Raw genomic sequence first — 230,686 nt, forward strand, 5'->3', positions numbered from 1 at the left:
GCCCAGGAAGGTCACGCGGCGTTCATCAATGGTGTCGGCATCTTTCAAGTTGGTCCAGGAAACGTGCAGCGCGTGGTACATTTCCATAATGTCGATAACGATGCGGCAGGTCTCTTCTTTGAGCTCCCCGAATTCCCTGTCCAGTTCACGCATCTGCAATCCATAACCACGTTCAATAATGGTTTGCAGGCGGCGGTAGCGCTCAGCGTTGTCGGGATCAAGCATAGTCATCATTTTGTACTGATTAGACAAAATCAGACGTTGAGCATGGGTCATTTCCATTTTTCGACTCCTGTTGCGCGTTGCGGCAAAAAAAAAAAGACACAAAGTTTGTGTCTTCTTTTATATGCGTTTTTCGCTATCAATTACAAATCATCGAGGAAAGTTTTATCCAGTTGTTTGAAGGCGCGCTTAAGCGTGTCAGCCAGCGCCTGGTAATCAGGCTTACCTTCGACCGGCGACAGCGCCTGCCCGGCTTCCTGTAATTTGCCGCGCACTTCGTAGAACCACTGCAGCGTTGACGGCGGCAGCGGCGTCACGGAACGCTTGCCTAACCACCACAAACCCTGCATCGGCAGGCTGAGGGCGAACAGCGCGGTCGCTACCGCCGGGCCGAGCTGACCGCCGAGCGCGATTTGCCAGCAGAGCGTAAATATGGCCAGCGGCGGCATGAAACGGATCGCATGGCGCGTCGCGCGAATCACACGGTTCTCAACAAACACCGGCGCAAGACGTTTTTCCAGCGGCCACGTCTTTGCATAGTGCTGCCCCCGGCTAAACAAACTGAAAAAACTGACCGGGCGTTGCTCGGGAGTCGACATGGCTTACCTCAACTTCACGTATAAAATTTAAAATATTTTTTAAAACAACAACTGCGTATGACATCGTTCAAAAAATTTTGGCATCCACCCGACGATCGGGTATCCTGTGCCAGCCTGAGATAGCCAGATTCTATCCCCTCCGGCATATCAAATTATCGCATATTCTGCCATTGGCTGAAAATTATGCAAAATGGCTTAGAATCAATATGTATTTCTTAGATCATGCCTGAAAACTGTTCCGGGCATGATGTTAATCATAAATGTCGGTGTCATCCTGCGCTACGCTTTATGACTCATTGACGTTTTTTTAGCCACGTATCATAAATAGGTACTTCCATGTCGAGTAAGTTAGTACTGGTTCTGAACTGCGGTAGCTCCTCACTGAAATTTGCCATCATCGATGCAGTCAACGGTGAAGAGTACCTCTCTGGTTTAGCCGAATGTTTCCATCTTCCAGAAGCACGTATCAAGTGGAAAATGGACGGCGGTAAACAAGAAGCGGCTTTAGGTGCAGGCGCCGCTCACAGTGAAGCGCTGAACTTCATCGTTAATACAATTCTGGCACAAAAACCAGAACTGTCTGCTCAGCTGACCGCGATCGGCCACCGTATCGTACACGGCGGCGAGAAGTACACCAGCTCCGTTGTGATCGACGAATCCGTTATCCAGGGCATCAAAGACTCTGCCTCTTTCGCGCCGCTGCACAACCCGGCTCACCTGATCGGTATCGCCGAAGCGCTGAAATCCTTCCCGCAGCTGAAAGACAAGAACGTTGCCGTATTCGATACCGCGTTCCACCAGACCATGCCGGAAGAATCCTACCTGTACGCTCTGCCGTACAGCCTGTACAAAGAACACGGCATCCGTCGCTATGGCGCGCACGGCACCAGCCACTTCTATGTGACTCAGGAAGCCGCTAAGGTTCTGAACAAGCCGGTTGAAGAACTGAACATCATCACCTGCCACCTGGGCAACGGTGGTTCTGTTTCTGCTATCCGCAATGGCGTATGCGTCGACACCTCTATGGGTCTGACCCCGCTGGAAGGTCTGGTGATGGGTACCCGCTCTGGTGACATCGACCCGGCTATCATCTTCCACCTGCACGACACGCTGGGTATGAGCATCGACCAGATCAACAAGATGCTGACCAAAGAGTCCGGTCTGCTGGGTCTGACCGAAGTCACCAGCGACTGCCGTTATGTAGAAGATAACTACAAAGAAAAAGCGGACGCTAAACGTGCAATGGACGTTTACTGCCACCGTCTGGCGAAATACATCGGCTCTTACACTGCGCTGATGGAAGGTCGTCTGGACGCCGTTATCTTCACCGGCGGCATCGGTGAAAACGCTGCAATGGTACGCGAACTGTCCCTGGGTAAACTGGGCGTTCTGGGCTTCGAAGTTGATCACGAACGTAACCTGGCTGCGCGTTTCGGCAAGTCTGGCTTCATCAACAAAGAAGGCACCCGTCCTGCCATCGTTATCCCGACCAACGAAGAGCTGGTCATTGCACAAGACGCCAACCGTCTGACTGCCTGATATCACACCGCCAGCCTAGCTGGCGGTGCTGTTTTGTATCCCGCCCAAAACCGGCGGTAAACGAAAGAGGATAAACCGTGTCCCGTATTATTATGCTGATCCCTACCGGAACCAGCGTCGGCCTGACCAGCGTCAGCCTTGGCGTTATCCGTGCTATGGAACGCAAAGGCGTTCGTCTGAGCGTCTTTAAGCCAATCGCTCAGCCGCGCACCGGTGGCGATGCACCTGACCAGACGACCACTATCGTTCGCGCTAACTCATCTACCACCACGGCAGCTGAACCGCTGAAGATGAGCCACGTAGAAGCCCTGCTCTCCAGCAATCAGAAAGATGTGCTGATGGAAGAGATCATCGCTAACTACCACGCGAACACCAAAGATGCAGAAGTGGTTCTGGTTGAAGGCCTGGTCCCGACCCGTAAGCACCAGTTCGCGCAGTCTCTGAACTACGAAATTGCCAAAACGCTGAATGCAGAAATCGTCTTCGTGATGTCTCAGGGTACCGACACCCCAGAGCAACTGAACGAGCGCATTGAACTGACTCGCAACAGCTTCGGCGGCGCGAAAAACACCAACATCACCGGCGTCATCGTTAACAAACTGAACGCACCGGTTGATGAACAGGGCCGTACTCGTCCGGATCTGTCTGAAATTTTTGACGACTCTTCCAAAGCGCAGGTCGTTAAAATCGACGCTGAACAGCTGAAAAGCACCAGCGCAATGCCAATCCTGGGCGCGGTACCGTGGAGCTTCGATCTGATCGCCACCCGCGCTATCGACATGGCACGCCACCTGAACGCGACCGTGATTAACGAAGGCGACATCAACACCCGCCGCGTGAAATCCGTCACCTTCTGTGCACGTAGCATTCCGCACATGCTGGAACACTTCCGTGCAGGTTCCCTGCTGGTGACCTCCGCAGACCGTCCGGACGTGCTGGTTGCCGCCTGCCTGGCCGCCATGAACGGCGTAGAAATCGGTGCCCTGCTGCTGACCGGCGGCTACGACATGGATCCGCGCATCAGCAAGCTGTGCGAACGTGCATTCGCTACCGGCCTGCCGGTATTCATGGTGAACACCAACACCTGGCAGACCTCTCTGAGCCTGCAGAGCTTCAACCTGGAAGTGCCGGTTGATGACCGCGAGCGCATCGAGAAAGTTCAGGAATACGTGGCTAACTTTATCAACCCAGAATGGATTGATTCCCTGACCGCGACCTCTGAACACAGCCGTCGTCTGTCTCCGCCGGCATTCCGCTACCAGCTGACCGAGCTGGCGCGTAAAGCAGGCAAACGCGTTGTTCTGCCGGAAGGCGACGAACCGCGTACCGTTAAAGCCGCTGCCATCTGTGCCGAACGCGGTATCGCCACCTGCGTACTGCTGGGTAACCCGGATGAAATCAACCGCGTTGCGGCGTCTCAGGGCGTTGAACTGGGCGCTGGCGTTGAAATCGTTGACCCGGAAGTGGTTCGCGAAAGCTACGTGGCTCGCCTGGTCGAACTGCGTAAGAACAAAGGCATGACCGAAACCGTTGCCCGCGAACAGCTGGAAGACAACGTGGTTCTCGGTACCCTGATGCTGGAACAGGACGACGTTGACGGTCTGGTTTCCGGTGCCGTTCACACTACGGCGAACACCATTCGTCCGCCGCTGCAGCTGATCAAAACCGCGCCGGGCAGCTCTCTGGTGTCCTCCGTGTTCTTCATGCTGCTGCCGGAACAGGTTTACGTTTACGGTGACTGCGCGATCAACCCGGATCCAACTGCAGAGCAACTGGCAGAAATCGCTATTCAGTCCGCTGAATCCGCGATTGCTTTCGGTATCGAACCGCGCGTGGCGATGCTGTCCTACTCCACCGGTACCTCTGGTGCAGGTAGCGACGTAGAGAAAGTACGTGAAGCGACTCGTCTGGCACAGGAAAAACGTCCTGACCTGATGATCGACGGCCCGCTGCAGTACGATGCTGCCGTTATGGCTGACGTTGCGAAATCCAAAGCGCCGAACTCTCCGGTTGCCGGTCGCGCTACCGTGTTCATCTTCCCGGATCTGAACACCGGTAACACCACCTACAAAGCGGTACAGCGTTCTGCCGACCTGATCTCCATCGGGCCGATGCTGCAGGGTATGCGCAAGCCGGTGAACGACCTGTCCCGTGGCGCGCTGGTAGACGATATCGTCTACACCATCGCTCTGACCGCGATTCAGTCTTCACAGCAGGGCTAATCCTTCTGCCGCCCGTTCGCGGGCGGTTTAGGGCAAAAAAAATCCGGAAGCGGGAAACCGTTCCGGATTTTTTATATCTGTAGCAGAGCGACATTATTCGTCGTCTGCGTCTTCCTCTGCATGGGTTTCGTTGTTTGCGTTGCGGGTCATCCACAGCGCCAGCGCCTTCAGCGAGTCATCGGTAAACTCATCGCAACGCGCGGTGATCTCTTCCGGCGTCATCCAGCGTACGCCGCTGACTTCTTCTTCCTGCAGGGCAAACGGCCCGTGGGAGACGCAGCTAAACAGGCTTCCCCAGACGCGACAGTTTTTATCTTCAAAGTAGAACTGCCCGTGATCGGCGAACGGTACGCCAGCAATGCCTAATTCTTCTTCTGCCTCGCGGCGGGCTGAGTCCAGCAGCGTTTCATCAGCCTGAACAACACCCCCAGCGGTGGCGTCCAGCATACCCGGCTGGTAGTCTTTTGTTTCGGTGCGGCGTTGCACCAGAATTTTGCCCATACCATCATGCACGACGATATAGGTTGCCCGGTGACGCAGGCACTGCGCGCGCATCTGTTCACGGCTCGCCTGCGCGATGACCTCATTGTCCTCGTTGACAATATCGACCCATTCCGTGCTTGCCAAATGATTCTGCTCGACCATCCGAAAACCTTACCTTGAAAGCGCTCTTTATGGCGCGTTTTATGATTGATGGGTAACTTACGGGTTAATAGCAACCTCTGCAATAACCTGTTGATCATTGAGTGTCAAAACGTGCAATTTATGACCTTCAAGCAGCCCATAGCTGGCAGCGAAACCGCCCTTGGGAATGCTAACCGAACCGGGGTTAAATAAGAATATCTGTTCATGCTTTTCTGCCACCGGCAGATGCGTATGTCCAAAAACAAACACATCACCGGCTGCCAGCGGCGGCAGGTTACCGGGGTGATAAAGATGCCCGTGGGTCAAAAACAGACGCTGATGTTCGGTAAGGACCTGCTGCCACGGCGCGCTAAGGGGAAACTGCAGCAGCATCTGATCAACTTCGCTATCGCAGTTACCGCGCACGGCAATAATCCGCTCCGCAACGCTATTGAGCCGCTCGGCAACCTGCGCGGGCGCATAGCCATCGGGTAAGGCGTTGCGCGGCCCGTGATTGAGTACATCGCCCAAAATAACCAACCAGCGTGCACCGCTCTCGTGAAAGCGGGCCAGCACTTTCTCAGCGGCCGGTAGCGAGCCGTGAATATCCGATGCAAACATCAGCTTCATTAATCAAATCTCCCACGATGATAACCCTGTTATCATAATGGATTCTCTCGTTTTTTTCAGCCTGCGCGTTTGGCCGAGAGCGCAACATAGCGCTGTACCGACGCCCTCTGCCACTGGAAGGCAGCGTAATCCGCCAGCGCCTCCGGCACATCGTCGCCGTTGAACACCAGACGGTTGAGCATCAGCGCCAGGTCAGTATCGGCCAGACACCACTCGCCAAACAGATTAGGACGCCCGTGGGCAAGCAGCGCACTGGCGGTGTCAAACAGTTTAGCTGCGCTTTTGCGTCCTGCGTCCGTCAGCGGCGCTTTTTTCTCACCGGCAAAGATAACCGACGTCGGACGTTCTTCGCGTATCGGCATCAGGTCGCTGCGTAACCACGCCTGGATCTGTCGTGCACGGGCGCGTTTTTGCAGATCGTGAGGGTACAAACGCTCCCACTGCGGCGGCGCGAAGCGTTCATCAAGGAATTCGGTAATGGCGGAGGATTCGCTGAGCTCAAACCCTTCAAGCTCAAGCAGCGGCACGCGGCGGGTCGCCGAATAGCCGCGCCAGCCCGGCTGGAGGTGCTCGCCGAGGTCAAGGTTAACGGTCCTTAGCGTAAACGCCAGCCCCTTCTCCTGCAGGGCAACGTAGACGGACATCACGTAGGGTGAGAAAAAATCGGAATCAGACCAAAGCGTTATCACAGGCTGGCTCATAGCGTCCTCAATCACGGGCAGGAGATGCACGAACGATGGACGCAGAACGCGTCCATCCAACATAGCTGTCAACATAGCCTGTCTGGCAGGTGATGTCACTTGTCCGCAACATGAGGATTTTGCAATCAGCCGACCACCAGCGTTTTCGGCTCAAGATAGGCCTGCATGCCCCATTTTCCCATCTCGCGGCCCAGCCCTGACTGCTTCATGCCGCCAAACGGCGCCAGCGGTTCATTCTCAAGGGTATTGACCATCACGCGGCCGGATTCAATCCGCAGCGCCAGCGCCTCGCCTCGTTCCCGTGAGCCGCTTAATACCATCGCGTTCAGGCCATACTCGGTATCGTTGGCAATCGTCAGCGCTTGTGCCTCGTCGCGATAAGGGATCAGTACCAGCACCGGCCCAAAGATCTCTTCGCGGGCAATACGCATCTGGTTGTTCACATCGGTGAAAATGGTCGGCTTCACGTACCAGCCTTTTTGCTGTCCCGCGACGCGCCCTTCGCCACCAACCAGAATCCGCGCGCCCTCCTGCTGACCTAACTGAATATAGCCCTGCACCCGCAGCCACTGTTTCTGGCTGACCATCGGGCCAATCACGGTCTTACTATCACGCGGGTCGCCGGTGGTGAACCCGGTCATCGCCTCGATAAATGCCTGCTCAAACTCAGCCTGACGGGAGGCGGGAACCAAAATACGCGTCCCGGCGATGCACGCCTGCCCGCTATTCATAAACCCAGCTTCCAGCGCCCGATGTACCGCCACCTTCACATCCACATCATCGAGGATCACGGTCGGCGATTTGCCGCCCAGTTCCAGCGTGACGCGCTTAAGCGTGCGGGCACCGCTTTCCACAATGTGTTTGCCCACCGCCGTCGAGCCGGTAAAGGAGATTTTGGCGATGTCCGGATGGTGATTGATCGTTTCCCCCACCACGTCTCCCCGCCCGGTGACAATGTTAAACACGCCCGCTGGAATATGCGCGGCGTGCAGAGCCTCAGTCACAATCTGCGTCTGCCAGGCGCTCATTTCGCTCGGTTTGATAACCGCGGTACAGCCGGAAGCCATCGCGGTCGCCAGCTTATTGCAGATAAAACCGGCATCGCTGTTCCACGGCGTAATCAGCCCGGCGACACCGACCGGCGTCATCACTACTTTGGCGCGGCCAACCTGTTCTTCGAAGCTAAATTGCTTAAGCGCATCGATGGCGCAGCGAATCGTCTGAGCCGGCCAGGACGCCATCCAGTGTGCACGTACCGATGGCGCACCGTACTCGGTGACCAGCGCTTCCAGCAGATCGGCTTCTCGCGCCTGTACGGCCAGGTACATTCTCTCCAGCACCACAATACGCTCTTCACGGGTCGTCTGCGACCAGGCCGGGAACGCGGCTTTCGCAGCGGCAATAGCGCGCAGGGTGTCCTCTTCATCCGCCAGTCGCACCTCGCCAATCACGGTTTCGGTTGCAGGGTTAAACAGCTCAAAAAGCTCACTACCGTGTGGGGTAACAAACTCGCCGTTGATGTAAATCTGGTTGATGTGCAGCATGATTCGGTCCTCTCATCGTGGGATGCCGTGGAGTATAGGAGCCGCGCATCGTAACGATAAGAGGGTATAATATGGACGACCTGTCACGAAAATCGGAACAATCATGCACCGCAGCGGCCTTACCGAACTTGAAATCGTCCTTGCCGTCACCCGCCAGCAGAGCTTTCGCGCCGCGGCGCGCGAGTTAGGGATGTCGGCGACCGCCGTCAGCAATGCCGTTGCCGGGCTGGAATCGCGGCTTAACGTCCGGCTTTTTAACCGCACCACCCGCAGCGTGGCGCTCACGGAACAGGGCCAGCGCTACGTGGCGCGCATCGCTCCGGCCCTGGCGGAAATACAACGCGCCGCCGAGGAGATTGCCGCCGAACCGGGAAACCCGACGGGGACGCTGCGCATCAACGCGCCGCGCGAATGCGTTTCACTGCTGTTCCAACTGTTTGATACTTATCTGCAACGCTACCCGCAGATGCGCCTGGATATCACCACCGAGTCACGGCTTATCGACATCGTGTCAGAGGGATTTGACGCGGGTATCCGCCTTGCCGAGTCCGTCCCGCAGGATATGATTGCCGTCGCACTGACGCCGGATGCGCGAATGCTGATTGTCGGCTCACCGGACTACTTCAAACGCCACGGTACGCCCGTCTCGCCAGACGATCTCCAGCAGCATCAGAGCATCGGTATGCGCATGTCCCACGGCGGCGTTTACCACTGGGAACTGGAGCGCCATCAGCAGAAATTTACCGTCAATATTCCAGCGCGGATTACCGTCAGCGAAATGCAGGCCATTCACCGTGCCGCGCTGGCTGGACTGGGGCTGGCGTTTATTTCAGAATGGTTTATTCAGGACGAACTCCACAGCGGCAAACTTATCAGCGTTTTGGATGAGTGGTGCCCAACCTTTGGCGGCCTGCGCCTTTATTATCCGGGACACCGACATGTGCTACCGGCGCTACGCGCGTTTGTTGAACTGGCGCACGAACTGAACGCGCGCCAGACCCTGCCGCGATAAAGATGCTTTAGTGTATGATGCACTGGAAAACAAAAATTAAGGAGAACACCTGCAATGTCTCAATCCGACGCTGTCATTCGCATCAAAAACCTGCGCCTGCGTACCTTCATCGGCATTAAGGAAGAAGAGATCGCCAACCGCCAGGACATCGTTATCAACGTGGAAATTCGCTACCCGGCGGACAAGTCGCGCAGCAGCGAAGATATCAACGATGCGCTGAACTACCGCACCATTACCAAAAACATCATTCGCCACGTTGAAAATAACCGTTTCTCTTTACTGGAAAAATTAACGCAGGATGTGCTCGATATCGCACGCGAACATCACTGGGTCACTTATGCTGAAGTGGAGATCGATAAACTTCACGCGCTGCGCTATGCCGATTCAGTATCCATCACCCTGAGCTGGCAACGCTAAGCGCTCCCTGTGGGAGGTGGCATGAAAATTCTGCTAACCGGCGGCACCGGGCTGATCGGCCGCCATTTAATTCCGCGTTTACTGGCGCTCGGCCACGCGGTTTGCGTGGTGACCCGCTCTGCGGATAAAGCCCGGCAAATGCTTGATGCTCGCGTTGAGATCTGGCCAGGGCTTGAGAAGCCGTCCAGCCTCGACGGCATTGACGCGGTGATTAACCTCGCCGGTGAGCCCATTGCCGACAAACGCTGGACCGCGGCACAAAAGCAGAAATTATGCGATAGCCGTTGGGCCATCACCCAGCGCATCAGCGATCTCATTCAGGCGAGCCAGACGCCACCCTCGGTGCTGATTTCCGGTTCAGCAACCGGCTACTACGGCGATCTTGGCGAAGTAGTGGTCACCGAAGAAGAGCCGCCGCACAACGAATTCACCCACAAGCTGTGCGCCCGCTGGGAACAAATTGCCAGCAGCGCGCAGAGCGAGCGTACCCGCGTATGCCTGCTGCGCACCGGCGTTGTTCTGGCCCCAAAAGGCGGTATTCTTGGCAAAATGGTGCCGCCATTTAAGCTCGGCCTCGGCGGCCCGATAGGTAGCGGCAGGCAATATCTGGCGTGGATCCATATCGACGATATGGTCAACGGTATTCTCTGGCTGCTGGATAACGATTTACGCGGGCCTTTCAACATGGTTTCACCTTACCCGGTGCGCAACGAGCAATTTTCTCATGCCCTTGGTCAGGCACTGAATCGCCCGGCAATTCTTCGCGTTCCCGCTACCGTTATACGCCTGCTGATGGGCGAATCCTCGGTGCTGGTGCTGGGCGGTCAGCGCGCGCTCCCCAAACGGCTGGAGGCCGCCGGGTTCGCGTTTCGCTGGTACGATTTGGACGAAGCGCTGGGCGATATTCTCGCCCATTAAGTTTTCATACGACGGTGATGGCGCCCGGCTATCACCGCCCTTCCCCCACTTCTGGAATTCGCCACGCATTTCGGCCATCGAACGCATCTCCCTCTGATACAAACGTGAAGCCGATTCCAACGCGTTACCTCTGGCTTTGTCATAACATGCCAATGCGCATTTTTGCATCAGCTTACCGTTGACATTCGTCAACAAAATATCAATACTCTGCGGGAACCACTGATGAAGGAACATCCAGATAAACATATCAGGGCGGCCATTGATTACGCGCTAAAGCACGGCTGGTTGTTTATCGCTGGCGGTAAAAGTGCCCACTGTTTTGGCCGTTTGCAGTGCGGTACGGCCGAGCACCGCGATCATATGATGAGCATATGGTCGACACCTGCCGTTCCGCTACATCACGCGCGGCAAATCATGCGCATGGTCGAGAGCTGTCAGCCCAGAAATTCGTAGAACAAGGGAGAAACAAAATGCCATTATTTAACTTCACGCTGACGCTTTCAGGCGTCAGCCGCAGCACGCCAAATCTTGAAGATGCGCTTTATCATACGCATTGCGATGATGCCCTGATCTGCTTTTACGGGACGGCGGTCTATCTTGATTTCGACCGGGAAAGTGACACATTAGAGCAGGCTATTCTTTCTGCTATTCGAGATATTGAATCCGCCCCCTTGCTCAATGCGCGGGTCGAATCGGTTGATTCAACCCTGGTTGGGCTTAGCGACATTGCCGAACTCACCGGCGTTTCCCGGCAGGCAATTTCACTGCTTAAAGACGGGGCTCGCGGTGGTGGTCAGTTTCCTGCGCCCATTCAGCGCGTAAAGGGTAACTCCCCACTCTGGCGCTGGCAGACAGTCGTGCAATGGCTGGTAACTGAGGGCCGCATCGCTGAGACTTCGCCGATGGTTGCCCATGCCCGCACGCTGGATAGCCTCAACCTGGCACTACAGCTTCGCGCCTCTCAGGAGAGCAAAACGGTACTGCACTATTTCCAGCATCTGGAACACAAGACCGCCTTCAGTGGCTAATTCCGTGCCAATCCCTCTCTTCCGGTGCTAGAGTACAGCCTCGGATTTGGCTTAATGGCATAGGAAAATGGCAATCCTCACCACCCGGCGACTACGACTTTCTCCGTTTAATAAAAGCGACTGGCCCTTCTTTCTTCAGCTGCGACAAAACCATAAGGTCATGCAGTTTATGGGGGAAGTACTGGACGAAGCGGCGATAGGTGCAATTTTTTCCCGACGCTGCAATTCCCCCGCGATCTTTGTTATCCGCGATGAAAACGGTACGCCGCTTGGCGATATAGGGCTGCAAATCAGCAGTAAAAACCCCCATGAGGCGGATGTTGGCTACGCGCTACTGCCAGAGGCGCAGGGCAAAGGATTTGCCAGCGAGGCACTCGGTGAAATATGCGATTATGGCTTTCAACAGCTTGGCCTATGGGCCATTAATGCCTGGGTACTTGGCGATAATCAAGCTTCAGCAAGGCTACTGGAAAAGCACGGTTTTATCCGCACGCAGGTGCTGACAAAAGCCTATCGGCTGAACGGCAAAGATTACGATGATTGGGTCTATCGGCTGGAGGAACAGACCTGGATGATACTGTCCAGGCCCGAAAACATGGGTTACTCAACGTAGCGTGTCCCAAAACGACTCCATCTTGCCAAAAACGCATACATCAGCGCCAGCGCAAAACAGCTCAAATTAAAAAATGTCCACGGAAGATAGTCCAGCGTCGCCACGCCCAACGTTTTTGCCATAAACATGCCGGAAATCGTCCACGGGAAAAGACCTTCCAGCAAGGTCGCCCCCGACTCCATAGCCCGTGACATGTTGACCCGATGCAGCTTGTGCCGATCATAGCAGGGGTCATACATACTTTTGACCAGAAAAAAGCTAATCACCGCGTTGCCCGTACAAGCCACTAGCAGTGTGCTTGAGAAGAGCGTTGCCAGGATGACGCGCGTAACGGAACTCAACTTCTTCACAAGTCGCTGTAGTACCACATTAAGCCCTCCTGATGCCTCCAGCGCGGAGGCGAACAAAAATGCGCATAACATGACCACAATGGGGCTGACCATGGAATAAATGCCGCCACGGTTGAGTAAAACAGTAAGATTTGTTGCAACGTCGGGATCGCGGGCAATCGTGGAAAATGGCGTAAGCATGCTGTTTTTAAATCCATTAATGGCCGCTTGCACCATATCAGGCCAACTCACTGGCTGGAAAATGCCCCCCAGGAGAAGTGCAAAAAATGAAGAAGCGACCAGAACCACCGTGGTGTCCCACTTCCGCAATGCCCCCACGAAAACCAACAAAGCCGGCAGCAAGCAGAGGGGATTAAGCCAGAACAGTTGCTGCAATGCCTCCCGCATCACGCTGATATTGTCGATCTGTTCGTTCAACGGCACTAAATCCTGCCCCACCCACCAGAAGCCTGCGCAGGCAAAAATAAACGCTGGCAGCGACGTATACATCATATTGCGAATGCTTTGCCACAGTTCTACGCCTGCCGCCATTGCGGCCATATTGGTGGTATCCGATAACGGCGAGAGCTTATCGCCAAAATAGGAACCGGAGATAATGGCCCCCGCGGTTACCGCCAGGGAAACGTTCATCGCAGACGAAACCGCAATCAGCGCCACACCGATCGTCCCCGCCGTTCCCCAGGAGGTGCCGGTAAACAGGGAAATGCATACCGTTACCAGAAAAGCCGTCAAATAGAGATAATGGGGACTCACCATGTCCAGCCCGTACAGCACCATCAGCGGAATGGTGCCTGATACAATCCAGCAGCCAATCAGCATACCAATTGACAACAGAATCAGCATAGCTGGAACGGCATCTTTAATTTTCTCCATAAACAGTGAAACAATATCCTTCCAACGCGCACCATAAAAATACGCGTAGCCAGCGGTCGTAAGCGTCACCATTATTAATACAAACTCAACCGGATAACCCAAAATACCAACGCCGGCGAGAAAAAATATAAAAATGATGAATAAAATAATTAATGCCGAAGGAAACGAAGGCTGCCGAATAGTCATATTGGCATCCTTAATGCCTTAAAAGCATTATCGAGATCGTTAATTAATATCGACACCGGCTCCTGACCGATGGAAAGACGAATAAGCCCACGAGAGATACCCGACTCATCCAGCGCAGCCTGGTTATATCCACGATTGGGCGAAATAATCAGACTTTCATAGCCACCCCAGCTACACCCCACTTTAAATACCCTGCAGGCATCAATAAAGCGCTTCACATCATGAAAATCCGCGTGTTTTAACTCGAAGCTAAAGAGCCCGGAAAATCCGCTCATCTGACGCCGAATAATCTCTTTTTCCTGCGGCGATGCCAGCCATGGATGGCGAATATTTTCCACATCATCACGACGGTTCAGCCACTCGAGCACGGCAATGGCATTTTGCTGATGCGCCTGCATGCGGATCGGTAAAGTTCGTAATCCCCGCAATAACAGCCACGCGCTGAATGGCGCCAACACGCCGCCTAATAGCTGATGGGAAAAATCGCGGATTGGTTCCATCAACTCAGCGCAAGTAATCACCGCCCCGGCCAGAATATCGCTGTGCCCGGCAAGGTATTTGGTACAGGAATGAATCACAATATCAAAGCCAAGGCTCAACGGCTTCTGGTACAGCGGCGTCGGCCAGGTGTTATCAATAGCCGTGATAATGCCATGGTGAGACGCCAGGCTGGCTATCGCACGTAAATCTACCACCTTCATGGTCATGGTGCCCGGCGACTCCGTGTAAATCATGCGCGTGTTGGGCTTAATTTTTTGCGCAATAAGCGCCACGTCACCATCCGGTACAACATCAAATTGAATACCGTATTTATGCGCTAGCGCTTTCACCAGCTCCACGGCAGGCCCATAGACTTGATTGACCAGTAAAATGTGATCGCCATGATTTAAATGGCCGATAATCACCGCGCTAATGGCCCCCATTCCAGATGCAAAACAGCGTGCGCTTTCTCCACCTTCCAGCCGAGCCAGCCTTTCCTCTGCCATCTGCACGGTGGGATTCAGACCACGGCTATAAATGTAACGCCGGGTTTCTTGCTGCATATCATCGCAATACTGCTGATAGTTAGCCTGCACAAATAGGCTGGTCTGGATGATTGGCGGTGCTACCGCGCCAAAATAAGCTTCATGATTTTCATTAATACCGGAACAAGTTACATAATCTTCTGGCGAAACACTTCCATTATTCAGTAACAAACTTTCGTAACGTGTCATCGTTATTTCCCTTTACTGTGCGTGTTTCGGGAAATACTAATCCTCGCAACTATTAAAACCTTTATCTTATTGCCATTAATAATTTAAGTACGGCATACACAAAAAGAATCGCCTCTTGGCGATCACACAAAATCCATATTAAATATGATTAAATTAAATAAGTACAATTAAAAATAAAGCCGGGGTTAACCGGCTTTATTTTTATTTCAGCGCGCCGCTGAGAAACTGCTGCAAACGCGGACTCTGCGGGTTACCGAATACGGCTTCCGGATTGCCCTCTTCCTCAATTTTGCCCTGATGCAGGAAAATCACGTGCGATGAAACGTGGCGGGCAAAGCCCATTTCGTGCGTCACCACCACCATCGTTTTCCCTTCTTCAGCCAGCTGCTGCATAATGCGCAGCACCTCACCCACCAGCTCCGGGTCAAGCGCTGAAGTCGGTTCATCAAACAGCAGCACTTCCGGCTCCATCGCCAGGGCGCGAGCAATGGACACGCGCTGCTGTTGGCCGCCGGACAGGTGTACCGGGTATTTCTCCTGCTGACGTTCGTCGATGCCCACCTTCGCCAGGTATTTCACCGCGCGATCGCGCGCTTCCTGCTTGCTGAGGCCCAGCACCTGGATCGGCGCTTCCATGACGTTCTCCAGCACCGTCATGTGGCTCCACAGATTGAAATGCTGGAATACCATAGTCAGGCGAGTACGCAGGAGGCGCAGCTGGTTTTTATCCGCGACCTTGAGCTGACCGTCACTATCGCGGACCAGGCCAATATTCTGCCCGTTAACGATAATCGTGCCTTCGCTCGGCTTTTCGAGAAAGTTAATGCAGCGCAGGAACGTACTTTTGCCCGAGCCCGACGAACCGATAATGCTAATGACGTCGCCAGCGTTAGCTTTCAGCGAAACGCCTTTCAGCACCTCATGCTCGCCGTAGCGTTTATGCAGATCGATTACGTTTAGTTTTTTATCAGCCATCATGTTCTCAGTGCGTAGAAGTCGGTTTCATATGTTTTAGCCAGCGCTTTTCCGCTTTACGGAACAGGCGAATCAGCACATACGAGATAATCAAATAGAGCACGGCGGCAATGCCAAAAGCGGTAAACGGCTGATAGGTTGCCGAGTTGATATCGCGGGCGATCTTCAGCAAGTCAGGAACGGTGGCGGTAAACGCCAGCGCCGTCGAGTGCAGCATCAGGATCACTTCGTTGCTGTAAGCCGGTAGCGCAATACGCAGCGCCGATGGCAGAATAATGCAGCGGTAAAGCTTAAACGACGAGAAACCATAGGCTCGCGCCGCCTCAACCTCCCCCGCGGGCACAGAACGAATCGCCCCGGCGAAAATCTCGGTGGTATAGGCACAGGTATTGAGCGTGAGCGCCAGCACCGTACAGTTCAGGCCGCTGCGGAAAAAGGCGTTTAGCAGCTCAGTACCTTTCACGATTTCCAGCGTATACATCCCGGAATAGAACACCAGCAGCTGCACATACAGCGGCGTCCCGCGGAAAATATAGGTAAACAACCACACCGGAAACTTAATATATTTATTGCTGGAAACCCGGGCAATCGCGAGGAACAGCGCCATAATGCCGCCCATCACGACCGACAGCACCAGCAGCCATAGAGTGATAGCCACGCCGGTGAAACGATAGCCGTCGCTCCACAGCAGCGCTTTCCAGTACTCCTGAATAATCTCAATCACAGATCGGCCCTCTTCACGCCTACGGAGTAGCGGCGTTCGAGCAGCAGCAGTACGCCATTGGAAACGGTGGTAAACAACAGATATATCACCCCGCAAACAATGGCGAAGTAGAACGGCTCCCAGGTGCTTTTACCGGCAAGCTGGGTCGCCTTGACCACATCTTCCAGCCCCAGCAGCGACACCAGCGCGGTCGCCTTGAGGATCACCTGCCAGTTATTGCCAATCCCCGGCAGCGCGTAACGCATCATGGCCGGAAATAAAATACGCCGAAAAGTTTGCCCGCTGGTAAATCCAAAGGCGGTCGCAGCTTCGATGTGCCCTTTCGGCACCGCCATAAAGGCACCGCGAAAAGTTTCGGTGAAATAAGCGCCGTAGATAAAACCGAGCGTAATGATACCGGCGATCATCGGGTCGATATCAAACTGATCGACGCCGAGTGAATCGGTGATCACGTTCAGAACCATCTGCAGCCCGTAGAAAATCAGCAGCATCAGCACTAAATCGGGCACCCCACGAATCAGCGTGGTGTAACCCTCAAAAATTAACGCCAGCACGCGATTTCGGGAGAGCTTAGCTCCCGCGCCAACCAACCCAATAAGCACGGCCAGAACCACCGAGCTGACGGCCAGCTCAAGGGTGACAAGAGCGCCCTGAAAAATTACCTGTGAAAACCCGTACAGCATGCTGCCAGTCCTGTCTTGACGCCCGTCGCTCTGTGCGTGCAAAGCGACGGGTTACTCGTGATGATTACTCGCCGTAAACGTTAAAATCGAAGTATTTCTTCGCCAGCTTGTCGTAGGTGCCGTCGGCACGCATTTCAGCAAACGCCTTGTTCAGCGCGTTCAGCAGTTCAGTGTCGCCTTTACGCAGGCCCATACCGGTACCGACGCCGAACAGCTTCTCGTCTTTAATCGACGGGCCGCCGAACTGGTAGTCTTTACCGATAGGCTGCTTCAGGAAGCCTTCGCTCGCCGCCACTTCGTCCTGGAACGCGGCATCGATACGGCCAGCGGTCAGGTCAGAGTAGATGTTGTCCTGGCCCTGGTAGGAGACAATTTCGATGCCTTTTGGCGCCCAGTGCTCGTTACCGTAGGTTTCCTGGGTCGTTCCCTGCAATACGCCGACGCGCTTACCTTTCAGCGTGGCGATATCCGGCGTAATCGGAGAACCTTTTTTCACCACCAGGCGCGAATCGGCCGCATAAAGTTTGTCGGTAAAGGCGATTTCCTGCTGACGTTTTTCAGTGATCGACAGCGATGACATGATGGCATCGATTTTCTTCGCTTTCAGCGAGGGGATCAGGGCATCCAGCGGGTTCTCAACGAAGGTACATTGTGCCTGGATGCGCTTACACAGCTCTTTGGCCAGATCAATGTCAAAACCCACTAATTCGCCCTGGGCATTTTTTGACTCGAACGGTGCGTACGTTGGGTCAGTACCAATGCGCACTTTTTGCGGAATTGCTGCAAATGCGCTCGATGCAGAAGCAAGCGCCAGAACCAGAGAAAGAGATAACGCCAGTTTTTTCATAATCATCCTCAACAGACAGTAATTCTTGTGGGTTTTTTAGAAATTATCTGAGCGGTTATCGTGCCATCTTTCGGCCCATCAAGGCAAAGCATTCTGCCCTTTCGGCTGGCATTTTTCTCATTAAAAATGCTTAATTATGCAACTGCGCGCAACTTTCGAGCAAAAAATGCACCACCGTGGTGCATGGTGATTTATCTGCACCACGATGACACACCCGGCGGATTAATCGCCGTAGACGTTAAAGTTGAAGTACTTCTTCGCCATTTTGTCGTAGGTGCCATCGGCGCGCAGTTCGGCCAACGCCTTATCCAGCGCTGCCTTCAGCTCTACGTCATCTTTACGCAGGCCAACGCCCGTCCCGTCGCCAAAGAATTTCTTGTCCTTCACCGATGGGCCCGCAAAGTCAAACGTTTTGCCCGCTGGCTGCTTGAGGAAACCTTCACTGGCGGCCACCTCATCCTGGAACGCGGCGTCAAGACGCCCGGCGGCCAGATCGGAGTAAATCAGATCCTGGTTCTGGTAGGCCACCACGTCGACGCCTTTACTGCGCCAGTTTTCATTGGCGTAGGCTTCCTGGGTAGAACCCTGAAGAACGCCGATGTGTTTACCCTTCAGCGCGTCCAGCGTGGGTTTAATTGCCGAACCTTTGGCGGCAATCAGGCGTGAGTCAGCGGCATACAGCTTGTTAGAGAAGGCTATCTCCTGCTGACGTTTTTCCGTGATGGATAATGAAGAAATGATGGCATCGATTTTCTTCGCTTTCAGCGAAGGGATCAGCGCATCGAAATCGCTTCCCACCCACGTACACTTGATGCTTGCACGTTTGCACATTTCGTTGCCCAGATCGATATCAAAGCCGATAAAATCGCCTTTGGCATCTTTCGATGAGAACGGTGCGTAGGTGGTGTCGGTACCGATGCGAATGCTCTGCGGCAGTGCGGCAAAGACGCTGGCAGCGCTGCTGAGACCCAGCAGCAGAGAGAGAGCAAGAACCGTCTTCTTCATACGTTCCCCTATTAAATCGTGATGTTGTTAACTGCGATATCGTTATGTTGTGTTGTGTCTGCAAACCTGACTCTGCATCTTTTGTGCCAAACCTTTCGCCGAAGAGCTAAATGGCGTTAAATTTGTTAACAAAAGGATAAGAAAAGGTAAACACAGACGAAGATATCAGCCGCTGCGTATAAATCGAGCACAAAAATGCAATCGGGATGATTTAATCGCGAGGATTTGATCGGCGTTGCAGAATTGCCCTGAAACAGGGCAAAAGAGACATCATGAGCGCATCAGGCGCCCGACCAGCGGGTAAACAGATCGTCCGGTAGGGTGATATCAAACTGATCGAGCACCCGGTTCACGGTCTGATTGATGACGTCATCCAGCGTTTGCGGGCGATGATAGAACGCGGGCACCGGCGGCATAATTATCGCCCCCATTTCCGCTGCCTGCGTCATCAGCCGCAGATGGCCGAGATGCAGCGGCGTTTCGCGCACGCACAGCACCAGCGGCCTACGCTCTTTGAGCACCACATCGGCAGCGCGCGTCAGCAGACCATCGGTGTAGCTGTTCACAATCCCGGAAAGGCTTTTAATAGAGCATGGCAAAATCGCCATCCCTGCCGTTTTGAAGGAGCCAGAAGAAATACTGGCGGCAATATCGCGGGAATCGTGTACGACATCGGCCAATGTTTGAACGTCGCGCAGGGAAAGCGATGTTTCCAGCGCCAGCGTCTGGCGGGCTGCCTGGCTCATCACCAGATGCGTTTCGACGTCCGGCAGGGCGCGTAGCACCTCAAGCAGGCGTACGCCGTAAATGGCGCCGCTGGCGCCGGAGATTCCAATGATGAGTCGCTTCACGTTGACCGCCCTTTTTCTCTACTGGCGCCAACTTTGCCGGATTATGGAGCCAGACGCAACTGTGACGCACTGGCGTGAGTTACCGAACTTTCGCGCTCTATTAGCCGAACCGGCAGCAACAGGTTTCGTTCGCTCTCATCGCTGAGCAGAAGCTGGAAAGCATCGCGCCCCAGTTCGCGTTTATCGACCGCCACCGTCGAAAGCGGCGGATGCGCCCAGGCGGCAGCGTCAATATCGTCAAAACCCACAATCGCCACGTCTTGCGGTACGCGGATACCCCGGCGCGCGCACTCACGCATCGCCACCAGCGCCGCCACGTCGTTATAGGCGAAAATGGCATCCGGCGGCTGCGCTAGCCCCAACAGCTGCGACATCCCTTCCACCAGCGCCTGTTCGATATCTTTTACCGGCGGCACCTCGATACGGTACGCCGATGGCAGCGCCAGACCGGCGTCAAATAACGCCTGCTGGTAGCCCTCAACGCGCTGGCGAATACTGTAATGGCGTTGCGAAGTCCCCAGAAAGGCGATACGCGTTCTCCCTTGCGCCAGAAGATGGCGCGTCGCGACAAAGCCCCCGTGGAAGTTATCCGGATTCACGCAGGGAAAATCGGCCGCCCACAGGTCGACCAGCGCCACCGGCAGCGCGGCCTGCCGCAGCTCGGCCAGCACTTCAGGTTCGAGATACCCGGCACAGATTAGCGCATCTGGCTGATGCAGATGAATAAGATCCGCCACCCTGTCCTGCGGGCCAATCGGCTGGAAGCTCATGGCGACCTCATTCTCACGGCAGGCGTCTGCCACGCCGAGCATAACCGTGGAATAAAACGGCAGCGCGCTGGCAATGTTGTGCTCGCGGTGCAGCAAAAAAAGCAGCCGCTTAATACGCCCGTTGCGTAGACGGCTGAAGTCATACCCTGCTTCCTGCGCCATCGTCAGGATACGCTGGCGTGTCTCATCGCTCAGCCCTGGCTGCCCTTTCAGCGCCCGAGAAACCGCCGCAATCGAGACGCCGCAGGCGCTGGCAATGTCTTTAATTCGGGTCTTCTTCGTCATGCTTTTGCTTACCTTCTTCACCGCCAGACCGAACAAAGAGTATCCCCTACCACCAACGAGCTGACAATCCTAAGTTTTATTTTTACTAAACATATTAAAAAGAACACTGAGAACGAATGCTACATTCTCCAATACCTCCTGCATTACAGCCAATAAACGAGATCAAAATCACCATTTATAATTAATTTATAGTAAAAATAAGATCAATTTCACTCTTTAAAAATCACGTTGTATACGAAAAACGCGCTCAAGCCCTATCCTCATCGCCGTTAGTTATTTACTAAAAATTCGTCAGAGATACGCCGTAATGACTTTTTGAATCATCACCCTGATCGAGGATTGGTTATGACCGTTGCTGATAACCTGAATACCGATGTACAGAACGTTGATGCGGGAGAGACGCTGTCTACCCGCGAAAAGATAGGCTATGGATTAGGCGATGCCGGCGGGCATTGCATCTCGGATTTAATCAGCGGATTTCTCCTTTTTTTCTACACCGATGTCTTTGGCCTCAGTCCGGCCATCGTTGGCGCGATGTTTTTTGTCCTGCGTATTTTCGACGCCGTTTCCGACCCGGTAATGGGCGTGATCGCCGACCGCACGCGCAGCCGCTGGGGGCGTTTTCGCCCCTGGCAGCTGTGGACGGCGGTTCCGCTCGCCGTCATTGGTATCCTGACATTTACCGTACCGGATATGGGGCCTAACGCGAAAATAGCCTGGGCTTTCGGTACCTACTTTCTGATATCGATTGGCTATACCGCGAACAACGTCCCTTACTGTGCGCTGATTAACGCGATCACCAATCGCCACGATCAGGTGATGTCCTGCCAGTCCTGGCGCTTTGTGCTCAGCGGCGTAGCCGGTTTTCTCGTCTCTGTTGGCCTGCCGTGGATGGTTGAGTTTTTCGGTAACGGTAACCTGGCCAAGGGCTACCAGTACGGCGTCACCGTGCTGTGCACGATAGGCATGATCATGTTCCTGCTGTGCTTCTTCTGGGTAAAAGAGCGGGTGCCGCTGTCGCTAGCAGGCAATTTCACCCTGCGCGAACACCTGAAAGGGCTGCGCAAAAACGATCAGTTACTGATGATGCTGGTGATGTCGTTCCTGCTGGTGAACATTCTGTGCATCCGCGGCGGCGGCTATATGTACTTTATTTCCTATGTGCTCCAGGGTGGCGCCGGCTACATGTCGCTCTTCTTCGGCATTCTGACGCTTTCCGGGATTGCCGGCGCGGTGATCGTCAACCCGCTCTCCCGTCGCATGGATATGGTGCGCCTCTACTACTGGACGAACCTTGTTCTGGTCGCTTTTGGCGTGGGCATGTACTTCCTCCCTACGGGGCCGCACTATCAGACGCTATGGCTGGTTTGCATAGCCGTAAATAGCGTCATTCAAGGCTTCACCCTGCCGCTGCACTTCTCGATTATGGCCTTCGCCGACGACTACGGCGAATGGAAAACCGGCGTGCGTTCATCAGGGATGAACTTCGCCTTTAACCTCTTTTTCATCAAGCTCTCCTGGGCCTCTTCCGGCGGCATCATCAGTCTGATCCTGATCATGGTGGCCTACCAGCCGGGGCTGGAAAACCAGACCGCAGCGTCCATTCAGGGTATCACCCTGCTGCAAAGCATCGTACCGGCGCTGTTCCACCTCGCGCTGGCGCTGTGCCTGCTGAAGTGCCGACTTAACGGCCCAATGATGCAACGTATTTCTACCGACCTTCACCAAAGACATTCACACATTTCCTGAGGTAAACATGATGCAGTCTGATGTGATTGAAGCCGATCTGAACCGTATTACCATCACCGACCCGTTTCTGGGCGAATACCAGCGGTTGATTCGCGACGTGGTGATCCCTTACCAGTGGGAAGCGCTGAACGATAACATTCCCGAAGCCGAACCCAGCCACGCGCTGGCTAACTATCGCATTGCCGCCGGGCTGGAGCCCGGCGAATTTTACGGGATGGTGTTCCAGGATAGTGACGTCACCAAATGGCTGGAGGCCGTCGCCTGGTCGCTGAGCCAGAAGCCGGATAGCGAACTTGAACAAACCGCCGATGCCGTGATTGAACTGCTGGCACAGGCGCAGTGCGAAGACGGCTATCTCAACACCTGGTATACCGTGAAAGAACCGGGGCTACGCTGGACCAACGTGGCCGAATGCCACGAAATGTACTGTGCAGGGCACCTGTTCGAAGCGGCGGTGGCGTTCTTCAACGCCACCGGTAAGCGCCGCCTGCTGGAGATAGCCTGCCGTTTTGCCGATCATATTGATACCGTTTTTGGCCCGAACGATGGCCAGCTGCGCGGCTATCCCGGGCATCCTGAAATCGAGCTGGCGTTGATGCGTTTGTATGAAGTCACCCGGGAGCCTCGTTACCAGGCGCTGGCGCGCTTTTTCCTCGAAGAACGCGGCCAGCAGCCGTACTACTACGATATTGAGTTTGAAAAGCGTGGCGGCACCTGGCACTGGGACAACTGGGGCGAGGCATGGATGGTGAAGGATAAAGCCTACACCCACGCGCACAAACCGCTCGCAGAGCAGAACGAAGCGGTCGGCCACGCGGTACGCTCGGTATACCTGATGACCGGCCTGGCGCACCTCGCCCGCCTGACTCATGATGAAGAAAAGCGCCAGACCTGTCTGCGCATCTGGAACAATATGGTACAACGTCGGATGTACATCACCGGCGGTATCGGTTCACAGGGCATCGGCGAAGCCTTCACCAGCGACTACGATCTGCCAAACGACACCGCCTACGGCGAGAGCTGCGCCTCCATCGGTCTGATGATGTTCGCCCGACGCATGCTGGAGATGGAGGGAGACGCCCACTACGCCGAGGTCATGGAGCGCGCGTTATACAATACGGTGCTTGGCGGCATGGCGCTGGACGGCAAACACTTTTTCTACGTGAACCCGTTAGAGACTCACCCGAAGAGCATTCCACACAACCATATTTACGACCACATTAAGCCGGTACGCCAGCGCTGGTTCGGCTGCGCCTGCTGCCCGCCGAATATCGCCCGCACGCTCGTCGCTATCGGCCACTACCTCTTTACCCCGCGCCAGGACGCGCTGTTTATCAACTTCTATGCCGGGAGCGAAGCACAGTTTACGGTTAATGGCCGGACGCTGGCGCTGAAAATAGAGGGCAACTACCCGTGGGATGAGCAGGTCACGATTCGCTTCAGCCAACCGCAGGCGGTCGAGCATACGCTCGCGCTACGCCTGCCGGAATGGTGTGAAGCGCCGCAGGTGCGGGTGAACGGAAACGCCGCGCAGGGTGACATCATCAAAGGCTATCTGCATCTGCGTCGTCAATGGCAGGAAGGCGACGTGGTAACGCTGCATCTGCCGATGACCATCCGCCGCGTCTATGCTAACTCGCGGGTGCGTCACGCTGCCGGTAAAGTGGCGATTCAGCGCGGGCCGTTGGTTTACTGCCTGGAAGAAGCGGATAACGGCGCGGAGTTGCACAACCTGTCGCTGCCGAAAACGGCGACCTTTCGCGAGATTCAGGGCGTCGGCGTGCTGAAAGGCAAAGTGCTGCTACAGGCGGAAGGGCTACGCGTGTTGACGGCTCAGGAGAATAAGCCGCTGTACAGCTTTGATAATCGTCAGACGGCGGTTGAGAAGCAGATGCTAACCTTTATTCCGTGGTTTAGCTGGGCCAACCGTGGCGAGGGCGAAATGCGGATTTGGGTCGACGAGGCATAACCATAAAAAAAGCCGGATGGCGGCTATGCCTTATCCGGCCTACAACGATGGTGGACTGTAGGCCGGATAAGACGCGATGCGTCGCCATCCGGCATGTCCTGATTTACCCTTCGTTATGCATCTCTAAATTCTCAACTTCATTCTGCAGCTGGACGGCTTTCGCATCGTCGTTGCGCAGTGAATCGAGGAAGTCGAGATAGGTCTGGTCAACGTCTTTGGTCACATAGACACCGTTGAACACCGAGCATTCGAACTGCTGGATATCCGGGTTCTCTGCGCGTACCGCGTCGATAAGATCGTTCAGATCCTGGAAGATAAGCCCGTCCGCGCCAATGATCTGGCGAATTTCATCCACTTCACGCCCGTGGGCGATCAGCTCATTGGCCGTCGGCATATCAATACCGTAGACGTTCGGGAAACGAATTTCCGGCGCCGCAGAGGCCAGATAGACCTTCTTCGCACCGGCTTCACGCGCCATCTCGATAATCTGCTCGGACGTGGTGCCACGCACGATAGAGTCATCAACCAGCAGCACGTTCTTATCACGGAACTCAGCGCGGTTGGCGTTCAGCTTGCGGCGCACGGACTTACGACGCAGCTGCTGCCCCGGCATAATAAAGGTACGGCCAACGTAGCGATTCTTCACGAAGCCCTGACGGTACGGTTTGCCCAGGATACGAGCAATTTCCAGCGCGATGTCGCAGGACGTTTCCGGAATAGGGATCACGACGTCAATATCCAGATCTTCCCACTCGCGCGCAATCTTCTCGCCAAGCTTGGTGCCCATATTCACGCGGGCGCTGTAGACAGAGATTTTGTCGATGAAGGAATCCGGACGCGCGAAGTAAACGTATTCGAACAGGCACGGGTTGCTGACCGGGTTGTCGGCGCACTGGCGGGTAAACAGCTGCCCCTTCTCGGTGATGTAAATCGCTTCCCCTGGCGCAACGTCGCGCAGGAATTCAAAGCCGAGGGTATCCAGCGCCACGCTTTCGGAGGCCACCATATACTCGGTACGGCCATCGCCCACATCGCGTTTGCCCAGCACCAGCGGACGGATGCCGTTCGGGTCGCGGAAGGCAACCATGCCGTGGCCGATAATCATCGCCACGCAGGCGTAAGCGCCGCGGATCTGGCGGTTCGTCGCGGCGATAGCGGCGAAAATGTTATCAGCTTCCAGCGGATAATGGCGGAAGTTATCCAGCTCGCTGGCAAAGATATTGAGCAGGATTTCAGAATCGGAGGTGGTATTGATGTGACGGCGTTTTTCTTCAAACAGCTTCTGACGTAACTCGTGCGCATTGGTCAGATTACCGTTGTGCGCCAGCGTAATGCCGTACGGCGAGTTCACGTAGAAAGGCTGAGCCTCAGAGGCGCTGGAGCTGCCCGCCGTTGGGTAACGCACGTGGCCAATACCCATATTGCCCTGCATACGCTGCATGTGGCGGGCTTCAAAGACATCGCTCACCAGACCGTTCGCCTTACGCAGGCGGAAGCAGTTGTTGGCATCAATGGTGATGATGCCAGCGGCATCCTGTCCACGGTGCTGCAGCACCGTTAGCGCATCATAAATCGACTGGTTTACCGGCATAACACCGGCGATACCGACAATACCGCACATACGTCTTTTCCTCGTTCAGCAACGACCCAAAGCTTATACTTTGGGCAAGAAACTTGACGAGCTTTGAAGGTATTCAAAAAACCATCTGATAACCGGTGAAAAATAGGGAATAAACTGCGACTGCTGCCAGTCTTCGCTCTTTGCCATGCCGGTAAAGGTGTCGAGGAAGAACAGGATAGCGGCAATAATCAGCACCCCGCGCAGCGCGCCGAAGCAGATCCCCAATACCCTGTCGGTACCCGATAAACCGGTCTTCTCCACCAGTTGGCCTATCACGTAGTTGACGATAGCGCCGACGATGAGCGTCGCGATAAACAGCGCCGCAATAGCAATCCCATTTCGAACCCGTTCGTCTTCAAAGCCCGTAAACCAGATAGACAGATCGTTGTAGTAATGGCTGGCTACGTAAAATGCACAGCCCCACGTCACCAACGATAGCGCTTCGCGAACGAAGCCACGGATAAGACTCACCAGGCAAGAAAAGCCCAGTACCGCGATAATGGCGTAATCAATCCAGACCATATATGTCCCACGATTCTACGCCCTGTCATCCAGTTCGGGCGCATTCTAACAGAAAAAGAAAACGTTTGCGTAGGGATTTCCTTCCCAGGCATAAATAAAAAATGGCGCTGAAAAAACATTCAACGCCATCGTTTTTCTGGTCGTTTTCGGCGTTGTCCGGCCCCTCACCCCGGCCCTCTCCCCAAAGGGGCGAGAGAGAAAATGGGTGCGAAACCTACCAACGATGCCCTAAGGTCCCTTCTCCCAAAGGAGAGAGAGTGAGGGAAAAAGCCCCACGTCTTAGTTCGGCGTATACCCCATCACCACCCCACTCAGCCCCGACAGCTGCTTCAGCTCACCGAGCGAACCTTTCAGCTTATCTTTCGAGGCGTCCGGGCCAACCAGAATGCGGGTAATTTTACCCTGAACTGGCGTCGAAGGCGACGTATAGGCGTGATAACCTGCGCCGCGCAGGCTGGCCACAATTTCGTTCACCTTATCGGCGTTCTTCAACGCGCCAAGCTGCACCACGTAAGCCTTACCCACCGGCGCAGCCTTCTCTTCAGGTGCCGCTTTCGGCGGCGCGGTAACAGCCACCTGTTCCGTTACCGGCTGCGGTTTCGGCTTCGGTTTTTCGACCGGCTTCGGTTTCGGCAGTTCGGCGGCCGGCGGGATCTGCTCGAGATCGCCGTTACCGTTCACCGCCAGACGGCTGGAATCAAGCGACGGTGCCGCCGCATCGCCCGCGCGTACCTCTTCCGCGGCGCCTTCCGGCGGCTGAGCAGGCAGCGCCTGCGTTGCCGTCGGCAGCATATCCGGCTCATCGCGATCGCCGGGCTTAGGCACCAGCGGAATGGCCGCAAATTCATCCTGATAATGCTTTTTTTGCCCGTCAAGCAGCCCTGGCAGCACAATGACCCCCAGCGCGACCAACACTATCGTCCCGACAAGACGGTTTTGAAACTTACTTGCCACCGGCTCTCCCCGCGTCCAATACTTCCATCACGTGCGCTACCGTGTGGAACGAACCACACACCAGCACCGTATCTTCCGGCATGGCATCGGCCATCGCCGCATGCCACGCCTGCGCCACGCTGCCATACACGGCACCCGCGCGCAAATGCGCGCGCAGCTGTTCCGCCGTCGCGCCGCGCGGCCCTTCCAGCGGCGCACAGTACCAGCTGTCGACCACGCTTTCCAGACACGCCAGCGTGCCGGCAATGTCCTTATCATGCAGCATACCAATAACCGCCAGCACTCGCCCGGTTTTCGGCAGGGATTTGAGACGCCCGGCAAGGTAGCCTGCGGCATGCGGGTTATGCGCAACGTCGAGAATCACCCGCGGCGCGTACTGGATAGTCTGAAAACGCCCCGGCAGGATCGCGCTGGCGATGCCTTCACGAATCGCCTGCTCGCTCACCGCAAGCCCGCTGGCGCGCAGCGCAGCCAGCGCGGTGGCGGCATTCGGCTGCGGCACGTTAGGCAGCGGCAGATTGCGCAGTTCGCCCTGTGCGTCGCTAAAGGTCCAGCTTTCCGCCTCTACGCTATAGCGCCAGTCCACGTCACGCTGCAGCAGCAATGCGCCCTTTTCGCGCGCCACGTCAGCAATCGTCTGCGGCATCTCCGGCTCGCCGACGACCGCCGGCCGCCCACCGCGGAACACCCCCGCTTTCTCACGGCCGATGCTTTCACGGTCCGGTCCCAGCCAGTCGGTGTGGTCCAGCGCAATGCTGGTCACTACGGCAACGTTAGCATCGACGATGTTAGTCGCATCCAGTCGCCCGCCCAGGCCGACTTCCAGAATGGCCACATCAACCTGTTGCTGCTTGAACAGCCACAGCGCAGACAGCGTGCCGTATTCAAAATAGGTGAGCGATGTTTCGCCGCGCGCCGCTTCAATCGCGGCGAATGATGCCGTATGCGCGCTTTCCGCCAGCTCTTCCCCCTGCACGCGCACGCGCTCGGTATAGCGTACCAGGTGCGGCGAACTGTACACGCCCACTTTATAGCCGGCGGCCATCAGGATGGTTTCCAGCGTCCGGCAGGTGGTGCCTTTGCCGTTGGTGCCCGCGACGGTAAAGACGAACGGCGCCGGTTGCAGCACGTCGAGCGACCCTGCGACCTTGCTGACGCGCGCCAGTCCGAGGTCGATGGTTTTTGAATGGAGGTTTTCCAGATAAGAAAGCCACGTAGCCAGGGGCGACGTGGCCTGAGGAATAGAATGTTTTTCCATGATGCCCGCAACTTTCAACGGTGAATAATAGCAAAAAGGGCAGCGCCACCCGGCCCTGCCCTTTACATCATCAGGCCTCTGGCGCCTGATCCGGTACCGGCGGCACCACCACGCTTTCGCGCGGCGCGTCCGGGTTCGGCGCCGGGAGATTCATCAGCTTCGCCAGAATGCTGGCCAGCTTCAGTCGCATTTCCGGGCGACGCACGATCATGTCGATCGCGCCCTTCTCGATGAGAAACTCACTGCGCTGGAAACCCGGCGGCAGTTTTTCACGCACGGTCTGTTCGATAACACGCGGACCGGCAAAACCGATCAGTGCTTTCGGTTCAGCAATGTTCAGATCGCCCAGCATCGCAAAACTTGCGGAAACGCCGCCCATGGTCGGGTCGGTCAGCACGGAAATATACGGCAAGCCGCGTTCCTGCATTTTCGCCAGCGCAGCGGAGGTTTTCGCCATCTGCATCAGGGACATCAGCGCTTCCTGCATGCGCGCACCGCCGGAGGCAGAGAAGCAGATCAGCGGACAGTTGTCTTCCAGCGCCTGCTCAACGGCACGCACAAAGCGCGCGCCCACGACAGAACCCATTGAACCGCCCATAAAGGAAAATTCAAAGGCCGCGGCGACAACCGGCATATCATGCAGGGTACCCTTCATGACCACCAGCGCGTCTTTCTCACCCGTCTCTTTCTGCGCGGATGCCAGACGGTCTTTATACTTTTTAGAGTCACGGAACTTCAGCACGTCTTTCGGCTCAAGTTCACTGCCCAGTTCTACCAGGGACCCTTCATCCAACAAGCTATGCAGGCGATTACGCGCTGACATACGCATGTGGTGATCGCACTTCGGGCAAACCTCGAGGTTACGCTCCAGCTCGGCGCGATACAAAACCTGACCACAGCTATCGCACTTGGTCCATACCCCTTCCGGGATGCTCGCCTTGCGGGTAGGTGTGATGTTGCTTTTAATTCGTTCAATCCAGCTCATTGATAACCTTTCTGCCTGAACCTGGTCGATGCCAGTTTTGCCATTAAGGGGGCGCGCATAATGCCACTTTTCCCCTTCATAGACCATGAATGTTGCACATTAAAACATAACAGCCCGAAACTTGGCATAAAAAAGTGGTCGAACCGCGAAACATGTCGTAACAGGGCACGGCTGAATCGTGCCCCGCTTGCGCGCGTTATTTTGCCCGTTTTGCCGCTGCGCGGCGGTGGCGAATCACTTCAATAACGCCCGGTAATACGGACAGCACGATGATAGCGACAATCAGCAGCTTCAGGTTTTCCTGAACTACCGGCAGGTCGCCGAACAGATAGCCCGCGTAGGTAAACAGCAGCACCCACAGCAGCGCGCCCGCCACGTTATAGAGCGCAAAATGACGATAGGACATGTGGCCCATTCCCGCCACAAAAGGCGCAAATGTTCTGACGATCGGCACAAATCGCGCCAGAATAATGGTTTTCCCACCATGTTTATCGTAGAAGGCATGGGTCTTATCCAGGTAGCTACGGCGAAAGATCTTCGAGTTCGGGTTGCTGAAGAGCTTCTCACCGAACAAGCGTCCAATGGTGTAGTTTACCGCATCGCCGACAATCGCAGCGATCACCATCAGTACCACCATGACGTGTACGTTGATGTCGTTGGTCGGCAGCGCGGAGAGCGCCCCAGCAACGAACAGCAGCGAATCGCCGGGCAGGAAAGGCGTCACTACCAGCCCCGTTTCGCAGAACAGAATCAGGAACAGAATAGCGTAAACCCAGACGCCGTACTGCGCGACCAGCTCCGCCAGGTGCACATCAATGTGCAGGATAAAATCAATCAAAAAACGGATGAGATCCATATTGTTTAGCCCCAAATGACTACGTTAGTCCGCCAGGAATAGCGGGCCCATCGGCACGGAAGGGAGCGCAAAGTGTGCGGGGTAATCCACCGCCACCAGATACAGCCCTTCCGCTTTCGCCGTTGCTGCGGCAAGCGTCCTGTCTTTTGCCGCCAGCAGTTCTGCAATCCAGCTCTCCGGCTGGTTTCCTGCGCCAACTTCCATCAGGCTGCCAACAATATTCCTTACCATGTGGTGCACAAAGGCGTTCGCTTTGATGTCCACAACAATATAAGCGCCGTAGCGGGTCACGTTGATATGCATGACGTTACGCCACGGCGTGCGCGACTGGCACTGCACCGCCCGAAATGAGGTGAAGTCATTCTCGCCCAGCAGGCTTTGCGCCGCGCGGTGCATCCGCTCAGCATCCAGGGGTTGGTGATAATGCGTCACCCCCTGACCCAGCACCGCCGGACGCAGACGGTGGTTATAAATCACATAGCGGTAGCGGCGCGCCGTCGCGCTGAAACGCGCATGAAAATCGTCGGGCACAGCTTTCACCCAACGCACCGCAATGTCACCAGGTAAATTCGCATTTACGCCCAGCGTCCACGCCGCGTCTTTACGCACGGCGTGAGTTTCAAAGTGCACCACCTGCCCGGTACCGTGAACGCCCGCGTCGGTACGCCCGGCGCAGAAGACGTTTATCGGCTCATTGGCCACCTGCGAGAGGGCTTTTTCAAGTTTTTCCTGCACGCTGCGCACTTCGTTTTGCCGCTGCCAGCCGTAATATTTGCTGCCGTCGTACTCAATGCCCAGCGCAATTCGATAGACCGGCAGTTGCTCCATTTCAGACATCAGTACAGATACTCCAGCACCAGCTTCTCGGCCGTTTTCACCGCCATCAACGCGCCGCCAAAGCGGACGTTATCGGCCACCGACCAGAACTGTACCTGCTCAGGCATACCGTAATCGTTGCGCACACAGCCTACCGACAGATGCGCGCTGCCGGTCGCGTCGCCAACCTGCGTCGGGAATTCCCCCGCTTCCGACAGCACAATATCTTCGCCGCGCGCAAAGGCGTCTCGCGCCTCTTCCGCCGACAGCGGACGCATGGCTTCAAATGTCACCATCTGCGCGTGGCCGTAGAACACCGGCGACTGAATGCAACTGGCGGAAATCATCAGCCCTTCATCCTGCATAATCTTACGCACCTGATCGACAATACGGCGTTCATCACGCACGTTGCCCTCGCGGTCCGGCAGCATCGGCAGCATGTTGAAGGCCAGCTGACGACCGAAGAAATCATCTTCGTCGATAGGAATGCCGTTCAGCAGCTTAGCGCTCTGCCCGGCCAGCGCGTCGACGGCTTTTTTACCGTGCGCAGAGGCGGAAATCAGGCTGGTCACGTTGATGCGCGACAGGCCACCGTCATCAATCAGCGGCTTCAGCGCCGCCAGCAGTTGGCTGGTCTGGCTGTCAGCCACGGCGATGACGTTACGGTTACGATAGTCAGCCAGCACAAACGGGTTCACTTCCGGTACCACCAGCGGCACGTCCGGTTCCAGGGCAAACAGACCGCTAAGGTCGATAACCAGACAACCGGAATTAGTCGCTTCTTCTATATAGGTGGCACTCGCCTCCATACCGGCGACAAAGAACGCCAGCTGCGCCTGCGTCCAGTCAAATTCCGCCGCATCCTGCACTCTGACCGATTTACCGTTGAAACGCAGATGTTCGCCCGCGCTGTCGGCGCGCGCCAGCGCATAGATATCACCCACCGGGAACTGACGTTCAGCAAGGGTTTCAAGCAGGGCTTCGCCTACGGCGCCGGTTGCGCCCAGGATGGCAATATTCCAGCCTTCAGACATGGTGATTTACTCCAGAAAAAAAGCGACCCTGCCGGAGTATCCGGCAGAGGTATTAAGAAGACATTAACAATGTACGGCGTTAAACCCGAGTTTTTGCAGCAGCTCGGCCGCCTCGGCATCATCACACTCCACGGTTAATGATGACCATTCGCGACGCTCAAGGTAATTTTTGCGCAGCTTGTCAAACTCACCCGGGATCCCCGCGACTTTTCGCAGCGGCGCGTCATCGCGGCGCACATCATACACCAAATGCACCAGTCTTTTCAGCGTAGGCTGATCGAGCGGACCGTGCAGGCTGATGTGGCCAAATTCCGGCGCCGGCAGCAGCGATGAGAGCGCCACTTCCTGCGGTTGGCCGATAAACTGGCTGTAGGCTTCGAACACCTGGGTCGTACCGCGCGCTTTGCCCTCGAGCGTGTAGCCCGCAATGTGCGATGTCCCCAGATCGACTTTGTCCAGCAGCGCCAGGTTGAGGTCCGGCTCGGGCTCCCAAACGTCGAGCACTACGCTCAGCTTCTGCCCCTCTTCAAGACATTTCAGCAGCGCGGCGTTATCCACCACCGGGCCACGGCAGGCGTTGATCAAAATCGCGCCCGGCTTCAGGCGACGAATCAGCGCCTCGTCGGCCAGATGCAACGATTTATACGGGCCGTCTTTATAGAGCGGCGTGTGGAAGGTCAGTACGTCAGCCTGCGCCACCAGTTCCTCCAGCGGGAGGAAATCGCCCGCGTCGCCGTTATCGGCGCGCGGCGGATCGCAGAGCAGCGTTTTGATACCCAGCGCCGCAAGACGTTTTTGCAGACGGCCGCCGACATTCCCCACGCCGACAATGCCCACGGTACGGTCAGTCAGCGCAAACCCATCGCGCTCGGCCAGCATCAGTAGCGCCGAGAAGACATATTCTACGACCGCGATGGCATTACAGCCCGGCGCGGCGGAGAAACCGATCCCTGCCTGTTTCAACCATGTCTGATCGACATGGTCGGTGCCCGCCGTCGCGGTGCCGACAAATTTGATCGCTTTGTCGCCCAGCAGCGCTTCGTTCACCTTCGTCACGGAACGCACCATCAGGGCATCGGCATCGGTTAACGCCTCGGTCGGGATCGGTCGACCGGGAACGGCGGTAACGTCGCCCAGACGGCTAAAAAGTTCGCGGGCGTAGGGCATATTTTCATCAACAAGGATTTTCACGGTTCAGTACCTGTCTGAGAACGAGAGTAAACCGGGGAAGTGTGCCATAATCTCGCCGCCAGGCATACTTACGCCGGGCATCAGTACTGCAATTGGAAAGGATGAATCATGACGCAACCCATTTCAGGTATGCCTGCGCGCCCTCCGGGGGCCGGCACAACGCCCCTCTCCCCTGCGGGAGAACAGCCGCTGAGTACCCAACAGCGTACGGTGCTGGAACGACTGATCACGCGCTTAATCGCGATGACCTCACAGCAGAATGCCGAGGTTTGGGCGGGCGTGAAGCACGATCTGGGGCTGAAAAACGATACCCCGCTGCAGGCGCGCCACTTTCCCGCCGCCGAGCAGAATCTTAATCAGCGAATCGGCGCTGCCGAACAAAAGCTGAGCACGCGCCAGACGCTATCTCAGCTGACCGAGCTGCTAGGCCAGGGGAATAATCGTCAGGCCGTCAGCGACTACATCCGCCAGCAGTATGGGCAAACCGCCCTTAGCCAACTGACCCCGCAGCAGTTAAAAAACGTGCTGCAGCTGTTACAGCAAAATCAGCTGTCGATTCCGCAGCCGCAGCAGCGGCCGGCCACTGACAGACCGCTCCTGCCGGCCGAGCACAACACGCTGAACCAGCTGGTCACCAAGCTCTCCGCCGCCACAGGGGATTCCAACAAGCTCATCTGGCAATCACTACTGGAACTTTCCGGCGTGAAATCCGGTGACCCGCTGCCGGCGAAACATTTCAACGCGCTGGTCACTCTGCTGCAGGCGAGGCTGACGCTGAGTACGCATCCCGCGCCCACGCTTAACGTCCTGCAGGCTGCGCTCAAGCAGCCGCTGGAGCCACAGGAAGGGCAGCTGCTGCGCGATGTCGCCCAGCAAAACTGGAACGCAACGCCGCAAACGGTGCTAACGCCGGTACAGGTGCAGGAACTGCTGAACCTATTGTTCCTCAAACGCATCGAGCGCGAGCGCGTAGCCCATGCGTACACGCTGGAAGCGCGCGACCTTCAGCCTATTTACGCGCCGTTTGCCCCGGTCATGACTACGCTCAAATCGCTGTCGGCACGCCCGGGTCTGGCAGCCGTCGTGCTGGTGGTTGTCGCCCTGCTACTGTGGCTGCTGCTGTAGATTGAGTATCTGCGCAATGGTTGTCATCACCGCGTCTTCTTCATTGCTGCCGGTGATATATCGCGCGGCCTGTTTGGTTTCGTCAAAGGCGTTACGCATGGCGAAACTCCAGGCGGCGCGCGTCATCAGCTCGATATCATTCAGGCCATCGCCGAACACCATCGTCTCGTCTTTGCTTACTCCCAGCATGCGCTGCAACATCTCCACCGTGTGCCCCTTGTGAACGCCGGCGTCGGCAATATCAATCCACGCGTCTTCCGAAACCACGATATAGGCTTTATCAAAGAACTCAGTCAGGTGCGGTTTGATCTGCGGGCAGCGACCTTTGATATCAAACAGCGAGATTTTAACAAAATCATGCTCCACCGCGTTAAAGTCGTCTATCAGCACCACGTGCGCATAAGACATTTTGACTTTTGCCAGCATTTCCGGCGCAATCGATGCTTTAACATAGGCGCCGTTGGACGTGCAGGCGATGATGACGGCTTCGCTGTTCACCGCTTCAAGCGTGGCAATCATCTCCCGACCCAGCGCGTTTTTGATCGGTGATTGATAGACATACTCACCGCCGTGCTTAATGCGCGTGGCGCTATCGCCAAGGATCCAGAAATCCCTCACCTGTTCGCCAAACAGCTCCTCCACCCGCTCACACTGCTTACCGGTGCACAGCGCAAAGGCCACGCCCTGCTGCTGCATCAGTGATTTAATCTGCGTAAAACGTTGGCGGTTGTAATCGCCGCTGCGGTTTAAGAAGGTCCCGTCGAGATCGGTAATAATCAGCTTAATCATGCATTCTCCTTGAAGAGGATAGCCCGCGTTCGCCGAACGCGGGCCGGGGACAAGCAGAACGGCGTGGGCAAAGGCGTTACGCGCCTTCTTCCGCAGCCGCAGACATATTCACTTTGTTCGCGGCAATCACGAACGGCAGGTAGATAAGCGTCGCAACCGCCAGACACAGCACGCCAACAAACAGCGCCATCCAGTTACCGCCGGTGCCGAAGAAGGCTATCAGCGGGCCCGGCGTCGTCCACGGTACCGCGTAGGCAATCGGCGGGATAATCTCCAGCGTGATAAAGAAGTAGCCAATCAGCGCGTTCACAAACGGCACCAGGATAAACGGAATGACCAGAATCGGGTTCAGCACGATCGGCAGACCAAACATGACCGGCTCGTTGATATTGAACAGCCCCGGCACAAAGGCCATTTTCGCCAGGTCACGGTAATCTTTACGGCGAGAAGCTATAAAAATGGCCAGCAGCAGGCCCAGCGTCATCCCCGAACCACCGCAGTTAGCGAAAGCATCGTTGATGCCGGTCCAGGTGATCGGATACGGCGCACCCCAGGTCGAGCCGTGAGAGGCGGCGTATGACAGATTTTCCAGATTCGCTTCCGAGAAAATCGTTTCGCGAATCGCGGCTACGGTATTTGGCCCGTGAATACCCAGAATCCACAGGAAGTTGGCCACCAGCCCCAGAATCAGCACGGTGAAGATGTTAGTTCCCATATCCTTCAGCGGTGCCTGGATCAGGGTGTAGATCAGATCGTTCAGCCCGTTCGGCGAGATTTTGGACAGCAGGAAGTTCAGCACCGAAAAGAAGATCATCACGAAGAAGATCGGCAGCAGCACCTTGAAAGAGCGCGCAACCGCCGGCGGCACCGCCGCTGGCATGTTGATCGTCACCTTCGGATTGCGCGCCAGTCGACAGAAAATTTCGCTCGACAGCAGCGCCACGATCACCGCCACAAACAGCCCCTGCGGCCCCAGATATTTGGTGGTCAGGTAGGCCTGGCCATCGATAATCACATAGGGGGTATACACCACAAAGAATGCGCCAATCGCCGTCAGGCCGCACAGCAGGTCGTCCTGCTGATAGCTGATCGCCATATTGCGTGCCACAAGGAAGGTAATCAGCACAGCCATAATATTGACCGAACCATTCATCACTGGCGTAAATATTTGCTGGGCATCGGCAAGATTAGGAAACAGCGTGCCAAGGTGTAATATACTGGCAATAAAACCGTCCGGCGACAGGATGGCAAAGTTGATAAGAATAATCAGCGAACTGGCCATCACAATCGGGAATGATAAAATAAATGCATCGCGAATGGCCGAAACGTGTATCTGAGAATTCAATTTAATCGCTACGGGAACGAGGATTTTTTCCATCCCTCGTTCAAATGAATTCATAAACCCCATAATGGTCCCTTAATTTTTTGGAAAAGTTAATTTGAATTATTAATGGAATAACCGTAGCGCCTGTTCTAAAACGGCCTTACCGTCCATCTGGCCGTAGCTTTTCATATCAATAACCGCAACCGGCATTTTCCCCTGAGCAATCGCTTCGATTTCCCGCTGTTGAAAACGGACCTGCGGGCCTAATAAAACCACGTCAACTTCCTGCTTTTTTATCTGCTCTTTGGCTTCGGAAATCGCCAGCGCATAAATCGTCGCGGTAATATTTTCCGCCTCCGCATGTTCACGCATTTTTTTTACCAGCATACTGGTCGACATCCCTGCTGCGCATACCAATAATATATTTTTCATCCAACGTCCTTTTTAAAAACCGAGCCTTAATTGACGATCACTTTAATAATTGTTAATTTCCGTAACCTGTATTCCGATCACAGTTACCCACGCCCAAGATGTTCAATAATCGTGAGATACATGAACGTGTTTAGCAAAAATCATGGAAATAGATTGATAACTATTTGTTTAAAAAGGATTTAAGGAGGTTCAAAAGTGGTATACCAGAACGTCATCAACCTGCTAAAAAACAGATTAAATAGCGCGAGCTACAATATTGGCGATCTTCTGCCGTCGGAAAAAGAGCTGGCAGAATTATATGGTGTATCGCGTAATACCTTACGCAAGGCGCTCAAAGCGCTGGAAGAGGAAGGGATGATTGAGCGACGACACGGCTCGGGCACCTATTTACGTAACAAGCACTTTCAGGCCTCAGTAACCCATCTCGACAGCTTTACCGAAATCGCCCGCAACGAAGGCAAAACCCCGACCAGCCAGATTCTCAAATTCGAGCTCCAGCGCGCCTCTGACGACATCGCGACCCACCTGCGGGTCGGCCACGGTGAGCCGGTGTATTATGCCAGGCGGCTACGTTTTATCGACAATATTGCCATGCAGATGGAAGAGACCTGGCTGTCCGCCAGCCGTTTCCCGGACCTGACGATTGCCCATATGAAAAACTCGAAATTCTCGTACCTCGAGAATGAATGCGGCGTGAAGATCCTCGGCTGCTATGAATCTATCCAGCCGATACTACCATCAGCCGAGGTGGCAAAGCTGTTGCACATCAGCACACTAGACCCGATTATTCGCATGCAAACCCAGGCAGTAGACGAGCAGCAACACCCTATTGATTACTCGATTCTCTACACTAATATGTTCGAATTTCAGGTGAAGTATTTTCTGCCGCGTAAAGCGGCGACCGGCCCACGGGAAATGCGGGCCGATCAATAACCGCTATTTACGGAACGACCAAAGCGTCACGACAATCCCCAGCACGGCGGAAATAGCCCCGCCGAGGAACACCGACGGATAGCCGAACGAGGTGGCCAGCATCCCCGCCAGCGGCCCGGAAACGCCGAGCGCAATATCCTGGAAAGCCGCATAGCCGCCGAGCGCCGTTCCACGCACCTGCTGCGGCACGCGCTTGACCACTTCCACGCCCAGCGCCGGGAAAATAAGCGAACAGCCCGCACCGGTCAGCGCCGCGCCGGCCAGCGCAAACCACGCATCGGGCGCCTGCCACAGCAGTAGCAGTCCCACGGCCTCCACCAGCAGCGAGCCAACGGCGACCTTTACGCCGCCCAGGCGATCGGGCATCCAGCCAAACAGAATACGCACCAGCACGAACGTGCCGCCGAATGCCGTCAGCGTGAAACCTGCCATCGACCAGCCTTTGCTCATAAAGTAGAGCGACACGAAGGTACCAATCACCGCGAAGCCCACGCCCTGCAGCGCCAGCCCCATACCGGCCTTCCAGATAAGTCCAATAACGCTGAACAGCGACGGACGTTCGCCCGCCAGCGCCGCGACCTTGCGCACCGAGCCGTTAAACGCCCAGGCCAACAGCGGCAGCATCATCGTCACCCCAGCCAACACCGCAAAACCGTAGCGGTTGTTGATATACAGCCCAAGCGGTGCCCCTGCGGCCAGCGCGCCAAATATCGCCATTCCGTTCCAGGACATCACCTTACCGGACTGCTTTGGCCCCACCAGCCCCATCCCCCATGTCAGGGTACCGGTTAACAGCTGGCTTTCACCAAAACCCAGGATCAAGCGCCCGACGATCAGCAGGCCAAATTTGACCATCGTATCAACCGGTAACAGCGCCGCACCAAGCCAGGCAGCGCCGGCAAACGCGCAGGCGGCCATCCCCTGCAGCGCCGAGCGTTTACCGCCATACTGGTCAGCCAATCGTCCGGCGTAGCCGCGCGTCAGCACGGTCGCGAAGAACTGAATGCCCACGGCAATGCCCACCATCGTGTTGCCGTAGCCCAATTCCTGATGCACAAATAGCGGAATGACCGGCAGCGGGATACCGACGGTTAAATAGGTCAGAAACACCGCAAACGCGATGCGAAATAACGACCCGTTCGAGGAAGATGTTGATTCAGTTTGAGTTACTGCTGTCATGCTTTACTCCAGAAAACGAGTAAGGCGAGGTGCTGTAGCCACGCCCCCTCTACCTGATCATCAGGATTAAGGTGCGTTGGTTGACGTTGAACGCTTACGCATTATCGTGATGATAATGTTGAGCCAGGAGTTTGCCTGTTATTTCAGGCGATTGTCAACGCATAAAAAAAGGAGCCCACGGGCTCCTTTTTCTCACCAACTGTAAAAATTACAGCTTACGCATCACCAGGGTGGCGTTGGTGCCGCCGAAGCCAAAGCTGTTGGACATGACGGTAGTCAGTTCACGCTCGGTCGGTTCGGTCACGATGTTCAGACCAGCGGCCTGCTCGTCCATCTCATCGATGTTAATGCTTGGCGCGATAAAGCCGTGTTCCAGCATCAGCAGAGAGTAGATAGCTTCCTGTACGCCAGCGGCGCCCAGAGAGTGGCCGGTCATGGCTTTGGTTGCAGAAATTGCCGGGCTGTTGTCGCCAAACACTTCCTGAATAGCGCCCAGTTCTTTCACGTCACCTACCGGGGTAGAAGTGCCGTGGGAGTTCAGGTAGTCGATTGGGGTATCAACGCCGTGCATTGCCATCTTCATGCAGCGCACTGCACCTTCACCGGATGGAGCAACCATATCTGCACCATCGGAGGTTGCACCGTAGCCAACGATTTCTGCATAGATATGCGCACCGCGCGCCAGCGCGTGTTCCAGTTCTTCAACCACAACCATACCGCCGCCGCCAGCGATGATGAAACCATCACGGTGTGCGTCATAGGTACGGGATGCTTTTTCTGGCGTGTCGTTGTATTTGGTGGACAGTGCGCCCATCGCGTCGAACTCACAGGCCATTTCCCAGCCCAGCTCTTCGCCGCCGCCAGCAAAAACGATGTCCTGTTTGCCCAGCTGAATCTGTTCAACCGCGTTGCCGATGCAGTGTGCGGAGGTTGCACACGCGGAGCTGATGGAGTAGTTCACACCGTGAATTTTGAACGGCGTTGCCAGGCACGCGGAAACCGCAGAGCCCATCGCTTTGGTTACCACATACGGGCCAACCGCTTTCAGGCCACGCGGGCTACGCATGGCGTCTGCACCGAATACCTGCGCTTTCGAAGAGCCGCCGGAACCGGCAATCAGGCCCACACGCGGGTTGTTCTGGTAATCTTCTGCCTTCAGGCCGGAGTCTTCAACCGCCTGCTGCATAGAGAGATAAGCGTAGATAGAGGCATCGTTCATGAAACGGACCACTTTGCGATCGATAAGACCCGTGGTGTCCAGTTTGACGTTACCCCATACGTGGCTACGCATACCAGAATCTTTGAACTCTTGAGAGAAAGTGATCCCCGAGCGTCCTTCACGCAGGGATGCCAGGACTTCCTGCTGGTTGCTACCGATGCTGGAAACGATACCCAGGCCAGTAATCACTGCACGTTTCATTCAATACCTCTGTAAGTCATCACTATTTTAAAGTTTCGAGTCGCAAGATAGCGTACACTTGTACGCCGAACAAGTCCGATCAGCAATTTTATGCAGAAATTTGCGCCTGCGGGCACGCATCGTTAAGATCGGCAGACTCCTTGCCGCGCGAGTAACTTACGTGAAACATAACGCCATACAATCCGCCAACCTCGAATTTAACAGTGAGGGTACACCTGTTTCCCGAGATTTTGACGACGTCTATTTCTCCAACGACAACGGTCTGGAAGAGACCCGCTACGTTTTCCTCGGCGGTAACCAGATAGAGGTACGTTTCCCGCAACATCCGCATCCGCTTTTCGTGGTAGCGGAAAGCGGCTTTGGCACCGGCCTCAATTTCCTGACGCTGTGGCAGGCCTTCGACGCATTCCGCCGTCAGCATCCCGATGCTACGCTACAAAGATTACATTTCGTCAGTTTTGAAAAGTACCCACTGAAAGCCGAAGACCTGCGTCTGGCCCACCAGCACTGGCCAGAACTGGCAACCTGGGCCGAGCAGCTTCAGGCGCAATGGCCTCTGCCGCTGGCGGGCTGTCACCGCCTGTTGCTTGATGACGGTCGCGTGACGCTGGATCTGTGGTTCGGCGACATCAATGCGCTCACGGATACCCTCGACGACAGCTTTAACCAGCAGGTTGACGCCTGGTTCCTCGACGGCTTTGCACCATCGAAAAACCCGGACATGTGGACGCCGACGCTGTTTGCCGCCATGGCGCGTACCGCGCGGCCGGGCGGCACGCTCGCGACCTTTACCTCCGCAGGCTTTGTGCGTCGCGGGCTACAGGAAGCGGGCTTTACTATGCGTAAAAGCAAAGGCTTTGGGCGCAAGCGTGAAATGCTGATCGGTGAAATGCGTGAGCCGCTGCCGAATGCTGCGCGCGCGCCGTGGTTTGCCCGCACCGGCAGCCAGGTACGCGAAGCCACTATTATCGGCGGCGGCATCGCCAGCGCCCTGCTCTCGCTGGCGCTGTTGCGCCGCGGCTGGTCGGTCACGCTGTATTGCGCAGACGATGAGTCGGCTCAGGGAGCCTCCGGCAATCGCCAGGGCGCGCTTTATCCACTGCTGAGCGCGCATGATGCCGCGCTGGCGCAGTTCTTCCCGGCGGCGTTTCTGTATGCTCGCCGGCTGTACGATGCGCTGCCAGTGGCTTTCGATCATCAGTGGTGCGGCGTCACGCAGCTGGGGTGGGATGAAAAAAGCGCGCAGAAAATTGCCCAAATGCTGACGCTCGACCTTCCCGCCGATATCGCGCGAGCGGTCAGCGCGCAGGCCGTGCGGGACAGCATCGGCCTGGAGACCGGCTGCGGAGGCATTCAGTATCCGCTCGGCGGCTGGCTTTGCCCGGCTCAGCTCACCGCTGGCGCTTTGGCGCTGGCCCGCCAGCAGGGGCTTAACGCCCACTTTGGCAAAACGCTCAGCGCATTGGCCCGTGAGGAATCCGGCTGGCAGCTGACGTTTAGCGACGGACAAACGGCCACCGCCCCCTGCGTGGTGCTGGCAAACGGTCACAATATCAATCAATTTACGCAAACCGAGACGCTTCCGGTGTACGCCGTCGGCGGCCAGGTGAGCCATATCCCAACCAGCGACAGCCTGGCGAAACTGAACCAGGTCTTGTGCTATGACGGCTACCTGACCCCGCAGAACCCGCAGAATCAGCAGCACTGCATTGGCGCCAGCTATCATCGCGGAGCGCGAGAAATGGCGTTTAATGCTGAAGACCAGCAGCATAATCGTCAGCGCTTGATTGACTGCTTCCCGCAGGAAACATGGCCGCTGGAGGTCGACGTTAGCGCTAACGACGCCCGCTGTGGCGTTCGCTGTGCCACGCGCGATCATCTGCCGATGGTCGGTAACGTGCCGGACTACGCCGCCACGCTCGCTGAATATGCCACGCTGCACGAAAGTCCGGAAACGGCGATTTCGGCCCCGGTGTATCCTGAGCTGTTTATGCTGGGGGGGCTGGGGTCGCGCGGGCTGTGTACTGCGCCGTTAAGCGCCGAAGTGCTGGCAGCACAGATGAGCAATGAACCGCTGCCGCTTGACGCGACTACGCTGGCGGGGCTCAATCCAAACCGATTATGGGTGCGAAAACTGCTGAAGGGAAAAGCGGTAAAATAACGCAGAACGTTTGCCCGGCAGCGATACCGGGCAAATGCGCTTAGCGGGCGGCCTGCTGGTACAGGTTGTCCCACATGGCTTTGACCAGCGCCTGGTCGCGCGGCGTCAGTTCACCGGCACCAATAGCCGTTTCCAGGCTCTGCGTCACGTTGCGATACAGGGCATCGGCAGAATGCGCTTCGCTTTCTTCAAGCTCGGCAACCGCCAGCGTCAGGTGGCCGCGCAGATAACCGCTGGCAAACAGCTCATCATCGCTGGCGTGCTCCACCATCTCATCAATTAACGCCAGAATGCGTGCTTCAAACTCCGCGATCATCTTCTTTCCTCTTTCTGTAACATGGCTTAGAGATCCTCAGGCCATGGGAAGTGTTCCGCCGTTAGGGTCGGCGTCTGATAATAATCTTGTAATGCCTTGATAAATTTTGCCGGACGCGGCGGGATGCCCTCTTTCAGATAGGTCATGACCTGCGCATGCACGCGTCGCTGAAACACGATGCGGTCCGGCTCGAAATCGCCTTCCAGGTTGTCGCAGCTGACGTTAAACGGAAAGCCCGCCGCCACGCAAAACAGCCAGTCAAACGCCTGCGGTTTCACTTCGACGTCTTCAAACTGCCCTTGGGTCTCGGCGTCGCGCCCGTCCGGACAGTACCAGTAGCCAAAATCGACCTGCTCACGGCGCGCCTTCCCGGCGATGCACCAGTGGGAAATTTCGTGCAGCGCGCTGGCAAAAAAGCCGTGGGCGAAAACGATACGGTTGTAAGGAACCTCGTCGTCTGCCGGAAGATAGATGGGTTCATCATCGCCTTTAATCAGACGAGTATTAAACTCATCGGCGAAGCAGCTATCAAAGAGCGTTACCAGCTGCTGGTAATCATGCGTTTTGGTCATTAATGCATCCCTAACCACTGAAGGATTTCCTGTCCATGGCTGTCATAGAGCAGCTTGGCGCTCATCACCGCGGAGACCACGACGATCATCGGGCGGATCAGTGCTTGCCCCTTACTCAACACTAAGCGCGAGCCCATGCGCGCGCCAAAAAACTGGCCAATCATCATCACAAAGCCGGTCGCCCAGATAACTTTGCCGCCAATGATAAACAGCAAAAGACCACCGACGTTCGAGGTCGCGTTCAACACCTTGGCGTGCGCGGTGGATTTGGCAAGGTTAAAGCCCATCAACGTCACAAACGCCAGCGCATAAAACGAACCCGCACCGGGGCCGAAGAAGCCATCGTAAAAGCCTACGCAGCCGCCAGCAACCAACGCAAACGGCAGGCCGTACAGACGGCGCTGGCGATCGGCTTCACCCAGCTTTGGCATCAGCAGAAAGTAAAGACCAATGCTGATAACCAGAATGGGCAGGATCTGGCGCAGAATATCGGACTGCACGTGCTGCACCAGCAGCGCACCGGTCATTGAGCCAATGAAGGTCATCAGGATATTCAGCTTCTGATCGGCCAGATTCACCACTTTGCGGCGGACAAAATAGAGTGATGCGGAGAGTGAGCCGCCGCAGGCCTGTAATTTGTTGGTTGCCAGCGCCTGCGCGGGCGGCATGCCCGCTGCCATCAGCGCCGGGACGGTCAGCAAACCGCCGCCGCCGGCCAGTGAATCAATAAAGCCAGCCAGAATGGCAATAAAGAACAGCGCCACCAGCATGAGCGGCTCGACCATAAATAACGCGGAAAAACTGTCCATCAGAGTACGTGTTCATCCAGTAGCGCCTGGCAGGAAGGCGGCAACGGTGGAGGCGTCTTCTTCACAGGTTTGGTGGTGCCAGGTTTTGGCGGTTCGAACCAGCTTTGCAGCTCAGCGCCGCAGCCGTCACCCGCAGGCGGCGGCGCCTGCTCTTCACATTCTAAGCTGTTAGCCGGGCACTTCAGCCGCACGTGCATATGCGCACGGTGCTGGAACCACGGGCGCACTTTATGCAACCAGTCGCGATCGTTGCCCGCTTCCAGGCACAGCTGCTGCTTGATGGCCGGGTTGACGAAAATTCGCGTCACGTCGCGGTCTTCCGCCGCCAGCTTAATCAGTTGGCCAATTTCCGGTTTCCACAGCGTCGGCACAACGCGCTTGCCGTCGGCGCTCACCAAATCCAGCGCCTGCGGTTTCAGCAGCTGTGCTGAACTCCAGCGCGTCTTCGGGAGCTGCAGGAAAATATCGACATCCAGACCACTCTGGTGGCTGGCGTGTCCGCCGTTAAAGCGCCCGCCTGCGGGCATACCCATATCGCCAATCAGCATCGTGCCCATACCCAACTGCTGCACCTGGCCGCCAAGCCGCTGGATAAACTGCACCAGATCCGGGTGGCCAAAATAGCGGCGCTGATCGGTACGCATCACCTGATAGGTGTCAGACTGGAGCGGCAGCGCCTGCGCGCCGACGATACAGCCGTTGGCAAATGCCCCGATAGACTGGGCGCTGCCGGCGATAGGCTGAGTGATTTTCTGCCACGGCGTTGCCGCCAGCGAGGTGCCGCTGGCAAGCAGAGCCAGCAGCGCTATAACGGTTTTTTTCATGTTTACCAGCGTGGAATTGACGTCGTCACATCGGCGTTCTGCGCCCGTTGGCGCATAAAATGATCCATCAGGACAATAGCCAGCATCGCTTCGGCGATCGGCACAGCGCGGATGCCAACACAAGGATCGTGGCGACCTTTGGTGATCATCTCAACTTCCTCGCCAAAGCGGTCGATCGTCTTACCCGGCACGGTGATACTTGATGTCGGTTTCAGCGCAATATTGGCCACAATCTGTTGGCCGCTGCTGATGCCGCCCAAAATACCGCCCGCGTGGTTGCTCTGGAAACCGGCTTTGGTGATTTCATCGCGGTTTTCACTGCCGCGCAGTTTCACCACCTCAAAGCCATCGCCAATCTCTACGCCTTTTACCGCGTTGATGCTCATCAGCGCATGGGCAATATCGGCGTCCAGGCGATCGAAAACCGGTTCACCGAGACCCGGCGGGACGCCATCGGCCACGACGGTGACTTTAGCGCCAATTGAGTCGCCTTCTTTTTTGAGGCCGCGCATCAGCTCGTCTAAGGCCTCAATTTTGTCCGGATCCGGGCAGAAGAACGGGTTTTGTTCAACCTGATCCCAGTCCTTAATCGCCAGCGGAATGTCGCCCATCTGAGTCAGACAGCCGCGAATAACGATACCAAACTTCTCGGCAAGGAATTTCTTGGCGATCGCCCCGGCGGCCACGCGCATCGCCGTTTCACGCGCAGAAGAACGCCCACCGCCGCGATAGTCGCGCAGCCCATATTTCTGCTCGTAGGTGTAGTCGGCATGCCCCGGGCGGAAAACGTCTTTAATCGCGCCGTAATCCTGAGAGCGCTGATCGGTGTTTTCAATCAGCAGGCCAATACTGGTGCCGGTGGTCACGCCTTCAAAGACACCGGAGAGGATTTTCACCTGATCCGGCTCGCGGCGTTGCGTGGTGTAGCGCGATGTCCCCGGGCGACGACGATCGAGGTCGTGCTGAAGATCGGCTTCGGTTAACGGAATGCCGGGCGGCACGCCGTCAACGATGCAGCCCAGCGCCAGGCCGTGCGACTCGCCAAAGGTGGTTACGCGAAAGAGTTGTCCAATTGTATTTCCTGCCATCACGACTCCGTTATCGTTGTTCTGCGTTATTGCGTGCTGGATAAATCAGTCTTTGTACTGCGCGAAATGATGCTGCGCGGCTTCAAGCTGCGCTTTAGTCAGCATAAAGACGCCGTCACCGCCGTTGTCAAACTCGAGCCAGGTGAACGGGACATCCGGATATTGGTCCATCAGATGTACCATGCTGTTACCCACTTCACAAATCAGAATGCCGTCGTCGGTGAGATAATCCGGCGCGCAGCCTAAGATACGACGGGTCAGGTGCAGGCCGTCCGAGCCGGAAGCCAGGCCCAGCTCCGGTTCATGGCGATACTCCGACGGCAGGTCAGACATATCTTCTTCATCAACGTAAGGCGGGTTGGTCACGATCAGATCGTATTGCAGCTGCGGCGCGTCACGGAACAGATCGGAGCGAATCGGCGTGACATGATGAATCATACCGTGCTCTTCGATGTTGTATTCGGTGACGGCCAGCGCGTCCACCGAAACATCAATCGCGTCGACTTCCGCTTCCGGGAAGGCATAGGCGCAGGCGATAGCAATGCAGCCGCTGCCGGTGCACATATCGAGAATATGCTGTGGACGATGATTAATCAGGCCGGCGAAGCGATTGTTAATCAGCTCACCAATCGGCGAACGCGGCACCAGAACGCGATCGTCAACGTAGAATTCGTGACCGCAGAACCAGGCTTTGTTCGTCAGGTAGGCGACCGGGATACGCTCGTTGACGCGGCGAATAACGCGCTCAACGATCAGCTGTTTTTCGCTGGTGGTCAGACGCGCGTTGCGCATATCTTCCGGAATATCCAGCGGTAAATACAGGGTCGGCAGAACCAGTTGAACGGCCTCGTCCCACGGGTTGTCGGTGCCGTGCCCGTACCAGATTTCGGCCGCGCTAAAGCGGCTTACCGCCCAGCGCAGCATGTCCTGAATGGTGTGCAGCTCATTGACTGCTTCTTCAACAAAAATCTTATCCACGTTGTCCTCCAGGGCATGCGTCGGGGTAAATTCGGCGGCTAGTTTGCCATGAAGACGGCGATAAATCAGCATTCTTGCGTAGGGCGCGGGGAAAAAAGCGTTTTCGCTGCAGGAAGCACGCTGAAAAGGTAAACTAGGGGAAAAGGCGAATTTGAGAAGAATTGATGAAAAACAAAAACTCACTGAGCGAGGAGGATCAGGCACTCTTCCAGCAGCTGATGACCGGCACGCGTAAAATCAAGCAGGATACGATCGTTCATCGCCCGCAGCGTAAGAAAATCAGCGAAGTGCCACCAAAGCGGCTATTGCAGGAACAGGCGGACAATAGCCACTACTTTTCCGATGAGTTCCAGCCGTTGCTCAACACCAACGGTCCGGTGAAATACGTGCGCCAGGACGTCAGTCATTTTGAGCTGAAGAAGCTGCGCCGCGGCGACTACTCACCGGAGCTGTTCCTCGATCTGCATGGGTTAACCCAAACGCAGGCCAAACAAGAGCTTGGAGCGCTGATTGCCGCCTGCCGCCGGGAGCATGTGTTCTGCGCCTGCGTCATGCACGGCCACGGTAAGCACATTCTCAAACAGCAAACGCCGCTCTGGCTGGCGCAGCACCCGCACGTTATGGCGTTCCATCAGGCATCGAAAGAGTACGGCGGTGACGCCGCGCTGCTGGTGCTGATTGAAGTGGAAGAGTGGCTGCCGCCGGAGCTGCCGTAAGACGCGATATCGGCCGGATAAAGCAACGTCGCGATGCGGCGTTCTGCGCCCGGTTGCCTGATGGCGCTACGCTTATCAGGCCTACAGGCATCAGACCAACGGGGAGTCAGGCATTACCCGGCCAGTTAGCCGGGTAATCAGCGGTTAGATCGCTTTCGCCATTTTCAGATTGCACGGGCTCATTTGCCAGTTCAGGACGCCCTGTCCGTTTGCGTCGAGGGTGACGCAGGCAATGGCTGAGGTCGTGAACATCGGCGGGACTTCGCCAGGACACAGTTCGGCGACCAGATAACCGACCAGCGGCAGGTGGGAAATCACCAGTACCGATGATGTTCCTTCGTTCGCCAGAGCCTGGAGATAGGCGCTAACCAGACCGATATCACCGCACGGCGTTAGCTCGGGCAGAACATCCACTTCTTTTGGCAGGTTCATGCACTCCCCTACCACTTCCAGCGTCTGCTCCGCACGCAGATAAGGGCTCACCAGAACGCGACCGATATCCACTTTTTGGTCTTTCAACCAGGTTGCCATCTGACGAGATTCATCACAACCACAGCCGGTGAGAGGACGAACCGAGTCACTGGCTGCATCGAGGGCAGCGTCGCCGTGACGCATAATAAACACTTGCATATTGCACCGCTTTTGTTAACCAGAAGCACCAGCGTCACCCCGAAGGTGACGCGGTAGCCGGGCATTGTGCCTTATCCATTCACTGAATGAAACGCTGATTTTTACCTTACTGGCGTAAGTATAGTCAACATCTGTTTACAAAATAGCCAGAAACCTTGCGATTCATCAGGGTTCACTGACTTTGACATCAGCGCGTGGAATCCGTTTCATCACCAGGCCAAAAGGCCTCCCCGCGTTCCGCACGCTGCATCAGCGCATCGCACGGCATAAAGCGTGGGCCATACTGGCTGGCCAATCGTTGCAGTCGGGCAACCACTTCACCCGCCCCCAGTGAATCCATATAGCGGAGCGGGCCACCGAGGAACGGTGGGAAACCAATGCCAAATACTGCCCCAATGTCGCCGTCGCGCGCGCTGCGGACAATGTTCTCATCCATGCAGCGTGCCGCTTCGTTGAGCATCAGCATCACGCAGCGTTCGGCAATGTGTTCGGCCGAGCAGCGGGCGTTACGCGCCGACATGCCCGGCAAAGCGTAAACGGCAGTATCAACTTGTTTCTTGCTTGTACGCCCTTTTGTGGCATAAAGATAGAAACCCCGGCCATTTTTTCTGCCTTTGCGATCGTCATTCAAAATTGCCTGAATCAGCGTTGCAGGCGCGCTAAAACGTTCCCCGTAGGCCGCTTCCAGCACCGGAAGAATTTTAGTGCCGGTATCAATGCCTACTTCATCCAGCAACTGAATCGGCCCGACCGGGAATCCAAATTTAACCAACGCATTATCAATATCTTCCACGCGCTCGCCGTCGACCAGCATGCGCATGGCTTCGGCAATGTACGGCGCCAGAATGCGGTTAACGTAAAAACCGGCTTTATCCGCGACCACAATCGGCGTTTTTCCCTGTTTCTTCGCGAGCTTCACGGTAGTGGCAATCGTCTGCTCTGACGTGCCCACATGGGGGATAACCTCCACCAGCGGCATTTTTTCAACCGGGCTGAAAAAATGCAGACCGATCACCTGCTCAGGCCGCTGCGCATGGGCAGCAATATCGCCAATGGGCAAAGAAGAGGTATTAGACGCAAAAATGGTGTGCGGCGCGCAGTACTGTTCAATTTCGCCAACCATTTTTTGTTTGAGCGCAAGATCTTCAAATACCGCTTCAATCACCAGATCGCGATGGGCAAACCCTCGGTAGTCGGTACTGCCGGAAATCAACGCCAGCTGCGCATCTCGCTCGGCGGGTTTCATGTGACGACGGCGCACCTTTTGCTCCAGCTGATCCCAGCTGTACTTCAGCGCATGGTTAATACCGTTGGCGTTAATATCTTTGATTCGCACCGGTAGCTTACCTTTAATCGCCGTCACATAGGCAATACCACCGCCCATCAGGCCGCCGCCTAATACGCCGACCGAACGCAGCGGGCCTGCCTCAACGCGAGCGCCGGGATCCTTTTTAATATCGGTGCTGGCAAAGAAAATGCTGCGCAGTGCGCGCGACTGCGGCGTCATCGCCAGTTCGCCAAAGGCACGGGCTTCGGCTTCGTAGCCGCTGCTGGCGCCATGGGCCAGACCGGTTTCAATAACCTGCAAAATTTTATCCGCCGCCGGATAGTTGCCCTGCGTTTTCTGTGCCGTTTTCTTTGCCGCCATGCTGAACAGCAGGTGACGACCCAGTGGCCCCGCCAGAATACGCTCGCGCACCGGCAGGCGGCGATGTTCATGGCGCGCTTTACGCGCATATTCAGCGGCGGCGTCCAGCAGAATCGAGTGCGGAACCACTTCATCCACCAGCCCTGCTTTCAAGGCCTGACGGGCGCGCAGCTGTTTTCCGGTCAGGATCATGTCCAGCGCAGTACTGACGCCAATCAGGCGCGGCAAACGCTGAGTACCGCCCGATCCCGGCAGCAGGCCGAGCTGAACTTCCGGCAGGCCGAGCACCGTACGGCTGTCGTCGGAGCAGATGCGCGCATGGCAGGCCAGCGCCAGCTCCAGGCCGCCGCCAAGGCAGGCACCGTGGATGGCCGCGACCACCGGGACTGATAGCCCCTGAATTTCCGCCATCACCTGTTGTCCCTGACGGGCCAGCGATTCGGCTTCCTGCGCGCTTTTGCAGCGACCAATCATGTTAATGTCGGCCCCGGCGATAAAGTTATCGGGCTTCGCAGAGATAAACACCACGCCCTGCAGCGCTTTGTTATCGCGAATTTGCCGGAGGATAGCGCGCACCTGGCCGCCAAACTCGGCTTTCAGGGTGTTCATCTTTTCATCAGGCACATCAATCGTCACCACCGCCACGTTGTCCGGGCGCACGGTAAAGGTAAATGCGGATTTCATCGCTTCCATTATTCAGCCTCCAGTACCATCGCTGCACCTAATCCGCCCGCCGCACAGGCGGTCACCAGCCCAAAGCCGCCGCCGCGACGGCGCAGTTCATGGAGCGTTTGGGTTATCATGCGCGCACCGGTTGCGGCAAACGGATGGCCGTAGGCGATAGATCCCCCCAGCACGTTGAATTTGCTCTCCTCCACTTCGCCGGTGGCCTGGCTGCGGCCCAGCACCTCGCGAGCGAATTTATCGCTCGCCAGACATTGAATATTGGCCAGCGTCTGCGCGGCAAATGCTTCATGCATATCGATAAGCGTCAGGTCGGCGAACGTTAGCCCGGCGCGATCGAGCGCCAGCGGCGTTGACCAGGCCGGGCCCAGCAGCATGTCCTGCCAGACGTCAATGGCGGTAAAGGCGTAGCTACGCAGATAGCCCAGCGGCGTCAGCCCCAGTTCTTTGGCGCGGGATTCGGTCATCAAGATAACCGCCGCTGCACCGTCGGTCAGCGGCGTACTGTTAGCCGCCGTAACGGTGCCGTGCTGACGGTCAAATGCCGGACGCAGTTTGGCGTAGTCCGCCAGCGTAGAGTTCGCGCGGATATTGTTGTCCTGCTCAAGTGGATTACGGTACGGCGGCGCGTAGGCCGTCATCACCTCGTCGTTCAATTTGCCCGCCGCCCAGGCCTGAGCCGCCAGCAGATGCGAGCGGTTTGCCAGCGCATCCTGCTGTTCGCGCGTAATACCGTAGGTTTTTGCCATCTGCTCGGCGGTGTCCCCCATGCGCAGCCCGGTAGAATACTCGGCTACCGCTGGCGGCACCGGCATCAGGTCGCGCAGGCGCAGACGGGAAAAGAGCTTCAGCTTTTGCCCCAGCGTGCGGGCTTTGTTGGCATCCACCAGGGTACGCGCCAGCTTTTTGCTGACGCCAATCGGCAGTACGGAAGAGGAGTCGGCGCCGCCGGCGATGCCCGCACGAATCGTGCCTGCCATCAGACTTTCGGCGACGTTAGCAACGGCCTGGAAACTGGTGGCGCAGGCGCGGCTGACGCTGTACGCGTCAGTATGCACGTTCATGCCGGTACCCAGCACAATTTCACGGGCAATGTTGGGTGCGGCCGGCATCTGGACCACCTGACCGAACACCAGTTGTTCAATGACCTCGGGGGGAATTTCGCTACGTGCCAGCATTTCGCCCACCACCATTTTACCTAAATCAACGGCGGGAACGCCGTGATAGGCGGTAGCCTGACGGGCAAACGGGGTACGTAACCCACTGACAATAACAATGCGATCGCCCTGGCGGGTGATAAGCGGTAACGCCTGACTCATAACTCTCCCCTGTTATCGGAAATCGACCAAGTGGTCTGACCTGATAACATTCTTAACTAATTTTTTACACTTAGCCAATCGGAGAGAGGAAAAATTGCGAGCTAAAACACACTGAGCGATAAAGAAAACGCCCCCGCAGCGTGAGCAACGAGGGCGTGAGCAGAAAGGTCATTCGCCTGGGGCGATTAACGCAGGCCCAGCTGGAAAATCAGGGTTTCGGCTTCACAAGCGAAGACAAAGTCGATATCCAGCTGCACGCCGCCTTCAACGTCTTTGAAGTTTGCGGTAATTTTGCACGGCTCGGACTCAACGCCGCGCGCTTTTTCCGTCAGCGCTGCCAGGGTTTCTTCTGCATCAGCGCGGTTAGCAAAAACGCGGCTGTAAGATGCGGTGCAGTCGGAGTTGTCCATGATGGTACCAACGTCCATGCAGCAGCAAACCGGGGTTTCATCAGCACTACATTTACTCATTGTAGATTTCCTCTGTTTTGCGCACTCAAGGTGCCAGATAAACGATGTGCTTATTTTACGCCCGCCCGTTGCACGCCTCCAGTCGATAATGTGACGAAAGCCGATAAGTGACCGAAATCACAATTAAAAATGATCTAAAACAAATTTCTCACTTCTCCGCCTTTGACCATCCCCGCATTTTTGCCAACCAGATCTCGTTTCAAACAACATCTTAGAAAAAATTAATAAACAATATTGCAACATACCAGCTGGTCAGACCTATACTCTCGTCACTGGTCTGATTTCTCTGTCGTAGTCCAGCCCCTACACTTCGCGCTTCTGTTACTACATGTAACATTGTTTGTATAAAAATAACTCAATGAGGTTATGGTCATGAGCCAGAAAACCCGTTACACGAAGTCTGCTCTTGCTGTCGCAGTGGCACTTGTTTCAACCCAAGCCTGGTCAGCGGGCTTCCAGCTTAATGAATTTTCGTCTTCTGGTCTGGGCCGTGCCTATTCTGGTGAAGGCGCTATCGCCGACGATGCGGGCAACGCCAGCCGTAACCCGGCGCTGATTATGATGTTCGATCGCCCTGCATTTTCTGCCGGTGCGGTTTACATCGATCCTGACGTCAATATTACCGGCAAGTCTCCGGCCACCGGCCGCAGTACCGATGCCGATAACATTGCACCGACCGCGTGGGTTCCTAACGCGCACTTTGTCATGCCGATTAACGAACAGTTTGGTTGGGGTGCGTCTGTTACCTCCAACTACGGCCTGGCAACGGAATTCAACAATAACTACGCGGCCGGCATGTACGGCGGTAAAACCGACCTGCAGACCGTTAACCTGAACCTGAGCGGCGCATACCGTCTGAGCAGCAACTGGAGCTTCGGCCTGGGCTTTGACGCCGTCTATGCGAAAGCCAAAATTGAGCGTTATGCTGGCGAAACCAGCCTGATGTTCCCTGGCGCGACCGGGAAAGCGGTCGGCATTACCGGCGCTGACTCGCAGGTTGCGCATCTGAAAGGCGATGAGTGGGGCTATGGCTGGAACGCGGGTATCCTGTACGAACTGGATAAAAACAACCGTTGGGGCCTGACCTACCGCTCTGAAGTCAAAATTGACTTCGACGGCGACTACAAGAGCTCCATCACCACCCGCGGTAACCAGCTCTTCGCCGCTCGCGGCATTACCGGTCTGCCTTACGGCACCGACGGCAGAACCATCGGCGGTTCTCTGACGCTGAACCTGCCAGAAATGTGGGAAATTTCCGGTTATAACCGCATCGCGCCGCAGTGGGCTATCCACTACAGCATGGCTTACACCAGCTGGAGTCAATTCCAGGAGCTGAAAGCCACCGGTTCTAACGGTCAGGAACTGTTCTATAAAGACGAGAGCTTTAAAGACGCCTACCGTATCGCACTGGGTACGACCTATTACTACGACAAGAACTGGACCTTCCGTACCGGTATTGCGTTTGATGATAGCCCGGTTCCGGCCAACCATCGCTCAATCTCCATTCCGGACCAGGACCGTTTCTGGCTGAGCGCCGGTACCACCTATGCGTTTAACGACGATGCTTCCATCGACGTGGGCGCATCTTACATGCACGGCCAGAGCGTTACCGTGCAGGAAGGCAACTACACCTTCAAATCTGAAGGTAAAGCCTGGCTGTTCGGTACCAACTTCAACTATCGCTTCTGATAGCTTGTCGGCATAAAAAAGGGGGGAACATCGGTTCCCCCCTTTTTATTGCCATCGATTCGTTACTCAGAATCGATATCTTTTAAATCATCCTGAATCGCCTGCGCGTTCGGGTTTTCCGCCGGCTTCAGCTTGCCGCCGTTGGCGATAAAGTCGTGCTGCTGGAAGTAGGCTTCACGCACCATAATGTACGGATCGGAAGACTGACGCAGCAGGCCATCGGAGTCGAGGAGCTGCGCGCGCGTTTCCACCCCTTCGACCATCCACTTGCCGATAGACATCGGCCAGGTCAGCCATGAGAGCACAGGATAGGTGGTATCGACCATATCGCCGCCGTCGTCACGCAGCGTAAAGCTGCCATAGAACGGAAGCTGCAGATACGGGCCATAGCCTACGCCGTAACTCCCCAGCGTACTGCCGAAACGGTGCGGTTGAACACGCTGCAGTTTCGGGTTTGCAATACCGGCAACATCAATAAAGCCGCCCATACCGAGAAGGGTGTTCAGGAAGAATCGGGTGAAGTGGACCATCCCCTGGTACGGGTCGCCCTGCAGGAAGGAGTTGACCATGATGGCAGGCTCTTCCAGGTTACTGGTGAAGTTACCCAGGCCATTACGCGCCGGCTGCGGAACATAGTCGCGCCACGCCACGGCCACCGGACGCACAACGTACGGATCCAGCACATTAAAGTTGAAGCTGTACATGGTACGGTTAAAACCTTCAAACGGGTCAGAGCGCCCCTGCTGTTCAGTACTGGAACTTGCACAGCCCACCAGCAGTGTTGTTCCGAGCGCAAGCGCCGACAGGCGAAGCTTCATAAATATCTCCCTGGTGATTATGGCCATCACTGATTGCCATCCATGACGGAACCTGGTCGTGTCCGCCTGTTTAGGTGTAAGTGATTGTAACAGCACGCCGACAATGTCTGTATAGCCAATTTCGTTGATCTGATCATAGCCTGGTAAACACCACACTGCGGCGCCTATATTCTAACGGCCCCAAAAAAACAAATATTACCATTTTTGCACTTTCAGAATATATCTACCTCACCGCCTACCGATAGCCGCTACGCTTTAGCGATACCCTTCTTTTTCAGGATCGCCATGATGGATGACCTCAAAGTAGAAAGCGAAGAAAAGCTGAGCGGAGAAAAAATCGAAGTGGATGAGGAACGCCTTCCCTCCCGCGCCATGGCGATTCATGAGCACATTCGTCAGGAAGGCGAAAAAGAGCTGGAGCGTGATGCCATGGCGCTGCTGTGGTCGGCCATTGCCGCCGGCTTGTCGATGGGCGCATCGCTGCTGGCAAAGGGGATTTTCCACGTTGAGCTGACGGGCGTGCCGGGCGGCTTTTTACTCGAGAACCTCGGCTATACCTTCGGCTTTATTATCGTAATTATGGCGCGCCAGCAGCTGTTTACCGAAAACACCGTTACCGCCGTATTGCCGGTGATGCAAAACCTGACAATGAGCAATATCGGCCTGCTGCTGCGCCTTTGGGGCGTGGTGCTGCTCGGCAACCTTATTGGTACCGCCGTCGCCGCGTGGGCATTTGAATATATGCCCATATTTAATGAAGAGACGCGCGATGCTTTTATCAAGATTGGCCTGGATGTCATGAAAAACAGCCCGACGGAAATGTTTGCCAATGCGATTATTTCCGGCTGGCTCATTGCCACAATGGTGTGGATGTTCCCGGCCGCCGGCGCGGCTAAAATCGTGGTGATTATCCTGATGACCTGGCTTATCGCGCTCGGCGATACCACCCACATAGTGGTCGGTTCCGTAGAGATACTCTATCTGGTATTCAACGGTACGCTGCACTGGAGCGACTTTTTCTGGCCTTTCGCCCTCCCCACGCTGGCGGGCAATATCGTTGGCGGCACGTTTATCTTTGCTCTCATGAGCCACGCGCAAATTCGCAACGACATGAGTACCAAACGCAAGCAAGAGGCGCGGTTACGGTCGATGCATGATGCCAAAGAACACAAACATGAGGAAAAACAGCACTAAATGGCGACTGTTTAACCAGTCAGGCGGCACCGCACTTACCCCAGCGGGCAAAAAACGCTATACTCGTGCCGCTTCGTCCCCTTAGTTAAATGGATATAACGAGCCCCTCCTAAGGGCTAGTTGCAGGTTCGATTCCTGCAGGGGACACCATCGCCCCTCTTCAAAAATCCGCCGATCTGCGCAATGAATATCCAACTCAATCCACAAAAGCGCCGATTCGCCTTTGTGCCTGAACGCTGTTAACGATGTGCGATTACCCAATCTCAGGCAAACAGCGTTCCACGCCATAGCATACATAGAGAAAAAGAAGGAAGGATGGCGGGACGTGGGAGAGATCGGCAGCAACACGGTTAATCGCTGCGCAATGCGGTATGACGATGAGGCCGGTATGCCCTAAAAATGAAAGATTACCGCCAAAGCCTGGCCAATAAGTTCGGCAGCACGGAAATGCCCAGGCTCTGCGCAGTTATCCAGCCCCTCCGCCAACGTCAGGCGGCGGTCAGGACACCGATGAGCAATCTGAACAATAGATAAAAATATCCTCATTAATATCATCAACCCTTCCGGTATCGGCACTTAATATCTGGTCAATATGAAATCGGTCGCTATTGTGAGAGGCTTTATGTCGGGAGCTTATCAGGGCAAATTCTTTATACTTGTTGATGATGATAAAGCTTCGTTTGCCTTTGTGGCTTTCAGGGAAAATTTCCCCATCAACCCCATTTTTTAAAAGATATGCAACATTATTAGCGCCAACGGGCAACGGCGTGATATCACATTGAATTTTATCATTATCGTTACCAATCAACCGTCTCGTTTTTTCCGCGAGGATAAAATCAATTGTTATTTTTGTTACACGATTTAATGAAAGATGATGAATAGCCATATGTCAAACCCTCTCCAGTGAGGCACCGTAAGAGTATATACCTGTTAATATAAAATACCTATTTCTCGATAGATATCACCGGCCGACAAGGCATTGCCTGAAATTAATAGGTACTAATTAAGAAATAGTGAAAACGAATTTCCTGTATGTCGTAAAATGTGGCCGCATCTATTTAACACGTCTCAAACAAGTATTTATATTTTCATACAAAAGCGTTGCCATAAAAACGCAGGACCAGGGATCAACGCCTATCCCATCGCCTTTACCCGCTGCCGGAGCCTCACCTCAATGGCACTCTCCGGCAGCCGTATTGTTACAGTGAATCAAACTGGTAGCTGACCGATAGCCCAACGCCATAGTTACGGCCCGGCGCCGGTTCATAATAGCGTCCGTTGCTCTCGTTGACGATAACAGAGCCGACGTAGCGCTTATCAAACAGGTTATCAACGCGCGTATAGAGGTCGACGGTCCAGTTATCTACCACATATTTATAGCCGGTATTCAGTGCCGTCACCGTATAGGCTGGAGCCTGCTCGCTATTGGCATCGTTGACCTGAATATCGCTCATATAGCGGACTTCAGCGCCAGCGTACCATCCCTCTTCCGGCACCCAGCCAAAGGAGGCATAGGCGCTATTACGTGCAATCCCCGGGATCCGATTGCCGCTCTGAATAGCATCGCCGGCGTTTTCACGGTAGGTCGCATCCAGCAGCGTCCACGCCAGTTTGGCGCGCCAGGCGGGCGCAAATTGCTGATCCCATCCCAGTTCGACCCCGCGGCGGCGCGTCTTGCCCGCGTTCTGATAGGACGTACGGCCATTGTCGCTGGCGGCAACGACAATTTCATTTTTCGTGTCAGTATTGAAGACGCTCAGGCTCGCCATCCCGGTGCCCACCTGCCATTTACTGCCTGCTTCAACGGTGGTGTTAGTGGCCGGTTGCAGAGCAAAGTTAAGCCCGGACTGACCATCGGGACGATAGGACAGCTCGTTAATGGTCGGCGTTTCAAACCCCCTCCCGGCAGAGAGGTAAACGTTCCACTGCGGCGTCATGGCATACTTCAGCGCTGCCGCCGGAAGCCACTTGTGATAGCTCGCTTCGCCGCTATCATCACCATTTTTACCTACAACATAACGATCGTTGGAATCAAACCATACCGAGCTATAGCGCGCCCCGGCGTCCAGCCCCAGGGCTGAGGTGAGCTGCCAGTGCGTTTGAATGTAGGGATCGAGGTTCCACATCAGGTTACGTTCGTTACGTCGCATATCACCTTTGGTGCCGAGATCGTAAACGCCGTTCTGATAAACAAAGTTCTCATAGCCTTTGCGCTGTTCGGTCATCGTCTCGTAATCAAGGCCGGTGGTGATGGCGTAAGGGATAAAACCGCTGTCATCGTGGTGTGTCCAGCGCGTATCAATCCCCTGATACCGACGCGTCAGATCGATAACCCCGCCGGGGTGAGATTCGCTGCGCTGCTGAACGAAATAGGGAATAGACTGATACTGGACCGTTTCACGGATGCCAGCCCAGGTCATCACGCTAAGATCGTCGCGATCGCTGAGCCCCTGCTGATAGCGCAGGCCAGCCTGAGTCTGTTTGACCGTTTTGCGCGTACGGTACTGCTCACCACGCGGCGCCTGGGCTGGGTTGTCCTTCCATTCTGCGCGGGTTAATCCGCCCGGGTCGTCGGCGGTGATATCAACGCTGTTGAGTTGCAGCGTCAGGTTGCCGGTGTCGTTCAGCTTGACGCCCAGTTTCGCATTCAGCAAATTTTTATGCGCGGCGCTATTATCGCGAAAACCATGGGTCGAGAAGCGGCTGCTGGAAACCGTATAATTGACGTCGCCCGCCTGGGTACCATCGCCAGACGCGCCGCTCGCCTTAAGCCCGGTTCGCCAGCTACCAAAACTGCCGTAATAATTGCTGCTTTCAAGGGTCGTCGGCTGGCGGCCGGTTTCGGTTTCGACATTCACCACCCCGCCAGATGCGTTGCCATACAGCGCCGAGAACGGCCCTCGAAGCACGTCAACGTGTTCAATGGAGCCGATATCGATGTTGGATAATTGCCCTTGCCCGTCAGGCATGGTTGCCGGAATACCATCAACGTAGAGCCGCAGACCGCGAATACCGAAAGTCGAACGCGCGCCGAAGCCGCGGATGGACATCTGTAAATCCTGAGCAAAATTCTGTCGGTTTTGGATCTGCAGGCCGGGCACGTCGGCCAAACCCTCCGACAGGTTTATACGCGGTGCGGCATGGCGCATATCATCACCGTAATCAACGGCGACGGCCGCCGGCGTATCCAGCGCGGACAGCCCTCCATCGGCTGCCGCACTGACGATCATGGTTTGTTCTCCAGCAGAGCTGGCGTCTGAAGAGGCCGTTTGCGCGTAGGCGCAGGAAACCGGGGCCAGGGCGACGGCGGTCGCCAGCCGGGAAAGCTGCAGAGTTAATTTCATGTAGACGTATTGCTATCGAAGGGAAAGGAAATCTGGCGAATACCCGCAGGGTATTCGCCAGTGAGTCGGTTACTTGCCGGTATATTCGAAGACGATAATCGAACCTGGATTGCTCAGGTTATGCGTCGGATGGTTAGACTCATCCATCACGTTACCGAAGTTATCGGTCGCCACGAAGAGCTTACGCGTATCCGGGCTGACGACGACCATGCGGTAGCGGTTAGCGGTGTGGAAGTATTTTGCCACATCACCCTGCACGTTTTTCTTATCGGCATTCAGCAGCACGCGATACAGCGAGCCATTTTTCATTGAGCTCACGATAAGCGAGTTGCGCCAGCTTTTAATCACGCCGTCCGCCGGGTAGTAAGTGACGCTGGACGGTGCGATAGTCGGCCAGCAAATATAGGCTGAATCGCCGCTGCAGCTGGCATCGCTGTAGCTGTAGCCCTGACGGACCGTGAAGAAGGTTTTGATCGGCGCTTTAAAGTCGTCGGCTTTCCATTCGGTTTCTTTCTGTACAGGAACCCCGGCTGGAATATGGTTCGGATCCCATTTCAGCGACGGGCAATTTTCTGCTTTGGAATAGTTCGCATAGACGTAAGCCTGATCGTCCTGGAAACCTGCAACGTGCGGCCAACCGTAGTTGCCGCCGGGCTCAAGGATATTCAGCTCATCATCCGATGAAGGCCCCTGCTCGGAGGAATAAAGCGTATTGCCAACGAAGACCAGTCCCTGCGGGTTACGGTGACCATAGGTAAACAGGTGACTTTTAATGCCGTGGATCACCGGGTTATCTTCCGGAATTGAGCCGTCAATATTCAGGCGCAACACTTTACCGGCATAAGCGGAATAGTCTTTATTTTTCAGCTCGGCTTCAGTCGGAATACGCTGGGCATCGATCGGTTTGCAGAAATTAGCGCCCTGATTATGTCCTTGCTCACCAATGGTGTAATAAAGTTTACCGTCAGGTCCAAAACGCAGGCGCCCACCGTTGTGATCGTTTCCTGCCGGGAAGCCGGCGAGAATTTCTTTTTCATTCCCCAGTTTTTGGGTTTTTTCGTCATATTCCAGACGGACAATTTTGGCGTGTTCCTGATCCCCGTCCATATAGGTATAAGCGGTATAGACGTAATTATTGCCGCCGGCTTTCATAAATTCAGGCGATAACGCCAGGCCGAGTACGCCTTCATGCTGCGGGCCAATATGCACACCGCTCAGCGTAATCGCGACTTTTTTCTCACCGGTTTTGGGGTTAATACGATCGATAGCAGCAGCTTTACGTTCAGTGACCCACAGGTAACCATCCGGGCCCCATACCATATCCCACGGCGCATCAAGACCGCTGACCAGCACGTGTGCAGAGAAAGGTTCTGCCGTCTGGACTTCAGGATGTTTAGCTGAGTCGGCGTGCGTCGTTTTCGCTGCATAGGAAACGCCACACAGGGCAATGGATAACGCGACAGCCTGGCTAATGCGTTTTGTTCGAGTATTAAACATTATTCACTCCATACCATATGAAATAATCTCATCATTTCTGAGATTACCGGGATAGAACAACTATTGTCGTCTCGAAATATTTTGTCAAATTATGAAAAGTTTTCTTAAAAGTTATCGTAAGTAACATACTATGGGTAAAATTTAATTTAGCAAAAAACACTGTCAATAAACCCAGTGCTTTATCAATAAACTTAAGGCAAATTAAACCCTCTCACACAAAACCATAGATATTACCTATCATCATTTTTTTCTACTCGATTTTTTTAATGAAGTTGTTTAATTTTTTTTGTGCTTCTTTCACGCATAAAAAATGCCCAAAATGAATATACTTACCAGCAGGCAAAAAAATCGGCGCTATTGTTTTACCTTTGTTTTAATCATTAACATTTTATCAATCTGTCATCTGATACTGAATCATAGCGGCCAACAGCCCTCCCCGCTCTTCTTTTGGCTAAAATTACATCAGCTCCAGCGAATAGCACTCAGCCTATTTCAAAATACTCTGCCGTTTTGTTGAACAATATAATGACTGATGTAACTATTTTCAGTTTAATGCTAATCACGATAATTAATAGAAGATGATGCCTTCGTTTATGGTGTAACAAATAATTACCCAAAATCCTATAAATCACATAATAAAACCATGTTACTCTTACTCGCGTTAAAAACTTGCTGATATAAGTTTCCCCATCGGAGTTTTATTAAATGGATTTTGCCATTAAAAGGATGTACATGCCGTTAATTGTTGCATGCTGCATTTTCACATTTTTAGTTTGCATGCTATTTATTCAGGCAGGCCATATTGTCAGCATAGAAAAAAAGCGTAAGGCGGAGTCCGTTCTGGATTATGCTGAAAGCATCCTGGATGAGGCCCGGTTGGCGGCACAAGAAATGTCCGGACTTGTAGAAAGTACTTGTACTGAGTTAATCAAAAATGAACTGGATAATATTGTTGCAGGCTACCCACATTTGCACTCGATGGTTATTACCGGCCCAAAAGGGATAAGGTGTTCCTCCCTGAGCGGTGAATTTCTACCCGACGCCGCCCACAGAAATACGGCAACTCAAGCCCTTGCTCTGCATACTTTCCATGATCCTGGAAATCGCCATACTCAACCCCTTCTGGTTAAAACATTCCACGGTCACAACGGCATGATATTAGATATCGCCATCAGCGGTATTTTTTTGAAAAATAATCTGAAAACGGATGCTTCAGGATATCCTCTGTATCTTCAGATTGGCGACATGCAGCTTAGCGCCAGCGGCGAGATTTCGCCGGTAAAATCCGTTGGCCACAGCCTGCATCACAGCTCCAGTAAAGAAAGCTCACTATCAATATTCTACAGTTCCGCGCTGGGGCTATCGCTGCTCAGCGCATTATTGATGTTTCCGTTTACGCTATCGGCATCTTTAATACTATCAATACTGTCGGGTTTGGCTTATTACCTGATTATAAAAAAGACAAATACTCCCGGAAATGACCTATTAGCCGCCATTAAAAATGGTGACATAAAAACGTTCTATCAGCCGATAGTCAATGCTGCTGACGGTGAGATTGTGGGTTTTGAAGCACTGTGCCGCTGGTATCACCCGTCAGAAGGTATTATTTCACCGAACCTCTTCATTCCCATGGCCGAAAAAAGCGGGCTGATCGTACGTTTAACGCAATATCAACTCAACCAGATTAGCCGCGATCTCATCACACTTTCGCCGGGCATGAACCGTCCTTTTCATATCAGCGTGAATTTTAGCCAACGCCACTGTGCCGCAGGTACCTTTATTCATGACTGTAAGGCTTTTATACGTAAGATCGCCACCTTCAAAGTAACGCTGATTATTGAAATTACCGAGCGCCATCCCATGCTATTCACCGATGTACAAATGAAAAAATTTGCATGGTTAAAACAAAATGGGGTCCAACTATCGCTGGATGATTTCGGCACCGGTTACTCTAATCTTGAGTATATTTCAGAATTGATACCCGATTATCTGAAAATAGACCGAATGTTCGTAAATTCTATCGGCAGCGGCAATACTGTTCTATTGGACTGCGTGACGGAAATGGTCGACAAGCTCGGTATTAAAGCGATTGCCGAAGGTGTAGAGAATATCAGTCAGGCAAGATATCTCCAGGACCGTGGCGTACAGTATCAGCAAGGTTATTATTGGTATCATCCGATGGATTTTACGACTTTATTGCAAACGCTCTCAGGAAAAACACGTCAACGGTAGACGCCTTCTCTGTGGTGACCCACCGCTGCCATCTTGCCGCCCTATCGGGCGGCAAGGCTGACCGCTTATTTTTGGATCAAATAGCGGATCGTCGGACCATCTTGCTGGATATCCAGCACGGTATAGCCATGGTTGCGAACATCTAGCGGAATATTATTGATCGACTGCGGGCAGTCGCTGACAACTTCCAGAATCTCCCCTTTTTTCAACTGTGGCATCGCTTCCAGCGTTGCCACTGCCGGATACGGGCAGGGCTCACCCACCATATCAAGACGGTAATCCGGTACGATAGTACTCATGCATTCTCCTTCGTCACAACGCCCGTCGCCGTGCGCGTTAACTCACGCCGGAAGAAACGTTTCTCCCAGCCAATAATCAGCAAAAGAGCGGCCAGCAGCAGCGCGTAGGTGACCAGCAGACCGCCCAACGGGCCAAAGGTCGTCAGCAGGTTCACTTTATCCCAATGGGTGGCCAGCGATGGCGCAAGATCGTCCCAGAAATAGGCCAGAATTGTCGACCCGAGGACGTTGCCAAGCCCCACCCACCAGTAGTGCACCTGCCCTTCTACGGCCCGATACATCCAGCCGGTTTCACAGCCACCGGCCAGCACGATGCCGAAACCGAACAGCAGCCCGCCGATGACCGCATTCGGGCCCGCCCACATAATTTTCGGCGCAACGCCGAGCTGGACATAGCTAAAGATACCAATGGCACTCGCCGCCATACCAAAGATGATCGCTTTTGCCATTTGGGTGCGGCCGGTGATCCACAGATCGCGGAAAGCAGAGGTAAAGCAAATTTGCGCACGTTCAATCAGCAGGCCAAACCCCACGCCAAACAGCATGGCCAGCCCAAGCTTCGGATGATCGAACGCGGTCAGCAGCGCCCAGCCCAGCATGCCGATAAACACCAGCATTCCCAGACGAAAGCGGCGACGCGCGCGGTCGGGCTGCTGAGTGAGCGGTGAAGCCGCTGAGACTTTCTGAATATTGACCGGAATACGGAATAGCGGCAGCAGGGTAAAGCGCGCGCCGAACCACGAGCCAAGCGCGGTCGCCAGCGCAAAGAACCAGGCATGAAGCGAGAACTGCGGGATCCCGGTGAAGAAGGCTGCCAGATTACAGCCCATCGCCAGTCGCGCGCCAAAGCCGGCAATCATACCGCCAACAATGGCCTGAAAAATGCGAATACGGCTACGCGGCAAACGCAGCTTGACGTTATTGGCCCACAGCGCCGCCGCAAAACAGCCGCCGAACATGCCCATAATCATCATACCGTCAACGCGGGTTAACGGTGTTCCTTCAAGGCCAATCAGCTTGTAATAACCCCAGGTTTCACTGTGAACGCCAACCAGCTGTAATAGCTGCCCGCCCCAACGCGTAAATTCGCCGGTGACGGCCCAGAATGTGCCGGTAATACCAAAATAGTAGGTTGAGAGAATCCCTGCGGCGATAACCGCCGGGACAGGCGACCAGAATTTGATCAGATATGCCTGTTTAAAGTGTTGCCATGTCATAAATGTGAGCCTCTGAACTCAGAAGGTATATTGTGCGCAGGTGGCGGCACAGAAGCGCTGAATTATAGCGGCTGTCGATGACAGAATAATTGAAAAAACAAGAAAAGGTCGATTCGATCAATTTGAAGAGATACGGGTGAAATAAGCCTTTATTTAAAGGAGTCTTTCACCCGTGCTGATACGTATCGCCAGGGGCCTCTTTACGCGTATGCGCTACGGCTGGCTCGCCTGCCATAATTCAACGCAGTTGCGGCCACGTTTTTTGGCCTGATACAGCGCCTGATCGGCCTGTTGAATCAGACGTTCGTAGTCAGGGTGGCCGGTAAACATCGCCGCACCGATCGACAAAGAGAGCGGAATATCACTGCCGTCGGGGGCAGCAATTTTTGTTTTTTCAACACGGCTACGAATACGCTCTGCGGTACGTAAAGTGTCAATCTGGGTCGCTTCCGTCAGCACGATAACAAACTCATCGCCGCCATAGCGGAAAACGTAATCGTTGCTGCGTACGTTGTCATAAAAGACCTGCGATACTTTGCGTAAAATCTCATCCCCCGTACTGTGCCCCCACGTATCATTGATTTGTTTAAACTTATCAACATCAATAACCAGTACCGACAGCGGAGTGCTAACGCGATTGGCGTGAGAGATTTCGCGCTTAAAAATAGTCGGCATAAAGCGCCGGTTCAGCAGCTTAGTTAATACGTCCACGCCAACTTCATGACGCGAGACTTCTTCAAACAGTTCGCGCAGCAGCGCGATGATTTGCGACACCGAGCTGCGCAGCTGCAATAAGAACTTATTGCGCTGGGCTTTATCATCGATAGGGGGGGTGGCGGCGTTAATCGCATGAATCACACCGTCAAAATCCTGCATCAGACGCGCAATATGCCCGACTTCCGCAATACCGCTAAAATAGTGGCGGCCTTTATGATTAAACCACAGACCAAAATCCGACTGGTTCAACGGCAGGCTGTTCCCCAGGTCGGCATCCAGCACCACCTTGTAGATAATGTCGATTTCCCAGGCCAACAGCGTCGCAATCTGCCGCTCTTTTTCTTCTTCGGCATTTTCCAGCAATGAGAACATGCGGTAATTCTCATCCTCTTTGGCCTGGCTGTTTTCGCTGAAGGAAAAGGTCCGCGACATGACTTCCATCGCCAGGTCGATGCTGTGAATCGAGAAATGATAAATCTGCAGCTTATCTGCCGAAGGCTGTGAACCGTGAATGATGACCGGATAGAGAATTTTCTTTAATACCCGAAAACCCATTTCAACCACTTCCACCGGAATACCGATGCGGGCATGCACTTCTGCCACCGCGTGCTGCATCTTCAGCAGGCGATCGATATCCGCCACTTCGCAGGACAGAACTTCCACAATCCATTTTTCCAGCGCGCGTTTTAGCTGCCGCTCTACCTGCTCGTTACTCAGAAACTCTTCGGCATGAGGGTCGATCAGCACCGTTTTATAGAATTCGGCGCTCAGCGCCTGCGCGCTGTCGGCCGCGATCTCTGCCGCCTGCTGTCGAATGTGAGGTTCAGTTTGCTCAAGCAGCAATAGCCACTCGCTTTTCATTCTTTGTAGATACATCTGCACGGGCAACATCCTCACAATATAAAATCATTAACAATCGAATAACTTGTTCAACAACTATGGCCTGAGTTGCGATAAGACACAAGATGCTACGCCGCAGACTCCCCCTTCACTTGCTCGCCGCGTTCTGGCAATCTGGCCGCCTTGCGACTTCGCAGATTCATCAATAAGGCCACGCCGAATGAAACAGATTACCCGCGACGATATGCACCAACAAAGCGCCGCCGCCGCACAGTCACCTCGCCTGCGTGCGCATCGCAATTTCCACCCGCAGCTGAGCGACCCCGTACAACGGCTGGCCATCGCCATGGAGCCAGGAACCTACGTGCGCCCGCACCGCCATCCGCATACCTTTGAACTGCTGCTGCCACTGAGCGGACGGTTCGTGGTGCTTAATTTTGATGACCAGGGTACGGTGACTGAGCGCGCGGTGCTGGGCGAATCCTGTACGGTGCTGGAAATGGCGCCCGGCACCTGGCATGCGGTGCTGTCGCTGGATAACGGTGGGATCATTTTTGAAGTCAAACAAGGGGCTTATCAGCCCGTCGCCGAAGAAGACTACGCGCCATGGGCTCCGGCGGAAGGAGAAGCCGGTACGGCAGAGCTGATGGCGTGGTATGCGCAGGCGCAAATTGGCGATCGCCGCGCGGCGAGCTAACCGTCGGCCAAAAAAGCCCGCGAGCGCTCGCGGGCTAATCATTCAGTCAACCTCGTTCAGCGCAGACCCAGATGTTCTCTATTTCTTTGCTGAATATACTCTTCCGTAGCGGCCAAGCCATTAATGCGGCCAAACGCAGCCAGCAGATAGACCACCGCTGATTGCTGTAACGTCATTTTGTCCCGCTCGTCTACCACACCGCTCGCCAGGCTCCACGTGCTGGCCGCCTGCTGGCAAAGCGTGCTGACGGACTCCGGAGACAAATATTTTCGTTCATCAATCTCTTGTAATAACCTGCGAAATGCCGCGTCACGCTGGGCCTCCTCGCCGTGGTCGAAAATGATATCCATAATAGCATCCATCATGATGCGCAACTCTTCAGCGTAAATAGTCATAGCGTTCTCGATACGGCAGCACAGTCAACCTTTATAGAAACCGGCGAAGTGGTTTCAATGGTGGTGGGGCCATTGAGAGTGATGGTAGCGACCTCATTAGCATTATTTACCGGAGCGTTCGCACGCCCCCTATTCCTGCTGCTTTGATATTGGTCTGATGGTTTACCGTCACGTTATTATCTCTGCCGGCACGTTCCCGACCAGGGTTAATACCGTCGGCTAACCAGCCTGAAGTATTAACGGTCAGATCGTTAAATTTATCGTTTTCGCTAATCAAATACAGACTCCCGTTTTTCAGCCCACCTGAAGCTCCCCCTGTCGCCCTGGTGGTAATAATTGCCTTATCGTACGTAGCGGGTAAAATCCTGACCGTTACCGTTTACAGAGCCGTAGTAATAAACTGCATAGTTCGCATTGAACGTATTCTCTTGCACGGGGCTGCAAACGCTAAAATCCGGCAACATGCGTATTCAACCGCTTTATGCATTAATATTTAACTGTAGGCCCTTCTCACGGCAAAGTGATAACAATGAAAAGGGCCATCAATCAGTTTAAAATCGCTTATAACGAATGTGAGAATCGGAAAAGGGTATTGATATCGGCCCCCATTTTCTTTTCCGCACGGCGCTTTGCAGCATAGATAGTACGAATATCGACATTGAGTTCATCAGCCAGTTGCAGACAACCGTCTCCGGAAATCAATGCGCTTAAGACAGCAAACTCCAGTTCAGAGAGTGACTCTCCGCCAAAGAAGGCGTCGCGCTGATAGATAAATCTCTTTTTTAACTTTTCACAGGCCAGCGTCAGCCGATCTTGCTGATAGATAACAAGAAAAATATCTTTAGAATGCTTAAACCAGTAATTAGCCAATGGTTTAAGGTATTTATCACAAACGATAACAATTTTTAATTTCGTTTCAATTAAATAATCTATCCAACGTTCGTTAGTAAAAAAGCGCAAATGGCTGATAGAAAAATCGACAAAAATACAGCCTAAATATAGATTATTATAATTTTGTTTGAGGAGCCCCTCCATAATCCCCAGAGAAAAATAGCCACTCCCTTCTGGCCAGGTACAAAAACAATAGTCCTGGCAAAACGAAACGCGCAATGAGGCATTTGGTTTTAATTCACATTGAGAAGGGCAACTCATACAGTTGATTCTTCCGTAATCATAAATTAGTGACTTCATTGTCCCCCTCCTTATCCATGATCGAATAATTTCACTGCCATAAAATGATGTCAATATTCTTTTGGAGGCCCAATAACTCTATTGGCCGGATTAAAACAATATTCTTACAAGCCATCCAAAGGGTGGAAAAACAACCATGCGGAAATAAAGAGGAAAAACAGTGGAAGAATAACTTCCGGCGGAAACAATGAGAAAACTGCGAATGTAAATCAGATAATTACAATAAAAAGAATGAGTCATGTGACTAATCACAATGAAGACTATTCAAAATAAAATAATTTACTTCCATTACTTTGCGGATTTGTTTTTTGGGGGAGGTAATACTTTTGACTTAAAAAGGTCTTAAGGCCATCGAAAAGAATGATATTAATAATCATACAAAAAGCTGAAGATGTATATCAAGAAAAGCTTTTACGGATATATAAATAGAAAGTGGGGCACCGTAGCGCCCCATTATTGAGAGTTACAGCCCTTCGGCGATGATTCTCGCCGCTGAAGCCAGCACATCGCGGCGGCTCTCTGCGTTCTGTTGCGGCTGGGTAAAATAGGTCACCAGAACCAGCGGCGCACGACCCTGCGGCCAGATCACCGCAATATCATTGGTGGTGCCGTAGTCGCCGCTGCCGGTCTTATCACCTGCAGTCCACGACGTCGGTAAGCCGGCCCGAATGCTGGCTGCGCCGGTCGTATTGCCTTTGAGCCACGTCACCAACTGCGCCCGCTGGGTTTCGCCCAGCGCATGACCCAGCGTAAGCTGACGCAACGTCTGTGCCATCGCCCGCGGCGTGGTGGTGTCTCTCGGGTCGCCGGGAATGGCGGTATTCAGCGTAGGTTCAGTGCGATCCAGACGAAACGTCTCATCGCCGATCGCGCGGGCAAAAGCCGTCACGCCTCCCGGGCCACCGAGCTGGGCAATCAATTTGTTCATGGCGGTATTGTCGCTGTACTGCAACGCGGCCGCGCTCAGCTCTGCCAGCGTCATTGTGCCGTTGACGTGTTTTTCGGCAATCGGATTGTAGTTAACCAGATCGGCAGGCTTGATCTCGACAGGCTGATTAAGCAGCTGCTTTTGCGTTTCACTCTGCTTAAGCACCGCCGCGGCCGCCATAACTTTACTGGTACTGCACATTGGAAAGCGTTCATCACCGCGATAAAGCACCTGCGTATTATCTGCGGTATCGATGAGCGCGACGCCCAGCCGCCCTCCGCTGCTTTTCTCCAGCGCCGCCAGCTTTTGCTGCACCGCACTCGTCTGCGCATAAAGCGGCGCGCTGCCCAGCAGCAGCGGAATGCACGCCGCCGCCGCGAACATCATCCGTTGCACTCTCTTTGTCACCATCTCAAACTCCCAATACGGTCAATCCGTGTTACATCAGTATTCATTAAAAGGTCGAACTGAAAAGCAAAACGCCGCGATTTTTCTGTCGCGCCTCGCCGTGAATCACTCGGGCACGCGAGATGACAGCTAAAACGACGAGCGCAGGATGATAACCCACCGTTAAGGAAACAGCAGAAACGTATTTTCGGATTATCGCCAGAAAAATAGACGTAAAATCAATGTGGTTAAAGACCCAAAAGACGCGTCGCCAGAACGAAATTTATTACCGTATGAAATTAAAGTGTCGCCGAATCACGACAGTCGTAAGTAACTAAAAATTAATAAAAAAATCCCTCTTGTTTCCCTCATTTTTTAGGCGTACATTAGCGCCATCTGGAGCACAACAGCACAGAATTCTGAGGTGATGCCAACCGCGAAAGACGTCAGTTTTTTTCGTCGGTTGTTACCAACTCGCAGTAACACCACCGTTCATGAATGCGTAGAAACCGAATACGCGGAGAGATGAGTCGTGAAATATTTCTTTATGGGCATTTCCTTTATGGTCATCGTTTTTGCCGGTACATTTGCCCTGATGATCTAGCTGATAAAAATGCAAAAAAAACAGGAGCCATTCGGCTCCTGTTTGCATTTCTACGAACGGGAAATTACCCGGCAGGCTTATGCTCTGACGGCAGCAGGCCGTCGGCGCGGAACATGGCTTTAATCCCACGAACGGCCTGTCGAATACGGTCGCGATTCTCTATCAAAGCAAAGCGCACGTGAGTGTCACCGTAGTCGCCAAAACCGATACCCGGCGAAACGCACACTTTGGCCTCTTGCAGCAGCTTCTTCGCAAACTCCAGCGATCCCATCGCCGCATACTGATCGGGAATTTTAGCCCAAACGTACATCGACGCCTTCGGCATCTCCACCATCCAGCCCGCTTCATGTAGCCCTTTCACCAGCACGTCACGGCGACGCTTATACTGTGCGGCAATATCGCGCACGCACTGCTGATCCCCTTCTAACGCGGCAATTGCCGCCACCTGCAGCGGGGTAAAGGTACCGTAGTCGTGATAGCTCTTAATCCGCGCCAGCGCGTTGACCAGCGTTTTATTACCCACCATAAAGCCGATGCGCCAGCCCGCCATGTTATAGCTTTTCGACAGCGTAAAGAACTCGACCGCAACGTCGCGTGCGCCCGGTACCTGCATGATTGACGGTGCCTTCCAGCCGTCGTACACGATATCAGCGTAGGCCAGGTCGTGAACGACCAGCACGTCGTAACGCTTCGCCAGCGCCACAACCTTCTCAAAAAACTCGAGCTCAACGCACTGGGCGGTAGGATTGGACGGGAAGCCCAGGATCATCATCTTTGGCTTCGGATAGCTTTCACGAATTGCGCGCTCAAGCTCGTTGAAAAAGTCGACGCCTTCCACCAGCGGCACGGAGCGTACCTGAGCGCCGGCGATCACCGCGCCGTAAATATGAATCGGGTAGCTGGGATTCGGGACCAGAACCGTATCGCCATGATCGAGGGTTGCCAGCATCAGGTGCGCCAGCCCCTCTTTTGAACCAATGGTGACGATCGCTTCACTTTCCGGGTCAATCTCCACGTCATAGCGTTCCTGGTACCAGCGTGAAATAGCGCGACGCAGGCGCGGGATGCCGCGTGAAGTGGAATAGCCGTGCGTATCAGGGCGCTGGGCCACGGTGCACAGCTTTTCGACAATGTGCGGCGGCGTGGCGCCGTCCGGGTTCCCCATGCTGAAATCGATAATATCTTCGCCGCGCCGACGCGCAGCCATCTTCAGTTCAGCGGTAATGTTAAAAACGTACGGGGGTAAGCGATCGATACGCGTGAAACGGCGTTCAGGACTGGATTCAGCCATAGGTTCCTCAGGATTACGTTAGCGCCCGAACCGTTCGAGCGACGCTGCCACCGATGTGGCATGAACAGAAAATAACCTGAATAAAATGGCCCTGTCGAGGGGGTAAGTAAAAAAATGTTACGCGATATAAAAGGGGAACGCTTTGAAACAGAATACTTTCAATCGCGGCGGGTATCGCTCAAAACAGAACAAAATAATAACAATATGTTTTCCATTGTTTTTCTTTTCTCGCGCGTAACGCAGGCAAAATTTCGCGATCTCTTCTCGTTGAATGCCTTTGGCTATCAATCCCCTTTTAAAATTAAGGTTTATCCCTATTCTGCGTACCGCTGGTCATCTGCCGCCGGGTTACTTATCATAAGATTTTACTGAAATCATTCGGCGCCCCCATGCACGAAATATTCGATATGCTGCTCGCGGTCTACGATCGGGCCGCGTTAATGCTGATTTGCCTTTTTTTCCTGATCCGCATCCGTCTGTTCCGCGAACTGCTGCACAAAACCGCCCACACGCCGAAAGAGCTGCTGGCGGTCACGGTCATTTTCTCGCTGTTCGCTATTTTCAGCACCTGGTCCGGCGTGCCGGTGGAGGGCTCGCTGGTTAACGTGCGCATCATTGCGGTCATGTCGGGCGGGATCCTTTTCGGCCCGTGGGTTGGCGCTATCGTGGGGGTGATTGCCGGGATCCACCGCTACATGATTGACGCCGGCGGCGTCACCGCCGTGCCGTGTTTTATCACCAGTATTATTGCCGGGATCCTGTCGGGGCTGATTAACCGCCGGGTGCCAAAAGAGCTGCACTGGAAGGTGGGGATTCTGGGCGGTATGCTGTGCGAAACGCTGACCATGATTCTGGTTATCGTATGGGCTCCGAGCATCGCGCTCGGCGTCGATATTGTGTCGAAAATCGGCATTCCGATGATCGCCGGCAGCGTCTGTATCGGCTTTATCGTCCTGCTGGTGCAGAGCGTTGAGGGTGAAAAAGAAGCCAGCGCCGCACGCCAGGCCAAGCTAGCGCTGGATATTGCGAACAAAACGCTGCCGCTGTTTCGCCAGATCAACAGCGATACCCTACGGCAGATTTGCGACATCATTCGCCAGGATATCCACGCCGATGCGGTGGCCATCACCAATACCGAACGGGTGCTGGCCTACGTGGGCGTGGGGGAAGATAACTACCACAACAACGACGACTCCATCAGCCCGACCACCCGCCAGGCGATTAACAGCGGTGAAATCGTGATTAAAAACAACGATGAAGCCTACCGCACGCCGGAAATTCACTCGATGCTGGTGATTCCGTTATCGGAGAAAGGCGTCATCACCGGGACGCTCAAAATCTACTACTGCCACGCGCACCAGATCACTTCATCGTTACAGGAGATGGCCATCGGCCTGTCGCAAATTATTTCCACCCAGCTTGAAGTGTCGCGCGCCGAGCAGCTACGCGAAATGGCAAATAAGGCAGAGCTGCGCGCGCTGCAAAGCAAGATTAATCCTCATTTCCTGTTTAACGCGCTGAACGCCATTTCGTCATCTATCCGCCTCAATCCGGACACCGCAAGGCAGCTGATTTTTAATCTGTCGCGCTATCTGCGCTATAACATTGAATTAAAAGACGATGAGCAGATTGATATTCGCCGCGAGCTGTACCAGATAAAGGACTATATCGCCATTGAGCAGGCCCGCTTCGGCGATAAGCTGACGGTTATCTACGATATTGACGACGAAGTGAACTGTCTGATCCCCAGTCTGCTGATCCAGCCGCTGGTGGAAAATGCCATCGTACACGGTATCCAGCGCAGCAAAGGCAAAGGCGTCGTGACTATCAGCATCACCGAGTCCGGCAACCGCGTGCGTATCAGCGTGCGTGATACCGGCCCGGGTATTGACCCGATGGTCGTGGCGCGCGTGGAAGCCAACGAAATGCCGGGCAATAAAATCGGCCTGCTTAACGTCCATCACCGGGTCAAGCTGCTGTACGGCGAAGGGCTGCACATTCGCCGCCTCGACCCGGGAACGGAAATTGCGTTCTATATTCCTAACCAGCGCACGCCCGTCCCGGCGGCCGCCACATTACTGCCCTAACGCGGAGGACATATGAAAGTCATCATTGTGGAAGATGAATTCCTGGCGCAACAGGAGCTGACCTGGCTGATTCAACAGCACAGCCAGATGGAGATAGTCGGGACCTTTGACGACGGCCTGGACGTGCTGAAGTTCTTGCAGCACAACAAAGTGGACGCCATTTTTCTCGACATCAACATTCCCTCTCTGGACGGCGTGCTGCTGGCGCAGAACATCAACCAGTTTGCCCACAAGCCGTTTATTGTGTTTATTACCGCGTGGAAGGAACACGCGGTAGAGGCCTTCGAGCTGGAGGCATTCGACTATATTCTCAAACCGTATCAGGAGTCGCGCATCGTTAGCATGCTGCAAAAGCTGGAATCGGCCTGGCAGCAGCAGGCGGGCAGCAGTCTCAACACGGGCAGCGCGGCGCGCGAAAATGACACCATCAACCTGATTAAAGATGAGCGCATCATCGTGACGCCGATTAACGACATTTATTACGCCGAAGCGCACGAGAAAATGACCTTTGTCTACACCAAGCGCGAGTCATACGTGATGCCGATGAACATCACCGAATTTTGCAGCAAGTTGCCGGGCAGCCATTTCTTTCGCTGCCACCGCTCATTCTGCGTGAATCTGAATAAAATTCGCGAAATAGAGCCGTGGTTTAATAACACCTACATTCTGCGCCTGCGCGATCTGGAGTTCCAGGTGCCGGTCAGCCGCAGCAAGGTGAAAGAGTTCCGGCAGATAATGCATCTGTAGTGCCCAAGTTGCCGCTAAAGCAGGGGTATGCGCGTCAAAAATTAGGGAGCGAACGAATGAAAATCTCACTTAAACTTGAGGATGGCAGCACGCAGGCACTGGATGTCGCCACCGTGACAATAACCCTCAGCAACGGCGAAACGTTGGATATCAGCGCCGAAAATAGCCGACGCCCGGCGCATCTTTGCGAGGGGATTACCGTCTGGGGAGGAAAAATGCCAACAGAGCAGGATTCGCTTGAGGAGCTGAAAGCGTCAACGCGCGCGCTGGGTATTTACCCGCTGGCCGCCAACACGCTGCACCTGTTTCCGCTCAAAAAATAGCGCCGGCTGGCGCACGCGTATCACCCCGCGTGCGCCGCACGGCGGCGGGATTACAGCACCTGGCCCAGGGTCTGGCGCAGATGCGCGCCGGAACCCAGCAGGCCCGGATTATCATGCACAATCAGGTATACCGGGATCGGATGCACATAATCTTTGAAACGACCTTTGTCCTCAAACCCGCCGCGGAAACCGGAGGCTTTAAAGAACTCCAGGAAACGCGGCACGATACCGCCCGCGATGTATACGCCGCCAAAGGTGCCCAGCGTTAACGCCAGGTTACCGCCGAAGCGCCCCATGATGACGCAGAACAGCGACAGCGCGCGACGGCAGTCGGTGCAGCTATCGGCGAGCGCGCGTTCGGTAATGTCTTTCGGCTGATAGTTTTCCGGCAGTCGGTTATCAGACTTCACGATGGCCCGGTACAGATTCACCAGCCCCGGTCCAGAGAGCACGCGCTCGGCGGAGACGTGGCCAATTTCTTCGCGCAGCACTTCGAGGATAATCCCCTCTTCTTCGCTGTTTGGCGAAAAATCAACGTGCCCACCTTCACCCGGCAGGCTCACCCAGCGCTTATCGACATGCACCAGATGCGCAACGCCAAGCCCGGTGCCCGCGCCGTACACGGCAATAGGCTTGCCTTCTACCGGCTCGCTGCCGCCGAACTGGATCAGATGCTCTTTTTTCAGCATCGGGATTGCCATCGACACTGCGGTAAAATCATTGATGATTTCCAGATGCGCAAACCCGAGGTTCTTTTTCATCTCGGCGATAGAGAATTGCCAGGTATGGTTGGTCATCGCCACCCAGTCACCGGTGATAGGGCAGGCAATCGCGATACAGCCGTCTTCGACCGACACGTTATGCTCGTCGAGATAGACGCGGACAACGGCTTCCAGGCTGGGGTAATCCAGGCCGGAATAGGTCTTCGCCTGAGAAATCTCTCCGCTGGCAACATCGCACAATGCCAGACGCGCATTGGTGCCCCCCACATCCCCCACTAAAGCAAACTTTGTCATTCCGTTACGGCTCCGCTAAAGTCAGAATAAATCTTTGCCACACTGTAAATTCAAGGCGCGTTAACAACAACGACGTTTGCGTGAGCGCCCCTGGATTATCGATCCAGGTCACATTTTTTGCGTATTTTTTAGCAGGTATAGAACGGGATAATCTGTAGGGCCGTATCGTTTCAGCCTCATTTACACTGAACGTCAACGGCGGACAATGCAAAGTCGTCCCAGCATTTAGCCAAAAGGATATAAACATGCTCCACCCGCGAGCCCGAACGATGTTGCTGCTCTCCATCCCTGCGGTCTTGATTGGCATCGCCTCCAGCCTGATTCTGATAGTGGTGATGAAAATCGCTGCACTGCTCCAGCAGGTGCTGTGGAGCAGCCTGCCCACCGCCTTCGGCATGGACATAACCTCGCCGCTATGGATTATCCTGATGCTAACGCTCACCGGCGTCGCCGTGGGGCTGGTCATTCGCTATAGTCCGGGCCATGCCGGTCCGGATCCGGCCTGCGAGCCGCTGATCGGCGCTGCCGTACCCGCAGCGCACCTGCCCGGGCTGCTGATCGCCCTGATCCTCGGCCTGGCCGGCGGCGTGAGCCTGGGGCCAGAGCATCCGATTATGTCAGTCAATATTGCGCTGGCCGTGACGCTGGGAGCGCGCTTTTTCCCACGGGTCAGCTCGCTCGACTGGACGATTCTCGCCGCCGCCGGAACCATCGGCGCGCTGTTCGGCACGCCGGTCGCCGCAGCGCTGATCTTCTCTCAGACCCTCACCAGCAGCAACGATGCTCCGCTATGGGATCGCCTTTTTGCCCCACTGCTGGCCGCGGCCGCCGGGGCATTGACCACCGGCCTGTTTTTCCAACCGCATTTTTCGCTCGCCATTGAGCACTATCAGACGATGCGCATCGTCGATATCTTCAGCGGCGCGATTGTCACCCTCTTTGCTATCGCCATCGGTATGGTCGCGGTCTGGTGTCTGCCGCATCTCCACGCCCTGATGCATCGCCTGAAGCATCCGGTGCTCATCCTCGGGGCGGGCGGTTTACTTTTGGGGGTCATTGGCACTCTCGGCGGCCCTATCACGTTGTTTAAAGGGCTGGATGAAATGCAGCGCCTGACGGGCGGGATGGACTTTGACGCGGGCGACTACCTGCTGTTCGCCCTGTGTAAACTGGCTGCGCTGGTGGTGGCTGCCGCCTGTGGCTTCCGCGGCGGGCGTATCTTCCCGGCGGTCTTTGTTGCCGTCGCGCTGGGCTTGATGCTGCACGCGCACGTTGAAGCCGTACCGGCGGCCATTACCGTCTCGTGCGCCATTCTTGGGCTGGTGCTGGTAGTGACGCGCGATGCCTGGCTCAGCCTGTTTATGGCCGCCGTGGTGGTACCGGACACCACCCTGCTGCCGCTGCTGTGTATCGTGATGCTCCCCGCCTGGCTGCTGCTGGCGGGGAAACCCACAATGATGGTACCGCGCAGACGCAAAGATTAACGGCCGCTGTTGCGCGCTTCCAGCGCGTCGGTGACCGCTTTGAGCAGCGGCGGGATGTCCATTTTAGGCAGCATCACCTCCAGCAGCGTCAGCCTGTCGCCGTGTGCAGCGCGCGTCAGCGCATCATTTAGCTGCGTCACGTTGCTCACCTTCGCGCATTCGGCCTGGCAGTCGAGGTTAAGCGCCTGCGGCAACTGGGTCCAGTTCCACAGGCTGATATCGTTATACCGCTGTTCCGGCCCGTGGATCGCCCGCTCGACGGTGTAGCCTTCGTTATTCAACAGCAGAATCAGCGGCCGCTGGCCGTCGCGCAGCATGGAACTCAGCTCCTGGACGGTGAGCTGCGCCGCGCCGTCGCCCACCACCAGCACCACGCGCCTTTTCGGCCGCGCCGTTTGCGCGCCAAATGCGGCGGGCAGCGTAAACCCAATCGATCCCCACAGCGGCTGCACAATGACGCTAGCGCCCACCGGCAACGTCAGCGCAGCGATGCCAAAGGCCGCCGTTCCTTGGTCACCCAACAGAATATCGTGCGGCTGAAGGTGTTTTTGCAGCGTTTGCCAGAAACGGCGCTGGGTTAAGGCGCCGCTCTCCTGCGCCACGGGCGCTGATGCCCGCAACGGAGAGGTTTGCCATGGCGCGAGCGTATCGCTCAACGTCATCAGCGCCTTCATCGCCGACAGCATCCCGATACCGCTAAACCAGCGCTGGCCCACTCGCGCGGCAAACGGCTGTATTTCAATCGATTTTTCGACTGCAATTCGGTGAGTAAACCCGGCGGTAATGGTGTCGGTAAAACAGGTGCCGATGCAAAGGATCGCCTCCGCATCCTCAATCGCTTCGCGGGTCTGCGGCAGGCTTGCTCCGCCGCTATACGTACCCACAAATCCCGGCTGCTGTTCGTTAAACAGCCCCTTCCCCATCAGCAACGTAGCGTGCGGAATCGGCCGCGCGGCCATCCACTGGTTGAGCATCGGCTGAAGCCCAAAGCGCAGCGCCAGCACATCCGCCAGTAACGAGACCCGCTGACGCCCTTCCAGCAGCTTGCGTGCGTAATCGACAAACGCGCTTAACTGCGCCGGATCCGGCTCCGCCACCGCCGCGCTGAGAGCGTTTACAGGACGCGATGTCGTCAGCGCGGCCACATCGGCAGGCAACAGCAGGTAACCCGGTCGACGCTGCTGAATGACGGCCTGCAGCACGCGGTCGATCTCCTGGCAAGCGTTGCGGGCAGTCAGTACGCCCTGCGCCACGGAAATCGGCGCACTCATCTGGCGGAAGTGGTCAAAATCGCCATCGCCCAGCGTATGGTGCAGGCACTCGCGGCGCTGCTGCGCACCGGTACAGGGTGCCCCCACGATATGCAGCAACGGCACATATTCGGCAAAGCTGCCCGCCACGCCGTTCAGCGCGCTGATTTCCCCTACGCCGTAGGTCGTGAGCAACGCACCGCAGCTCTGCATCCGCGCATAGCCATCGGCGGCGTAGGCGGCATTCAGTTCATTAGTACAGCCCACCCAGCGAAGGGTACGGTGGGCAATGACATGGTCGAGAAACTGGAGATTATAGTCCCCCGGAACGCCAAACAGGTGGTCGACGCCGCAGTCGGCAAGGCGGTCAAGCAGATAATCTGCCACGGTATAGGACGCTGTCATCGTACAACTCCTTCAGCCGGTGATTTCTTTTGAGTATTGAAGAAGTGTTAACCCTGTCCAGTATTGATAAGAAAGTCGTCTGGAAAGCAAATTTTACAGATTTCAGCAGTGTACGAGCTAATGGACATTCGCTAGTGTAAGCGTATACACAAACGGAAATTCCGGAGGACACAATGGTTTATCAGGCAAATCCCGCGCGTTATGAAACCATGACGTTTCAACGCTGCGGTAACAGCGGCCTCAAGCTTCCCGCCGTTTCGCTGGGGCTGTGGCACAATTTCGGCGATGAAACGCGGGTAGAAAACAGCCGTCAGCTACTGCGCCACGCGTTCGATCTTGGCATCACCCATTTTGATCTCGCCAACAACTACGGGCCGCCTCCCGGCTCGGCAGAGAGCAACTTCGGCCGTATTCTGCGCGAAGACTTTCTCCCCTATCGCGACGAGCTGATTATTTCCAGCAAAGCGGGCTACACCATGTGGGAAGGCCCCTACGGTGATTGGGGCTCGCGTAAGTATCTGATTTCAAGCCTCGACCAGAGCCTTAAGCGGATGGGACTTGAGTATGTTGATATTTTCTATCACCACCGCCCGGACCCGGAGACGCCGCTTGTGGAAACCATGCGCGCGCTGGATCATCTCGTTCGCCAGGGGAAAGCGCTGTACGTTGGGCTTTCCAACTACCCAGCGGAACTTGCGCGTCAGGCCATTGCGATCCTGAACGATCTGGGCACGCCGTGCCTTATCCACCAGCCCAAATATTCCATGCTGGAACGCGCCGCGGAAAACGGGCTGCTGACGGTGCTGGAGCAAGAGGGCGTCGGTTGCATTGCGTTCTCACCGCTGGCCGGTGGACAGTTAACCGACCGCTATCTGCACGGCATCCCGGCTGATTCTCGTGCCGCCAGCGGCAGCGTATTCCTTAAGCCAGAACAGCTAACCGACAGCAAGCTCGACGCCGTGCGTCGCCTGAACGCACTGGCGGAAAAACGCGGGCAGAAACTGTCGCAGATGGCGCTGGCATGGGTGCTGCGCCAGCAGGCGGTGACCTCGGTATTGATTGGCGCGAGCAAGGTGGCGCAGCTGGAGGATGCAGTGAATATGCTGGCAAACCGCCATTTCAGCGCTGAAGAGTGCGCAGAAATTGACGCCATTTTGCACAGTATAAAATAACAGCGATTTTAGCAAAAAATGCTCTCTCCTGGCGGTTTAAGAGTTAACCCAATAATTCTGGTGTTTACCGAATTGTAATATTGCGTTAACAGGCCTTTCTGGCCACGATCGTATAGGAGAGAAGTATGTTCAGGTCACTGATTCTGGCGGCAGTGTTGTTAGCATCGGCCCCGATGTTTGCTAATGCTGGTGAAATCACCCTGCTGCCATCCATAAAATTACAAATTGGCGATCGCGATAATTACGGTAACTACTGGGATGGCGGCCGCTGGCGCGATCGTGATTACTGGCATAAGCACTGGTATCGCCACGATAACGGCTGGCACCGCGGCTGGGACAACCGTAAAGCGTACGATCGCGGCTATCGTGACGGCTGGGGCGATCGCGATGACCGTCGCGGCCCGGGGCGCGGACATGGTCACGGCCATGGCCACGGGCACCGTTAATCTGGCAGCCAATCCATGATATCAATGCCGGCGCGGCCCTTCGAGCTGCGTCGGCTTCTCCTCCTCGTCATCGTTACCGTAATGAAATAAACGCCCTTCGGCTCTTTTATGGGCAAATCCTGCGCTTCTTATTTCTCAGCATTTGCCCTTGAGCAAAAAAATCCTGCCAGTATCTTATCGTCAAGATATTTCACGTCAGGATTAACATCATGAATGCTAATTTTAAAAATGAAATTCAGACATTCGGTCGTTCACTTCTGTTACCTATCGCCGTACTCGCGCCCGTTGGAATGATCATGGGAATTAGTTCGGCGCTTGGCCAGAGCTATATGATCGAGAAACTGCCCTTCCTAAATAGCTGCGCGGAATAGTAGATCACTGAAAGGGAACTCAGCCCGGATTGTGCGATCTGATCAATCGCCAAACCAACCAAAATCACCAACCGGACTGAGCGATGCCGATCATAGTACCAATACCCCGTGGCGAACGACGCCTGATGCAGAAAGCTATTCATAAAACGCGTGATAAAAATCATGCCCGCAGACTCACGGCCATGCTGATGCTTCATCGGGGTGAACGGGTCAGCGATGTTGCCAGAACTCTCTGTTGTGCCCGTTCATCCGTTGGTCGCTGGATTAACTGGTTTACGCACTCAGGTATTGAAGGCCTGAAATCCTTACCCGCAGGGCGCTCCCGACGCTGGCCTTTTGAACATATCTGCACCCTGTTACGTGAGCTGATAAAGCATTCTCCCGGCGATTTTGGTTATCAACGTTCACGCTGGAGCACCGAATTACTGGCAATAAAAATCAATGAGATAACCGGTTGCCAGTTACATGCAGGAACCGTTCGCCGCTGGTTGCCATCTGCGGGGCTTGTATGGCGCAGGGCCGCGCCAACTCTGCGTATCCGTGACCCACATAAAGATGAAAAGATGGCGGTAATCCACAAAGCGCTGGATGAATGCAGCGCAGAGCATCCGGTATTTTATGAAGATGAAGTGGATATCCACCTTAATCCTAAAATCGGTGCGGACTGGCAGTTGCGCGGACAGCAGAAACGGGTAGTGACGCCGGGGCAGAACGAAAAATACTATCTGGCCGGCGCACTGCACAGTGGCACGGGTAAAGTCAGCTACGTGGGCGGCAACAGCAAAAGTTCAGCGCTGTTTATCGCTCTGCTGAAGCACCTGAAAGCCACTTACCGGCGGGCGAAAACAATCACGCTGATCGTTGATAACTACATTATCCATAAAAGCCGCGAAACACAGCGCTGGTTGAAAGCAAATCCCAAGTTCAGGGTAATTTACCAGCCGGTTTACTCGCCGTGGGTGAATCATGTGGAACGGCTATGGCAGGCACTTCATGACACGATAACCCGTAATCATCAGTGCCGCTCAATGTGGCAGTTACTGAAAAAGGTCCGCCATTTTATGGAAACCGCCAGCCCATTCCCCGGAGGAAAACATGGTCAGGCAAAAGTGTAGCGGTATTAGGCGCAGCTATTTAGGTAATGATATTTTCAAGGCGGTTTTATCCTCTCTGGGTTTAATCAGCAGCGTCGTTTTTAATAATATCCCATTATTATTTGCGATGGGCGTGGCCTACGGCATGTCAAAAAAAGAAAAGGGAATTGCAGTATTTGCCTCGGTGGTCGCTTATCTGACCCTGCTTATTGCCATGCACGTGCATCTGAAGCTGGCGGGGACGCTGGCGAAAAGCGATCTTTCGTTAGTCGGACAGGGGATGGTGCTGGGCGTACAAACGCTGAAGATCGAAGCGCTGGGCGGCATTATCGCCGGTTTGCTGGCGGCAAAAATTACCGACCGCTTCTACCGTCTGCAGCTTCCGCTCGCGTTTGCCTTCTTCAGCGGTAAAAAATCGGTGGCTATCCTGGCGATCGCCTTCGCGATCCCGGTCGGTCTGATCATTCCGTTTATCTGGGATCTGTTTACCGCAGGTATGCGCGCCGTATCGACCATCATGATGGCCCCGGATATTGGCGCAGGCATCTACATGACGCTAAACCGCCTGCTGATTCCGTTCGGTCTGCATCATGTGCTGAGCTCGACGGTGCGCTTCACCGCGGCCGGTGGCACTTATCTGATTGACGGTCAAACCTACGTTGGCATTTTGCCCGCGATGAATAAGATCCTCTTTGAGCTTGGGCCATCGCATCCAGCCTGGAAAGAGTACATGCCCACCCTCACCAGCTATCTCGCCTCCTCCCAGATGCTGACCACGCTATTCCGCGTGCCGGCTATTGGCCTGGCGATGTATCACATGGCTTATTTTAAGAATAAGAAATTTGCCAAAGGGATGATTCTGACGGTTGTGCTCACGGCCATGCTTGGAAATATCACCGAGCCGCTGGAGTTCTCCTTCCTGTTTATTGCACCGAAGCTGTTTATTGTCTATGCGGTGCTGTGCGGTCTACTCACTATTCCGCTGCAAATGCTGGACGTTTCCATCGGCTATATTCGCGGTACCATTTTTGACTTTGGCATTTTCGGCCTGATGTACGAGAACACACATTGGGTTAGTTTAATTCTCCTGGGCATTGTGAACTTCGTTGTCTTTTATTTCGTGTTCCGCTTTGCGATTAGTAAGTTTGATATTAAAACGCCGGGACGCGAAAGTGAAATTGCTGACAGCACCCTGCTGAATAATAAGGAATACGATAAGGTCGCCGCCATGGTCATTGATGGACTCGGCGGGCGGGACAATATCAAGCGCGTCGAAAACTGCGTTTCTCGTCTGCGTATCGATTTGCAGGATCAAAAGAAAATCAACATGGACGTGCTCAAAGAATCCGGTTCTCTGGGGACCTTTATCCCCTCAAGTAACCATGTCCATGTGGTCTTTGGCCCACACGTTGAATTTGTTCGCAATGCGGTCGACGACCGTCTTGTCGGCGCCAAATAAGCAACCAGGAGGCGAAAATGCGCGCACTGTATGACTCCAAAAGTAAAACGATTGATGACCGTGGAATGAAAACCCTGCTCGGCCAGCAGGCGCGGGTGCAGTCCTGGCTGGACGTCGAAGCCGCGCTGGCGCTGGCGCAGGCCGAGCACGGAATGATTCCCGCCCAGGCGGCGGAGAATATTGCCGCAAACTGTCGTGTCGAGAATATAGACCTGGTCGAAATGGAGCGCCTGCTGCGCGAAATTGGCCACGGCTTCGTGCCGGTGATTAAAGTGCTCGTCAAAGCCTGCGACAGCGAAAGCGGTAAGTATGTCCATTACGGCGTGACCACGCAGAATATTCAGCAAACCGCCCAGCTGTATCTGGCGAAGCAATTTAATGCCGTACTGCAATGCTTTCTCAACGATATTCTGCACAACCTGGCCAGCATGGCCCGCGAACATCACGCCACGCTGATGGCCGGGCGCACCCATGGAAAGCACGCACTGCCCATCACCTGGGGATACAAGGCCGCCGTGTGGATTGACGAGCTGCTGAGCGCGCGGGAGCGTATGCAGGAGGCCGAAAAACGCGTCTTTACCGTGATGATGGGCGGCGCCGTTGGCGCTTTCCATGCGACGGGCGAAACCGGCCGCCGGGTGCAGGAAAGCGTTGCACAAAAGCTCGGAATGCGGGCCATGGCAATCCCTTCTCGCAACTCACGCGTGTATCGCACCGAGTACATCAGCAATCTTTGCCTGCTCGCCACGACCCTGCACAAAATTGCCGAAGAGGTTTATCAGACCTCCAGCGAAGAGTTTGGTGAAGTGTCTGAAGCCTTCACCAAAGGCACCGTGGGCAGCAGCACGATGCCGCAGAAGGTTAATCCGAAACTGGCAAAAGGGATCATCGCCAACGCGCAAAAGCTCTACTCCGTGCATACCTCCTGCCTGTACGTCAGCCCGCGGCCGTTTGAAGCGGACAGTTCGGCCTATTTTATTTTCGACGGAAATATTCAGGAGAGCATGGAATGCATCGCCGAGATAGTGATGCGCGCCGAAGAGCTCACCCGAACGCTGGTCATCAACGCCGATCGTATGCAACAGAACGTACAGCTGACGCACGGCCTGATTAACAGCGAAAAAATCATGATGCATCTGGTCGAAAAGCTGGGTAAAGACGCCGCTCACGAACGCGTATACCAGTTGGCGATGCGCAGCACGCATGAAGGTATCCCCTACGGTGAAGTCCTGCGTCACGATCCGGTCATTCGTCAGAACTTCAGCGATGCGGAGATCGATGCGCTTATTGACCCCGCGCACTACATTGGGCTGTGCTCAGAGATGGCGCTTGAAACCGCCGCGCGCGTACTGGAGGCCAAAGGTGACTGACCCCCTGCTGTCGTTTGCCAGCGAACGCATCGTCACCCCGGATGGGATCCGCGCCGGCTATCTGCACGTCAGCGGCGGAAAAATTGTCGGTATGGATGACGTGCCGCGTGGAGACGTCATCGATTACCGTGACGCTATGCTGATGCCAGGCTTTGTCGATATTCACGTACACGGCTGGGGCCGAGGCTCCTTTGCCTGGAAAGGCGAGACTCGCTCGCTGCGCGCCATGAGCCAGGACCTGGTGCACGCGGGGGTGACCGCCTGGCTTGCCACATCCGCCACCCAGCCGGAAGACTTTTTGCTGACCAGCCTGGCCAACGCCGCGGCCTGGATAGCACAGGCAACGCCCGTTGACGGCGCGGAGGCGGTGGGCATCCACATGGAAGGCCCCTACATTAACCCTAAATTTATCGGTATGCAGCGTCTGGACTGCGTTCAGCCTCCGAGCATTGCCGGTTTTGAACGCTATCAGCAGGCGGCAGGCGGCCATGTGCGCCTGATGACGCTGGCGCCTGAATTGCCCGGAGCGCTGGATCTGATTCGCCATTTGCACCAGGCCGGTGTCACCATCTCAGCTGGCCACACCGACGCGACCTTTGACGAAATTGGCCTGGCCATCGACGCGGGGCTGAATCATTTTACCCATGCATTCAGTGCCATGCGTGGGTTACACCACCGTGAGCCCGGCGTGGTCGGCGCGCTGATGTATTACGAAGACACCTTTGCCGAAGTTGCCAAGCAGAGCGGTATTACCCTACGTCCGGAGGTGTTCGATATTCTCTACCGGCTGAAAAAGGATCGTCGGCTGGTCATGATGAGTGACTGTCTGGGCTACGTCGATTTTCCGGAAGGCTTCGAGTTTCACCACTATTTACGCCAGGAAACCTTTCGCATCCGCCAGCACGCGCTGGAGATCACCAACGACCACGGCTGTACGCGCACGATTCATGCCGAGGACTGGCCGGCCGTTTGTACGCTGGAGATGAGTTTCCTTGATTCGGTGAAGAACGTGGTCAAACGACTGGAGCACGGCTGGGTATCAGCGGCACAGGTTGCCTGCCTCAACCCGGCAATCCTGGCCGGCGTAGCCGACAGAAAGGGCAGCCTTAGCGTCGGTAAGGATGCCGATATTCTGGTGCTGGATGCCGAGGAAACGCTGCGTGAAGTGTGGTGCCGGGGCGTTCGTCAGCCGCAGGTTAAATAAACACATCACCGTACTGTTGCTCGAGAAAGCGCTTCAAAGCCTGCGGGCTCATTCCCTGTACCTGCTGCACGAACGCGTCAGCAGGTATTTTTTTGCGTGCCGGGCTTAATCCCTGCTCACGCAACAGCTGGAAATCATCCTGCGTCAGGTAGAAATTCACTTTCACATACGCCAGCTGAGCATGACGCAAATGGCTGGCAATTTTATTGGTAAACGCAATCAGCAGGTCGAACGGCTGCTGCTGCAGTTGAGCAAGTTCATTGATATTGACGCAGCCGAGAATATCAATGTGAAACCGGGAAAGCAGCACTTCTTTGAAATAGCCGACTTTGCTTTCCGAGGAGTTAGTCACAATGATCACCCGCTTTTTAGCGTCACTAACGACCCGATTCTTTAACTCATGTTTTTTAATGATCAGGACCAGCGTCGCCAGATGAATCGGTGAGAATGACGTCTGCCAGCCGCGCTCAATCTTCTCCAGCGACCGCTGCACGAGGTGCCACAGATCAGGGTAACGACGCTGAACATCATGCAGTTTTTTATCATCAAACCAGAGGTGCAGTTTGTTCTGGATAATGGCCGCGTAGAGAAAATGGTAAATTTCTTCAAACCAGGCATCGTGGTTATATATCGCAGCGTTCAGCCCGCGAGACATGACTTCACAGGCCTGTTTCACATGAGGAATCAGCCGGGAGTCGTACAGCGTAAAGGGCCGCCAGGTAAAGGTTAGCGAGGCAATAAGCATATCCAGCGCGGTATTTTCATTGCGATCGGCCAGCACTCCGTAGGCATAGGTCGTCAAAAAGGTGGTGGCTGAACTATCGGTCATGCGCAGCCCGCGCTTCATTCGCTGCAGCGCGAGGCTAAGGTAAACCAACAAATACTTTCGCCCGTTGTAGCCAAGCCGCGTCATCGGGCTGACCAGCCGCTCATAGTACTCAGCCGCCAGGGTAATTTCATGCGCGCAGCCGTGGAGAAATTGTTCAGCAATGGAGCGGTTGATCGGTTCGTTAGCCTGATGCGCGATCAGCCGGTTTCCCTCACCTATCTCAACGGTTTTGAGAATCGACATGCAGGCAGCCAGGCGCAGGCGAAATTCGTCGCCCACCAGCTGTGACCCTTTGCGCGGAATGCTCAGCAGCGTTAGCCCGCTCTCCTGTACCCGGCTGAGCATCAACGGGTTATCGTTTTTCACCGTCCCTGCGCTAACGTTGAATTTTTTATAGTACTCGTTTTTATTGACGACATCGTTCAGACACAGCGCAACGAAAAGATCCTGGACTCGCTCCTCGCCGGTGGTGAGATAGCGGTTAAAACGTACGCGCTGTAAAAACTGAATATACTCGCTGTAACCAATACGGGTGGTAATGAATGGATTATCAAGGTGAATCTGAACCTCTTCCGGCAGCAGTTCATTCAGCTCTTTCATGGTGCGTTTGAGCGTGGAGAGGGTTTTGCCAAAGCGTAGCACCGCGCGATCGACCGCCAGCGGGCTGTTATCCTGCAGATATTTTAAAAAGGAGAGATCAAAAGAGTTCATTAGCGTTCGCTGCTGTTTGGCGCAAAGCCCAGCTTAGCGAAAAAACCGCTGGCAAACCGTGACCTGTAGCGGGTCACGGTAAGCGGAACGTTAATTAAACAGTGTGCCTATCAGCAGCCAGCCGTTGAGCGCCACCACTACGGCCACAATGGCCCAGCCAATGCGCTTAATCCAGCGGGTATTCACCAGTTCCCCCATCAGCTTGCCGTCGCTGGTAAAAATCAGCAGCGGCACCAGTGCCAGCGCAATACCGAAACTGAGCAGTACCTGACTCATCACCAGAATTCGCGTCGGGTCCAGCCCCATCAGGATGACGATAAACGAAGGTAACATGGTGATGGTCCGTCGGAACCACAGGGGGATGTGGAAGCGAATAAAGCCCTGCATGACAACCTGTCCGGCCAGCGTGCCCACGACCGTAGACGATAAGCCGGCGGCAATCAGGCTAAGACCAAAAATCGTTGCCGCCGCGTGACTCAGCAGGGGTTCCAGCGTTAAATAGGCCTGATCGAGATCGGTAATACCGGTATGCCCGTGGAAGTGGAACGCCGCCGCAGCGGTGGCCATCATCGCCAGATTGACGAAACCAGCGATGGTCATAGCGATGGCAACATCCCAGCGCGTGGCCTGGTAGCGCTCTTTGGCGGTGCCGCCGTGCAGATGCTGAGTCAGCGAGGAATGCAAATAAATCACGTGCGGCATGATGGTCGCCCCCAGCACGCCCGCCGCCAGGTAGACCGCCTCGCCGTTCGGCAGCGATGGCAGAATCATGCCTTTGGCCAGCGGCCCCAGCGCGGGCTGAGAGAAAATCAGCTCCACAATATACGCCGCTGCGACGAACAGCAGCAGACCACCAATCACTTTTTCCAGCGGTTTTTGCCCGCGACGCTGCAGCATCAGAATCAGGAAGGTGGCGATACCGGTCAATACCGCGCCTTGTAAAAGAGAAATGCCGAGGATCAGCTTAAAGCCGATCGCAGCGCCGATAAATTCGGCCAGATCGGTCGCCATGGCGATAATTTCCGCCTGTACCCAGTAAAACCACACGACCGGACGCGGATAATGGTCACGAATCTGCTCTGCGAGGTTTTTGCCGGTCGCAATGCCAAGCTTCGCTGACAGCACCTGAATCAGCATCGCCATCAGGTTTGCCCAGACCACCACCCACAGCAGCTGGTAGCCGAAGCTGGCGCCCGCCTGAATATTGGTCGCAAAGTTACCCGGATCGATATAGCCGATCGCGGCAATAAATGCCGGCCCCATCAGCGCGAGTCGCATACGGCGCGCGGTGCGACAACGATTTGTTTCAATCCGACTGTTTGTCATTCTCTGCCTCAAAAACATAGCCTTTGCTATGTTTTAAGCTAACACAATGAGAATGATTATCAAGTTCATTTGGGAAGGTGATAATGATTACTCTGATAGCCGGAACCAATAGCCAGACTGGAGGTTAGGAAGGTTTGGTATACGCTTTACAAGAGAGTAGTACAACATGGAAACTTTTCATACATTTACTTAACATCACAAAAATGCATAGTTGATCACTAATTTTGAGTTTGCTCACAGGTTCTGAATATAGTGAGAGACAGATCTCGTTTTATTTAACTGTGTTACATAGAATGTGCACGAAAATTTAACCCGCCTCATGTTTGGAGCAAATATGGACCGCGTCTTGCATTTTATTCTCGCGCTCGTGGTGGTTGGGATTCTGGCCCTGCTGGTCAGTTCCAACCGCAAACAGATTCGCATTCGTTACGTTATCCAGCTACTGGTCATTGAAGTGCTGCTGGCATGGTTCTTCCTGAACTCCGATATCGGTCTGGGTTTTGTAAGAGGCTTCTCCGAGATGTTCGAAAAACTTCTCGGCTTTGCTAACGAAGGGACCAACTTCGTCTTTGGTAGCATGAACGACAAAGGTCTGGCGTTCTTCTTCCTGAAGGTCCTGTGCCCTATCGTCTTCATCTCCGCGCTGATCGGTATTCTGCAGCATATCCGCATCCTGCCGATTATCATTCGCGCCATTGGTACCGTGCTGTCTAAAGTCAACGGTATGGGCAAACTGGAGTCGTTCAACGCCGTCAGCTCTCTGATTCTGGGCCAGTCTGAAAACTTCATCGCCTATAAAGACATCCTGGGTAAAATGTCCCGCAACCGCATGTACACCATGGCGGCCACGGCGATGTCTACCGTTTCCATGTCTATCGTTGGCGCCTACATGACCATGCTGGAGCCGAAGTATGTTGTTGCGGCGCTGGTACTGAACATGTTCAGCACCTTTATCGTACTGTCGCTGATCAACCCGTACCGCGTGGATGCCAGCGAAGAAAACATTCAGATGTCCAACCTGCACGAAGGCCAGAGCTTCTTCGAAATGCTGGGTGAATACATTCTGGCAGGCTTCAAAGTTGCGATTATCGTTGCTGCTATGCTGATCGGCTTCATCGCCCTGATCGCCGCCCTGAACGCCCTGTTCGCGACCGTCACCGGTTGGTTCGGCTACAGCATCTCCTTCCAGGGTATTCTGGGCTACATCTTCTATCCGGTTGCCTGGATCATGGGTGTACCGGCTAGCGAATCCCTGCAGGTCGGCAGCATCATGGCCACCAAGCTGGTATCCAACGAATTCGTTGCGATGATGGATCTGCAGAAAATTGCCGCAGACCTCTCTCCGCGCGCGGTGGGCATCATCTCCGTCTTCCTGGTGTCCTTCGCCAACTTCTCTTCCATCGGTATCATTGCGGGTGCGATTAAAGGCCTGAACGAAGAGCAGGGCAACGTGGTGTCCCGCTTCGGCCTGAAGCTGGTTTACGGTTCTACGCTGGTGAGCGTGCTGTCTGCTTCTATCGCCGCGCTGGTGCTGTAACGCGACGCTTGAGCATCACAGGGCCTGTAACGTTGTTACAGGCCCTTTTTTTTGTTTTCAAGCTGCCACAGCGGGCGAGGTTTATCAATCAGGTACCCCTGCATGTAGTGCACGCCAAGGCGCGACAGCAGCGCTTGCTGCTCTTCTGTTTCCACATACTCTGCCACCACCGACAGATTGCGCACCTTCGCCAGCTCGCAAATAGAACGGATGATCATTGCGTCCATCGGGTTATTCAGAACATCACGCACGAAGCAGCCGTCAATCTTGATGATATCGGCTTCCAGACGCTTCAGGCGTTCATAGTTGGCGTAGCCGGTGCCGAAGTCATCAATCGCAATCAGGCAACCAAACTGGCGCAGCTGCTGGATGTTGGCCACGCTAACGTCAGAATTAGAGAAAGCCTGCTCTTCGGTAATCTCAATAATGATGCGCTTCACGTCGACGCGATAGCGGCGGAACAGCGCGATGATTTCAGCCGCGCTGCCCTTCTGCATAAGCGTGTAGGGCATCAAATTTACCGAGAAGCTCATTCCCGGAAGATCGTCGAGCGAGCTGAACAAATACTCGAGCACCTGCATATCGAAGCGCTTGCTGAGGTTGAACTGGGCCAGCACGGGAATAAACTTATCCGGCGTCACAACCCCGCTGGCGTCGACGAGACGGCTTAAAATTTCGTAATACCCTTCCCCCGACGGCTTTCTGATCGGCTGGGCGTAGAGGACAAAGCCGCCCCAGTCCAGCGCGTTTTTAACCCGATTCAACAACACCACCCGTTCGCTATTCTGATCGAAGGCTTCAACGTGGCCGTTATCCAGCTTCAGTATTTGGTTTCCCTCATCGGCCTGCTCCACCAGCCAGCTCAGCTGGCCCAGCAGATGGTGCAAGTTTTTATCCCGGGGATGCACCGGCGACCAGGAAATGGCGTACTCAAGGTTCAGCACCGCATTGTTCCAATGGATTTCCTTGTTACTCAGAAAATCAATCAGATGATTCAGTCGCGCTTTGGTATCCGGGCCGTTCAGCACCAGAAGCAGCTCATTGCCCGGCAGCTGGAACAGCTTTTCTTCATGGCATAAGAGCGGCTGTAAAACCTGAGTAATGCTGCGTTTGCACTGAATACGCATAGTCATGCCATAGTGGCGGCTGAGAAAATCCAGGTTGCCGATATGCAAGCAACAGATGCTGACGGAACCCGCTCGCGGTTTCATCATGTATTCTTCCAGCGCGCGCAGGTTCGGCAGGCCGGTTATCGGATCCTGCATGGCCTGAGCCTGCCACATTGACTGCAGCCTCTGGCTGCGGTGGTATACCTGTAGCAGATAGAGCAGACATACCGTAAAGGAGATCAGCGATGAGAGTATGAAGGCCAGAGAGTACTGGGTCTGTATGCCGTGAAGGAAGTTTTTGTTGTACATCACCAACAGGAAGGCGGACACCGTCCAGGTCAACACAACCAGGGGATAGGCCAACTGGCTGATGCCAAAAGAGAAAAAGATAAATATGGCCGGTACCAGATAACCCGCAAAATAATAGTCGCCGAACGGCGCACACAGGAATACCAACATTCCGACCAGGCTAATAAACCAGCAAGTAATAAATATCCTATTCCTGAGATCGGTATAGCAAACAATATTCCTGCGCCAGAATGATCTGGCATAGCGCGGGTTGAGGCACATTCTGAATGGATAATAAAAAAGGCGTGTAAAAATCAGCGATGCGCAAACCAGCCCTTGTATATCAACGATAGTATAAATAACTGATGTTATATTAAAATAACTGTACATTAATTCCGGGATAAAAATTATCTCGCCGGTAACATACATCAAAATCTTGGCCATTATCGGGGCAGAAAAGCCTAACAAAAAGACATTCAAGCCGATGTTTTTTATAGGAATTCCATGTCTCCACCGACGACCTAGAGAATAGCGTAAAATAAGGCAACAAAGGCAAACTGCGGCCAACTGACAGAATAGCAATGTTAATGAATAAAAAGGGGATAAATGCAGTTGCCAATAGTTAGTAACGGTAAAGCCAAGCGCTAGTGGCGCAATAGCATGGCGACCAAAAAGCATAATCAGGGCAATCATTACGCCTAGTGGTAGCCAGGCCAGATATACAGAATGCCCGTCATAAAATGCGGTTGGGGAGATATATCTGGATAATGGAATAGCCACCAGGCTCATTATCAGAGCCAGGCAGAATTTCCTAAGTGGGGTACTCCTGATGACCGTCATGCGTATCTGCCGATATCCTTTATCGTACGTAGTTTGACTCTTTGAATATTAGGGGCGCGAATTTATTGGCGCAAGCGTAAGCGATGAAATCCTGATCTGTACCGGTCTTTTAAAAGAGGAACGCTGTATTTTTGTGGGTCTTCCCCGATCATGGTGGGAAGGCTCAGAACGCCATATTCAGCTTTCCGTAGTGGAACATCACCCCCAGTTTAAAGCGCTCCCGGTTTCGGTATCCCCTGGCTTTTATCCTCAGCAGCCTGATCTTGCTGTTAAGTGCCTCCGCATTTCCGTTTGAGACACTGTGTCGCATCGCATTCAGGATCCCGTACAGCCTTTTTCCTATCGTTTTCGCGGCATTTTTCATCATGGGAACGTCACTGTTAGCCGCCAGCGCCAACCATCTCTGCCAGTCACTCCGTCTTTCCTCGCTCCATGGCCTGTTCCAGATATCCTTTGCCAGCTCTTTCAGCGCCCAGCACTGGCTCGTCAGCTTCATCTGTGCACGCAGCCACATCAGCTTTTCCTGCCGGGATTCGGTCATCCACTTATCGCTGTACTGCCACAGGAAGCGGGTTCCTTTTGCCTGGTGTCGGCTTTCAACAGGGAGGTGCGGATGTTCATTCTGACGGGTTTTATCAACTACCTCGCCCAGTTGCTTCGCCACATGGAAGCGGTCAAAGGCGATTTTCTCAACCGCACTGGGTAAGTGGATACGCGCTGCTCTTATATAGCCCGCGTTCATGTCCATTGAGAGCGTTTTGATAGCCAGCAACTGCCCATCAGTGAGCGTGCGAAGATAGCCGGCAAGACTCTCTGTGCCGCGATCATCCGTTAAGGCCAGCGCCCGACCATCGCGATCGGAGATCACCGTTATGTAACGATGTCCTTTTTTAAAGGCGACCTCATCCACATTCATATGACGGGCGGATAATGGCTTTTTTATCCGGGCAAGACCTCGCTTAACTGCCCGGGTCATAATGCCGTCAACCGCATTCCAACTGAGCTTAAGTTGCTTCCTGACAGCATCAACGGTGCTGATTTTCAGCCATGAGAGAACGAACGATTCGAATAGCAACGTATACCGGCTTCCGGGGCCAGCCCACGGAACAGGCAACGTCAGGCAGCCATGCTCCGGACACATAATTCGTGGAACATCGGCTTCAACAATAGTGGTGAACTGGCAGGTATCAAGATGGCGCCATTTACGATGACGGTGATCGTGAACAGAACAGGATTTACCGCAGGTCGGACAGGCTAGCCGGGTGTTTTCAGCGATCTCAATAGTGACAGTAACAGAACCGGCATTTTCATCGAGAGAAAGGGACTTTACCTGCCACGGATCGGACAGGTTGAGAATATGAGCGTAGAGGGACTTTTCGTCCATGGCGGTGACCTCTGGCGATTAAATACACCATTATCATGCCTTCAGCCACCACAACAAGGGAAGACCCATTTTTGTACATACGAGAGATAAAAAAAACCCCCGCCATCAGGCGAGGGTTTCAAATTTTGGTGGAGCTAAGCGGGATCGAACCGCTGACCTCTTGCATGCCATGCAAGCGCTCTCCCAGCTGAGCTATAGCCCCACAGTGCCTTTACGTTCCAAAACCTGATGGGAGCAGGATTTGGTGGAGCTAAGCGGGATCGAACCGCTGACCTCTTGCATGCCATGCAAGCGCTCTCCCAGCTGAGCTATAGCCCCAACGTAAAGCTGTCGTGTTGACGGGCGGCATAATATGAATTCCCTCGCACAGTGTCAACGGCAAAATTCGCTAACAGCATCTAACCGCTGAAAAAGCAGACAAACGGGCCGTTTTCCACGCTCGCTCGCAAACAGGAGTTATCCGTGTCACGTTTTCATATAAAACGATGCTATAACATGAACCTGTAATTCCCACACAGCAACTCAGGAAATAGCATGCTCAAGGAACGAATGACGCCGGAGGAGATCGCCCACCTGACGGGCTATAGCCGCCAGACCATCAACAAATGGGTACGAAAAGAAGGCTGGAAAACATCTCCCCGCCCTGGCGTTCAGGGCGGCAAAGCCAGACTTGTACACGTTGACGAGGACGTCGTTGAGTTCATCCATAGCGCTCAGCGCGCCGCAGAGACCACCGCCCCCTACGCAACCGACAATCCTTTCCATACGCTGCTGCTCACGCTGGTAGATGAAATGACCGAGTCGGAACAGAAACAGCTGACCTCGCTGCTGCTTCGGGAAGGGATCAGCGGTTTATTACAACGTTTAGAAATTCGTGGTTAAGCCCTCGTGATGAAAACACTTCCCGCCAAAATGTCGACTGAAGAGCTGGCCGAACGCACCGGTATGACCCGGCAGACCATCAATCGCTGGATTCGTGAACAAGGCTGGCGCACCGAACCGATACCGGGCATTAAAGGCGGCCGCGCGCGGCTGATTTTTATGAGCCAGGAAGTGCGGGACTATCTTGCCAATATTCCCGCACTGCGCCACATGATGGCGACCAACCAGATAGATGAGCCCACGCCCGGCTACAGCGCAAAAGCATCCGAGGTGGTGTGGCAGCAGATTGCCGACGTGCTGCAAAATATGACGCCGGTGGAACAACAGCGTCTGCACCGGCTGCTAGCGCGTGAAGGAATATGCGGATTTCTGTCGCGACTCGGGTTGAGCGACAACGAGACGTAAAAAAAGCGGGTTTCCCCGCTTTTTTTGTGCCCGAAGGTCTCTTACTGCTGGCTTTCACGCTCGGCGATAAAGCCCAGAGCCTTATTGATACGCTCAATACTGCGAGACTGACCGATAGCATGTACGGTCACATCCAGCGCAGGAGACTGGCCAGCCCCGGTGACAGCAACGCGCAGCGGCATGCCTACTTTACCCATCCCCACTTCCAGCTCATCGGCCGTCGCCTGAATGGCATGGTGCACGTTTTCCGCCGTCCACTCGGTGATAGCGGCAATTTTGTCGCGCACCACTTCCAGCGGCTGACGAGCAACCGGACGCAGGTGTTTTTTCGCCGCATCGGCATCAAATTCGCTGAAGTCTTCATAGAAGTAACGGCAGCTCTGCGCCATCTCTTTGAGCGTTTTGCAGCGCTCGCCGAGCAGTTTCACCAGCTCGCACAGCTGCGGGCCAACGCGGGTATCAATATTTTCCTGCTCAATGTGCCACTGCAGATGCGTTGCCACATATTCCGGTGCCAGCGTATTGATATAGTGATGGTTCAGCCACTGCAGTTTTTCGGTGTTAAACGCACTAGCCGATTTGCTAACCGCATTCAGAGAGAAGAATTCAATCATCTCTTCACGGCTGAAGATTTCCTGATCGCCATGGGACCAGCCCAGGCGCACCAGATAGTTCAGCAGCGCTTCCGGCAGGTAGCCGTCATCACGATATTGCATCACGCTTACCGCGCCGTGACGTTTAGACAGTTTTTTGCCGTCGTCGCCGTTGATCATTGAAACATGCGCATACATCGGCACCGGCGCATTCAGCGCTTTAAGGATGTTGATTTGGCGCGGGGTGTTGTTGATATGATCTTCACCACGGATCACGTGGGTGATTTCCATATCCCAGTCATCGACGACAACGCAGAAGTTGTAGGTCGGAGAGCCGTCGGTACGACGGATGATCAGATCGTCCAGTTCCTGGTTGCTGAACTCGATCGGCCCACGGATCTGGTCGTCAAAAATAACAGACCCTTCCTGCGGGTTAGCAAAACGCACGACGCACGGTTCATCAGCGGCATGATGCTCATGACCATGGCGGCAGCGGCCGTCATAACGCGGCTTCTCGCCTTTTGCCATCTGCTCTTCACGCAGGGCGTCCAGACGCTCTTTAGAGCAATAGCATTTATACGCCGTGCCCGCTTCCAGCATTTCGTCAATCACCGCATTGTAGCGATCGAAACGTTTAGTCTGGTAGTACGGGCCTTCATCCCACTCCAGATTCAGCCAGTTCATACCATCCATAATGGCTTCAATGGCTTCCGGGGTTGAGCGCTCAAGATCGGTGTCTTCAATACGCAGCACAAACTCACCGTCGTGGTTACGTGCAAAAAGCCAGGAATAAAGAGCAGTACGAGCACCGCCGACGTGCAGATAGCCGGTCGGGCTAGGCGCGAAGCGAGTTTTGATTTTCATGAAATGGCCTTACGTTTATAAAGATGCCGACAACCGGCAAATCCTGGAAATAAAAGTGGGCAATATTCTATCACTCCCATTCGGTTGTTCCCACCGCAAGCGCATGCTTTGCATTTTTTGCATACAATTCATACAACATAGCGTATTTTGCGATCGCATTGATTAATTTTACGACGAACGAACAAATTCTTTAGAAAAGGCGTTGACTCATTTTCAACTCTCCCTATAATGCGACTCCACACAGCGGGGGTGATTAGCTCAGCTGGGAGAGCACCTCCCTTACAAGGAGGGGGTCGGCGGTTCGATCCCGTCATCACCCACCAACTACTTTATGTAGTCTCCGCCGTGTAAAGCAAGAAATTGAGAAGTGGGTGATTAGCTCAGCTGGGAGAGCACCTCCCTTACAAGGAGGGGGTCGGCGGTTCGATCCCGTCATCACCCACCACTTTCTCGCCAGCTGGATTTCTTGTTAAAATGTGAAGTACCGAAGTGGGTGATTAGCTCAGCTGGGAGAGCACCTCCCTTACAAGGAGGGGGTCGGCGGTTCGATCCCGTCATCACCCACCACTTCGGGTCGTTAGCTCAGTTGGTAGAGCAGTTGACTTTTAATCAATTGGTCGCAGGTTCGAATCCTGCACGACCCACCAATGTAAAAAAGCGCTCTAAAGGCGCTTTTTTGCTATCTGCGATATAAACGATTCGAACCTGCTGCAGGTTCGGTGTTGAGCGCAGCGAAACAACGGAGCCGTTTACGGCGACGGCCCGAAGGGCGAGCGAAGCGAGTCATCCTGCACGACCCACCAATGTAAAAAAGCGCCCTAAAGGCGCTTTTTTGCTATCTGCTATTTACCCGCAATTATCAGCGATTAACAACCTTCCTGCATAAATGTTGCAATCAGCTTGCTCAGCACAGGCGTAACCTGCTGATGCTCATACACCAGGTAGAGATCTGCCGCTATCCGCTCTTCCAGCGGCCGAAACACCACGCCGGGCCAGTTCATTTGTGCATAGCTGTCAGCCATTAATGTAATCCCCATCCCTATGCTGATCATCGCCAGCACCGTTTGCGGTTCGACCACTTCACGAACGATCATTGGGGTAAAGCCCGCTTTCTGACAGACAATCTGCAAAAAGGCCCAATCGGAATGTACCGACGGCAGCGTCACGAAGTACTCATTGCGCAAGGCGTCTAACGGAACGCAATCGCAGGCTGCCAGGAGGTGATCTTCCGGCATAGCCACCAGGAACGATGCTTCATACAGGCGCTGGGCAGAAAAGCGCTCTGGCAATGCCGTCGCCATCCGCCAGATCCCGGCGTCCAGCTCGCGCCTCTCCAGCAGTGCCATTTGCAGCCCCGGCGACTTTTCACGGAATATCACATCAACGTTGGGGTTTTCCTTTAAAAACCGATGCATCATCGGCCGCATTCGCCCCCACATCGCCGTGCCAACCACGCCCAGTTCAATTCGCCCTGCCTCGCCACGACCAATCTTTTCAACCCGTGCCAGCGCCTGATTGGTGCTTTCGATTAAGCGTCGTGACTCCTCCATCAGCACCTTGCCGGCGTGCGTGAGCGCTACGCTGCGAGAATGCCGCACAAACAGTAGCGTACCGAGCTGCTGTTCAAGCTCTTTGATATGAATACTGAGCGGAGGCTGCGACATATTTAAACGCACTGCGGCTCGGCCAAAATGCAGCTCTTCCGCCACGGCGATAAAATAGCGTAATAATTTAAGATCGATACGGTGCTCACGTCCCATCACTATTACGCTCCATAATGGCTATTTGAAGGATTAACTTACCACACCCCTCAGTGAAAAATAAACCTGACGGCCAGATAGCCAAAATACATAAATACAATTGATAAAACACCGGGAAGCACATTTGGCGCAGGAATAGGTAAGCGGCAAAGCGTAAACAGCGCACCAATACCGAACCCAATACCGGATGACATAATAATATCTTTCACAACGATCCCTTGTAGTTAAATAATCGCTGGCGACAATCCTCACCAGCGATGAATTAATTAATGCGCCACCGATGCCGAGGATATTTTCTCCGGCTCGTGTTTATATCTGAAGAAAATAGCGAAGATCACCGCCAGTGCTAATGCGTAGGCAGCAAAGACCAACCAAATGGTTTGCCAATCTTTCACGCCATCGACGGAGAAATAATCTACCGCCATGCCGCTTAAGAGTGACCCCACCCACGCGCCGACACCGTTCACCATGGTCATAAACAGCCCCTGGGCGCTGGCGCGAATATGTGCCCCCACTTCCTGTTCAACAAATACGGAACCGGAAATATTAAAGAAATCGAACGCACAGCCATACACAATCATCGACATCAGCAGCAGAACAAAGCCCATCGGCGACGGGTCGCCAAAGGCAAAAAAGCCAAACCGCAGCGTCCATGCCACCATGCTCATTAGCATGACGGTTTTAATGCCAAAGCGCTTGAGGAAGAACGGAATCGTCAGAATAAACCCGACCTCCGCCATCTGAGAAACTGAAAGCAGGATGGAAGGATACTTAACTACAAAACTGTCGACGAATTCAGGATTACGGGCAAAATCATGCAGGAATGGGTTACCGAACACGTTGGTAATCTGCAGCACCGCGCCCAGCATCATGGCGAATAAAAAGAACAGCGCCATGCGCGGATCTTTAAACAGCACAAACGCATCCAGCCCCAGTTTGCTGGCAAGCGTGGTGGCCACTTTCTTCTCAGCCGTGGGAATTTTCGGCAACGTGAACGCATACAGCGTCAGCAATACCGACGCCCCGGAAGCGATATAAAGCTGCACATTGCTCAGTTCAAGATGTAGCAGGCTGACCGACCACATGGCCACAATAAAACCGAGGGTCCCGAACACGCGAATCGGCGGGAAACGGGTCACCGGATCCAACCCCGCCTGCGCCAGGCAGGAGTACGACACACTATTCGACAGCGCAATGGTCGGCATAAACGCCATCGCGTTAACCAGCATCACCCAGAACATGGTGTCAGCATCGGTGACCGATGCGGCGTAAAACAGCACCCCGGCACACACCAGATGACACAACATATACGCACGTTCCGCACGCAGCCATTTATCGGCAATAATGCCCATAATTCCCGGCATAATAATTGCCGCCAGCCCTTTAGAGCTGTACACCATCCCCACGTTAGCACCGGTAAAATGTAACGTATTGATCATGTAAGAACCCAGGGTAACCAGCCAGCTTCCCCAGATAAAATACTGTAAAAACGACATGATTTTTAAGCGAGACGTAATGTCCATCATCATTTCCTTGTCGTAGCATCAGGCCCCCGAAAGGGCCTTGTCATCGGCTATCAGGCCAGTTTGCGTAAGAAGCCGCAGATAAGATTGATAAAGTTCTGGCGGGACAGTTCGGCAGCGGCCAGCGTCTGCGCGTGTGACAATTTCACATCGCTCAGCCCTTCCGCCATATTAGTAATGGCGGAAACCGCCACCACCTTCAGCCCGCAGTGGCGCGCGGCGATCACTTCCGGCACCACCGACATCCCCACCACATCGCCGCCGATGATTTGCATCATGCGAATTTCAGCCGCCGTTTCAAAATTTGGCCCCGGGTAGGAGACAAACACGCCTTCGCTCAGCGGGAAGCCCTCTTCCTTTGCAACGGTCTGGAGCAACGCGCGATAGTCTGCGTCGTAGGCGTTCGCCAATGAGAAGAATCGTTCACCAAAGCGCTCATCATTTGGCCCCACCATCGGCGTGCCCGGCATGGTGTTGATATGGTCTTTCAGCGCCACCAGCTCGCCTGCCCCCACTTCCGGGCGCAGAGAACCCGCCGCATTGGTGCAAAATAGCAGCTCGCAGCCCAACAGCTTGAACGTACGCACAGCGTCGGTCATGATGCGCATCCCGCGGCCTTCGTAGAAGTGGCCACGCCCCTTCATACACGCCACCGGTACGCCCGCCAGCGTGCCGAGCACCAGTTCTCCCGCGTGGCCATGCACGGTACTCACCGGGAAGCCGGGTAATTTTTCATAAGAAATGGCAACGGCGTCTTCAATTTGCTCAGCCAGTGCCCCTAACCCGGAACCTAATATAAACGCCACTCGCGGCGTAAAGCCCGGCTTGTAACGGTGAATAATATCAACGCAGTACTGTGGGTTATTTGAAAAATGAGGATGGGTCATAACTATCCTTAAACAGTGTGAACAGAACATGAAGTAATTCACTGTTTATAGCGATACTTATATGGAACTAACCAATACTATTTATTCTCACTATCGATAGTAATTTTAAATCAATCGAAACTTATATTCTGCAAGTATTAATTCAGCGTAAAAACGGTATTGGTAATGGGCCAAATTTAACAATACAAATGGCATGTTTTTATTATTCCTAAAAATAGAGAAATTAACAATGAACAATAAACGCATTATTCTTGCCATTACCTCTCTGCTTTTACTTCCCGCCGCGTCTCATGCCGAATTTAAAGGCGGATTCGCCGATATTGGTTTGCATTATCTTGATTGGTCAAACCGAACCACGGAGAAATCGAGTAATAAGTCGCATAAAGATGACTTTGGCTATCTTGAACTGGAAGGCGGCGCCAATTTCAGCTGGGGCGAAATGTACGGTTTCTTCGATTGGGAAAATTTTTATAACAACCGTCACGATAAACCCGGCAGCGAACAGCGCTATACGTTTAAAAACACCAACCGCATTTATCTGGGCGATACCGGGCTGAATCTCTATCTCCACGCCTACGGGACCTATGGCTCACCGAACCGGGTCAATTTCCACGATGATATGTTCCTCTACGGCCTTGGCTACAACTTTACCGGCAACGGTTATTGGTTTAAGCCGTTTATTGCTAAACGCTATACCGATCAGACCTACTACACCGGTGATAATGGCTACGTGGCCGGGTGGGTTGCCGGGTACAGCTTTATGCTCGGCCATGAGAAATTCACCGTCACCAACTGGAACGAATACGAATTTGATCGGGATCCAAGCTATGCGGCCGGTAACGGCGGTAAGGAAGGGCTGAACGGCGCGCTGGCGGTATGGTGGAACGCAACAGCCCATCTGACCACCGGTATTCAATACCGCTACGCGGACGATAAGCTCGGCGAGAGCTGGTATCAGGACGCCATCATCTACTCGGTAAAATTCAATTTCTGATGCTCAAATGCGGGAAGCAATGCTCAAGCTTCCCGCTAGCAGGCCGATATTGGTTATATTTCCCTTTATAAGGCCTCGATCATGACCACTATCAGCACAACTTCCATCGCAGCGCTGAAAGCCACCACCAGCTCCGCCGCGCCGGAAGGTAACGATGCCGCATCGCAGATGGCGCGTATCACCCAACAGATTGTGAAGCTCACCCAGCAGCTAAAAGAAATCGCCGACGGCAGCGGGAGCACCGAAGAAAAACAAAAGCGGGCGGAAATGATTCAGGAGCAGATTACCATGCTGGAAGCACAGCTGGCGCAGCTGCAGCGCCAGCAGGCGGAAAAGGAACAAGAAAAACAGGAAGCCTCTGCCGCCCCCGTCACCGGCATCAATAAGCCCAGCGACGACCGTCAAATCGATATCTATATCTGATACAGCGGCTCCTGAGCGCGGTTATCCATCAGCAGCTGGCTCTGCTCACGCACCACGTCCCACAGCGCCTGGGCGGCCGTCGAGAGCGAGCGATTTTTTCGCCGCGCCAGCATCAGCTGACGCTCTACCCCTGGGGTCAGTCGCTTCACAACCAGCGGGCTCCCCTCAGGTAACGGCAGCGCCAGCGCGGGGATAATGCTAATACCAATACCGGCGGTCACCATCGGGAACAGCGTTGCCGGGTGGCCAATTTCCTGCACGATATCGGCTTCAATATCATGCAGGCGCAGCGCGGCATCAATCAGCATTCGGCTGCCCGAGGCGTAGTCCTGCAGCACCAGCTTCGCCCCCTGTAGCGCCTGCCAGCTCACGCTCGGCAGCCCAGCAAACGGATGATCGCCGCGGCACAACAGGAAAAACGGTTCCGACAGCACGGCTTCGCACTGTAAATCCCCCACAACGCCCGGATCGATAACGATGCCAAAATCCACCTCGCCCTGGCGGATGCTCTCCAGTACCCACTGCTGCGGTCGGTCATGCAGCACAAAGCGAATATCCGGATAGCGGCGATTGCTTTGGGCAATGCATTGCGGAATAAGATGCGCCGAGATGGTCTGGCTTGCCGCCACGCGCACCGTCCCGCTAAGCTGCTGACCAATACGCCCGGCTTCACGCAGCGTGCTATGCAGCTCATCCAGCAGGCGCTCAAGCCGCTGCGCCAGCTGCTGCCCCGCTTCGGTTAGCACCACTTCGCGCGTGGTGCGGTCGAGCAGACGCACGCCGGTCTGATGCTCCAGTTCCTTTACGCTATGGCTAACCGCCGACTGGCTGAGGCCAATGATCTCCCCCGCCCGACTAAAGCTTTTCGCCTGCGCAACCGTCACAAACACCTTTAACTGCCGAAGAGAGTAATTCATCTTTTTTATTCATTAATGGATGCAATAAATCAATTTTATTTCTCAACAATAAAAAAGCAAAATAGCATCATCGATCTTCAGGAGTCTTTATGAAACTTTTCCGCATTTTAGATCCGTTTACGCTTACTCTTATCGCCGTCGTCCTGCTCGCCACCTTCTTTCCCGCGCGCGGCGATTTCGTACCATTTTTCGAGAATTTAACCACCGCCGCCATCGCGCTGCTGTTCTTCATGCACGGTGCCAAGCTATCGCGTGAATCAATTATTGCCGGCGGCAGCCACTGGCGACTGCACCTGTGGGTGATGTGCAGTACGTTTGTGGTCTTCCCGGTGCTCGGCGTACTGTTCGCCTGGTGGGCGCCCATTAACGTCGATCCGGCACTCTATTCAGGCTTCCTGTACCTCTGCATACTGCCTGCAACCGTGCAATCGGCCATCGCCTTCACGTCCCTGGCGGGCGGTAACGTAGCTGCCGCCGTCTGTTCTGCGTCCGCCTCTAGTCTGCTGGGGATTTTCCTGTCGCCGCTATTGGTTGGCCTGGTGATGAACGTTCACGGCGCCGGCGGCAGTCTCGAGCAGGTGGGCAAAATTATGCTGCAGCTGCTGCTGCCGTTCGTTCTTGGCCATCTCTCCCGCCCCTGGACTGCCGCATTTGTCAGCAAACACAAAAAATGGATCGCCAAAACCGACCAGACGTCAATTTTACTGGTGGTTTACTCCGCCTTCAGTGAAGCTGTGGTTAACGGGATCTGGCACAAAGTCGGTCTGGGGTCGCTGCTGTTTATCGTCGTGGTCAGTATCGTGCTGCTGGCGGTGGTGATTCTGATCAATACCGTGGTTGCCCGCCGTCTGGGCTTCAATAAAGCCGATGAAATTACGATTGTTTTCTGCGGTTCGAAAAAGAGTCTGGCCAACGGCATTCCGATGGCCAATATACTCTTCCCGACGTCAATTCTGGGGATGATGGTGCTGCCGCTAATGATCTTCCATCAGATTCAGCTGATGACCTGCGCGGTGCTGGCGCGCCGCTACAAAGCGCAGACCGAAAAACTGCAGGCCAAAGAGCAGGCCCGCGTTTAAGGCTAGCGTTTAAGGGGCTGCACCAGTTGGGTCAGCCCCTCGGTTTTAATCAACAGCGTCAGCTGCATCAGCTCGCCAAGATGGCCCGCCGGAAACTGATCCTTGCGGGCAAACCACAGCAGATACTCCTCCGGCACGTCGATTAAACGTCGGCCTTTATACTTGCCGAACGGCATCTCGGTGTTGGCAATCTCAATCAGCTGCGCTTTATCCACGTCACACTCCTAGCAGCCGCAGCATTTCCGCTTCATCAATCACCGCGATGCCAAGCTCCTGCGCTTTGGCCAGCTTCGAGCCTGCCGCTTCGCCGGCAATCACCAGGTCGGTTTTCTTTGATACGCTGCCCGCCACCTTCGCGCCCAGCTCGACCAGCCGTGCTTTGGCGTCATCACGGGACATCTGGCTCAGACTGCCGGTCAGCACCACGGTTTTACCTGCAAACGGGCTGTCTATCTCTTCAACGTTGATTGCCACCGGCGCAGGCCAGCTGACGCCTTCTTTCAGCAACTGTTCAATGACTTCGCGGTTGCTCGCTTCGGCAAAGAAGTTAAACACGTGGTTAGCCACCACGACGCCGACGTCCGGCACTTTTTGCAGCTCGTCAATCGACGCGGCCTCCAGCGCATCCAACGTACCAAAATAGGCCGCTAGCCCTGCGGCAGTGGCTTCACCCACTTCACGAATGCCGAGCGCATAGAGGAAACGGGCAAATGTCGTTTGCTTCGCCTTTTCCAGCGCATTCACCACGTTCTGCGCCGACTTGGGCCCCATGCGGTCCAGGCCGGTAAGTTTTCCTGCCGTTAAGGTAAACAGGTCGGCTGGCGTATGGACGTACTCTTTTTCCACCAGTTGATCGATGATTTTATCCCCCATGCCGTCCACGTCGAGAGCGCGGCGAGAGACAAAATGCTTCAGCGACTCTTTGCGCTGCGCACCGCAGATCAGGCCGCCGGTGCAGCGCGCCACCGCTTCCCCCTCTACGCGTTCAACGTCGGAATGACACACCGGGCAGTGGGTCGGGAAGACAATTTCCTGCGTGTCATCAGGGCGCTCAGAAACCACCACGTTGACCACCTGCGGAATAACGTCCCCAGCGCGACGAATCACCACTTTATCGCCGATACGCAGCCCCAGCCGCGCAATTTCATCAGCGTTGTGCAGCGTGGCGTTGCTGACCAGCACGCCCGCCACCTGGACCGGCTCAAGCCGTGCAACCGGCGTAATCGCGCCGGTGCGCCCGACCTGGAATTCAACGTCGCGAACAAAGGTCATCTGCTCTTGGGCCGGGAACTTGAACGCGACCGCCCAGCGAGGGGCGCGGGCAACGAAGCCCAGCTGTTCCTGAAGCGCCAGCGAGTTGACCTTGATCACCACGCCATCAATATCAAAGCCCAGCGTTGGGCGATCTTCTTCAACTTTATGGTAGTAAGCGAGCACTTCCTCCGGCGAATCGCAGAGCGTCACGCGGTCGCTCACCGGCAGGCCCCACGCTTTAAACTGCATCAGGCGACCCAGATGGGTATCCGGCAGCTCGCCGCCTTCCAGCACGCCGACGCCATAGCAAAAGAAAGTAAGCGGTCGCTTCGCGGTAATGCGCGGGTCCAGCTGGCGCAGCGAACCGGCCGCCGCGTTACGCGGGTTGGCAAACACCTTGCTGCCGGTCCGGCGGGCGTCTTCGTTGATCTTTTCGAACCCGGCCTGCGGCAGGAACACTTCACCACGGACTTCCAGCCGCGCCGGAATGTTGTCGCCGTGCAGCTTCAGCGGGATCGCACGGATGGTACGCACGTTAGAGGTAATGTCCTCCCCGGTAGTGCCATCACCGCGCGTGGCGGCGCTGACCAGCACGCCGTTTTCATAAAGAATGCTCACCGCCAGCCCGTCGAGCTTCAGTTCACAGCACCAGGTCAGCTTGTCGCTGCTGTTGAGGCGGTCCTGCACGCGTTTGTTGAAGGCGAGGAAACTCTCTTCATCAAACACGTTATCCAGCGACAGCATCGGCACTTCATGACGAATCTGGCTAAAGGCGCCCAGCGGCTCAGCGCCGACGCGCTGGGTCGGTGAGTCAGCGGTAACTAACTGCGGATGCTGCGCTTCCAGCTCGCGCAGCTCGCGCATCAGGCGGTCGTACTCGGCGTCCGGTAGCTCCGGCGCATCCAGAACGTGGTACAGATATTCATGATGGCGAAGCGTCGCTCGCAGTTCATTCAGTCGTTGTTCTATAGATTGCATATCACACCATCAATGATAAAAAACCCCCGACAGGCGGGGGTTCAGGAGGGGTTGAAAACGCACGCGCCGAATCAGGCGTTGGCGTCTTTCACTTCGCGAATACGATCCTGATACTCGCGCAGCTTTTGCGGGGTCATCATCCGACGCTGATCGTCGAGCACCACGCCGCCGACTTCATCGGCAATATACTGTGCCGACTGGAGCATCAGCTTGAAGTTTTGCAGCTCATCACCGTAGCCCGGCACCTGCATGAAGATAGTCACGCCTGGCGTTTGCATATCGCTCATGTTGTCCGGATCAAACGTCCCCGGCTTGAGCATATTCGCCAGGCTAAACAGCGCCGGGCCGCTTCCGTCCGGGCTGAGATGGCGATGGAAGATGTTCATATCGCCAAACTTGAATCCGGCCTGTTGAATGCTGTTGAGCAGCAGTTCACCGTTAATGTATGAGCCCTGGTGAGCGGACACGTTCATGACGATGACCGTCTCTTTGCGCTCCGGCTTAACCGGTTCGGCGGGTTCTGGCGCTGGCTGTGCAACCGGTTCTGGCTGCGGCGGCTGCACCGGCAGCGGCTGGGCCGTCGGCGCTGCTACCGGCGCGGCAACGTGCGGCTGCGGAGCAACAGGCTGAGGCTGATGTACCGGCGGCACGGGCTGCGGTTGTTCGACAACCGGCGGGCGCACGGGCTGCTGCACAGGCTGCTGCACCGGCGCGTGCTGAGCAGGCTGATAAGGCTGTTGAACGGGCGGCTGCGGTACCGGCTCTTGCGGACGCACAGGCTGAGGAGCCTGTCGCTCGTAAGGCGGCTGGTACTGGTGTTGAGGCGCGTGACGGGGGGCTTCATGCTCCCCAGCGGCCCCAGGGGCGTGATTAACCTTGTGGACACGAACTTCACCCACGCCTTCAACATTGTCATCAACGTCGTCTTCCGACTCATCGTCGGCATCGCGAGACTTCATACGCTTGATTGGGCGATCGCGGAACATCGAGGAACGCTCTTTACGGCTCGTCCAGAAACCATGAACCAGTAAAGCGAGTATGGCGATCGCGCCAACAATGATTAATATCAGACGCAAATCCTGCATCATTATATTCTCTGTTGTTCTAACACCTTGCCACCACGGCAAACATTTACTCACTAAGAGTATTTGCCCATCACGTCAAGTGCAAGTGTGCACATGACATTCACCGCAGAAAGATGCGTTAAATCGTACTTTTTGCTTGTTTTTCGAACATTTCTTAACTGGTGATTGTCCAACAACTCGCTAATATAGTGTCGTCTTTTCAATGTAGTCAGACAAAGGAGCTTCACCTGACCATGGTTTCATCGTCCACCCCTGCCGCACGCAGCGGCGTTTACTATTTCTCTCAGGGCTGGAAACTGATCGGCTTGCCGGGCATTCGCCGATTCGTCATCTTACCGCTGTTGGTCAATATTGTGCTGATGGGCGGCGCCTTCTGGTGGCTGTTCAGCAAGCTGGAGAGCTGGATCCCCTCGCTGATGGGGCGTATTCCCGACTGGCTGCAGTGGCTGAGCTATCTGCTTTGGCCGGTGATCGTGATTTCAATTCTGCTGGTTTTCGGCTATTTCTTCTCAACCATCGCCAACTGGATAGCCGCGCCGTTTAACGGTCTGCTGGCCGAGCAGTTAGAGGCGCGCTTAACCGGCGCCACCCCGCCGGACACCGGTATTGTCGGTATTATGAAAGACCTGCCCCGCATCATGAAACGCGAATGGCAAAAGCTGGCGTGGTATCTGCCGCGCGCCGTCGTGCTGCTGCTGCTGTACTTTATTCCGGGCATCGGCCAGACGGTCGCGCCGGTGCTGTGGTTCCTGTTCAGCGCCTGGATGCTGGCGATTCAGTACTGCGACTATCCGTTCGATAACCACAAGGTACCGTTTAAAACTATGCGTGAAGCGCTGCGCACCCGTAAGGTCACTAACATGCAGTTTGGCGCGCTGACCAGCCTGTTCACCCTGATCCCGGTGCTTAACCTGGTGATTATTCCGGTGGCGATTTGCGGCGCGACGGCGATGTGGGTGGACTGTTATCGCGATAAACACGCGATGTGGAAGTAAGCGCCTGCTGTCGCAGACAAGCGCCGAGATGGCTGGCATCATAAAAGTGACAGTACTCGGCAATATCCCGCAGCGAATGAACGCCTTGCTGCATTAAAAACCGGGCATGACGCAGCCGCAGGGCAATTAAATACTGCTGCGGCGTCATCCCGGTTCGTTGTTTAAAACGGCGCTGGAAGGTGCGAAGCGTGAGTGAAAAGCGGTCCGCCAGCGTTGACCACTCCACCTTTAATTGCCAGTGGCTGTCTACCCACGACATCGCCAGGCACACCCGCTCATCGACGCTGAGATCGCCATACGCCGTCTGGCAATAGCGCGGCAGCTGGGCCAGCAAACGCAGCAAAAAGGTCTCCTGCAGAGCGCTACGCAATGGGCCACTCTCACCGCCATCGCTCATTTCGGCGCAGGCAAATGCATTAAGTTCCCTCACGACCTTCATCCAGCCGGGCGTCGCCATATGCCACAGCTGCGGTTCCGACTCTTCAAACAGCGACGCGATACGACTATCAAACCAGTTTAACTGACCTAGCGGTACGTGCAGCAGATTAATGGCGCTGCTCTCGTGCATGTCAGTAAAGGCGTGGCGATCTTCGGCGCGCAGCGCCATAAATGAACCGGCGCGCATAAACCAGGGTGAGCCGTTGACGATATGGGTCATCGTACCGGAGAGCAAAAAGAGTATTTCGTGATAATCGTGGTCATGCTCTGGATAGGAAATACCCGGCAACCAATACTGCACGCAAACCCGGTCGCTGGGGCGATTAAATACGTGGGATTGTTGTAAAGTTTGCATGGTTATTTCCTGAACCATTGCCAGTGTAGCGAAATTAAAACGCTGATGATTGCCTTGTCAAATACCTTATTTTATAGGGGGGGATAATTTAAAAATAATGGCTAAAAATTGAGTTTTATTGCCCTCTCAAGGCGATAAAAAAATTCACATATTCATTCTGTGAGGGACAACACAGCCTCTAAGGATAAAAACGACAAGGTGGCCAGAAGATGGCAATCAGATAAAAGTCTGCAAACGCTATTCAGGCTAACGTAGCGCTGTCATTTCGCAATGGAGTGGAATTATATGGTCAGCATGATAAATAAGCAGGCTTATATCAGAATAAGTCTCTGTCTCTTTGTTTTCTATTTTGCATGGTCCACCAGCTGGTCGTTTCTGGCGATCTGGCTGGCCGATAACGTGGGGCTGAACAGTGAAAAGATTGGCTTTGCGCTCTCAATCAACGCCCTGTTTGCGCTGGCGATGAAGCCCGTCTGCGGCTACATCATGGACAAGCTCGGTCTGGGCAAGCACCTGCTGGTCATCGTGACCCTCGCCTCGGTGCTGGCAGCCCCCTTTTTCATTTGGGTGTACCAGCCGCTGCTTGGCGTTAACCTGGTTGCCGGTATGCTGGTTGGCGCACTGTATCTCTCCTTCGCTTATCTGGCCGGCGTGCTGGTGTTTGAATCCTACGCCGATCGCTATAGCCGCGCCTGGTCCTTTGAGTTTGGCCGCGTGCGCATGTGGGGATCGATGGGCTGGGCGGTGGCGTCGCTGTTTGCCGGGCAGCTGTTTAACCTATCTCCGCACTATAATTTCTGCGTCACATCGCTGGCCTGCATCGTGTTGCTCATGCTGCTCGGCATGTTAAAAACGCAGGGCGACGGTATCGACTGGCAGGCGGTTAACTCAGGCCAAAAAGCACCGGTCAATAAAACCGACGTCAAAATGCTCTTTACCCAAAGTGGGTTCTGGATCCTGATGCTGTTTTACGGCGGAATTATCTGGATGATGCAGAGCGCAGAACAACAGTTTCCGCGTTATTTTGTCAGTTTCTTTGACGACCATAAACAGGGTAATGCGATGCTCGGTTATATGGGCTCAGTGCAATCCGCCGCCGAATTCATTTTAATGTTTTCCATTCCCTGGCTGATTAATAAAGTCGGCGCCCGTAATGGTCTCTTGTTAGCGGGTTTTGTTATTGGATTGCGGTTGGTGGTTTCCGCGCTGGCGACTCACGCGTGGATGATTGCCATTATTAAACCGTTCTACGGTCTGGAGATGGCGCTGCTATTGGTATCAATCTTTAAATATCTTTCTCTCTATTTCGATAAGCGCTTAACCGGAACCGTTTATATGGTGCTGGGCTGTTTTAACTATTTAGGTATTGCGCTTATCAACCCCATTGCCGGGATGCTATACGACCGCTACGGCTTCGCCAAAACCTATCTGGTGATGGGCATCATAGCGTGGGTGATTACCCTTATCGGCATCCAGGTGCTGGGTAAAGGCCGCTATGGACACACCTCAACGACTCCGCTCTCCGCCACGCAGGGCTAACGCGCACCACGCCTCATCCCTATGGATGAGGCTTATACCTTGCCTTATTCCATCCCGCTTGCCATTATTTCCCTTCAGTATATAGATATGCGAAATCCTTACTTCCGCAGAATCTTTAAGCAGGTATGCTGGTCCAGTACCCCAAATTTCATACAGTTAAGGACAGGCCATGAGTAAGATTTTTGAAGATAACTCCCTGACTATCGGTCATACGCCGCTGGTACGACTGAACCGCATCGGTAACGGGCGCATTCTGGCGAAGGTTGAATCACGTAACCCGAGCTTCAGCGTCAAATGCCGTATCGGTGCCAATATGATTTGGGATGCCGAAAAACGTGGCGTACTGAAACCGGGCGTTGAACTGGTTGAACCGACCAGCGGCAACACTGGAATCGCTCTGGCCTACGTCGCCGCCGCTCGCGGTTACAAACTGACGCTGACCATGCCGGAAACCATGAGTATTGAACGCCGTAAGCTGCTGAAAGCGCTGGGCGCCAATCTGGTGCTGACCGAAGGTGCGAAAGGCATGAAGGGCGCAATCCAGAAAGCGGAAGAGATCGTCGCCAGCAATCCGGAAAAATACCTGTTGCTGCAACAGTTCAGCAACCCGGCGAACCCGGAAATCCACGAAAAAACCACCGGCCCGGAAATCTGGGAAGATACCGACGGCCAGGTTGACGTATTCATTGCAGGCGTCGGCACCGGCGGTACTCTTACCGGCGTCACGCGTTATATTAAAGGCACCAAGGGCAAAACGGATCTCATCTCCGTGGCCGTTGAACCAACCGATTCTCCGGTCATCGCGCAGGCGCTGGCAGGTGAAGAGCTGAAGCCTGGCCCACACAAGATCCAGGGGATCGGCGCGGGCTTCATTCCCGGCAACCTCGATCTGAAACTGATCGACAAAGTGGTCGCCATCACCAATGAAGAAGCCATTTCTACCGCACGTCGTCTGATGGAAGAAGAAGGTATTCTGGCCGGTATCTCTTCCGGTGCTGCCGTTGCCGCCGCGCTGAAACTTCAGGAAGATGAAACCTTTACCAATAAGAATATTGTGGTTATCCTACCGTCTTCGGGTGAACGCTATTTGAGCACCGCGTTATTTGCAGATCTCTTCACCGAGAAAGAACTGCAACAGTAATGCCAGTGCGTTAAAATCGTGTAAAAAAGCACCCAGCCGGGTGCTTTTTTGTGGCGTACGTCAAACTTTTACCCCCCCTGGCATTGCTTCACCTCCTTAGGTCTGGTATTTAACCATCATATTTATTTTGAGCCGCGAAATTATTCATTACAGGTTTTCCTGTGCTGAATCGATTTTATGATTTGGTTCAAATCCTGCTTTCGCGGCATAATGTTTAATGATAAGCGAAACGTCAAAGGCCAGAAGCGTCTGCGTCGGAAGGTTTGTCGCCGATGGTAGCGCTGATTTGTGGACGTCGCTTGAATTGAGTAATACAGGCTAAAGTCTAGCCACCAGGCTAGACTTTAGTTCCACAACACTAAACCTATAAGTTGGGGAAATATAATGTTCCAGCAAGAAGTTACCATTACCGCTCCGAACGGTCTGCATACCCGCCCTGCTGCTCAGTTTGTTAAAGAAGCGAAAGGCTTCACTTCTGAGATCACTGTGACCTCCAACGGCAAAAGCGCTAGCGCGAAAAGCCTGTTCAAACTGCAAACTCTGGGCCTGACTCAGGGTACCGTTGTTACCCTGTCCGCAGAAGGTGAAGACGAGCAGAAAGCAGTTGAGCATCTGGTTAAACTGATGGCTGAACTCGAGTAAGTTCAACGAGTTCTTTTAAATATCAGTCACAAGTAAGGTAGGGTTATGATTTCAGGCATTTTAGCATCCCCGGGTATCGCTTTCGGTAAAGCATTGCTGCTGAAAGAAGATGAAATTGTCATCGACCGGAAGAAAATTTCTGCCGATAAGGTTGAGCAGGAAGTTGAGCGTTTTCTGAGCGGTCGTACTAAAGCGTCCGCGCAGCTCGAAGCTATCAAAACTAAAGCTGGCGAAACTTTCGGTGAAGAAAAAGAAGCCATCTTCGAAGGGCATATCATGCTGCTCGAAGATGAGGAGCTGGAGCAGGAAATCATAGCCCTGATTAAAGATAAGAACATGACGGCTGATGCAGCTGCGCATGAAGTTATCGAAGGTCAGGCGACTGCCCTGGAAGAACTGGATGATGAATACCTGAAAGAACGTGCGGCTGACGTACGTGACATCGGTAAGCGCCTGCTGCGCAACATCCTGGGTCTGGCGATTATTGACCTGAGCGCGATTCAGGACGAAGTTATCCTGGTTGCCGCAGACCTGACGCCGTCTGAAACCGCACAGCTGAACCTGAAGAAGGTGCTGGGCTTTATCACTGACGTCGGTGGCCGTACTTCCCACACCTCCATCATGGCACGTTCCCTGGAACTGCCGGCTATCGTGGGTACCGGCAGCGTCACCACTCAGGTGAAAAATGGCGACTATCTGATTCTGGATGCCGTAAACAATCTGGTTTACGTCAACCCAACAAACGAAGAAATTGAAAAACTTCGCGCTGTACAGGAACAGGTTGCCTCCGAGAAAGCCGAACTGGCAAAACTGAAAGATCTGCCGGCAATCACCCTTGATGGCCACCAGGTTGAAGTTTGCGCCAACATCGGTACCGTGCGTGATATCGACGGTGCTGAGCGTAACGGCGCGGAAGGCGTAGGCCTGTACCGCACTGAATTCCTGTTCATGGACCGCGATGCGCTGCCGACTGAAGAAGAGCAGTTTGCCGCGTACAAAGCCGTTGCTGAAGCCTGTGGCTCTCAGGCGGTCATCGTCCGCACCATGGACATCGGTGGCGACAAAGAGCTGCCGTACATGAACTTCCCGAAAGAAGAGAACCCGTTCCTGGGCTGGCGTGCCGTGCGTATCGCAATGGATCGTAAAGAGATCCTGCGTGACCAGGTTCGCGCAATCCTGCGTGCTTCTGCTTTCGGTAAGCTGCGTATTATGTTCCCGATGATCATCTCTGTTGAAGAAGTGCGCGCACTGAAGAAAGAGATTGAAATCTACAAAGCGGAACTGCGTAGCGAAGGTAAAGCATTTGACGAATCCATTGAGATCGGTGTGATGGTGGAAACCCCAGCCGCAGCGACCATTGCGCGTCATTTAGCCAAAGAAGTTGATTTCTTTAGTATCGGTACCAATGATTTAACGCAGTATACTCTGGCAGTTGACCGTGGTAATGATATGATTTCACATCTTTACCAGCCGATGTCACCGTCTGTCCTCACTTTGATCAAGCAAGTTATTGATGCTTCTCATGCTGAAGGCAAATGGACTGGCATGTGTGGTGAGCTTGCAGGCGACGAACGTGCTACACTTCTGTTGCTGGGGATGGGTCTGGACGAATTCTCTATGAGCGCCATTTCTATCCCGCGCATTAAGAAGATTATCCGTAACACGAACTTCGAAGATGCGAAGGTATTAGCAGAGCAAGCGCTTGCTCAACCGACCACAGACGAACTGCTGGCGTTGGTGAACAAGTTCATTGAAGAAAAAACAATCTGCTAATCCACGAGACGCGGCCCAAATTACTGCTTAGGAGAAGATCATGGGTTTGTTCGATAAATTGAAATCTCTGGTTTCTGATGACAAAAAAGACACAGGAACAATTGAGATTATTGCACCGCTCTCTGGCGAGATCGTCAACATCGAAGACGTGCCGGACGTAGTGTTTGCTGAGAAAATCGTTGGTGATGGCATTGCTATCAAACCAACCGGCAACAAAATGGTTGCGCCGGTTGACGGCACCATTGGTAAAATCTTTGAAACCAACCACGCTTTCTCTATCGAATCCGATAGCGGCATCGAGCTGTTCGTTCACTTCGGTATCGACACCGTTGAACTGAAAGGTGAAGGTTTCAAACGTATCGCAGAAGAAGGCCAGCGCGTTAAAGTTGGCGACACTGTGATTGAGTTCGATCTGGCCCTGCTGGAAGAGAAAGCGAAGTCTACCCTGACTCCGGTTGTTATCTCCAACATGGACGAGATCAAAGAGCTGACCAAACTTTCTGGCAGCGTAACCGTTGGTGAAACCCCGGTTATCCGCATCAAGAAGTAATGCTTGCTGCATAAAAAATGGCGCCGATTGGCGCCATTTTTTTGTCCGCAGGCCGGAGCGGGCGCTTACGCCACCATCCGGCCACCAGCCGCAGCCTACAGCGCCGAGGTCACCGGGCGAAAACAGGGCTCGTGCATCAGGACTTTCATCCCATCCGGGCCGCTTTCCAGCACCCGACGTTCGGAATCGGACACCCACAGCTCGCACTGATACCCTCCGGTAACGCCGAATACTGCCCGCGCCACGCAAGCATCTTCCAGCGCATCCTTGCCGCTGGTATCAAAATGCCCCACCAGCCGACCATTATGGCGTACAACCAGACGATAGCGCTTCATCACGCCTCCCCTGCCGGTGGCAGAATTAACTCATCGCAGCCGCACGTTTGCGTCCAGCGCATCACTTCCAGAACCCGCTGCGCGGCATCGTGTGCGGCATCAGAAAGCGATTTTTTCTGCACTATGCCGCTGATAAGCTCCGCACAGAACAGATCGCCGGTGCCCTTAAGGTCCGTTTCCAGACGTGGGTGATCGATGACCGCCGCCGATTCCGCCGTCACCACCACTACGGTAATGTTATCGGCCGTCTGGGCCGGCGCGCTGGTGATCACTACCCATTTCAGGCTGTCAGAAAGCAGCGACTGCGCGGCGGCTATCGCCTCGCCCAGCGTGCCGCAAGGCTTACCGCTCAGCATTTCCAGCTCGAATACGTTGGGCGTTAACCCCTGCGCCAGCGGCAGCAGATGAGTGCGATAGGCTTGCGGAATTTCCGCTTTGACGTAGACCCCGCTGTCGACGTCGCCTATCACCGGGTCAACCAGAATGCAGATATCCGGATGGGTGATCTGTACCGTTTTTAGCCACTCCGCCAGCAGTGCAATCTGCTCCGCGCTGCCCATATAGCCGGTGGTGACCGCTTTCAGCTCGCGCAAGGCATCACGCTCATTCAGCGCCTGGAGGTACCCACCGAACCACTCGCCGGGGATAATCCCGCCGTAAAACGTGTCGTAGTGCGGCGTATTGCTAAACAGCACCGTCGGCACGGCGGTCACCCGCAGACCGTGGGCCTTGATCGCCGGGACGGCAATACTGTTGCCGACGCTGCCGTAGACCACCAGAGACTGCACGGCCACGATGTCCGTTTGCAGCGCACGGTGCGTATCGTGGAACAGCACCGACTGTATTTCACTATCCTGCCCCATCTCCTTCTCCTTATGACTCTGGACAGCGGGCTGGCGCCTCACTATTATCGTCATATGCTAAAATTCATTTTGTCATAGGTCAATAATGATCGACGGAAAAAGCGCCAGTGAAATTTTTGACAGTATTCGCCAGCATATCACCAGCGGACAGTTGGCGAAGGGGGAAACGCTGCCGCCCGTGCGTTTCCTGGCGATGCGTCTGGGCGTTAACCGCAATACGGTTGCCGCCGCCTATAAAAGACTGGTGACCTCCGGGCTGGCGCTTAGCCTTGGCCGCAACGGCACGGTGATTAAAGCCACGCCAACGCCGGTAGCGCTGGAAGGTGGCAACCCGCATACCCCGCTCACCGATCTCTCCGGCGGCAATCCTGCCGCGGATAAATTACCGGATTTGGGTCGTTATCTATCACACATTAGCCGAACGCCGCGCCTGTATGGCGATGCGCCGGTATCACCCGCGCTGTATGACTGGGCCCAGGGCTGGATGCAAGAGGCGATACCCACGGCGGGCGAAATAGATCTGACCAACGGTGCCGTCGATGCCATCGAACGCCTGCTGAGCGCTCATCTGCTGCCCGGCGATAGCGTCGCCGTGGAAGACCCCTGCTTCCTCAGTAGCATCAGCATGCTACGGTACAGCGGTTTTCACGCCAGCCCGGTTACCATCGACAGCGAAGGGATGCAGGCGGACGCCCTGGAACGTGCGCTCGCCGCCGGCGCTCGCGCAGTGATCCTGACACCACGCGCCCATAACCCCACCGGCTACAGCCTCAGCGCGGCACGAGCCGCCGCTATCCGCCAGGTGCTCAGCCGCTACCCGCAGGCGCAGGTTATCGTCGATGACCACTTTGCGCTTCTTTCGGCAGCCGACTGGCACCCCGTGCTTACGTCGGATACCCGACACTGGGCGGTGATTCGCTCGATGTCCAAAGCGCTGGGTCCGGATCTGCGCCTGGCCTTTGTTGCCAGCGATACGGCCACGTCGGCGAAGCTGCGGCTGCGGCTCAACGCCGGGAGCCAGTGGGTAAGTCATCTGCTACAAGATTTAGTCTACGCCTGCCTGACGGATGAGGCGTTCCCACAACAGCAGGCGCTGGCTCGTCAGTTTTACGCCAGCCAACAACAAAAGCTGGCACGGGCGCTACGCAGCCGTGGCATTGAAAATGCGCCCCCCGGTGATGGTCTGAACCTGTGGCTTCCGCTCCCCGCCGCCAGCCAGACAGCGGCGTTTTCGCTGGCAAAATCAGGCTGGCTGGTGCGTGAAGGCGAGGCGTTTGGCGTCAGTGCCCCTGCGCATGGACTGCGTATTACCATTTCTACACTTAGCGATAACGACATCACCCGACTAGCGGCCGATATTCATCAGGCGCTTAGCCTCTATCAGGAGTAAAACAGTGCGAGTCCATTTTGTTATTCACGAATCGTTTGAATCTGCGGGCGCTTACCTGCCGTGGGCCGAGTCGCGCGGCCATGAGATCAGTTGGACGCACGTCTATAACCATGAGCGCGTCCCCGCCAACGCCGATGGTTTTGACATGCTTGTCGTCTTTGGCGGCCCTCAGTCGCCGCGCACAACGCTCGCCGAATGCGCTTACTTCGATTCCAAAGCCGAACAGCAGCTCATTCGTCAGGCCATTGACGCCGGACGCACGGTGGTCGGCATTTGCCTCGGTTCGCAGCTGATTGGCGAAGCCTTGGGTGCTGCCGTAGGCCAGAGTCCGGAAAAAGAGATTGGTCACTACCCGATAACCCTCACCGAGGCTGCGCTTCAACACCCGCTGTTCAACCATTTCGGTTCGCCGCTCACCGTCGGCCATTGGCACAACGACATGCCGGGGCTGACCGATAGCACGGTCGTTCTGGCCACCAGCGCCGGCTGCCCGCGCCAGATAGTGCAATATACCGATAAGGTGTATGGCTTCCAGTGCCACATGGAGTTTACCGCCGACGCGGTTGAAGGATTGATTCAGCACTCCCAACAGGAGCTGGATGAAGCCAAAGGTAAGCCGTATATCCGTAGCGTCGATGAGATGCGCGCCTATGACTATCGCGAAATGAATGAGAAGCTATGGGGATTTCTTGATAAGTTGACGCAGTAACCCACCACCAATGCGTTAAGGAGAAGACATGCCAGCGTCATCGCTTAAAGCGGTTATCGAAGCCTGCGACCGCGCCATCTCGCAGGAAGACTACGCCACGCTGATGGAATATTACGCCGAGGACGCCACGCTGGTGGTGAAACCCGGCATGATGGTCAGCGGGAAAGAAAACATTCGCAAAGCGTTTATTGCCATCGCCGATTATTTTCAGCATCGACTGACGGTGACGCAGGGCAGAATGGAGATTATCGAAGGTGGCGATAACGCGCTGGTGATCATGGAGACCCGGCTGGATATTGCTCAGGAAAACGGTGAAACAACGCAGGTCACGCGCCGCGCGACCTACGTATTTCGCCAGCAGGCAGGGCGTTGGCTGTGTACGGTAGATAACTCGTACGGCACCGACCTGCTGGACAGCACGGTGACTTAAATCCCCGCCCCCTGGCTGAAGTGTTCTTCACCAAATACCCCGGTAGACAGATAGCGATCGCCGCGATCGCAGATGATCGCTACCACTACCGCACCCGGGTTTTGCTCGGCCACGCGAATCGCGCCCGCCACCGCGCCGCCGGAACTCACGCCGCAGAACACGCCTTCTTTCACCGCCAGCGCGCGCATGGTGTTTTCCGCGTCGTTCTGGTGAATATCCAACACCTGGTCAACCAGGCTGGCGTTAAAAATCCCCGGCATATATTCCGCTGGCCAGCGACGAATACCGGGAATACTGCTGCCCTCTTCCGGCTGCAGGCCAACGATAGTGACCGCTTTTTCCTGTTCACGTAAAAAACGTGACACGCCGGTAATCGTACCGGTGGTGCCCATACTGGAGACAAAGTGGCTGATACGCCCTTCCGTCTGCCGCCAGATTTCCGGGCCGGTCGTGGTGTAATGCGCGTACGGGTTATCCGGGTTGTTGAACTGATCTAACAGCTTGCCTTCGCCTCGCTGGGCCATGTCCAGCGCTAAATCACGCGCCCCCTCCATGCCCTGCTGTTTGGTGACCAGAATCAGCTCAGCACCGTAGGCACGCATCGCCGCACGGCGTTCCTGGCTCATATTGTCCGGCATCAGCAGCTTCATCTGATAACCTTTCAGCGCGGCGATCATTGCCAGCGCAATGCCGGTGTTGCCGCTCGTTGCCTCAATCAACACGTCGCCCGGCTTAATCTCGCCACGCTTTTCCGCCTCGACAATCATCGACAGCGCGGCCCGATCCTTCACCGACCCGGCGGGATTGTTGCCTTCCAGTTTGACCCAAATTTCACTGCCGTTATCCGGCCCCAGACGTTGTAATTTGACCAGCGGCGTGTTGCCGATCGTTTGTTCTAATGTATTCACTTCTGCTGTCCAATAAAAAGCCCGGCTGCGTTTCGCTTACCGGGCCTGTCAATATTGTTTTGTAGGCCGGGTAAGCGTAGCGCCACCCGGCAAAACCACGTGCGATTAAGCTATCAGGCCGTTTCTGCCAGAGCAAGCGTCTCATGGGACTCAATACGCTGGTCACCATGATAGAGGCGTGCATTCTGCAAGCCCACAAACAGACGATCGCCACGCAGCGGCGCATCATCCCCGCGCATCACCACCGTTAACGGCTCGTGATACCACCCCAGAGGCTGGACAACTAATTGGGTGTAGTGACCTTTCGGGCTGGCTTCCAGTACCTGAACCGGCAGCGGGGAATCGAGGCTGGTACGGCGGCTCACATCCACTTCCCACGGGCGCAGGAACAGATCTACCGGCCCCTGATAAGACGGCGTATAGCCCAGCGGCCAGCGGTGCGCGCCAACGTGGAACTGCCCGCCGCGAATGGTCCCCTGCAGACGGTTCACTTCGCCCATAAACTCCAGCACGAAGCGGGTGGCGGGCTCGCGCCAAACCTGATCCGGCTCATCGGCCTGTTCGATATTACCCTGGCTCATCACCACCACGCGGTTGGCGACTTCCATCGCTTCTTCCTGATCGTGGGTGACGAAGACGCTGGTGAATTTCAGCTCTTCATGCAGCTGACGCAGCCAGCGACGCAGCTCTTTACGTACCTGCGCATCCAGCGCGCCGAACGGTTCGTCGAGCAGTAAAATCTGTGGCTCCACCGCCAGCGCACGAGCCAGCGCCACGCGCTGTTTTTGTCCGCCAGAAAGCTGTGCCGGATAGCGGTCTGCCAGATGAGCAAGCTGCACCATCTCCAGCAGTTTAGTGACTTTTGCTTTAATGGTCGCGGCGTTTGGACGCTCGCGGCGCGGCAGCACCGTCAGGCCAAAGGCGATGTTGTCGAACACCGTCATATGGCGGAACAGCGCGTAGTGCTGGAACACAAACCCCACTTTACGATCGCGCGCGTGCAGGCGGCTGACGTCGGTGCCGTGGAAGCGAATATGCCCGCTGGTCTGGTGCTCCAGCCCGGCAATAATGCGCAGCAGCGTGGTTTTCCCGGAACCGGACGGCCCCAGCAGTGCGACCATCTCGCCGGAAGGGATATCCAGAGAGATATCATTCAGCACCTGGGTGCGACCAAAAGACTTCTTAATATTGGCAATCTCAATGCTCATGATTTCCCTCCTGTTGCGCGCGTTTTTCCTGATTATGCAAACGCCACTGCAACGCACTCTTTAAAAATAAGGTCAGAATCGCCATCAGGGTCAGCAGCGCCGCGGCGGTAAAAGAACCGACGGTGTTGTAGTCCTGCTCCAGCAGTTCAATCTGTAACGGTAACGACAGGGTCTCGCCGCGAATCGAGCCGGAGACCACCGACACCGCGCCAAACTCACCGATAGCACGAGCGTTGGTCAGCACCACGCCGTACAGCAGCGCCCAGCGAATATTTGGCAGCGTAACGCGTTTAAACATCTGCCAGCCGGAGGCACCGAGCAGCACCGCCGCTTCGTCTTCCTGACTGCCCTGGCTCAGCATTACCGGTACCAATTCACGAACCACGAACGGGCAGGTCACAAAGATGGTGACCAGCACCATGCCCGGCCAGGCAAACATAATTTGCAGGTTATGCGCTTCCAGCCAGCCGCCGAGTGGGCCGTTGGAACCGTAAAACAGCAGATAAACCAAACCCGCGACGACCGGCGAGACGGCAAACGGGATATCCAGCAGCGTCAACAGCAGCTGACGCCCCGGGAAGTTAAAGCGCGTCACCAACCATGCCAGCAGCACGCCGAACACCAGGTTTACCGGCACGGTAATCAGCGCAATCATCACCGTCAGCCAGATGGCGTGCAGCATGTCCGGGTCGGCCAGGTTTTGCAGCACCGGCATCAGCCCTTTGCTGAACGCCTGGACGAAGATATAGATCATCGGCACCAGCAGGATAAAGGCCGAAACCAGCATCCCGGTACCAATCAGAAACCATTTACCCCAGTTGATGCGGGGTGCGTCATAGCGCTTCAATTGAGTAACTTCCGCCATTAGTGACCTACCACACGTCGACCAAAGCGACTTTGCAAGGTATTGATGGAGAACAGCAGCAGCAGAGAGGCCGCGAGGATAACCGACGCAATCGCGCTCGCCGCTGGATAATCAAACTCCTGCAGGCGAATAAAGATCATCAGCGAGGTCACTTCCGTCTTCCAGGCAATGTTCCCGGCGATAAAAATTACCGCGCCAAACTCGCCAAGGCTGCGGGTGAACGACAGCGCGACGCCCGCCACCAGCGCCGGGGAAAGTTCCGGCAGCACCACTTTACGGAAGCTCTGCCAGCGCGTCGCGCCCAGCGTTTCCGCCGCTTCTTCATATTCAGGGCCTAACTCTTCCAGCACCGGCTGTACGGTACGCACCACGAACGGGATGCTGGTGAACGCCATCGCCACCGCAATGCCGAGCCAGGTGTAGGTCACTTTGATATCAAACTTCGCCAGCCACTCGCCGTAGAAGCCGTTCACCGAGAACAGCGACGCCAGCGTCAGGCCCGCCACCGCCGTTGGCAGCGCAAACGGCAGATCCATCAGCGCGTCCAGCAGCGTACGGCCCGGAAAACGGTAGCGGGTTAACACCCACGCCATCAGCAGGCCGAACACGCCGTTAAAAATCGAGGCCACAAACGCCGACAGCAGCGTCACTTTGTAGGCCGCCACCACCTGCGGGTTGGTAATCACGTCCCAGTACTGCGACCAGCTCATCTGCGCCAGTTGCATCACCAGCGCGCTCAGCGGCAGCAGCAGAATTAAACAAACAAACAGCAGACTGGTGCCAAGGCTCAGGGTAAAGCCCGGCAGCACGCGTCTGGAAGAAACAGCAAACATTACTTACGCCCCGCCGCTAACAGCTTGTCTAACTTACCACCGCTGGCGAAATGCGTTTTCATCACTTCAGGCCAGGCGCCAAATTTGTCTTCCACGCGGAACAGTTCGGTCTGCGGGAATTTGTCTTTCAGCTTGTCCATCACCTGCGGGTTGTTCACGCGGTAGTAGTAGTCGGTGATGATGGTCTGCGCCTGCGGGCTATACAGATAGTTCAGGTAGGCTTTCGCCGCCTTCTCGGTACCGTTGGCCTTAACGTTTTTATCGACCCAGGCGACCGGGAACTCCGCCAGAATGTTGACCTTCGGCACCACCACTTCGAAGCCCTGATCTTCATACTGCTTACGGATATTGTTCACTTCCGATTCGAAGGTGATCAGCACGTCGCCCAGACCACGCTCCACGAAAGTTGTGGTCGCGCCACGGCCGCCGGTATCAAACACTTCGACATTTTTCAGGAACTGGGTCATAAACTGCTGCGTTTTGGCTTTATCGCCGCCGTCAGCCTGATCCGCCGCGCCCCACGCCGCCAGATAGGTATAGCGCGCGTTACCGGAGGTTTTCGGGTTCGGGAAAATCAGCTTCACGTCCGGGCGCACCAGGTCGTTCCAGCTATGAACATTTTTCGGGTTGCCCTTACGGACCAGGAACGCCATGGTCGAGTAGAACGGCGAGCTGTTGTTCGGTAAACGCGCCTGCCAGTCCGCCGGAATCAGGTTGCCTTTATCATGCAGAATCTGCACATCGGTCACCTGGTTATAAGTTACAACGTCTGCTTTTAAGCCCTGCAAAATAGCCAGCGCCTGCTTGGAAGAACCGGCGTGTGACTGCTTAATCGTCAGCTTGTCACCCGCGTTATCCTTCGCCCACTGCTGTTCAAACGGCGTATTCAGGGCGGCGAACAGCTCACGGGAGACGTCGTAAGAGCTGTTTAGCAGCTCCGTCGCCTGTGCTTGTGCCACCAGCAGCATTGAAGCGGCCAGCGCCAGGTATCTTTTTTTCAGTAACGTCATAGCCATTGCGCACCCTATCGTTTGGAGACTCTCTGAGCACCAGTGTATTTATAACGGAGACGAAAGGAGTAACGGTTTTATATACCGTTTGGTGATTTGGAAGTTGAAAAGGGAATAAGGATTTTTAACATGTCAGGAATATCTGGATAACGACTCGCAAAAGCATTATCAACGGCTTGTTCGGGCTGTTAATCCAGGGTCAAATACCCACACATATACAATGGACATGTATGACATATTCAGGAGAGTGCCATGAGAATAATCAGCGATAGCGAAGCCCGGCAAAACCTATCCACAACGTTACGGCAAGCGACGGAAGACCGCGCCCCTATTATCATCACCCAACAAAACGGTAAGGCATGCGTGCTGATGTCGCTCGAAGAATACCGTTCGCTGGAAGAAACCGCTTATCTGATGCGATCACCCGCAAATGCCGGACGACTCATGGATGCGATTGAGGAGCTAAAAACTGGAAAAGGTATCCAAAGGGATTTGATGGAGTGAAACTTATCTGGTCAGCACAGGCATGGGACGATTATCTGTACTGGCAAAATACGGATAAAAGCATGATAAAAAAGATAAACGAGCTTATCAGGGCGATTAAACGCACGCCCTTTGTCGGCAAAGGTAAGCCAGAACCGCTGAAATTTGATCTGGCGGGATTTTGGTCCCGCCGGATCACATTAGAGCATCGACTTGTCTACAAACTTGATAACGATGCTCTACTGATTGCGGCATGCCGGTATCACTATCAGACGGCCCGTTTTATGGCATCTGAAGAGAATGCACCTTACAACGCCACTAACTTATCCAGCGAAGGCGCAAAGTAATACCCACCGGTCACCGGCTTAGTAAAGCGCAGCATCGCATCACGCTTACCGTCGGTGTCGCCAAACATGCTCAGCAGCTGCTGCTCAATGTTATGCAGACGCGCGCAGTACGCGCAGAAGTACAGGCCGTGGGTACCGCTCGCCGTACCATAAGGCAGGCTCTGACGCACAATTTTCAGCCCTTTGCCGTCTTCTTTCAGATCAACGCGGGTCAGGTGAGAGGTTTCCGGGCGATCGTCGCCGTCGATCTCTTCGTTGGCTTCTTTGGTACGGCCAATCATCATTTCCTGATCCGGCACGCTCATGCGGTTAAGCTGCTTGAGGTTGTGCTCCCAGCGCTGTACGAACACGTAGCTGCCGCCCGCATCAACGCCGTCTTTAATCACGGCCACTTCGCGGCGCGTTTCTTCACCCGCCGGGTTCTCGGTGCCATCAACGAAACCGCTCAGGTCACGTTCTTCAACCCAGCGGAAACCGTGCACTTCTTCCTGCACGTCCAGGGAATCACCGAACGCCGCCAGTGCAGCCTGAGCAACGGAAAAGTTCACGTCGTGGCGCAGCGACAGAATGTGGATAAGCACATCAAACTGCGTGGAGGGTGCAAGTCCTTTACCGTACGGAGGGAAATCTTTCAGCTCTTCTGCACCTACGCCGCCGCTCAGCTCGCGCCAGGTGTTGTGGCCAAACGCGACAACCGCGCCTAAATGGGCTTCCGGGAATTTATCCTGAAACGCCGCCAGCTTTTCGGCAAAAATTTTGCTGCCGGCACGCAGGGCGTTAACGTCCCCTTTAACATTGGCTTCAATCCAAATCGCCGCGCGGCAATGTTCCGGCAAAATGCCGCTCTGAACCTGAGACATCGCTCCTCCTGAAATAAAATGCCACGACATCGTGGCATAGAAAAACCTTACACATTGTACCCGCTTTTCGACGCAGCGGGTCAATTTGCCGACAAAATTAGCGCCGCCAGATTATTTTTGACAGCGTCCAGTTTTTCAACGCATCGTCCGGCGGCATTAGCCCCTGCGGCCCCTGCCAGGTGCCGGAGAACTGGTAACTAATGTGCTGGCTCTCTTTTGCTTTACATTCCACCACGTTACTCTCGTCGTCAACTGCAGGTGCACAGTTGCCGAAGGCTTTATCGTAAATAGCGTTAAACGCTGCGCCGACCTTCACGCCGTCGGCGGCTTCAACGCTGTCATCCAGGACGTCAACCCGGCTGACGCTGCCGCCGTCGCCGTTAATCACCATCGCCAGCTTGTCACCGCGCAGCGCTTCAAAGTAGTGAACAATATTGCCCTGGTGCGCCTTCATGCCGCTTCGAATACGATAGCTGCTGCCCAATGCGTCGCTAATGGCCTGTTCGTTCAGCGCCGTGGTTCCGCTAATCCCGCCCACGCCCTGCTCGGTGATACCGGCCGAAGAGCCAAACCAGTTCCACGGATAGGCCGCCGACCAGTTAACCGACGACAGCGTTGAGCAGCCGGTCAACGCCAGCGGCAGTGCACAGAAGAATAAACGCAGCGATTTCATTGATACTTCCTATAAATTCAAGTCAGGCCTGTTGGAGTCCAGTAAACGCAAAAAGTGCCGTTTAATCTGTGACCTCGCGAAAACAGGCGCGTAAACGGCGATTGCTCAGCAGCCACCATAGGGCATAGATATCCAGCAAAAACAGGCTTAACCCAACGCCGGACAGCGCCTCACCGCTGAGCCACAGCCACGGCTGCCACAGCAGCAGGATAATCTGCGACACGATTAACGCCGGATGCAGCCATCGCCATAATCGCGGGTAGACGTGGCGCCGCCCGCTAAGCAGAAACGCCAGTACGGCCGGTACGCCGGGCAGCAGGCCAATCCAGAAAAGCGAGTGGTCAGGATAGAACAGATTGAGCAAGGCATCGCCCTGATCGCGTGAGGCGCCGGCCATCAGGAACAGCACCCACGTCCGCGCCTGTAACAACAGCAGGCACCAGAACAAAAACGGCAGTCGCAGGCGGCCCTGCGGATCGTAGTCGGCGGGCGAGAAATCAGTACTCTTCATCTTCGATCAGACGTTTTCCTAAGCTTTGCACATCGGCATGTTCATAGCCCAGACGCTCGTACATGCCCAGCACGACGTCGTTTTCCTCACGCACCATAATGTGAATTTTCGGGCAGCCGCGGGCAATGAGCTTTTTCTCAAGACGATTGAGCAGCGCGTTAGCAATACCGCGGCCGCGGTATTCCGGGTGAACGCCAAGATAATAAGCTGAACCACGATGACCGTCGTAGCCGCCCATAATGGTACCGACCACTTCACCGTTGACCTCCGCCACCAGGAACAGGCTGACGTCATGGTTTACCTTACGTTCGATATCCATCTCAGGATCGTTCCATGGTCGCAGCAGATCGCATCGCTCCCATAGAGTGATGACCTCTTCAAAGTCCGACTGGCGAAAAACGCGTATCTCCATGGTATTGCCCGCCTTTTCAGGTTCAAAAACAGTGATTATGGCGTGAACGGCCAATTTAGCCAATATCTGGCGCGGCACAGTGAAAAAAATGGCATAATAAGGTACAGACACGTATTGAAATGAAAAGTAAAACAATTCTCATCACGAACTGTCGTAACGAAGATCGCGATACGATATAACATATAGATTCTTGTTTTTACAACTCAGGCCGGAATGAGCACTTTTAAACCATTAAAAATACTGACTTCGCGCCGCCAGGTGCTGAAAGCCGGATTGGCTGCGCTCACGCTGTCAGGGATAGCTTCCCACGCGGCAGCAAAAGACACCACCTTAAAAACCAGCAATGGTCACAGTAAGCCGGCGAAAAAAACATCAAGCCGTCGGCTGGTGATGCTGGATCCAGGCCACGGCGGTATTGATACCGGCGCAATCGGCCATAACGGTTCGAAAGAAAAGCATGTGGTGCTGGCGATTGCCAAAAACGTTCGCGCTATTCTGCAGAAAAACGGCATCGATGCTCGGCTGACCCGCTCGGGCGATACCTTTATTCCGCTGTACGATCGGGTTGAAATCGCCCATAAGCACGGCGCAGATTTGTTTATGTCAATTCACGCAGATGGTTTTACTAACCCCTCTGCCGCAGGCGCGTCGGTCTTCGCCCTCTCCAACCGCGGGGCCAGTAGCGCAATGGCAAAGTATCTGTCGGACCGTGAAAACGCCGCTGATGAGCTGGCGGGCAAGAAGGCCAAAGACAAAGACCATCTTCTGCAGCAGGTGCTGTTCGATCTGGTACAAACCGATACCATCAAAAACAGCCTGACGCTCGGCTCGCACGTGCTGAAGAAAATTAAGCCGGTGCACAAGCTGCACAGCCGCAGCACCGAGCAGGCGGCATTTGTGGTTCTGAAGTCGCCGTCGATTCCCTCCGTGCTGGTCGAAACCTCCTTTATTACCAACCCGGCCGAAGAGAAGCTGCTGGGCACCACGGCATTTCGACAAAAAATCGCCGATGCTATCGCTTCGGGCATCATCAGCTACTTCCACTGGTTCGATAACCAGAAAGCCCACGCGAAGCGACGCTGATGACCATTAACGTCGATCAGGTTAAAGCCTTTCTGCTCGGGCTACAGGACGAGATATGCCGCCAGCTTGCACAGCTCGACGGCGGCGCATTTATCGAAGATAGCTGGCAGCGCTATGCCGGCGGTGGCGGCCGTAGCCGGGTGCTACGCGACGGCGCCGTCTTTGAACAGGCTGGCGTCAATTTCTCCCACGTACATGGCGACGCGATGCCCGCCTCCGCAACGGCGCACCGCCCGGAGCTTGCCGGGCGCAGCTTCGAGGCCATGGGCGTATCGCTGGTCGTTCACCCGCGTAATCCGTATGTGCCGACAAGCCATGCCAACGTGCGTTTCTTTATTGCCGAAAAACCGGGTGCTGAGCCAGTGTGGTGGTTCGGCGGCGGCTTCGATTTAACCCCTTACTACGGTTTTGATGAAGACGCCGTGCACTGGCACACCGTCGCGCGCGACCTGTGCCAGCCGTTTGGCGATGACGTCTATCCGCGTTATAAAAAGTGGTGTGACGACTACTTCTATCTTAAGCACCGCCAGGAGCAGCGCGGCATTGGCGGCCTGTTCTTTGACGATCTGAATACGCCAGACTTTGCCCGCTGCTTCGCCTTTATGCAGGCGGTAGGAAACGGCTTTACCGACGCCTACCTGCCCATCGTCGAGCGTCGCAAAGCGATGGCTTATGGCGAGCGCGAACGCGATTTCCAGCTCTACCGCCGCGGGCGCTACGTTGAGTTCAATCTGGTGTGGGACAGAGGTACGCTGTTCGGCCTGCAGACCGGCGGGCGCACGGAGTCCATTCTGATGTCGATGCCGCCGCTGGTGCGCTGGGAGTATAACTACCAGCCGGAAGATGGCAGCCCAGAAGCAGCGCTGAGCACTTTTCTGAAAGTTCGCGATTGGGTCTAGTTACGCATTTTTCCTCAAGTTACGCCATCCGGAATGACGATACTGAATTATCGGATGGCGCGTCATCGCTGCGCGCACAGTCTCCTCCACATCACAATGCCCGGAGCAGTACTCATGGATGATGATCGCGTTGCATGTAGAAATCCTGATTGTTCACACCGTATTCTCCCCACCACAGCGGCACGTACAGATGGATATTGTATGCCCTGTGTTCGAGCTCGTGAAAAACAGGAATACGATGATTACATCAAAAAAAATCGGAAAACGGTAAACATATTCGAGGGCATTAGCGATCCGGTCGAGATGTTAAAACGGGTTCACCTACCGCCGGCTAACGATCCACTCATTTTCTGGGTGCCATGCCCTGTCGCCACCGATACGCTTTACCAGCAACTCACCCCCAGCCAGGCCAGCGAAATGGCCTGCCACGCTGAAGCGCTATTCGATAACGACGAATACGAGCAAGCACAAGAGATTTGTCTTTGTCTGGCCGCATTTACTGAGGCGAATCTGGATAATTGTTTGCGCCAATGGGTTGAAGATGAAGAGGACTTCGACTGCTATCCTGCCTTCCCCTTTCATCGCGCCCCTGCCGATGTTCGCGATACGCTTTTACAACGCGTTGAATACGATGAAGAAAACCGCAGCAATCTACTTTGCGCTCTCGCCTGGATTGGTGATTCAGCCGTCGTCGAACGCTTTAACCACTGGCGGCAAACGCCGCCAACATGGCGTCATTCCCTCTACATCCCGCCAGAGGATTACGCGCGCACCGCAGGGTGGGAATTAACGCAATCAGGCGGTCGACGCAATCTCTACTTCCCGCAATGCATTCATTTAACCCGGCAACCCAGCACAGCCTCTCGCCCGTTCAGCACCATTATAAAACAGGGCGAAAATTGCCCTCACTGCCATCTGCCGCTGATTAATCTATTTGAAATCGCGCCTGACGCTCTGGGTATCAATAATTGGCCTGGCGCACTGCGTATGATGACCTGCGAGTGCTGTTCCGTTTATCACCCTGTTTACAGCCAGATTGATGACAAGGGCAAGCCGCAATTACGCCCCAAAAACCCGCTCTCAGCACTTGCCGTTGAAAATGCGAAAGATTGGTGCCCGTTGCCCATCAACGGATTATATCCCGCCGAAGATCGTCTGCCATTATTCGCCGCAGATGAACTGCTGCCGACAACGTTCTCGCAGATTGGCGGGCATCCCACCTGGGTTCAGGATGCGGAATACCCGCAATGCCCTGAATGCAGCCAGACAATGACGTTTATTGCGCAGATTGATTGCCACGATATAGATACTTATCTTGCTGGAATGCTTTATGGATTTATTTGCCCTTCATGTAAAACAACGGCAACAACCCATCAGCAAACATAACCCTATGAGCATTCATTAGAAAATACAGAACAACATAATAGACATAAAGATGCGGCTGGCTTTTTTTCGCAAAAAGAAAGGGTTAAGTTTTAATGGAGCACAACATACCCATCGCAGATACGGAAAGCGCCAGGTGGTACCATCACCTGGATATGAGCCTCGCGGGAAGCCTGATCGCCTTTGTGATGGAGGTTTGCTTTCACGATAAAATCTTTATCCCCCACAGTGGCGGGGCAAGTTTTGGCTTAATTGTACTGCTTATTATCAATATCGCCGCAACCCCGATAGTAATGGCAATAATAGCCCTTATCTGCGCAGTCATCCCTATTCAACGCACGCGTAAGAATTGTATTTTCATGTGTATGATTGCATGTATTTTGACTATTCTTGGGTTATTTATCGCCTATCCGGTCAGGCGTTAACTATTCCTGCAAAAAGGCGCAGGGGGAACCCGCGCCTAATAAGAGATTTAAATGCTTACAGCGGCTGGGTCTGCGCTTCAACTACCGCCAGCGCCACCATGTTGACGATACGGCGTACAGAGGCAATCGGCGTCAGGATGTGAACCGGTTTTGCCACCCCCATCAGCACCGGCCCCACGGTCACCCCTTCAGAGCTGGATACGCGCAGCAGGTTGTAGCTGATACGCGCCGCTTCCATATTCGGCATCACCAGAATATTGGCGGAGCCTTTCAGCGGGCTGTCCGGCATGCGGTCATTGCGGATGCTTTCGACCAGCGCGGCATCGCCGTGCATTTCACCATCAATCATCAGCTCCGGCGCGCGCGCCTTCACCAGCTCCAGCGCGTCACGCATTTTGCTGGCCGACGGGCAATCGGAAGAGCCAAAGTTGGAATGCGACAGCAGCGCCACGCGCGGTTCAATACCGAAACGACGCACGCTTTCCGCCGCCATCAGGGCGATTTCGGCGATCTGCTCCGGCGTAGGATCGTTATTGACGTAGGTATCGGCAATAAAGGTGTTGCCGCTCGGCAGCAGCAGCGCGTTCATTGCTCCGGCCGTATGTACGCCGTCACGGTAGCCAAACAGCGGTTTCACGGCGCTGAAGTGCTCATGGTAGTCACCGATGGTGCCGCAGATCATACCGTCGGCTTCCCCGCGCAGTACCATAATCGAGCCGATAGCCGTGGTGTTACTGCGCATCTCGCGCTGCGCCTGTTCCTGAGTGATGCCGCGGCGCTTCATCAGGCTGTAGTATTCCTGCCAGTACTCCTTAAAGCGCGGGTCGGATTCATTATTGACGATTTCAAAGTCAACGCCCGGTTTAATTTGCAGCCCCAGCTTCTGAATACGCATTTCAATCACGCTCGGGCGACCAATCAGAATCGGCTTTGCCAGCCCCAGAGTGATCAGCTCCTGCGTCGCGTGCAGCACGCGGGTATCTTCCCCTTCCGCCAGCACGATGCGCTTCGGCTCTTTGCGCGCCTGCGAGAAGATAGGCTTCATAAACAGGTTGGTTTTATAGACGAACTCGCTCAGTTTTTCGATGTAGGCATCGAAATCAGCAATCGGGCGCGTCGCGACGCCAGAGTCCATCGCCGCCTTAGCAACGGCCGGGGCGATCTTCACGATCAGGCGCGGATCGAACGGTTTAGGAATGATGTATTCCGCGCCAAAGCTCAGATCCTGATCGCCGTAGGCGGAAGCCACCACTTCGCTCTGCTCGGCATGGGCCAGCTCGGCGATAGCGTGAACGGCCGCCAGCTTCATCTCTTCGTTGATGGCCGTCGCGCCGACGTCCAGCGCGCCGCGGAAGATGAACGGGAAGCACAGGACGTTGTTAACCTGGTTCGGGTAGTCGGAACGGCCGGTACAGATGATGGCGTCCGGGCGCACTTCTTTGGCCAGCGGCGGCAGTATTTCCGGTTCCGGGTTCGCCAGCGCAAGGATCATCGGCGCGCGGGCCATCTTCTTCACCATCTCCTGGGTCAGCACTTTCGGGCCAGAGCAGCCAAGGAAGATATCCGCGTCGGCAATCACATCGTCCAGCGAGCGTTTGCCATTATCTTTCACCGCATAAGCCGCCTTGGTTTCCGCCATGTTCGGCTCGCGGCCTTCGTAGATAACGCCTTTGGAGTCGCAGACCACAATGTTGTGTTTCTGCATCCCCAGCGCCACCAGCAGGTTCATACAGGCAATCGCTGCGGCGCCAGCGCCGGAAACCACCATGCGAACATCGGAGATATTTTTCTCCACCACGCGCAGGCCGTTAAGAATAGCGGCGGTACTGATAATCGCCGTGCCGTGCTGGTCGTCGTGGAACACCGGAATGTTCATACGTTCGCGCAGCTGCTGCTCAATGTAGAAGCATTCCGGCGCTTTAATGTCTTCGAGGTTGATGCCGCCAAAGGTCGGCTCCAGCGCCGCCACCACGTCGATAAATTTGTCCGGATTAGTCTCATCCACTTCGATATCGAAAACGTCAATACCGGCGAACTTCTTGAACAAAACGCCCTTACCTTCCATCACCGGCTTACCGGCCAGCGCGCCAATATTGCCGAGGCCGAGCACCGCGGTGCCGTTTGACACCACCGCCACCAGGTTGCCACGCGCGGTATATTTGTAGGCCGCCAGCGGGTCTTTTTCAATTTCAAGACACGGTGCGGCAACGCCCGGCGAATAGGCCAGCGCAAGGTCGCGTTGGGTGGCTAACGGCTTGGTGGGAGAGACCTGAATTTTACCTGGAATGGGGAATTCATGGAAATCGAGGGCACTTTGTTTTAATTGGTCGTCCATTTAGGGTTCCTTTCACGTATCGAACTAAAAGGGTGAAGCGCAATTACGTCCTGATGCACTCCCGAAGGGAAGCGCCTAGTATCGCCTGTGGCCGCCCGGTAAACTTTGAAGGCCGCCATACTCTTGCGAACACGCCTGTGTTTGTTATCTATTTATGTCTGATATGTTATCAAGTATCGATAGTAAGATCATGATTTCCAGATATGCTTTTTTGTTATGCCAGCCATAACCTAATGGCTATGGGCAAAGCGTCTGGCCATTTCCTGGCATCATCATGCCTCACCGCGATAATGTTCAGCCATCATCCTGAATAGCTAAATTAATCATTACGTTGATAGGCTAGACGCACGAGGATATAGGGGGAATGCGCCGTCATCAGGCGGCGCAGAGGAAGGGAAAAATGTTAGCCGGAAACCCACTGTGTTGCCCAGGCGTCTGGCCCCTGCCAGTTATCACACTGCGGCTGCGCGGCGTAGCGCACCAGGCGAAAACGCTGGCCGTCGTAGCGCCAGCGCGTTTGTACACCGCAGTCGGCAAGGCCGCGGCCTTTTTCAAGCGTCACCAGCTCGCGGCTTTTTTCGTTGTACGTGAGATTGACCAGCTCAATATCACGCCCTTCGCTGCCTGAAGGCACGAACGGCAGACGCAGGCGAATCGGCGTCGTCACAAACGGTTTTTTTCGCGACACCAGCCAGGCACGGTAGAAGGTGTTATAAGCGCCAGACTCGCAGCTGGTCATGATCAGTGCCTTATCATCGGTCAGCGCCGTCACCCACACTTCACGACGCAGGGGGTCGAGTGAACACTGCACGTTGTTCATCCGCCAGGTGGCAAAATCCAGCAGGTCGTTGTACTCATCATGACCCAACGGCGTCGGCGCGGCATTCACTTTTGCCACCGCCTTAAGCGCCGGCGCGGGCGGCACGCTGAGCGGGGGCTCGTCGCCTTTTCTTACCCACGCGGTTTCATTGCCCACCCGTTTTTGGCGCGCGTCGATAAACAGCAGTGCCGCCTTCAACCCCTGCAATGAAATGACCTGAACGCCCCTCGCCAGGGTCATCGCGTGGGCATCCTGAATCAGCTGCAGGAAAGCATCGATCGTGGCGCTATCGCCGGTCGTCAGCAGCTTCGGCTGAACTTTCCAGCGTTCACCATTCAGCTTCAGCGGCTTACCGTCAAGCAGCAACCGCGGTTCAATCGCCGGTACGGTCGCCACCGGATTAACCAGCCCGCCCAGCTCAATGCGCAGCTGCGCATCGGTATGCGCCCCGGCGCTACGGCTTAACGTCATCACCAGCCCATAGTGCAGGCCTACGTTGCGGGTCACGCAGAAATTTTGATTATTGCAGGTGACTAACCAATCGGAGAAAAGCTGCTGCGCCGGCGCCGCCCACGTCGACGACGTCGGGAGCCACCCGATGCAGAAGATAAAAAGGAAAACGCGGTAACGCATGGACGGTACAACCCCAGAAGAAAAAAGCATCAACTTACCGGGGCTATCCTGGATGACGAAGCGGCAACCCTCAATCGGATTTATCGGATTGAGCTACAGGCAAAATTACGCCATCAGGCCGGATGCATGAAGATACTGAAGTAAAATCACCGTCTTACCGTCGCAAATTTCGCCGCTGCGCACCTTTTCCAGCGCCTGGGAAAACGGCAGTTCCAGCACGTCAATATCTTCATCATCGACTCCGCCGCCGGCGTTATCGCGCAGGCGGTCATCGTATTGCGCGATAAAGAAATGGATGATTTCGGTCACGCCGCCCGGCGACATATACAGTTGAAAGACCTTACGTACGTGACTCACCTGGTAGCCGGTCTCTTCGATGGCCTCTTTGCGGATGCAGGTTTCCGGATCGTCGTCGTCGAGCAGCCCGGCGCAGGCTTCAATCAGCATACCGTCGGCATTGCCGTTCACCCAGGTTGCCACGCGGAACTGGCGCACCAGCACCACGCTCTTTTTTTGGCTGTTGTACAGCAGCACCGTCGCACCGTTGCCGCGATCGTAAACTTCACGCTTATGGCGCACGACCGTACCGTTTTTCTGCGTTAAATCGTAGGTAATATTGCGCAGGACAAAGTAGTTGTCAGAGAGGATTTGATCTTTGATGACGTTGATATTAAGGGACATGTGGGCTCCACGGCGATAACGCTTTCGCGCCATATTACGCCGTGAAGCCCGGGTATCGTCAATGCGCGCGAGTCACTTTTACGCCCAGCCAGTCGAGGATCCCCTGCGCCGCATGGCGCCCTTCCGCCATGGCCGTCACCACCAGGTCGGCCCCGCGCACCGCATCGCCGCCGGCAAAAATTTTGGGGTTCGAGGTCTGATAGCGATAGCGCGAATGCACGTTCGCACGAATGCGTCCCCAGTCGTCCACCTCAACGCCCTGCGCGTTCAGCCATGGCATGCTGTGCGGATGGAAACCAAACGCCATGATCACCGCATCGGCAGGCATCACAAACTCGCTGCCGGGAATGGGTGTCGGGCGGCGACGCCCCTGGCCGTCCGGTTCGCCGAGCTGAGTCCGCAGGAAGCGCACGCCGCACACGCGGCCGCTGGTATCCAGTTCAAGGGTCACGGGCTGGACGTTGAATTCAAACTCGGCCCCCTCTTCCTTAGCGTTTTTGACCTCTTTTTTCGAACCCGGCATGTTGGCTTCATCGCGACGATAGGCGCAGGTCACTTTTTCTGCCCCGTGACGCAGTGCGGTACGCACGCAGTCCATCGCCGTATCACCGCCGCCGAGCACGACCACGTTCAGCCCCTGGGTGTTGATATACGGTTCATCAGGTAACTCGCCGAGCCCCATCACCTGCTTGGTGTTGGCAATCAGGAACGGCAGCGCGTCATACACGCCGGGCGCGTCCTCATTCGGCAAGTTGGCCTTCATGGAACGATAGGTCCCCACGCCGACGAACACTGCGTCGTAGTCATTCAGCAGCGTGTCCAGCGTGATTTCTGCGCCAATCTCGCAGTTCAGCTCAAAGCGGATGCCCATCTCGGTGAAAATTTCACGGCGGCGGGCCATCAGCGATTTATCCAGCTTGAACGCCGGAATGCCAAAGGTCAGCAGGCCGCCGATTTCCGGATGGCGATCGAATACCACCGGCTCAACGCCCTGGCGCACCAGAATATCGGCACACGCCAGCCCCGCAGGCCCGGCACCGATAATCGCCACCCGCTTGCCGCTGCTGACAACATTGCCGATATCCGGCCGCCAGCCTTTGGCCAGCGCGCGATCGGAGATATAGCGTTCAATATTACCGATGGTCACTGCACCGTGTTCGTCACGGATAGTACAAGCCCCTTCGCAGAGTCGGTCCTGCGGGCAAACGCGGCCGGTAATCTCCGGCAGCGGGTTGGTCTGATGCGACAGCTCCACCGCCGCATCGATATCGCCAGCGTTCACCCGCGCAATCCACTGTGGAATATGGTTGTGCAGCGGGCAGGTCCATTCGCAGACGCTGTGCTCGCCGCAGCTCAGGCAGCGCGAGGAGGCCTGCTGAGCCTGATCTTCACGCAGCGGCAAATAGATTTCGCCAAAACCGGTTTTACGTTCCGCCAGGTTGAGTTTATCAGCTTCGCCGCGCGCGGGCGTTTGCGCCATCTGCTGCACCTTGCTGCGCTGCGCGATTGGCGCTACGGCCCGGGTATCGCCATGCCACGGCTGCGCTTCGCGACAGGCCGTCTGCAGACGACGGGTGCGGGCAATCTCAGTTAACTGCTGGCTGGTCATCAGCTGCAGCGCGTCTGCCGGACAGTTTTCCACGCAGGCCGGTCCACCCGGACGTGTCTGACAAAGGTCACATTTGTGCGCGGTGGCTTTGACACGGCCATCGGCTGCGGGCGCCAGGACTATCTGCATGGTGCCAAACGGGCAAGCGACGGCGCAGGATTTACAGCCAATACACTTTGCCTGATCGACCTGGATGGCGTCATCGACCTGACGAATGGCGCCATTCGGGCAGCTGCGGGCGCAGGGGGCGTCCTCACAATGATGGCAGGTCGCAGCGCCACGTTGTTGATTCATTTTGACGACCGTGATGCGCGGCAAAAACTGCGCGACGTCGAGCACATGTTGCTCATCGTTATGCGACATCACACAGGCCACTTCACATGCTCTACATCCAATACATTTTTGGCTATCCACCCGAATAAAACGGTTCATACTCTCTCAGCCTATGGTTATAAAACCTTATATTTATAAGCCCTATTTATTAGCCGAGGAGCTACCGTACAGGCAATGTCCATTTGTCCAGAATTCGCGACTATTTGTCGGTTAGCTGTGGCAGATCAAAAAATTTCATCTTAAATGAAATTACGTTTCATTGGCTTTAAGCCGCTTACGTCATGCTATGCAAAGCTTTCGTAAAAGCGGCATGATAATTTACATTATCTCCTTTTTTTCTCCACGATTGCTGAGAGCCTTACGGCTACAGTGTTTCTCGCAATTCTGTACGTAAAAAAAATGAACAACACGAGGTTTGGATCCTGATGGCGAATTTCTTCATCGATCGCCCCATTTTTGCCTGGGTGCTGGCAATTCTGCTATGCCTTACCGGGGCCCTGGCGATTTTTTCTTTACCGGTAGAGCAATACCCCGACCTCGCTCCTCCCAACGTTCGCGTGACGGCGAACTATCCCGGCGCGTCCGCGCAAACGCTGGAGAATACCGTAACGCAGGTTCTCGAGCAGAATATGACCGGCATCGATAACCTGATGTATATGTCATCCCAGAGCAGCGCCACCGGTCAGGCCAGCATTACCCTCAGTTTCGTCGCCGGTACCAACCCGGATGAAGCGGTACAGCAGGTGCAAAACCAGCTACAAACCGCGATGAACAAACTCCCGCAGGCGGTACAAAATCAGGGCGTAACGGTACGTAAAACCGGGGATACCAATATTCTGACCATCGCCTTCGTCTCTACCGATGGCAGCATGGATAAGCAAGATATTTCCGACTATGTCGCCAGTAACATTCAGGATCCGCTTAGCCGCGTCGACGGCGTGGGCGATATTGACGCCTACGGTTCCCAATACTCCATGCGTATTTGGCTCGACCCGGCCAAGCTCAATAGCTATCAGATGACGGCTGCCGACGTTACCAGCGCGATTAAATCCCAGAACGCGCAGATTGCCGTCGGGCAGCTAGGCGGCACGCCGTCGGTTGATAAACAGGCGCTGAACGCAACCATCAACGCCCAGTCGCTGCTGCAAACGCCGCAGCAGTTCCGTAATATCACGCTGCGCGTCAATCAGGACGGTTCAGAAGTGACGCTGGGCGACGTCGCCACCGTCGAAATGGGCGCCGAAAAGTATGACTACCTTAGCCGCTACAACCGTAACCCGGCCTCTGGTCTGGGGATTAAGCTTGCCTCCGGGGCTAACGAAATGGCCACCGCCGAGCGAGTGATTCAGCGTCTGGATGAACTGAAGGCCTACTTCCCGCACGGGCTGGAATACAAAGTCGCTTACGAAACCACCTCCTTCGTGAAGGCGTCGATTAAAGACGTGGTGAAAACGCTGCTGGAAGCCATTCTGCTCGTGTTCCTGGTCATGTATCTGTTCTTACAGAACTTCCGTGCAACGCTGATTCCAACCATCGCCGTGCCGGTGGTGCTGATGGGAACCTTCTCGGTGCTGTACGCCTGTGGCTACAGTATTAACACCCTGACGATGTTCGCCATGGTGCTCGCCATCGGCCTGCTGGTAGATGACGCCATCGTGGTGGTAGAAAACGTTGAGCGTATCATGAGCACCGAAGGGCTCTCGCCAAGGCAGGCCACGCGAAAATCAATGGGCCAGATTCAGGGGGCGCTGGTCGGTATCGCCATGGTGCTGTCGGCCGTGTTTATTCCGATGGCCTTCTTCGGCGGTACCACCGGGGCTATCTATCGCCAGTTTTCCATTACGATCGTTTCGGCCATGGTGCTGTCGGTGCTGGTGGCGATGATCCTTACGCCCGCGTTGTGCGCCACTCTCCTTAAGCCTGTACATAAAGGCGAAACCCACGGCACGAAAGGTTTCTTCGGCTGGTTCAACCGCAGCTTCGACGCCAGCGCGCGTCGCTATGAATCCGGCGTAGCGAAAATTCTGCATCGCAGCGTACGCTGGATGCTGATTTACGTCGTGCTCCTCGGCGGAATGGTGTTCCTGTTCCTGCGTCTGCCCTCTTCTTTCCTGCCGCTGGAAGACCGCGGAATGTTTACCACCTCGGTACAGCTACCCAGCGGTGCAACCCAGCAGCAGACGCTGAAGGTGGTTGAGAAAGTCGAAGACTACTTCTTTAAAAATGAGCCGGACAACGTTACCTCTATCTTTGCGACCATCGGCTCCGGCCCGGGCGGTAACGGCCAGAACGTGGCGCGTATGTTTGTGCGCCTGAAAGATTGGGACCAGCGCGACAGCACTACCGGCACCTCATTTGCCATTATCGAGCGCGCCACCAAAGCGCTGAACAAAATCAAGGAAGCGCGCGTCTACGCCAGTAGCCCACCGGCCATCAGCGGCCTGGGCAGTTCCGCAGGCTTCGATATGGAGCTTCAGGACCACGGCGGCGCCGGACACGACGCGCTGATGGCGGCACGCGACAAGCTGCTTGAGCTGGCGGGCCAGGACCCGCAGCTGACCCGCGTGCGCCATAACGGCCTCGACGACAGCCCGCAGCTGCAAATCGATATTGATCAACGCAAAGCGCAGGCGCTGGGCGTCTCTATCGACGACATCAACGACACGCTGCAAACCGCATGGGGCTCAAGCTACGTGAATGACTTTATGGATCGCGGGCGCGTGAAGAAAGTCTACGTGCAGGCCGCGGCGAAATACCGCATGCTGCCGGACGATATCAACCTGTGGTATGTGCGCAACAGCGCGGGCCAGATGGTGCCCTTCTCCGCCTTCGCCACCTCTCGCTGGGAAACGGGCTCACCGCGTCTGGAACGCTATAACGGCTATTCGGCGGTAGAGATTGTCGGCGAAGCCGCGCCGGGCGTCAGCACCGGTACGGCAATGGATGTCATGGAGAATCTGGTGCAGCAGCTGCCTTCCGGATTTGGCCTGGAATGGACGGCGATGTCTTACCAGGAACGCCTCTCCGGCGCGCAGGCGCCGGCGCTGTACGCTATTTCACTGCTGGTGGTGTTCCTGTGTCTGGCGGCGCTGTATGAAAGCTGGTCGGTGCCATTCTCGGTGATGCTGGTTGTCCCGCTGGGAGTTATCGGCGCGCTGCTGGCCACCTGGATGCGCGGCCTGGAGAACGACGTCTACTTCCAGGTAGGGCTCCTGACCGTCATCGGGCTCTCGGCAAAGAACGCCATCCTGATTGTTGAATTTGCCAACGAAATGAACCAGAAAGGCGAAGACCTGATGTCGGCAACGCTCGAAGCCTGCCGCCAGCGTCTGCGCCCGATTCTGATGACGTCGCTGGCATTTATCTTCGGCGTGCTGCCAATGGCGCTCACCACCGGCGCGGGCTCAGGCGGCCAGCACGCAGTAGGCACCGGCGTAGTTGGCGGGATGATATCCGCCACGGTGCTGGCTATCTTCTTCGTGCCGCTGTTCTTTGTGCTGGTGCGTCGACGCTTCCCGCTGAAAGAAAAGCAGGAATAAGTCCTCAGCCCCTCGCAGGAGGGGTTCACGCAGCCACAAAAAAAGGCGACACAGGATGTCGCCTTTTATCTTTATGTGATGCTTATACTCTGTACTGCAAACAACACCGTCTTGGTTATTGAAAGAACACAGCGCCTTGTCACTCACATTGCTGAAAATTATTTACGAAGCATCACTTCGATAAAATCTTTCCAGTTCCCTAGTTCACGTTCGATCATAACTACCTCTCTTATTATTATGCGTATTTTACGTACTGTCGTATGACCTGTGAATACGGTTAATCCGATTACTTTAATTGCCGCTGCCAACATTTGTTTACTGCTTGAAGCCACTATGGGCCGGAATGTGGACATTTAATGTGACGGACAGCAATATTCCGAAATAGTTATCGAAGTGTGAATGTTATGATAAAAATTTACGCTATGTCAAAGCAAATCATCTGCGACTTTCTGCGTAATTAGCGCAATAAACTGCATGATTTTTAGCCAATTTGCGGCAGCAAAATTAAAACAGGCAGCCGCCGGAATTCCGTGTATATTCGAGTCCCTAAAACCGGTTGATATAAAGGTGGAACATGACCATCCTCTATGGAATAAAAAACTGCGACACGATAAAAAAAGCCCGTCGTTGGCTGGATGACCACCAGGTTGAATATCGTTTCCACGACTACCGCGTCGACGGTCTGACGCCAGAACTGCTGGCGTCCTTTATTGCCGAACTCGGCTGGCAAGCGCTGCTGAATACGCGCGGTACGACCTGGCGGAAGCTGGACGAGCAGGTTCGTGCGGGGATCGACAACGCCGATGCCGCCGCCGCGCTAATGCTGGAAATGCCGGCAATCATCAAACGCCCATTGCTCTACGCGCCCGCACAGCCTATGCTGCTGGGTTTTAGTGACGCCAGCTATGGTCAGTGGCTCGCGCAGACGCGTTAACGCCGTCGCCCGTTTTGACTTTTTGCAGATAACGAACAATAACGAGGTTTAGTTTATGTCTTGCCCAGTCATTGAGCTGGCTCAGCAGCTTATTCGCCGCCCTTCTCTTAGCCCGGATGACGCGGGCTGTCAGGCATTAATGATTGAACGCCTGCGCGCAATCGGGTTTACCGTTGAACCGATGGATTTTGGCGATACCCAGAACTTCTGGGCATGGCGCGGCAAAGGGGAAACCCTGGCGTTTGCTGGCCACACCGATGTGGTACCCGCCGGCGACGCCGACCGTTGGATTAATCCACCGTTCGAACCTACGATTCGCGACGGAATGCTGTTTGGTCGCGGCGCGGCCGACATGAAAGGCTCGCTGGCTGCGATGGTAGTTGCCGCCGAACGGTTTGTCGCCCAGCATCCAAACCATCAAGGCCGCCTGGCGTTCCTCATCACCTCCGATGAAGAGGCGAGCGCTACCCACGGTACCGTGAAGGTGGTCGAAGCGCTGATGGCGCGCAACGAGCGCCTGGACTACTGTCTGGTCGGCGAACCCTCCAGCACCGAGGTCGTGGGCGACGTTGTGAAAAACGGCCGTCGCGGCTCGATGACCTGTAACCTGACGATTCACGGCGTGCAGGGCCATGTTGCCTATCCGCACCTTGCCGACAACCCGGTTCACCGCGCCGCGCCGTGGATGAACGAGCTGGTGTCTATCGAATGGGACCAGGGCAATGAATTCTTCCCGCCAACCAGCATGCAGATTGCCAACATCAAGGCGGGTACCGGTAGCAACAACGTGATCCCAGGCGATCTGTTCGTCCAGTTCAACTTCCGCTTCAGCACCGAACTGACCGACGAGATGATCAAAGAACGCGTTATCGCCCTGTTGGAGAAACACCAGCTGCGCTACAGCGTGGACTGGTGGATCTCCGGCCAGCCGTTCCTGACCGCCCGCGGTAAACTGGTTGACGCCGTAGTCAATGCCATTGCGCACTATAATGAAATAGAACCGCAGCTGCTGACCACCGGTGGAACGTCAGATGGCCGCTTTATCGCCCGGATGGGTGCACAGGTTGTTGAACTGGGGCCGGTGAACGCCACCATTCATAAAATCAACGAATGTGTGAACGCCGCCGACCTGCAGATGCTGGCGCGGATGTATCAGCGTATCATGGAACAACTTGTCGCCTGACGGCATAACATAAGAGGTAACGCGCATGGATTGGCTGACAAAATACTGGTGGATTCTGGTGCTGGTGTTTCTGGCGGGGGTCATTATCAACGTGATTAAGGATCTTAGCCGCGTCGATCATAAAAAATTCCTTGCCGATAAGCCGGAACTGCCACCGCATCGCGACTTTAACGATAAGTGGGACGATGACGACGACTGGCCGAAGAAAGACCAGCCGAAGAAATAGTGCAGGATCGTGTAGGCCTGATAAACGTAGCGCCATCAGGCAATCCGCTGCAGATTGCCGGATGGTGGCGTAAACGTCTTCTCCGGCCTACATGTTCTTATAGCATCTCGATAATATCGTCGTCTTTCGGCGTACTGCCGCTCAACGCTTCATCAAAATAGTGCTTCGGCACGGTATAGCGCAGATGGTCGAGCGCAAACTGCATGCTGCGATCGTCAATCGCGTGCCCCAGCTCGTCAACAATATCCAGCGTCACATCGCCACCGGCTGCCAGCAGCGCTTCCTGTCCGCGAACGGCCCAGGCCAGATCGATAACCCTGTCTTCCCCACCGTGAATCAGATGAACGGTAGTGCTGGTATCTGCATGTTGCGGCAGCGTGGCATAACGGCCGTTAAAAGCAATGACGCGTGAGGCGAGTCCTGGCTCGGCTTTGATGCTTTCGAGCGACATAATCGCCCCTTGAGAAAAGCCGATCAGCGCGGTGGCCTGTGGACCGACGCCGCTCTGTTTTTGCCAGTAGCGCACCGTTTCAACAAAGGTCGGCATAATGGCATCAACGCGCGCCTGACGATTGTCTTCGGTCACGCCCTGTACGGAAAACCACTGCCGCCCCGGCGCTGGGCCGCACGGCTCGGCACCGCCGATACTGACGATTAACGCGTCCGGGAACAGCGGCGCAAACCAGCTGCCGATCTCCCCCATTGCCACCGGATTATCGCCCACGCCATGAAACAACAGCAGCAGCTGTTGAGCGGGCTTCGCGGGGCTTTGAACAACAAAATGATCGTGTGTCATGGCTGTCTCCTTGGTTTTGACGGTCAGTTTACGCCGCACCAGAATAATGACCATGCCATTTAACTGAATGAGTCAGTTAAAAAAATTGCAGTTGTAGGATCTGTTCCGACAAACGGTTTGTGCGTTCGCCATCAATAACGCGCATCGCGTGTGCTGCCTCGCGGCGCATTTGCGCCAGCAGCGCCTTACGGCCCTGTACGCCCAGCTGGGCGCAGAGTGCGGCTTCACTCTCTCCCCGCAGTCGCCCACGTAGCGCAGGCATCGCACTCTCGGCCAGCTCGCTCAGCCGATGGAGATTTGCCAGCACCGCCAGCAGAGGGCGATGGGCAAACGCGAAGCCAGCCAGATCCCACCAGTCATCGTCAGTAAGCATAGCGTCTGCGGCATCCGGCAGCGGCAATTTTTCATCCACCCACTGGCTTAGCCAGCGCCATTCACGGCACAGACGCTGATGCTCATGCTGCATCAGCGCCTCCCCCGCCGCCGTCAACGGCCGCAGGGCCATTGCCGCATAGCAGCCGCTGCTGGCTTCGCGCTGACTGCCAATACGCACCAGCGTAAAACCACAGCGTTGCCAGAAACGCCACAGCGCGTCGGTATAGCCAAAGCTGACAGACAGGTAATCAATGCCTTTCGCCTCTTGCCATGCCTGGGTCACCAGGCGTTGCCCTATCCCCTCTCTCTGGCGCTGCGGATGTACTGCAATACGGCTGATGCGTCGCCCGATAAGCGTCGCCGCCAACGGACTGCCGCCGTGCGCTGCCAACGACTGTGCCACCAGGTTACCCCGCGGACGGCGAAAGCCGGCCCACACGGCGCGGCTCAGCGCCGGCGACAGGCCACCTTCATCCACCAACCACAGCGCGCCTGCCGGGCCGCTGTCGCACTGGGCGCTGATAAAATGCTGCCCCGGTGCATCCATCATGCGTCGGAGATCCAGCGGTGAGGTACGGTAATGGGCACCAGAAAGCAGCTGATACAGCGCACGCGGCAGCGCCGGTGCACTTTGCCATGCCGATTGGGGAACGGCGATTGGCCGTACGTCCCCCTGAAGAGGAGAATTAAATGCATCATCGTCAAAAATCAGCGCCTCGTTAACCACCGCTTCCAGCGGGCATCCTGCGGCCCAGCGGATGGGCTGGCTCAGGGTAAACGCCTGCCGCTGGGGGAATGCAGCGCAAAATTTCAACAAGAAACCGCGCCCGGTGCCTTCATAACCTTGAACGGTGGTCGTCAGCAGTGCGTGCGGGAAACGGGAGATCAGCTTTTGTAACAACGGCGCCGGAATGGCGGCAGCCTCGTCAACCACCAGCCAGTCGGCCTTTTCATCGGAAGCCAACAGCGCATCGGGGGCAATAAAACGAAAGCGCTCGCCGGCAAAGGCGGCAATCACCTCCGCCGAGGCGCGGGATGGCGCCGTCACCAGCGCCGAACCGGCAATCTGGCGAATATGCATCCCGGCCAGCGCCGATTTGCCGCGACCGCGCTCTGCCGTGACCACGGAAACCTGCGCAGTCGCGTTCGCCAGCGCCGACAAAATCGCCAGCTGTTCACCGTCGGGCTGGCCGTTCGCACGTTGCCAGCGCGGGCGCGGCGTCTCGTTTAGCGGCGCAAGCGGCAGCCCCTGACGCCAGATTCGCGCCTGCGGGTTATTCTTTAGCGTGCGGCAAAAATGGTGGACAAAATGCGGCGTGGCAATAGGTTCCGGCGTATCGCTCCAGCGCAGCGAGTCCGCATCGGCACGGGTTGGCCAGAGAGAAAGGTCCGGCACCAGCAGCAACAACCAGCTACCGGCGCGCAGCGTACCGGCCAGCGCGGCAAACGCCGAAACGTCAAACCCCGCGCGGGCGTCAAAAATAGCGTGCTGGAACTCACGTCCCAGCAGCGTGGCGAATTTACCCGGTGGGCAAAAAGGCTCGGCGGCGGCCTGCGGGCCGACCCATAGCACCTCCGGACCGACGGCATTACGAAACGCCGCTGCCCGCTGAGCGCACCAGTCGGGCTCGCCGCTGACCACCAGCAGGCGGCGAATGCCCTCCTGCGCCATTCGCGCGGCCTGCGCGAGCAGCTCATCCATGACGTCCTGCATCGGCTTAGAACGATTTACTGAAGGTGTTGCACTGCGCCGGGTCGCCGCTGTCAAAGCCGCGTTTCAGCCAGGTGTAACGCTGCTGCGACGTCCCGTGGGTGAAGCTGTCCGGCACGATGCGCCCCTGGCTTTGTTGCTGTAGACGGTCGTCGCCGATAGCCTGCGCGGCGTTCAGCGCCTCTTCCAGATCGCCCGCTTCCAGAATCCCTTGCTTCTGCATATTATGGCCCCAGACGCCAGCGAAGCAGTCGGCCTGTAGCTCCATACGTACCGACAGACGGTTTACCTCTGCCTGAGATGCCCCCTGCTGCATCTGACGCACTTTCGGCTCAATACCCAGCAGTTTTTGAATATGGTGACCCACTTCATGAGCAATCACGTAGCCCTGGGCGAAATCACCGCCCGCGCCGAGCTTGCTTTTCATGTCATCGTAGAAAGAAAGGTCGATGTAGACCGTGCTATCGGTCGGGCAGTAAAACGGCCCCATAACCGATTGCCCGGTGCCGCAGCCGGTACGCGTTGCGCCGCGATACATGACCAGGCGCGGCGGCTGATAGGTTTTGCCCATCTCTTTAAACTGCTGCGCCCAGGTGTCTTCGGTAGTGGCCAGAATAACCGAGGTGAACTTAGCCGCTTCATCATCATTCGGGTTGCTGACGCGCTGAGAACTTTGCTGCTGGCTCTGTCCAACCGGCTCGCCGGTCATCAGCCCGGTTAAGTCAACGCCGTAATAGCCCGCGACCAGCACGACAATCAGCAGGATAATGCCGCCCTTGCCGCTTGGAATACGGAAACCTGGACCGCGCCCGGATAACGGGGATTCGGAACTGTTCCGCCGGTCTTCTACATTGTCGCTTTCACGACGGCCTTGCCAACGCATAACTACCTCGATCTTTTTTTATTATGACTGTTACGATCGTAGGCGGTTACGGGCGGGATTACCACTGGAAATGCGTCAGGAAGGGAGATTGTAGTCGGCCCGATAAGCGTAGCGCCATCGGGCACAATAGGCACCTTGCCGGAGTAGCGGCGTCAACGCCTTATCCGGCCTCCGCATGGCGCGAGGCCGGGAGGCATTATGACTTAGTCGAGCTTCACGCCTAAACGGTGCGCCACTTCTTCGTAGGCTTCAATCAGGCCGCCAAGGCTCTGGCGGAAACGGTCTTTATCCATTTTGTCCATGGTCTTTTTGTCCCACAGGCGGCTGCCGTCCGGCGAGAATTCATCGCCCAGCACCACTTCGCCCTTGAACAGACCGAATTCCAGCTTGAAGTCCACGAGGATCAGACCCGCGTCATCGAACAGTTTTTTCAGCACGTCATTCGCTTTGAAGGTCAGTTCCTGCATACGCGCCAGATTCTCTTTGCTCACCCAGCCGAAGGTTTCGCAGTAGGATTCGTTGACCATCGGGTCGTGCATCGCGTCGTTTTTCAGGAACAGGTCAAACAGCGGCGGATTCAGCTCAATGCCTTCTTCAATCCCTAAACGTTTCACCAGCGAGCCGGCGGCACGGTTACGCACAACGCATTCCACCGGCACCATATCCAGCTTTTTCACCAGACATTCGGTATCGGACAACAGCGCTTCCATTTGGGTCGGGATCCCTGCTTCCGCCAGTTTGCTCATAATGAAATGGTTGAACTTGTTGTTCACCATGCCTTTACGATCGAACTGTTCAATGCGGGCGCCGTCCCCTGCTGACGTATCGTTACGGAATTCGAGTACCAACAGATCCGGGTTTTCGGTGCTGTATACGGTTTTCGCTTTACCACGATACAACTCAGCTAGCTTTTGCATCTTTGTCACTCCAGTGATGATTAACCATAAATATTTGTGCTTTTCTGTCTACGCACACGTTTGCGTCACTATACAGAAAAAAGGGCCGGATTGCTCCAGCCCTGTTTAATTACTTGCTAAATGCGGCCTGGAATACGGCGACCAGGGCGTCATTCTGCGACTGCGTCAGCGTATGGCCTTTCGGATCGATGAACTGCAGGCTACTACGGTTGTCCAGATCGCCGACCTGAAGTTTGTAGTCACCGGAGACCAGACCCGGATCGCTGGCACCCAGATCTCTCCAACTGCCGTCAGACAGCGGCTTGTAGGTCACCGCGATGCTGCCCTGAGAACGCGTGCTGTCGGTCACTTTCATGCCCACTTTTTCCAGCGCGCCCGGCAGACGCTGCCAGACCTGGTTGAACGGCGCGCGCACCACCAGCATCGGCAGGCCGGTATCATCGGAAGCGCTCTGCACGTCAAAGGTGGCTCCCGCGGTGCCGCGAGAGGCCTGCGCGTCGCTGGCGTTCTTATCCAGACCGGCGGAGATCACGTTCAGCATTTCGGCGCTGTAGCGCTGCAGAGAAGCACGATCGGCGACCGGTTTACCGGCCTGTTCCAGGTTAACCAGCTTCACCATCACCGCCTGCTGGTAGCCCTGAGGCTGCACGGAGATTTGATAACGACCGCGATACTGCTGGTCTTCGTCCAGACGGTTCCACTCAACCCAGTCGGTTGTCAGCGTCTGGCTAGCATCATCACGCTTGGTAATGGCGTAGTTTTTCGCCTGAATAATGCTGACCACCTGCGGCCACAGTGAACCGCTGCGGCTGTTTTCCACCAGCAGCGTGGCGGTATCGCCCGTAAACTGCGTGCGCGCACCGGCAACCAGCGCCAGCGGCTGAGCCGGTGGGCGGATATCCAGCGCTTTACCGACGGCACCGCTGCCGTTAGCGACAGGAATGTTGTAGTCGCCATTTTCAATCGGCAGGATCATGCCAGCAGGGGCGTGAAGTTCACCTAACGGCGTCGCGTCCAGATAGGACTCATCGCCGCTCACCTGGCGCTTATAGCGCGAGTCGGAACTACAGGCCGCAAGCAGTAAAACCAGCGATACACCCGCAACCTTGGCCAGGCGCGACTTCTGTACTGAGTAAGCCATCAAATCTCCCTAAACTTTACAGCAAACCGGCATGCTTCAGTGCGGATGCCACAACGTCACGACCGTGGTCGGTGATCGGTGTCATCGGCAAGCGCATGGTGTCGGTCGCCACAAGCCCCAATTCCTTACACGCCCATTTCACCGGGATAGGATTGGGTTCGACAAATAATTTATTGTGCAGCGGCATCAAACGCTGGTTGATGATGCGCGCCTGCGCGAACTGCCCTTCGGCGGCCAGCTTGCACATTTCAGCCATATCACGCGCCGCAACGTTCGCCGTTACCGAAATAACGCCGTGCCCGCCAAGCTGCATGAAGTCCAGACCGCTTGCATCATCGCCGCTAAGCAGGATGAAATCGTCTGAAACCAGCTCTTTGATCTGATGAACGCGGCTTAAGTTCCCCGTGGCTTCCTTAATGGCGATAATATTTTTAATTTTCGCCAGGCGACCTACGGTTTCCGGCAGCATATCGCAACCGGTACGTGACGGCACATTATACAGAATTTGCGGCAGGTCAGTATGCTCGGCAATCGCTTTAAAGTGCTGGAACAACCCTTCCTGAGTCGGGCGGTTGTAATAGGGGGTCACGGTCAGGCAGCCAACGACGCCGCTGTCGTTAAAACGCTGGGTCAGGCTAATCGCCTCTGCGGTTGCATTTGCCCCCGTTCCCGCGATAACCGGAATGCGACCATCGGCCAGTTCCAGCGTGGTTAATACCACATCGCCATGCTCTTCGTGGCTCAGCGTGGCTGATTCACCGGTAGTCCCTACCGACACAATCGCCGAGGTTCCGTTGGCGACATGATAATCAATCAGTTTTTTCAGGCTTGAACGGTCGACATTACCTTTTTCATCCATCGGCGTGACAAGCGCTACAATACTTCCCGTGAACATGGGCCATCCTCTGTGCTGACGTGCGGACATGAAACTCAATGGTACGTTTGGTCCTGTAATAAAAGCAAGAGACTCAGGGCCTTCAGAATGTTGTATGCCGGTTTTTTTTATGCTTTCCTAGGATATACCGCACCTTTTTAAAGGAAGAACAGGTTTGACAGCCTCATTACAACACTATCTGGTCATTACGGCCCTGGGCGCGGATCGCCCCGGCATTGTCAATACGATTACCCGTCATGTGAGCAGCTGCGGCTGTAATATCGAAGACAGTCGGTTGGCGATGCTGGGGGATGAATTCACTTTTATTATGCTGCTGTCCGGAACCTGGAACGCCATCACGCTGATTGAGTCCACCCTGCCGCTCAAAGGTGCGGAGCTGGACCTGCTTATCGTGATGAAACGCACCACCGCCAGCCCGCGCCCGGCGATGCCGGCCACCGTATGGGTACAGGTCGAAGTCCCTGATTCGCCGCATATTATTGAGCGTTTTACCGCCCTGTTCGACAGCTGGGAAATGAACATCGCCGAGCTGGTGTCGCGAACCCAGCCGGGCGCCGACGAAGGCGCGGCGCAGCTGTTTATTCAAATTACCGCCCATAGCCCAGCTACGCAAAATGCATCAAATATTGAGCAAGCGTTCAAAGCACTATGTACAGAACTGAAAGCGCAAGGCAGTATAAACGTGATTAATTATTCACAGCATGATGAACAGGATGGAGCTGAGTAATGAACCCACTGAAAGCCGGTGATATCGCACCGAAATTTAGTTTGCCCGATCAAGACGGCGAGCAAGTAAATTTGACCGACTTCCAGGGACAACGTGTTCTGGTCTATTTTTACCCGAAAGCGATGACCCCTGGCTGCACCGTGCAGGCATGCGGCCTTCGCGATAATATGGACGAGCTGAAAAAAGCGGGCGTTGAAGTTCTGGGCATCAGCACCGACAAACCGGAAAAACTCTCCCGCTTCTCAGAAAAAGAGCTGCTGAACTTCACTCTGCTTTCCGATGAAGATCACCAGGTCTGCGAGCAGTTTGGTATCTGGGGCGAAAAAACCTTCATGGGCAAAACCTATGATGGCATTCACCGCATCAGCTTCCTGGTCGATGCGGAAGGGAAAATTGAGCACGTCTTCGACGACTTCAAAACCAGCAATCACCACGACGTGGTACTGAGCTGGCTGCAGGCCAACGCCTGACCCTTTCCCTGACGTGAATGACGTAACCCGGCTGAGCATCGCGACGCCGGGTTTTTTATCGATTATGCCGTTTCGTCTTCTTCCACCACCAGACCGTCCGGCCAGGCGTGAACCACCGCCTTAATCAGCGTTGCCAGCGGTATGGCGAAGAATACGCCCCAGAAGCCCCACAGGCCGCCAAAAATCACCACCGACAGGATAATCACCAGCGGATGCAGGTTCACGGCTTCAGAGAACAGCACCGGCACCAGCAGGTTACCGTCCAGCCCCTGGATAATCAGATACACCGCAAACAGGCTCCAGAACTCGGTGCCCAGACCGAACTGAAACAGCGCGACGCAGACAACCGGGATCGTCACAACAAACGCACCGATGTACGGAATCAACACCGACAGCCCCACCAGCACCGCCAGCAGCAGCGAGTAGTTGAGGCCAAACATCAGGAAACCAAGCCAGGTGGCGACACCTACCACCACCATTTCCAGCACTTTACCGCGAATATAGTTGGTGATTTGCTGGTTCATCTCTTTCCACACCTGCCCCGCCAGCCCACGGTTGCGCGGCAACACGCGGCGTACGGCGTTGAGCATTTGCTCTTTGTCTTTCACCAGGAAGAAAACCATCAGCGGCACCAGCACCAGATACACGGCCAGGGTCAGCAGCCCCACCAGCGAAGCGACCGAGTATTTCACCACCGAGTCGCCCATGGTCAGCATACGCGTACGCATATTCTCCGCCATCGCGTCGATAATCCCGGCGTCCATCAGCGCCGGGTAGCGGCGCGGCAGCGTGGCGGCAAAATCGGAAAGCTTGTTGAGCATACCGGGCATGTCGCGGATAAGGTAAATTCCCTGCTGCCAGGCGATGGGCATTACCACAAAGGCCATCAGCAGCAGAATGCCAACAAACAGCACCAGCACGACGCTGGTCGCCCAGGTGCGCGACCAGCCCAGCCGCTCTAACCGTACCGTCGGCCACTCCAGCAGGTAGGCAAGCACTATTGCCACCAGCAGCGGCGCCAGCAGGCCGCTGAAGAAAAACAGAATGCAGAAACCGGCGAGCAGAATGACCAGCAGCGCGATGGCCTCCGGGTCGCTGAATCGGCGGCGATACCATTGCATCAACATCTCGAGCATAAATCTATTCCCTGAAGCCTATCGCTTTCATATAGAAGATGAATTGTATCTAAGTGTCACAAAAAAGACTTCGCTTTTTATTTTTATCTCCGCATTCTCGCGATTATCGTTTTCAAGCCGTGAGCAGATAGATACACTCCAAAAGCAGACGGTAATTGAACGTCAGATTATCCTGCTGGTCAAAACAGGCACATCCCACATTACAGGACAGAGGTTATGTTCAGGCAGTTGAAAAAAACGCTGTTGGCATCCCTTATTGCGACACTCACTTTCGGTCAGGTTGCGCCGGCATTTGCCGATACAACCGATAATCTACCGGATATGGGTACATCCGCAGGAAGCACGCTCTCCATTGGTCAGGAGATGCAAATGGGGGATTACTATGTTCGACAACTGCGCGGTAGCGCGCCGCTCATCAACGACCCGCTGCTGGTTCAGTACATTAATTCATTGGGCATGCGTCTGGTTTCGCACGCCTTCTCCGTACGTACGCCGTTTCATTTTTATCTGATTAACAATGACGATATCAACGCCTTCGCCTTCTTCGGCGGTAACGTAGTGCTGCACTCCGCGCTGTTCCGCTATTCTGACACCGAAAGTCAGTTGGCATCGGTTATGGCGCACGAAATCTCCCACGTGACCCAACGCCACCTGGCGCGCGCAATGGAAGACCAGAAACGTAACGCCCCGCTAACGTGGGTCGGCGCGCTGGGTTCCATTCTGCTGGCGATGGCCAGCCCACAGGCCGGGATGGCAGCGCTGAGCGGGACTTTAGCGGGCACCCAGCAGGGGATGATCAGCTTTACCCGCCAGAATGAAGAAGAGGCCGATCGTATTGGTATTCAGGTTCTCCAGCGCGCCGGCTTCGACCCGCAGGCCATGCCTGCCTTTATGGAAAAGCTGCTCGATCAGTCGCGCTACTCTTCGCGCCCGCCGGAAATGCTGTTAACTCACCCGCTGCCGGAAAGCCGCTTATCGGACGCGCGCAACCGCGCCAACCAAATGCGCCCGGTGGTGGTTCAGTCTTCCGCCGATTTCTACTTTGCCAAAGCGCGTACGCTCGGCATGTATAACAACGGGCAAAACCAGTTGGGCACCGACCTGCTCGATAACTGGTCAAAGGGCAACATCCGCGAGCAACACGCCGCCCAGTACGGGCGAGCGCTGCTGGCCATGGAAGCCAAAAACTACGCTGAGGCCAGCAAGCTGCTGCAACCGCTGCTGAGCGCCGATCCGCAAAACGCCTGGTTCCTCGATCTGGCGACCGATATCGATCTCGGCCAGAACAAAACGAGTGAAGCCATCAACCGGCTGAAGAACGCTCGCGAGCTGCGCACCAACCCGGTACTGCAGCTCAACCTGGCTAACGCCCTTCTGGAAGGTGGCCAGGCCGCAGAGGCGGCGACGATCCTCAACCGCTACACCTTTAATAACAAAGACGATACCAACGGCTGGGATCTGCTGGCCCAGGCGGAGGCCAAGCTGGGCAACCGCGATCAGGAGCTGGCCGCGCGTGCTGAAAACATGGCGCTGGTGGGTCGACTCGACCAGGCCATTTCCCTGCTCAGCGCCGCCAGCGCGCAGGTGAAATTACGCAGCCTGCAGCAGGCACGCTACGACGCGCGTATCGACCAGCTGCGCCAGCTGCAAGAGCGTTTCCGCCCTTATCAGAAAATGTAACTGGAGAGACGATGACGGATTCAGTCACCCTTTATCATAACCCGCGCTGCTCAAAGAGCCGCGACACCCTGAGCCTGCTGAAGGCCAACGGCATTGACCCTAACGTGGTGCTCTACCTGGAGACACCGCCGGACGCCGCCACGCTACGTGAGCTGATTGCCCTGCTCGGTTTCGCCAGCGCCCGCGATCTGATGCGTCAGAAAGAAGATCTGTACAAGTCGCTGAATCTGGCCGACAGCCACCTGAGCGAAGCGGAGCTAATTCAGGCGATGGTCGACAACCCGAAGCTGATTGAACGCCCGATCGTCGTCAGCAACGGGCAGGCGCGCATTGGGCGCCCACCCGAGCAGGTACTGGAAATCGTGAGCTAACCCCCCTCATGCCGCAGCGCGTCGAGAAACGCCTGCGGCGTCATATTACCGAGTTTTTTCTGCGGCTTGCCCGCGTTAAACAGTTCACACAGCCGCACAACCAGCGCATCCGGCGTAACGGCCCGTACGGCCGGAATGATTTCCGCTAACGGCACGGTTACCGCCACTGCCTGACGTTTTTCCCCCGCCATCGTCATACTACAGGCAATACCCCGCGCGGCCAGATGCTGGCGCAACGCGACAACATGCGCCTCATTCAGCCATTCGTCGCTTTTAATCTCAACAGATTGTATATCACCCGGAAACGCCGACAGCACGTCATCAAGCCAGTGCGTCCCCAGCGGCGCGGACATCCCTGAATAGATGCGCGCCGCGCACCACCCGCTAACCGGCTCCTGCGCCCACAGCACGTGATGATCGCCGTCGTCATCCATATGCAGCGACAGAAAACGATAGTGCAGCGTCAGCATCTGCGGCCTGACGCCCGCCTTGATAGCCTTCTTTCCGCTAAGCCGCTCGGCGCTATTTTTGGGATATGAAGGCGTCAGATAGCGGCTCAGCGTCGCACGCGACAGCGGAATGCCCAGCCCCTCCACCACGATAAACAGCAGGTCATCCAGCGGCGCCTGCAAAATCTGCCGCAGAACGTTAATCAATATAATCTGTTCTTGTCTCATTACTTTGTGTACTACAGAAGGTGCCGTACTGCGATCGGCCGTTTGCTCACGGTTTCGCCAGCGGCGCACCGTAGTAACGGAAATACCGAGTTCAAGCGCCAGTTCACGGTCACTTTTCGTTGAATCCTGAAGGTATTTTCTGATCCTCGGCGTAGTCGTTGCGTTGGCATGCAGCTTAATTTCCATGACGCCCTCTGAAAAACAAATAACCAATCATATGAGATTTATATGAATTAAGTCGGCGCATTGTGACCCGTTTCACCTTTCTACACCAGGCTTTCTCCGATAATCCCTCCCGCCGTTTCTATTACATAACACACACAATGTCCGTTAATCTTATACGGAGTTCACAATGAACAATGTTCTGGGATTTTTAGAAGAAAAATTAATGCCGATTGCTGCCAAAACGTCGCAGCAACGTCACCTTGGCGCCATCCGTGGCGCTTACGTCTCCTTTATGCCGTTCATTATCGTCGGCTCCATCCTGCTGGTTATCTCGTCGTTCCCGAATCAGGGTTACCAGCAGTTTATGTCCAGCATGTTTGGCGCTAACTGGAGCGCGATCGTCGAAATTCCGTTTAATGCCGTCTTCTCGACAATGTCGCTGTTTATCAGCTTCCTGGTCGCCTACCGCCTGGCGGAACACTACGGTGATGACAAAATTTCCAGCGGAATCCTGGCACTGGTCTGCTTCCTCATCCTGACGCCGTTTATTAAGGTCGCAGAGAACGGCGGCATCACCGTGATGCCGGTAGAATGGATTGGTACTAAAGGCCTGTTCGTCGCCATGATTGGCTCGTTGCTGTGGACCGAACTGTTCTGCTGGCTGAAGCGTAAAAAGCTGGTCATCAAGATGCCGGAAGGCGTGCCGCCAGCGGTACAGGAATCATTCGCCGCGTTAATCCCGGCGCTGCTGGTCATGATTCTGGTGCTGGCTATCCGCATCGGTTTTGAAAACACCCACTACAACACCATTCACCAGTTCATCTATGAAGTGGTCGCGACGCCGGTTCGCCATTTCGGCACCTCCTACTTCGGCGCACTGATGACGGTATTCAGCATCACTATCCTGTGGTCGGTGGGGATCAACTCCGGTTCGATGGTGAACGGCATCATTCGTCCGCTGTGGATGGAAAACCAGACCGATAATATCGCCGCCATCCAGGCCGGCGTAACGCCGCCGCACATTATTACCGAGCAGTTCTTTGACATGATCTGGATGGGTGGCGCAGGGGCCACGCTGTCGCTGGTCATTGCCATGCTCATTTTTGCCCGCAGCAAAAACATGCGCGAAGTCGCACGCCTGGGCGCGGGGGCCTCTGTTTTCAACATTAACGAGCCGGTGCTGTTTGGTCTGCCGGTCATTATGAACCCCATCATGCTGATTCCGTTCAACCTCGTACCGCTGGTGCTGGTGACCATTCAGTATATGGCCATGAAAATCGGTGCCGTTGCGGTCACCACCGGGGTCTTTATTCCGTGGACGCTGCCGCCGGTCATCAGCGGATTTATCGTTACCGGGCATATTTCCGGCAGCGTGATGCAAATTATTAACCTGCTGATTGGCGCAATGCTGTACCTGCCGTTCATGCGCATCGTCGATAAGCAGTACCGCAATGCGGAAATCAGTGCCGTTGAGGAATCCAGCACGCTAGCAAAACAGGAGTAAGAATATGTGGGGAATTATTGCAACCTGGCGTATGGCGCTGGAAGGGGTAAGTGAATCCGCGTCGGCGCTGGCCGGCGGCAGCGCGGCAACGGCGTCGGTCGTCGATGCCGTCGTCGCGGTGGAAGATTTTCCGTTGTATAAATCCGTTGGCTACGGCGGTCTGCCGACCGAAAACGGCGAGGTGGAGCTGGACGCGGCCTGGATGGACGGCGACACGCTGGCCTTTGGCGCGGTGGGCAACCTGGTCGATATCGCCAACCCGGTAAAAGTGGCGCAGGCGCTGGGTCGCCAGCGCTATAACTCGCTGCTGGTCGGCCAGGGCGCGCGCGAATGGGCGCTGAGCCAGGGCTTTGCCGAGAAAAAAATGCTGACCGAGCGCGCAATGCAGCACTATCGCAAGCGCTGCCGAGAGACGCTGGATAAGGGGCTGAGCCCGTACGACGGCCATGATACCGTCGGCGTTATCGCGCTCGACCAGCGGGGCTCGATGAGCGTCGCCACCTCGACCAGCGGGCTGTTTATGAAAAAACGCGGACGCGTCGGCGATTCCCCGATCATCGGTTCCGGCTTCTACTGCGACAGCCAAATCGGCGCAGCGACCGCTACCGGCGTGGGGGAAGACCTGATGAAAGGCTGCACCAGCTACGAAATCGTTCGCCGGATGGAACAGGGCATGACCCCGCAGCAGGCGGCGGACTCGGTGGTGTACGAACTGGAAGATAAGCTGATGTCGCGCTTTGGCCGCGCAGGCGACCTGTCCGTGGTCTGTATGAACCGTAAGGGTGAGTTCGGTGCGGCCACCAATATAAAAACCTTCTCTTTTGTCGTGGCCACCGCAAGCCAGCCGCTGACCGTGTTCCGCGCCGAGCGCGTCAAAGAGAAAACCCATTATCAGCCGGTGGACGACGCCTGGATGCAGGCCTATGCCGACCGTATCCGCGCCCCCATCGAGGAGTAAGCGATGATTGACTACCGTTTAGTAACGGCGCTGCCCGATAAACTGGAACAGCACCATCTCATTACCTATCCCGAAAGCCCTTTGCTCCAGCAGGGTGCGCTGCGCGACAACCCGCTGATAACTGAAATGGCAGCGCGCGCCGCACAGGGCACACTGGCGGATACCTGCTTCGCCTGCGGGCCATTTTCCCGCATTACGCTCGTACCACATAGCGCCTGGCGCGATAGCCTGACCGATACGCTACTCGGTTACCTGCGGCCGCTGTTTGCCGCGCCGGTATGCCGCGAAGTGCTGCTGGACTGCTCGCAGATTGACGATACGGTGCTGGTGAAAACGCTGCGCTTTTTGTTTAACCAACAGCACCGCTTAACGGACCTTGGGCTGAAGAGCGCCACACAACGCGATGTGCGTCTGAGCCACGTCGACGCTTACTGTCCTGAGAGCGAAGTGGGCCGACTTACGCCGCTGTTCCAACAGCAACAGGCGATCGCCAACGGTATGATTGCCGCCCGCCGTCTTGCGGATATCCCCGCCGAACAGTGCACGCCGCAGTATGTGGTCGAAGAAGCCGAACGCCTGTGCGCCGCTTTCCCGGCCCTGCGCTGCGAGGTGCTTGATGATCAGGCAATCGTTGAACAGGGCCTTGGCCTGCTGCACGCGGTTGGTAAGGGCGCAAGCCGCCCGCCTCGCCTGTTGGCTATCCACTACGAAGGCGCAGGCCATGGTCCGGTACGCAGCTACGTGGGTAAAGGCGTCACCTTTGACACCGGCGGACTGTGGCTGAAAGAAGGCGCGGGCATGTATACCATGAAGTACGACATGTGCGGCGCGGCTAACGTCCTCGGGCTGATGCTGAGCATCGCCGAGCTGGCGCTACCGGTTCGGGTCATGGGCGTGCTGGCGCTGGCGGAAAACGCCATCGGCCCCGACGCGATGCAGCCGGGCAGCGTGGCTCGCGCCTGTAACGGCATGACGGTGGAAATCAACAACACCGACGCCGAGGGCCGTCTGGTACTCTCCGATGCGATTGCCTGGGCTAGCCAGCGCCATGCAAAAACACGCTATATCATTGATTTAGCTACGCTGACTGGCGCAGTCGTCAAGGCGCTGGGCTATGAGCTGAGCGGGTTAATGACGCAGGACGCTGCGCTGCGCGCTGCGCTGACCGTTGCCGGGGAACAGAGCGGCGATGAAGTCTGGCCGCTGCCGCTGGACGCAAGGCTGAAAAAACAAACGGAGAGCGCGATTGCCGATCTGTGCAACACGCCAACCAACAATGCGGCCATCAGCGCCTCCGCCGCCTGGCTGCTGCACCACTTCTGCCCGGCGGATATTCCGTGGGCGCATCTCGACGTCAGCGGGACGGCGCTGTGGCGCGAAGGCGGAAAAAGCGTCGCGTCCGGCAGACCGATCCCCCTGCTGATGCAGCATTTGCTCAATGATTTGGCGATGGAAGCGTAACGAAAATCGTCTTCAGGTAGGCCGGATAAGGCAAAGCCGCCATCCGGCAATCTGCTCGGATCCGCCAGATGGCGCTACGCTTATCAGGCCTACGCAGGGCGAGGAAACAATTCGTTCTTTAGAGTTTCAGAATCTCTTTCACAAACGGGATGGTTAGCTTACGTTGGGCGGTAATGGACGCGTGATCGAGCTGATCCAGGGTCTGGAAGAGCGTACGCATTTCTCTGTCCAACCGTTTGAGCATAAAGCGGCACACGTCGTCCGGCATCTCAAAACCGCGCAGGCGCGCGCGCAGCTGTAGCGCCTGTAATTTGTCTTCGTCGGAGAGCGGCTGGAGCTTGTAAATTTGCCCCCAGTCAAGGCGGGACGCCAGATCCGGCAGGCCAAGATTGAGCTGACGCGGCGGGCGATCGCCGGTGATCAGCAGACGCGTATTACCCGATTCCAGAATGCGGTTGTAGAGGTTAAAGATCGCCATTTCCCACGGTTCGTCCCCCGCCACGCACTCGATATTATCGATGCAAACCAGCGAAAGCTGCTCCATCCCTTCCAGCACTTCCGGAACAAACCAGGTGCGCTTGTCCAGCGGAACGTATCCTACCGCATCGCCACGCTGTGAAAGTTCGGCGCAGGCCGCATGCAGCAAATGGCTACGCCCGGCGCCTTCGCGCGCCCAGATATAGATGTATCCGCTATGCTCCTGCCGCAGCACGTTTTGCAGTGCGGCAAGTAAAGAAGGGTTATCGCCCGGGAAGAAACTGGCAAAGGTTTCGTCATCGGGAAGATAAAGTGGCAAAGAGAGCTGTGCCGGTGCGTTCAGAGGAGACCTCAACATGGGCTTACGAAAAAACGGGAAGAGTTTACCACAGAAATAACCGATGAGAGAACCGGGCGGCGATCCCGCCCGGTCGTCGGATCACGACTTCGCTTCGTCGCTGTCCGCTGCGTCCAGCACCACTTCTTCCGGGCGCAGCACGCTGATAAGTTTAAAAATCAGACTCAGACAGATGCCGACGATGGTCGCCAGCGCCATCCCTTTCAGCTCGGCAGCACCGATGTGTACCTTCGCGCCGCTGACGCCAATGATCAGAATAACGGAGGTCAGGATCAGGTTCTGCGCTTTGCTGTAATCGACTTTTGATTCGATCAGCACGCGGATACCGGACGCGCCAATCACCCCGTACAGCAGCAGAGATACGCCGCCCATAACCGGCAGCGGGATAATCTGGATAGCCGCCGCCAGCTTACCGACGCAGGACAGCAGAATGGCAATAATCGCCGCACCGCCGATAACCCAGGTGCTGTACACGCGGGTAATCGCCATCACGCCGATGTTCTCACCGTAGGTGGTGTTCGGGGTAGAGCCGAAGAAGCCGGAAATCACCGTCGACAGGCCGTTAGCAAACATCGAGCGATGCAGACCCGGGTCACGAATCAGATCTTTTTTAACGATGTTCGCCGTCACCACCAGGTGACCAACGTGCTCGGCAATCACCACCAGCGCCGCGGGCAGAATGGTGAAAATGGCAAACCACTCAAAGCGCGGGGTGTAGAAGGTCGGCAGCGCGAACCAGTGTGCCTGGGCGATAGGCGTCGTATCAACCACGCCCATCACGAAGGAGAGCGCATAGCCCACCAGCACGCCGATCAGAATCGGGATGATCGCCAGGAAACCACGGAACAGCACAGAGCCGAAGACGGTCACGCCCAGCGTAACCATCGAAATAATGATGGTTTTAGTGTCCGCAGACTGGCCGTCCGGCGGCAGCAGGCCCGCCATATTCGCCGCTACGCCCGCCAGCTCCAGACCGATGACGGCAACGATTGCGCCCATCGCCGCCGGCGGGAACATCACGTCCAGCCAGCCGGTACCCGCTTTCTTCACGATGAAAGAAACCAGGCAGAACAGCACGCCGCACATAATAAAGCCGCCCAGCGCGACTTCGTAACCTAACGGCAGCAGCAGCAGAACCGGCGAAATAAAGGCAAAGCTCGAGCCGAGGTAAGCCGGAATTTTACCTTTACAGATAAAGAGATACAGCAGCGTCCCGATACCGTTGAACAGCAGTACCGTCGCCGGGTTAATGTGGAACAGAACAGGCACCAGCACGGTTGCGCCAAACATGGCGAATAAATGCTGCAAGCTAAGCGGGATGGTCTGTAAAAGCGGTGGTCTTTCACTTACCCCAATTGCACGGCGCGTCATTGTGTTTTCCTCTGTGTTATTAGTCAGGTTTTTTTATTCAAAAAAAAGCCGACTATCAAAGTCGGCTCTTTTTATTTTTTCGTTTACTTCGTACCAAAAATCTTATCGCCGGCATCGCCGAGGCCCGGAATAATGTATCCGTGCTCGTTCAGCCCCTGGTCGATCGACGCGGTATACAGCTCGATGTCCGGATGCGCTTTTTCCAGCGCCGCGATACCTTCCGGCGCGGCAACCAGTACCAGCACCTTAATGCTGGTGCAACCCGCATTTTTCAGCAGATCGATGGTCGCGATAACAGAGCCGCCGGTCGCCAGCATCGGGTCAACGATCAGCGCCATACGCTCATCAATGTTGGACACCAGCTTCTGGAAATACGGTACTGGCTCAAGCGTTTCTTCATTACGGTAGATACCGACTACGCTGATACGCGCGCTCGGAACGTTTTCCAGTACACCGTCCATCATGCCCAGGCCTGCGCGCAGGATTGGCACAACGGTAATTTTCTTACCCTTAATCTGGTCGATTTCTACCGGGCCGTTCCAGCCTTCGATAGTGACCTTTTCCGTTTCCAGATCGGCGGTGGCTTCATAAGTCAGCAGGCTGCCGACTTCGGAGGCGAGTTCACGGAAGCGTTTGGTACTAATGTCGTTCTCACGCATCAGGCCCAGCTTGTGTTTGACGAGTGGGTGTTTCACTTCCACAATCTTCATTCTCTTTCTCCTTTGAATAGGGCAACCACAAAAAAAATCGCGGGATTATACCGCTTTTTTTCGATTGCGCCATACCTGTGATGATTGACCAGGATCAAGCAAAGCGGCGAATGGGGCCCCACTCAGTATAAGACACAATAAAAATAAACCCCGACAAGCGGGGTTTTATATTTTTAATTCAGTGAGTTAAAGCTCACCACCGTTGGTCGCAATGACCCGTTGGTACCAGGCAAAAGATTTTTTGCGGCTGCGCGCCAGCGTGCCGTTGCCTTCGTTATCTTTATCCACGTAGATAAAGCCGTAGCGCTTTTTCATTTCGCCCGTGCCGGCGGACACCAGGTCAATACAGCCCCACGGGGTGTAGCCCATCAGATCCACGCCGTCCTCTACCACCGCTTTTTTCATTTCGGCAATGTGTGCAGAGAGATAGTCGATACGGTACTGGTCGTTTACGGTGCCGTCGCTCTCCAGCACGTCAATCGCGCCAAAACCGTTTTCAACGATAAACAGCGGCAGCTGATAGTGGTCGTAGAACCAGTTCAGCGAGTAGCGCAGGCCTACCGGATCAATCTGCCAGCCCCAGTCGGACTTCTGCACGTACGGGTTAGAGACCAGGCTGGTCGTTTCGTCATAGTCGAGCTGTGGGTTGTCTGCGGTCGCCTTGGTGGCAAACGACATATAGTAGCTAAAGCCGATGTAGTCGACGCAGCCCTGCGTCAGCGCCTGGCGGTCTTCCTCAGTGATATCCAGCGTAAAGCCGCGGCGCTCGAAGTAGTTCAGCAGATGTTGCGGATATTTACCGCGCACGTGGACGTCGGTGAACCAGTAGCGACGGTGCATGGCGTTCATTGCCATCATCATATCGTTCGGCGCGCAGGTCAGCGGGTAAATCGGGCACATCGCGATCATGCAGCCAATATGCAACGCCGGGTTAATTTCGCGCGCTGCTTTTACCGCTAGCGCACTCGCTACCAGCTCGTAGTGCGCCGCCTGATACATCACCGGCTCGCGGTCCTCGCCCGGTTGGTATTTCAGCCCGGAGTTAGTGAACGGCGCGAAATCTTCGTGGAAGTTTGCCTGGTTATTAATTTCGTTGAACGTCATCCAGTACTTCACTTTGTGCTGGTAACGGGTAAAGACCACTTTGGCAAAGCGAACGAAGAATTCAATCAGCTTACGGTTGCGCCAGCCACCGTATTCGGTCACGAGGTGATACGGCATCTCGAAGTGCGACAAGGTGATAACCGGCTCGATGCCGAGCTTCAGGCACTCATCGAACAGATCGTCGTAAAATTGCAGGCCGGCTTCGTTCGGCGTCAGCTCGTCGCCGTTGGGGAAAATACGCGTCCAGGCAATGGAAGTACGGAAGCATTTGTAGCCCATTTCGGCAAACAGCTGCAGATCCTCTTTATAGCGATGGTAGAAATCGATAGCGTCGTGATTCGGGTAGTTTTTTCCCGGCAGTACGCCGTCGGTAATTTCGCGTGGCACGCCGTGCGCGCCGGCGATCATCACATCCGCGACGCTGATGCCCTTACCGCCCTCTTTCCAGCCGCCTTCGAGTTGATGTGCCGCTACCGCGCCGCCCCAGAGAAACCCAGCTTTAAATCCAGACATATCTTTCCCTCGTTAATCAGTAAGTTGTCGCTGCGAATGCTGCTGATTGAAATGGTAAACCGCGCCTATCAGCCCGGCGTCGTTGCCGTGGCTGACGGTATCGATGTTGTCGGCAATGCCAAACCAGGCCAGGTGCTCGCGCATCAGCGCCAGAAAACCCGGGCGCTCCACAATGCCGCCGCCGATAAGAATCGTCTGTGGGTCAAACAGATTGACCAGGTTATAGAGCCCCGTTCCGAGATCGTTGAAAAACTCGGCGACCAGGCGCTGACACACGGCGTCACCGGCGTCGAAGCGGTCAAAAATGTCTTCGCCGGTCACCGCCTCCAGCGCCAGGCCAAGGTGCTGCGCATAGCGATGACGAAGCACGCGCAGGGTGCAGTTTTCATTCATCGAGTAGCGGCGAACATCGCGAGCGCCGGGACGCGACGTTTGCATATAGCCAAATTCACCGGCACGAAAGCGCGCGCCGTGCACCAGTTGGTTGTTACAGAAAATGGCCCCGCCGATGCCGGTACCGATGGTCATCACCAGGAAATCGGAAAGCTCGGCCCCTTTTCCCTTCCAGCGTTCAGCCAGCAGCACGCAGTTCGCGTCGTTCTCAATGGCCACGGGCAGCCCGGAGCGTTCCTCCAGCCAGTCTTTGATGGCAAAGCGATCGAAGCGACGAATAGCGCCGCCCATTTCGATATAGCCGGTATGGGGGTTAACGTAGCCCGGCGCGCTGATGGCGATGCCTTCACACTCGGGGTGAGCGGCAATCCAGCCTTCCATTGCCGCGAGGATCTGTTCACCGTCGCTGTTGCTGATTGGCTGTTTGCCTTTTTTTAGCAGTTCACCGCTGGCGGTGACCACCCCCATTTTTAACGCCGTACCCCCAATATCAAAAGCAGCAATGTTCATTCCATTCAGTCCCTTCTGGCCATTTTGCTTCGGTTTCCCCCACGGACGCCACAAAAACAGAAACCGGTTTCAGTCACATGATGTGGATTCCGCGTGGCGGATGCAAGGACAAGGCTGTACCCGGTTTCATTTTCGTGAGCAGTATCATATTTGACCGATTTTATCTGCCAAAGTCGGTAAAACCGAGGCACAAAAAATTGGGTGCAGAATAGGCTCGCAAACGTTTGCCTGGACTGATAGAATTGCGCCGATTTTTCTTGCTATCGCAATTGCGTGGAGACTTGCAGTGACCGACAAAACCTCTCTCAGCTATAAAGATGCCGGTGTTGATATTGACGCAGGAAACGCTCTGGTTGACCGTATCAAAGGGGTGGTGAAGAAAACGCGCCGCCCGGAAGTGATGGGTGGGCTAGGCGGTTTTGGCGCCCTGTGCGCGCTGCCGCAAAAATATCGTGAACCGGTGCTGGTTTCCGGCACTGACGGCGTTGGCACGAAGTTACGTTTAGCGATGGATCTGAAGCGTCATGACACCATCGGCATCGACCTGGTCGCCATGTGCGTGAACGACCTGGTCGTTCAAGGCGCTGAGCCGCTGTTCTTCCTCGACTACTACGCGACCGGTAAACTGGACGTTGATACCGCGGCGAGCGTCATCAACGGCATCGCCGAGGGCTGCCTGCAGTCAGGCTGTGCGCTGGTGGGCGGTGAAACCGCCGAGATGCCGGGCATGTACCACGGCGAAGATTACGATGTGGCCGGTTTCTGCGTCGGCGTAGTCGAAAAATCCGAAATTATCGACGGTAGCAAAGTGGCCGACGGCGACGTGCTGATTGCGCTGGGCTCCAGCGGCCCGCACTCTAACGGCTATTCGCTGGTGCGCAAGATTATTGAAGTGAGCGGCTGCAACCCGGACGACACCCAGCTTGAAGGCAAAACGCTGGCCGACCATCTGCTGGCCCCGACCCGTATTTACGTGAAGTCCGTTCTCGAACTGATTGCCAGCGTTGACGTCCACGCGATTGCTCACCTGACCGGCGGCGGCTTCTGGGAGAACATTCCACGCGTTCTGCCGGACAACACGCAGGCCGTGATTGACGAATCCTCCTGGCAATGGCCAGCGGTGTTCAACTGGCTGCAGGATGCCGGTAACGTCAGTCGTCATGAGATGTACCGCACCTTTAACTGCGGCGTTGGCATGGTCATCGCTCTGGCTGCCGATCAGGCGGACAAAGCCATCGCGCTGATGAACGAAAAAGGTGAAAACGCGTGGAAAATCGGCTATATCAAAGCCACAGATTCCGAACAGCGTGTGGTCATCGAGTAAATGAAAAATATCGTGGTGCTGATTTCCGGCAACGGCAGCAACTTACAGGCCATCATTGATGCCTGTGAGCAGAAAAGGATTCATGGCACCATTCGGGCGGTGTTCAGCAACAAGGCCGACGCATTTGGCCTTGAGCGGGCACGTGAAGCGGGGATCCCGCAGCACGCGCTGGCCGCCAGTCAGTTTGCCAGCCGCGAAGCCTTTGACCGTGAGCTGATGCACGAAATTGACGCCTACGCGCCCGACGTGGTGGTGCTGGCAGGCTACATGCGTATCCTGAGCGCCGACTTCGTTCAGCACTATCAGGGACGGCTGCTTAACATTCACCCTTCCCTGCTGCCGAAATACCCGGGCCTGAATACTCATCGTCAGGCGCTGGAAAACGGCGATGCGGAGCACGGCACCTCGGTACACTTCGTCACCGAAGAGCTTGACGGTGGGCCGGTTATTTTGCAGGCCAAAGTGCCGGTTTTCGACGGCGACGACGAAGCGGAAATCACCTCACGCGTACAGGTTCAGGAACACGCCATCTACCCGATGGTGGTCGGCTGGTTCCTCGATGGCCGCCTGAAAATGCAGGACAATCACGCCTGGCTCGACAATGTAAAGCTGCCGCCAGCCGGTTATGCAGCGGAATAAATTCCGTCACGATAGGCCTGATAAGCAGAGCGCCATCAGGCAAGCCGCGAGCACATTGCCGGATGGTGGCGTAAACGTCTTATCCAGCCGACATGGATGACCAAAGAGGGCCTTTATGGCCCTCTTTTTTATGTCCTTCTCCCGCGGAGTCAGTATGCGGAACGGGATAAAAATGCTTACATATCAAAACAGATATGAATATTTTGTTAGGTGAAATAGGATAACTGTCATACTGAGATGACACAGTTGGACATCGCCCGGCAAAGCTAGCAATATAAACAGCAAGACGACTTTGCCGCGTCCCGTGAATTAACCGGAGTGTGAGTAGTAATGGGTCAGGAAAAACTGTACATCGAAAAAGAACTGAGCTGGTTGTCCTTCAACGAGCGCGTCCTTCAGGAAGCGGCAGATAAAAGTAACCCGCTGATTGAGCGCATGCGTTTTCTGGGGATCTACTCCAACAACCTCGACGAATTCTATAAGGTTCGCTTTGCCGAGCTGAAGCGCCGCATCATCATTAGCGAAGAACAGGGTACGACCACGCATTCCCGCCATCTGCTGAGCAAAATCCAGGCCCGGGTGCTGAAGGCCGATCAGGAGTTCGACGGTCTGTACAACGAGCTGCTGCTGGAAATGGCGCGCAACCAAATCTTCCTGATTAACGAACGCCAGCTGTCCGTCAACCAACAGAGCTGGCTGCGTCATTACTTCAAACAGCACCTGCGCCAGCACATCACGCCCATTCTGCTGAACCGCGAAACCGACCTGGTGCAGTTCCTTAAAGATGACTACACCTACCTGGCGGTCGAAATCATTCGCGGCGACGAAATCAACTACGCGCTGCTGGAAATTCCGTCGGACAAAGTTCCGCGCTTTGTTAATCTGCCGCCGGAAACCCCACGCCGCCGTAAGCCGATGATCCTGCTGGATAACATTCTGCGCTACTGCCTGGACGATATCTTTAAGGGCTTCTTCGACTACGATGCCCTCAACGCCTACTCCATGAAAATGACCCGTGACGCCGAGTACGACCTGGTGCACGAGATGGAGTCGAGCCTGATGGAGCTCATGTCCTCGAGCCTCAAGCAGCGTCTGACCGCCGAGCCGGTGCGCTTTGTTTATCAGCGTGATATGCCGGACGCCATGGTCGAAATGCTGCGTAAAAAGCTGACGATCTCCCGCTACGATTCCATCGTGCCGGGCGGCCGCTATCATAACTTTAAAGATTTTATCGGCTTCCCGAACGTAGGCAAAGCTAACCTCGTCAACAAGCCGCTGCCGCGCCTGCGTCACGTCTGGTTCGATAAATTCCGCAACGGCTTTGACGCTATCCGCGAGCGCGACGTGCTGCTGTACTATCCGTACCACACGTTCGAGCACGTACTGGAGCTGCTGCGTCAGGCCTCGTTCGACCCCAACGTACTGGCGATTAAAATCAACATCTACCGCGTGGCCAAAGACTCGCGCATTATTGATGCCATGATCCACGCCGCGCACAACGGTAAGAAAGTCACGGTAGTGGTTGAGCTACAGGCTCGCTTCGACGAAGAAGCCAACATCCACTGGGCGAAACGCCTCACCGAAGCGGGCGTGCACGTTATTTTCTCCGCGCCGGGGCTGAAAATTCACGCCAAACTGTTCCTTGTATCACGTAAAGAAGGTGACGACGTGGTGCGCTACGCCCACATCGGCACCGGTAACTTTAACGAAAAAACTGCGCGTATTTATACCGACTACTCGCTGTTGACCGCCGACGCGCGCATCACCAACGAAGTCCGCCGGGTGTTTAACTTTATCGAGAACCCGTATCGCCCGGTCAACTTCGACTATCTGCTGGTGTCGCCGCAGAACTCGCGTCGTCTGCTGTACGAGATGATCGATCGCGAAATTGCCAACGCCCAGAACGGCATGGCGGCCGGGATCACCCTTAAGCTTAACAACCTGGTAGATAAAGGGCTGGTCGATCGCCTGTATGCCGCCTCCAGCACCGGCGTCCAGGTGAACCTGCTGATCCGCGGGATGTGCTCGTTAATTCCCGAACTGGAAGGGATCAGCGAAAATATTCGCGTTATCAGCATTGTCGATCGCTTCCTTGAGCACGATCGCGTCTATATTTTTGAGAACGGCGGCGATAAACGCGTTTATCTCTCTTCCGCTGACTGGATGACCCGTAACATCGACTACCGTATCGAAGTGGCGACGCCGCTGCTCGACCCGCGTCTGAAGCAACGGATCCTCGATATTATTGATATTCTGTTTAGCGACACGGTAAAGGCCCGCTTTATCGATAAAGAACTGAGTAATCGCTATGTTCCGCGCGGCAACCGACGCAAGGTCCGCGCGCAGCAGGCGATTTACGATTACCTCAAATCACTTGAACAACCTGACTAACCTATGCCAATAACAAGCAAAGCACCCCGGCCGCAGGAGTTTGCGGCGGTTGATCTTGGTTCAAACAGTTTTCACATGGTCATCGCGCGCGTGGTCGACGGCGCGATGCAGATCATCGGCCGTCTGAAGCAGCGCGTCCATCTGGCCGACGGTCTGAATGAAAACAACATGCTGAGCGAAGAGGCCATGGAACGCGGGCTGAGCTGCCTGTCGCTGTTCGCCGAGCGCCTGCAGGGCTTCTCCCCGTCCAGCGTGTGTATCGTGGGCACGCACTCGTTACGTCAGGCCGCTAACGCCACCGAGTTCCTCAAGCGGGCGGAAAAAGTTATCCCGTATCCCATCGAGATTATTTCCGGGAACGAAGAAGCGCGTCTGATTTTCATGGGCGTCGAGCACACACAGCCGGAAAAAGGCCGTAAGCTGGTGATTGATATCGGCGGCGGGTCAACCGAACTGGTCATTGGCGAAGATTTCGAGCCTAAGCTGGTAGAAAGCCGCCGCATGGGCTGCGTCAGCTTCGGCCAACAGTTCTTCCTTGCCGGCACCATTAACCGCGAAAACTTCCAGCGCGCACGCCTGGCGGCGGTGCAGAAGCTGGAAACCCTGGCATGGCAATACCGCATTCAAGGCTGGAGCGTCGCGATGGGCGCCTCCGGCACCATTAAGGCCGCGCATGAAGTGCTGGTTGAGATGGGCGAAAAAGACGGGTTTATCACCCCGGAGCGCCTGGAAAGGCTGGTCGAAGAGGTGCTGAAGTTCAAAAACTTCAGCAGCCTGAGCCTGCCTGGGCTGTCCGAAGAGCGTAAAGGCGTCTTCGTGCCGGGCCTGGCGATTCTCTGCGGCGTCTTCGACGCGCTGGCGATAAAAGAGCTGCGTTTATCCGACGGTGCGCTGCGCGAAGGCGTGCTGTACGAAATGGAAGGCCGCTTTCGCCACCAGGACGTGCGTAGCCGCACCGCCCAAAGCCTGGCGAACCAATACAACATCGATCGCGAGCAGGCCCAGCGGGTGCTGGAAACCACCATGCAAATGTACGACCAGTGGCTGGAACAGAACCCCAAGCTGGGCAATCCGCAGCTCAATGCGCTACTGAAGTGGGCTTCCATGCTGCATGAAGTGGGGCTGAATATTAACCACAGCGGCATGCACCGCCATTCGGCCTATATTCTGCAAAACAGTGACTTACCCGGTTTTAATCAGGAACAGCAGTACCTGATGGCGACGCTGGTGCGCTTCCACCGCAAAGCGATTAAGCTCGACGAGCTGCCGCGCTTTACGCTGTTTAAGAAGAAACAGTTCTTGCCGATGATCCAGCTGCTGCGCCTGGGCGTGCTGCTAAACAACCAGCGTCAGGCGACAACGACGCCGCCAACGCTGAAGCTGACAACCGAAGCGAACCACTGGACGCTGTGCTTCCCGTATGACTGGTTTACCCACAACGCGCTGGTCCTGCTCGATCTGGAAAAAGAGCAGGAATACTGGGAAAGCGTTACCGGCTGGCTGTTAAAAATCACCGAGGAGCGAGCACCCGACGAAACTGTCGCGGCTTGATTCCACGTTTTCGCTTGTCTTCACTGCCGCCAGCTCCTCCAGGGGAGCTGGCTTGCCAATGCTGTACCCCTGCAGATAATCAATGCCCAGCGCAATCGCCGCCTGATGAATAGCGTCGTTTTCCACGAACTCAGCGACTACGCGCATTTTCTTCATCCGCGCCAGATGGCAAATTGACGACACAATCTGGTAGTCCAGACTGCTGGTCGCAATATTGCGAATAAAGCTGCCGTCAATTTTGAGAATATCGGCGCTGATGTGCTTAAGCCGCGCGTAGCTGGCATAGCCCGTACCAAAGTCATCGATCGCCACCCGACAGCCCAGCTCCCGCAGTTCGCTCAGCGTGCGCCGCGCCTGCTCAACGTTGACCAACGAATGGCTTTCGGTGATCTCAAACACCAGCTGCCACGCCTCAATACCGTGCTGTTCCAACAGTTCGGCAACCCGTCGGGCAAACCCCAGCCCGCTCGCCGTGGAGGGCGCAAGATTCAGTGCCAGACGCATCCCCGGGTGACTTTCGCGGTGGCTGGCCATAAAGCGCAGCGTATTCTCCAGCACCCACAGATCGATACGCGACACCATACCAAACTCATGCGCCACCGGCAGGAACAGCGTCGGCGAAATCAGTTCGTCATCGTCCCCCAGCATACGCAGCAGCACTTCGTGATAGTCATCGCCGCGGATGCCGACAATCGGCTGCGCCATCAGGCGAAAGCGATCGTTCTCCAGCGCTTGCTGGACGCGGACCATCATCGCGATTTTATCTTTTAGCTCCTGCTGCAGATGCTGCGCTCCGCGACGCTGAAGGTTTTCCGCACGATCGGTCACCAGCGACAGTTCAGCCACCGTATTCAGTTCTCCCAGCATCAACGAAAGATGCGCCACCGGCGATTGAATGTAGCAGTAGCTGACGCCGATCTGCGGCTGTAACGGCATCCCGTTCCAGCTGTAGCGGAACAGCTTGAGGTGCGCATAGAGATCGTCAATACGCTCTTTGTAAGACTCCGTATGCAGAAGCACCGCCAGCTCACTGCCGTTCAGCTGGTACACCCCTTCGCCCGGGCGCAGCACTTCGCTCAGGTACTCCGCCAGGTTTTGTTTGTAGTTGATGCGCAGCATAATGCCGTAATGCCGCGTTAGCATCTCGAGATCCGGCATACGCAGGAAACAGAGCACCGACCACGGCGTGTGACTAATCGCCCGGCTCAGGGCCCGCATATTGGGCAGATTAACCACCGGGTCGATAAAGGCCATCCGTCGTACCCGCTCGTGAATCGCGCGCTGGCGGCTTGAGAGCATCGCCATGTAGGCAATAATAAACGAGAACACCAGGAAGCTGGACGAGGTGATCGCCAGCTGAACGCTGTAGCCCGCGCTGCGCGGCACATAGTGGTAGTGATAGTGAATGGCCACAATCAGCATAATGGTCCAGACCACCGAAATAAAACGGTAGCCAAAACGCATGGAGCCCCAGAGCATGATCGGCAGCAGCAACGAGAGCGTGTAGTTTGTGCTGAAAATGGTGCTGGCGTTGTCCAGCGGTATCATCAGCATGGAAAAAATCCACACAACCGCGCCGCACCATACCGCCATTTCCGGCCACGTGACTTTAGGGTCGAAATCGCGGCGAACCTGAGAAATAAAGCTCCGAAGATAATAAGGGTTACGAATAAGCCTAATCAGCAAATAGCAGAGCGGCACGCCGGTCAAATAGCCCACCAGCAGCGCCTGGTAGTTGATCAGGTTACGCTGCGTAAGCGGTGAGGTCCACTGAGCATCGCTAAGGCTCGGATAGACGCCGATATACAATGTGAACTGTATCAGGAACATAAACAGCGTCGAGGGGACAAACATCTGCCAGAACAGCCGGTGTGCCATTAGCTGCATGTCGCCGTGCGACACCATCTTCCGCCCGCTGTGGAAATAATGGTAACCGCCCCAAGCAATCAGCGTGGGAATCAGAAACTGCAGCGTCAGGCCAATCTCTTCGACAATGTGCAGGTCGCGCGTTAAATACAGCCCCACGCCAGCGATGATACCCGGCAGCGCGCGCCAGCCAAAAAACAGCATCATGCACAACAGAAATGGCAACGGCAGATAATAAAGGTAGGTTTTTCCGCCACCAACATAAGTATACGTATTAGCAAATTTAATTATTGGCAATATCACCAGCGGCAAAATCAGCGGCAGACACCACCAACAATCGCGATATTGCTTATATATTTTACAGAAATTCATAGATGCTCTATAGATACCCCAAATCCAGCTGGGTATTTTCAGACAGGCATCCAACCTGGCTTAAAAAATCCACGAATTGAGATAATTCGCGGGTACGGCGAAGATTCTAGTTGTCGATAGCGAATGCAGCTTGATGTGAATCAAGAAACCGCGTACATGGAAACATTAAATCACGCTTTCTTGGCGCTAATCAGATTCTTAATTTGTTTTTGTGAATACGTATAATATCTTATATAACATTAATTAATGTTTTGCCTGACGGTTTTTTACATATTCCGCAATTGACCCCTGCGCTACTCTGTGCCTTAATGTAACCATCGCCCGTCTATGGGTATGACTAAAGGACCCCTTTGTGAGCCAGGTTACCAGCCTACGAAAACGACACCGATTTAACAGTCGAATGACCCGGATCGTGCTGCTTATCAGTTTTATCTTCTTCTTCGGACGCTTCGTCTACTCTTCCATCGGTGCGTGGCATCACCACCAGGACAAAAAAGAATCCCAGCAGAGCAGCCTTTCGCAGCCGACGCCTGCGGCCCAGAACGACGATCGTTAACCGCCCGTAAGATTCCTTAGCGGATGGCTAAGCCATCGCATTTAACCATCCGCTAAGGGATCTGCACAGTCCTTCGCCCTACGCTGTTTCGCTGCTTATCTCGTTGTGTGCATCATCGTTCGCCCCAGAATGTTTTTTTCTGTTAAGGGTACTTTACTTTTACACATTTGATAAATCAGCAAAAAATGTCAAGTCCATAAATCCGACATAATTAATATCCTACGTGAATATAAATAATTAAATACATCCATCATTTATCTATATTCAGAATATATTTTCTTGCGTGACTTTTTTATAAAGAGACTATCACCCTGCTTTTCATTATGTTTAAACCCGTATCCAAAGAGAAGCCGAATCGGTGAAAAAAGTTATTTTAGGTAGCCGGAAAGTTGCCGTAAAAGAAAATCATTCCGCTCTGCGGATATTACGTCTCGCTTTGCAATAAACGCATTACCTCGACAATCCCCTTGCTGAGAAGCTTATCCTGACGCATCACGATAGCCAGCTGCCGGTGCAACAACGGTGCAAGTGAGCACACGTACAGACCTTCGCGATCGCGAGGCTTATCGACCGCCATACGTGGAATAATGCTGTAGCCGAGACCCGCCACCACCATTCGCTTAATGGCTTCAATGCTGCCAAGCTGCATTACAGGCCGCACCTCGACGCCCGCAAGCCGGAACCAGCCGTCAATCAAATCACGCGTTCCGCTGCCCGCTTCAAAGGCAATCAACGGCAGCGCCCGCAGCACCTCGGGCGTCGCCTCTGCCAGCGGCGCCTGCGAGGAGGCGGCCATAATCAGCACGAATTCCTCACGCTGCGCAGGCATCACCTCCAGACTCCGGCCACCAGCGGGAAGCGTCACCAGCCCGATATCAAGCCGGTTTTCGTCAATTGCGCGCACGATATCCGGCGTATTACCGGTAGTCACTCTCACCGTCAGCTGCGGATAGCGAGCGCGCAGCTGCTGCAACAACGGTGGCAGCAGATGAATACACGCGGTGGCACCGGTGCCCAATGAAACCTCGCCATTTACGCTGTCGCTGCATTCATTGACCGACAGAAGCGCCTCGTTCACCGCGTGTTCAATCCGTTCGCCGTGTTTTAACAGCGCCATCCCCGCCGCCGTCGGCTTGATGCCGCGCCCGGTTCGCTCAATCAGCCTGGCCTGTAAAAACTGTTCAAGCTGGCGCACCTGTAAACTCACCGCGGGCTGCGAAAGCCCCAGCAGGTCGGCAGCGGCGGAAAAGCTACCGCGCTGCACCACCAGACGGAAGGTAGCCAGATTTCCCAGATTCAGCGTCGTCATGCAAAGTTTCTCTTATCAGGGTCATAAACAAAGGGCTCTGCCTGCACAATAGCGCGCGCGTTATGCTGCCAGCAACTGCATCACTCACGAGAAGATAATGAAAACACCTGCCGCACCGTTCTCCGTTACCCTCGCCGCCGGCGTCAATCAGCTGATCAACTGGGGGATCTCATTTTATATGCCGGGTACCTTTGCCCGGGCTATTGCTCAGGACACCGGCTGGCCGCCCACGCATATCTACGGCGGGCTCACGCTGGCGATGCTCACGATGGCGCTATTCTCGCCGTGGGTTGCCCGCCTGCTGGCCTCTTTCGGCGGCCAGCGCGTGGTGATGGGCGGTACGCTGCTGATTGCCGTGGGCTGCCTGGCGATGTCTGTCGTGCATAGTCTGGCCGGCTGGTATTGCACCTGGTTTATTACCGGCATCGGGATGCGTCTGGCGCTCTATGACGGCCTGTTCGCCGCACTGGTGAATCTTTACGGCCATCGGGCCAGGCCAACCATCTCTCGCGTAACGCTCGCGGGCGGGCTGGCCTCGGCGCTGTTCTGGCCGCTGGGCAGCGCACTGTTAATTCTGACCGACTGGCGCCATGCGCTGCTGGTTTATAGCCTGCTGGGGCTCATCAGCGCCCTGCTGCTGTGGCGAATGCCAAACCAAACGCTACCGAAGACTCCCGCGCGACAATCCGCATCAATTTCTTCTCAGGACCGGCGAATGGGCCTGCTGTATGCCGTATTGATTGCGCTGGTGACCTTTATTTCCAACGGCACCTCAACCCATCTGCCGGAGTTTATTGCGAGCCACGGTCTTCCCATCACCGTGGGCATACTGTGGGGAATCGGGCAGACCGGCGCACGCTTTCTGGAAGTCGCCTCAGGGTCGGCGCTTACGCCAATCAAACTGACGCTGCTCACCACGCTATTTATCCCGCTGTGCTTTGCCCTCGGTATCAGCAGCACGCATATTGCCTGGGCCGCGGGGGGGTTTATCTTTGGCTATGGGGCGATCAACGGCCTGACCACGGTGTTTAAGGCCACGCTGCCACTTCAGCTTTTCGCCGCCGAAGATTATGCCCGACGCACCGGTGTCCTGCTGATTCCTGCCCAACTGCTGGCCGCCATCTCGCCCTTTGCCTACGCCTGGCTGAACCAGACGATTGGGATTCGCGGCAGCCTTCACGTTTCCACCGTGCTGGCGCTGGTTGTCTTCGCGCTGGCGGCGACCATTGCGCTGTGCCAGACTGCTCACAGCACAAAAACGTGTGATAAATCACCCTATTCCTGATGACCTTTAGCGGGCTGCAAATTGCATAAGAAGAGATGGGTGAGATCTTAGCGGAGTGTCCTTGACCACCGCACAGTCCTCAATATAGATAAGAATCTATGCCTTAAAATTGAACAGAAGGACGGAAGTTATGCTTGAAATTGAATATCGTGAATGGCTAGAGGCCAGAGGAGCCCAAGCGTTATCTGCCCGAAATACTCGAGTTTACGCGATAAAAACGATTGAGAAAAACCTTGCGGCATTAGGTTCCCCATACAACGACCTCAATGAGGCCTATAAAGCGGATGGTTTTGCTCAATTACGTGAACGCATCAAGCAAATTCGTAACAATGCAAAAAACGGTGGCTATGAATATCGCATCTTAATGCCTGAATCAAAAAACCCGCTCAACAGATTAGTCAGTTGGAATAGCTGGCTGGGGCAATACGGTCGATTCCTTAGTGGTGATATTTCCCAAACCGATCGAATATGGGACTATGTCCGTCATCACTACATAGCACCTGCGCGTGAACGCGGTGAGAAGTCTGTGGTAATGGCCACTGATGCTCTCAATAGTGAAATGAATATGAGTATGAGCTGGACAGATATCTGCGAGACATTGGCAAACAGCGAATTCCAGGAGCTAGCGAATGTGCCCGCCCCGCTAATGGATGAAGCCGCAAAAAAAATAACATTTATACTCATGGAAGGAGAGGAAACCGTGTCCCAGGAACCATCAAATCCAACAAACCTCATTCTTTATGGCCCACCGGGTACAGGGAAAACCTATAATACAGCCCGCGAAGCCGTAGCACTTTGCGATGGGACGGCCGACTATCCGTTGACGCCAGAGGGACGAGAGGAATTAATGGACCGCTACAACGAATTGATGGCTGAAAAGCGCATCAGTTTCGTCACCTTCCATCAAAGCTATGATTATGAAACTTTCGTCGAAGGGCTTCGCCCCGAAACTGATGGCGATGAAACCTTATCAACGGGATTTCGACTTGTTCCCGTTCCAGGCATATTCCGGGAAATTTGTGCCCTTGCCGATCAGGCCCGAACCCGAAAGCGCCCCCTTCAACATACATCGGAATTTGATCTAAAAGGTCGTCATTTTTGGAAAATGGCGCAAGGTACGATTGGCTCCGAAGACGATGTCTATGAGGATGCGCAGGCAAATGGCTACATTGCTCTCGGCTGGGGAGGCGCAATAGACTGGAGCGCAGAGAAATTTTCATCCTTCGACGCGATAAAAGATGAATGGCTCAAACAAAATCCAGGCAATCAAACGCCAAGTAACTGGACGCAAACTTACCCCTTCCGTAGCGAAATGAAAGTCGGTGACATTGTCATCGTGCCATATGGAAATACAGCTTTTCGGGCTATCGCTGAAGTGACTGGTGATTATTACTTCGTTCCTTCAGCCGAAGGCTACTATGCGCATCGCCGTCGTGTCCGCTGGCTTTTGACACTCAACGATCCGCTTCCCCTCGACACCATTGTCGAAGGCAAATTTACCATGCGGACGCTGTATTCATTGCCAGCCAGAAGGGTGAACATTGCAGGCTTAAGCAGATTGATCAACGTCAATGAAGAACCCGAGTATAAATCGATCGAGCCAGTAAAGCCGGAGCAGTTTGTCCTGATTATAGATGAAATTAACCGAGCAAATATCTCAAAGGTATTTGGTGAATTAATTACGCTATTGGAACCAGACAAGCGTCTTGGCATGACCAACGCGCTCACCGTAACCCTGCCCTATTCGAAAAAGAAAGACTTTGGTATCCCCGCTAATCTGCATATTATTGGCACAATGAACACCGCCGATCGGTCAATCGCTTTACTCGATACCGCTCTCAGACGCCGATTCAATTTTCGCGAAATGGCTCCCGAAGCAGACCTCCTGGGCGTGGTAGAAAACATCAATCTGCGCGCCGTTCTAACAACAATTAATCGTCGAATCGAATATCTGGTAGATCGTGAACATCGTATAGGCCATGCATTCTTTATGCATTGTAAAACCAAGTTTCAGATTGAAGAAGTCATGCGCAATAAAGTCATACCTCTTTTGCAAGAGTATTTCTTTGACGATTGGAGCCGGATATCAACAGTACTCGGCGATGGATTTATTCAAAATGAATCCATCACACCACCGCCAGGAATTGATGGTGAGAAAATGCTTAGTTGGTCGGTACGTCCGACATTTAAGGAAAATGCCTTTAAGCAACTAGAGGGTCATGCCCAACCGATATCTGACCAGGATTCATTAATGGCGAATGGCAAAGAATAATGACGCACTTGACCGTCCATGAATGGGGCAGCGTTTCTGTTGGTACGCAGGATGAAGGAGAATGCCATACTTTTACTCGCGCTCAGGCCAATCTCCTGCTCGCAGTCGCGCGCGCGCATCCTTTAGCGAATAAGCATGGCACCAACATATTAATCGATCGGCATAGCAAAATTTTTGCAGGCCAGATGGTGGGCGTGATTGCCGCGCCGGGATGCAGCCTGGAGATTTTACCCAAGATAGATAACGAGGCTAACGAATCGGACACCGCAATTCGAAGCCGCCTTATTCGCATGCTCGACGTGGCCCTCGGGCTTAAACTTGGGCACGGGCAAGTTGCAACGATGGCGCGGCAAAACAGTACCCTACTCGATATCCTTATACGTCTGTTCGCCGATCGATTATTAACAGAAGTTAAGCGTGGGCTACCGCACGCTTATATGGCACAAGAAGACGACCTGTCCGCACTGAAGGGGCGGCTCAACGTCACCCGACAATTTACCACTCTTTCCGTGCGGCCTGACCGACTTGCTTGCCGCTACGACACGCTGTCAGCAGATACTGCGCTACTTCGTATTATGAAATCGTGCGTCATCATGCTGCGCAGTTATGCTCACGCAACCGAAACTATCCGTCGACTGAATGAACTACATTATCTGTTTGCAGATATCAGTGATGTATCGCTTAGCCAACTCCCCTGGTCACAGGTCAACATCGACAGGACCAACCGGCGTTGGGGAACGCTTTACGAATTTGCACGCTTATTCCTGAATCGTAGTTGGCAGGCTACTCACCACGACAGACGCGCGCAAACCGGGTTCACGCTACTTTTCCCGATGAACGATCTGTTTGAAAGCTATGTGGCAGCACTCGCCAGGAAGGCTATCCACGGTCGTGACTGGACGCTCTACGCTCAAGGCGGTCGCTTGTTTTGCCTGACTGAAGAGAAAGAAGATGGCAAGGCCTGTTTTCAGACTAAACCCGATCTTCTCATCAAACAAAGCAATAAAAATAGGGTGATCATCGATACGAAATGGAAATGTATCAGGAGCAATATTGACGATCCTAAAAGCGGTGTCTTACAAGCTGATGTCTATCAGATGATGGCTTATGGCCAGATATATGATTGTGCGGAACTTATACTCCTCTACCCCCACCATAATCGGTTGGGCAACCACGAGTTAACGGCCGGCTATAGAATTTTGGCCGGAGAGAAGCGCTTAACGGTTGCAAGCGTTGAACTCGCGCATGATGAAAATACGATTATCAAGCGGTTGTACGATTTAATTTCGGCGGCGTTTTTAAACTGAACGGGTTATCAGGCCATGGTCAGACGTTTAAACAGCAGCTGCTCTTTTGAGAAGACGCGCCTTTCGGTTTTATCCTTCGCTGACAGAGTAATCAACTTCAGCAAAGCAATGGCGTTTTCCCGCTCCTGCTGCTGATCATAAGACTCTATGATATAAGCAGGCACACCATTTTGTGTCACCAGGATGGGTTCTGACAGATCAAGCGTTGCTGCGTTTTTTTAACGTAGCTGATTGTCTCGATTTTCATAATGGGTCCGCCGAATGTCATGCATCGGTTTTAATAGAGACTATATTTAGAACACCAACAAAGATTCACACAACTCCACGTTTCCGGGAAAGCAGATAAATAAAAACCCTCTGTAAAAACAGAGGGTTTAATTTACGTTTACCTGTGCCTGAAAACTCAGGAAGGGTTGTCAGCTTATTCCCACTCAATCGTCGCTGGCGGCTTACCGCTGATGTCATACACCACGCGGGAAATGCCGTTCACTTCGTTGATGATACGGTTAGACACCCGGCCTAAGAAGTCATACGGCAGGTGCGCCCAGTGCGCGGTCATAAAGTCGATGGTTTCTACCGCACGCAGGGAAACAACCCAGTCGTATTTGCGGCCATCGCCCATGACGCCAACGGAACGGACCGGCAGGAATACGGTGAACGCCTGGCTGACTTTGTTGTACAGGTCGGCTTTGTGCAGTTCTTCGATGAAGATAGCATCCGCGCGACGCAACAGGTCGCAGTACTCTTTCTTCACTTCGCCCAGCACGCGAACGCCGAGACCCGGCCCCGGGAACGGGTGACGGTACAGCATGTCGTACGGCAGGCCCAGCTCCAGACCAATCTTACGCACTTCGTCTTTGAACAGCTCACGCAGCGGTTCAACCAGACCCATCTTCATCTCTTTCGGCAGGCCGCCGACGTTATGGTGAGATTTGATGACGTGCGCTTTACCGGTAGCGGACGCGGCAGATTCGATCACGTCAGGGTAGATAGTCCCCTGCGCCAGCCATTTCACGTCTTCCAGCTTCAGCGCTTCTTCGTCGAACACTTCAACGAATACGCGGCCGATGATCTTACGTTTCGCTTCCGGATCGTTCTCGCCTTTCAGCGCATCCAGGAAGCGCTGCTCACCTTCAACGTGAACGATATTCAGGCCGAAGTGGTCACCAAACATATCCATGACCTGCTGTGCTTCGTTCAGGCGCAGCAGACCGTTATCCACGAATACGCAGGTCAGGTTTTTGCCGATCGCACGGTGCAGCAGCATTGCGGTTACGGAGGAATCTACGCCGCCGGACAGGCCGAGGATCACTTTATCGTCGCCAACCTGCTCGCGAATGCGGGCAACGGCATCGTCGATAATTTTAGCCGGGGTCCACAGCGCTTCACACTGGCAGATGTCGCGTACAAAACGCTCCAGCATACGCAGGCCCTGACGGGTATGGGTCACTTCCGGGTGGAACTGCACGCCGTAGAAGCGTTTTTCTTCGTGCGCCATAATGGCGAACGGGCAGGTCTCGGTGCTGGCAACGGTGACGAAGCCTTCCGGGATCGCGGTCACTTTGTCGCCGTGGCTCATCCACACGTCGAGCAGCGGTTTACCGTCGGCGGTGAGGGCATCTTCAATACCGCGGATCAGCGCGCTGTCGGTCTGCACTTCAACCTGCGCATAGCCGAACTCACGCTCGGTGGAGCTTTCAACGTGGCCGCCAAGCTGCATCGCCATGGTCTGCATGCCGTAGCACACGCCGAATACCGGAACGCCTGCATTGAACACGTATTCTGGCGCGCGCGGGCTGTTTGCTTCGGTGGTGCTTTCCGGGCCGCCGGAGAGGATGATACCGCTCGGGTTGAACTCACGGATTTGTGCTTCAGTAACATCCCACGCCCACAGTTCACAGTAAACGCCCAGTTCACGTACGCGACGCGCTACCAGCTGGGTGTACTGCGATCCGAAATCGAGAATAAGAATGCGATGTTTATGAATATTGTCTGTCATTTGACGATCATTCCGAGGCAAGTGAAACAAAAACAAAACGCCCGGTTCAGAACCGGGCGCGGAAACTAATCAGGAGCCCAGACGGTAGTTCGGGGACTCTTTGGTGATGGTCACGTCGTGAACGTGGCTTTCCTGGATACCCGCACCGCTGATACGCACGAATTCAGCCTTCGTACGCAGCAGGTCGATGGTACCACAACCGGTCAGACCCATACAGGAGCGCAGGCCGCCCATCTGCTGGTGAATGATCTCTTTCAGGCGGCCTTTATAGGCTACGCGGCCTTCGATACCTTCCGGCACCAGTTTGTCCGCGGCGTTATCGCTCTGGAAGTAACGGTCAGAAGAACCTTTGGACATCGCGCCCAGAGAACCCATACCGCGATAAGACTTATAAGAACGCCCCTGATACAGTTCGATTTCGCCCGGGGATTCTTCGGTACCCGCCAGCATAGAGCCAACCATGACGGCAGCAGCGCCCGCGGCAATCGCTTTAGCGATATCACCGGAGAAACGAATACCGCCGTCGGCGATAACCGGAATACCGGTGCCTTCCAGCGCTTCAACCGCGTCGGAAACGGCAGTGATCTGCGGTACACCGACGCCGGTCACAATACGAGTCGTACAAATGGAACCCGGGCCGATACCGACTTTCACTGCGCTGCAGCCGGCTTCAGCCAGCGCGCGAGCGCCCGCACCGGTCGCCACGTTACCGCCGATAATTTGCAGATCCGGGTATTTCGCACGGGTTTCACGAATGCGCTGCAGCACGCCTTCAGAGTGGCCGTGAGAGGAGTCAATCAGCAGCACGTCAACGCCAGCGGCAACCAGCGCATCAACGCGCTCTTCGTTGCCCGCACCCGCGCCCACCGCAGCACCAACGCGCAGACGGCCTTTTTCATCTTTACAGGCGTTCGGTTTACGTTCGGCTTTTTTGAAGTCTTTAACGGTAATCATGCCCAGCAGGTGGAAGCTATCGTCAACCACCAGCGCTTTTTCCACGCGACGTTCGTGCATTTTAGCGAACACCACTTCACGTGATTCACCTTCACGAACGGTAACCAGGCGCTCTTTCGGCGTCATATAAACGCTCACCGGCTGGCTCAGGTCGGTCACGAAGCGCACGTCACGGCCGGTGATGATGCCGACCAGTTCGTTGTCTTCGGTCACAACCGGATAGCCCGCGAAGCCGTTACGCTCGGTCAGCGCTTTAACTTCTTCCAGGGTGGTGGTCGGCAGCACGGTTTGCGGGTCGGTCACGACGCCGGACTCGTGTTTTTTCACGCGGCGAACTTCTTCCGCCTGACGCTCGATGGACATATTTTTGTGGATAAAACCGATGCCGCCTTCCTGTGCCAGGGCAATTGCCAGGCGCGCTTCAGTCACGGTGTCCATTGCCGCAGAGAGCATAGGAATGTTCAGACGAATAGTTTTGGTCAGCTGAGTGCTAAGGTCAGCCGTGTTCGGCAGAACGGTAGAATGAGCGGGAACGAGGAGGACGTCGTCAAACGTCAGGGCTTCTTTTGCGATACGTAGCATGGGCAATATCTCACCTGGGAGGTTATTAAATATTGCCGCGGCATTATACAGAGCGTAAGCGATTGCATCCACACTTTTTTGCATAAAAGGCTTGCACTCACCCGGCAGCAGGTTACTATCGACTGAATAACCTGCTGATTTAGAATTTGATCCCGCTCACATGTTATCTTCTCAAAGCCCCGCAATTTTTACCGTTAGCCGCCTGAATCAGTCGGTGCGCCTGCTGCTCGAACGCGAGATGGGCCAGGTGTGGATAAGCGGCGAGATCTCTAACTTTACCCAGCCCTCTTCCGGCCACTGGTACTTCACTTTAAAAGACGATAACGCCCAGGTACGCTGCGCGATGTTCCGCAACAGCAACCGTCGGGTCACCTTCCGCCCGCAGCACGGGCAGCAGGTACTGGTGCGCGCCAACATTACGCTGTACGAACCGCGCGGCGACTACCAGATTATCGTCGAGAGTATGCAGCCTGCGGGCGAAGGGCTGTTGCAGCAAAAATATGAACAGCTCAAAGCAAAGCTACAGGCCGAAGGCTTGTTCGACCAGCAGTTCAAACAGCCGCTGCCCTCCCCGGCCCACTGCGTCGGGGTCATTACCTCGAAAACCGGCGCGGCGCTGCACGATATTCTCCACGTCCTTAAGCGTCGCGATCCGTCGCTGCCGGTGGTAATTTACCCCACTGCCGTGCAGGGCGACGATGCGCCGGGGCAGATTGTGCGCGCTATTGAGCTGGCAAACGCCCGCGGCGAGTGTGACGTATTAATCGTCGGGCGCGGCGGCGGCTCGCTGGAAGATTTGTGGAGCTTTAACGACGAACGGGTAGCGCGGGCGATTTTCGCCAGCCGCATCCCGGTGGTCAGCGCCGTCGGCCACGAAACCGATGTCACCATCGCCGATTTCGTCGGCGATCTGCGCGCGCCAACGCCGTCGGCGGCGGCGGAAATCGTCAGCCGTAACCAGCAGGAGCTGCTGCGTCAGGTGCAAAATGCGCAGCAGCGTCTGGAAATGGCGATGGATTATTATCTGGCGAATCGCCACCGCCGCTTTACGCAAATTCAGCATCGGCTTCAGCAGCAGCACCCGCAGCTGCGTCTGGCGCGCCAGCAAACAACGTTGGAAAGGCTGCGTCAGCGCATGAGCGTCGCGCTGGAAAATCAGATCAAGCAAGCCAATCAGCGCCAGCAGCGCATGCTACAGCGGCTGAACCAGCAGAACCCGCAGCCGCGCATTCATCGCGCGCAGTCACGGGTGCAACAGCTGGAGTATCGACTGGCGGAAAATATTCGCGCGCGGCTAAGCGAGCAGCGCGAGCGCTTTGGCAATGCGGTCACCCATCTGGAAGCCGTCAGCCCGCTGGCTACGCTTGCCCGTGGCTACAGCGTCACGACCGCCAGCGATGGCAAAGTACTGAAGCAAACGAAGCAGGCGAAGGCGGGAGAGATGCTGACTACGCGTCTGGCAGACGGCTGGGTAGAAAGTGAAATCCGCACGGTCACCGCACAGAAGAAAACGCGAGCGCGTAAAAAAGCGTTGTAAGAGGCCGATGATAAGGCCAATGCCTGATGGCGCTTCGCTTATCAGGCCTACCGTCGGGCACAAACGCACGTAGGCCGGGTAAGGCGCAACCGCCGCCAGGCCTAAACGTGCTACCACCGTAAAATTATTCGCCGACCGGCACCCACTCCACCCGCTTTTTCGATATCAGGCCGTGGCCGTTCTGGCAGAAGTAGTCCACCGCGCCGCAGGCTTTCAACACCTCCAACGGTTTGTGGCATTCCGGGCAGCGCGCCTCCAGCGTAAAATCTTTCTCGCAGTGGTCGCAGTGTGCCTGATTACCCAGCACCTCCAGCGAGGCCTGACAGGTTGGGCAGATGAATTCCATGACGACTCCTTAACGCGGTTCTTGTGCCGCTATTTTACCACGACTCACCGCTCAATGTTCCCCGCGTAGCTGCTGCTGGATACGTAAAAGCGTCTCCACTTCCGCCATGCGCCGCTGAGTGAGTTTTGCCACTTCATCCGGCGCGCGGAAAAACAGGCTGCGCTTGCCGAGGATTTGCTCTCCGAGACAGTGCGCATAAATGGCACCCGATCGCGCCCAGCGCATCACGCGATCGCCATCAATCAGCTCCACGCTTTCACCACCGGGGGCACGGGTCTGACTGATAATACGCCCATCGCGCAGATAAATACGGATCCCTTTGCGCTCAACGCCCGGCCCGGCGTATTTGTTCAGCCATAGGTTAACCGGAATATGGCCCAGCGTGCCTTTGAGGTGCGCCTCCCCTTCCGCCGTTTCGGTATCGCCATACACGATAGGCCGCCCCAGCCGGTCTTTCACCTGTTCCGCCACCAGTTGGATCTCATCGCTACCGCCGAGATAGTGCACCGTCTCACGCATCATCGCCAGCACATGAGTGCCAATATCGACAATCACGCCGTCAGGGTGGCGTAGCTGGCGGGTATCGGGCTCGCCGGTGGCAAAATTCAGCGCGATCGGCTCACCGGCGGCGTTAAAGCCACTCGGCTCCAGCAGAAAGCCATCAAGGCTGACAATATCGGCCAGCGAGGCGACCGGCGCTCGGCCAATCGCAGCGCCGCGTTCAGGACTCCAGCGGGCGTCCATATTCCCCTGCGCCAGACACAGCGCGCCATCACGGGCCATCCAGTGATCCAACGCCAGCACGCGGCACGCGTTTTCCGGCACCATAAGCAGGCGGCGGAGGTCGGTAAGCTGAGCCAGCGTGGCGGCAATCGGCTTCTCCACCACAATACGCGGAATCGACGAACGCAGCGCCTGTTCGAGCACCGGCAGATGCTGAAGCGAAATGGTGGTAATAAACAACGTATCAATAGGTTGCGCCAGCAGCGCGGCAAGAGAATCACAGGGCGTCACGCCCGGCAGCAACCGCTGCGGGTTGCGGTCATAGCCCCAGAGCGCCGTGACGGGCAGCGACAGCGCCTTCAGGGCCGGGAGATACGCCGTCTCAACCACCGCCCCCAGGCCAACAAATCCAATATTCATCGCATCGACTCATGTGCAGTAAAACGAGATAGCGGCATTATGCATGAAGCGCCAGCGCAGAAAATTGTCCGCGATGGCGTATTGCGGTTATCGCACGGCGCACAGGCGCTCAAACCCAGCCGCCAGATCGGTTTTCAGATCGTCCATGTCTTCCAGCCCGACCTGAATACGCAACGTCAGCCCGCCAGGCTGCCAGCGCGTGGCGGTGCGGTAGTCCGCGCAGTTGAAGGGAATAATCAGACTTTCAAAACCACCCCATGAATAGCCCATCGCAAAAATACGCATATGATCCAACATGTTTGCCACGCCCGCACGGGTGAACTCCGGCTTCAGCACCAGCGAAAACAGCCCGGTAGACCCGGTGAAATCGCGCTTCCAGAGCTCATGGCCCGGGCATTCAGGCAGCGCCGGGTGCAGCACCCTCATCACTTCCGGCCGCGTTTGCAGCCAGCGCGCCATCTCCAGACCGCGCTGTTCAGCTTCTTTAACGCGCAGATGCAGCGTGCGCAGCCCGCGTAGCGCCAGGAAGCAGTCTTCAGCACCGGGCAGCATCGCCATCAGGTCGTAGGTTTTTCGCAGTTGGGGCCACCAGGCCTCATTCGCCGAGACCAGACCCATCAGCAGATCAGAGTGACCGCCGAGGTACTTCGTTCCCGCCTCAAGCGCGAGGTCGCAGCCGTGCTCGTGGGCACGGAAGAAAATGGGTGTCGCCCAGGTATTGTCGATGATGGTCGCAATCCCCCGCGCTTTCGCCGCCCGCGTCATCGCCGGAACATCCTGAATTTCAAAGCTCTGCGAACCGGGAGACTCAAGGAACAGCGTGGTCGTGTTCGCCCGGAAGAGCGAAGCGATATTGGCCCCGATCAGCGGGTCGTAGTAGGTGGTTTCAATCCCCATTTTTGCCAGCATACCGGCGCAGAAGTTGCGGGTCGGGCGGTACACGCTGTCGGGCATCAGCAGGTGATCGCCTGCTTTCAGCGTGGTCAGCAGCGCCAGAGAAATCGCCCCCAGCCCCGATGGCGACAACACCGTTCCGGCGGCCCCCGCCAGCGCGCTCCAGGCGTTTTCCAGACTGGCGATGGTCGGCGTTCCCATCGTGCCGTAGTTAAACTCGGCGCGATTATGTTCCAGATCGTCAACCGTCGGGAAAACCACCGTTGAGCCGCGATAAATCGGCGCATTAACAAACCCCGCCTGACGGGTGGTGTCCCGACCAAGCTGAGTGAGCTGCGTACTGATATTTAAATCGGAAGTGGAGCGATGTCCCATAACTTACCTCGTACCGTTCAGCGGCCGTGCCGACGCGAAATAGCGTTACTCGTTACCCCATTGATTGAGGAATTCTGCAATATCATCAATACGCTGTGCTTTAATGCCCGCCGCAACGGCCATCTCCTGCTGCGCCTCTTCGCTGATCTCTTCGTTGTTCATTAAGCGCGTAATAAGCAGCTGGAAATAGTGCGCCAGCGCGTCGCGTTCGTCATCGCCGACGGCCTGAGCGGCTTCGGTCGCATATTCATCGACGATGTCATAAAATTTCAGCGGGATTTCGTTAGTCATAACACAGCTCCTGGAATGAATGCCTGCAAAACGGTGACTATCCTACTATAAGGGCTTCCCCGAACAGTCAACGCCGGTTTTTAATTTCTGTCTGTTCATCAATGAAAGGCAAGGGATAAGACTGCGCTACTATAAACGGTCATGCTGAATCGCTAGTGATTCGGACCCTGATGAAAGACGCTCGTGAGATCCTCCTTCGTTAATCGGATAGTGATATCCAGTAGGATATGCAGATACTTCTCACGGGGGTCTAACCCTTTACCATCAACAATTTACAGTTCAGTTACTACTCAGTTAAATTTTTCATGTTGTTGAATACAGTCTGAAGTCATCGCCGTAATGTAATGATGCCCAGCACAACCTCGCATTCTTGGCGGCGATTGCAACGACAGCACGCCAGTATCCCCGCCTACCAATCAACGAGCAGACCCAACGGCTAAACGGGTCCGTTCTATTCTCTGCCCCTACCATTACAGAACGGGCTCCCTGGACCAGTAGGGTTCGCAGATAGGCATCACCCGCTTTTGTTATCCTGCCAAGCTTTGATTTTCCGCCACTACTGTATTGTGATGGCGTTAGCCCCAACCAGGCTGCCAGTTGGCGCCCGTTCTTAAAATCATGGGCATTGCCAATACTGGCGACCAGCGCACTCGCTGTGGTGGGCCCAACACCTTTCAGTTCCATTAACTGCTGGCTGCGATGATCTGTTTTGGCCACACGAGATAATACCCTGTCATATTCGGCGATTTTCTCTTCAATATTAGTGACATGTGTCAATAGATCATCAATGCACAGCCTGACCTGTACTGGCAGAGTTTCCTTCTGGTCAGAAACAACATGACGCAGAGCATCAGTGCTTTGTGGGGCAATAACCCCGAATTCAGATATCAGGCCCCGAAGACGGTTATACGTTGCTGTTCTTTCCTGGATAAATCCCTGTCTTGTCCGATGTAAGCATTGCATTGCCTGCTGGCTTTCGTCTTTGACTGGTACAAAGCGCATATGCGGCCGCTGCACTGCCTCACAAATAGCTATTGCATCAGCTGCATCATTTTTCCCGGTCTTACCCGCCATGCGATAGGGTGAGACAAATTTCGGAGCCATCAACCGGACATCATGGCCATACTGCCTGAATAATCTTGCCCAATAGTGGGCACCCGAGCAGGCTTCCATTCCAATGACACAGGGAGGTAAACCTGCGATGAGTTCAGAAAGTGCTGCACGCGACACCTTGGGTTTAACCAGAACAGCTTTACCATTTTGGTCAATGCAGTGAACAGCAAACACATTTTTAGCAAGATCGATACCGACAGTGGTGATGGTCATAACGAATCCCTCTGGGTCAATGTTTATCCTATGATTGCACGAAAGTTAATCAGGCGCATATCTAGGGGAAGTCCCTTCCATTCGTTAAGCGCTACGAGGTCAACGGCCGTTTGCATACTCGCCACGGATTTACTCCACGTTCACCTTCACTTTCGGTTTTGACAGCAGGATTTTCACAAATTCGGTAAATTTAACCGGCTTATAGAAATAGTATCCCTGCTGGAAGGTAATCTCGTTTTTGTTGAGGTAGTCGAGCTGCGCCTTTGTTTCAACGCCTTCGGCCACAATGCTGAGCGAGAGCTTGCGGGCCAGATCCAGCACGCAATCGAGGATCCGCGTCGAATCCGGGTCTTCGTTGACCCGGGCGACAAAACTTTGATCGATTTTAATATAATCAATATGTAAATCATGGAGATATGACAATCCCGAGTACCCGGTACCGAAATCATCCAGGGCGATCACGAAACCCACTTTATGCAACGTATTCAGCGTCTGTATTAACGCTTCATCAACGTGCAGGGGTTCACGCTCGGTCACCTCAAGCACCAGGTTAAGATCCTGACGCAAGAAGCTTTCTTTAAACCGCAGGCACTCGTCGACAAAATCCGGTCGCGAGATATGCGATGCGCTGAAGTTAATGCCGACATGAAAACCTTCCGGCAGCTTGACGGCGATCGCATTCATGTTAGCGACCACCTGCGCCATCAGGCTTTGCGTCAGCGAGACGATCAGCCCGGTTTTCTCTGCCAGGGGAATAAACGATGCCGGGGAGAGATACCCCGCACGCGGATGCTTCCAGCGCGCAAGGACCTCAACGCCGCGCAGCGTCCCCTCCCTGCCGTTCACCACCATATGGTAAAAAGGAACAATTTCGCCGCGGCGAATCGCCCGACGTAGCCGTTCTTCCGGCGTCACGTCTTTATTAAGGTATTTATTGAGGACGTAGGCCGTCACGATGGAAATAAACAGCAGAAATAACAGAATGCCCAGCCCGTGCGCGATCAGCCGTTGCAGACTCCATAGCGGCGGTTGACGGTAGACAATGCTAAAAGGATATTTTGCGGAATTGACCTGCGCGTTATAGGTTAGGTTGCCCGCTAGCGCCGTCACATCATCAGAAACACCAATCGCGGCATCGTTCACCCTCAGGGCATAGTTGACCCCTTTTAGCGGTACGCTGAGCGCGCTGCGAATATGCCGATCGCTGATGGTCACCAGAATATGGCTATCGTCAAATTGCGTGTTATAGATCAGCACCGGTTGCCCGTTCGCCATGTCGACGGCGGGCGCCAGCAACAAATGGCTTGCCGATAACGGCGGGACCGTCGAGAGCATAATGCGGTTACCCGGTAGCGACGAACACCACACCGCTCCCCGTTTGATAATGACGACGGTACGTAAATGCGGTTCCAGCGCGGCATCAATGCCAAGCCGATACTGGCCATCCAGATCGCATCCCGTCGCCGCGATATTCATCGCCGTTTGAGTCGCCCGTGCCGCTTCATCCAGAATAAGATTGATACTCTTTGCCGCATATTGCGCGCCGCTGAGGCTTTCAGCGCGCGAGGAAAACCAGAGTTGGGTATTCAAAATAAACACTCCGGTCAGAAAAAGACTGACCGCGGCGATTGTGGGCAGAAGTGCGTTGCGCATAGTGACGTCCCGGGCGAAAGAAGCGATTTCCTCCTGCTGACACCTGTTCGCTAACAGCGGCGAATACCAAAATCATGGTTGAAAGAATCGGATATCGCCATCACCCAATCCTATTTAACGCCATGCATGGCTTCAGGCCCGTATCTCAATCCGGTGGGCGTCAAAGGCCGCACGCAGCCGTCGGGCAAAGGCCAGCGCCTGCTCACCATCGCCGTGCAGGCAGACCGTCTGCGCCTTTACCTTCGTCCAGATACCGTCACGGCTTTTCACGCGGCCGTTCAGCACCATTTCAAGCGTGCGCGTCACCGCTTCTTCTTCATCCTGAATCAGCGCCCCTGGCTCGTGGCGTGGCACCAGCGAGCCATCAGCCAGATAACCACGGTCGGCGAAGACTTCCTCCCGCGTGGTCAGGCCGTAACGTTCTCCCGCGCGAATGAGCTCGCTGCCCGCTAGCCCTACCAGCATCAGCGCAGAATCGATATCTTTTGTCGCCCTGGCGATGGCGTCGGCAAGCGCCGGTGACGCAGCCGCCTGGTTGTAGAGCATGCCGTGAGGCTTAACGTGAGATATCGTCCCGCCTTGCGCGCGCGTGATGGCCGCCAGCGCGCCAATTTGATACAGCATCTGGGCGTAGACAACGTCAGGCGCTAACAGCATAGCGGTGCGGCCAAAGTTTTCCCGATCGGGAAAACTGGGATGGGCCCCAATGGCCACGCCATACCGCTGCGCCAGCAGCACGCTCTGCCGCATCGTCTGCGCATCACCGGCGTGGAAGCCACAGGCAATATTGGCGGACGTAATCAACGGCATCAGCGCACCGTCATTCGCACAGCCTTCGCCGAGATCGGCGTTTAAATCAATCATCATCGTAGAGCCGCTCTTTACCTTTAGCCGGGTGAGAATCGACGCTATCGCTATGCACGTCGATTGCCGTTCGACTATAGCAGATCGCTGCGGTGTGATAATGCCTCATCATCATTTTCCTGGCGACCGCCGTGCGCCCATAAAAAAAGCCCGCTACGCGGGCTTCTTGTGATATTGATTCAACGCTTACTTGCTTTTCTTGATGTGTTTAATCAATCGCTTACGTTTACGCATCTGGGTCGGCGTCAGCGTATTACGTTTGTTTGCATACGGGTTTTCACCTTCCTTGAACTGAATACGAATAGGCGTACCCATCACATCCAGCGACTTACGGAAGTAGTTCATCAGGTAGCGTTTGTATGAATCCGGCAGATCTTTTACCTGGTTACCATGAATCACCACGATCGGCGGGTTATAACCACCGGCGTGGGCATACTTCAGCTTCACGCGGCGGCCACGTACCAGCGGCGGCTGATGATCTTCCGCGGCCATGGTCATGATGCGGGTCAGCATCGCGGTACCCACGCGACGGGTCGAGCTGTCATACGCTTCGCGAATAGATTCGAACAGGTTACCCACGCCGCTGCCGTGCAGCGCAGAAATAAAGTGCACGCGAGCAAAGTCGATAAAGCCCAGACGGTAGTCGAGGGTTTCTTTCACCTGCTCTTTGACTTCCATGCTCAGGCCGTCCCACTTGTTGACGACGATAACCAGTGAGCGCCCACTATTGAGGATAAAGCCCAGCAGCGACAGATCCTGGTCAGAAATACCTTCCCGCGCATCAATCACCAGCAGACAGACGTTAGCGTCTTCAATGGCCTGCAATGTTTTGATAACCGAGAATTTCTCCACCGTATCGGTGACTTTACCGCGCTTACGCACGCCTGCGGTGTCGATGAGGACGTATTCACGTTCATCGCGCTCCATCGGGATGTAGATACTGTCACGGGTAGTGCCCGGCATGTCGTACACCACCACGCGGTCTTCGCCAAGAATACGGTTAGTTAGCGTTGACTTACCGACGTTCGGGCGGCCCACGATAGCGATTTTAATCGGCAGATCCTGCGGGTTAAAATCGTCTTCCGGCTCTTCAGGCGCTTCGCCGTTCTGCTCAGCCTCAAATTTTGCCCAATATTCGGCGTCTTCATCCACCTCTTCCGGCGGGTTCACGTCGTCAACGAACGGCAGCAGCACCTGCTCCAGCAGGCTGGTCACGCCGCGACCGTGAGAAGCGGCGATCGGGTGAATTTCACCGAGACCCAGCGACCAGAAGTCGGCCACCGCCTGGTCCGGATCGATGCCGTCGGTTTTGTTAGCCACCAGGAAGGTCGGCTTTTCGCGTGAACGCAGGTGTTTAGCGATGCCTTCATCCGCCGGCATCAGCCCCGCACGCGCATCAACCATAAACAGCACGACGTCGGCTTCTTCAATCGCCATCAGCGACTGTTCCGCCATGCGCGTTTCGACGCCTTCTTCCGTGCCGTCGATACCGCCGGTATCGATACAAATAAATTCACGCCCTTCAACTTCAGCACGACCGTACTTACGGTCACGAGTCAGACCCGGGAAATCCGCAACCAGCGCATCACGAGTGCGCGTCAGGCGGTTAAAGAGCGTGGATTTTCCAACATTAGGGCGCCCGACAAGCGCGACCACAGGTACCATGTTAAAGCCTCATATACTCAAAATTTGTGACAATCTGCGTTGCCGGACGATGCATCGTTTACCCGGCCTACTCTGTCTGTGTAGGCCCGATAAGCGAAGCGCCATCGGGCAAGAAATCAGTACTAATAAAAATAGCAAACGGCCCCTGAGCATACAGGAGCCGTCCATCGCTGAATCAACACAGCCGGATTACCGCGTAATGGCGTACACCGTGCCGTCTTTTGCCTGAATCAGCAGTTTACCGTCGGCTGCAACCGGATCCGTCAGGAAGCCTGAGCTGTCAACCTTCTGCTGCGCCTGGAAGCGCCCGTCTTCCGGGTTAACCCAGTGCATGTAGCCTTCGGCATCGCCCACCACCAGGCTGCCGTTATACAGCGCCGGCGAAGTCAGTAAACGGTGCAGCAGATCGCTCTGCGTCCACAGCGTCACGCCGCCGTCGGTGGTCAGCGCCAGAATACGATCGTTCTGATCGACGATGTAGATACGGTTGCCGTCGACGATGAAATCATTCACCGAGCCCAGCTCGCGTTTCCACATGATCTGACCGCTGCGCAGATCCAGCGCCGTCAGGTTACCATTGTAGGCTAAGGCATAAACCACGCCATTGACGATGACCGGCGTGGTGTCCACGTCGCTCAGACGGTCAATTTCCGTGGAGCCGGTGGCCTGAGAAATACGCTGCTGCCAGATCAGCTGACCTTGCTGCATCAGGACCGCGCTCACGCGACCGTTATCACCGCCAACAATCGCCGCGCCGTAAGCTGCAGCCGGTGCAGATTCACCGCGCAGAGACAGCGCTGGCATATCCAGGTTTACCGTCCACTTCACGACGCCGCTGTTTTCATCCAGCGCCTGCAGCTGGCCGTTGCTGGTATGGATCAGCACCAGGCCATCGCTCACGGTTGGACGAGAAAGCACTTCGCCCGCCGCGGCGGTCTGCCAGACGATAGAACCGTCGCCCGCATCCAGCGCATAAACCTGCGCTTTTTCGCTGCCGACATAAACGTGGCCGCCGGAAACGGTCAGGCCACCGGAGAGCAGCGCCGGTTTACGAGAGAACCAGCCGTCTTTTTCCGCCAGATTGACGGACCATACTTCTTTGCCATCATCCGCGTTCATCGCTTTCACGATGCCCTTACGGTCAGCGGCATAGACCACGCTATCCGCATAGGCCGGATGCAGGTTGGAGTAGAAATCGCCAATCCCGCTACCCACCGAAACGTCCCAGGCAGTAGACGGAGTAAACTGGTTTTCTACGGTCGGCAGCGGAGACATTTTAACAACGTCTTCTTCGCCGCTAAACAGTGAACAACCACTCAACAGAGTGACAGAAAGCAGTCCAGGCAAAAGTAGTTTACGCAATTGCATCGGGTCCCTCTCAGACGGACAAATTATTAATTTTCATGCGCATCATTTCGCTGAGCGCCGGTGATGCATCGCTTTTAGCGCCTGCTTCCCACGCCGCACGCGCGCCCTGCTTGTCACCTTTACTGAGCAGGATTTCCCCACGTAAATCAGCAACAATTGCCGTCCAGCCTTCACCTTTCACGCCTTCCAGCGTTTTCAGCGCTGCGTCAGGCTGCTTCATTTGCAGCTGAACGCGCGCCAGGCGCAGGTTGATAACGGACTTCAGATTATCATCAGATGCGGCGGCCAGCCCTTGCTGCAGCTGTTTTTCTGCCTGTGCCAGATCGTTTTTATCAACGAAGACCTGCGCCAGCTCCAGGGAAGCAAACGACCCGTAGGTGTTTTTCGCCCCAGCGGCAAATTTCTCCGCTGCGGCCAGCGCTTCCGGTTTCCCTGAACTAAGAGAAGAAACGGCATTTTCATAGGCCATGGACGCGTCCCTGGCCGTGTCTACCTGATGGGAATTCCAGTAACGCCAGCCAACCAGCGCACCGATCCCCAAAATTACCCCAACGGCCAGCGCTTTGCCATTTTCGGCAAAGAAGCTTTTCAGCGCCTCAACCTGATCGTTTTCGTTATTAATTTCCACGCAGCCCTTCTCCTGATAATGATGTCCTGGAGATTAACCCAGAATAGTGCGCAAATGCGCGGCAACGCCTTCCTGCGTTACGGTTGTCTGCTCACCAGAACGCAAATCCTTCACGACAACAGTGGCTTGCTCAACCTCAGACTCACCCAGAACCAGGGCAATACGGGCACCCCATTTATCTGCGCGGGCAAACTGCTTTTTAAAGTTGCCGCCGCCGTGGTTAGTCATCAGCTTCACGCCAGGTAATGCATCACGCACCTGCTCGGCCAGACGCATTGCGGCTGACTGAGTATCGGTGCCTGAGGCTACCAGGTATATATCGACAACAGGATCGGCTTTAAATTCCGGATTAACTGCCTGAACGAGTAAAACAAGACGTTCCAGGCCCATGGCAAAGCCCACGGCAGGGGTTGCGCGACCGCCTAGTTGCTCGACCAGGCCATCGTAGCGGCCGCCGGCACAAACGGTCCCCTGCGAACCCAGGCTGTTCGTTACCCACTCGAAAACGGTGCGGTTGTAGTAATCCAGACCGCGAACCAGACGCTGGTTAACGGTGTAGGCGATACCGGCGGCATCCAGCTGCGCGCACAGGCCAGCAAAGTGCTCACGGGACTCATCGTCCAGGTAGTCACCCAGTTTCGGCGCGTTATTCAGCAACGCCTGCACGTCCTGATTTTTTGAATCCAGCACGCGCAGCGGGTTGCTGTACATACGACGTTTGCAGTCTTCATCCAGCACGTCGACGTGTTGCTCGAGGAACGCCACCAGCGCGTCGCGGTAGTTAGCGCGCGCTTCCAGTGAACCGATGGAGTTCAGCTCCAGATTAACGTGCTCGGCCATACCGAGCGCACGCCACCAGCGCGCGGTCAGCATAATCAGCTCCGCGTCAATGTCCGGGCCCTGCAGGCCAAACACTTCGACACCCAGCTGATGGAACTGGCGGTAGCGGCCTTTCTGCGGACGCTCGTGGCGGAACATCGGGCCGATGTACCACAGACGCTGCTCCTGATTGTACAGAAGACCATGTTCGATGCCGGCGCGTACGCAGCCCGCAGTACCTTCCGGACGCAGCGTCAGGCTATCGCCGTTGCGGTCTTCAAAGGTATACATCTCTTTTTCAACCACGTCGGTGACTTCACCGATAGCGCGCTTGAATAACGGGGTCTGCTCTACAATCGGCAAACGGATTTCGCTGTAACCGTAGCTGCCGAGCACCTGCTTGAGTGTGCCTTCAATGCGCTGCCAGATGGCGGTTTCGCCAGGCAGATAATCGTTCATGCCGCGAATGGCTTGAATGTTTTTTGCCACGTTAATTCTCTTTATATATAAAAATGAACCCTCGCGCGGTCAGCGCACGAGAGGTTCAATCATACACGGGAAGCAAGCCGCTTCCCATCTCGTTATTTTTCAACCTGCTGAACGTCGATACGGCGCGTCTCGTCAAGCACCGCGGCTTTCGCGCGGATTCTGGCTTCAAGCTGGCTAATCATATCGTCGTTGTCCAGACGGTCTTTACGCACGCCGTCTTCATACAGGCCGCTCTTTTTGTTGCCGCCCGTCACGCCCAGCGTCGACACCAGCGCTTCGCCAGGGCCATTCACCACGCAGCCGATGATCGAAACGTCCATCGGGGTGATGATGTCTTCCAGCCGCTGCTCCAGCGCGTTGACCGTACCGATCACGTCAAATTCCTGACGAGAGCAGGTCGGGCAGGCGATGAAGTTAATCCCGCGCGCGCGAATGCGCAGCGATTTGAGAATGTCGAAACCGACTTTAATTTCTTCGACCGGGTCCGCCGCCAGCGATACGCGCAGCGTGTCACCAATGCCTTCGGACAACAGCAGACCAAGGCCGATTGCGGACTTGACCGCGCCGCTGCGCGCGCCGCCCGCTTCGGTGATCCCGAGGTGCAGCGGCTGATCGATCTGTTTCGCCAGCAGGCGATACGATTCGACGGCAAGGAAAACGTCCGACGCTTTCACGCTGACCTTGAACTGATCGAAGTTCAGTCGATCCAGATGATCGACATGACGCATCGCCGATTCCAGCAGCGCCTGCGGCGTCGGCTCACCGTATTTTTCCTGCAGATCTTTTTCCAGCGAACCGGCGTTAACACCGATGCGGATCGGGATGTTTTTGTCACGCGCGCAGTCAACCACCATGCGAATGCGCTCTTCGTTGCCGATATTGCCCGGGTTAATGCGCAGGCAGTCGACGCCGTATTCCGCAACCTTCAGCGCAATACGGTAGTCAAAGTGGATATCGGCGACCAGCGGGACGTTGACCTGCTGTTTGATAAGTTTGAACGCCTCGGCGGCGTCCATCGTTGGCACGGAAACGCGAACGATGTCCGCGCCAACGCGTTCTAACGCTCTGATTTGATTGACCGTCGCTTCGACATCCGTCGTGCGCGTGTTGGTCATCGACTGGACGGCGATAGGGGCCCCATCGCCGATCGGCACGTTCCCAACGTAAATGCGTGTGGATTTTCTACGTTGAATAGGAGCCTGGTTGTGCATGAAAAATCTCCCGCATTACGCGTCTGTTATTGTGCCGGTGATTGTTCAGCACTCACGGTCAGGCGCGCAACCTGGTTAGTTCTGATAAAGCGGCTCAGATCGACCGGTTTACCCTGGTATTCAATTTGTACCGCAGCCGGTGCGCCAATTTTCAGCTTATAAGGCGCCTGGCCGGTGAGGTTCAGGTTACCACCTTTACGCTGCAGGCCGCTGAACAGTTTTTTACCGGTCGCATCGGTCACTTCCAGCCAGCAGTCGGCGGAGAAGTTCATGACCAGCGCGTTAGCGTCAGCCACCGGCGCGGCAGTTTGTGCCGGATCGGTTGGCAGCGCGCCCGGCGCGGCAGCCTGCGGTGCAGGGGTAGTTTGTGCTGCAGTGGTATCAACATTCGCCTGAGACGGTGACACAACGGCGTTGTTCTGCGCGGCGGCTGTTGCCGTATCGGCTGGAGCCTGAGCGGCGGTATCGGCTGGCGCCGCAGCGCTGGAGCCCTGCACGGCGGCAGTATCGGTCGTAGCCGTAGACGGAGCCGCATCGGCTCCCGTATTCAGCGGAATATTTTGTGAATCGCTGCCGCTCGCCTTCAGCTCAACGGAAGACTGATCGGCCATCGTGGTGATCTCTTCCTGCTGCGCTTTGTGGTTTTGCCACCACCAGGCGACGGTTAAACCCACCACCACAAACAGCACCAGCCAGGTAAAGCTCATCAGCCAGCCGTCGCGTTTTTTGCGACGCTTGCCCAAAGAGAAGCTCTGCATCGGCGCGACCTTGGCAGCGCGCACCGGCGCCTGCTTTTCCATCATCGGCAGCAGTTCTTCTTCTGGAATATGGACCAGACGAGCGTAGGAACGGATATAACCACGCAAGAATGTTGAAGCGAGTTCAGCAGGAGCCTTATCTTCTTCAATATCACGAACGGTGGAAACCTTCAGGCACAAGCGTTCTGCAACGGCTTGCTGGCTGAGTCCGAGTTGTTCACGGGCATTACGCAAACGGACACCCGTAGTTTGTGCTTCTTGTTGATCGTGGTTGGTTTCAGTATTCATTCGCTACAACTGCTGATTCGTGAAATTTAAGGTTCTGATGCGAAGCCTTCTCGCACCGCGAAACATCCGGTCGTGTTACCGAACGGACGGACGGGCCGCCCGTTATGCCCTACTCCAAAACAGCGTCAAAAGCCGTATTCACGCTGTGATTGCAACGCTACATACTGCCTCAATACTTGATGAAACGCACCGTAATTATTAACCAGATCAGTACGTTTCGCCTAATCCTTAAGCACTTGGCTGTGCGTGCGCCATTTCTGGCGCACGCGGCGCGCTATCAGAGCGCTTTGACCTCAATGGTTTCACCCTGCATACGCTTACGCATTGTACGCTTGGTGCGGTCAATCACATCACCGGCAAGCTGACCACAGGCGGCATCAATGTCATCACCGCGGGTCTTACGCACGATGGTGGTAAAGCCATAGCTCATCAGTACTTTACTGAAGCGGTCAATGCGGCTGTTGGAGCTGCGGCCGTACGGTGCGCCCGGGAACGGGTTCCACGGAATCAGGTTGATTTTGCACGGCGTATCTTTCAGCAGTTCAGCCAGCTCATGGGCGTGCTCGGTGCCATCGTTAATATGGTCCAGCATCACGTATTCGATGGTCACGCGGCCCTGGTTGGCGTTGGACTTCGAAATGTAGCCACGAACGGACTCCAGGAACGTCGCGATGTTGTACTTTTTGTTGATCGGTACAATTTCGTCACGGATGGTGTCGTTCGGTGCGTGCAGGGAAATCGCTAGCGCGACGTCAATCATATCGCCCAGCTTATCGAGCGCCGGAACCACGCCTGATGTGGACAGCGTTACGCGACGTTTGGACAGGCCGAAACCGAAGTCATCGAGCATGATTTCCATCGCGGGAACCACGTTAGTCAGGTTCAGCAGCGGTTCGCCCATCCCCATCATCACCACGTTGGTGATCGGACGCACGCCGGTTGCTTTGACCGCACCGACGATTTTCGCCGCGCGCCACACCTGGCCGATAATTTCAGATACGCGCAGGTTGCGGTTGAAGCCCTGCTGGGCCGTAGAGCAGAATTTACACTCTAATGCGCAGCCGACCTGTGAAGAGACGCACAGGGTCGCGCGATCGTCTTCCGGGATATACACGGTTTCAACGCGCTGATCGCCAACGGCAATCGCCCATTTGATGGTGCCGTCAGAAGAACGCTGCTCTTCTACCACTTCCGGAGCGCGAATTTCAGCCACTTCTTTCAGCTTACCGCGCAGGACTTTGTTGATGTCGGTCATCTCATCAAAGTCGTCGCAGCAGTAGTGGTACATCCACTTCATCACCTGATCGGCGCGGAAGGGTTTTTCGCCTAAGTTTTTAAAAAACTCGCGCATCTGCTGACGGTTAAGATCCAGCAGGTTAATTTTTCCATCTTTGTTGGGAACCGCCGGGATGGCGCTCTCAGGCGTGACAATTTGTTCAGACATTTTCTATTCCGGCCTCGTTGTTACACGTTATGGCCCCTGGAGGGTTAATAAAAAGAAGCGCCCCAGGAAAGCGTTCTGCTCGTCCGGGGGCGCTGCATTGTACAAATTCTGGCGCATGGATGCCACGTCTGCACGCGGCATTCACGAAATAAAGTGTAAACGATCCCTTAACGGGTGCGCGGGCACACTTCGCCTTCGCCGAAGAAGAAGGCGATTTCGCGCGCGGCGGATTCAACGGAATCGGAACCGTGGGTGCCGTTCTCGGTGAAGCTGTCCGCGTAGTCAGCGCGCAGGGTACCTGCCAGCGCGTTTGCCGGGTTGGTGGCACCCAGCAGATCGCGGTGACGCTGAACGGCGTTTTCGCCTTCCAGTACGGAAACCACGATCGGGCCAGAGGTCATGAACTCAACCAGACCGTCGAAGAACGGACGGCCGTCGTGCTCAGCGTAGAAGCCGCGCGCCTGCTCAACGGTCAGGTGCAGCATTTTGGTGCCAACAATCTTAAACCCTGCTGATTCAAAGCGAGAGAAGATGCTGCCAATAACGTTTTTTGCCACCGCGTTTGGCTTGATGATGGAAAAAGTACGTTCAATAGCCATGATTACCTCTAATAATAAAATTTATTTTGTTGTCGTGCATACAGCAGCTGTATTACTTGGCGCGGATTATAATGACCGGATGCGTCGTTGCCTATGGATGAAGGTAACATTTTTTTAAAATAAAATACTTTTAAGCAACACACCTTGTAACAAACCCGGTTTGGTTATTGTGCGCTGCTACTGCCCGATGGCGCTACGCTTATCGGGCTTACGGGTCGATGCCATATTGTAGGCCGGGTAAGCGCAGCACCAACCGGCAACGTCACTCACTGCAGCGTAAAATTCACCACCGACGTCTGCCCTGCTTCATCCATCACCACCAGTTGATAAGCCGCCGGATCTGCCAGCGTCAACGTCAGACTATCGCCAGCGCTGGCCTGCGGTTCACCGTTGAGGAACCACCAGCGCCTCCCTTCTCCACCGCTCGCGTGCAGCACGACTCTTGCATTCGACTCACCGGGCAAACGTCGGATCACGGCATCTTCACGAATACCGGACAGCATCAGCGGGGCCATGTTCTGCACTTGACGCGGCGGGCAACGCGTCGACACCGGCGGCAGCCGCGCGGCACGGCGCTCTCCGACGGGCAGCCACGGCTCCAGCGGCAGCGGCCAGACGTCGAGGATCGTTTCACGGGCCCCCGGGCAGTCTGCTGCCACCCGTTTGCCTTCGCCATCAAGCCACATCGGGAAACGAATGCCCTGCATCCCTTCCTGCTCAGGCAGCTGTAACGTCGGCGGCAGGCTATTATCCAGCATCCAGGTCGACAGCCTGCGGCGGCAGTTGGTGTCCCCCGCTGGCAGCGGCTGCCCGCCTGGCCAGCAGATTTCCGCCACGCCAACCGACGCCGGACGCGGATCGCGCGCCTCCTGCTGGCGCGCAGCGCGTGAGGCCAACAGATTGTTGACCTGGTTCAACAGCGGAATGGCGCTGGCGAAACCAAACTGCCCGGCCACCGGCGTACCGTCCGGCCTACCGGTCCAGATGCCGATGCTGTAACGGGCATTAACGCCAATCGCCCATGCGTCGCGATAGCCGTAGCTGGTGCCGGTTTTCCACGCCAGCGGCACCCCCTGCGGCAGCGAGGCATCCGGCAACGGCTGCGCCTCGTTGGCCAGAATGCGGCGGATAATCCACGCCGCGCCCGGCGACAGCAGCGGCCGTTCGACCAGCGGGTCGTTGGCCAGCATCCGCAGTTTGCCCACCCTTCCGTGTCGCGCGAAGGCACTATAGGCGGCGGTGATATCAGCCAGCCGCGCGCCAGCGCCGCCGAGAATGAGCGATAAATTCGGCTCCGCACCGGTCGGCAGAATCAGCGGCAGCCCGGCATTGCGCAGCCGGGCGGCGAACTGCTTCGGCCCGTAAGCGTCCAGCACCTGCACGGCAGGAAGATTCAGCGAGCGCACCAGCGCTTCGCTCATGCTCACCGGGCCGTGGAATCCGCTGTCAAAGTTACCCGGTCGGTAGTCACCCACCCGACGCGGCACATCCTGTAGCAGCGATGCCGGATGAATCAGCGCGCTGTCGAGCGCCATACCGTATAAAAATGGCTTCAGCACCGACCCCGGCGAACGCACTGCGGTCACCATATCGACATGACCAAAGCGGCTATCATCGGTAATATCCGCAGAACCAACCCAGCCGCGCACCTTCATATCGCGATTATCGACCACCACCATCGCCAGCGAGCTGCGCGGAGCCAGACGCGATTTCCAGTTCATCGCCAGATCTTCCAGCTGCCGCTGCAGCCCGGCATCCAGGGTGGTCACAATTTTTTCCTCACGGCTCCGCGCCAGCATGGCGCGCGCAAACAGCGGTGCCAGCTGCGGCATCTGGCGCGGGAACAGCCATACCGGCTCTTCTTTCGCCTCCTTTACCGCAGCGTCAGGCCAGACGCCCTGAGTCAGCATTCGGTCAAGGACTTTATTACGCGCGGCCTGCGCCCGATGAGGCCAGCGGTCCGGACGCAGTCGGCTGGGCGCCTGCGGCAGTACAGCCAGCAGCGCAGCGTCGGCGTAGCTTAATTGCGCAGGCGGTTTTCCGAGATAGGCCCAACTGGCAGCACCGACGCCCTGAAGCGTGCCGCCGAACGGAGCCCGGTTGAGATAAAGCGTCAGAATATCCCGTTTGGAAAGATGCCATTCCAGTTGGAAGGCGCGCCACAGCTGGCGAAACTTACCGCCAAACGTACGCGGATGCGGGTCCAGCAGCCGCGCCACCTGCATCGTCAGCGTGCTGCCGCCCGACACTACGCGCCCGGCGGAGAGATCCTGCCAGGCCGCGCGGACAATGGAAAACGGGTTTACGCCGGGATGGTCCCAGAACCAGCGGTCTTCATATTGGATCAAGGCATCCAGGTAGCGTGGCGACACCTCTTCCACGGTCACCGGGTAGCGCCAGATCCCTTCGGCATCGGCAAAACGCCACAGCGGGCTGCCGTCCTCGGCGACCACCACGCGGGCGGGCGTCACTTCATGCAGCGGCAGCGGCCAGCGCTTATCGGCCAGCACCACCGCGCCGCAAAAGAGGACCACCGCCCCGGCCAGCCAGCGCCAGACGGGGCGTTTAAGCCAGGCGACCCGCATGCTATGGGACGACAATCAGCATGTCGTCCGCCGTACCCACCGCGCGCCAGGCCGGAACATACATGGATTCTACCTGCGACGGCGGCACCTGATAGGTACCCGGCATGACCGCGCGAGCCAGATAAACCAGCGTCACCGGCTGGTTAGCGTTGACCGCCACCGCCGCCACAAAGCGGTCGTCACGGAATTCCATGTGCTGGATATCCGCCTGCTGCATCTGGTTGAGCCACTCCTGCACTTCGCTGGCGTTGTCCTGCAGATTGGCACTGCTGTTAGCCAGATTCTGGTTTTCCAGCTCCAGTCCGGCAGGCAGCATATCGACCACCAGCGCATCCGGCACGTTCTGTCCGGCGTTGATATCTAACTTCACCAGCACCAGTTCGCCGCTACGCAGCGAAGAAAGCGATTTGCGCTGACCATCAGTGCCATAGAACTGGCGCTCAATATGCAGCACGTTGCCGCTTGCCGCTGGCGCATTTTGCGGGTAACCGGTGCTGTCGAGTCGCAGCCACAGCGGCTGCTGGCCGCTGTTTGTCACCGTCAGCGCCGCAAGCTGCTCCGCATCCAGATTACGCGTCAGGGCTTTCTCTCCCTGCAACGGCTGACCATCCAGCGAAGTTTGCGCCTGCCAGTTGCCCGGCGCGTCCAGCACGCTTTTCGCCGCCAGGAACAGCGCATTGTTCTCCTGGGTCGACAGCCAGCGTTCGCTGAAAGCCTGCTCAGCGAGGGTTTGCAGTAGCGCATTCTGGGCCGCCGGTAGCAGCTTGTTCTCTTCCAGCAGCGCCAGCATCAGCGCGTTGTCGCGCAGGTCGCTGCCGTAGTCCGCCAGCCAACGCGCCCTGTCAGTACGTTTGGTAGTCAACGCCAGCTGCAGCGCCTGTTCGCTGCGCGGGGCGTCGCCCATCGCTTTCAGCGCAATACCCAGCTGCATCAACGGCAGGCCGGACCCGGCCTGCGCGCGGCGTTCCCAGAGTTCGCGAAGCGCACCGAGCGGCGCTTTTTGCTGACGGGCCAGCACCAGGCCTGCATAGGCCTGAATGGCAAAACGGCTAGCCGCGCTGTCGTCGGTGTAGCGTACGCTCATCAGCCCCGGCTCCTGCAGGTAGCGCAGCATCCGGTTATTGCCTTTATTGATGGCCTCCACCGGTACGCTATAACCCTGCTCCGCAGCGCGGACCAGGAAGTCCATGGCATAAGCAGTCAGCCAGTACTCTTCTGGCCCTTCTTTGTCCCACAGGCCAAATCCGCCGCTCTCTTTTTGCATTTGCAGCAGGCGAGAGATGCCAAGATCCACCGCAGCACGGCGTTTTTCATCGCTGTCGCCGACAATGCCCAACGTTTTTAGCTGTGCGACGTTGGTATAAAGCTGCGGGAACAGGCCGCTGGCCGTCTGTTCAAGACAGCCGTACGGATAGGCTTTCAATTCGCGGATATAGCGCGCCAGGTTGAGCGGCGGTTTACCGCTTAGCAGCAGTTGGCCCTGCACCGTCGCCGGCGAGAACGCTGCGTTCTGCCCTGACGGTATGCTCCAGCTCTCACCAGGCTGCAGCACCGCGCCGTTATTGACCGTTTGCGCCGGGAACGCCGGGCGCACGCCAATCTTCCACTGCTTATGCAGGTCGGCCAGCGTTTCACCCGGTAGATTCAGGCCCGATACGCTGACATTCACTTCTCCGTCGCCGAAGCCTTCACTGGCACTCACCGGCACAAACAGCGTGCTGCGCGCACCGGGCTCCAGCGAGACCGCCGCAGGCTGGCCGCTCTTCAGGGTCAGCAGACCGGCGGTGGCAATCTGAACGTTCAGCCGACGCTGTTCGTCACCGAGCGGCAGATGCAGCACGCCCACCGCCCGCTTTGGCGTAGCGGAGCGCGATTTGTCCCCCGGACGAACCACCAGCGTGCTCAGATAGAGATCGTGGCGGTTCCAGCTTTTGTCGACCGGAATGCTTAGATCCAGCCCCGCGGCGGGGACCTCAATTTCCTGCCACCACAGCGGCCCATCGCTGGATTCCACCATCGCGTAGCCTTTACCTGCCGCCGGGGCGGCAATGTGCAGCTTGATGGTATCGCCGGGCCGGTAGTTCGATTTATCAAGCTTGAGCGTGACGCGATCCGGGCGCGCCGCGCCGCTGCCGTCGCTGTTATCCTGCCAGCTGTAACCGGCCCAGAAACGCACGCTACTGACCGCATCGTTCGGCGCTTTGACCTCCAGACGATAGGCGCCCCACTCTACCGGGAAACTGACCTTACCGGTTTCATCTGCGCTGAGATCCAGCGTCTCTTCGCCCTCGACCAGATCTTTTTGATCGAAGCGAGACTGCCAGCCGTCGCTTTCCGACCAGTTCCAGTAATAATCACGGCGTTCACGAATCAGCCTGACCTGCAGGCCGGCAACCGCTTTCTTATTACCGCTGGCGTCGCTGTAAACCACGTCAAAGGCCGCCTGGCTGTTTTCATCGACGATCGGCTGATTGACGGTGGTGTCGGTGCGATAGTCATAGACCGCTTTGCTGGCAAACTGCGGGCGGATCCCCGGCAGCTCGGCTGCTGGCCAGATAGCCTGGCTTACCCGGCGGGTGACCGGGCGACCGCCGGACTCAAGCAGGCTGGCCTGGAGGATCACCTGCAGCGGCGAGTGGGTTTCCTGCCACTGGCTGGCGGTGGTCACTTCACCATGGCCTTTGGCATCCAGCGTCAGGTTCATTTCATCCAGGCTGCGGGCGGTATTTTCTTGCGCAATATCGCCAAACTGGAAGCCCGGCAGCGCCGCGACGGCATCGCGCAGCGGGCGTAAAAACAGCTTGCCCTGGAGACTGTTACCGCTGGCTGGCGCGCCGTAGAGGTAGGAACCCACCACGCTGAACGTCACATCGTCAGCAGGAGCCAGCGGTGCGGTTTGCGGCGTCAGGCTCAGCGCCATGCGCTCGGGCATAAAATCTTCAACGTGGAAATCCCACTCACGCGGCTGGTTATCGCCGGTGTTAGCGCGAATATGCCACATCCCCGTGGCGGCACTGCTATCGAGCGGGTAGGTCAATTGATACAGGCCGTTCTGCGGCTGGCTGACGACGCTGCGGATCACCTGCCCGTCCGGCTTGACCACCTCAAGCTTAATCGGCTGATCGGGCAGCGGTTTGCCGTCACTGTCGCGCAGCAGCCCGTTGAGTATCACCGTTTCCCCGGGGCGATAAAGATCGCGCGGGCCAAACATAAAGAACTGCTTACGGTAGCCGGGGTCACCGGCAACGTCGAACTCGGCCAGGTCCAGCGCGGGAAGTTTGAGATCCAGCAGCGTGGTTTGCCCCTCTTTGCGCGCCAGCAGCAGCGCCGCGTCTTTATCCGTCTGGAGGGTCGCATGGCCTTTGGCATCGCTGGTCGCCTGCGCCAGCGTCTGGCCTTTATCGTTAAGCAGGGTCAGTTCTACGGCCGATTGCGCCGCGCCGTTTTCCAGGCTTTGGGTGAAAACGTCCAGCTGGCCGTGATAGCGGTGCAGCGAAACGCCCACATCGCTGAGGGTAAACAGCGTAGCGGCATTGCTGTAGCTGTACTGACCCGCCGGATTCATCACCGCAATATAAACGCCGGACTGCTGTAGCGGCGCAATATCCTTCAGCGGCAGCAGCAGTTTTTCGCGAGTGTTACGCGTGGGGTTGAGATCGAAGCGTCCGGTATAGACCAGGTCCGCCATTTTCAGCAACTCGTCAGATTCCCAGTTGCTCAGCGAACTGCGATATTCCCACTGGCTGACAAATGCCGCCAGCGACTCCGGCTTCACGCGGAAGAAGTTGACGTCAACGTGCGGCACGTTGAGCACCATCACCGGCAGCCCTTCCACCACTTTGCCAGGCAGCAGCGAGCCGCGGCTGGCAAAACCGACGCTGGGGGCAATATCACGGGTCGTCAGCGTTTTCTCCACGCTGCTGCCGAAGGCGGATTTGTTCAGCGCCGCCAGCTCAGGATCGACGGTCACAATCAGGTCGCGTTTAGGTTCCAGATGGCGCAGACGCAGCTCTTTGAGGTTTGGCGCCAGCTCCCATGCACCGTCCACTTTGCCGCTCTTTTTGTCGACCAGATGAACGGTTTTGCTGAAATCCTGATCGGGATTTAGCGGAATCGAAAAGGTGAGCACCAGCGTCGCCGCGCCGTCGAGCTGCACTTCAGAGGCATCCAACAGGGAAAGCGTTTTGCCCTGACTCTGCTGGGCAAGTTTGGCCAGCTGCGCCGCATCCGGTTTATTCGCCGACGCGTGCTCGGCTGCAGCCGGGGCCGCCGCCGAGGCGGGCTTATCATCGTTGTTATTGTCGCATCCCGCCAGGGTAAACGTCATTGCCAGCGCCAGCGCTAGCGTAGCCAAACGAAAGGGTTTCATCCTGGAACCTCTGACTGGTGAAGTCTGTTTGAGTCGTTGATTCAATATTATGCCCCAGACCCGAGTTTGCCAGTAGCCAGCCCGCTCGCAAAATTGACGACCATTTTTCATCACAAACGGGATGTTACGGCGATCACAGCACCGAACGTCACCTGTGACGTTACGCGTACTTTGTTTTTAAAACAATAAGATAGCTAGATTCCTCTCGCACTCTGCTGTTACCTTTTGCCGGTCGTCACCTCTTACTCTACGCGGTTCAATAATTGGAGATCGGAATGAAAAGAGCCGTTAATGCCCTACAAAATTTTGGCAAATCTCTCTACGGCCCGGTGCTCATATTGCCAATCGTCGGTCTGTTTATCGCCTTCGGTAACGTGCTGGGTAACGGTAGCCTCGCCGAGTACATTCACGTTCTCGGTTACCCTGCCGTTCAGCATCTTGGCCAGCTGATCGCCAAATCCGCCGTGTCGCTGCTGGTCAACCTGGCGATGATCTTCGCCGTCGGCATTCCCATTGGCCTTGCCGCCCGCGATAAAGGTTACGCGGCGCTGCTGGGACTGGTCACCTTTATCGTTTTTATCAACGCCATGAATGTGACGCTCCAGCTACAGGGCGAACTGGCACCTGCCGATCTTATGCGCACCGCCGGGCAAAGCATGGTGCTCGGCGTACAGGTGCTGGAGATGGGCGTGTTTGCCGGGATCCTCACCGGTGCGCTCACCGGCTACCTGTATAACCGCTATTCCGGCGTACAGTTTTCCGGGGCGATGGCTATCTACTCCGGGCACTGCTTCGTCACCATTATCATTTTGCCGGTTGCCATACTTCTCGGCGTGATCATGAGCGAACTCTGGCCGTGGGCGCAGCACGGCATCAGCGCGCTGGCGTTGGCGATTAAAGGCTCCGGCCCGTTCGGCGTAGCCATTTATGGCTTCCTTGAGCGCATTCTGGTGCCAACCGGCCTGCATCATCTGGTTTATACCCCGTTCCTGTACACCGAGCTTGGGGGTTCACAGGAAGTATGCGGCACGCTGTATCAGGGCGCGCGCAATATCTATTTCGCCGAAATGGCCTGCCCGAAGGTCACGCAACTGAGCAGCACGGTAGTGTGGGACGCGCGTGGCATCAGCAAAATGTTCGGCCTGCCCGCCGCGGCGCTGGCAATGTACGTCACGGCCAAACCGGAGCGTAAAGCGGCGGCGAAAGCCATTCTGATCCCGGCGGCGCTAACGTCCATGCTGGTCGGCGTCACGGAACCGCTGGAATTTTCATTCCTGTTCGTCGCGCCGCTGCTGTTCGTGGTGCACGCGGTGCTGACCGGCATTGGCATGATGCTGTTCTCACTGCTCGGCGTCCATGCGATCGGCGCGAACGGCATCATCGACTTTGTGCTCTACAACCTGCCGCTGGGCACCACCAAAGCGAACTGGCCAATGTATATCGCGGTGGGGCTCACGATGTCCGCACTCTATTTCCTTATCTTCCGCTTCCTGATTCTGCGTTTTGATATGAAAACGCCGGGCCGCGAAGAGGAAGACCAACAGACCCGGCTCTACAGCAAGCAGGAGTACCAGGCTAAGGGCAACAACGACGGGCTGGGAACCCTCATCATCGAAGGATTAGGCGGGCGCGACAACATTGAGGTGGTGGATAACTGTTACACCCGGCTGCGCGTCACGGTCAAAGATGTAGCGCAAATTAACGAACCGCAGCTTAAAGCAACCGGTGCGAAAGGCATTATTAAACAAGGCAATAACGTTCAGGTGGTCTACGGGCTGCATGTCAAAAAAATGCGAGAAGCCGTTGAGATGTTTCTCTGAAGGAGGCTATAACATGTTGAAATCCCCATTTATTCTGGCTATCGCCGGCGGCGGCAGCACCTATACCCCGGGCATTGTGAAGAGCCTGATGGTGCGCTTAAGCGACTTCCCGCTGGCGGAAATTCGCCTCTACGACATTGATAAAGCGCGGCAAAACACTCTCGCGCCGGTGGTAGAAAAGGTGATACGCGACCACAGCCAGAGCATCAAATTTACCGTCACCACCTGCCCGGAAACGGCCTTCAGCGGCGCACACTTTGTGTTTGCGCAGATGCGCGTTGGTCAATACAAGATGCGTGAGCTGGATGAAAAAATCCCGCTGCGCCACGGCGTGGTGGGTCAGGAGACCTGCGGCCCGGGCGGCCTGGCCTACGGCCTGCGTACCATTCTGCCGATGGTTGAATTGATTGACCTGGTTGAGCGCCATGCAGACCCGAAAGCGTGGATAGTCAACTACTCTAACCCGGCGGCCATCGTTGCCGAAGGCATCCGCCGTCTGCGCCCACAGGCGCGGGTATTAAATATCTGCGATATGCCGGTGGCGGCCATGCGCAATATGGGAGCCATTCTCGGCGTCGATCGCCACAGGCTCGACGTCGACTATTTTGGTCTCAATCATTTCGGCTGGTTTACCCAGGTGCGTGTCGATGGCGAAGACAAGCTGCCAGAGCTGCGACGCCACGTGGCGAAGTTCGGCCTGCTAACCGAAGATGCCGCGCAAACTGACCCGCAGCATGCCGATCCATCATGGGTGAAGACCTGGCGTAATATTAAACCGATGATGGACTGCTTCCCGGAATATCTGCCGAACCCGTATTTGCAGTACTACCTGATGCCCAACCAAATCGTCGAGCACCAGAATCCGGACTATACCCGCGCCAATGAAGTGATGGATGGCCGCGAGAAAAAACTGTTCGCGGCGGCGGTTGAGTATCAGCAAACCGGGATTCTGCCTGATGCCTTCCACGTCGGCGTGCACGGCGAGTTTATCGTTGAGGTTGCCCGATCTCTGGCCTTTGATTTACGTCAGCGTCATCTGGTGATTGTGGAAAACCAGGGGGCGATCGCCAATCTACCGGACGATGCGATGGTGGAAGTGCCCGCGTATATCACCGCGAACGGCCCGGAGCCGGTGCGCATGGGTAACGTCCCGCTGTTCCACCAGACGCTGCTGATGCAGCAGCTGGCTTCGGAACAGCTATTGGTGGAAGCCACGCTGGAAGGAAGTTATGAGAAAGCGCTGCAGGCTTTCACCCTCAACCGGACCGTGCCAACCATAGAACACGCGCGGGCTATTCTTGATGAGATGATTGCTGCCAACCAGGATTACTGGCCGCAGCTGCAGCACGCCTGGCAAAATGGTGAAGCAACGCGCTAATAACACGATGGTCGCTTGTCGGTGTGATAAAAAACACCGACAATTCCTTTCTGATTTATCAATGGAGGGTACTATGACCACTTCGTTTTTTGTCGCCGCCGACTGGCTGGCTGAGCATGTTGATGACCCGCAGGTACAAATTATCGATGCCCGTATGGCACCGCCGGGGCAAGAACACCGTGACTTAAACGCCGAATACCGCGCCGGGCATCTGCCGGGTGCCGTTTTCTTTGATATCGAAGCCCTCTCCGATCACACTTCCCCCCTGCCCCATATGCTGCCAAGGCCGGAGGCCTTCGCCGTCGCCATGCGTGAACTGGGCGTCAGCCGTGATAAACATCTGGTTATCTATGATGAAGGCAATCTCTTCTCCGCACCGCGCGCGTGGTGGATGCTGCGTACCTTCGGCGCCGAGCGAGTGTCTATTCTGGCCGGCGGGCTCGCCGGCTGGCAGCGCGATGAACTGCTGCTGGAGCACGGTGACGTCAACGTTGCGGAAGGCGAGTTTGAGGCCAAATTTGCCCCGCATGCGGTTAAGCGACTGACCGACGTTCTGCTGGCAAGCCACGAAGGCTCCGCGCAAATCGTCGATGCTCGCCCGGCACCGCGCTTTAACGCCGAGGTTGATGAGCCCCGTCCGGGCCTGCGCCGTGGCCATATTCCCGGTGCGCGCAACGTGCCGTGGGGCGATCTGGTGGTGGACGGCGAGCTGAAAACAACCGATGAGCTGGAAACCCTCTTTGCACGACAAGGGGTCGATTTCAACCGGCCGATTATCGTCAGCTGCGGCTCCGGCGTGACGGCGGCAGTGGTCGCCCTGGCGCTGGCGACCCTTGAGGCGCCTGACGTCACCCTGTACGACGGTTCATGGAGCGAATGGGGCGCGCGCGCCGATCTGCCGATCGAGCCCGCGCAGTAATGGATAACCGCCTGGCACCGCTGTTAATGCGCGGCGAAGCGTTAACGCGCGCAGAGTACCGGGTATTAGCCCACCTGACGGCGCATCCGTTACTGGTGGGCAAGATTACGGTTCGTCAGCTGGCGCAGGCGACGTTTGTCTCCACTGCCACCATCATGCGGTTGTGTCAGAAGCTAGGGTTTAGCGGCTACAGCGAGTTTATCTGGCACTGTAAAAACCTGCTGGCGGAAACGCCGCATATTGCGACACAGCAAACGCAAGCCAGCGCGGATCTTCCCGCGCTGTTCAACCGCTTTATGGCTAACTACCAGCAGTCATTCCAGTGGGCAACTGCGGAGAAACGGCAGCAGTTTACCCGTCTTTTACGCGAGCGGGAGAGCTTCTTTCTGTACGGCGCGGGGTTTTCCTATCTGTTTGCCGAGTATCTGACTAAAAAGCTGCAGGTATTGGGTAAAACGGCGTTTATCTCCGGCCCGGGCGACAGCCGCAACATCTTTCTGAGCAACGCCGCGCGCTACCAGGTCTTTATTGCCGTTTCACGCAGCGGAGAAACCGAACAGGTACTGGATAAAGCACGTATTGCCCGTAACGTCGGTATGACCGTTGTCGCCTTCACCCGCGCCTCGGCCAACCCGCTGGCGCAGCTAGCCGACCTGCATTTCGCGCTTTACGATGAAGCCGTGCATTTCGCGGCCGAAGCGGCAGATATCACCTCATTCGAGTCAAACCTGGTGCTAATGATGGATTTACTGCTGCTTGAGGCGACGGGGTAATCAGGGGTTCTTCAGGCACAAAAAAACCGCCTGTCACAGCGGTTTCTTTGTGCTGGTCCGGTTCGCGGCCTTTCCAGCAAGCTACATTGCTAAAGCAATGCAGGCACACCATAGTGGCATAATAGTCGCTTTAAAATAGGACAAAGTCAAGATGGTAACAAAGGTGACTATTTAACTATTGGTGTATAATCCATCCCGGCCCTTTCCGCCGTCTCGCAAACGGGCGCTGACTTCAGGAGAGGGTATCCCACGGCCGTAAATGCAGGCACACCATAGCGCTTGCTATCGCGGCGTTATCGCCGGCGGTGCTGCCGTGATGCGGTCTTCGCATGGACCGCGCAATGAAAGGACGATACGTGTGTATCGTGCTGATTGTTTCTGCCGCCTTGTTGCTTCACGCCGACAGCAATCGGAGCCACTCCGGTAACGCCGTCAGCATGAGGCTCAACGCGCAGGGCAAGTAAGCCAGGATGCCGCCCCTCGGGGCGGCCTTCCTGTGTTCAGATAATCCGGTTCTGCTTAAAGTCACGCAGGAAGCTGCCCCAGCGTTTTTCGTAGAACGGCGTGATGTGCGCCAGCATAAAGTGGCTGATGCCCTTTTCGCCTTCCACTACCTCACAAATATCAATCGGTTCATCACCAGGTAAGGTATCGGTCGCCACGCTGCCCGCTGCGTGGATAATGGCTTCAATATCCCCTTCTGCTTCAATGCCAATCAGCAGATTCGGCTGCTCGTCCGCATGCTCCTTGATAGAACACAGGAACGCGCGTTTGACCGTTTTCAGGGTTTTAAACAGCGTAGTCAGCGACTCGACCATCTGCGCCGGCGGTTCAGCCACTTCGGAAAGCAACAGCGCGCTGCCGCCTTCCAGCACTTCCTGAGTGCTCAGCGGGTTGCCCTCTTCACCTATCAGGAGACTGATTTCGCGCGGGGTGAACTCTTTACCGGTCGGCAGTTTGGCGTTCAGATACAGCGTCTCGCCGAGAGTCATTTCAAACAGCGAGCGCACCGGCATGACGACAAACGCCTGTTCGGTGGTAACGGCCTGCTTCAGCGCTTCCAGCGAGGTAAAGAACGGAATCACCGACGTGCCGTCGTCTTTTTCCCAGTGCTGTAATTCTAAGGCGCTGTCGTCAACAACCTGCTGGTCGTCAGCCGCGCTGCCGGGAACCCAGACGGTGGATTCCAGTAAGGTACGGAAAAAGGCTGGGCGATGAGCGGGTTCTGTCGCCGCTTGTTCCAGCAGCGTTTCGAGTTCATTTTTGGTTTCAGACATAAGGCTACAAATTCAATGGTTACTGTAGGGCGGGCAAGCGAAGCGCCCCCGCCAGTATTTTGCCGGATGGCGCTACGCTTATCCGGCCTACGCGGTCAACAGATTCGCGATAGTCCGCACGCCCAGCCCGGTTGCACCCGCCGACCACTGCTCAACGGCCGCTTTACGGTAGGTGGCGGAACAGTCGATGTGCAGCCAACCTTCGTGATAGTTCTCTACGAAGTGGGACAGGAAGCCCGCCGCGGTGCTTGCACCCGCCGGGTACGCCGCGCTGCCGGTGTTGTTCAGTTCAGCAAAGTTAGACGGCAGCTGGTTGCGGTGGAACTCCGCCAGCGGCAAACGCCAGAAGGCTTCGTTTTCCGCACTGGCGCTTGCCAGCAGGCGGTTAGCCAGTTTGTCATCAAAGCTGAACAGCGCGTGGTAATCGTTACCCAGCGCGGTTTTGGCCGCCCCGGTCAGGGTTGCCGCGTCGATGATAAGCTCAGGCTTCTGCGCGCTAGCGTCAATCAGGCCATCGGCCAGCACCAGGCGGCCTTCCGCATCGGTGTTCATCACTTCCACGTTTTTACCATTACGGTAGTGGATGATATCGCCAAGTTTGAAGGCGTTGCCGCTAATCAGGTTATCCGCACAGCACAGGTACAGTTTTACGCGCTTGTTCAGGCCACGGGTAATCGCCAGCGCCAGCGCACCGGTGACGGTTGCCGCACCGCCCATATCGGACTTCATGGAGTCCATGAACGCACTCTGTTTAATGCTGTAACCGCCGGAGTCGAAGGTAATGCCTTTACCCACCAGGCAGGCGTAAACCGGTGCTTCTTTATCGCCCGTTGGGTTGTAGTCCAGCGCCAGCAGCACCGGCGGACGCTCGGAACCACGACCCACTGTGTGCAGACCCACATAACCCTGCTCGCGCAGATCTTCACCTTTGGTGATACGGTAAGAGACGTTATCACACGCCACGCCGCACAGCAGATCCACCGCGCGCTGCGCCAGTTGCTCCGGGCTGAGTTCTTCCGCCGGGGCGTTGATGGTGTCACGCACCCAGTCGATATAGGTCAAACGGTTGTCCAGTTCCTGGCGCTGTGCGTCGTCCAGCTCAGGCCATTCTACCTGACGGGTGCCTTTTGGCCCTTTGTAGCCCGCCCAGAATGCCCAGCAGCGCTCGACGTCCCAGCCCTCACCCGCCAGGGCCACATGTTTGATGCCCATGCCGTCAATTTTGCGCGCCGCGCGCTGGATAAGGCCCGCGTCATCGCGGCCGGTCAGGTGCAGGGAAATACCTTCATCATTAATGCTATAGGCCGCTTTGTCGCCCCAGCGCGCATCGGCTGGCTGGGTAGACAGGGTAATTTTCATCGCTTCTGTCATTTTATTTATCCTTATTAGCAAACGGGCCGCCGAATGGCAGCCCGTTAAATATTGTCTTAAGCGCAGCTATTCAGCTTCATCCAACCAGACTAGCAGAATTGCCTCAAGAATTTTTTCATTTGATGCCTGTGGATCGTCATCAAAATCTTCGAGGTCGCAAATCCACTGATGCATGTCGGTGAAACGCACCGTTTTCGGATCGGTATCCGGGTAGGTGTCGTACAGCGCTTCGCCGATCTCGCGGCTGTCGGTCCACTTCAGTCCCATACTATCCCCTATTAGTGCTCGCGCGCGTGGTTAATTGTGTAACGCGGAATTTCGACTACCAGATCTTCATCGGTGACGCGGGCCTGGCAGCTCAGACGGCTGTCGGGCTCCAGACCCCATGCTTTATCCAGCATGTCGTCTTCGTCTTCGGTGCTCTCTGGCAGAGAGTCGAAACCTTCACGCACGATGCAGTGGCAGGTGGTGCAGGCACAGGATTTTTCGCAGGCGTGTTCAATCTCGATACCGCTACGCAGCGCAGCATCCAGAATAGTTTCACCGGTCTCAGCTTCCACAACGATGCCATCCGGACACAGGTCCTGATGTGGCAAAAAAACAATCTTTGGCATATTAAACCTCGTCCACGGATTGGCCTTTCAGCGCGACACGGACAGATTGGTCCATACGGCGAGCGGCGAATTCCTGGGTTTGTTTGTCAACGTTTTTAATGGCTTGTTCTATGGCATCAGTGTCATTGCCCTCGGCAACCGCACTCAGTACGGCGGCAGCCTCGTCAATCTCCTGACGCTCTGCGGCGCTTAACAGCGCGGCATCAGCGGCCAGCGCGCTGTGCAGGCTTTCCAGCACGCGAGCGGCTTCCACTTTTTGCTCTGCCAGCATACGCGCTTTCACGTCCTGCTCGGCATAGCTCATGGAATCCTGAATCATGGTGGCGATTTCGCCATCGGTCAGGCCGTAGGACGGCTTCACCTGAATAGACGACTCAACGCCGGTGGATTTTTCCATGGCGGTGACGCTCAGCAGGCCGTCGGCGTCCACCTGGAAGGTCACGCGAATGTGCGCACCGCCAGCCGGCAGCGCCGGGATACCGCGCAGCGCAAAGCGCGCCAGTGAACGGCAGTCCTGCACCAGTTCGCGCTCGCCCTGCATCACGTGGATGGACATCGCGGTCTGGCCGTCTTTAAAGGTGGTGAACTCCTGCGCTCGCGCCACCGGAATGGTGGTGTTACGCGGGATAACCTTCTCTACCAGGCCACCCATGGTTTCGAGGCCGAGAGAGAGCGGGATCACGTCGAGCAGCAGCATTTCGCTGTCCGGCTTGTTGCCGACCAGAATATCGGCCTGAATCGCCGCACCAATCGCGACGACTTTATCCGGGTCAATCGAGGTAAGCGGCGTACGGCCGAAGAATTCGCCAACGCGCTCGCGCACTAGCGGCACGCGGGTAGAACCACCGACCATCACCACTTCCAGCACCTCTTCGGCTTCCACGCCCGCGTCTTTCAGCGCGCGGCGGCAAGCCATCAGCGTACGCTTCACCAGCGCGGAAATCAGGTCGTTAAACTGTTCGCGGGTCACTTCACCTTTCCAGCCAGCGACCTCAACGGTCACGCGGTCGGCATCGCTCAGGGCGATTTTGGCGGCGATGGCGGCGTCAAGCAGCTCGCGCTGTACGCGGTTGTCGCTGCGATCGGCAATGCCCGCCTGTTCGCGGATATGGTCGGCCAACAGGTGGTCGAAATCATCGCCGCCCAGCGCGGAATCGCCGCCGGTGGCCAGCACTTCAAACACGCCGCGGCTCAGGCGCAGAATAGAAATATCGAAAGTACCGCCGCCCAGATCGTAGACGGCAATCACCCCTTCCTGACCAGAATCGAGGCCGTAGGCAATCGCCGCGGCGGTCGGTTCGTTCAGCAGACGCAGCACGTGCAGGCCCGCCAGACGCGCGGCGTCTTTGGTGCCCTGACGCTGTGCATCGTCGAAGTAAGCTGGAACGGTAATCACCACGCCATCAAGCTCGCCTTCAAGCGTTTCGGTGGCACGAGCCGCCAGCGCTTTGAGGATATCGGCCGAGACGCGGATCGGGTTCAGTACACCGGCCTTGGTCACCAGCATCGGCAGGCCGTTTTCGCTTGCCTGGAACTGGTACGGCAGGTGTGGGTAACGCGCCTGGATATCCGCCAGCGAGCGGCCCATCATGCGTTTTACGGAGCTAATGGTGTTAGCGGGATCTTGCGCGGCGTTGCTGCGCGCATCATAACCGACCACGTGCCCCTGCTCCTGGTAGTGCACAACGGAAGGCAGCAGGTGACGCCCCTGATTGTCGGCCAGCGTTTCTGCCTGACCGCTACGCACGGTAGCCACCAGGGAATTGGTGGTGCCTAAGTCAATGCCCACCGCCAGACGACGCTGGTGCGGTGCGGCGCTCAGACCCGGCTCACTAATTTGTAATAAGGCCATGTTAAGCTTCCAGAATCAAAAATCGAGCAGCTTTTCTTCGAGTAATTCAGCGCTGCTTTGGAGTTTATCGAGAAAACGCAGTTTACGGACGGTATCCGCCGCCGCGTCCCACGTCTGTGAATCAAGTTCCGCCACCATCTGCTGCTGGCGTTGGCTGTACATCGATTTGATGCGCTTGAGAAGCCCTTCCAGACGATCGGTGTCTTTCGCCTGTTCAATCTCGTCGAGCTCTTCGCGCAGCTCCAGCTGTTCCATCAGGAACGCGGTATCGCGTACGGTGTGCTGTTCACTGGCAAGATCGAAACCGTGGAGGGAGAGCAAATATTCGGCGCGCGTCAGCGGGTGACGCAGCGTTTGCCAGGCCTGATTGATGGTCGCAGAACGCTGGACCGCCGCAAGCTGTTCAGCTGCGCTGGCGCTAGCAAAACGGTCGGGGTGATTCTGACGCTGCAGGTCCTGGAAGCGTGCCGCGAGGGCCTGAGTGTCTACGTGATAACCGGCTGACAATCCAAAGAGAGTAAAGTAATCCATGACGATCTCAGGGTTAACTATTTAAAACAAACCCCACGCACAGCGGTGAAACTATGGTGGGGTTGGCAGGACTCAAATCTAGACGTTAAAGCTTTCGCCGCAACCGCACTCGTCTTTCACATTCGGGTTAGTAAATTTAAACCCTTCGTTCAGACCTTCTTTCACGAAGTCGAGCTGCGTGCCATCAAGAAATTGCAGGCTCTTGCCGTCGATGACCACCTTCACGCCTTTGTCTTCGAATACGGTGTCTTCTGCCGCCGGCTCGTCAACAAATTCCAGTACATAGGCCATACCTGAACAACCGGACGTTCTGACGCCCAGGCGCAGACCAAACCCTTTACCGCGGTTTGCCAGGAAGGTATTGACTCGCGCTGCTGCACTGTCGCTTAAGGTAATCGACATAAAAACCTCAACTCTTAATTATTTTGCTTCACGTTTGCTTTTGTAATCCGCAATGGCGGCTTTAATCGCGTCTTCTGCCAGAATAGAACAGTGAATTTTCACTGGTGGCAGTTCAAGCTCGTCTGCGATATCGGTATTTTTAATCGCCTGTGCTTCGTCCAGGGATTTCCCTTTTACCCACTCGGTCACGAGGGAGCTGGAAGCAATGGCAGAACCGCAGCCGTAGGTCTTGAAACGCGCGTCTTCAATGATACCTTCATTGTTGACTTTAATCTGCAACTTCATCACGTCGCCGCAGGCCGGTGCACCGACCATGCCGCTGCCGACGCTGTCGTCGCTGTTATCGAAAGAACCGACGTTACGCGGGTTCTCATAGTGATCGATGACTTTTTCGCTGTATGCCATGGTGAATTCTCCTTATGGGTACCGATTAATGATGTGACCATTCAATGCTGTTCAGATCCACGCCCTGTTTGAACATTTCCCACAGCGGGGAAAGGTCGCGCAGACGGCCGATGGAGTTGCGAACCAGATTGATGGTGTAGTCAATCTCTTCTTCGGTAGTGAAACGACCTAAAGAGAAACGAATGGAGCTGTGCGCCAGCTCATCGGTCATGCCCAGCGCGCGCAGCACGTAGGATGGCTCAAGGCTTGCGGAAGTACAGGCAGAACCGGAGGAAACCGCCAGGTCTTTCAGCGCCATAATCAGCGATTCGCCTTCAACAAAGTTGAAGCTGACGTTGAGAATGTTCGGTGCGCCCTGCTCGAGATCGCCGTTCAGGTAAACTTCTTCCATATCCTTCACGCCGTTCCACAGACGGTTACGCAGACCGCGCAGACGCGCCATCTCGGTTTCCATCTCTTCTTTGGCGATGCGGTACGCTTCGCCCATGCCGACGATCTGGTGAACAGGCAGGGTGCCGGAACGCATACCGCGCTCGTGACCGCCGCCGTGCATCTGCGCTTCGATACGGATACGCGGTTTACGACGCACATACAGCGCGCCGATACCTTTCGGGCCGTAGATTTTATGGCCGGAGAAGGACATCAGGTCCACTTTCAGCTGGCTCAGGTCGATAGGCAGTTTGCCCACGCTCTGGGTCGCATCAACGTGATAGACGATGCCACGCGCACGGCACATTTCGCCGATGGTCGCGATATCCTGCACTACGCCGATTTCGTTGTTAACGTGCATGATGGAAACCAGAATGGTGTCGTCACGCATCGCCGCTTCGAGTTCTTTCAGGTCGATAATGCCGTTGCGCTGTGGGGCGAGGTAGGTGACTTCAAACCCTTCGCGCTCCAGCTGACGACAGGTGTCCAGCACGGCTTTGTGTTCGGTTTTGCTGGTGATGATGTGCTTGCCTTTTTTCTGATAAAAGTTGGCTGCACCTTTAATCGCCAGGTTGTCAGATTCCGTCGCACCAGAGGTAAAGACGATTTCACGCGGGTCGGCGCCCACGAGGTCGGCAATCTGGTTACGGGCGATATCTACCGCCTCTTCAGCCTGCCAGCCGAAACGGTGTGAACGCGAGGCCGGGTTACCAAAGGTCCCGTCCAGGGTCAGAAACTGCATCATTTTCTCGGCAACACGCGGGTCCACCGGCGTGGTTGCGGAGTAGTCGAGATAAATCGGTAATTTCATTGCTCTTTAACTCCGTACATCACTCAATGCAAGGAGTCAGGCAACCGGCTGGATGTACGACCGCGTTGACGGGAGGGTGTCCCGGCCTGACTCTGAAATCTCATTTTTATCTATAACCGGCCCTACGGCGTGCGCCTTTCGCGGCACACGGCAGGACAGGTGGATTATGCGCGTAACTTAACGTCGATAGCGTCCTGGACGCGGGTCGTGCGGGAGGTGTCGTGCGAATGCTGACGACCGGACACGTCCAGAACTTCCTGGTTGTTCACCAGTTCACCCAGGGTGATATTGTTCAGGAAACCGGTCAGACGGTCGCTCAGCTCGCGCCAGAGTGCGTGGGTCAAACATTTATCGCCGCCCTGGCAGCCACCTTTCCCCTGACAGCGGGTGGCGTCAACGGACTCGTCCACTGCGCTAATCACTTCACCCACTGCGATGTGGTTTGCTTCTTTACCCAGCAGATAACCGCCGCCAGGTCCGCGTACGCTGGATACTAAGCCATTTTTACGCAGACGGGAAAACAGCTGCTCCAGGTAGGAGAGCGAAATTCCCTGACGTTCAGAAATATCAGCCAACGGCACCGGGCCCGCTTCGGAGTTGAGTGCAACGTCCAGCATCGCGGTCACGGCGTAACGCCCTTTAGATGTCAGTCTCATGTCTTACTTAACCTCAAACTCGCCCCTGCCCGGGGTTTTAATAATTGTGTGGGTATTGCATAGCAGGGCCAAGTCTGACATTCCCGACTAAATCAGTCAACTATTTACTTGAGTAATTTAGTCAGGTATTTGGCGTTCCGTGCGGTATTGATTTGCCGGATGGCGCTTCGCTTATCCGGCCTACAGGCTGCACGATTTGTAGGCCGGATAAGCGAAGCGCCATCCGGCATTAACGCGGTTACTTGCCTTTATTCTGCTGTTCAATCGACGCCAGAATCCCACGCAGGATGTTCAGCTCCTGGCTTTCCGGACGGGCGCGGGTAAACAGACGACGCAGCTTATTCATCACCTGCCCCGGGTGGTTCTCACGGATAAAGCCGGTCGACAGCAGCGTCTGCTCGAGGTGGCCGTAGAACCGCTCAAGATCGTCTACCAGCGGGTACGGCGTCTCTTCGTGTTCCACTTTCGCTTCGCCGCTTTCCTGTGCCGCCAGCCAGGCCATGCGCACTTCGTAGGCAATAACCTGCACCGCCATCGCCAGGTTCAGCGAGCTGTACTCAGGGTTCGCGGCAATGGCTACGTGATAGTGGCATTTCTGCAGCTCGTCGTTAGTCAAGCCCACACGTTCGCGGCCAAACACCAGCGCTACCGGCGCATGCTCGGCTTCAAACACGCTTTTCAGGCCGCATTCGCGCGGATCGAGCATCGGCCACGGCAGCGTGCGGGAGCGCGCGCTGGTCCCAACGACCAGGCTACAGCCGGCCAGCGCTTCATCGAGGGTATCGACGATTTGCGCATTGCCGATCACATCACTCGCACCGGCCGCCAGGGCGATGGCCTGAGAGTCCGGTTTTACCAGCGGGTTGACCAGCCACAGGTTCGTTAAACCCATGGTTTTCATAGCACGGGCAACGGAGCCCATATTGCCGGTGTGGGAGGTTTCGACCAGCACGATTCGGATATTTTGCAGCATTGTCATTCTTCGTCTAAAGATTATTCGTCCATATTACCATAAAGCTGAGACAGAATCCGAATTCGCTGCTATGATATGCGCCGTTTTCCCGTTCTTTAACATCCAGTGAGAGTAACCTGATGCATCCGATGCTGAACATCGCCGTGCGCGCAGCGCGCAAGGCGGGTAACCTGATTGCCAAAAACTACGAAACGCCAGAAGCTGTTGAAGCGAGCCAGAAAGGCAGCAATGATTTCGTGACCAACGTAGATAAAGCAGCCGAAGCTGTCATTATCGACACCATTCGCAAATCTTACCCGCAACACACCATTATCACCGAAGAAAGCGGTGAACATGTTGGCGAAGATCTGGATGTTCAATGGGTTATCGATCCGCTGGATGGCACCACCAACTTCATCAAACGTCTGCCACACTTCTCTGTTTCTATCGCCGTACGCATTAAAGGCCGTACCGAAGTCGCCGTGGTTTACGATCCAATGCGCAACGAACTGTTCACCGCCACCCGCGGCCAGGGCGCACAGCTCAACGGTTACCGTCTGCGCGGCAGCAATGCTCGCGACCTGGATGGCACCATCATCGCCACCGGTTTCCCGTTCAAAGCCAAGCAGCACGCGACCGCTTACATGAACATCCTCGGCAAAATGTTTACCGAATGCGCGGACTTCCGTCGTTCCGGTTCCGCTGCGCTGGATCTGGCCTACCTGGCCGCCGCGCGCGTTGACGGCTACTTCGAAATCGGCCTGAAACCGTGGGACTTCGCCGCAGGCGAGCTGATCGCACGTGAAGCAGGCGCGCTGGTCTGCGACTTCGTTGGCGGCCACAACTACATGATGACCGGCAACATCGTTGCGGGTAACCCGCGCGTCGTGAAAGCGATGCTGGCGAACATGCGCGATGAGCTGAGCGAAGCGCTGAAGCGCTAAGTCAGCCATGCCCGGTGGCGCTTCGCTTACCGGGCATCAGAGATAGGCCGGATAAGGCGTCGCCGCCATCCGGCTTTTAAAATGGCCTCAGCCCTCTGCCTACCGGCACCGCACTCATCCACATCACCACCGCCGCCGTCAGTAAAACCACGCCCCCCGCTAATGCCAGCGTCGTCCAGCCAATCTGCCGCCACAGCGCCGGCGTTTTATGGCCACTGAGCTTCACCGCCAGCGTGCGAAAACCGTGTACCAATAGCGCCAGCGACGAGATAGTCAACGATGTTCCGGCCGCCATGGCCAGCGCCGAAGCCACACCCCAGGCAAAGACGCCAATCACCTTACTGAACAGCAGAACCATAATGGCGCCAGAGCACGGACGCATCCCCATCGACAAAATAATCATCAGCCGGGCACGCCAGTCATCCCCCTGCTCAAGCTGCTGAGGGTCGGGCAGATGCTGATGCCCGCAGCCACAGTTCTCGTGGTGGACATGATGCGACGTGAAGGCGGTAAATTTAGGTTTACGCAGCAGCACGCGCAGCTTCTTCAGCGCCCGCCAGCACAGCAGCAGCCCCAGAACGCCCACCAGCGCATAGCTCCCCTTCTCCAGCCAGAAACTGCTGAGATGCAGCTGCCGCGCCGGAAGCCGTAATACGGTGAGCACAATAACCACCAACGCTATCGCCACGACCCCTTGTAATAATGAGGAGGCGAGCGTCAGGCCAATGCTTGATTTGAGTTTTGACGGGTGTGTCGCCAGCCAGGTGGTGATCACCACTTTGCCATGCCCTGGCCCCAGCGCATGCAGCACGCCATAGATAAAGCTGAACAGCAGCAATGTGCCACCGGCCTGAGTCGGATTTGCCGCGACCGCTTTCAGCAGGCTGCTCATCTGCTGGTTCACTTCGCGCTGCCAGACCACGCTTTTCAACATCACCTGCGGCCAGGCCTGCCACAGCCACAGCAGCCCGACGGCGGCGGCAAGTAAAAACAGCGCCAGCGGCCAGAGCTGAGCCCAATGACGCGCCGGGCGTCGGTTAACGGAAATCACTGACATTGTACGGTGACCTTCTGCGCAAACTGTTTACCCAGCTCCATATCTTCTTCCGGCGCATCTTCTTTATCCAGCGACTGGGCGTAGGAGAGCATTTCTTCATTAGGCTGCGGCGTGTGGACCGTCACCCGACAGGCGCCTTTGACATCGGCGGCAAACGCAACATCGCTGTCTTTTTCGTAATGCATATCAACATAGTACGTTGGATCGAACGTCGAAAACGTATAGGTCTGCCCGGCCAGCGGCTGCGGCGTAGCCAGCGGCAGCGTAAACGTCAGCACCGCCTGATGCTCCTGACGCGCCAGACCATAGTCGGTGGGTAGATTCTCAAACTTAACCTTTTTACCGTTATGCCAGAATTCGGTGAAATAGTGCTGCCCGAGGACGTTCGCCATGACCTCCGCCGCCAGCTTTTTCCACACCTCATCGCCCGGTTTTGCGTTACCTGCGTCATACAGCAGGTCAGCCGAGGTCAGTTCATCCATCACCCAACGCATTTTCATGCCTGTCAGTTGCCCGTCGCTGACCAGCAGCTGATTAGTGATGGAAATAAAGCTATGCGGGTGCGCCCGGGCGCTTAATGATAAAAGCGCAAGAAACACCATAACCACGCATTGTTTCACTCTCTTCATCCGTTCCTCAGTGAAAAATTCTGTGAGCGCCGCCAGCATTCCTTAGCGAAAGCGCCATGGTCGCCGCGATCTATTGTCTATTCTTATCCTAATTAATTTCACTGGATGCCCGCAGATGATGACCGTACTTGAACCGCCATCTGTGCTTTCCAGTCCCCAGCGCCGCTGCCAGGCGCTGCTGATGCTGTATCTCCCCGGGCAAACCATGACTGCGGAATACATTGGCGCAATCAATAATGTCGATGTTTTAACCGCCCGGCAAGATATCGTCGACACCGGCGAGGAGATCGCGCGTTATCATCGTCTGGCAATCGCCACTCAGGCGGACGGCAGCTATCGGATTGAAGGCACAGCCCTTAACCTTCGCCTGTGCCTGCTGCACTGGCTGCGGCGCGCGCTGCGTTTATGTCCACGCTTCGTCGCTGAACATTTTACACCGGCGATCAAAACGCAGCTGAAACAGCTGAAGATTGCCCGCACGCTGTATGATGAAACCAACCTCCAGGCACTGGTTAACCGCTGCGCGCGTGGCCTGCAACGCGAGTTTGAACATCGTGACGGTCAGTTTTTACGTCTGTACTTACAATACTGTCTGCTGCAACACCATCAGGGTATCAGCCCGGTTTTCAATCCGCAGCAAAGCGCCTGGACCCAGCCAACCGACGAGTTTCACATGGCGGCGGACATCGTTCACCACTGGCAGCGGCGGGTGATGCAAATACCCCATCCTTACGAACAGCATTTTCTGGCGCTGCTGTTTATGCTGCTGAAGATCCCCAATCCTCATGAGGAAGGGCGCGATCGGGCACGGCAGCTTCACCTTGCGATCGTCCACATGGTGGATCGTTTCCAGCAGGTGGCCGGATGCCGGTTCACCGATGAACGCGGATTACATAACCAACTTTACGTGCATCTGTCGCAGGCGCTTAACCGCTGCGTGTTTGAGATCGGGATCGATCATCACCTCCCTGAAGAGATCCACCGTCTGTATCCGCGGCTTATTCGCACCACCCGCACGGCGCTGGCCGACTTTGAGGCGAGTTATACCCTGCGCTTCAGCGATGACGAAGCCGCGCTCGTGGCGATCATTTTTGGTGCGGGGCTGATGCAGGAAAGCGAGCTGCATGAAAAACAGGTCGTACTGCTCACCGGAGATAATCCGACGCTGGAACAAGAAATTGAGCAGCAGCTACGGGAGCTGACCCTGCTGCCGCTCAACGTGAAATATCTGGCGGCACATACCTTCCAGAAAGAAGGTGCGCCAAAAGACAGCACGCTGGTGATTTCACCCTATGCCATCGTACTGCCGCTGTTTTCACCGCCGCTGATTCACGCCGAACAGTCGCTCAGCGAGCACCAGCAGCAGCGTATCTGCCAGATACTGGAGACCTAGCGGGCCACCGCTTTCGGCCGCAGGACCATCGCAGGCAGCGCGACCAGCGCCATGACCCAGAACAGCCCCTGATGCAGATGCTGGTAAAGGTAGCCCGAAAACATGGTCATCACCGCAATGCTGCCGCCCATCGCCACCGCAGAATACACCGCCTGTAGACGGATCACTTCGCTGCCCTGGCGTGCGGCAATATAGCGCATCGCCGCCAGGTGACAAACGGTGAAGGTACCGCAGTGCAAAATCTGAATCAGGATCAGCCACGGCAGGCTGGTCGTCCAGCCCATCAGCCCCCAACGAATCACGCCGCAAATGGCGGAAAGCAGCAGCAGATCCCGCGCGCTAAAGCGGCGAAACACCTTTTTACTGAGCGCAAAGGTAACGACTTCCGCCACCACCCCCAGCGACCACAGATAGCCCACGGCCGATGCCGAATAGCCCGCCCCTTGCCAGAAAATAGCGCTGAAGCCGTAATACGCCGCGTGCGCCCCTTGCAGCAGGCTGACGCAGGAGAGGAATCGCCAGTTTTGCGTGACCAGCGAGCGCCAGGCAGGCCAGCCCACAGATTCCTGATGGCGCGACTCGCCAAGCGGCATCACCGACGGCGTCAGCAGCATGCCTAACAGCATAGAGGCCACGCCCAGGCTGAGCATCAACAGAATGACATGATAATCATACAGACTGACCAGCTTTCCGGTCAGCGCCGAGCCAATCACAAAGGCTATCGATCCCCACAGGCGCACCCGCCCGTAGTCCATGGTTATCTGTTTTTGCCAGGTATTGGCCAGCGCGTCGGTGAGCGGCACCAGCGGCGAGAAAAAGAGGTTAAAGCCAATCATCACCACCATCAGCCACGCTACGTGGCTGCCCGCCCAGAAGGCCAGCGCAAACACCAGCGTCATCAGCGCCAGAATTCGCAGCACGCTAATCAACCGCGAGGGTGAGCTGACGCGCGGCGCAATCAGCAGGCTACCGAGAAAACGGGCCACCAGGCCGGCGCCGAGCAGAAGACCGATGGTTTCGGGAGAAAGTCCTGCGCCTTTGAGCCACACGCTCCAGAAAGGCAGAAAAATACCGTAGCTAAAAAAGTAGGTGAAGTAACTGAGCGCCAGCCAGCGCGTGGAGTGCAATGCCATGGGTCCTCCCGGATTGGAGGACATAGTCTAATGACTCATCCCACATTCAGGAGAGAACTAACGTTCACGGTTAGCAGAAAATTGTGATGCACATCACCTTATAGAACTCAAACCTATCGGACATAATGCCTCAGGCCCGCGCCGACACACACGCTAGCCTTCCGTTGGTAATAGCGGCCGCTGAGCCAGTTCAATAAAATCACGCAGGGCGGGCTTCAGCTCGCCTTTTTTCCACGCCATCAGCAGCGCCAGCGTCGGCGCATCGCCTTTAATCGGCCGAAAAACCACCTGCCCGGTATTAAAATTATTCATATAACCGGGTATCAAAGTCGCGCCCAGCCCCATACCAACGAGATTCATCGTCACCAGAATATTGGTCGCGACCTGCACGATATTTGGCTGGCTATGCTCTTTCTCAAACCATGTTTTCACCACCGACGACAGTTCACCGGAATAGTCGGGATCGGTGGTAACAAAATTGATACCGTGCAACTGCTGGGCAGAAATGCTGTGCTCATTAGCCAGCGGATGACCAACCGGCAGCACTACCACCAGCGGTTCATGAAACAGCTCGATCGATTCAATATCCTGGCCGTGAATGGGGTAGCGCATCAGTCCGACATCCAGTTCGCCGCTGCGCAGCTTCTCTTCCTGTTGGGTCGTGATAAGGCTCGCCAGCTCAATATGGGTATCCGGCCGGCGCAGACGCAGCACCGGCAGCACCTTTGGCAGCAGGTTCACTTCGGCGGAGGGGACAAAACCAATCGCCAGATGGTCATTGCTTTGCGCCGCCTTCCGGGCGCGCAGCTTGGCCTGTTCCGCGTTATCCAGAATAGCCTGTGCATCCTGCAAAAAGCACTCGCCGGCGACCGTTAACGTCACTTTACGCTTATCGCGCTCCAGCAACGACACGCCCACGCACTGCTCCAGATCGCGTATCTGGCTACTCAGAGAAGGCTGTGAGGTATGCAGTTTTTCGGCGGCGCGCGTGAAGTTTAACGCCTGCGCCACCGCGACGAAGTAGCGTAGGTGCCTCAGTTCCATCTCTCCTCCTTGTCATCGAAAAAACGTCTCAGCTGGTAGAAATTATCTATTTCACATATCGATAACCCACAAGCAACATAAGGATGACACAAAAATGGAAAGGTCAATACCTCTTACCCCGCAGGATTAAAAATATGACCATAAAAAACCCTACTGACGTCTACCAACTGGTCGACACCCAAAACGGTCGTGTCACGCCACGCATTTACACCGATCCCGACATCTACCAGCTTGAGCTGGAACGTATCTTTGGCCGCTGCTGGCTGTTTCTCGCCCACGAAAGCCAAATTCCCAAACCCGGTGATTTTTTTAACACCTACATGGGCGAGGATGCGGTGGTGGTGGTTCGCCAGAAAGACGGCAGCATCAAAGCGTTTCTCAACCAGTGCCGCCACCGCGCGATGCGCGTCAGCTACGCCGACTGCGGCAATACCCGCGCCTTCACCTGCCCGTATCACGGCTGGTCGTACGGCATTAACGGCGAGCTGATCGACGTCCCGCTGGAGCCACGCGCTTATCCGCAAGGTTTATGCAAATCCCACTGGGGGCTAAACGAAGTGCCATGCGTCGAGAGCTATAAAGGGCTGATTTTCGGCAACTGGGACACCACCGCACCCACGCTTGGCGATTATCTCGGCGACATCGCCTGGTATCTCGATGGCGTGCTCGACCGCCGTGAAGGCGGCACCGAAATCGTCGGTGGCGTCCAGAAGTGGACCATCGACTGCAACTGGAAATTCCCCGCCGAACAGTTTGCCAGCGACCAGTATCACGCGCTGTTCAGCCATGCTTCTGCGGTGCAGGTGCTGGGGGCGAAAGACGACGGCAGCGATAAGCGCCTCGGCGACGGTCAGACCGCCCGCCCGGTGTGGGAAACCGCCAAAGATGCGCTACAGTTCGGCCAGGACGGCCACGGCAGCGGTTTCTTCTTTACTGAAAACCCCGATGCCAACGTGTGGGTCGACGGCGAAGTCTCCAGCTACTACCGCGACACCTACGAAGAGGCCGAACAGCGTCTGGGCAAAGTTCGCGCCCTGCGTCTTGCCGGTCACAACAACATTTTCCCCACCCTCTCCTGGCTGAACGGCACCGCCACGCTGCGCGTCTGGCACCCTCGCGGGCCGGATCGGGTTGAAGTGTGGGCGTTCTGTATTACCGATAAAGCCGCCTCCGACGAGGTGAAAGCCGCATTTGAAAACAGCGCTACCCGCGCCTTTGGTCCGGCCGGATTCCTTGAACAGGACGATTCGGAAAACTGGTGCGAGATTCAAAAACTGCTGAAGGGCCACCGGGCGCGCAACACTAACCTGTGCCTCGAAATGGGCTTAGGCCAGGAAAAGCGCCGCGAAGACGGCATTCCGGGCATCACCAACTACATCTTTTCGGAAACCGCCGCGCGCGGCATGTATCAGCGCTGGGCCGATCTGCTCAGCAGCGAAAGCTGGCAGGACGTGCACGACAAAACCGCCGCCTACCAGCAGGAGGTGATGAAATGAGCGCTTTAGTTTCTCTTGAGCTGCATCATCGCATCAGCCAGTTTCTGTATGAAGAAGCGCGTTTGCTGGACGACTGGCAGTTTCGCGACTGGCTGGCGCAGCTGGATGATGACATTCGCTATACCATGCGTACCACGGTGAACGCCCAGACGCGCGACCGTCGCAAAGGCGTACAGCCGCCGACCACCTGGATTTTCAACGACAACAAAGACCAGCTTGAGCGCCGCATCGCGCGGCTGGAAACCGGCATGGCCTGGGCGGAAGAACCGCCGTCGCGTACCCGTCATCTGGTTAGCAACTTACAAATCAGCGAAACCGACGTGCCCGGCGTGTTCGCCGTGCGCCTCAACTATCTGCTGTATCGCGCGCAAAAAGAGCGGGACGAGACGTTTTACGTCGGCACGCGCGTGGACAAAGTCCGTCGTTTGCCCGGCGATGAGTGGCG

The 230,686-nt window shown here is 55.5% G+C and carries 209 protein-coding genes, 7 tRNA genes and 2 pseudogenes (2 of these 218 running past the window's edge); 84 read left to right on the top strand and 134 right to left on the bottom strand.

The genetic code is table 11. The features are described from left to right. Together H7R58_RS15830 and yfbV are read right to left on the bottom strand one after the other, a co-directional pair. Positions 1-282, bottom strand: partial view of a YfbU family protein gene (locus tag H7R58_RS15830; RefSeq protein WP_035892491.1) — the 5' portion only. 213 nt of this gene lie to the left of the window's left edge; only the first 282 of its 495 coding nucleotides appear in the window; its start codon is at positions 280-282; its stop codon lies off the left edge, out of view. An 83-nt stretch (positions 283-365) separates the two neighbouring features. Continuing rightward, positions 366-821: a terminus macrodomain insulation protein YfbV gene (gene yfbV / locus H7R58_RS15835; RefSeq protein ID WP_106924269.1), complete on the bottom strand. Its 456-nt coding sequence runs from the start codon at positions 819-821 to the stop codon at positions 366-368. A gap of 336 nt (positions 822-1,157) precedes the next feature. On the opposite strand from yfbV, the gene ackA reads away from it, so the two are divergent. Further along, complete coding sequence (gene ackA / locus H7R58_RS15840; protein ID WP_182930252.1) at positions 1,158-2,360, top strand: acetate kinase; 1,203 nt, start codon at positions 1,158-1,160, stop codon at positions 2,358-2,360. A 77-nt stretch (positions 2,361-2,437) separates the two neighbouring features. After that, positions 2,438-4,582 carry a phosphate acetyltransferase gene (gene pta, locus H7R58_RS15845; protein WP_106924267.1) on the top strand — a complete coding sequence of 715 codons (2,145 nt, stop codon included), beginning with the start codon at positions 2,438-2,440 and terminating at the stop codon, positions 4,580-4,582. 93 nt (positions 4,583-4,675) lie between these two features. Here the strand turns inward: pta and yfcD are convergent, their stop codons facing one another. The 4 genes from yfcD to H7R58_RS15865 form a co-directional block, all read right to left on the bottom strand. Further along, positions 4,676-5,227 carry an NUDIX hydrolase YfcD gene (gene yfcD / locus H7R58_RS15850; RefSeq protein ID WP_106924266.1) on the bottom strand — a complete coding sequence of 184 codons (552 nt, stop codon included), beginning with the start codon at positions 5,225-5,227 and terminating at the stop codon, positions 4,676-4,678. Positions 5,228-5,284: 57 nt separating this feature from the next. Beyond that, positions 5,285-5,836, bottom strand: coding sequence for a phosphodiesterase (gene yfcE, locus H7R58_RS15855; protein ID WP_182930251.1), 552 nt, complete (start codon positions 5,834-5,836; stop codon positions 5,285-5,287). Positions 5,837-5,892: 56 nt separating this feature from the next. Further along, positions 5,893-6,537 (bottom strand): glutathione transferase, encoded by a 645-nt coding sequence (gene yfcF / locus H7R58_RS15860; protein WP_182930250.1) that lies wholly within the window; start codon positions 6,535-6,537, stop codon positions 5,893-5,895. 125 nt (positions 6,538-6,662) lie between these two features. After that, on the bottom strand, positions 6,663-8,081 hold the full coding sequence (locus tag H7R58_RS15865; protein WP_182930249.1) for an aldehyde dehydrogenase family protein: 1,419 nt from the start codon (positions 8,079-8,081) through the stop codon (positions 6,663-6,665). Positions 8,082-8,184: 103 nt separating this feature from the next. Here H7R58_RS15865 and H7R58_RS15870 point away from each other — a divergent pair, with 103 nt between their 5' ends. The 6 genes from H7R58_RS15870 to H7R58_RS15895 all read left to right on the top strand — a co-directional run bounded on the left by H7R58_RS15870 (position 8,185) and on the right by H7R58_RS15895 (position 12,069). Then, positions 8,185-9,093 (top strand): LysR family transcriptional regulator, encoded by a 909-nt coding sequence (locus H7R58_RS15870; RefSeq protein ID WP_182930248.1) that lies wholly within the window; start codon positions 8,185-8,187, stop codon positions 9,091-9,093. Between the two features lie 54 nt (positions 9,094-9,147). Beyond that, positions 9,148-9,510: a dihydroneopterin triphosphate 2'-epimerase gene (folX, locus tag H7R58_RS15875; protein WP_106924262.1), complete on the top strand. Its 363-nt coding sequence runs from the start codon at positions 9,148-9,150 to the stop codon at positions 9,508-9,510. 21 nt (positions 9,511-9,531) lie between these two features. Then, complete coding sequence (locus tag H7R58_RS15880) at positions 9,532-10,428, top strand: TIGR01777 family oxidoreductase (RefSeq protein WP_106924261.1); 897 nt, start codon at positions 9,532-9,534, stop codon at positions 10,426-10,428. 222 nt (positions 10,429-10,650) lie between these two features. Then, positions 10,651-10,881: a hypothetical protein gene (locus H7R58_RS15885; RefSeq protein ID WP_106924260.1), complete on the top strand. Its 231-nt coding sequence runs from the start codon at positions 10,651-10,653 to the stop codon at positions 10,879-10,881. A gap of 17 nt (positions 10,882-10,898) precedes the next feature. Then, positions 10,899-11,456, top strand: coding sequence for a helix-turn-helix transcriptional regulator (locus H7R58_RS15890; RefSeq protein WP_182930247.1), 558 nt, complete (start codon positions 10,899-10,901; stop codon positions 11,454-11,456). Between the two features lie 67 nt (positions 11,457-11,523). After that, positions 11,524-12,069: a GNAT family N-acetyltransferase gene (locus tag H7R58_RS15895; RefSeq protein ID WP_182930246.1), complete on the top strand. Its 546-nt coding sequence runs from the start codon at positions 11,524-11,526 to the stop codon at positions 12,067-12,069. Here H7R58_RS15895 and nhaC read toward each other — a convergent pair. The 9 genes from nhaC to H7R58_RS15940 all read right to left on the bottom strand — a co-directional run bounded on the left by nhaC (position 12,057) and on the right by H7R58_RS15940 (position 20,832). Beyond that, a complete protein-coding gene (gene nhaC, locus H7R58_RS15900; protein ID WP_182934432.1) occupies positions 12,057-13,478 on the bottom strand; it encodes a Na+/H+ antiporter NhaC in 1,422 nt (473 codons plus the stop codon). The genes H7R58_RS15895 and nhaC overlap by 13 nt on opposite strands. After that, positions 13,475-14,692 carry a trans-sulfuration enzyme family protein gene (locus H7R58_RS15905; RefSeq protein WP_182930244.1) on the bottom strand — a complete coding sequence of 406 codons (1,218 nt, stop codon included), beginning with the start codon at positions 14,690-14,692 and terminating at the stop codon, positions 13,475-13,477. Before H7R58_RS15905 ends, nhaC begins: the two co-directional genes overlap by 4 nt. A gap of 201 nt (positions 14,693-14,893) precedes the next feature. Next, on the bottom strand, positions 14,894-15,667 hold the full coding sequence (hisP, locus tag H7R58_RS15910) for a histidine ABC transporter ATP-binding protein HisP (protein WP_106924255.1): 774 nt from the start codon (positions 15,665-15,667) through the stop codon (positions 14,894-14,896). Between the two features lie 7 nt (positions 15,668-15,674). Further along, positions 15,675-16,391, bottom strand: coding sequence for an ABC transporter permease (locus tag H7R58_RS15915; RefSeq protein ID WP_106924254.1), 717 nt, complete (start codon positions 16,389-16,391; stop codon positions 15,675-15,677). Next, on the bottom strand, positions 16,388-17,074 hold the full coding sequence (locus H7R58_RS15920) for a histidine ABC transporter permease HisQ (RefSeq protein WP_106924253.1): 687 nt from the start codon (positions 17,072-17,074) through the stop codon (positions 16,388-16,390). Before H7R58_RS15920 ends, H7R58_RS15915 begins: the two co-directional genes overlap by 4 nt. A gap of 64 nt (positions 17,075-17,138) precedes the next feature. Continuing rightward, entirely contained in the window at positions 17,139-17,921 is a 783-nt protein-coding gene (hisJ, locus tag H7R58_RS15925; protein ID WP_106924252.1) for a histidine ABC transporter substrate-binding protein HisJ, read from the bottom strand. 222 nt (positions 17,922-18,143) lie between these two features. Then, on the bottom strand, positions 18,144-18,926 hold the full coding sequence (gene argT / locus H7R58_RS15930; protein ID WP_106924251.1) for a lysine/arginine/ornithine ABC transporter substrate-binding protein ArgT: 783 nt from the start codon (positions 18,924-18,926) through the stop codon (positions 18,144-18,146). Positions 18,927-19,207: 281 nt separating this feature from the next. Next, positions 19,208-19,777, bottom strand: a complete 570-nt coding sequence (locus H7R58_RS15935) for a UbiX family flavin prenyltransferase (RefSeq protein WP_182930243.1) — start codon at positions 19,775-19,777, stop codon at positions 19,208-19,210. Between the two features lie 41 nt (positions 19,778-19,818). Then, positions 19,819-20,832, bottom strand: a complete 1,014-nt coding sequence (locus tag H7R58_RS15940) for a LacI family DNA-binding transcriptional regulator (RefSeq protein ID WP_182928563.1) — start codon at positions 20,830-20,832, stop codon at positions 19,819-19,821. Positions 20,833-21,177: 345 nt separating this feature from the next. Between H7R58_RS15940 and H7R58_RS15945 the strand changes: the two genes are divergently transcribed. Then, on the top strand, positions 21,178-22,581 hold the full coding sequence (locus H7R58_RS15945; RefSeq protein WP_182930242.1) for an MFS transporter: 1,404 nt from the start codon (positions 21,178-21,180) through the stop codon (positions 22,579-22,581). A 7-nt stretch (positions 22,582-22,588) separates the two neighbouring features. Further along, positions 22,589-24,550, top strand: a complete 1,962-nt coding sequence (locus H7R58_RS15950; RefSeq protein ID WP_182930241.1) for a glycoside hydrolase family 127 protein — start codon at positions 22,589-22,591, stop codon at positions 24,548-24,550. A gap of 103 nt (positions 24,551-24,653) precedes the next feature. On the opposite strand, the gene purF is transcribed toward H7R58_RS15950, so the two are convergent. The 9 genes from purF to pdxB form a co-directional block, all read right to left on the bottom strand. After that, on the bottom strand, positions 24,654-26,171 hold the full coding sequence (purF, locus tag H7R58_RS15955; protein ID WP_106924247.1) for an amidophosphoribosyltransferase: 1,518 nt from the start codon (positions 26,169-26,171) through the stop codon (positions 24,654-24,656). Positions 26,172-26,204: 33 nt separating this feature from the next. Then, positions 26,205-26,693, bottom strand: a complete 489-nt coding sequence (gene cvpA, locus H7R58_RS15960; protein WP_106924246.1) for a colicin V production protein — start codon at positions 26,691-26,693, stop codon at positions 26,205-26,207. 279 nt (positions 26,694-26,972) lie between these two features. Beyond that, complete coding sequence (gene dedD / locus H7R58_RS15965) at positions 26,973-27,647, bottom strand: cell division protein DedD (RefSeq protein WP_182930240.1); 675 nt, start codon at positions 27,645-27,647, stop codon at positions 26,973-26,975. Continuing rightward, the gene (folC, locus tag H7R58_RS15970; protein ID WP_106924244.1) at positions 27,637-28,905 is read right to left on the bottom strand and encodes a bifunctional tetrahydrofolate synthase/dihydrofolate synthase; all 1,269 of its coding nucleotides are present in this window, start codon (positions 28,903-28,905) and stop codon (positions 27,637-27,639) included. The genes dedD and folC overlap by 11 nt, the downstream gene beginning before the upstream one ends. Positions 28,906-28,975: 70 nt before the next feature. Next, complete coding sequence (accD, locus tag H7R58_RS15975; protein WP_106924243.1) at positions 28,976-29,890, bottom strand: acetyl-CoA carboxylase, carboxyltransferase subunit beta; 915 nt, start codon at positions 29,888-29,890, stop codon at positions 28,976-28,978. A gap of 196 nt (positions 29,891-30,086) precedes the next feature. Further along, positions 30,087-30,746 carry a DedA family protein gene (locus H7R58_RS15980; protein WP_106924242.1) on the bottom strand — a complete coding sequence of 220 codons (660 nt, stop codon included), beginning with the start codon at positions 30,744-30,746 and terminating at the stop codon, positions 30,087-30,089. 24 nt (positions 30,747-30,770) lie between these two features. Next, on the bottom strand, positions 30,771-31,583 hold the full coding sequence (truA, locus tag H7R58_RS15985) for a tRNA pseudouridine(38-40) synthase TruA (RefSeq protein ID WP_106924241.1): 813 nt from the start codon (positions 31,581-31,583) through the stop codon (positions 30,771-30,773). Further along, positions 31,583-32,596, bottom strand: a complete 1,014-nt coding sequence (locus H7R58_RS15990; protein WP_106924240.1) for an aspartate-semialdehyde dehydrogenase — start codon at positions 32,594-32,596, stop codon at positions 31,583-31,585. Before H7R58_RS15990 ends, truA begins: the two co-directional genes overlap by 1 nt. Positions 32,597-32,659: 63 nt before the next feature. Next, positions 32,660-33,787: a 4-phosphoerythronate dehydrogenase PdxB gene (pdxB, locus tag H7R58_RS15995; protein WP_106924239.1), complete on the bottom strand. Its 1,128-nt coding sequence runs from the start codon at positions 33,785-33,787 to the stop codon at positions 32,660-32,662. A gap of 108 nt (positions 33,788-33,895) precedes the next feature. On the opposite strand from pdxB, the gene flk reads away from it, so the two are divergent. Further along, positions 33,896-34,912: a flagella biosynthesis regulator Flk gene (flk, locus tag H7R58_RS16000; RefSeq protein WP_106924238.1), complete on the top strand. Its 1,017-nt coding sequence runs from the start codon at positions 33,896-33,898 to the stop codon at positions 34,910-34,912. On the opposite strand, the gene H7R58_RS16005 is transcribed toward flk, so the two are convergent. From H7R58_RS16005 to H7R58_RS16015, 3 genes are all read right to left on the bottom strand, one after another. Beyond that, positions 34,892-35,701 (bottom strand): Cof-type HAD-IIB family hydrolase, encoded by an 810-nt coding sequence (locus tag H7R58_RS16005; RefSeq protein ID WP_182930239.1) that lies wholly within the window; start codon positions 35,699-35,701, stop codon positions 34,892-34,894. The two genes, flk and H7R58_RS16005, sit on opposite strands and share 21 nt — an antisense overlap. A 76-nt stretch (positions 35,702-35,777) precedes the next feature. Continuing rightward, positions 35,778-37,109 (bottom strand): PTS sugar transporter subunit IIC, encoded by a 1,332-nt coding sequence (locus tag H7R58_RS16010; RefSeq protein ID WP_106924236.1) that lies wholly within the window; start codon positions 37,107-37,109, stop codon positions 35,778-35,780. Between the two features lie 39 nt (positions 37,110-37,148). Continuing rightward, positions 37,149-37,457, bottom strand: a complete 309-nt coding sequence (locus H7R58_RS16015; protein ID WP_106924235.1) for a PTS sugar transporter subunit IIB — start codon at positions 37,455-37,457, stop codon at positions 37,149-37,151. A 195-nt stretch (positions 37,458-37,652) separates the two neighbouring features. Here H7R58_RS16015 and H7R58_RS16020 point away from each other — a divergent pair, with 195 nt between their 5' ends. After that, positions 37,653-38,390, top strand: coding sequence for a GntR family transcriptional regulator (locus H7R58_RS16020; protein ID WP_106924234.1), 738 nt, complete (start codon positions 37,653-37,655; stop codon positions 38,388-38,390). A gap of 3 nt (positions 38,391-38,393) precedes the next feature. Here the strand turns inward: H7R58_RS16020 and H7R58_RS16025 are convergent, their stop codons facing one another. Continuing rightward, entirely contained in the window at positions 38,394-39,569 is a 1,176-nt protein-coding gene (locus H7R58_RS16025) for an MFS transporter (protein ID WP_182930237.1), read from the bottom strand. Between the two features lie 208 nt (positions 39,570-39,777). Then, on the bottom strand, positions 39,778-40,989 hold the full coding sequence (fabB, locus tag H7R58_RS16030; protein ID WP_035895077.1) for a beta-ketoacyl-ACP synthase I: 1,212 nt from the start codon (positions 40,987-40,989) through the stop codon (positions 39,778-39,780). A 160-nt stretch (positions 40,990-41,149) separates the two neighbouring features. On the opposite strand from fabB, the gene mnmC reads away from it, so the two are divergent. Further along, entirely contained in the window at positions 41,150-43,150 is a 2,001-nt protein-coding gene (gene mnmC / locus H7R58_RS16035; RefSeq protein ID WP_182930235.1) for a bifunctional tRNA (5-methylaminomethyl-2-thiouridine)(34)-methyltransferase MnmC2/FAD-dependent 5-carboxymethylaminomethyl-2-thiouridine(34) oxidoreductase MnmC1, read from the top strand. 40 nt (positions 43,151-43,190) lie between these two features. Here the strand turns inward: mnmC and H7R58_RS16040 are convergent, their stop codons facing one another. From H7R58_RS16040 to prmB, 6 genes are read right to left on the bottom strand one after another with little or no spacing between them, the layout of a single operon-like run. Beyond that, complete coding sequence (locus H7R58_RS16040) at positions 43,191-43,466, bottom strand: YfcL family protein (protein WP_106924231.1); 276 nt, start codon at positions 43,464-43,466, stop codon at positions 43,191-43,193. A gap of 26 nt (positions 43,467-43,492) precedes the next feature. After that, positions 43,493-44,038, bottom strand: coding sequence for an elongation factor P hydroxylase (locus tag H7R58_RS16045; protein ID WP_106924230.1), 546 nt, complete (start codon positions 44,036-44,038; stop codon positions 43,493-43,495). Further along, positions 44,038-44,847, bottom strand: a complete 810-nt coding sequence (locus H7R58_RS16050; RefSeq protein WP_106924229.1) for a sulfite exporter TauE/SafE family protein — start codon at positions 44,845-44,847, stop codon at positions 44,038-44,040. Before H7R58_RS16050 ends, H7R58_RS16045 begins: the two co-directional genes overlap by 1 nt. After that, a complete protein-coding gene (gene mepA / locus H7R58_RS16055) occupies positions 44,847-45,671 on the bottom strand; it encodes a penicillin-insensitive murein endopeptidase (protein ID WP_106924228.1) in 825 nt (274 codons plus the stop codon). The genes H7R58_RS16050 and mepA overlap by 1 nt, the downstream gene beginning before the upstream one ends. Before the next feature lie 2 nt (positions 45,672-45,673). Continuing rightward, positions 45,674-46,759 (bottom strand): chorismate synthase, encoded by a 1,086-nt coding sequence (gene aroC / locus H7R58_RS16060; protein WP_106924227.1) that lies wholly within the window; start codon positions 46,757-46,759, stop codon positions 45,674-45,676. Between the two features lie 45 nt (positions 46,760-46,804). After that, positions 46,805-47,737, bottom strand: coding sequence for a 50S ribosomal protein L3 N(5)-glutamine methyltransferase (gene prmB / locus H7R58_RS16065; RefSeq protein WP_106924437.1), 933 nt, complete (start codon positions 47,735-47,737; stop codon positions 46,805-46,807). Positions 47,738-47,901: 164 nt separating this feature from the next. Here prmB and smrB point away from each other — a divergent pair, with 164 nt between their 5' ends. After that, complete coding sequence (gene smrB, locus H7R58_RS16070; protein ID WP_106924226.1) at positions 47,902-48,453, top strand: endonuclease SmrB; 552 nt, start codon at positions 47,902-47,904, stop codon at positions 48,451-48,453. 144 nt (positions 48,454-48,597) lie between these two features. On the opposite strand, the gene sixA is transcribed toward smrB, so the two are convergent. The 4 genes from sixA to H7R58_RS16090 all read right to left on the bottom strand — a co-directional run bounded on the left by sixA (position 48,598) and on the right by H7R58_RS16090 (position 53,204). After that, positions 48,598-49,083 (bottom strand): phosphohistidine phosphatase SixA, encoded by a 486-nt coding sequence (sixA, locus tag H7R58_RS16075; RefSeq protein WP_106924225.1) that lies wholly within the window; start codon positions 49,081-49,083, stop codon positions 48,598-48,600. A gap of 187 nt (positions 49,084-49,270) precedes the next feature. Further along, entirely contained in the window at positions 49,271-51,415 is a 2,145-nt protein-coding gene (gene fadJ, locus H7R58_RS16080) for a fatty acid oxidation complex subunit alpha FadJ (protein ID WP_413774321.1), read from the bottom strand. A gap of 8 nt (positions 51,416-51,423) precedes the next feature. Further along, the gene (fadI, locus tag H7R58_RS16085) at positions 51,424-52,734 is read right to left on the bottom strand and encodes an acetyl-CoA C-acyltransferase FadI (protein ID WP_182930233.1); all 1,311 of its coding nucleotides are present in this window, start codon (positions 52,732-52,734) and stop codon (positions 51,424-51,426) included. Between the two features lie 185 nt (positions 52,735-52,919). Continuing rightward, positions 52,920-53,204: a YfcZ/YiiS family protein gene (locus tag H7R58_RS16090; protein WP_106924222.1), complete on the bottom strand. Its 285-nt coding sequence runs from the start codon at positions 53,202-53,204 to the stop codon at positions 52,920-52,922. Between the two features lie 372 nt (positions 53,205-53,576). Between H7R58_RS16090 and fadL the strand changes: the two genes are divergently transcribed. Continuing rightward, positions 53,577-54,893 (top strand): long-chain fatty acid transporter FadL, encoded by a 1,317-nt coding sequence (gene fadL / locus H7R58_RS16095; RefSeq protein WP_181357947.1) that lies wholly within the window; start codon positions 53,577-53,579, stop codon positions 54,891-54,893. 62 nt (positions 54,894-54,955) lie between these two features. Here fadL and mlaA read toward each other — a convergent pair whose 3' ends face one another. Then, on the bottom strand, positions 54,956-55,711 hold the full coding sequence (mlaA, locus tag H7R58_RS16100) for a phospholipid-binding lipoprotein MlaA (protein ID WP_106924220.1): 756 nt from the start codon (positions 55,709-55,711) through the stop codon (positions 54,956-54,958). Between the two features lie 285 nt (positions 55,712-55,996). On the opposite strand from mlaA, the gene H7R58_RS16105 reads away from it, so the two are divergent. Together H7R58_RS16105 and H7R58_RS16110 are read left to right on the top strand one after the other, a co-directional pair. Further along, complete coding sequence (locus H7R58_RS16105) at positions 55,997-56,905, top strand: formate/nitrite transporter family protein (RefSeq protein ID WP_106924219.1); 909 nt, start codon at positions 55,997-55,999, stop codon at positions 56,903-56,905. A 75-nt stretch (positions 56,906-56,980) separates the two neighbouring features. Next, a tRNA-Arg gene (locus H7R58_RS16110) sits at positions 56,981-57,055 on the top strand. A 349-nt stretch (positions 57,056-57,404) separates the two neighbouring features. Here H7R58_RS16110 and H7R58_RS16115 read toward each other — a convergent pair. From H7R58_RS16115 to H7R58_RS16125, 3 genes are all read right to left on the bottom strand, one after another. Continuing rightward, a complete protein-coding gene (locus H7R58_RS16115) occupies positions 57,405-57,791 on the bottom strand; it encodes a hypothetical protein (RefSeq protein WP_106924218.1) in 387 nt (128 codons plus the stop codon). Positions 57,792-58,104: 313 nt separating this feature from the next. Further along, positions 58,105-60,249 (bottom strand): TonB-dependent receptor PqqU, encoded by a 2,145-nt coding sequence (gene pqqU, locus H7R58_RS16120; RefSeq protein WP_106924217.1) that lies wholly within the window; start codon positions 60,247-60,249, stop codon positions 58,105-58,107. Positions 60,250-60,318: 69 nt separating this feature from the next. After that, complete coding sequence (locus tag H7R58_RS16125; RefSeq protein WP_106924216.1) at positions 60,319-61,746, bottom strand: glucose/sorbosone family PQQ-dependent dehydrogenase; 1,428 nt, start codon at positions 61,744-61,746, stop codon at positions 60,319-60,321. 705 nt (positions 61,747-62,451) lie between these two features. On the opposite strand from H7R58_RS16125, the gene H7R58_RS16130 reads away from it, so the two are divergent. After that, positions 62,452-63,978, top strand: a complete 1,527-nt coding sequence (locus H7R58_RS16130; RefSeq protein WP_182930232.1) for an EAL domain-containing protein — start codon at positions 62,452-62,454, stop codon at positions 63,976-63,978. Positions 63,979-64,043: 65 nt separating this feature from the next. On the opposite strand, the gene yedF is transcribed toward H7R58_RS16130, so the two are convergent. The 3 genes from yedF to H7R58_RS16145 all read right to left on the bottom strand — a co-directional run bounded on the left by yedF (position 64,044) and on the right by H7R58_RS16145 (position 67,093). Then, a complete protein-coding gene (gene yedF / locus H7R58_RS16135; RefSeq protein ID WP_182934433.1) occupies positions 64,044-64,277 on the bottom strand; it encodes a sulfurtransferase-like selenium metabolism protein YedF in 234 nt (77 codons plus the stop codon). Then, positions 64,274-65,494, bottom strand: a complete 1,221-nt coding sequence (gene yedE / locus H7R58_RS16140; RefSeq protein ID WP_106924213.1) for a selenium metabolism membrane protein YedE/FdhT — start codon at positions 65,492-65,494, stop codon at positions 64,274-64,276. The genes yedF and yedE overlap by 4 nt, the downstream gene beginning before the upstream one ends. A 213-nt stretch (positions 65,495-65,707) precedes the next feature. Next, positions 65,708-67,093, bottom strand: a complete 1,386-nt coding sequence (locus tag H7R58_RS16145; RefSeq protein WP_182930231.1) for a diguanylate cyclase — start codon at positions 67,091-67,093, stop codon at positions 65,708-65,710. Between the two features lie 178 nt (positions 67,094-67,271). On the opposite strand from H7R58_RS16145, the gene H7R58_RS16150 reads away from it, so the two are divergent. Beyond that, positions 67,272-67,748 (top strand): WbuC family cupin fold metalloprotein, encoded by a 477-nt coding sequence (locus H7R58_RS16150; RefSeq protein ID WP_106924211.1) that lies wholly within the window; start codon positions 67,272-67,274, stop codon positions 67,746-67,748. Positions 67,749-67,804: 56 nt separating this feature from the next. Here H7R58_RS16150 and H7R58_RS16155 read toward each other — a convergent pair whose 3' ends face one another. From H7R58_RS16155 to H7R58_RS16165, 3 genes are all read right to left on the bottom strand, one after another. After that, positions 67,805-68,143, bottom strand: coding sequence for a hypothetical protein (locus tag H7R58_RS16155; protein ID WP_106924210.1), 339 nt, complete (start codon positions 68,141-68,143; stop codon positions 67,805-67,807). A 561-nt stretch (positions 68,144-68,704) separates the two neighbouring features. Next, complete coding sequence (locus H7R58_RS16160) at positions 68,705-69,334, bottom strand: helix-turn-helix transcriptional regulator (protein WP_024266332.1); 630 nt, start codon at positions 69,332-69,334, stop codon at positions 68,705-68,707. Between the two features lie 463 nt (positions 69,335-69,797). Then, positions 69,798-70,673: an extended-spectrum class A beta-lactamase CTX-M-9 gene (locus H7R58_RS16165; protein ID WP_032489926.1), complete on the bottom strand. Its 876-nt coding sequence runs from the start codon at positions 70,671-70,673 to the stop codon at positions 69,798-69,800. 508 nt (positions 70,674-71,181) lie between these two features. Here H7R58_RS16165 and ypdK point away from each other — a divergent pair. Continuing rightward, positions 71,182-71,253 carry a membrane protein YpdK gene (ypdK, locus tag H7R58_RS16170; RefSeq protein WP_100249902.1) on the top strand — a complete coding sequence of 24 codons (72 nt, stop codon included), beginning with the start codon at positions 71,182-71,184 and terminating at the stop codon, positions 71,251-71,253. Between the two features lie 64 nt (positions 71,254-71,317). On the opposite strand, the gene alaC is transcribed toward ypdK, so the two are convergent. Next, positions 71,318-72,544: an alanine transaminase gene (gene alaC / locus H7R58_RS16175; protein ID WP_106924208.1), complete on the bottom strand. Its 1,227-nt coding sequence runs from the start codon at positions 72,542-72,544 to the stop codon at positions 71,318-71,320. A gap of 389 nt (positions 72,545-72,933) precedes the next feature. On the opposite strand from alaC, the gene H7R58_RS16180 reads away from it, so the two are divergent. From H7R58_RS16180 to H7R58_RS16190, 3 genes are read left to right on the top strand one after another with little or no spacing between them, the layout of a single operon-like run. After that, positions 72,934-74,631: a sensor histidine kinase gene (locus H7R58_RS16180; protein ID WP_182930230.1), complete on the top strand. Its 1,698-nt coding sequence runs from the start codon at positions 72,934-72,936 to the stop codon at positions 74,629-74,631. A 12-nt stretch (positions 74,632-74,643) separates the two neighbouring features. After that, positions 74,644-75,378 carry a LytR/AlgR family response regulator transcription factor gene (locus tag H7R58_RS16185; protein WP_106924206.1) on the top strand — a complete coding sequence of 245 codons (735 nt, stop codon included), beginning with the start codon at positions 74,644-74,646 and terminating at the stop codon, positions 75,376-75,378. 56 nt (positions 75,379-75,434) lie between these two features. Next, on the top strand, positions 75,435-75,701 hold the full coding sequence (locus tag H7R58_RS16190) for a hypothetical protein (protein WP_182930229.1): 267 nt from the start codon (positions 75,435-75,437) through the stop codon (positions 75,699-75,701). 50 nt (positions 75,702-75,751) lie between these two features. Here the strand turns inward: H7R58_RS16190 and glk are convergent, their stop codons facing one another. Further along, positions 75,752-76,717: a glucokinase gene (glk, locus tag H7R58_RS16195; RefSeq protein WP_106924204.1), complete on the bottom strand. Its 966-nt coding sequence runs from the start codon at positions 76,715-76,717 to the stop codon at positions 75,752-75,754. Between the two features lie 245 nt (positions 76,718-76,962). On the opposite strand from glk, the gene H7R58_RS16200 reads away from it, so the two are divergent. Further along, a complete protein-coding gene (locus H7R58_RS16200) occupies positions 76,963-78,201 on the top strand; it encodes an ion channel protein (protein ID WP_182930228.1) in 1,239 nt (412 codons plus the stop codon). Here H7R58_RS16200 and H7R58_RS16205 read toward each other — a convergent pair. Beyond that, positions 78,198-79,856, bottom strand: coding sequence for an alpha-keto acid decarboxylase family protein (locus H7R58_RS16205; protein WP_182930227.1), 1,659 nt, complete (start codon positions 79,854-79,856; stop codon positions 78,198-78,200). The two genes, H7R58_RS16200 and H7R58_RS16205, sit on opposite strands and share 4 nt — an antisense overlap. A gap of 173 nt (positions 79,857-80,029) precedes the next feature. Here H7R58_RS16205 and mgrA point away from each other — a divergent pair, with 173 nt between their 5' ends. The 6 genes from mgrA to H7R58_RS16235 all read left to right on the top strand — a co-directional run bounded on the left by mgrA (position 80,030) and on the right by H7R58_RS16235 (position 86,972). Beyond that, complete coding sequence (gene mgrA / locus H7R58_RS16210; RefSeq protein ID WP_182930226.1) at positions 80,030-81,028, top strand: L-glyceraldehyde 3-phosphate reductase; 999 nt, start codon at positions 80,030-80,032, stop codon at positions 81,026-81,028. A 125-nt stretch (positions 81,029-81,153) separates the two neighbouring features. Further along, positions 81,154-81,474, top strand: a complete 321-nt coding sequence (locus tag H7R58_RS16215; protein ID WP_106924200.1) for a DUF2502 domain-containing protein — start codon at positions 81,154-81,156, stop codon at positions 81,472-81,474. Between the two features lie 454 nt (positions 81,475-81,928). Then, positions 81,929-82,960 (top strand): IS630-like element ISEc33 family transposase, encoded by a 1,032-nt coding sequence (locus tag H7R58_RS16220; RefSeq protein ID WP_001395480.1) that lies wholly within the window; start codon positions 81,929-81,931, stop codon positions 82,958-82,960. Beyond that, entirely contained in the window at positions 82,941-84,398 is a 1,458-nt protein-coding gene (locus H7R58_RS16225; RefSeq protein WP_227674924.1) for a PTS transporter subunit EIIC, read from the top strand. Before H7R58_RS16220 ends, H7R58_RS16225 begins: the two co-directional genes overlap by 20 nt. Positions 84,399-84,415: 17 nt before the next feature. Next, the gene (locus H7R58_RS16230) at positions 84,416-85,768 is read left to right on the top strand and encodes a class-II fumarase/aspartase family protein (RefSeq protein ID WP_182930224.1); all 1,353 of its coding nucleotides are present in this window, start codon (positions 84,416-84,418) and stop codon (positions 85,766-85,768) included. Next, a complete protein-coding gene (locus tag H7R58_RS16235; RefSeq protein ID WP_182930223.1) occupies positions 85,761-86,972 on the top strand; it encodes an N-acetylglucosamine-6-phosphate deacetylase in 1,212 nt (403 codons plus the stop codon). The genes H7R58_RS16230 and H7R58_RS16235 overlap by 8 nt, the downstream gene beginning before the upstream one ends. Here the strand turns inward: H7R58_RS16235 and H7R58_RS16240 are convergent. Both H7R58_RS16240 and H7R58_RS16245 read right to left on the bottom strand, forming a co-directional pair. Beyond that, positions 86,965-88,512, bottom strand: coding sequence for a BglG family transcription antiterminator (locus H7R58_RS16240; RefSeq protein ID WP_182930222.1), 1,548 nt, complete (start codon positions 88,510-88,512; stop codon positions 86,965-86,967). The two genes, H7R58_RS16235 and H7R58_RS16240, sit on opposite strands and share 8 nt — an antisense overlap. A 90-nt stretch (positions 88,513-88,602) precedes the next feature. Continuing rightward, positions 88,603-89,838 (bottom strand): Nramp family divalent metal transporter, encoded by a 1,236-nt coding sequence (locus H7R58_RS16245; RefSeq protein ID WP_106924195.1) that lies wholly within the window; start codon positions 89,836-89,838, stop codon positions 88,603-88,605. A 334-nt stretch (positions 89,839-90,172) separates the two neighbouring features. Between H7R58_RS16245 and nupC the strand changes: the two genes are divergently transcribed. After that, a complete protein-coding gene (gene nupC, locus H7R58_RS16250; RefSeq protein ID WP_106924194.1) occupies positions 90,173-91,375 on the top strand; it encodes a nucleoside permease NupC in 1,203 nt (400 codons plus the stop codon). Positions 91,376-91,410: 35 nt separating this feature from the next. Here the strand turns inward: nupC and H7R58_RS16255 are convergent, their stop codons facing one another. The 4 genes from H7R58_RS16255 to H7R58_RS16270 all read right to left on the bottom strand — a co-directional run bounded on the left by H7R58_RS16255 (position 91,411) and on the right by H7R58_RS16270 (position 95,314). Then, positions 91,411-93,612, bottom strand: a complete 2,202-nt coding sequence (locus H7R58_RS16255; RefSeq protein ID WP_106924193.1) for a sensor domain-containing phosphodiesterase — start codon at positions 93,610-93,612, stop codon at positions 91,411-91,413. Positions 93,613-93,775: 163 nt separating this feature from the next. Beyond that, entirely contained in the window at positions 93,776-94,996 is a 1,221-nt protein-coding gene (locus H7R58_RS16260) for an ISL3-like element ISKox3 family transposase (RefSeq protein WP_000343760.1), read from the bottom strand. Positions 94,997-95,122: 126 nt separating this feature from the next. Then, positions 95,123-95,198 (bottom strand) — tRNA-Ala (locus tag H7R58_RS16265). Between the two features lie 40 nt (positions 95,199-95,238). After that, positions 95,239-95,314, bottom strand: a tRNA-Ala gene (locus tag H7R58_RS16270). 216 nt (positions 95,315-95,530) lie between these two features. On the opposite strand from H7R58_RS16270, the gene H7R58_RS16275 reads away from it, so the two are divergent. Continuing rightward, complete coding sequence (locus tag H7R58_RS16275) at positions 95,531-95,878, top strand: YfeC-like transcriptional regulator (protein ID WP_106924192.1); 348 nt, start codon at positions 95,531-95,533, stop codon at positions 95,876-95,878. Between the two features lie 9 nt (positions 95,879-95,887). Further along, complete coding sequence (locus H7R58_RS16280; RefSeq protein ID WP_106924191.1) at positions 95,888-96,283, top strand: YfeC-like transcriptional regulator; 396 nt, start codon at positions 95,888-95,890, stop codon at positions 96,281-96,283. Positions 96,284-96,324: 41 nt separating this feature from the next. Here the strand turns inward: H7R58_RS16280 and gltX are convergent, their stop codons facing one another. Then, a complete protein-coding gene (gltX, locus tag H7R58_RS16285; RefSeq protein WP_106924190.1) occupies positions 96,325-97,740 on the bottom strand; it encodes a glutamate--tRNA ligase in 1,416 nt (471 codons plus the stop codon). 247 nt (positions 97,741-97,987) lie between these two features. Here gltX and H7R58_RS16290 point away from each other — a divergent pair. The 4 genes from H7R58_RS16290 to H7R58_RS16305 all read left to right on the top strand — a co-directional run bounded on the left by H7R58_RS16290 (position 97,988) and on the right by H7R58_RS16305 (position 98,387). Then, positions 97,988-98,063, top strand: a tRNA-Val gene (locus H7R58_RS16290). Between the two features lie 46 nt (positions 98,064-98,109). Next, positions 98,110-98,185 (top strand) — tRNA-Val (locus H7R58_RS16295). Between the two features lie 46 nt (positions 98,186-98,231). Next, positions 98,232-98,307, top strand: a tRNA-Val gene (locus tag H7R58_RS16300). A 4-nt stretch (positions 98,308-98,311) separates the two neighbouring features. After that, positions 98,312-98,387, top strand: a tRNA-Lys gene (locus H7R58_RS16305). A gap of 219 nt (positions 98,388-98,606) precedes the next feature. Here the strand turns inward: H7R58_RS16305 and H7R58_RS16310 are convergent. Genes H7R58_RS16310 through xapA form a run of 4 tightly spaced genes read right to left on the bottom strand, consistent with a single transcriptional unit; the run spans position 98,607 to position 101,910 of the window. Further along, entirely contained in the window at positions 98,607-99,500 is an 894-nt protein-coding gene (locus H7R58_RS16310) for a LysR family transcriptional regulator (RefSeq protein ID WP_182930601.1), read from the bottom strand. A 50-nt stretch (positions 99,501-99,550) separates the two neighbouring features. Continuing rightward, positions 99,551-99,709 (bottom strand): DUF1427 family protein, encoded by a 159-nt coding sequence (locus H7R58_RS16315; protein ID WP_182930219.1) that lies wholly within the window; start codon positions 99,707-99,709, stop codon positions 99,551-99,553. Positions 99,710-99,766: 57 nt separating this feature from the next. After that, positions 99,767-101,023 (bottom strand): nucleoside permease, encoded by a 1,257-nt coding sequence (locus H7R58_RS16320; RefSeq protein WP_106924187.1) that lies wholly within the window; start codon positions 101,021-101,023, stop codon positions 99,767-99,769. A gap of 53 nt (positions 101,024-101,076) precedes the next feature. Further along, positions 101,077-101,910, bottom strand: coding sequence for a xanthosine phosphorylase (gene xapA / locus H7R58_RS16325; protein WP_182930218.1), 834 nt, complete (start codon positions 101,908-101,910; stop codon positions 101,077-101,079). 229 nt (positions 101,911-102,139) lie between these two features. On the opposite strand from xapA, the gene H7R58_RS16330 reads away from it, so the two are divergent. Together H7R58_RS16330 and H7R58_RS16335 are read left to right on the top strand one after the other, a co-directional pair. Then, complete coding sequence (locus H7R58_RS16330) at positions 102,140-102,904, top strand: nucleoside-specific channel-forming Tsx family protein (protein WP_106924185.1); 765 nt, start codon at positions 102,140-102,142, stop codon at positions 102,902-102,904. Between the two features lie 81 nt (positions 102,905-102,985). Further along, positions 102,986-103,327, top strand: a complete 342-nt coding sequence (locus H7R58_RS16335) for a FlxA-like family protein (protein WP_106924184.1) — start codon at positions 102,986-102,988, stop codon at positions 103,325-103,327. Here H7R58_RS16335 and H7R58_RS16340 read toward each other — a convergent pair. Next, positions 103,318-104,244: a LysR family transcriptional regulator gene (locus H7R58_RS16340; protein ID WP_106924183.1), complete on the bottom strand. Its 927-nt coding sequence runs from the start codon at positions 104,242-104,244 to the stop codon at positions 103,318-103,320. The genes H7R58_RS16335 and H7R58_RS16340 overlap by 10 nt on opposite strands. 89 nt (positions 104,245-104,333) lie before the next feature. On the opposite strand from H7R58_RS16340, the gene H7R58_RS16345 reads away from it, so the two are divergent. After that, positions 104,334-105,323 (top strand): bile acid:sodium symporter family protein, encoded by a 990-nt coding sequence (locus H7R58_RS16345; protein ID WP_106924182.1) that lies wholly within the window; start codon positions 104,334-104,336, stop codon positions 105,321-105,323. A 2-nt stretch (positions 105,324-105,325) separates the two neighbouring features. Here the strand turns inward: H7R58_RS16345 and H7R58_RS16350 are convergent, their stop codons facing one another. From H7R58_RS16350 to zipA, 3 genes are all read right to left on the bottom strand, one after another. Beyond that, on the bottom strand, positions 105,326-105,538 hold the full coding sequence (locus H7R58_RS16350) for a DUF3820 family protein (RefSeq protein ID WP_106924181.1): 213 nt from the start codon (positions 105,536-105,538) through the stop codon (positions 105,326-105,328). 1 nt (position 105,539) lies between these two features. Continuing rightward, entirely contained in the window at positions 105,540-107,555 is a 2,016-nt protein-coding gene (gene ligA / locus H7R58_RS16355; protein ID WP_106924180.1) for an NAD-dependent DNA ligase LigA, read from the bottom strand. Positions 107,556-107,626: 71 nt separating this feature from the next. After that, on the bottom strand, positions 107,627-108,643 hold the full coding sequence (zipA, locus tag H7R58_RS16360) for a cell division protein ZipA (RefSeq protein WP_182930217.1): 1,017 nt from the start codon (positions 108,641-108,643) through the stop codon (positions 107,627-107,629). Between the two features lie 230 nt (positions 108,644-108,873). Between zipA and cysZ the strand changes: the two genes are divergently transcribed. Then, the gene (gene cysZ, locus H7R58_RS16365) at positions 108,874-109,635 is read left to right on the top strand and encodes a sulfate transporter CysZ (protein ID WP_065355855.1); all 762 of its coding nucleotides are present in this window, start codon (positions 108,874-108,876) and stop codon (positions 109,633-109,635) included. On the opposite strand, the gene H7R58_RS16370 is transcribed toward cysZ, so the two are convergent. Further along, positions 109,559-110,428 carry a helix-turn-helix domain-containing protein gene (locus H7R58_RS16370; protein ID WP_182930216.1) on the bottom strand — a complete coding sequence of 290 codons (870 nt, stop codon included), beginning with the start codon at positions 110,426-110,428 and terminating at the stop codon, positions 109,559-109,561. The two genes, cysZ and H7R58_RS16370, sit on opposite strands and share 77 nt — an antisense overlap. A 285-nt stretch (positions 110,429-110,713) precedes the next feature. On the opposite strand from H7R58_RS16370, the gene H7R58_RS16375 reads away from it, so the two are divergent. From H7R58_RS16375 to crr, 5 genes are all read left to right on the top strand, one after another. After that, positions 110,714-111,967 (top strand): oligosaccharide MFS transporter, encoded by a 1,254-nt coding sequence (locus H7R58_RS16375; RefSeq protein WP_182930215.1) that lies wholly within the window; start codon positions 110,714-110,716, stop codon positions 111,965-111,967. A 169-nt stretch (positions 111,968-112,136) separates the two neighbouring features. Next, positions 112,137-113,108: a cysteine synthase A gene (gene cysK / locus H7R58_RS16380; RefSeq protein WP_106924178.1), complete on the top strand. Its 972-nt coding sequence runs from the start codon at positions 112,137-112,139 to the stop codon at positions 113,106-113,108. Between the two features lie 384 nt (positions 113,109-113,492). Beyond that, the gene (ptsH, locus tag H7R58_RS16385; protein ID WP_002913505.1) at positions 113,493-113,750 is read left to right on the top strand and encodes a phosphocarrier protein Hpr; all 258 of its coding nucleotides are present in this window, start codon (positions 113,493-113,495) and stop codon (positions 113,748-113,750) included. A gap of 45 nt (positions 113,751-113,795) precedes the next feature. Further along, on the top strand, positions 113,796-115,523 hold the full coding sequence (ptsI, locus tag H7R58_RS16390) for a phosphoenolpyruvate-protein phosphotransferase PtsI (RefSeq protein WP_182930214.1): 1,728 nt from the start codon (positions 113,796-113,798) through the stop codon (positions 115,521-115,523). Between the two features lie 40 nt (positions 115,524-115,563). Continuing rightward, positions 115,564-116,073: a PTS glucose transporter subunit IIA gene (gene crr, locus H7R58_RS16395; RefSeq protein ID WP_052282364.1), complete on the top strand. Its 510-nt coding sequence runs from the start codon at positions 115,564-115,566 to the stop codon at positions 116,071-116,073. A gap of 95 nt (positions 116,074-116,168) precedes the next feature. Here the strand turns inward: crr and H7R58_RS16400 are convergent, their stop codons facing one another. Continuing rightward, a complete protein-coding gene (locus H7R58_RS16400; RefSeq protein ID WP_106924176.1) occupies positions 116,169-116,408 on the bottom strand; it encodes a cytoplasmic protein in 240 nt (79 codons plus the stop codon). Further along, positions 116,408-117,271, bottom strand: a complete 864-nt coding sequence (pdxK, locus tag H7R58_RS16405; protein ID WP_182930213.1) for a pyridoxine/pyridoxal/pyridoxamine kinase — start codon at positions 117,269-117,271, stop codon at positions 116,408-116,410. The genes H7R58_RS16400 and pdxK overlap by 1 nt, the downstream gene beginning before the upstream one ends. Before the next feature lie 85 nt (positions 117,272-117,356). Between pdxK and ptsJ the strand changes: the two genes are divergently transcribed. The 3 genes from ptsJ to H7R58_RS16420 are packed head-to-tail and all read left to right on the top strand — an operon-like array spanning position 117,357 to position 119,800. After that, on the top strand, positions 117,357-118,661 hold the full coding sequence (gene ptsJ / locus H7R58_RS16410) for a MocR-like B6 salvage transcription factor PtsJ (protein ID WP_182930212.1): 1,305 nt from the start codon (positions 117,357-117,359) through the stop codon (positions 118,659-118,661). Positions 118,662-118,665: 4 nt separating this feature from the next. Beyond that, positions 118,666-119,370, top strand: coding sequence for a type 1 glutamine amidotransferase (locus H7R58_RS16415; protein ID WP_106924173.1), 705 nt, complete (start codon positions 118,666-118,668; stop codon positions 119,368-119,370). Between the two features lie 28 nt (positions 119,371-119,398). Then, positions 119,399-119,800, top strand: a complete 402-nt coding sequence (locus H7R58_RS16420; RefSeq protein WP_106924172.1) for a YybH family protein — start codon at positions 119,399-119,401, stop codon at positions 119,798-119,800. Here H7R58_RS16420 and cysM read toward each other — a convergent pair. The 5 genes from cysM to H7R58_RS16445 form a co-directional block, all read right to left on the bottom strand. Beyond that, on the bottom strand, positions 119,797-120,708 hold the full coding sequence (gene cysM / locus H7R58_RS16425) for a cysteine synthase CysM (protein WP_182930211.1): 912 nt from the start codon (positions 120,706-120,708) through the stop codon (positions 119,797-119,799). The two genes, H7R58_RS16420 and cysM, sit on opposite strands and share 4 nt — an antisense overlap. Before the next feature lie 113 nt (positions 120,709-120,821). Then, a complete protein-coding gene (gene cysA, locus H7R58_RS16430) occupies positions 120,822-121,916 on the bottom strand; it encodes a sulfate/thiosulfate ABC transporter ATP-binding protein CysA (protein ID WP_106924169.1) in 1,095 nt (364 codons plus the stop codon). Beyond that, on the bottom strand, positions 121,906-122,781 hold the full coding sequence (cysW, locus tag H7R58_RS16435) for a sulfate/thiosulfate ABC transporter permease CysW (RefSeq protein WP_106924168.1): 876 nt from the start codon (positions 122,779-122,781) through the stop codon (positions 121,906-121,908). Before cysW ends, cysA begins: the two co-directional genes overlap by 11 nt. Further along, positions 122,781-123,614 (bottom strand): sulfate/thiosulfate ABC transporter permease CysT, encoded by an 834-nt coding sequence (cysT, locus tag H7R58_RS16440; RefSeq protein WP_035897290.1) that lies wholly within the window; start codon positions 123,612-123,614, stop codon positions 122,781-122,783. The genes cysW and cysT overlap by 1 nt, the downstream gene beginning before the upstream one ends. Then, positions 123,614-124,630: a sulfate ABC transporter substrate-binding protein gene (locus H7R58_RS16445; RefSeq protein WP_182930210.1), complete on the bottom strand. Its 1,017-nt coding sequence runs from the start codon at positions 124,628-124,630 to the stop codon at positions 123,614-123,616. Before H7R58_RS16445 ends, cysT begins: the two co-directional genes overlap by 1 nt. 246 nt (positions 124,631-124,876) lie before the next feature. Between H7R58_RS16445 and yefM the strand changes: the two genes are divergently transcribed. Together yefM and H7R58_RS16455 are read left to right on the top strand one after the other, a co-directional pair. Continuing rightward, a complete protein-coding gene (gene yefM, locus H7R58_RS16450) occupies positions 124,877-125,128 on the top strand; it encodes a YoeB-YefM toxin-antitoxin system antitoxin YefM (protein ID WP_106924166.1) in 252 nt (83 codons plus the stop codon). Beyond that, positions 125,125-125,376 (top strand): annotated as a pseudogene (locus tag H7R58_RS16455) (Txe/YoeB family addiction module toxin); the annotation flags it as partial. The gene yefM and the pseudogene H7R58_RS16455, both read left to right, overlap by 4 nt. 38 nt (positions 125,377-125,414) lie before the next feature. Here H7R58_RS16455 and H7R58_RS16460 read toward each other — a convergent pair. The 4 genes from H7R58_RS16460 to H7R58_RS16475 all read right to left on the bottom strand — a co-directional run bounded on the left by H7R58_RS16460 (position 125,415) and on the right by H7R58_RS16475 (position 127,910). After that, the gene (locus tag H7R58_RS16460) at positions 125,415-126,314 is read right to left on the bottom strand and encodes a Dyp-type peroxidase (RefSeq protein ID WP_106924164.1); all 900 of its coding nucleotides are present in this window, start codon (positions 126,312-126,314) and stop codon (positions 125,415-125,417) included. Between the two features lie 97 nt (positions 126,315-126,411). Then, positions 126,412-126,987 carry an RpoE-regulated lipoprotein gene (locus H7R58_RS16465; protein ID WP_106924163.1) on the bottom strand — a complete coding sequence of 192 codons (576 nt, stop codon included), beginning with the start codon at positions 126,985-126,987 and terminating at the stop codon, positions 126,412-126,414. A gap of 61 nt (positions 126,988-127,048) precedes the next feature. Next, positions 127,049-127,498 carry a DUF2919 domain-containing protein gene (locus H7R58_RS16470; protein ID WP_182930208.1) on the bottom strand — a complete coding sequence of 150 codons (450 nt, stop codon included), beginning with the start codon at positions 127,496-127,498 and terminating at the stop codon, positions 127,049-127,051. Beyond that, positions 127,485-127,910, bottom strand: a complete 426-nt coding sequence (locus tag H7R58_RS16475; protein WP_181357945.1) for a GNAT family acetyltransferase — start codon at positions 127,908-127,910, stop codon at positions 127,485-127,487. The genes H7R58_RS16470 and H7R58_RS16475 overlap by 14 nt, the downstream gene beginning before the upstream one ends. Positions 127,911-128,123: 213 nt before the next feature. Between H7R58_RS16475 and amiA the strand changes: the two genes are divergently transcribed. From amiA to H7R58_RS16495, 4 genes are all read left to right on the top strand, one after another. After that, the gene (amiA, locus tag H7R58_RS16480; RefSeq protein WP_106924160.1) at positions 128,124-128,993 is read left to right on the top strand and encodes an N-acetylmuramoyl-L-alanine amidase AmiA; all 870 of its coding nucleotides are present in this window, start codon (positions 128,124-128,126) and stop codon (positions 128,991-128,993) included. Further along, the gene (gene hemF, locus H7R58_RS16485; protein WP_182930207.1) at positions 128,993-129,892 is read left to right on the top strand and encodes an oxygen-dependent coproporphyrinogen oxidase; all 900 of its coding nucleotides are present in this window, start codon (positions 128,993-128,995) and stop codon (positions 129,890-129,892) included. Before amiA ends, hemF begins: the two co-directional genes overlap by 1 nt. A 114-nt stretch (positions 129,893-130,006) precedes the next feature. Next, entirely contained in the window at positions 130,007-131,278 is a 1,272-nt protein-coding gene (locus H7R58_RS16490) for a DUF1963 domain-containing protein (protein ID WP_227674180.1), read from the top strand. Positions 131,279-131,370: 92 nt separating this feature from the next. Further along, entirely contained in the window at positions 131,371-131,700 is a 330-nt protein-coding gene (locus H7R58_RS16495; protein ID WP_182930683.1) for a hypothetical protein, read from the top strand. Between the two features lie 55 nt (positions 131,701-131,755). Here H7R58_RS16495 and maeB read toward each other — a convergent pair whose 3' ends face one another. The 4 genes from maeB to aegA form a co-directional block, all read right to left on the bottom strand. After that, positions 131,756-134,035 carry an NADP-dependent oxaloacetate-decarboxylating malate dehydrogenase gene (gene maeB, locus H7R58_RS16500; protein WP_182930206.1) on the bottom strand — a complete coding sequence of 760 codons (2,280 nt, stop codon included), beginning with the start codon at positions 134,033-134,035 and terminating at the stop codon, positions 131,756-131,758. 403 nt (positions 134,036-134,438) lie between these two features. Beyond that, on the bottom strand, positions 134,439-135,488 hold the full coding sequence (locus H7R58_RS16505; protein ID WP_106924157.1) for a DUF1176 domain-containing protein: 1,050 nt from the start codon (positions 135,486-135,488) through the stop codon (positions 134,439-134,441). A gap of 105 nt (positions 135,489-135,593) precedes the next feature. Then, positions 135,594-136,169 carry a GDP-mannose pyrophosphatase NudK gene (gene nudK, locus H7R58_RS16510; protein ID WP_106924156.1) on the bottom strand — a complete coding sequence of 192 codons (576 nt, stop codon included), beginning with the start codon at positions 136,167-136,169 and terminating at the stop codon, positions 135,594-135,596. Positions 136,170-136,227: 58 nt separating this feature from the next. Next, complete coding sequence (gene aegA, locus H7R58_RS16515) at positions 136,228-138,210, bottom strand: formate-dependent uric acid utilization protein AegA (protein WP_182930205.1); 1,983 nt, start codon at positions 138,208-138,210, stop codon at positions 136,228-136,230. Positions 138,211-138,536: 326 nt separating this feature from the next. Between aegA and acrD the strand changes: the two genes are divergently transcribed. Continuing rightward, a complete protein-coding gene (acrD, locus tag H7R58_RS16520; protein ID WP_106924154.1) occupies positions 138,537-141,650 on the top strand; it encodes a multidrug efflux RND transporter permease AcrD in 3,114 nt (1,037 codons plus the stop codon). A 158-nt stretch (positions 141,651-141,808) separates the two neighbouring features. On the opposite strand, the gene ypfM is transcribed toward acrD, so the two are convergent. Next, on the bottom strand, positions 141,809-141,868 hold the full coding sequence (gene ypfM / locus H7R58_RS16525) for a protein YpfM (protein WP_001386977.1): 60 nt from the start codon (positions 141,866-141,868) through the stop codon (positions 141,809-141,811). A 356-nt stretch (positions 141,869-142,224) separates the two neighbouring features. On the opposite strand from ypfM, the gene H7R58_RS16530 reads away from it, so the two are divergent. The 3 genes from H7R58_RS16530 to H7R58_RS16540 are packed head-to-tail and all read left to right on the top strand — an operon-like array spanning position 142,225 to position 143,993. Then, on the top strand, positions 142,225-142,584 hold the full coding sequence (locus H7R58_RS16530) for an ArsC family reductase (RefSeq protein WP_106924153.1): 360 nt from the start codon (positions 142,225-142,227) through the stop codon (positions 142,582-142,584). 55 nt (positions 142,585-142,639) lie between these two features. Further along, entirely contained in the window at positions 142,640-143,767 is a 1,128-nt protein-coding gene (gene dapE / locus H7R58_RS16535; RefSeq protein ID WP_106924152.1) for a succinyl-diaminopimelate desuccinylase, read from the top strand. A gap of 25 nt (positions 143,768-143,792) precedes the next feature. Then, positions 143,793-143,993, top strand: coding sequence for a YpfN family protein (locus H7R58_RS16540; protein ID WP_106924151.1), 201 nt, complete (start codon positions 143,793-143,795; stop codon positions 143,991-143,993). A 97-nt stretch (positions 143,994-144,090) separates the two neighbouring features. Here H7R58_RS16540 and ypfH read toward each other — a convergent pair whose 3' ends face one another. From ypfH to dapA, 6 genes are all read right to left on the bottom strand, one after another. Beyond that, the gene (ypfH, locus tag H7R58_RS16545) at positions 144,091-144,789 is read right to left on the bottom strand and encodes an esterase (RefSeq protein WP_106924436.1); all 699 of its coding nucleotides are present in this window, start codon (positions 144,787-144,789) and stop codon (positions 144,091-144,093) included. Positions 144,790-144,865: 76 nt separating this feature from the next. Next, entirely contained in the window at positions 144,866-146,866 is a 2,001-nt protein-coding gene (locus tag H7R58_RS16550; RefSeq protein WP_308811465.1) for a tRNA(Met) cytidine acetyltransferase TmcA, read from the bottom strand. Between the two features lie 16 nt (positions 146,867-146,882). Beyond that, positions 146,883-147,758 carry a KPN_02809 family neutral zinc metallopeptidase gene (locus H7R58_RS16555; protein ID WP_106924149.1) on the bottom strand — a complete coding sequence of 292 codons (876 nt, stop codon included), beginning with the start codon at positions 147,756-147,758 and terminating at the stop codon, positions 146,883-146,885. A gap of 203 nt (positions 147,759-147,961) precedes the next feature. Next, on the bottom strand, positions 147,962-148,675 hold the full coding sequence (gene purC / locus H7R58_RS16560; protein ID WP_035891480.1) for a phosphoribosylaminoimidazolesuccinocarboxamide synthase: 714 nt from the start codon (positions 148,673-148,675) through the stop codon (positions 147,962-147,964). Positions 148,676-148,784: 109 nt separating this feature from the next. After that, positions 148,785-149,816 carry an outer membrane protein assembly factor BamC gene (gene bamC / locus H7R58_RS16565; protein ID WP_106924148.1) on the bottom strand — a complete coding sequence of 344 codons (1,032 nt, stop codon included), beginning with the start codon at positions 149,814-149,816 and terminating at the stop codon, positions 148,785-148,787. Between the two features lie 16 nt (positions 149,817-149,832). Continuing rightward, positions 149,833-150,711 (bottom strand): 4-hydroxy-tetrahydrodipicolinate synthase, encoded by an 879-nt coding sequence (gene dapA, locus H7R58_RS16570; RefSeq protein WP_106924147.1) that lies wholly within the window; start codon positions 150,709-150,711, stop codon positions 149,833-149,835. A 154-nt stretch (positions 150,712-150,865) separates the two neighbouring features. On the opposite strand from dapA, the gene H7R58_RS16575 reads away from it, so the two are divergent. Continuing rightward, positions 150,866-151,438 (top strand): glycine cleavage system transcriptional repressor, encoded by a 573-nt coding sequence (locus tag H7R58_RS16575; RefSeq protein WP_181357944.1) that lies wholly within the window; start codon positions 150,866-150,868, stop codon positions 151,436-151,438. Continuing rightward, a complete protein-coding gene (gene bcp / locus H7R58_RS16580; RefSeq protein WP_106924145.1) occupies positions 151,438-151,908 on the top strand; it encodes a thioredoxin-dependent thiol peroxidase in 471 nt (156 codons plus the stop codon). Before H7R58_RS16575 ends, bcp begins: the two co-directional genes overlap by 1 nt. Positions 151,909-151,970: 62 nt before the next feature. Here the strand turns inward: bcp and H7R58_RS16585 are convergent, their stop codons facing one another. Further along, a complete protein-coding gene (locus H7R58_RS16585) occupies positions 151,971-153,044 on the bottom strand; it encodes an AI-2E family transporter (protein ID WP_106924144.1) in 1,074 nt (357 codons plus the stop codon). A 216-nt stretch (positions 153,045-153,260) separates the two neighbouring features. Here H7R58_RS16585 and bepA point away from each other — a divergent pair, with 216 nt between their 5' ends. Together bepA and arsC are read left to right on the top strand one after the other, a co-directional pair. Then, positions 153,261-154,724, top strand: a complete 1,464-nt coding sequence (bepA, locus tag H7R58_RS16590) for a beta-barrel assembly-enhancing protease (RefSeq protein WP_182930202.1) — start codon at positions 153,261-153,263, stop codon at positions 154,722-154,724. Between the two features lie 11 nt (positions 154,725-154,735). Continuing rightward, entirely contained in the window at positions 154,736-155,095 is a 360-nt protein-coding gene (arsC, locus tag H7R58_RS16595) for an arsenate reductase (glutaredoxin) (RefSeq protein ID WP_106924142.1), read from the top strand. Here arsC and H7R58_RS16600 read toward each other — a convergent pair. Beyond that, positions 155,092-155,958, bottom strand: coding sequence for an XRE family transcriptional regulator (locus tag H7R58_RS16600; protein ID WP_182930201.1), 867 nt, complete (start codon positions 155,956-155,958; stop codon positions 155,092-155,094). The two genes, arsC and H7R58_RS16600, sit on opposite strands and share 4 nt — an antisense overlap. A 166-nt stretch (positions 155,959-156,124) precedes the next feature. On the opposite strand from H7R58_RS16600, the gene H7R58_RS16605 reads away from it, so the two are divergent. From H7R58_RS16605 to H7R58_RS16615, 3 genes are read left to right on the top strand one after another with little or no spacing between them, the layout of a single operon-like run. Continuing rightward, positions 156,125-157,441, top strand: coding sequence for a PTS sugar transporter subunit IIC (locus tag H7R58_RS16605; RefSeq protein WP_106924140.1), 1,317 nt, complete (start codon positions 156,125-156,127; stop codon positions 157,439-157,441). A gap of 4 nt (positions 157,442-157,445) precedes the next feature. Continuing rightward, a complete protein-coding gene (locus H7R58_RS16610) occupies positions 157,446-158,399 on the top strand; it encodes a N(4)-(beta-N-acetylglucosaminyl)-L-asparaginase (protein ID WP_106924139.1) in 954 nt (317 codons plus the stop codon). Between the two features lie 3 nt (positions 158,400-158,402). Continuing rightward, a complete protein-coding gene (locus tag H7R58_RS16615) occupies positions 158,403-159,860 on the top strand; it encodes a leucyl aminopeptidase family protein (RefSeq protein WP_106924138.1) in 1,458 nt (485 codons plus the stop codon). A gap of 118 nt (positions 159,861-159,978) precedes the next feature. Here H7R58_RS16615 and H7R58_RS16620 read toward each other — a convergent pair whose 3' ends face one another. The 5 genes from H7R58_RS16620 to bglK all read right to left on the bottom strand — a co-directional run bounded on the left by H7R58_RS16620 (position 159,979) and on the right by bglK (position 165,296). Next, positions 159,979-160,680 carry a DnaA inactivator Hda gene (locus H7R58_RS16620; RefSeq protein ID WP_074398749.1) on the bottom strand — a complete coding sequence of 234 codons (702 nt, stop codon included), beginning with the start codon at positions 160,678-160,680 and terminating at the stop codon, positions 159,979-159,981. 96 nt (positions 160,681-160,776) lie between these two features. Next, positions 160,777-162,066, bottom strand: coding sequence for a uracil permease (gene uraA / locus H7R58_RS16625; protein ID WP_106924136.1), 1,290 nt, complete (start codon positions 162,064-162,066; stop codon positions 160,777-160,779). A gap of 83 nt (positions 162,067-162,149) precedes the next feature. Next, positions 162,150-162,776, bottom strand: a complete 627-nt coding sequence (gene upp / locus H7R58_RS16630) for a uracil phosphoribosyltransferase (RefSeq protein WP_106924135.1) — start codon at positions 162,774-162,776, stop codon at positions 162,150-162,152. 186 nt (positions 162,777-162,962) lie between these two features. Then, positions 162,963-164,393, bottom strand: a complete 1,431-nt coding sequence (locus tag H7R58_RS16635) for a 6-phospho-beta-glucosidase (RefSeq protein WP_182934434.1) — start codon at positions 164,391-164,393, stop codon at positions 162,963-162,965. A gap of 12 nt (positions 164,394-164,405) precedes the next feature. Continuing rightward, positions 164,406-165,296 (bottom strand): beta-glucoside kinase BglK, encoded by an 891-nt coding sequence (gene bglK, locus H7R58_RS16640; RefSeq protein WP_106924133.1) that lies wholly within the window; start codon positions 165,294-165,296, stop codon positions 164,406-164,408. 286 nt (positions 165,297-165,582) lie between these two features. On the opposite strand from bglK, the gene purM reads away from it, so the two are divergent. The 4 genes from purM to ppx all read left to right on the top strand — a co-directional run bounded on the left by purM (position 165,583) and on the right by ppx (position 171,201). Beyond that, the gene (gene purM, locus H7R58_RS16645; RefSeq protein ID WP_106924131.1) at positions 165,583-166,620 is read left to right on the top strand and encodes a phosphoribosylformylglycinamidine cyclo-ligase; all 1,038 of its coding nucleotides are present in this window, start codon (positions 165,583-165,585) and stop codon (positions 166,618-166,620) included. Continuing rightward, the gene (gene purN, locus H7R58_RS16650) at positions 166,621-167,259 is read left to right on the top strand and encodes a phosphoribosylglycinamide formyltransferase (protein WP_182930199.1); all 639 of its coding nucleotides are present in this window, start codon (positions 166,621-166,623) and stop codon (positions 167,257-167,259) included. A gap of 330 nt (positions 167,260-167,589) precedes the next feature. After that, entirely contained in the window at positions 167,590-169,650 is a 2,061-nt protein-coding gene (gene ppk1 / locus H7R58_RS16655) for a polyphosphate kinase 1 (RefSeq protein ID WP_106924129.1), read from the top strand. A 3-nt stretch (positions 169,651-169,653) separates the two neighbouring features. Beyond that, positions 169,654-171,201, top strand: coding sequence for an exopolyphosphatase (gene ppx / locus H7R58_RS16660; protein WP_106924128.1), 1,548 nt, complete (start codon positions 169,654-169,656; stop codon positions 171,199-171,201). Here the strand turns inward: ppx and H7R58_RS16665 are convergent. Next, on the bottom strand, positions 171,154-173,439 hold the full coding sequence (locus tag H7R58_RS16665) for a sensor domain-containing phosphodiesterase (RefSeq protein ID WP_182930198.1): 2,286 nt from the start codon (positions 173,437-173,439) through the stop codon (positions 171,154-171,156). The genes ppx and H7R58_RS16665 overlap by 48 nt on opposite strands. Positions 173,440-173,791: 352 nt before the next feature. On the opposite strand from H7R58_RS16665, the gene H7R58_RS16670 reads away from it, so the two are divergent. Further along, positions 173,792-173,995: a YfgG family protein gene (locus tag H7R58_RS16670; RefSeq protein ID WP_106924126.1), complete on the top strand. Its 204-nt coding sequence runs from the start codon at positions 173,792-173,794 to the stop codon at positions 173,993-173,995. Between the two features lie 424 nt (positions 173,996-174,419). On the opposite strand, the gene H7R58_RS16675 is transcribed toward H7R58_RS16670, so the two are convergent. Next, positions 174,420-175,304, bottom strand: coding sequence for a LysR family transcriptional regulator (locus H7R58_RS16675; protein WP_106924125.1), 885 nt, complete (start codon positions 175,302-175,304; stop codon positions 174,420-174,422). A 97-nt stretch (positions 175,305-175,401) separates the two neighbouring features. On the opposite strand from H7R58_RS16675, the gene H7R58_RS16680 reads away from it, so the two are divergent. The 3 genes from H7R58_RS16680 (at position 175,402) to H7R58_RS16690 (ending at position 180,168) form a co-directional block, all read left to right on the top strand. Continuing rightward, the gene (locus tag H7R58_RS16680; RefSeq protein ID WP_182930197.1) at positions 175,402-176,589 is read left to right on the top strand and encodes an MFS transporter; all 1,188 of its coding nucleotides are present in this window, start codon (positions 175,402-175,404) and stop codon (positions 176,587-176,589) included. A gap of 130 nt (positions 176,590-176,719) precedes the next feature. Continuing rightward, complete coding sequence (locus H7R58_RS16685; protein WP_106924123.1) at positions 176,720-178,861, top strand: AAA family ATPase; 2,142 nt, start codon at positions 176,720-176,722, stop codon at positions 178,859-178,861. Further along, positions 178,861-180,168 carry an McrC family protein gene (locus H7R58_RS16690; RefSeq protein ID WP_106924122.1) on the top strand — a complete coding sequence of 436 codons (1,308 nt, stop codon included), beginning with the start codon at positions 178,861-178,863 and terminating at the stop codon, positions 180,166-180,168. Before H7R58_RS16685 ends, H7R58_RS16690 begins: the two co-directional genes overlap by 1 nt. Before the next feature lie 8 nt (positions 180,169-180,176). On the opposite strand, the pseudogene H7R58_RS16695 reads toward H7R58_RS16690, so the two are convergent. The 3 genes and pseudogenes from H7R58_RS16695 to guaB form a co-directional block, all read right to left on the bottom strand. Beyond that, a pseudogene (locus H7R58_RS16695) lies at positions 180,177-180,415 on the bottom strand (type II toxin-antitoxin system Phd/YefM family antitoxin). Positions 180,416-180,589: 174 nt separating this feature from the next. Then, a complete protein-coding gene (gene guaA / locus H7R58_RS16700; protein ID WP_106924121.1) occupies positions 180,590-182,167 on the bottom strand; it encodes a glutamine-hydrolyzing GMP synthase in 1,578 nt (525 codons plus the stop codon). 69 nt (positions 182,168-182,236) lie between these two features. Continuing rightward, positions 182,237-183,703 (bottom strand): IMP dehydrogenase, encoded by a 1,467-nt coding sequence (guaB, locus tag H7R58_RS16705; protein ID WP_106924120.1) that lies wholly within the window; start codon positions 183,701-183,703, stop codon positions 182,237-182,239. Positions 183,704-183,863: 160 nt separating this feature from the next. On the opposite strand from guaB, the gene xseA reads away from it, so the two are divergent. Continuing rightward, positions 183,864-185,240 (top strand): exodeoxyribonuclease VII large subunit, encoded by a 1,377-nt coding sequence (xseA, locus tag H7R58_RS16710; protein ID WP_106924119.1) that lies wholly within the window; start codon positions 183,864-183,866, stop codon positions 185,238-185,240. A 124-nt stretch (positions 185,241-185,364) separates the two neighbouring features. Here the strand turns inward: xseA and H7R58_RS16715 are convergent, their stop codons facing one another. The 17 genes from H7R58_RS16715 to H7R58_RS16795 form a co-directional block, all read right to left on the bottom strand. After that, positions 185,365-185,586, bottom strand: a complete 222-nt coding sequence (locus tag H7R58_RS16715) for a zinc ribbon domain-containing protein (RefSeq protein ID WP_035891425.1) — start codon at positions 185,584-185,586, stop codon at positions 185,365-185,367. A gap of 51 nt (positions 185,587-185,637) precedes the next feature. After that, complete coding sequence (locus H7R58_RS16720) at positions 185,638-186,729, bottom strand: Gfo/Idh/MocA family oxidoreductase (RefSeq protein WP_182930196.1); 1,092 nt, start codon at positions 186,727-186,729, stop codon at positions 185,638-185,640. A gap of 87 nt (positions 186,730-186,816) precedes the next feature. Then, entirely contained in the window at positions 186,817-187,998 is a 1,182-nt protein-coding gene (gene metC / locus H7R58_RS16725) for a cystathionine beta-lyase (RefSeq protein WP_182930195.1), read from the bottom strand. A 45-nt stretch (positions 187,999-188,043) separates the two neighbouring features. Next, positions 188,044-188,289, bottom strand: a complete 246-nt coding sequence (locus tag H7R58_RS16730; RefSeq protein ID WP_106924115.1) for a DUF2543 family protein — start codon at positions 188,287-188,289, stop codon at positions 188,044-188,046. 303 nt (positions 188,290-188,592) lie between these two features. Then, positions 188,593-189,615, bottom strand: a complete 1,023-nt coding sequence (locus tag H7R58_RS16735; RefSeq protein ID WP_000156884.1) for an IS110-like element IS5708 family transposase — start codon at positions 189,613-189,615, stop codon at positions 188,593-188,595. A 129-nt stretch (positions 189,616-189,744) separates the two neighbouring features. Further along, positions 189,745-191,268 (bottom strand): EAL domain-containing protein, encoded by a 1,524-nt coding sequence (locus H7R58_RS16740; RefSeq protein WP_182930194.1) that lies wholly within the window; start codon positions 191,266-191,268, stop codon positions 189,745-189,747. Positions 191,269-191,400: 132 nt separating this feature from the next. After that, on the bottom strand, positions 191,401-192,135 hold the full coding sequence (gene pxpA, locus H7R58_RS16745; RefSeq protein ID WP_106924113.1) for a 5-oxoprolinase subunit PxpA: 735 nt from the start codon (positions 192,133-192,135) through the stop codon (positions 191,401-191,403). A gap of 183 nt (positions 192,136-192,318) precedes the next feature. Beyond that, positions 192,319-193,797, bottom strand: a complete 1,479-nt coding sequence (der, locus tag H7R58_RS16750) for a ribosome biogenesis GTPase Der (RefSeq protein WP_106924104.1) — start codon at positions 193,795-193,797, stop codon at positions 192,319-192,321. Between the two features lie 189 nt (positions 193,798-193,986). Next, positions 193,987-195,165, bottom strand: a complete 1,179-nt coding sequence (gene bamB, locus H7R58_RS16755; RefSeq protein ID WP_106924103.1) for an outer membrane protein assembly factor BamB — start codon at positions 195,163-195,165, stop codon at positions 193,987-193,989. Positions 195,166-195,175: 10 nt separating this feature from the next. After that, positions 195,176-195,793: a YfgM family protein gene (locus H7R58_RS16760; protein WP_106924102.1), complete on the bottom strand. Its 618-nt coding sequence runs from the start codon at positions 195,791-195,793 to the stop codon at positions 195,176-195,178. Between the two features lie 33 nt (positions 195,794-195,826). Further along, complete coding sequence (gene hisS / locus H7R58_RS16765) at positions 195,827-197,101, bottom strand: histidine--tRNA ligase (RefSeq protein ID WP_106924101.1); 1,275 nt, start codon at positions 197,099-197,101, stop codon at positions 195,827-195,829. A gap of 92 nt (positions 197,102-197,193) precedes the next feature. Then, the gene (ispG, locus tag H7R58_RS16770; protein ID WP_106924100.1) at positions 197,194-198,312 is read right to left on the bottom strand and encodes a flavodoxin-dependent (E)-4-hydroxy-3-methylbut-2-enyl-diphosphate synthase; all 1,119 of its coding nucleotides are present in this window, start codon (positions 198,310-198,312) and stop codon (positions 197,194-197,196) included. Positions 198,313-198,338: 26 nt separating this feature from the next. Continuing rightward, positions 198,339-199,358, bottom strand: coding sequence for a cytoskeleton protein RodZ (gene rodZ, locus H7R58_RS16775; protein WP_182930193.1), 1,020 nt, complete (start codon positions 199,356-199,358; stop codon positions 198,339-198,341). Between the two features lie 277 nt (positions 199,359-199,635). Then, entirely contained in the window at positions 199,636-200,802 is a 1,167-nt protein-coding gene (locus tag H7R58_RS16780; protein ID WP_106924098.1) for a dual-specificity RNA methyltransferase RlmN, read from the bottom strand. Between the two features lie 167 nt (positions 200,803-200,969). Further along, positions 200,970-201,401, bottom strand: a complete 432-nt coding sequence (gene ndk, locus H7R58_RS16785; RefSeq protein ID WP_106924097.1) for a nucleoside-diphosphate kinase — start codon at positions 201,399-201,401, stop codon at positions 200,970-200,972. A gap of 266 nt (positions 201,402-201,667) precedes the next feature. After that, entirely contained in the window at positions 201,668-203,986 is a 2,319-nt protein-coding gene (gene pbpC / locus H7R58_RS16790; protein WP_182934805.1) for a peptidoglycan glycosyltransferase PbpC, read from the bottom strand. A 1-nt stretch (position 203,987) separates the two neighbouring features. Then, entirely contained in the window at positions 203,988-208,355 is a 4,368-nt protein-coding gene (locus H7R58_RS16795) for an alpha-2-macroglobulin family protein (RefSeq protein ID WP_182934435.1), read from the bottom strand. A 275-nt stretch (positions 208,356-208,630) separates the two neighbouring features. On the opposite strand from H7R58_RS16795, the gene H7R58_RS16800 reads away from it, so the two are divergent. The 5 genes from H7R58_RS16800 to timP all read left to right on the top strand — a co-directional run bounded on the left by H7R58_RS16800 (position 208,631) and on the right by timP (position 213,709). After that, entirely contained in the window at positions 208,631-210,175 is a 1,545-nt protein-coding gene (locus H7R58_RS16800; protein ID WP_106924093.1) for a PTS transporter subunit EIIC, read from the top strand. Between the two features lie 13 nt (positions 210,176-210,188). Next, positions 210,189-211,553, top strand: coding sequence for a 6-phospho-alpha-glucosidase (locus H7R58_RS16805; protein WP_182930190.1), 1,365 nt, complete (start codon positions 210,189-210,191; stop codon positions 211,551-211,553). A 73-nt stretch (positions 211,554-211,626) separates the two neighbouring features. After that, complete coding sequence (sseA, locus tag H7R58_RS16810; protein ID WP_106924091.1) at positions 211,627-212,472, top strand: 3-mercaptopyruvate sulfurtransferase; 846 nt, start codon at positions 211,627-211,629, stop codon at positions 212,470-212,472. Further along, positions 212,472-213,245, top strand: coding sequence for a MurR/RpiR family transcriptional regulator (locus tag H7R58_RS16815; protein WP_182930189.1), 774 nt, complete (start codon positions 212,472-212,474; stop codon positions 213,243-213,245). The genes sseA and H7R58_RS16815 overlap by 1 nt, the downstream gene beginning before the upstream one ends. Positions 213,246-213,586: 341 nt before the next feature. Then, positions 213,587-213,709, top strand: coding sequence for a small toxic inner membrane protein TimP (gene timP / locus H7R58_RS25455; protein WP_258182274.1), 123 nt, complete (start codon positions 213,587-213,589; stop codon positions 213,707-213,709). 36 nt (positions 213,710-213,745) lie between these two features. Here timP and sseB read toward each other — a convergent pair whose 3' ends face one another. The 11 genes from sseB to trmJ all read right to left on the bottom strand — a co-directional run bounded on the left by sseB (position 213,746) and on the right by trmJ (position 222,566). Next, a complete protein-coding gene (gene sseB / locus H7R58_RS16820; RefSeq protein WP_182930188.1) occupies positions 213,746-214,522 on the bottom strand; it encodes an enhanced serine sensitivity protein SseB in 777 nt (258 codons plus the stop codon). Between the two features lie 87 nt (positions 214,523-214,609). Further along, positions 214,610-215,893: an aminopeptidase PepB gene (gene pepB / locus H7R58_RS16825; protein ID WP_182930187.1), complete on the bottom strand. Its 1,284-nt coding sequence runs from the start codon at positions 215,891-215,893 to the stop codon at positions 214,610-214,612. A gap of 66 nt (positions 215,894-215,959) precedes the next feature. After that, a complete protein-coding gene (gene iscX, locus H7R58_RS16830; RefSeq protein ID WP_106924087.1) occupies positions 215,960-216,160 on the bottom strand; it encodes a Fe-S cluster assembly protein IscX in 201 nt (66 codons plus the stop codon). Positions 216,161-216,171: 11 nt separating this feature from the next. Beyond that, positions 216,172-216,507 (bottom strand): ISC system 2Fe-2S type ferredoxin, encoded by a 336-nt coding sequence (gene fdx, locus H7R58_RS16835; RefSeq protein WP_035891374.1) that lies wholly within the window; start codon positions 216,505-216,507, stop codon positions 216,172-216,174. A 1-nt stretch (position 216,508) separates the two neighbouring features. Continuing rightward, positions 216,509-218,359 carry a Fe-S protein assembly chaperone HscA gene (gene hscA / locus H7R58_RS16840; RefSeq protein WP_106924086.1) on the bottom strand — a complete coding sequence of 617 codons (1,851 nt, stop codon included), beginning with the start codon at positions 218,357-218,359 and terminating at the stop codon, positions 216,509-216,511. A 15-nt stretch (positions 218,360-218,374) separates the two neighbouring features. Then, complete coding sequence (hscB, locus tag H7R58_RS16845) at positions 218,375-218,890, bottom strand: co-chaperone HscB (protein ID WP_106924085.1); 516 nt, start codon at positions 218,888-218,890, stop codon at positions 218,375-218,377. Between the two features lie 78 nt (positions 218,891-218,968). Next, entirely contained in the window at positions 218,969-219,292 is a 324-nt protein-coding gene (iscA, locus tag H7R58_RS16850; RefSeq protein ID WP_004104506.1) for an iron-sulfur cluster assembly protein IscA, read from the bottom strand. Positions 219,293-219,310: 18 nt separating this feature from the next. Next, positions 219,311-219,697 carry a Fe-S cluster assembly scaffold IscU gene (iscU, locus tag H7R58_RS16855; RefSeq protein WP_004866383.1) on the bottom strand — a complete coding sequence of 129 codons (387 nt, stop codon included), beginning with the start codon at positions 219,695-219,697 and terminating at the stop codon, positions 219,311-219,313. Positions 219,698-219,722: 25 nt separating this feature from the next. After that, on the bottom strand, positions 219,723-220,937 hold the full coding sequence (gene iscS / locus H7R58_RS16860; RefSeq protein ID WP_106924084.1) for a cysteine desulfurase: 1,215 nt from the start codon (positions 220,935-220,937) through the stop codon (positions 219,723-219,725). 164 nt (positions 220,938-221,101) lie between these two features. Beyond that, positions 221,102-221,593 carry a Fe-S cluster assembly transcriptional regulator IscR gene (gene iscR / locus H7R58_RS16865; protein ID WP_182934436.1) on the bottom strand — a complete coding sequence of 164 codons (492 nt, stop codon included), beginning with the start codon at positions 221,591-221,593 and terminating at the stop codon, positions 221,102-221,104. Between the two features lie 238 nt (positions 221,594-221,831). Beyond that, positions 221,832-222,566, bottom strand: a complete 735-nt coding sequence (gene trmJ / locus H7R58_RS16870; protein ID WP_182930186.1) for a tRNA (cytosine(32)/uridine(32)-2'-O)-methyltransferase TrmJ — start codon at positions 222,564-222,566, stop codon at positions 221,832-221,834. A 119-nt stretch (positions 222,567-222,685) separates the two neighbouring features. Here trmJ and suhB point away from each other — a divergent pair, with 119 nt between their 5' ends. Continuing rightward, positions 222,686-223,489: an inositol-1-monophosphatase gene (gene suhB / locus H7R58_RS16875; RefSeq protein WP_106924082.1), complete on the top strand. Its 804-nt coding sequence runs from the start codon at positions 222,686-222,688 to the stop codon at positions 223,487-223,489. A 76-nt stretch (positions 223,490-223,565) separates the two neighbouring features. Here suhB and H7R58_RS16880 read toward each other — a convergent pair whose 3' ends face one another. Beyond that, positions 223,566-224,546, bottom strand: coding sequence for a nickel/cobalt transporter (locus H7R58_RS16880; RefSeq protein ID WP_106924081.1), 981 nt, complete (start codon positions 224,544-224,546; stop codon positions 223,566-223,568). After that, positions 224,537-225,175: a DUF1007 family protein gene (locus tag H7R58_RS16885; RefSeq protein ID WP_106924435.1), complete on the bottom strand. Its 639-nt coding sequence runs from the start codon at positions 225,173-225,175 to the stop codon at positions 224,537-224,539. Before H7R58_RS16885 ends, H7R58_RS16880 begins: the two co-directional genes overlap by 10 nt. Positions 225,176-225,290: 115 nt before the next feature. Here H7R58_RS16885 and csiE point away from each other — a divergent pair, with 115 nt between their 5' ends. Further along, on the top strand, positions 225,291-226,568 hold the full coding sequence (gene csiE / locus H7R58_RS16890) for a stationary phase inducible protein CsiE (RefSeq protein WP_106924080.1): 1,278 nt from the start codon (positions 225,291-225,293) through the stop codon (positions 226,566-226,568). On the opposite strand, the gene H7R58_RS16895 is transcribed toward csiE, so the two are convergent. After that, positions 226,565-227,701, bottom strand: coding sequence for a 3-phenylpropionate MFS transporter (locus tag H7R58_RS16895; RefSeq protein WP_182930185.1), 1,137 nt, complete (start codon positions 227,699-227,701; stop codon positions 226,565-226,567). The two genes, csiE and H7R58_RS16895, sit on opposite strands and share 4 nt — an antisense overlap. A 153-nt stretch (positions 227,702-227,854) precedes the next feature. Then, complete coding sequence (gene hcaR / locus H7R58_RS16900) at positions 227,855-228,745, bottom strand: DNA-binding transcriptional regulator HcaR (RefSeq protein WP_106924078.1); 891 nt, start codon at positions 228,743-228,745, stop codon at positions 227,855-227,857. A 134-nt stretch (positions 228,746-228,879) separates the two neighbouring features. Between hcaR and hcaE the strand changes: the two genes are divergently transcribed. Further along, positions 228,880-230,241, top strand: coding sequence for a 3-phenylpropionate/cinnamic acid dioxygenase subunit alpha (gene hcaE, locus H7R58_RS16905; RefSeq protein ID WP_106924077.1), 1,362 nt, complete (start codon positions 228,880-228,882; stop codon positions 230,239-230,241). Then, on the top strand, positions 230,238-230,686 hold the 5' portion of the coding sequence (gene hcaF / locus H7R58_RS16910; protein ID WP_106924076.1) for a 3-phenylpropionate/cinnamic acid dioxygenase subunit beta. Its footprint extends 70 nt past the window's final position; 449 of the gene's 519 nt are visible here — the first part of the coding sequence; its start codon is at positions 230,238-230,240; the stop codon falls past the right edge of the window. The genes hcaE and hcaF overlap by 4 nt, the downstream gene beginning before the upstream one ends.

The organism is Klebsiella sp. WP4-W18-ESBL-05 (assembly GCF_014169075.1).
Lineage (GTDB): Bacteria > Pseudomonadota > Gammaproteobacteria > Enterobacterales > Enterobacteriaceae > Kluyvera > Kluyvera ascorbata_B.

What these genes read in the sequence shown, in the direction of transcription:
- yfbV (WP_106924269.1), bottom strand. Translation starts at nt 821, where the DNA reads ATGTCGACTCCCGAGCAACGCCCGGTCAGTTTTTTCAGTTTGTTTAGC.
- ackA (WP_182930252.1), top strand. Translation starts at nt 1,158, where the DNA reads ATGTCGAGTAAGTTAGTACTGGTTCTGAACTGCGGTAGCTCCTCACTG.
- yfcD (WP_106924266.1), bottom strand. Translation starts at nt 5,227, where the DNA reads ATGGTCGAGCAGAATCATTTGGCAAGCACGGAATGGGTCGATATTGTC.
- yfcE (WP_182930251.1), bottom strand. Translation starts at nt 5,836, where the DNA reads ATGAAGCTGATGTTTGCATCGGATATTCACGGCTCGCTACCGGCCGCT.
- yfcF (WP_182930250.1), bottom strand. Translation starts at nt 6,537, where the DNA reads ATGAGCCAGCCTGTGATAACGCTTTGGTCTGATTCCGATTTTTTCTCA.
- H7R58_RS15865 (WP_182930249.1), bottom strand. Translation starts at nt 8,081, where the DNA reads ATGCTGCACATCAACCAGATTTACATCAACGGCGAGTTTGTTACCCCA.
- H7R58_RS15870 (WP_182930248.1), top strand. Translation starts at nt 8,185, where the DNA reads ATGCACCGCAGCGGCCTTACCGAACTTGAAATCGTCCTTGCCGTCACC.
- folX (WP_106924262.1), top strand. Translation starts at nt 9,148, where the DNA reads ATGTCTCAATCCGACGCTGTCATTCGCATCAAAAACCTGCGCCTGCGT.
- H7R58_RS15880 (WP_106924261.1), top strand. Translation starts at nt 9,532, where the DNA reads ATGAAAATTCTGCTAACCGGCGGCACCGGGCTGATCGGCCGCCATTTA.
- H7R58_RS15885 (WP_106924260.1), top strand. Translation starts at nt 10,651, where the DNA reads ATGAAGGAACATCCAGATAAACATATCAGGGCGGCCATTGATTACGCG.
- H7R58_RS15890 (WP_182930247.1), top strand. Translation starts at nt 10,899, where the DNA reads ATGCCATTATTTAACTTCACGCTGACGCTTTCAGGCGTCAGCCGCAGC.
- H7R58_RS15895 (WP_182930246.1), top strand. Translation starts at nt 11,524, where the DNA reads ATGGCAATCCTCACCACCCGGCGACTACGACTTTCTCCGTTTAATAAA.
- nhaC (WP_182934432.1), bottom strand. Translation starts at nt 13,478, where the DNA reads ATGACTATTCGGCAGCCTTCGTTTCCTTCGGCATTAATTATTTTATTC.
- H7R58_RS15905 (WP_182930244.1), bottom strand. Translation starts at nt 14,692, where the DNA reads ATGACACGTTACGAAAGTTTGTTACTGAATAATGGAAGTGTTTCGCCA.
- hisP (WP_106924255.1), bottom strand. Translation starts at nt 15,667, where the DNA reads ATGGCTGATAAAAAACTAAACGTAATCGATCTGCATAAACGCTACGGC.
- H7R58_RS15920 (WP_106924253.1), bottom strand. Translation starts at nt 17,074, where the DNA reads ATGCTGTACGGGTTTTCACAGGTAATTTTTCAGGGCGCTCTTGTCACC.
- hisJ (WP_106924252.1), bottom strand. Translation starts at nt 17,921, where the DNA reads ATGAAAAAACTGGCGTTATCTCTTTCTCTGGTTCTGGCGCTTGCTTCT.
- argT (WP_106924251.1), bottom strand. Translation starts at nt 18,926, where the DNA reads ATGAAGAAGACGGTTCTTGCTCTCTCTCTGCTGCTGGGTCTCAGCAGC.
- H7R58_RS15940 (WP_182928563.1), bottom strand. Translation starts at nt 20,832, where the DNA reads ATGACGAAGAAGACCCGAATTAAAGACATTGCCAGCGCCTGCGGCGTC.
- H7R58_RS15945 (WP_182930242.1), top strand. Translation starts at nt 21,178, where the DNA reads ATGACCGTTGCTGATAACCTGAATACCGATGTACAGAACGTTGATGCG.
- H7R58_RS15950 (WP_182930241.1), top strand. Translation starts at nt 22,589, where the DNA reads ATGATGCAGTCTGATGTGATTGAAGCCGATCTGAACCGTATTACCATC.
- purF (WP_106924247.1), bottom strand. Translation starts at nt 26,171, where the DNA reads ATGTGCGGTATTGTCGGTATCGCCGGTGTTATGCCGGTAAACCAGTCG.
- cvpA (WP_106924246.1), bottom strand. Translation starts at nt 26,693, where the DNA reads ATGGTCTGGATTGATTACGCCATTATCGCGGTACTGGGCTTTTCTTGC.
- folC (WP_106924244.1), bottom strand. Translation starts at nt 28,905, where the DNA reads ATGGAAAAACATTCTATTCCTCAGGCCACGTCGCCCCTGGCTACGTGG.
- accD (WP_106924243.1), bottom strand. Translation starts at nt 29,890, where the DNA reads ATGAGCTGGATTGAACGAATTAAAAGCAACATCACACCTACCCGCAAG.
- H7R58_RS15980 (WP_106924242.1), bottom strand. Translation starts at nt 30,746, where the DNA reads ATGGATCTCATCCGTTTTTTGATTGATTTTATCCTGCACATTGATGTG.
- truA (WP_106924241.1), bottom strand. Translation starts at nt 31,583, where the DNA reads ATGTCTGAAATGGAGCAACTGCCGGTCTATCGAATTGCGCTGGGCATT.
- H7R58_RS15990 (WP_106924240.1), bottom strand. Translation starts at nt 32,596, where the DNA reads ATGTCTGAAGGCTGGAATATTGCCATCCTGGGCGCAACCGGCGCCGTA.
- flk (WP_106924238.1), top strand. Translation starts at nt 33,896, where the DNA reads ATGACGCAACCCATTTCAGGTATGCCTGCGCGCCCTCCGGGGGCCGGC.
- H7R58_RS16005 (WP_182930239.1), bottom strand. Translation starts at nt 35,701, where the DNA reads ATGATTAAGCTGATTATTACCGATCTCGACGGGACCTTCTTAAACCGC.
- H7R58_RS16010 (WP_106924236.1), bottom strand. Translation starts at nt 37,109, where the DNA reads ATGGGGTTTATGAATTCATTTGAACGAGGGATGGAAAAAATCCTCGTT.
- H7R58_RS16015 (WP_106924235.1), bottom strand. Translation starts at nt 37,457, where the DNA reads ATGAAAAATATATTATTGGTATGCGCAGCAGGGATGTCGACCAGTATG.
- H7R58_RS16025 (WP_182930237.1), bottom strand. Translation starts at nt 39,569, where the DNA reads ATGACAGCAGTAACTCAAACTGAATCAACATCTTCCTCGAACGGGTCG.
- fabB (WP_035895077.1), bottom strand. Translation starts at nt 40,989, where the DNA reads ATGAAACGTGCAGTGATTACTGGCCTGGGTATCGTTTCCAGCATCGGT.
- H7R58_RS16040 (WP_106924231.1), bottom strand. Translation starts at nt 43,466, where the DNA reads ATGATCGCGGAGTTTGAAGCACGCATTCTGGCGTTAATTGATGAGATG.
- H7R58_RS16045 (WP_106924230.1), bottom strand. Translation starts at nt 44,038, where the DNA reads ATGACCAAAACGCATGATTACCAGCAGCTGGTAACGCTCTTTGATAGC.
- H7R58_RS16050 (WP_106924229.1), bottom strand. Translation starts at nt 44,847, where the DNA reads ATGGACAGTTTTTCCGCGTTATTTATGGTCGAGCCGCTCATGCTGGTG.
- mepA (WP_106924228.1), bottom strand. Translation starts at nt 45,671, where the DNA reads ATGAAAAAAACCGTTATAGCGCTGCTGGCTCTGCTTGCCAGCGGCACC.
- aroC (WP_106924227.1), bottom strand. Translation starts at nt 46,759, where the DNA reads ATGGCAGGAAATACAATTGGACAACTCTTTCGCGTAACCACCTTTGGC.
- smrB (WP_106924226.1), top strand. Translation starts at nt 47,902, where the DNA reads ATGAAAAACAAAAACTCACTGAGCGAGGAGGATCAGGCACTCTTCCAG.
- sixA (WP_106924225.1), bottom strand. Translation starts at nt 49,083, where the DNA reads ATGCAAGTGTTTATTATGCGTCACGGCGACGCTGCCCTCGATGCAGCC.
- fadJ (WP_413774321.1), bottom strand. Translation starts at nt 51,415, where the DNA reads ATGAAATCCGCATTTACCTTTACCGTGCGCCCGGACAACGTGGCGGTG.
- fadI (WP_182930233.1), bottom strand. Translation starts at nt 52,734, where the DNA reads ATGAGTCAGGCGTTACCGCTTATCACCCGCCAGGGCGATCGCATTGTT.
- H7R58_RS16090 (WP_106924222.1), bottom strand. Translation starts at nt 53,204, where the DNA reads ATGAGTAAATGTAGTGCTGATGAAACCCCGGTTTGCTGCTGCATGGAC.
- fadL (WP_181357947.1), top strand. Translation starts at nt 53,577, where the DNA reads ATGAGCCAGAAAACCCGTTACACGAAGTCTGCTCTTGCTGTCGCAGTG.
- mlaA (WP_106924220.1), bottom strand. Translation starts at nt 55,711, where the DNA reads ATGAAGCTTCGCCTGTCGGCGCTTGCGCTCGGAACAACACTGCTGGTG.
- H7R58_RS16105 (WP_106924219.1), top strand. Translation starts at nt 55,997, where the DNA reads ATGATGGATGACCTCAAAGTAGAAAGCGAAGAAAAGCTGAGCGGAGAA.
- H7R58_RS16115 (WP_106924218.1), bottom strand. Translation starts at nt 57,791, where the DNA reads ATGGCTATTCATCATCTTTCATTAAATCGTGTAACAAAAATAACAATT.
- pqqU (WP_106924217.1), bottom strand. Translation starts at nt 60,249, where the DNA reads ATGAAATTAACTCTGCAGCTTTCCCGGCTGGCGACCGCCGTCGCCCTG.
- H7R58_RS16125 (WP_106924216.1), bottom strand. Translation starts at nt 61,746, where the DNA reads ATGTTTAATACTCGAACAAAACGCATTAGCCAGGCTGTCGCGTTATCC.
- H7R58_RS16130 (WP_182930232.1), top strand. Translation starts at nt 62,452, where the DNA reads ATGGATTTTGCCATTAAAAGGATGTACATGCCGTTAATTGTTGCATGC.
- yedF (WP_182934433.1), bottom strand. Translation starts at nt 64,277, where the DNA reads ATGAGTACTATCGTACCGGATTACCGTCTTGATATGGTGGGTGAGCCC.
- yedE (WP_106924213.1), bottom strand. Translation starts at nt 65,494, where the DNA reads ATGACATGGCAACACTTTAAACAGGCATATCTGATCAAATTCTGGTCG.
- H7R58_RS16150 (WP_106924211.1), top strand. Translation starts at nt 67,272, where the DNA reads ATGAAACAGATTACCCGCGACGATATGCACCAACAAAGCGCCGCCGCC.
- H7R58_RS16155 (WP_106924210.1), bottom strand. Translation starts at nt 68,143, where the DNA reads ATGACTATTTACGCTGAAGAGTTGCGCATCATGATGGATGCTATTATG.
- H7R58_RS16160 (WP_024266332.1), bottom strand. Translation starts at nt 69,334, where the DNA reads ATGAAGTCACTAATTTATGATTACGGAAGAATCAACTGTATGAGTTGC.
- H7R58_RS16165 (WP_032489926.1), bottom strand. Translation starts at nt 70,673, where the DNA reads ATGGTGACAAAGAGAGTGCAACGGATGATGTTCGCGGCGGCGGCGTGC.
- alaC (WP_106924208.1), bottom strand. Translation starts at nt 72,544, where the DNA reads ATGGCTGAATCCAGTCCTGAACGCCGTTTCACGCGTATCGATCGCTTA.
- H7R58_RS16180 (WP_182930230.1), top strand. Translation starts at nt 72,934, where the DNA reads ATGCACGAAATATTCGATATGCTGCTCGCGGTCTACGATCGGGCCGCG.
- H7R58_RS16185 (WP_106924206.1), top strand. Translation starts at nt 74,644, where the DNA reads ATGAAAGTCATCATTGTGGAAGATGAATTCCTGGCGCAACAGGAGCTG.
- H7R58_RS16190 (WP_182930229.1), top strand. Translation starts at nt 75,435, where the DNA reads ATGAAAATCTCACTTAAACTTGAGGATGGCAGCACGCAGGCACTGGAT.
- glk (WP_106924204.1), bottom strand. Translation starts at nt 76,717, where the DNA reads ATGACAAAGTTTGCTTTAGTGGGGGATGTGGGGGGCACCAATGCGCGT.
- H7R58_RS16200 (WP_182930228.1), top strand. Translation starts at nt 76,963, where the DNA reads ATGCTCCACCCGCGAGCCCGAACGATGTTGCTGCTCTCCATCCCTGCG.
- H7R58_RS16205 (WP_182930227.1), bottom strand. Translation starts at nt 79,856, where the DNA reads ATGACAGCGTCCTATACCGTGGCAGATTATCTGCTTGACCGCCTTGCC.
- mgrA (WP_182930226.1), top strand. Translation starts at nt 80,030, where the DNA reads ATGGTTTATCAGGCAAATCCCGCGCGTTATGAAACCATGACGTTTCAA.
- H7R58_RS16215 (WP_106924200.1), top strand. Translation starts at nt 81,154, where the DNA reads ATGTTCAGGTCACTGATTCTGGCGGCAGTGTTGTTAGCATCGGCCCCG.
- H7R58_RS16220 (WP_001395480.1), top strand. Translation starts at nt 81,929, where the DNA reads ATGCCGATCATAGTACCAATACCCCGTGGCGAACGACGCCTGATGCAG.
- H7R58_RS16225 (WP_227674924.1), top strand. Translation starts at nt 82,941, where the DNA reads ATGGTCAGGCAAAAGTGTAGCGGTATTAGGCGCAGCTATTTAGGTAAT.
- H7R58_RS16230 (WP_182930224.1), top strand. Translation starts at nt 84,416, where the DNA reads ATGCGCGCACTGTATGACTCCAAAAGTAAAACGATTGATGACCGTGGA.
- H7R58_RS16240 (WP_182930222.1), bottom strand. Translation starts at nt 88,512, where the DNA reads ATGAACTCTTTTGATCTCTCCTTTTTAAAATATCTGCAGGATAACAGC.
- H7R58_RS16245 (WP_106924195.1), bottom strand. Translation starts at nt 89,838, where the DNA reads ATGACAAACAGTCGGATTGAAACAAATCGTTGTCGCACCGCGCGCCGT.
- nupC (WP_106924194.1), top strand. Translation starts at nt 90,173, where the DNA reads ATGGACCGCGTCTTGCATTTTATTCTCGCGCTCGTGGTGGTTGGGATT.
- H7R58_RS16255 (WP_106924193.1), bottom strand. Translation starts at nt 93,612, where the DNA reads ATGACGGTCATCAGGAGTACCCCACTTAGGAAATTCTGCCTGGCTCTG.
- H7R58_RS16260 (WP_000343760.1), bottom strand. Translation starts at nt 94,996, where the DNA reads ATGGACGAAAAGTCCCTCTACGCTCATATTCTCAACCTGTCCGATCCG.
- H7R58_RS16275 (WP_106924192.1), top strand. Translation starts at nt 95,531, where the DNA reads ATGCTCAAGGAACGAATGACGCCGGAGGAGATCGCCCACCTGACGGGC.
- H7R58_RS16280 (WP_106924191.1), top strand. Translation starts at nt 95,888, where the DNA reads ATGAAAACACTTCCCGCCAAAATGTCGACTGAAGAGCTGGCCGAACGC.
- gltX (WP_106924190.1), bottom strand. Translation starts at nt 97,740, where the DNA reads ATGAAAATCAAAACTCGCTTCGCGCCTAGCCCGACCGGCTATCTGCAC.
- H7R58_RS16310 (WP_182930601.1), bottom strand. Translation starts at nt 99,500, where the DNA reads ATGGGACGTGAGCACCGTATCGATCTTAAATTATTACGCTATTTTATC.
- H7R58_RS16320 (WP_106924187.1), bottom strand. Translation starts at nt 101,023, where the DNA reads ATGGACATTACGTCTCGCTTAAAAATCATGTCGTTTTTACAGTATTTT.
- xapA (WP_182930218.1), bottom strand. Translation starts at nt 101,910, where the DNA reads ATGACCCATCCTCATTTTTCAAATAACCCACAGTACTGCGTTGATATT.
- H7R58_RS16330 (WP_106924185.1), top strand. Translation starts at nt 102,140, where the DNA reads ATGAACAATAAACGCATTATTCTTGCCATTACCTCTCTGCTTTTACTT.
- H7R58_RS16335 (WP_106924184.1), top strand. Translation starts at nt 102,986, where the DNA reads ATGACCACTATCAGCACAACTTCCATCGCAGCGCTGAAAGCCACCACC.
- H7R58_RS16340 (WP_106924183.1), bottom strand. Translation starts at nt 104,244, where the DNA reads ATGAATTACTCTCTTCGGCAGTTAAAGGTGTTTGTGACGGTTGCGCAG.
- H7R58_RS16345 (WP_106924182.1), top strand. Translation starts at nt 104,334, where the DNA reads ATGAAACTTTTCCGCATTTTAGATCCGTTTACGCTTACTCTTATCGCC.
- ligA (WP_106924180.1), bottom strand. Translation starts at nt 107,555, where the DNA reads ATGCAATCTATAGAACAACGACTGAATGAACTGCGAGCGACGCTTCGC.
- zipA (WP_182930217.1), bottom strand. Translation starts at nt 108,643, where the DNA reads ATGATGCAGGATTTGCGTCTGATATTAATCATTGTTGGCGCGATCGCC.
- cysZ (WP_065355855.1), top strand. Translation starts at nt 108,874, where the DNA reads ATGGTTTCATCGTCCACCCCTGCCGCACGCAGCGGCGTTTACTATTTC.
- H7R58_RS16370 (WP_182930216.1), bottom strand. Translation starts at nt 110,428, where the DNA reads ATGCAAACTTTACAACAATCCCACGTATTTAATCGCCCCAGCGACCGG.
- H7R58_RS16375 (WP_182930215.1), top strand. Translation starts at nt 110,714, where the DNA reads ATGGTCAGCATGATAAATAAGCAGGCTTATATCAGAATAAGTCTCTGT.
- cysK (WP_106924178.1), top strand. Translation starts at nt 112,137, where the DNA reads ATGAGTAAGATTTTTGAAGATAACTCCCTGACTATCGGTCATACGCCG.
- ptsH (WP_002913505.1), top strand. Translation starts at nt 113,493, where the DNA reads ATGTTCCAGCAAGAAGTTACCATTACCGCTCCGAACGGTCTGCATACC.
- ptsI (WP_182930214.1), top strand. Translation starts at nt 113,796, where the DNA reads ATGATTTCAGGCATTTTAGCATCCCCGGGTATCGCTTTCGGTAAAGCA.
- crr (WP_052282364.1), top strand. Translation starts at nt 115,564, where the DNA reads ATGGGTTTGTTCGATAAATTGAAATCTCTGGTTTCTGATGACAAAAAA.
- H7R58_RS16400 (WP_106924176.1), bottom strand. Translation starts at nt 116,408, where the DNA reads ATGAAGCGCTATCGTCTGGTTGTACGCCATAATGGTCGGCTGGTGGGG.
- pdxK (WP_182930213.1), bottom strand. Translation starts at nt 117,271, where the DNA reads ATGGGGCAGGATAGTGAAATACAGTCGGTGCTGTTCCACGATACGCAC.
- ptsJ (WP_182930212.1), top strand. Translation starts at nt 117,357, where the DNA reads ATGATCGACGGAAAAAGCGCCAGTGAAATTTTTGACAGTATTCGCCAG.
- H7R58_RS16420 (WP_106924172.1), top strand. Translation starts at nt 119,399, where the DNA reads ATGCCAGCGTCATCGCTTAAAGCGGTTATCGAAGCCTGCGACCGCGCC.
- cysA (WP_106924169.1), bottom strand. Translation starts at nt 121,916, where the DNA reads ATGAGCATTGAGATTGCCAATATTAAGAAGTCTTTTGGTCGCACCCAG.
- cysW (WP_106924168.1), bottom strand. Translation starts at nt 122,781, where the DNA reads ATGGCGGAAGTTACTCAATTGAAGCGCTATGACGCACCCCGCATCAAC.
- cysT (WP_035897290.1), bottom strand. Translation starts at nt 123,614, where the DNA reads ATGTTTGCTGTTTCTTCCAGACGCGTGCTGCCGGGCTTTACCCTGAGC.
- H7R58_RS16445 (WP_182930210.1), bottom strand. Translation starts at nt 124,630, where the DNA reads ATGGCTATGACGTTACTGAAAAAAAGATACCTGGCGCTGGCCGCTTCA.
- yefM (WP_106924166.1), top strand. Translation starts at nt 124,877, where the DNA reads ATGAGAATAATCAGCGATAGCGAAGCCCGGCAAAACCTATCCACAACG.
- H7R58_RS16460 (WP_106924164.1), bottom strand. Translation starts at nt 126,314, where the DNA reads ATGTCTCAGGTTCAGAGCGGCATTTTGCCGGAACATTGCCGCGCGGCG.
- H7R58_RS16465 (WP_106924163.1), bottom strand. Translation starts at nt 126,987, where the DNA reads ATGAAATCGCTGCGTTTATTCTTCTGTGCACTGCCGCTGGCGTTGACC.
- H7R58_RS16470 (WP_182930208.1), bottom strand. Translation starts at nt 127,498, where the DNA reads ATGAAGAGTACTGATTTCTCGCCCGCCGACTACGATCCGCAGGGCCGC.
- H7R58_RS16475 (WP_181357945.1), bottom strand. Translation starts at nt 127,910, where the DNA reads ATGGAGATACGCGTTTTTCGCCAGTCGGACTTTGAAGAGGTCATCACT.
- amiA (WP_106924160.1), top strand. Translation starts at nt 128,124, where the DNA reads ATGAGCACTTTTAAACCATTAAAAATACTGACTTCGCGCCGCCAGGTG.
- hemF (WP_182930207.1), top strand. Translation starts at nt 128,993, where the DNA reads ATGACCATTAACGTCGATCAGGTTAAAGCCTTTCTGCTCGGGCTACAG.
- H7R58_RS16490 (WP_227674180.1), top strand. Translation starts at nt 130,007, where the DNA reads ATGGATGATGATCGCGTTGCATGTAGAAATCCTGATTGTTCACACCGT.
- H7R58_RS16495 (WP_182930683.1), top strand. Translation starts at nt 131,371, where the DNA reads ATGGAGCACAACATACCCATCGCAGATACGGAAAGCGCCAGGTGGTAC.
- maeB (WP_182930206.1), bottom strand. Translation starts at nt 134,035, where the DNA reads ATGGACGACCAATTAAAACAAAGTGCCCTCGATTTCCATGAATTCCCC.
- H7R58_RS16505 (WP_106924157.1), bottom strand. Translation starts at nt 135,488, where the DNA reads ATGCGTTACCGCGTTTTCCTTTTTATCTTCTGCATCGGGTGGCTCCCG.
- nudK (WP_106924156.1), bottom strand. Translation starts at nt 136,169, where the DNA reads ATGTCCCTTAATATCAACGTCATCAAAGATCAAATCCTCTCTGACAAC.
- aegA (WP_182930205.1), bottom strand. Translation starts at nt 138,210, where the DNA reads ATGAACCGTTTTATTCGGGTGGATAGCCAAAAATGTATTGGATGTAGA.
- acrD (WP_106924154.1), top strand. Translation starts at nt 138,537, where the DNA reads ATGGCGAATTTCTTCATCGATCGCCCCATTTTTGCCTGGGTGCTGGCA.
- H7R58_RS16530 (WP_106924153.1), top strand. Translation starts at nt 142,225, where the DNA reads ATGACCATCCTCTATGGAATAAAAAACTGCGACACGATAAAAAAAGCC.
- dapE (WP_106924152.1), top strand. Translation starts at nt 142,640, where the DNA reads ATGTCTTGCCCAGTCATTGAGCTGGCTCAGCAGCTTATTCGCCGCCCT.
- H7R58_RS16540 (WP_106924151.1), top strand. Translation starts at nt 143,793, where the DNA reads ATGGATTGGCTGACAAAATACTGGTGGATTCTGGTGCTGGTGTTTCTG.
- ypfH (WP_106924436.1), bottom strand. Translation starts at nt 144,789, where the DNA reads ATGACACACGATCATTTTGTTGTTCAAAGCCCCGCGAAGCCCGCTCAA.
- H7R58_RS16550 (WP_308811465.1), bottom strand. Translation starts at nt 146,866, where the DNA reads ATGGATGAGCTGCTCGCGCAGGCCGCGCGAATGGCGCAGGAGGGCATT.
- H7R58_RS16555 (WP_106924149.1), bottom strand. Translation starts at nt 147,758, where the DNA reads ATGCGTTGGCAAGGCCGTCGTGAAAGCGACAATGTAGAAGACCGGCGG.
- purC (WP_035891480.1), bottom strand. Translation starts at nt 148,675, where the DNA reads ATGCAAAAGCTAGCTGAGTTGTATCGTGGTAAAGCGAAAACCGTATAC.
- bamC (WP_106924148.1), bottom strand. Translation starts at nt 149,816, where the DNA reads ATGGCTTACTCAGTACAGAAGTCGCGCCTGGCCAAGGTTGCGGGTGTA.
- dapA (WP_106924147.1), bottom strand. Translation starts at nt 150,711, where the DNA reads ATGTTCACGGGAAGTATTGTAGCGCTTGTCACGCCGATGGATGAAAAA.
- bcp (WP_106924145.1), top strand. Translation starts at nt 151,438, where the DNA reads ATGAACCCACTGAAAGCCGGTGATATCGCACCGAAATTTAGTTTGCCC.
- H7R58_RS16585 (WP_106924144.1), bottom strand. Translation starts at nt 153,044, where the DNA reads ATGCTCGAGATGTTGATGCAATGGTATCGCCGCCGATTCAGCGACCCG.
- bepA (WP_182930202.1), top strand. Translation starts at nt 153,261, where the DNA reads ATGTTCAGGCAGTTGAAAAAAACGCTGTTGGCATCCCTTATTGCGACA.
- arsC (WP_106924142.1), top strand. Translation starts at nt 154,736, where the DNA reads ATGACGGATTCAGTCACCCTTTATCATAACCCGCGCTGCTCAAAGAGC.
- H7R58_RS16600 (WP_182930201.1), bottom strand. Translation starts at nt 155,958, where the DNA reads ATGGAAATTAAGCTGCATGCCAACGCAACGACTACGCCGAGGATCAGA.
- H7R58_RS16605 (WP_106924140.1), top strand. Translation starts at nt 156,125, where the DNA reads ATGAACAATGTTCTGGGATTTTTAGAAGAAAAATTAATGCCGATTGCT.
- H7R58_RS16610 (WP_106924139.1), top strand. Translation starts at nt 157,446, where the DNA reads ATGTGGGGAATTATTGCAACCTGGCGTATGGCGCTGGAAGGGGTAAGT.
- H7R58_RS16615 (WP_106924138.1), top strand. Translation starts at nt 158,403, where the DNA reads ATGATTGACTACCGTTTAGTAACGGCGCTGCCCGATAAACTGGAACAG.
- uraA (WP_106924136.1), bottom strand. Translation starts at nt 162,066, where the DNA reads ATGACGCGCCGTGCAATTGGGGTAAGTGAAAGACCACCGCTTTTACAG.
- upp (WP_106924135.1), bottom strand. Translation starts at nt 162,776, where the DNA reads ATGAAGATTGTGGAAGTGAAACACCCACTCGTCAAACACAAGCTGGGC.
- H7R58_RS16635 (WP_182934434.1), bottom strand. Translation starts at nt 164,393, where the DNA reads ATGTCTGGATTTAAAGCTGGGTTTCTCTGGGGCGGCGCGGTAGCGGCA.
- bglK (WP_106924133.1), bottom strand. Translation starts at nt 165,296, where the DNA reads ATGAACATTGCTGCTTTTGATATTGGGGGTACGGCGTTAAAAATGGGG.
- purN (WP_182930199.1), top strand. Translation starts at nt 166,621, where the DNA reads ATGAAAAATATCGTGGTGCTGATTTCCGGCAACGGCAGCAACTTACAG.
- ppk1 (WP_106924129.1), top strand. Translation starts at nt 167,590, where the DNA reads ATGGGTCAGGAAAAACTGTACATCGAAAAAGAACTGAGCTGGTTGTCC.
- ppx (WP_106924128.1), top strand. Translation starts at nt 169,654, where the DNA reads ATGCCAATAACAAGCAAAGCACCCCGGCCGCAGGAGTTTGCGGCGGTT.
- H7R58_RS16665 (WP_182930198.1), bottom strand. Translation starts at nt 173,439, where the DNA reads ATGAATTTCTGTAAAATATATAAGCAATATCGCGATTGTTGGTGGTGT.
- H7R58_RS16675 (WP_106924125.1), bottom strand. Translation starts at nt 175,304, where the DNA reads ATGACGACGCTGAATCTGGGAAATCTGGCTACCTTCCGTCTGGTGGTG.
- H7R58_RS16680 (WP_182930197.1), top strand. Translation starts at nt 175,402, where the DNA reads ATGAAAACACCTGCCGCACCGTTCTCCGTTACCCTCGCCGCCGGCGTC.
- H7R58_RS16685 (WP_106924123.1), top strand. Translation starts at nt 176,720, where the DNA reads ATGCTTGAAATTGAATATCGTGAATGGCTAGAGGCCAGAGGAGCCCAA.
- H7R58_RS16690 (WP_106924122.1), top strand. Translation starts at nt 178,861, where the DNA reads ATGACGCACTTGACCGTCCATGAATGGGGCAGCGTTTCTGTTGGTACG.
- guaA (WP_106924121.1), bottom strand. Translation starts at nt 182,167, where the DNA reads ATGACAGACAATATTCATAAACATCGCATTCTTATTCTCGATTTCGGA.
- guaB (WP_106924120.1), bottom strand. Translation starts at nt 183,703, where the DNA reads ATGCTACGTATCGCAAAAGAAGCCCTGACGTTTGACGACGTCCTCCTC.
- xseA (WP_106924119.1), top strand. Translation starts at nt 183,864, where the DNA reads ATGTTATCTTCTCAAAGCCCCGCAATTTTTACCGTTAGCCGCCTGAAT.
- H7R58_RS16715 (WP_035891425.1), bottom strand. Translation starts at nt 185,586, where the DNA reads ATGGAATTCATCTGCCCAACCTGTCAGGCCTCGCTGGAGGTGCTGGGT.
- H7R58_RS16720 (WP_182930196.1), bottom strand. Translation starts at nt 186,729, where the DNA reads ATGAATATTGGATTTGTTGGCCTGGGGGCGGTGGTTGAGACGGCGTAT.
- metC (WP_182930195.1), bottom strand. Translation starts at nt 187,998, where the DNA reads ATGGGACATCGCTCCACTTCCGATTTAAATATCAGTACGCAGCTCACT.
- H7R58_RS16730 (WP_106924115.1), bottom strand. Translation starts at nt 188,289, where the DNA reads ATGACTAACGAAATCCCGCTGAAATTTTATGACATCGTCGATGAATAT.
- H7R58_RS16735 (WP_000156884.1), bottom strand. Translation starts at nt 189,615, where the DNA reads ATGACCATCACCACTGTCGGTATCGATCTTGCTAAAAATGTGTTTGCT.
- H7R58_RS16740 (WP_182930194.1), bottom strand. Translation starts at nt 191,268, where the DNA reads ATGCGCAACGCACTTCTGCCCACAATCGCCGCGGTCAGTCTTTTTCTG.
- pxpA (WP_106924113.1), bottom strand. Translation starts at nt 192,135, where the DNA reads ATGATGATTGATTTAAACGCCGATCTCGGCGAAGGCTGTGCGAATGAC.
- der (WP_106924104.1), bottom strand. Translation starts at nt 193,797, where the DNA reads ATGGTACCTGTGGTCGCGCTTGTCGGGCGCCCTAATGTTGGAAAATCC.
- bamB (WP_106924103.1), bottom strand. Translation starts at nt 195,165, where the DNA reads ATGCAATTGCGTAAACTACTTTTGCCTGGACTGCTTTCTGTCACTCTG.
- ispG (WP_106924100.1), bottom strand. Translation starts at nt 198,312, where the DNA reads ATGCACAACCAGGCTCCTATTCAACGTAGAAAATCCACACGCATTTAC.
- rodZ (WP_182930193.1), bottom strand. Translation starts at nt 199,358, where the DNA reads ATGAATACTGAAACCAACCACGATCAACAAGAAGCACAAACTACGGGT.
- H7R58_RS16780 (WP_106924098.1), bottom strand. Translation starts at nt 200,802, where the DNA reads ATGTCTGAACAAATTGTCACGCCTGAGAGCGCCATCCCGGCGGTTCCC.
- ndk (WP_106924097.1), bottom strand. Translation starts at nt 201,401, where the DNA reads ATGGCTATTGAACGTACTTTTTCCATCATCAAGCCAAACGCGGTGGCA.
- pbpC (WP_182934805.1), bottom strand. Translation starts at nt 203,986, where the DNA reads ATGCGGGTCGCCTGGCTTAAACGCCCCGTCTGGCGCTGGCTGGCCGGG.
- H7R58_RS16795 (WP_182934435.1), bottom strand. Translation starts at nt 208,355, where the DNA reads ATGAAACCCTTTCGTTTGGCTACGCTAGCGCTGGCGCTGGCAATGACG.
- H7R58_RS16800 (WP_106924093.1), top strand. Translation starts at nt 208,631, where the DNA reads ATGAAAAGAGCCGTTAATGCCCTACAAAATTTTGGCAAATCTCTCTAC.
- H7R58_RS16805 (WP_182930190.1), top strand. Translation starts at nt 210,189, where the DNA reads ATGTTGAAATCCCCATTTATTCTGGCTATCGCCGGCGGCGGCAGCACC.
- sseA (WP_106924091.1), top strand. Translation starts at nt 211,627, where the DNA reads ATGACCACTTCGTTTTTTGTCGCCGCCGACTGGCTGGCTGAGCATGTT.
- H7R58_RS16815 (WP_182930189.1), top strand. Translation starts at nt 212,472, where the DNA reads ATGGATAACCGCCTGGCACCGCTGTTAATGCGCGGCGAAGCGTTAACG.
- timP (WP_258182274.1), top strand. Translation starts at nt 213,587, where the DNA reads ATGAAAGGACGATACGTGTGTATCGTGCTGATTGTTTCTGCCGCCTTG.
- sseB (WP_182930188.1), bottom strand. Translation starts at nt 214,522, where the DNA reads ATGTCTGAAACCAAAAATGAACTCGAAACGCTGCTGGAACAAGCGGCG.
- pepB (WP_182930187.1), bottom strand. Translation starts at nt 215,893, where the DNA reads ATGACAGAAGCGATGAAAATTACCCTGTCTACCCAGCCAGCCGATGCG.
- iscX (WP_106924087.1), bottom strand. Translation starts at nt 216,160, where the DNA reads ATGGGACTGAAGTGGACCGACAGCCGCGAGATCGGCGAAGCGCTGTAC.
- fdx (WP_035891374.1), bottom strand. Translation starts at nt 216,507, where the DNA reads ATGCCAAAGATTGTTTTTTTGCCACATCAGGACCTGTGTCCGGATGGC.
- hscA (WP_106924086.1), bottom strand. Translation starts at nt 218,359, where the DNA reads ATGGCCTTATTACAAATTAGTGAGCCGGGTCTGAGCGCCGCACCGCAC.
- hscB (WP_106924085.1), bottom strand. Translation starts at nt 218,890, where the DNA reads ATGGATTACTTTACTCTCTTTGGATTGTCAGCCGGTTATCACGTAGAC.
- iscA (WP_004104506.1), bottom strand. Translation starts at nt 219,292, where the DNA reads ATGTCGATTACCTTAAGCGACAGTGCAGCAGCGCGAGTCAATACCTTC.
- iscU (WP_004866383.1), bottom strand. Translation starts at nt 219,697, where the DNA reads ATGGCATACAGCGAAAAAGTCATCGATCACTATGAGAACCCGCGTAAC.
- iscS (WP_106924084.1), bottom strand. Translation starts at nt 220,937, where the DNA reads ATGAAATTACCGATTTATCTCGACTACTCCGCAACCACGCCGGTGGAC.
- iscR (WP_182934436.1), bottom strand. Translation starts at nt 221,593, where the DNA reads ATGAGACTGACATCTAAAGGGCGTTACGCCGTGACCGCGATGCTGGAC.
- trmJ (WP_182930186.1), bottom strand. Translation starts at nt 222,566, where the DNA reads ATGCTGCAAAATATCCGAATCGTGCTGGTCGAAACCTCCCACACCGGC.
- suhB (WP_106924082.1), top strand. Translation starts at nt 222,686, where the DNA reads ATGCATCCGATGCTGAACATCGCCGTGCGCGCAGCGCGCAAGGCGGGT.
- H7R58_RS16880 (WP_106924081.1), bottom strand. Translation starts at nt 224,546, where the DNA reads ATGTCAGTGATTTCCGTTAACCGACGCCCGGCGCGTCATTGGGCTCAG.
- H7R58_RS16885 (WP_106924435.1), bottom strand. Translation starts at nt 225,175, where the DNA reads ATGAAGAGAGTGAAACAATGCGTGGTTATGGTGTTTCTTGCGCTTTTA.
- csiE (WP_106924080.1), top strand. Translation starts at nt 225,291, where the DNA reads ATGATGACCGTACTTGAACCGCCATCTGTGCTTTCCAGTCCCCAGCGC.
- H7R58_RS16895 (WP_182930185.1), bottom strand. Translation starts at nt 227,701, where the DNA reads ATGGCATTGCACTCCACGCGCTGGCTGGCGCTCAGTTACTTCACCTAC.
- hcaR (WP_106924078.1), bottom strand. Translation starts at nt 228,745, where the DNA reads ATGGAACTGAGGCACCTACGCTACTTCGTCGCGGTGGCGCAGGCGTTA.
- hcaE (WP_106924077.1), top strand. Translation starts at nt 228,880, where the DNA reads ATGACCATAAAAAACCCTACTGACGTCTACCAACTGGTCGACACCCAA.